The 229,601-nt window shown below is 65.1% G+C and carries 213 protein-coding genes, 1 tRNA gene, 1 other RNA gene and 24 pseudogenes (2 of these 239 only partly in view); 135 read left to right on the forward strand and 104 right to left on the reverse strand.

The genetic code is table 11. The features are described 5' to 3' along the window. Positions 1-1,321, reverse strand: partial view of a YdbH domain-containing protein gene (locus tag QP165_RS06150; protein ID WP_333994479.1) — the 5' end (the start) only. The gene continues 1,892 nt to the left of window position 1, outside the view; only the first 1,321 of its 3,213 coding nucleotides appear in the window; it begins with the start codon at positions 1,319-1,321; the stop codon falls past the left edge of the window. Positions 1,322-1,409: 88 nt separating this feature from the next. Here QP165_RS06150 and QP165_RS06155 point away from each other — a divergent pair. Both QP165_RS06155 and QP165_RS06160 read left to right on the forward strand, forming a co-directional pair. Then, positions 1,410-1,823: pseudogene (locus QP165_RS06155) on the forward strand (hypothetical protein); the annotation flags it as partial. A gap of 79 nt (positions 1,824-1,902) precedes the next feature. After that, positions 1,903-3,636, forward strand: a complete 1,734-nt coding sequence (locus tag QP165_RS06160) for a recombinase family protein (protein ID WP_333994480.1) — start codon at positions 1,903-1,905, stop codon at positions 3,634-3,636. Positions 3,637-3,845: 209 nt separating this feature from the next. On the opposite strand, the gene QP165_RS06165 is transcribed toward QP165_RS06160, so the two are convergent. After that, positions 3,846-4,037 carry a hypothetical protein gene (locus QP165_RS06165; RefSeq protein WP_333994482.1) on the reverse strand — a complete coding sequence of 64 codons (192 nt, stop codon included), beginning with the start codon at positions 4,035-4,037 and terminating at the stop codon, positions 3,846-3,848. Between the two features lie 125 nt (positions 4,038-4,162). Here QP165_RS06165 and QP165_RS06170 point away from each other — a divergent pair, with 125 nt between their 5' ends. Together QP165_RS06170 and QP165_RS06175 are read left to right on the forward strand one after the other, a co-directional pair. After that, a complete protein-coding gene (locus QP165_RS06170; protein ID WP_333994485.1) occupies positions 4,163-4,348 on the forward strand; it encodes a hypothetical protein in 186 nt (61 codons plus the stop codon). Positions 4,349-4,399: 51 nt separating this feature from the next. After that, on the forward strand, positions 4,400-4,693 hold the full coding sequence (locus tag QP165_RS06175) for a DUF2958 domain-containing protein (protein WP_333994487.1): 294 nt from the start codon (positions 4,400-4,402) through the stop codon (positions 4,691-4,693). Between the two features lie 455 nt (positions 4,694-5,148). Here QP165_RS06175 and QP165_RS06180 read toward each other — a convergent pair whose 3' ends face one another. Then, positions 5,149-5,547: a hypothetical protein gene (locus QP165_RS06180; RefSeq protein ID WP_333994490.1), complete on the reverse strand. Its 399-nt coding sequence runs from the start codon at positions 5,545-5,547 to the stop codon at positions 5,149-5,151. Positions 5,548-5,756: 209 nt separating this feature from the next. Between QP165_RS06180 and QP165_RS06185 the strand changes: the two genes are divergently transcribed. Further along, positions 5,757-5,972: a hypothetical protein gene (locus QP165_RS06185; protein WP_333994493.1), complete on the forward strand. Its 216-nt coding sequence runs from the start codon at positions 5,757-5,759 to the stop codon at positions 5,970-5,972. Between the two features lie 135 nt (positions 5,973-6,107). Then, positions 6,108-6,296: an HNH endonuclease gene (locus QP165_RS19975; RefSeq protein ID WP_443019268.1), complete on the forward strand. Its 189-nt coding sequence runs from the start codon at positions 6,108-6,110 to the stop codon at positions 6,294-6,296. 18 nt (positions 6,297-6,314) lie between these two features. On the opposite strand, the gene QP165_RS06190 is transcribed toward QP165_RS19975, so the two are convergent. Then, positions 6,315-6,995 carry a hypothetical protein gene (locus tag QP165_RS06190; protein ID WP_333994496.1) on the reverse strand — a complete coding sequence of 227 codons (681 nt, stop codon included), beginning with the start codon at positions 6,993-6,995 and terminating at the stop codon, positions 6,315-6,317. 530 nt (positions 6,996-7,525) lie between these two features. Between QP165_RS06190 and QP165_RS06195 the strand changes: the two genes are divergently transcribed. Further along, positions 7,526-8,014, forward strand: coding sequence for a MucR family transcriptional regulator (locus QP165_RS06195; RefSeq protein ID WP_333994497.1), 489 nt, complete (start codon positions 7,526-7,528; stop codon positions 8,012-8,014). Between the two features lie 148 nt (positions 8,015-8,162). On the opposite strand, the gene QP165_RS06200 is transcribed toward QP165_RS06195, so the two are convergent. Together QP165_RS06200 and QP165_RS06205 are read right to left on the reverse strand one after the other, a co-directional pair. Next, the gene (locus tag QP165_RS06200; RefSeq protein ID WP_333994500.1) at positions 8,163-8,360 is read right to left on the reverse strand and encodes a hypothetical protein; all 198 of its coding nucleotides are present in this window, start codon (positions 8,358-8,360) and stop codon (positions 8,163-8,165) included. Further along, positions 8,357-9,121: a DUF2971 domain-containing protein gene (locus tag QP165_RS06205; RefSeq protein WP_333994503.1), complete on the reverse strand. Its 765-nt coding sequence runs from the start codon at positions 9,119-9,121 to the stop codon at positions 8,357-8,359. Before QP165_RS06205 ends, QP165_RS06200 begins: the two co-directional genes overlap by 4 nt. 312 nt (positions 9,122-9,433) lie before the next feature. Between QP165_RS06205 and QP165_RS06210 the strand changes: the two genes are divergently transcribed. The 6 genes from QP165_RS06210 to QP165_RS06235 all read left to right on the forward strand — a co-directional run bounded on the left by QP165_RS06210 (position 9,434) and on the right by QP165_RS06235 (position 14,618). Next, positions 9,434-9,733: a hypothetical protein gene (locus tag QP165_RS06210; RefSeq protein WP_333994506.1), complete on the forward strand. Its 300-nt coding sequence runs from the start codon at positions 9,434-9,436 to the stop codon at positions 9,731-9,733. A gap of 2 nt (positions 9,734-9,735) precedes the next feature. Further along, positions 9,736-11,415, forward strand: a complete 1,680-nt coding sequence (locus QP165_RS06215; protein ID WP_333994508.1) for a terminase large subunit — start codon at positions 9,736-9,738, stop codon at positions 11,413-11,415. 22 nt (positions 11,416-11,437) lie between these two features. Next, positions 11,438-12,106: a phage portal protein gene (locus tag QP165_RS06220; RefSeq protein WP_333994509.1), complete on the forward strand. Its 669-nt coding sequence runs from the start codon at positions 11,438-11,440 to the stop codon at positions 12,104-12,106. A 20-nt stretch (positions 12,107-12,126) separates the two neighbouring features. Then, entirely contained in the window at positions 12,127-12,708 is a 582-nt protein-coding gene (locus QP165_RS06225; RefSeq protein WP_333996959.1) for a phage portal protein, read from the forward strand. Beyond that, on the forward strand, positions 12,705-13,376 hold the full coding sequence (locus QP165_RS06230; protein ID WP_333994511.1) for an HK97 family phage prohead protease: 672 nt from the start codon (positions 12,705-12,707) through the stop codon (positions 13,374-13,376). Before QP165_RS06225 ends, QP165_RS06230 begins: the two co-directional genes overlap by 4 nt. Before the next feature lie 90 nt (positions 13,377-13,466). Next, positions 13,467-14,618, forward strand: coding sequence for a phage major capsid protein (locus QP165_RS06235; protein WP_333994514.1), 1,152 nt, complete (start codon positions 13,467-13,469; stop codon positions 14,616-14,618). An 804-nt stretch (positions 14,619-15,422) separates the two neighbouring features. Here QP165_RS06235 and QP165_RS06240 read toward each other — a convergent pair. Further along, on the reverse strand, positions 15,423-15,680 hold the full coding sequence (locus QP165_RS06240; RefSeq protein ID WP_333994517.1) for a hypothetical protein: 258 nt from the start codon (positions 15,678-15,680) through the stop codon (positions 15,423-15,425). 112 nt (positions 15,681-15,792) lie between these two features. Between QP165_RS06240 and QP165_RS06245 the strand changes: the two genes are divergently transcribed. The 8 genes from QP165_RS06245 to QP165_RS06280 all read left to right on the forward strand — a co-directional run bounded on the left by QP165_RS06245 (position 15,793) and on the right by QP165_RS06280 (position 18,434). Next, positions 15,793-16,068, forward strand: coding sequence for a head-tail connector protein (locus QP165_RS06245; RefSeq protein ID WP_333994520.1), 276 nt, complete (start codon positions 15,793-15,795; stop codon positions 16,066-16,068). Continuing rightward, complete coding sequence (locus QP165_RS06250; protein ID WP_333994522.1) at positions 16,065-16,379, forward strand: phage head closure protein; 315 nt, start codon at positions 16,065-16,067, stop codon at positions 16,377-16,379. Before QP165_RS06245 ends, QP165_RS06250 begins: the two co-directional genes overlap by 4 nt. Then, positions 16,379-16,501 (forward strand): hypothetical protein, encoded by a 123-nt coding sequence (locus QP165_RS06255; RefSeq protein ID WP_333994524.1) that lies wholly within the window; start codon positions 16,379-16,381, stop codon positions 16,499-16,501. The genes QP165_RS06250 and QP165_RS06255 overlap by 1 nt, the downstream gene beginning before the upstream one ends. Beyond that, a complete protein-coding gene (locus QP165_RS06260; RefSeq protein WP_333994527.1) occupies positions 16,501-16,839 on the forward strand; it encodes an HK97-gp10 family putative phage morphogenesis protein in 339 nt (112 codons plus the stop codon). The genes QP165_RS06255 and QP165_RS06260 overlap by 1 nt, the downstream gene beginning before the upstream one ends. After that, on the forward strand, positions 16,836-17,195 hold the full coding sequence (locus QP165_RS06265) for a DUF3168 domain-containing protein (protein WP_333994530.1): 360 nt from the start codon (positions 16,836-16,838) through the stop codon (positions 17,193-17,195). Before QP165_RS06260 ends, QP165_RS06265 begins: the two co-directional genes overlap by 4 nt. A gap of 63 nt (positions 17,196-17,258) precedes the next feature. After that, positions 17,259-17,678 carry a phage tail tube protein gene (locus QP165_RS06270; protein WP_333994533.1) on the forward strand — a complete coding sequence of 140 codons (420 nt, stop codon included), beginning with the start codon at positions 17,259-17,261 and terminating at the stop codon, positions 17,676-17,678. Further along, positions 17,678-18,109 carry a hypothetical protein gene (locus QP165_RS06275; protein ID WP_333994535.1) on the forward strand — a complete coding sequence of 144 codons (432 nt, stop codon included), beginning with the start codon at positions 17,678-17,680 and terminating at the stop codon, positions 18,107-18,109. The genes QP165_RS06270 and QP165_RS06275 overlap by 1 nt, the downstream gene beginning before the upstream one ends. Positions 18,110-18,140: 31 nt before the next feature. After that, entirely contained in the window at positions 18,141-18,434 is a 294-nt protein-coding gene (locus QP165_RS06280; protein ID WP_443019358.1) for a phage tail assembly protein T, read from the forward strand. A gap of 23 nt (positions 18,435-18,457) precedes the next feature. Here the strand turns inward: QP165_RS06280 and QP165_RS06285 are convergent, their stop codons facing one another. Next, on the reverse strand, positions 18,458-19,135 hold the full coding sequence (locus QP165_RS06285; RefSeq protein WP_333994540.1) for a hypothetical protein: 678 nt from the start codon (positions 19,133-19,135) through the stop codon (positions 18,458-18,460). Positions 19,136-19,328: 193 nt separating this feature from the next. Between QP165_RS06285 and QP165_RS06290 the strand changes: the two genes are divergently transcribed. From QP165_RS06290 to QP165_RS06340, 11 genes are all read left to right on the forward strand, one after another. Next, positions 19,329-21,953, forward strand: coding sequence for a tape measure protein (locus tag QP165_RS06290; RefSeq protein WP_333994542.1), 2,625 nt, complete (start codon positions 19,329-19,331; stop codon positions 21,951-21,953). Between the two features lie 138 nt (positions 21,954-22,091). Next, complete coding sequence (locus QP165_RS06295; protein ID WP_333994544.1) at positions 22,092-22,490, forward strand: VOC family protein; 399 nt, start codon at positions 22,092-22,094, stop codon at positions 22,488-22,490. A gap of 110 nt (positions 22,491-22,600) precedes the next feature. Beyond that, on the forward strand, positions 22,601-23,203 hold the full coding sequence (locus QP165_RS06300) for a hypothetical protein (RefSeq protein WP_333994545.1): 603 nt from the start codon (positions 22,601-22,603) through the stop codon (positions 23,201-23,203). Continuing rightward, positions 23,203-23,883 (forward strand): hypothetical protein, encoded by a 681-nt coding sequence (locus QP165_RS06305; protein WP_333994548.1) that lies wholly within the window; start codon positions 23,203-23,205, stop codon positions 23,881-23,883. Before QP165_RS06300 ends, QP165_RS06305 begins: the two co-directional genes overlap by 1 nt. 16 nt (positions 23,884-23,899) lie before the next feature. Further along, on the forward strand, positions 23,900-24,358 hold the full coding sequence (locus QP165_RS06310; protein WP_333994550.1) for a DUF6950 family protein: 459 nt from the start codon (positions 23,900-23,902) through the stop codon (positions 24,356-24,358). Then, positions 24,358-26,829 carry a hypothetical protein gene (locus QP165_RS06315; protein WP_333994552.1) on the forward strand — a complete coding sequence of 824 codons (2,472 nt, stop codon included), beginning with the start codon at positions 24,358-24,360 and terminating at the stop codon, positions 26,827-26,829. Before QP165_RS06310 ends, QP165_RS06315 begins: the two co-directional genes overlap by 1 nt. 1 nt (position 26,830) lies before the next feature. After that, positions 26,831-27,343, forward strand: coding sequence for a gp53-like domain-containing protein (locus tag QP165_RS06320; RefSeq protein ID WP_333994554.1), 513 nt, complete (start codon positions 26,831-26,833; stop codon positions 27,341-27,343). A gap of 50 nt (positions 27,344-27,393) precedes the next feature. Continuing rightward, positions 27,394-27,906, forward strand: a complete 513-nt coding sequence (locus QP165_RS06325; RefSeq protein WP_333994556.1) for a hypothetical protein — start codon at positions 27,394-27,396, stop codon at positions 27,904-27,906. Between the two features lie 53 nt (positions 27,907-27,959). Further along, a complete protein-coding gene (locus QP165_RS06330) occupies positions 27,960-30,170 on the forward strand; it encodes a hypothetical protein (RefSeq protein WP_333994557.1) in 2,211 nt (736 codons plus the stop codon). A 21-nt stretch (positions 30,171-30,191) separates the two neighbouring features. Beyond that, positions 30,192-30,413, forward strand: a complete 222-nt coding sequence (locus QP165_RS06335; RefSeq protein WP_333994558.1) for a hypothetical protein — start codon at positions 30,192-30,194, stop codon at positions 30,411-30,413. Beyond that, entirely contained in the window at positions 30,413-30,856 is a 444-nt protein-coding gene (locus tag QP165_RS06340) for a hypothetical protein (RefSeq protein WP_333994560.1), read from the forward strand. Before QP165_RS06335 ends, QP165_RS06340 begins: the two co-directional genes overlap by 1 nt. 192 nt (positions 30,857-31,048) lie before the next feature. Here QP165_RS06340 and QP165_RS06345 read toward each other — a convergent pair whose 3' ends face one another. Beyond that, positions 31,049-31,195, reverse strand: a complete 147-nt coding sequence (locus tag QP165_RS06345) for a hypothetical protein (RefSeq protein ID WP_333994562.1) — start codon at positions 31,193-31,195, stop codon at positions 31,049-31,051. A gap of 143 nt (positions 31,196-31,338) precedes the next feature. Between QP165_RS06345 and QP165_RS06350 the strand changes: the two genes are divergently transcribed. Beyond that, a complete protein-coding gene (locus QP165_RS06350) occupies positions 31,339-31,794 on the forward strand; it encodes a GNAT family N-acetyltransferase (RefSeq protein WP_333994564.1) in 456 nt (151 codons plus the stop codon). A 124-nt stretch (positions 31,795-31,918) separates the two neighbouring features. Here the strand turns inward: QP165_RS06350 and QP165_RS06355 are convergent, their stop codons facing one another. From QP165_RS06355 to QP165_RS06390, 8 genes are all read right to left on the reverse strand, one after another. Then, positions 31,919-32,662, reverse strand: coding sequence for a Crp/Fnr family transcriptional regulator (locus QP165_RS06355; RefSeq protein ID WP_333994567.1), 744 nt, complete (start codon positions 32,660-32,662; stop codon positions 31,919-31,921). A gap of 6 nt (positions 32,663-32,668) precedes the next feature. Beyond that, positions 32,669-34,111, reverse strand: a complete 1,443-nt coding sequence (locus tag QP165_RS06360; protein WP_333994570.1) for a DEAD/DEAH box helicase family protein — start codon at positions 34,109-34,111, stop codon at positions 32,669-32,671. Positions 34,112-34,808: 697 nt separating this feature from the next. Further along, positions 34,809-35,045 (reverse strand): hypothetical protein, encoded by a 237-nt coding sequence (locus tag QP165_RS06365; RefSeq protein ID WP_333994573.1) that lies wholly within the window; start codon positions 35,043-35,045, stop codon positions 34,809-34,811. Next, positions 35,042-35,209, reverse strand: coding sequence for a hypothetical protein (locus QP165_RS06370; protein WP_333994576.1), 168 nt, complete (start codon positions 35,207-35,209; stop codon positions 35,042-35,044). Before QP165_RS06370 ends, QP165_RS06365 begins: the two co-directional genes overlap by 4 nt. Continuing rightward, positions 35,206-35,394, reverse strand: coding sequence for a hypothetical protein (locus QP165_RS06375; RefSeq protein WP_333994579.1), 189 nt, complete (start codon positions 35,392-35,394; stop codon positions 35,206-35,208). Before QP165_RS06375 ends, QP165_RS06370 begins: the two co-directional genes overlap by 4 nt. 309 nt (positions 35,395-35,703) lie before the next feature. Further along, on the reverse strand, positions 35,704-35,976 hold the full coding sequence (locus tag QP165_RS06380) for a hypothetical protein (protein ID WP_333994581.1): 273 nt from the start codon (positions 35,974-35,976) through the stop codon (positions 35,704-35,706). Positions 35,977-36,308: 332 nt separating this feature from the next. Further along, positions 36,309-36,641 (reverse strand): hypothetical protein, encoded by a 333-nt coding sequence (locus QP165_RS06385; RefSeq protein WP_333994582.1) that lies wholly within the window; start codon positions 36,639-36,641, stop codon positions 36,309-36,311. After that, complete coding sequence (locus QP165_RS06390; RefSeq protein WP_333994583.1) at positions 36,638-37,069, reverse strand: lysozyme; 432 nt, start codon at positions 37,067-37,069, stop codon at positions 36,638-36,640. Before QP165_RS06390 ends, QP165_RS06385 begins: the two co-directional genes overlap by 4 nt. 90 nt (positions 37,070-37,159) lie before the next feature. Between QP165_RS06390 and QP165_RS06395 the strand changes: the two genes are divergently transcribed. Then, a complete protein-coding gene (locus tag QP165_RS06395; RefSeq protein ID WP_333994584.1) occupies positions 37,160-37,747 on the forward strand; it encodes a hypothetical protein in 588 nt (195 codons plus the stop codon). A 21-nt stretch (positions 37,748-37,768) separates the two neighbouring features. Next, a complete protein-coding gene (locus tag QP165_RS06400) occupies positions 37,769-38,026 on the forward strand; it encodes a hypothetical protein (protein WP_333994585.1) in 258 nt (85 codons plus the stop codon). A 316-nt stretch (positions 38,027-38,342) separates the two neighbouring features. On the opposite strand, the gene QP165_RS06405 is transcribed toward QP165_RS06400, so the two are convergent. Further along, positions 38,343-38,504, reverse strand: coding sequence for a hypothetical protein (locus QP165_RS06405; protein ID WP_333994586.1), 162 nt, complete (start codon positions 38,502-38,504; stop codon positions 38,343-38,345). Between the two features lie 186 nt (positions 38,505-38,690). On the opposite strand from QP165_RS06405, the gene QP165_RS06410 reads away from it, so the two are divergent. The 3 genes from QP165_RS06410 to QP165_RS06420 are packed head-to-tail and all read left to right on the forward strand — an operon-like array spanning position 38,691 to position 40,206. Next, a complete protein-coding gene (locus QP165_RS06410) occupies positions 38,691-39,035 on the forward strand; it encodes a hypothetical protein (RefSeq protein ID WP_333994588.1) in 345 nt (114 codons plus the stop codon). Beyond that, positions 39,035-39,928, forward strand: coding sequence for a collagen-like triple helix repeat-containing protein (locus QP165_RS06415; RefSeq protein WP_333994589.1), 894 nt, complete (start codon positions 39,035-39,037; stop codon positions 39,926-39,928). Before QP165_RS06410 ends, QP165_RS06415 begins: the two co-directional genes overlap by 1 nt. Continuing rightward, positions 39,925-40,206, forward strand: coding sequence for a glycine-rich domain-containing protein (locus tag QP165_RS06420; protein WP_333994591.1), 282 nt, complete (start codon positions 39,925-39,927; stop codon positions 40,204-40,206). The genes QP165_RS06415 and QP165_RS06420 overlap by 4 nt, the downstream gene beginning before the upstream one ends. Before the next feature lie 561 nt (positions 40,207-40,767). Here the strand turns inward: QP165_RS06420 and QP165_RS06425 are convergent. Both QP165_RS06425 and QP165_RS06430 read right to left on the reverse strand, forming a co-directional pair. After that, the gene (locus QP165_RS06425) at positions 40,768-41,142 is read right to left on the reverse strand and encodes a hypothetical protein (RefSeq protein WP_333994593.1); all 375 of its coding nucleotides are present in this window, start codon (positions 41,140-41,142) and stop codon (positions 40,768-40,770) included. A 60-nt stretch (positions 41,143-41,202) separates the two neighbouring features. Then, positions 41,203-41,355 (reverse strand): hypothetical protein, encoded by a 153-nt coding sequence (locus tag QP165_RS06430; RefSeq protein WP_333994595.1) that lies wholly within the window; start codon positions 41,353-41,355, stop codon positions 41,203-41,205. A 404-nt stretch (positions 41,356-41,759) separates the two neighbouring features. Here QP165_RS06430 and QP165_RS06435 point away from each other — a divergent pair, with 404 nt between their 5' ends. Continuing rightward, positions 41,760-41,951 carry a DUF6771 family protein gene (locus QP165_RS06435; RefSeq protein WP_333994597.1) on the forward strand — a complete coding sequence of 64 codons (192 nt, stop codon included), beginning with the start codon at positions 41,760-41,762 and terminating at the stop codon, positions 41,949-41,951. A 15-nt stretch (positions 41,952-41,966) separates the two neighbouring features. Here QP165_RS06435 and QP165_RS06440 read toward each other — a convergent pair whose 3' ends face one another. Next, the gene (locus tag QP165_RS06440) at positions 41,967-42,386 is read right to left on the reverse strand and encodes a response regulator (RefSeq protein ID WP_333994600.1); all 420 of its coding nucleotides are present in this window, start codon (positions 42,384-42,386) and stop codon (positions 41,967-41,969) included. Between the two features lie 162 nt (positions 42,387-42,548). Between QP165_RS06440 and QP165_RS06445 the strand changes: the two are divergent. The 3 genes and pseudogenes from QP165_RS06445 to QP165_RS06455 form a co-directional block, all read left to right on the forward strand. Beyond that, positions 42,549-42,839 (forward strand): annotated as a pseudogene (locus QP165_RS06445) (JAB domain-containing protein); the annotation flags it as partial. 164 nt (positions 42,840-43,003) lie between these two features. Beyond that, the gene (gene purB / locus QP165_RS06450) at positions 43,004-44,302 is read left to right on the forward strand and encodes an adenylosuccinate lyase (protein WP_333994602.1); all 1,299 of its coding nucleotides are present in this window, start codon (positions 43,004-43,006) and stop codon (positions 44,300-44,302) included. A gap of 548 nt (positions 44,303-44,850) precedes the next feature. Continuing rightward, a complete protein-coding gene (locus tag QP165_RS06455; RefSeq protein ID WP_333994604.1) occupies positions 44,851-45,114 on the forward strand; it encodes a hypothetical protein in 264 nt (87 codons plus the stop codon). Positions 45,115-45,169: 55 nt separating this feature from the next. On the opposite strand, the gene QP165_RS06460 is transcribed toward QP165_RS06455, so the two are convergent. The 3 genes and pseudogenes from QP165_RS06460 to dnaK form a co-directional block, all read right to left on the reverse strand. After that, the gene (locus QP165_RS06460) at positions 45,170-45,646 is read right to left on the reverse strand and encodes a TM2 domain-containing protein (RefSeq protein WP_333994606.1); all 477 of its coding nucleotides are present in this window, start codon (positions 45,644-45,646) and stop codon (positions 45,170-45,172) included. A 59-nt stretch (positions 45,647-45,705) separates the two neighbouring features. Further along, positions 45,706-46,839, reverse strand: coding sequence for a molecular chaperone DnaJ (gene dnaJ, locus QP165_RS06465; RefSeq protein ID WP_056016334.1), 1,134 nt, complete (start codon positions 46,837-46,839; stop codon positions 45,706-45,708). 120 nt (positions 46,840-46,959) lie between these two features. Continuing rightward, positions 46,960-48,865: pseudogene (dnaK, locus tag QP165_RS06470) on the reverse strand (molecular chaperone DnaK). Between the two features lie 161 nt (positions 48,866-49,026). On the opposite strand from dnaK, the gene QP165_RS06475 reads away from it, so the two are divergent. Then, positions 49,027-49,470 (forward strand): copper chaperone PCu(A)C, encoded by a 444-nt coding sequence (locus tag QP165_RS06475; RefSeq protein ID WP_333996960.1) that lies wholly within the window; start codon positions 49,027-49,029, stop codon positions 49,468-49,470. Next, the gene (locus QP165_RS06480) at positions 49,467-49,979 is read left to right on the forward strand and encodes a vgr related protein (RefSeq protein WP_333994610.1); all 513 of its coding nucleotides are present in this window, start codon (positions 49,467-49,469) and stop codon (positions 49,977-49,979) included. Before QP165_RS06475 ends, QP165_RS06480 begins: the two co-directional genes overlap by 4 nt. Positions 49,980-50,156: 177 nt before the next feature. Here the strand turns inward: QP165_RS06480 and QP165_RS06485 are convergent, their stop codons facing one another. The 4 genes and pseudogenes from QP165_RS06485 to hrcA all read right to left on the reverse strand — a co-directional run bounded on the left by QP165_RS06485 (position 50,157) and on the right by hrcA (position 53,463). Beyond that, positions 50,157-50,396 carry a hypothetical protein gene (locus QP165_RS06485; protein WP_333994613.1) on the reverse strand — a complete coding sequence of 80 codons (240 nt, stop codon included), beginning with the start codon at positions 50,394-50,396 and terminating at the stop codon, positions 50,157-50,159. A 96-nt stretch (positions 50,397-50,492) separates the two neighbouring features. Then, positions 50,493-51,717: pseudogene (locus QP165_RS06490) on the reverse strand (threonine synthase). A gap of 137 nt (positions 51,718-51,854) precedes the next feature. Beyond that, a complete protein-coding gene (gene grpE, locus QP165_RS06495) occupies positions 51,855-52,394 on the reverse strand; it encodes a nucleotide exchange factor GrpE (protein ID WP_056016349.1) in 540 nt (179 codons plus the stop codon). 25 nt (positions 52,395-52,419) lie between these two features. Continuing rightward, positions 52,420-53,463, reverse strand: a complete 1,044-nt coding sequence (gene hrcA / locus QP165_RS06500) for a heat-inducible transcriptional repressor HrcA (RefSeq protein ID WP_056016352.1) — start codon at positions 53,461-53,463, stop codon at positions 52,420-52,422. Positions 53,464-53,724: 261 nt separating this feature from the next. On the opposite strand from hrcA, the gene rph reads away from it, so the two are divergent. Both rph and rdgB read left to right on the forward strand, forming a co-directional pair. Beyond that, the gene (gene rph, locus QP165_RS06505) at positions 53,725-54,441 is read left to right on the forward strand and encodes a ribonuclease PH (RefSeq protein ID WP_333994616.1); all 717 of its coding nucleotides are present in this window, start codon (positions 53,725-53,727) and stop codon (positions 54,439-54,441) included. Next, the gene (rdgB, locus tag QP165_RS06510; protein WP_333994618.1) at positions 54,438-55,073 is read left to right on the forward strand and encodes an RdgB/HAM1 family non-canonical purine NTP pyrophosphatase; all 636 of its coding nucleotides are present in this window, start codon (positions 54,438-54,440) and stop codon (positions 55,071-55,073) included. The genes rph and rdgB overlap by 4 nt, the downstream gene beginning before the upstream one ends. A 146-nt stretch (positions 55,074-55,219) precedes the next feature. Here the strand turns inward: rdgB and QP165_RS06515 are convergent, their stop codons facing one another. Continuing rightward, positions 55,220-55,777, reverse strand: coding sequence for a CAP domain-containing protein (locus tag QP165_RS06515; RefSeq protein ID WP_333994620.1), 558 nt, complete (start codon positions 55,775-55,777; stop codon positions 55,220-55,222). Positions 55,778-55,820: 43 nt separating this feature from the next. Between QP165_RS06515 and hemW the strand changes: the two genes are divergently transcribed. Beyond that, positions 55,821-57,005 carry a radical SAM family heme chaperone HemW gene (gene hemW / locus QP165_RS06520; protein ID WP_333994621.1) on the forward strand — a complete coding sequence of 395 codons (1,185 nt, stop codon included), beginning with the start codon at positions 55,821-55,823 and terminating at the stop codon, positions 57,003-57,005. A gap of 42 nt (positions 57,006-57,047) precedes the next feature. On the opposite strand, the gene QP165_RS06525 is transcribed toward hemW, so the two are convergent. After that, the gene (locus QP165_RS06525; RefSeq protein ID WP_235532277.1) at positions 57,048-58,232 is read right to left on the reverse strand and encodes a penicillin-binding protein activator; all 1,185 of its coding nucleotides are present in this window, start codon (positions 58,230-58,232) and stop codon (positions 57,048-57,050) included. 52 nt (positions 58,233-58,284) lie between these two features. On the opposite strand from QP165_RS06525, the gene rsmI reads away from it, so the two are divergent. The 5 genes and pseudogenes from rsmI (at position 58,285) to QP165_RS06550 (ending at position 62,498) form a co-directional block, all read left to right on the forward strand. Next, positions 58,285-59,130 (forward strand): 16S rRNA (cytidine(1402)-2'-O)-methyltransferase, encoded by an 846-nt coding sequence (gene rsmI / locus QP165_RS06530; RefSeq protein WP_333994622.1) that lies wholly within the window; start codon positions 58,285-58,287, stop codon positions 59,128-59,130. Positions 59,131-59,170: 40 nt separating this feature from the next. Beyond that, positions 59,171-60,157, forward strand: a complete 987-nt coding sequence (locus tag QP165_RS06535; RefSeq protein ID WP_333994625.1) for an alpha/beta hydrolase — start codon at positions 59,171-59,173, stop codon at positions 60,155-60,157. A gap of 55 nt (positions 60,158-60,212) precedes the next feature. Then, positions 60,213-60,605, forward strand: a complete 393-nt coding sequence (locus QP165_RS06540; RefSeq protein WP_333994626.1) for a YraN family protein — start codon at positions 60,213-60,215, stop codon at positions 60,603-60,605. 162 nt (positions 60,606-60,767) lie between these two features. Then, positions 60,768-61,737, forward strand: a pseudogene (gshB, locus tag QP165_RS06545) (glutathione synthase). A 161-nt stretch (positions 61,738-61,898) separates the two neighbouring features. Then, the gene (locus QP165_RS06550) at positions 61,899-62,498 is read left to right on the forward strand and encodes a DedA family protein (protein WP_333994628.1); all 600 of its coding nucleotides are present in this window, start codon (positions 61,899-61,901) and stop codon (positions 62,496-62,498) included. On the opposite strand, the pseudogene QP165_RS06555 reads toward QP165_RS06550, so the two are convergent. Further along, positions 62,499-63,367 (reverse strand): annotated as a pseudogene (locus QP165_RS06555) (tyrosine recombinase XerC). It abuts the gene before it with no gap. Between the two features lie 184 nt (positions 63,368-63,551). Here QP165_RS06555 and QP165_RS06560 point away from each other — a divergent pair. From QP165_RS06560 to QP165_RS06575, 4 genes are all read left to right on the forward strand, one after another. Further along, positions 63,552-64,967 (forward strand): sensor domain-containing diguanylate cyclase, encoded by a 1,416-nt coding sequence (locus QP165_RS06560; RefSeq protein WP_333994629.1) that lies wholly within the window; start codon positions 63,552-63,554, stop codon positions 64,965-64,967. Positions 64,968-65,039: 72 nt separating this feature from the next. Then, positions 65,040-67,208 (forward strand): primosomal protein N', encoded by a 2,169-nt coding sequence (locus QP165_RS06565; protein ID WP_333994630.1) that lies wholly within the window; start codon positions 65,040-65,042, stop codon positions 67,206-67,208. 48 nt (positions 67,209-67,256) lie between these two features. Next, positions 67,257-68,057: an acyltransferase family protein gene (locus tag QP165_RS06570; RefSeq protein WP_333994631.1), complete on the forward strand. Its 801-nt coding sequence runs from the start codon at positions 67,257-67,259 to the stop codon at positions 68,055-68,057. Then, complete coding sequence (locus QP165_RS06575; RefSeq protein ID WP_333994634.1) at positions 68,054-68,332, forward strand: acyltransferase family protein; 279 nt, start codon at positions 68,054-68,056, stop codon at positions 68,330-68,332. The genes QP165_RS06570 and QP165_RS06575 overlap by 4 nt, the downstream gene beginning before the upstream one ends. A 5-nt stretch (positions 68,333-68,337) precedes the next feature. Here the strand turns inward: QP165_RS06575 and QP165_RS06580 are convergent, their stop codons facing one another. The 5 genes and pseudogenes from QP165_RS06580 to QP165_RS06600 form a co-directional block, all read right to left on the reverse strand. After that, positions 68,338-68,592 (reverse strand): ATP synthase F1 subunit epsilon, encoded by a 255-nt coding sequence (locus tag QP165_RS06580; protein WP_056018797.1) that lies wholly within the window; start codon positions 68,590-68,592, stop codon positions 68,338-68,340. Positions 68,593-68,723: 131 nt separating this feature from the next. After that, positions 68,724-70,200: pseudogene (atpD, locus tag QP165_RS06585) on the reverse strand (F0F1 ATP synthase subunit beta). A 17-nt stretch (positions 70,201-70,217) separates the two neighbouring features. Continuing rightward, entirely contained in the window at positions 70,218-71,123 is a 906-nt protein-coding gene (locus tag QP165_RS06590; RefSeq protein ID WP_333994636.1) for a F0F1 ATP synthase subunit gamma, read from the reverse strand. A 123-nt stretch (positions 71,124-71,246) separates the two neighbouring features. Then, positions 71,247-72,776 (reverse strand): F0F1 ATP synthase subunit alpha, encoded by a 1,530-nt coding sequence (gene atpA / locus QP165_RS06595; protein ID WP_056016394.1) that lies wholly within the window; start codon positions 72,774-72,776, stop codon positions 71,247-71,249. 4 nt (positions 72,777-72,780) lie between these two features. After that, the gene (locus QP165_RS06600; protein ID WP_056016397.1) at positions 72,781-73,335 is read right to left on the reverse strand and encodes a F0F1 ATP synthase subunit delta; all 555 of its coding nucleotides are present in this window, start codon (positions 73,333-73,335) and stop codon (positions 72,781-72,783) included. 332 nt (positions 73,336-73,667) lie between these two features. On the opposite strand from QP165_RS06600, the gene QP165_RS06605 reads away from it, so the two are divergent. Beyond that, complete coding sequence (locus tag QP165_RS06605) at positions 73,668-74,345, forward strand: dienelactone hydrolase family protein (RefSeq protein WP_333994640.1); 678 nt, start codon at positions 73,668-73,670, stop codon at positions 74,343-74,345. A gap of 32 nt (positions 74,346-74,377) precedes the next feature. Continuing rightward, a complete protein-coding gene (gene ada / locus QP165_RS06610; protein WP_333994641.1) occupies positions 74,378-75,523 on the forward strand; it encodes a bifunctional DNA-binding transcriptional regulator/O6-methylguanine-DNA methyltransferase Ada in 1,146 nt (381 codons plus the stop codon). On the opposite strand, the gene QP165_RS06615 is transcribed toward ada, so the two are convergent. Together QP165_RS06615 and QP165_RS06620 are read right to left on the reverse strand one after the other, a co-directional pair. After that, the gene (locus tag QP165_RS06615; protein ID WP_333994642.1) at positions 75,445-77,109 is read right to left on the reverse strand and encodes a hypothetical protein; all 1,665 of its coding nucleotides are present in this window, start codon (positions 77,107-77,109) and stop codon (positions 75,445-75,447) included. The two genes, ada and QP165_RS06615, sit on opposite strands and share 79 nt — an antisense overlap. Positions 77,110-77,232: 123 nt before the next feature. Further along, complete coding sequence (locus QP165_RS06620) at positions 77,233-78,780, reverse strand: S1C family serine protease (protein ID WP_333994643.1); 1,548 nt, start codon at positions 78,778-78,780, stop codon at positions 77,233-77,235. Positions 78,781-78,908: 128 nt separating this feature from the next. Here QP165_RS06620 and QP165_RS06625 point away from each other — a divergent pair, with 128 nt between their 5' ends. Then, complete coding sequence (locus QP165_RS06625; protein ID WP_056016405.1) at positions 78,909-80,432, forward strand: CpaF family protein; 1,524 nt, start codon at positions 78,909-78,911, stop codon at positions 80,430-80,432. 87 nt (positions 80,433-80,519) lie between these two features. Further along, a complete protein-coding gene (locus tag QP165_RS06630) occupies positions 80,520-83,225 on the forward strand; it encodes a hypothetical protein (protein ID WP_333994646.1) in 2,706 nt (901 codons plus the stop codon). Here QP165_RS06630 and QP165_RS06635 read toward each other — a convergent pair. Beyond that, positions 83,222-84,786 (reverse strand): annotated as a pseudogene (locus QP165_RS06635) (amidase). The gene QP165_RS06630 and the pseudogene QP165_RS06635 overlap by 4 nt on opposite strands. A 135-nt stretch (positions 84,787-84,921) precedes the next feature. Here QP165_RS06635 and QP165_RS06640 point away from each other — a divergent pair. Then, entirely contained in the window at positions 84,922-86,085 is a 1,164-nt protein-coding gene (locus tag QP165_RS06640; protein ID WP_333996961.1) for an MBL fold metallo-hydrolase, read from the forward strand. 197 nt (positions 86,086-86,282) lie between these two features. Here QP165_RS06640 and QP165_RS06645 read toward each other — a convergent pair whose 3' ends face one another. Both QP165_RS06645 and QP165_RS06650 read right to left on the reverse strand, forming a co-directional pair. Continuing rightward, a complete protein-coding gene (locus QP165_RS06645) occupies positions 86,283-86,669 on the reverse strand; it encodes a VOC family protein (protein WP_333994647.1) in 387 nt (128 codons plus the stop codon). A gap of 185 nt (positions 86,670-86,854) precedes the next feature. After that, the gene (locus QP165_RS06650; protein WP_333994649.1) at positions 86,855-87,685 is read right to left on the reverse strand and encodes a ferredoxin--NADP reductase; all 831 of its coding nucleotides are present in this window, start codon (positions 87,683-87,685) and stop codon (positions 86,855-86,857) included. Positions 87,686-87,990: 305 nt separating this feature from the next. On the opposite strand from QP165_RS06650, the gene uvrB reads away from it, so the two are divergent. After that, the gene (gene uvrB, locus QP165_RS06655) at positions 87,991-90,189 is read left to right on the forward strand and encodes an excinuclease ABC subunit UvrB (RefSeq protein WP_333994651.1); all 2,199 of its coding nucleotides are present in this window, start codon (positions 87,991-87,993) and stop codon (positions 90,187-90,189) included. A 171-nt stretch (positions 90,190-90,360) separates the two neighbouring features. Here the strand turns inward: uvrB and QP165_RS06660 are convergent, their stop codons facing one another. Beyond that, on the reverse strand, positions 90,361-90,741 hold the full coding sequence (locus tag QP165_RS06660) for a PRC-barrel domain-containing protein (RefSeq protein WP_156350081.1): 381 nt from the start codon (positions 90,739-90,741) through the stop codon (positions 90,361-90,363). Positions 90,742-90,859: 118 nt separating this feature from the next. On the opposite strand from QP165_RS06660, the gene QP165_RS06665 reads away from it, so the two are divergent. Next, positions 90,860-91,414, forward strand: coding sequence for a hypothetical protein (locus QP165_RS06665; protein ID WP_333994654.1), 555 nt, complete (start codon positions 90,860-90,862; stop codon positions 91,412-91,414). Between the two features lie 579 nt (positions 91,415-91,993). Here QP165_RS06665 and QP165_RS06670 read toward each other — a convergent pair. From QP165_RS06670 to QP165_RS06685, 4 genes are all read right to left on the reverse strand, one after another. Continuing rightward, positions 91,994-92,506: a DUF2501 domain-containing protein gene (locus QP165_RS06670; protein ID WP_333994656.1), complete on the reverse strand. Its 513-nt coding sequence runs from the start codon at positions 92,504-92,506 to the stop codon at positions 91,994-91,996. Positions 92,507-92,586: 80 nt separating this feature from the next. Continuing rightward, positions 92,587-94,104, reverse strand: a complete 1,518-nt coding sequence (locus QP165_RS06675) for a fumarate hydratase (RefSeq protein WP_333994659.1) — start codon at positions 94,102-94,104, stop codon at positions 92,587-92,589. A 163-nt stretch (positions 94,105-94,267) separates the two neighbouring features. Beyond that, on the reverse strand, positions 94,268-94,606 hold the full coding sequence (locus QP165_RS06680) for a hypothetical protein (RefSeq protein WP_333994661.1): 339 nt from the start codon (positions 94,604-94,606) through the stop codon (positions 94,268-94,270). Then, positions 94,578-95,045, reverse strand: a complete 468-nt coding sequence (locus QP165_RS06685) for a hypothetical protein (RefSeq protein WP_333994663.1) — start codon at positions 95,043-95,045, stop codon at positions 94,578-94,580. Before QP165_RS06685 ends, QP165_RS06680 begins: the two co-directional genes overlap by 29 nt. Before the next feature lie 205 nt (positions 95,046-95,250). Between QP165_RS06685 and QP165_RS06690 the strand changes: the two are divergent. After that, positions 95,251-95,948: pseudogene (locus QP165_RS06690) on the forward strand (NAD-dependent deacylase). Positions 95,949-96,087: 139 nt separating this feature from the next. On the opposite strand, the gene era reads toward QP165_RS06690, so the two are convergent. Genes era through lepB form a run of 4 tightly spaced genes read right to left on the reverse strand, consistent with a single transcriptional unit; the run spans position 96,088 to position 98,685 of the window. After that, a complete protein-coding gene (gene era, locus QP165_RS06695) occupies positions 96,088-97,026 on the reverse strand; it encodes a GTPase Era (RefSeq protein WP_333994664.1) in 939 nt (312 codons plus the stop codon). Continuing rightward, positions 97,004-97,141, reverse strand: coding sequence for a hypothetical protein (locus tag QP165_RS06700; protein WP_333994665.1), 138 nt, complete (start codon positions 97,139-97,141; stop codon positions 97,004-97,006). Before QP165_RS06700 ends, era begins: the two co-directional genes overlap by 23 nt. 60 nt (positions 97,142-97,201) lie before the next feature. Further along, entirely contained in the window at positions 97,202-97,906 is a 705-nt protein-coding gene (rnc, locus tag QP165_RS06705) for a ribonuclease III (RefSeq protein WP_333996962.1), read from the reverse strand. Continuing rightward, entirely contained in the window at positions 97,861-98,685 is an 825-nt protein-coding gene (gene lepB / locus QP165_RS06710) for a signal peptidase I (protein WP_333996963.1), read from the reverse strand. The genes rnc and lepB overlap by 46 nt, the downstream gene beginning before the upstream one ends. A 125-nt stretch (positions 98,686-98,810) precedes the next feature. Between lepB and pgi the strand changes: the two genes are divergently transcribed. The 3 genes from pgi (at position 98,811) to gorA (ending at position 102,314) form a co-directional block, all read left to right on the forward strand. Beyond that, entirely contained in the window at positions 98,811-100,301 is a 1,491-nt protein-coding gene (gene pgi / locus QP165_RS06715) for a glucose-6-phosphate isomerase (protein WP_333994666.1), read from the forward strand. Between the two features lie 224 nt (positions 100,302-100,525). Beyond that, positions 100,526-100,852, forward strand: coding sequence for a DUF4174 domain-containing protein (locus QP165_RS06720; RefSeq protein WP_333996964.1), 327 nt, complete (start codon positions 100,526-100,528; stop codon positions 100,850-100,852). Positions 100,853-100,958: 106 nt separating this feature from the next. Continuing rightward, the gene (gene gorA, locus QP165_RS06725; protein ID WP_333994668.1) at positions 100,959-102,314 is read left to right on the forward strand and encodes a glutathione-disulfide reductase; all 1,356 of its coding nucleotides are present in this window, start codon (positions 100,959-100,961) and stop codon (positions 102,312-102,314) included. 2 nt (positions 102,315-102,316) lie between these two features. Here gorA and QP165_RS06730 read toward each other — a convergent pair whose 3' ends face one another. Then, the gene (locus QP165_RS06730) at positions 102,317-103,099 is read right to left on the reverse strand and encodes a crotonase/enoyl-CoA hydratase family protein (protein WP_333994671.1); all 783 of its coding nucleotides are present in this window, start codon (positions 103,097-103,099) and stop codon (positions 102,317-102,319) included. 98 nt (positions 103,100-103,197) lie between these two features. On the opposite strand from QP165_RS06730, the gene QP165_RS06735 reads away from it, so the two are divergent. Both QP165_RS06735 and QP165_RS06740 read left to right on the forward strand, forming a co-directional pair. Further along, a complete protein-coding gene (locus QP165_RS06735) occupies positions 103,198-103,620 on the forward strand; it encodes a PaaI family thioesterase (protein WP_333994672.1) in 423 nt (140 codons plus the stop codon). Next, a complete protein-coding gene (locus tag QP165_RS06740; protein ID WP_333996965.1) occupies positions 103,583-104,014 on the forward strand; it encodes a PaaI family thioesterase in 432 nt (143 codons plus the stop codon). Before QP165_RS06735 ends, QP165_RS06740 begins: the two co-directional genes overlap by 38 nt. A gap of 38 nt (positions 104,015-104,052) precedes the next feature. On the opposite strand, the gene QP165_RS06745 is transcribed toward QP165_RS06740, so the two are convergent. Then, positions 104,053-105,174, reverse strand: a complete 1,122-nt coding sequence (locus QP165_RS06745) for a PQQ-dependent sugar dehydrogenase (RefSeq protein WP_333994674.1) — start codon at positions 105,172-105,174, stop codon at positions 104,053-104,055. Between the two features lie 178 nt (positions 105,175-105,352). Between QP165_RS06745 and rimP the strand changes: the two genes are divergently transcribed. The 10 genes and pseudogenes from rimP to pnp all read left to right on the forward strand — a co-directional run bounded on the left by rimP (position 105,353) and on the right by pnp (position 117,391). Further along, positions 105,353-105,949, forward strand: a complete 597-nt coding sequence (gene rimP, locus QP165_RS06750) for a ribosome maturation protein RimP (RefSeq protein WP_333994676.1) — start codon at positions 105,353-105,355, stop codon at positions 105,947-105,949. Beyond that, positions 105,949-107,659: pseudogene (nusA, locus tag QP165_RS06755) on the forward strand (transcription termination factor NusA). Before rimP ends, nusA begins: the two are co-directional and overlap by 1 nt. Next, positions 107,659-107,895, forward strand: coding sequence for a tautomerase family protein (locus QP165_RS06760; protein ID WP_056016469.1), 237 nt, complete (start codon positions 107,659-107,661; stop codon positions 107,893-107,895). The pseudogene nusA and the gene QP165_RS06760 overlap by 1 nt, the downstream one beginning before the upstream one ends. Positions 107,896-108,018: 123 nt before the next feature. After that, a pseudogene (locus tag QP165_RS06765) lies at positions 108,019-108,776 on the forward strand (DUF448 domain-containing protein). Next, the gene (gene infB, locus QP165_RS06770) at positions 108,773-111,616 is read left to right on the forward strand and encodes a translation initiation factor IF-2 (RefSeq protein WP_333994679.1); all 2,844 of its coding nucleotides are present in this window, start codon (positions 108,773-108,775) and stop codon (positions 111,614-111,616) included. Before QP165_RS06765 ends, infB begins: the two are co-directional and overlap by 4 nt. 154 nt (positions 111,617-111,770) lie before the next feature. Further along, positions 111,771-112,184 carry a 30S ribosome-binding factor RbfA gene (gene rbfA / locus QP165_RS06775; protein WP_333994681.1) on the forward strand — a complete coding sequence of 138 codons (414 nt, stop codon included), beginning with the start codon at positions 111,771-111,773 and terminating at the stop codon, positions 112,182-112,184. Positions 112,185-112,756: 572 nt separating this feature from the next. Then, positions 112,757-113,332 carry a thymidine kinase gene (locus QP165_RS06780; protein ID WP_333994683.1) on the forward strand — a complete coding sequence of 192 codons (576 nt, stop codon included), beginning with the start codon at positions 112,757-112,759 and terminating at the stop codon, positions 113,330-113,332. 156 nt (positions 113,333-113,488) lie between these two features. Then, positions 113,489-114,487: a tRNA pseudouridine(55) synthase TruB gene (gene truB, locus QP165_RS06785; RefSeq protein ID WP_333994684.1), complete on the forward strand. Its 999-nt coding sequence runs from the start codon at positions 113,489-113,491 to the stop codon at positions 114,485-114,487. A gap of 18 nt (positions 114,488-114,505) precedes the next feature. Next, positions 114,506-114,775, forward strand: coding sequence for a 30S ribosomal protein S15 (rpsO, locus tag QP165_RS06790; RefSeq protein WP_055881152.1), 270 nt, complete (start codon positions 114,506-114,508; stop codon positions 114,773-114,775). A 192-nt stretch (positions 114,776-114,967) separates the two neighbouring features. Then, the gene (gene pnp / locus QP165_RS06795; RefSeq protein ID WP_333994686.1) at positions 114,968-117,391 is read left to right on the forward strand and encodes a polyribonucleotide nucleotidyltransferase; all 2,424 of its coding nucleotides are present in this window, start codon (positions 114,968-114,970) and stop codon (positions 117,389-117,391) included. Positions 117,392-117,727: 336 nt separating this feature from the next. On the opposite strand, the gene ssrA is transcribed toward pnp, so the two are convergent. Then, positions 117,728-118,082, reverse strand: a transfer-messenger RNA (tmRNA) gene (gene ssrA, locus QP165_RS06800). 60 nt (positions 118,083-118,142) lie between these two features. Between ssrA and QP165_RS06805 the strand changes: the two genes are divergently transcribed. Continuing rightward, positions 118,143-118,574: an RrF2 family transcriptional regulator gene (locus tag QP165_RS06805; protein WP_333994687.1), complete on the forward strand. Its 432-nt coding sequence runs from the start codon at positions 118,143-118,145 to the stop codon at positions 118,572-118,574. 91 nt (positions 118,575-118,665) lie between these two features. Here the strand turns inward: QP165_RS06805 and mscL are convergent, their stop codons facing one another. After that, positions 118,666-119,136 carry a large conductance mechanosensitive channel protein MscL gene (gene mscL, locus QP165_RS06810; RefSeq protein ID WP_056016491.1) on the reverse strand — a complete coding sequence of 157 codons (471 nt, stop codon included), beginning with the start codon at positions 119,134-119,136 and terminating at the stop codon, positions 118,666-118,668. 103 nt (positions 119,137-119,239) lie between these two features. Here mscL and QP165_RS06815 point away from each other — a divergent pair, with 103 nt between their 5' ends. The 4 genes from QP165_RS06815 to QP165_RS06830 are packed head-to-tail and all read left to right on the forward strand — an operon-like array spanning position 119,240 to position 121,880. Continuing rightward, on the forward strand, positions 119,240-119,839 hold the full coding sequence (locus QP165_RS06815) for a LemA family protein (protein WP_333994690.1): 600 nt from the start codon (positions 119,240-119,242) through the stop codon (positions 119,837-119,839). A gap of 16 nt (positions 119,840-119,855) precedes the next feature. Then, a complete protein-coding gene (locus QP165_RS06820) occupies positions 119,856-120,707 on the forward strand; it encodes a TPM domain-containing protein (protein WP_333994693.1) in 852 nt (283 codons plus the stop codon). Between the two features lies 1 nt (position 120,708). After that, positions 120,709-121,380 carry a TPM domain-containing protein gene (locus QP165_RS06825; RefSeq protein ID WP_333994695.1) on the forward strand — a complete coding sequence of 224 codons (672 nt, stop codon included), beginning with the start codon at positions 120,709-120,711 and terminating at the stop codon, positions 121,378-121,380. After that, positions 121,377-121,880 (forward strand): NUDIX hydrolase, encoded by a 504-nt coding sequence (locus QP165_RS06830; RefSeq protein ID WP_333994697.1) that lies wholly within the window; start codon positions 121,377-121,379, stop codon positions 121,878-121,880. Before QP165_RS06825 ends, QP165_RS06830 begins: the two co-directional genes overlap by 4 nt. Before the next feature lie 18 nt (positions 121,881-121,898). On the opposite strand, the gene QP165_RS06835 is transcribed toward QP165_RS06830, so the two are convergent. Continuing rightward, entirely contained in the window at positions 121,899-122,180 is a 282-nt protein-coding gene (locus QP165_RS06835; protein WP_031440756.1) for an ETC complex I subunit, read from the reverse strand. Between the two features lie 10 nt (positions 122,181-122,190). Then, positions 122,191-124,727: pseudogene (gene hrpB, locus QP165_RS06840) on the reverse strand (ATP-dependent helicase HrpB). A gap of 288 nt (positions 124,728-125,015) precedes the next feature. On the opposite strand from hrpB, the gene QP165_RS06845 reads away from it, so the two are divergent. From QP165_RS06845 to QP165_RS06890, 10 genes and pseudogenes are all read left to right on the forward strand, one after another. After that, entirely contained in the window at positions 125,016-127,532 is a 2,517-nt protein-coding gene (locus QP165_RS06845) for a penicillin-binding protein 1A (protein ID WP_443019359.1), read from the forward strand. A gap of 132 nt (positions 127,533-127,664) precedes the next feature. After that, on the forward strand, positions 127,665-128,792 hold the full coding sequence (gene prfB, locus QP165_RS06850; RefSeq protein WP_056016510.1) for a peptide chain release factor 2: 1,128 nt from the start codon (positions 127,665-127,667) through the stop codon (positions 128,790-128,792). 23 nt (positions 128,793-128,815) lie between these two features. Continuing rightward, positions 128,816-129,509 (forward strand): annotated as a pseudogene (locus QP165_RS06855) (class I SAM-dependent methyltransferase). A 225-nt stretch (positions 129,510-129,734) separates the two neighbouring features. Next, positions 129,735-130,529, forward strand: a complete 795-nt coding sequence (locus QP165_RS06860; RefSeq protein WP_333996966.1) for a thymidylate synthase — start codon at positions 129,735-129,737, stop codon at positions 130,527-130,529. A 75-nt stretch (positions 130,530-130,604) separates the two neighbouring features. Beyond that, positions 130,605-131,123 (forward strand): hemerythrin domain-containing protein, encoded by a 519-nt coding sequence (locus QP165_RS06865; RefSeq protein WP_031395906.1) that lies wholly within the window; start codon positions 130,605-130,607, stop codon positions 131,121-131,123. Positions 131,124-131,306: 183 nt separating this feature from the next. Then, positions 131,307-131,770: pseudogene (locus QP165_RS06870) on the forward strand (dihydrofolate reductase). 86 nt (positions 131,771-131,856) lie between these two features. Continuing rightward, positions 131,857-132,779, forward strand: a pseudogene (locus tag QP165_RS06875) (bifunctional riboflavin kinase/FAD synthetase). A gap of 72 nt (positions 132,780-132,851) precedes the next feature. Continuing rightward, positions 132,852-135,758 (forward strand): isoleucine--tRNA ligase, encoded by a 2,907-nt coding sequence (ileS, locus tag QP165_RS06880; protein ID WP_333994700.1) that lies wholly within the window; start codon positions 132,852-132,854, stop codon positions 135,756-135,758. Next, positions 135,751-136,255, forward strand: a pseudogene (gene lspA / locus QP165_RS06885) (signal peptidase II). Before ileS ends, lspA begins: the two are co-directional and overlap by 8 nt. Further along, positions 136,248-136,661, forward strand: a complete 414-nt coding sequence (locus QP165_RS06890; RefSeq protein ID WP_056016529.1) for a DUF3035 domain-containing protein — start codon at positions 136,248-136,250, stop codon at positions 136,659-136,661. Before lspA ends, QP165_RS06890 begins: the two are co-directional and overlap by 8 nt. A gap of 211 nt (positions 136,662-136,872) precedes the next feature. Here the strand turns inward: QP165_RS06890 and QP165_RS06895 are convergent, their stop codons facing one another. The 5 genes from QP165_RS06895 to phaR all read right to left on the reverse strand — a co-directional run bounded on the left by QP165_RS06895 (position 136,873) and on the right by phaR (position 140,898). Further along, on the reverse strand, positions 136,873-137,721 hold the full coding sequence (locus QP165_RS06895) for a TorF family putative porin (RefSeq protein WP_056016532.1): 849 nt from the start codon (positions 137,719-137,721) through the stop codon (positions 136,873-136,875). Between the two features lie 262 nt (positions 137,722-137,983). After that, entirely contained in the window at positions 137,984-139,249 is a 1,266-nt protein-coding gene (metC, locus tag QP165_RS06900; protein WP_443019269.1) for a cystathionine beta-lyase, read from the reverse strand. Beyond that, on the reverse strand, positions 139,192-140,034 hold the full coding sequence (gene sseA / locus QP165_RS06905; RefSeq protein ID WP_333994709.1) for a 3-mercaptopyruvate sulfurtransferase: 843 nt from the start codon (positions 140,032-140,034) through the stop codon (positions 139,192-139,194). The genes metC and sseA overlap by 58 nt, the downstream gene beginning before the upstream one ends. A gap of 110 nt (positions 140,035-140,144) precedes the next feature. Then, positions 140,145-140,330, reverse strand: coding sequence for a hypothetical protein (locus QP165_RS06910; RefSeq protein ID WP_056016541.1), 186 nt, complete (start codon positions 140,328-140,330; stop codon positions 140,145-140,147). 1 nt (position 140,331) lies between these two features. After that, complete coding sequence (gene phaR / locus QP165_RS06915) at positions 140,332-140,898, reverse strand: polyhydroxyalkanoate synthesis repressor PhaR (protein WP_333994711.1); 567 nt, start codon at positions 140,896-140,898, stop codon at positions 140,332-140,334. A 90-nt stretch (positions 140,899-140,988) separates the two neighbouring features. Here phaR and QP165_RS06920 point away from each other — a divergent pair, with 90 nt between their 5' ends. The 3 genes and pseudogenes from QP165_RS06920 to QP165_RS06930 all read left to right on the forward strand — a co-directional run bounded on the left by QP165_RS06920 (position 140,989) and on the right by QP165_RS06930 (position 146,514). Further along, positions 140,989-141,993 carry an alpha/beta fold hydrolase gene (locus QP165_RS06920; RefSeq protein ID WP_333994713.1) on the forward strand — a complete coding sequence of 335 codons (1,005 nt, stop codon included), beginning with the start codon at positions 140,989-140,991 and terminating at the stop codon, positions 141,991-141,993. Between the two features lie 21 nt (positions 141,994-142,014). Further along, positions 142,015-143,198, forward strand: a pseudogene (locus QP165_RS06925) (acetyl-CoA C-acetyltransferase). 190 nt (positions 143,199-143,388) lie between these two features. Beyond that, on the forward strand, positions 143,389-146,514 hold the full coding sequence (locus tag QP165_RS06930; protein WP_333994715.1) for a TonB-dependent receptor domain-containing protein: 3,126 nt from the start codon (positions 143,389-143,391) through the stop codon (positions 146,512-146,514). 80 nt (positions 146,515-146,594) lie between these two features. Here the strand turns inward: QP165_RS06930 and alr are convergent, their stop codons facing one another. The 5 genes from alr to cpdR form a co-directional block, all read right to left on the reverse strand. After that, entirely contained in the window at positions 146,595-147,623 is a 1,029-nt protein-coding gene (gene alr / locus QP165_RS06935; protein WP_333996967.1) for an alanine racemase, read from the reverse strand. Positions 147,624-147,767: 144 nt separating this feature from the next. Then, positions 147,768-149,852 carry a TonB-dependent receptor gene (locus QP165_RS06940; protein ID WP_333994716.1) on the reverse strand — a complete coding sequence of 695 codons (2,085 nt, stop codon included), beginning with the start codon at positions 149,850-149,852 and terminating at the stop codon, positions 147,768-147,770. 112 nt (positions 149,853-149,964) lie between these two features. Beyond that, on the reverse strand, positions 149,965-151,149 hold the full coding sequence (locus QP165_RS06945; RefSeq protein WP_333994719.1) for an acetyl-CoA C-acyltransferase: 1,185 nt from the start codon (positions 151,147-151,149) through the stop codon (positions 149,965-149,967). A 225-nt stretch (positions 151,150-151,374) separates the two neighbouring features. After that, positions 151,375-151,449: transfer RNA gene (locus tag QP165_RS06950), tRNA-Val, on the reverse strand. Positions 151,450-151,493: 44 nt separating this feature from the next. After that, positions 151,494-151,880 carry a cell cycle two-component system response regulator CpdR gene (gene cpdR / locus QP165_RS06955; RefSeq protein ID WP_333996968.1) on the reverse strand — a complete coding sequence of 129 codons (387 nt, stop codon included), beginning with the start codon at positions 151,878-151,880 and terminating at the stop codon, positions 151,494-151,496. Between the two features lie 68 nt (positions 151,881-151,948). Between cpdR and QP165_RS06960 the strand changes: the two genes are divergently transcribed. Next, positions 151,949-152,833, forward strand: coding sequence for an N-formylglutamate amidohydrolase (locus tag QP165_RS06960; RefSeq protein WP_333994721.1), 885 nt, complete (start codon positions 151,949-151,951; stop codon positions 152,831-152,833). Positions 152,834-153,049: 216 nt separating this feature from the next. On the opposite strand, the gene QP165_RS06965 is transcribed toward QP165_RS06960, so the two are convergent. Further along, positions 153,050-153,817, reverse strand: coding sequence for a SapC family protein (locus QP165_RS06965; RefSeq protein WP_333994723.1), 768 nt, complete (start codon positions 153,815-153,817; stop codon positions 153,050-153,052). A gap of 64 nt (positions 153,818-153,881) precedes the next feature. Then, positions 153,882-155,330 carry an FAD-binding oxidoreductase gene (locus QP165_RS06970; protein ID WP_333994726.1) on the reverse strand — a complete coding sequence of 483 codons (1,449 nt, stop codon included), beginning with the start codon at positions 155,328-155,330 and terminating at the stop codon, positions 153,882-153,884. A 65-nt stretch (positions 155,331-155,395) separates the two neighbouring features. On the opposite strand from QP165_RS06970, the gene QP165_RS06975 reads away from it, so the two are divergent. The 3 genes from QP165_RS06975 (at position 155,396) to QP165_RS06985 (ending at position 158,216) form a co-directional block, all read left to right on the forward strand. Next, positions 155,396-155,887 carry a hypothetical protein gene (locus tag QP165_RS06975; protein WP_333994729.1) on the forward strand — a complete coding sequence of 164 codons (492 nt, stop codon included), beginning with the start codon at positions 155,396-155,398 and terminating at the stop codon, positions 155,885-155,887. Positions 155,888-156,012: 125 nt separating this feature from the next. Beyond that, a complete protein-coding gene (locus QP165_RS06980) occupies positions 156,013-157,692 on the forward strand; it encodes a DEAD/DEAH box helicase (protein ID WP_333994731.1) in 1,680 nt (559 codons plus the stop codon). Next, entirely contained in the window at positions 157,692-158,216 is a 525-nt protein-coding gene (locus QP165_RS06985) for a thioredoxin family protein (RefSeq protein WP_333994733.1), read from the forward strand. The genes QP165_RS06980 and QP165_RS06985 overlap by 1 nt, the downstream gene beginning before the upstream one ends. A gap of 59 nt (positions 158,217-158,275) precedes the next feature. Here QP165_RS06985 and QP165_RS06990 read toward each other — a convergent pair whose 3' ends face one another. The 4 genes and pseudogenes from QP165_RS06990 to QP165_RS07005 form a co-directional block, all read right to left on the reverse strand. Then, positions 158,276-158,893 (reverse strand): glutathione S-transferase family protein, encoded by a 618-nt coding sequence (locus QP165_RS06990; RefSeq protein WP_333994735.1) that lies wholly within the window; start codon positions 158,891-158,893, stop codon positions 158,276-158,278. Between the two features lie 124 nt (positions 158,894-159,017). Then, positions 159,018-159,886: pseudogene (locus QP165_RS06995) on the reverse strand (dienelactone hydrolase family protein). A 33-nt stretch (positions 159,887-159,919) separates the two neighbouring features. After that, positions 159,920-160,984, reverse strand: coding sequence for an MBL fold metallo-hydrolase (locus QP165_RS07000; protein ID WP_333994736.1), 1,065 nt, complete (start codon positions 160,982-160,984; stop codon positions 159,920-159,922). 145 nt (positions 160,985-161,129) lie between these two features. Continuing rightward, positions 161,130-161,807: a DUF1013 domain-containing protein gene (locus tag QP165_RS07005; protein ID WP_056016582.1), complete on the reverse strand. Its 678-nt coding sequence runs from the start codon at positions 161,805-161,807 to the stop codon at positions 161,130-161,132. Between the two features lie 384 nt (positions 161,808-162,191). Here QP165_RS07005 and QP165_RS07010 point away from each other — a divergent pair, with 384 nt between their 5' ends. After that, on the forward strand, positions 162,192-164,762 hold the full coding sequence (locus QP165_RS07010; protein ID WP_333994738.1) for a PAS domain-containing protein: 2,571 nt from the start codon (positions 162,192-162,194) through the stop codon (positions 164,760-164,762). 3 nt (positions 164,763-164,765) lie between these two features. Here the strand turns inward: QP165_RS07010 and QP165_RS07015 are convergent. Both QP165_RS07015 and QP165_RS07020 read right to left on the reverse strand, forming a co-directional pair. Continuing rightward, positions 164,766-165,832, reverse strand: a pseudogene (locus QP165_RS07015) (glycosyltransferase family 4 protein). 41 nt (positions 165,833-165,873) lie between these two features. Then, entirely contained in the window at positions 165,874-166,752 is an 879-nt protein-coding gene (locus QP165_RS07020) for a UDP-2,3-diacylglucosamine diphosphatase (RefSeq protein ID WP_333994739.1), read from the reverse strand. Positions 166,753-166,928: 176 nt separating this feature from the next. On the opposite strand from QP165_RS07020, the gene QP165_RS07025 reads away from it, so the two are divergent. After that, the gene (locus QP165_RS07025; protein WP_333994741.1) at positions 166,929-167,192 is read left to right on the forward strand and encodes a hypothetical protein; all 264 of its coding nucleotides are present in this window, start codon (positions 166,929-166,931) and stop codon (positions 167,190-167,192) included. Between the two features lie 146 nt (positions 167,193-167,338). Here the strand turns inward: QP165_RS07025 and QP165_RS07030 are convergent, their stop codons facing one another. Then, entirely contained in the window at positions 167,339-168,352 is a 1,014-nt protein-coding gene (locus QP165_RS07030) for an NAD(P)H-quinone oxidoreductase (protein ID WP_333994743.1), read from the reverse strand. A 73-nt stretch (positions 168,353-168,425) separates the two neighbouring features. On the opposite strand from QP165_RS07030, the gene QP165_RS07035 reads away from it, so the two are divergent. The 13 genes and pseudogenes from QP165_RS07035 (at position 168,426) to QP165_RS07095 (ending at position 182,643) form a co-directional block, all read left to right on the forward strand. Then, the gene (locus QP165_RS07035; protein WP_333994744.1) at positions 168,426-168,620 is read left to right on the forward strand and encodes a DUF1192 domain-containing protein; all 195 of its coding nucleotides are present in this window, start codon (positions 168,426-168,428) and stop codon (positions 168,618-168,620) included. Positions 168,621-168,763: 143 nt separating this feature from the next. Further along, entirely contained in the window at positions 168,764-171,088 is a 2,325-nt protein-coding gene (clpA, locus tag QP165_RS07040) for an ATP-dependent Clp protease ATP-binding subunit ClpA (RefSeq protein WP_333994745.1), read from the forward strand. Positions 171,089-171,188: 100 nt separating this feature from the next. Continuing rightward, positions 171,189-172,910 (forward strand): sensor domain-containing diguanylate cyclase, encoded by a 1,722-nt coding sequence (locus tag QP165_RS07045; RefSeq protein ID WP_333994746.1) that lies wholly within the window; start codon positions 171,189-171,191, stop codon positions 172,908-172,910. 73 nt (positions 172,911-172,983) lie between these two features. Continuing rightward, on the forward strand, positions 172,984-173,133 hold the full coding sequence (locus QP165_RS07050) for a hypothetical protein (protein WP_333994747.1): 150 nt from the start codon (positions 172,984-172,986) through the stop codon (positions 173,131-173,133). A gap of 99 nt (positions 173,134-173,232) precedes the next feature. Further along, on the forward strand, positions 173,233-173,472 hold the full coding sequence (locus tag QP165_RS07055; RefSeq protein WP_056016604.1) for an exodeoxyribonuclease VII small subunit: 240 nt from the start codon (positions 173,233-173,235) through the stop codon (positions 173,470-173,472). Positions 173,473-173,479: 7 nt separating this feature from the next. Continuing rightward, entirely contained in the window at positions 173,480-174,379 is a 900-nt protein-coding gene (locus QP165_RS07060; protein WP_333994749.1) for a polyprenyl synthetase family protein, read from the forward strand. 20 nt (positions 174,380-174,399) lie between these two features. Then, positions 174,400-174,994: pseudogene (gene coaD, locus QP165_RS07065) on the forward strand (pantetheine-phosphate adenylyltransferase). A gap of 65 nt (positions 174,995-175,059) precedes the next feature. Further along, positions 175,060-175,788, forward strand: a complete 729-nt coding sequence (locus QP165_RS07070; protein WP_333994750.1) for a peptidylprolyl isomerase — start codon at positions 175,060-175,062, stop codon at positions 175,786-175,788. A 7-nt stretch (positions 175,789-175,795) separates the two neighbouring features. Continuing rightward, a complete protein-coding gene (gene queA, locus QP165_RS07075) occupies positions 175,796-176,821 on the forward strand; it encodes a tRNA preQ1(34) S-adenosylmethionine ribosyltransferase-isomerase QueA (RefSeq protein ID WP_333994751.1) in 1,026 nt (341 codons plus the stop codon). A gap of 493 nt (positions 176,822-177,314) precedes the next feature. Next, the gene (gene tgt / locus QP165_RS07080; protein WP_333996969.1) at positions 177,315-178,424 is read left to right on the forward strand and encodes a tRNA guanosine(34) transglycosylase Tgt; all 1,110 of its coding nucleotides are present in this window, start codon (positions 177,315-177,317) and stop codon (positions 178,422-178,424) included. 9 nt (positions 178,425-178,433) lie between these two features. After that, positions 178,434-178,649, forward strand: coding sequence for a hypothetical protein (locus QP165_RS07085; protein ID WP_235532204.1), 216 nt, complete (start codon positions 178,434-178,436; stop codon positions 178,647-178,649). A gap of 8 nt (positions 178,650-178,657) precedes the next feature. Beyond that, the gene (locus tag QP165_RS07090; protein ID WP_333994753.1) at positions 178,658-181,486 is read left to right on the forward strand and encodes a M16 family metallopeptidase; all 2,829 of its coding nucleotides are present in this window, start codon (positions 178,658-178,660) and stop codon (positions 181,484-181,486) included. Positions 181,487-181,629: 143 nt separating this feature from the next. Continuing rightward, positions 181,630-182,643, forward strand: a complete 1,014-nt coding sequence (locus tag QP165_RS07095; protein ID WP_333994754.1) for a cell wall hydrolase — start codon at positions 181,630-181,632, stop codon at positions 182,641-182,643. A gap of 42 nt (positions 182,644-182,685) precedes the next feature. Here QP165_RS07095 and QP165_RS07100 read toward each other — a convergent pair whose 3' ends face one another. From QP165_RS07100 to relB, 6 genes are all read right to left on the reverse strand, one after another. After that, a complete protein-coding gene (locus QP165_RS07100) occupies positions 182,686-182,889 on the reverse strand; it encodes a hypothetical protein (protein ID WP_333994755.1) in 204 nt (67 codons plus the stop codon). 100 nt (positions 182,890-182,989) lie between these two features. Continuing rightward, positions 182,990-183,202, reverse strand: a complete 213-nt coding sequence (locus QP165_RS07105) for a cold-shock protein (RefSeq protein WP_031394996.1) — start codon at positions 183,200-183,202, stop codon at positions 182,990-182,992. A 243-nt stretch (positions 183,203-183,445) separates the two neighbouring features. Continuing rightward, entirely contained in the window at positions 183,446-183,859 is a 414-nt protein-coding gene (locus QP165_RS07110) for a glycine zipper 2TM domain-containing protein (protein ID WP_156350085.1), read from the reverse strand. 99 nt (positions 183,860-183,958) lie between these two features. Next, positions 183,959-184,429, reverse strand: a complete 471-nt coding sequence (locus QP165_RS07115; protein WP_056016634.1) for a DUF3597 domain-containing protein — start codon at positions 184,427-184,429, stop codon at positions 183,959-183,961. Between the two features lie 87 nt (positions 184,430-184,516). After that, entirely contained in the window at positions 184,517-184,726 is a 210-nt protein-coding gene (locus QP165_RS07120) for a hypothetical protein (RefSeq protein WP_333994758.1), read from the reverse strand. Between the two features lie 457 nt (positions 184,727-185,183). Then, a complete protein-coding gene (relB, locus tag QP165_RS07125; protein ID WP_333994759.1) occupies positions 185,184-185,405 on the reverse strand; it encodes a type II toxin-antitoxin system RelB family antitoxin in 222 nt (73 codons plus the stop codon). A 96-nt stretch (positions 185,406-185,501) separates the two neighbouring features. Here relB and QP165_RS07130 point away from each other — a divergent pair, with 96 nt between their 5' ends. From QP165_RS07130 to QP165_RS07140, 3 genes are all read left to right on the forward strand, one after another. Then, a complete protein-coding gene (locus QP165_RS07130; RefSeq protein ID WP_333994760.1) occupies positions 185,502-185,864 on the forward strand; it encodes a Panacea domain-containing protein in 363 nt (120 codons plus the stop codon). 159 nt (positions 185,865-186,023) lie between these two features. Next, complete coding sequence (locus tag QP165_RS07135) at positions 186,024-186,464, forward strand: hypothetical protein (RefSeq protein WP_333994761.1); 441 nt, start codon at positions 186,024-186,026, stop codon at positions 186,462-186,464. 12 nt (positions 186,465-186,476) lie between these two features. Beyond that, on the forward strand, positions 186,477-186,749 hold the full coding sequence (locus tag QP165_RS07140) for a hypothetical protein (RefSeq protein WP_333994763.1): 273 nt from the start codon (positions 186,477-186,479) through the stop codon (positions 186,747-186,749). A gap of 213 nt (positions 186,750-186,962) precedes the next feature. Here QP165_RS07140 and uvrA read toward each other — a convergent pair whose 3' ends face one another. Continuing rightward, a complete protein-coding gene (uvrA, locus tag QP165_RS07145) occupies positions 186,963-189,857 on the reverse strand; it encodes an excinuclease ABC subunit UvrA (protein WP_333994764.1) in 2,895 nt (964 codons plus the stop codon). Between the two features lie 151 nt (positions 189,858-190,008). On the opposite strand from uvrA, the gene QP165_RS07150 reads away from it, so the two are divergent. Continuing rightward, positions 190,009-190,485 (forward strand): hypothetical protein, encoded by a 477-nt coding sequence (locus QP165_RS07150; RefSeq protein ID WP_333994765.1) that lies wholly within the window; start codon positions 190,009-190,011, stop codon positions 190,483-190,485. Between the two features lie 138 nt (positions 190,486-190,623). On the opposite strand, the gene QP165_RS07155 is transcribed toward QP165_RS07150, so the two are convergent. The 15 genes and pseudogenes from QP165_RS07155 to sdhC all read right to left on the reverse strand — a co-directional run bounded on the left by QP165_RS07155 (position 190,624) and on the right by sdhC (position 207,030). Then, positions 190,624-191,193 carry a DUF4893 domain-containing protein gene (locus QP165_RS07155; RefSeq protein ID WP_333994768.1) on the reverse strand — a complete coding sequence of 190 codons (570 nt, stop codon included), beginning with the start codon at positions 191,191-191,193 and terminating at the stop codon, positions 190,624-190,626. 1,256 nt (positions 191,194-192,449) lie between these two features. Further along, entirely contained in the window at positions 192,450-193,844 is a 1,395-nt protein-coding gene (gene lpdA, locus QP165_RS07160) for a dihydrolipoyl dehydrogenase (protein WP_333994769.1), read from the reverse strand. A gap of 127 nt (positions 193,845-193,971) precedes the next feature. Next, complete coding sequence (gene odhB, locus QP165_RS07165) at positions 193,972-195,219, reverse strand: 2-oxoglutarate dehydrogenase complex dihydrolipoyllysine-residue succinyltransferase (protein WP_130326595.1); 1,248 nt, start codon at positions 195,217-195,219, stop codon at positions 193,972-193,974. A gap of 80 nt (positions 195,220-195,299) precedes the next feature. Beyond that, on the reverse strand, positions 195,300-198,239 hold the full coding sequence (locus QP165_RS07170) for a 2-oxoglutarate dehydrogenase E1 component (RefSeq protein WP_333994770.1): 2,940 nt from the start codon (positions 198,237-198,239) through the stop codon (positions 195,300-195,302). A gap of 82 nt (positions 198,240-198,321) precedes the next feature. Continuing rightward, positions 198,322-199,206, reverse strand: a complete 885-nt coding sequence (gene sucD / locus QP165_RS07175; protein ID WP_333994771.1) for a succinate--CoA ligase subunit alpha — start codon at positions 199,204-199,206, stop codon at positions 198,322-198,324. A 54-nt stretch (positions 199,207-199,260) separates the two neighbouring features. Further along, positions 199,261-199,557: a GIY-YIG nuclease family protein gene (locus QP165_RS07180; RefSeq protein ID WP_333994772.1), complete on the reverse strand. Its 297-nt coding sequence runs from the start codon at positions 199,555-199,557 to the stop codon at positions 199,261-199,263. A gap of 72 nt (positions 199,558-199,629) precedes the next feature. Next, entirely contained in the window at positions 199,630-200,592 is a 963-nt protein-coding gene (gene mdh, locus QP165_RS07185; protein ID WP_333994773.1) for a malate dehydrogenase, read from the reverse strand. 200 nt (positions 200,593-200,792) lie between these two features. After that, positions 200,793-201,886, reverse strand: a pseudogene (gene zapE / locus QP165_RS07190) (cell division protein ZapE). 134 nt (positions 201,887-202,020) lie between these two features. Then, positions 202,021-202,476: a PaaI family thioesterase gene (locus QP165_RS07195; RefSeq protein WP_333994774.1), complete on the reverse strand. Its 456-nt coding sequence runs from the start codon at positions 202,474-202,476 to the stop codon at positions 202,021-202,023. Positions 202,477-202,613: 137 nt separating this feature from the next. Next, positions 202,614-203,396: a succinate dehydrogenase iron-sulfur subunit gene (locus QP165_RS07200; RefSeq protein WP_056016671.1), complete on the reverse strand. Its 783-nt coding sequence runs from the start codon at positions 203,394-203,396 to the stop codon at positions 202,614-202,616. Between the two features lie 130 nt (positions 203,397-203,526). Continuing rightward, complete coding sequence (locus QP165_RS07205; RefSeq protein ID WP_056016675.1) at positions 203,527-204,108, reverse strand: ClpP family protease; 582 nt, start codon at positions 204,106-204,108, stop codon at positions 203,527-203,529. A gap of 49 nt (positions 204,109-204,157) precedes the next feature. Then, complete coding sequence (locus tag QP165_RS07210) at positions 204,158-204,433, reverse strand: hypothetical protein (RefSeq protein WP_333994776.1); 276 nt, start codon at positions 204,431-204,433, stop codon at positions 204,158-204,160. Continuing rightward, positions 204,433-206,234 (reverse strand): annotated as a pseudogene (gene sdhA, locus QP165_RS07215) (succinate dehydrogenase flavoprotein subunit). The gene QP165_RS07210 and the pseudogene sdhA overlap by 1 nt, the downstream one beginning before the upstream one ends. After that, on the reverse strand, positions 206,234-206,620 hold the full coding sequence (gene sdhD, locus QP165_RS07220) for a succinate dehydrogenase, hydrophobic membrane anchor protein (RefSeq protein WP_333994778.1): 387 nt from the start codon (positions 206,618-206,620) through the stop codon (positions 206,234-206,236). Before sdhD ends, sdhA begins: the two are co-directional and overlap by 1 nt. Beyond that, positions 206,620-207,030 carry a succinate dehydrogenase, cytochrome b556 subunit gene (gene sdhC, locus QP165_RS07225; RefSeq protein WP_333994779.1) on the reverse strand — a complete coding sequence of 137 codons (411 nt, stop codon included), beginning with the start codon at positions 207,028-207,030 and terminating at the stop codon, positions 206,620-206,622. The genes sdhD and sdhC overlap by 1 nt, the downstream gene beginning before the upstream one ends. A gap of 288 nt (positions 207,031-207,318) precedes the next feature. Between sdhC and QP165_RS07230 the strand changes: the two genes are divergently transcribed. From QP165_RS07230 to QP165_RS07245, 4 genes and pseudogenes are all read left to right on the forward strand, one after another. Next, complete coding sequence (locus QP165_RS07230) at positions 207,319-208,677, forward strand: methyl-accepting chemotaxis protein (RefSeq protein WP_056016689.1); 1,359 nt, start codon at positions 207,319-207,321, stop codon at positions 208,675-208,677. A 180-nt stretch (positions 208,678-208,857) separates the two neighbouring features. After that, complete coding sequence (locus QP165_RS07235) at positions 208,858-210,138, forward strand: methyl-accepting chemotaxis protein (protein WP_200916188.1); 1,281 nt, start codon at positions 208,858-208,860, stop codon at positions 210,136-210,138. 56 nt (positions 210,139-210,194) lie between these two features. Beyond that, positions 210,195-210,900, forward strand: a pseudogene (locus QP165_RS07240) (SDR family NAD(P)-dependent oxidoreductase). Then, positions 210,890-211,840, forward strand: a complete 951-nt coding sequence (locus QP165_RS07245; protein ID WP_333994781.1) for a 50S ribosomal protein L11 methyltransferase — start codon at positions 210,890-210,892, stop codon at positions 211,838-211,840. The pseudogene QP165_RS07240 and the gene QP165_RS07245 overlap by 11 nt, the downstream one beginning before the upstream one ends. Before the next feature lie 126 nt (positions 211,841-211,966). Here QP165_RS07245 and phhA read toward each other — a convergent pair whose 3' ends face one another. Further along, complete coding sequence (phhA, locus tag QP165_RS07250; protein ID WP_333994782.1) at positions 211,967-212,845, reverse strand: phenylalanine 4-monooxygenase; 879 nt, start codon at positions 212,843-212,845, stop codon at positions 211,967-211,969. A gap of 121 nt (positions 212,846-212,966) precedes the next feature. On the opposite strand from phhA, the pseudogene QP165_RS07255 reads away from it, so the two are divergent. Both QP165_RS07255 and QP165_RS07260 read left to right on the forward strand, forming a co-directional pair. Next, positions 212,967-213,296 (forward strand): annotated as a pseudogene (locus QP165_RS07255) (DUF2459 domain-containing protein); the annotation flags it as partial. Between the two features lie 134 nt (positions 213,297-213,430). Then, positions 213,431-213,532 carry a DUF2459 domain-containing protein gene (locus tag QP165_RS07260; protein WP_333951048.1) on the forward strand — a complete coding sequence of 34 codons (102 nt, stop codon included), beginning with the start codon at positions 213,431-213,433 and terminating at the stop codon, positions 213,530-213,532. 235 nt (positions 213,533-213,767) lie between these two features. On the opposite strand, the gene QP165_RS07265 is transcribed toward QP165_RS07260, so the two are convergent. Further along, positions 213,768-213,971, reverse strand: a complete 204-nt coding sequence (locus QP165_RS07265; RefSeq protein WP_333994785.1) for a hypothetical protein — start codon at positions 213,969-213,971, stop codon at positions 213,768-213,770. Positions 213,972-214,044: 73 nt separating this feature from the next. Beyond that, positions 214,045-215,046, reverse strand: a complete 1,002-nt coding sequence (locus tag QP165_RS07270) for a glycerophosphodiester phosphodiesterase (RefSeq protein WP_333994787.1) — start codon at positions 215,044-215,046, stop codon at positions 214,045-214,047. A gap of 129 nt (positions 215,047-215,175) precedes the next feature. On the opposite strand from QP165_RS07270, the gene QP165_RS07275 reads away from it, so the two are divergent. The 7 genes from QP165_RS07275 (at position 215,176) to QP165_RS07305 (ending at position 222,951) form a co-directional block, all read left to right on the forward strand. After that, positions 215,176-215,739: a 2Fe-2S iron-sulfur cluster-binding protein gene (locus QP165_RS07275; RefSeq protein WP_081877755.1), complete on the forward strand. Its 564-nt coding sequence runs from the start codon at positions 215,176-215,178 to the stop codon at positions 215,737-215,739. Continuing rightward, positions 215,736-216,716 (forward strand): FAD binding domain-containing protein, encoded by a 981-nt coding sequence (locus QP165_RS07280; protein ID WP_333994790.1) that lies wholly within the window; start codon positions 215,736-215,738, stop codon positions 216,714-216,716. The genes QP165_RS07275 and QP165_RS07280 overlap by 4 nt, the downstream gene beginning before the upstream one ends. Before the next feature lie 2 nt (positions 216,717-216,718). Then, positions 216,719-217,279, forward strand: coding sequence for a hypothetical protein (locus QP165_RS07285; protein WP_333994792.1), 561 nt, complete (start codon positions 216,719-216,721; stop codon positions 217,277-217,279). Then, the gene (locus QP165_RS07290) at positions 217,261-218,949 is read left to right on the forward strand and encodes a xanthine dehydrogenase family protein molybdopterin-binding subunit (protein ID WP_333994793.1); all 1,689 of its coding nucleotides are present in this window, start codon (positions 217,261-217,263) and stop codon (positions 218,947-218,949) included. Before QP165_RS07285 ends, QP165_RS07290 begins: the two co-directional genes overlap by 19 nt. A gap of 223 nt (positions 218,950-219,172) precedes the next feature. Continuing rightward, on the forward strand, positions 219,173-221,377 hold the full coding sequence (locus QP165_RS07295) for a xanthine dehydrogenase family protein molybdopterin-binding subunit (RefSeq protein WP_333994795.1): 2,205 nt from the start codon (positions 219,173-219,175) through the stop codon (positions 221,375-221,377). Positions 221,378-221,423: 46 nt separating this feature from the next. Further along, the gene (locus QP165_RS07300) at positions 221,424-222,347 is read left to right on the forward strand and encodes an XdhC family protein (protein ID WP_056016717.1); all 924 of its coding nucleotides are present in this window, start codon (positions 221,424-221,426) and stop codon (positions 222,345-222,347) included. Further along, entirely contained in the window at positions 222,334-222,951 is a 618-nt protein-coding gene (locus QP165_RS07305; RefSeq protein ID WP_333994798.1) for a nucleotidyltransferase family protein, read from the forward strand. The genes QP165_RS07300 and QP165_RS07305 overlap by 14 nt, the downstream gene beginning before the upstream one ends. Here the strand turns inward: QP165_RS07305 and QP165_RS07310 are convergent. The 4 genes from QP165_RS07310 to QP165_RS07325 form a co-directional block, all read right to left on the reverse strand. Further along, entirely contained in the window at positions 222,926-224,134 is a 1,209-nt protein-coding gene (locus QP165_RS07310) for an ABC transporter permease (protein ID WP_056016722.1), read from the reverse strand. The two genes, QP165_RS07305 and QP165_RS07310, sit on opposite strands and share 26 nt — an antisense overlap. 50 nt (positions 224,135-224,184) lie before the next feature. Beyond that, complete coding sequence (locus tag QP165_RS07315) at positions 224,185-224,841, reverse strand: ABC transporter ATP-binding protein (protein WP_333996970.1); 657 nt, start codon at positions 224,839-224,841, stop codon at positions 224,185-224,187. An 88-nt stretch (positions 224,842-224,929) separates the two neighbouring features. Beyond that, positions 224,930-226,327 carry an efflux RND transporter periplasmic adaptor subunit gene (locus QP165_RS07320; protein WP_333994799.1) on the reverse strand — a complete coding sequence of 466 codons (1,398 nt, stop codon included), beginning with the start codon at positions 226,325-226,327 and terminating at the stop codon, positions 224,930-224,932. Then, entirely contained in the window at positions 226,327-227,796 is a 1,470-nt protein-coding gene (locus QP165_RS07325; protein ID WP_333994800.1) for an efflux transporter outer membrane subunit, read from the reverse strand. Before QP165_RS07325 ends, QP165_RS07320 begins: the two co-directional genes overlap by 1 nt. Before the next feature lie 438 nt (positions 227,797-228,234). Between QP165_RS07325 and otsB the strand changes: the two genes are divergently transcribed. Beyond that, positions 228,235-228,993, forward strand: coding sequence for a trehalose-phosphatase (gene otsB / locus QP165_RS07330; RefSeq protein ID WP_333994803.1), 759 nt, complete (start codon positions 228,235-228,237; stop codon positions 228,991-228,993). Then, positions 228,993-229,601, forward strand: the 5' portion of a protein-coding gene (locus tag QP165_RS07335; protein WP_333994804.1) for a glycoside hydrolase family 15 protein. The gene runs 1,218 nt beyond the window's last position; 609 of the gene's 1,827 nt are visible here — the first part of the coding sequence; the start codon lies at positions 228,993-228,995; its stop codon lies off the right edge, out of view. Before otsB ends, QP165_RS07335 begins: the two co-directional genes overlap by 1 nt.

Genomic DNA, 229,601 nt, shown 5'->3' on the forward strand with positions numbered 1-229,601 from the left:
CGGGCAGACCACCGCCCCGAGTCGTGAGCGTCGTGCCGAGCCGGACGCCTCCCGCGGGCACGCCAAGCGTGATCCCGTCTCCGCCACCAAGTGCGATCCGCGCGCCACTCGCCGACGCGAGCGCGAGTCGCGACAGCGTCGCTTCGCCGCGCCCACCGCGGATCTGCAACGCGACCACCGCATCCGCGGCAAACCCCTTTGCGGCGCGGGTCACCGCGACAACCGCCGCATCGACGAGCGGAGCGACCGGCGTCCCCACGGCCGACCCTGCCAGCGCGGCGATACCGGCCAGTCGGCGATCGACGATCGCGGTGCCAGCCGAGCGGATGCGTCCGTCGAACGCGACAAGCTCACCAATGCGGTAGGATCCCGTGGTTGAGACGCGTCGTGCGCGGGCGTCACGCAGCCGTACCGTGCCGGCAGCGAGATCCACCTTGCCCGCCGTTGCCGCGGCATTACCTGCGAACTCGACGACCCCGTGCGCCCCGCCGATCGTCGCGCCAGGCGTCTGTCCCGGCCCAGTCGCCAGCACGGCCCGCCCCTGCCACCGATCGAGCGCTGCACCGAGCGTCAGGTCGAGATTGGCAGCGACGGCCGCTACCTGCGACGTGCCGCACGCCAGCCGTGCCAGCCGGACCGGCCCGCGCAGGATCGGCCTGGCCGCGTCGATCCGCACGCGCATCGTGGCGGCAAGCCGGTCGCCCGTGCATCCGCGCACCGTCACACGCTCGCTGACCGCCGCAAGCGAGCCACGAAACCCGTCGTCCAGCCGCCCCGCGCCGGCAAGCTTCAGCCCAACCAGTCCGTACGGCGTCTCCAGCCGGATCCGCGCATCGTCGACGGTCGCGTCGAGCGCGGGCAAGGCAAACGGCTTGCCCGACGGCGCGGGCAGCAACCGGTCGATCGCGCCAAGCGACACCCGCCCGTCGACCAGCCGGCCGCGTAACCGAACATGCCCCGCGCGCACCGCATCGAGATACGGTCCTGACAATCCGATCCCCGTGCGCGTTTCGACCCAGTCCGCAACGAGGTCGGGGTTTGCCGGATCGCCGAGCACGACATTGGTCAGTCGCTGCCCGCCGAGCGCGAGATCGGCGATGTCGTATTGTGCGGGAACGCCCGCACGCGCGAGCTCGCGGTCGATGAACCCCTCGGCGATCGGCTTGCGCACCAGCCACAGTGCGACAAGGGCAAGAACTATCGCCAGCGCGATCAGCCGAGCGATCCGACGACGCCGACCATTGCGCCGGCCATTAAGGCGGCCACCACGAGCGGACATCGACCGGGAAGGGTCGGCCCCTGTCTCGCTCGCTTCGCTCAACGCCTTACTCCGCAACGCTCCGTGGCGCATTGCATAGGCATGCCCGGCGACGTCATGCAATTGCGCACGGTTGTGCTAGCATCGCGTCATGACCGATGCCGGTGATCCGATCGACGCGCGAAAGGGCCATCGCGCCCGGCTGCGCCAGCGCCTGTTCGACGGCGGCGGCGAAGCGCTGCTCGACCACGAACTCATCGAATATCTGCTGGCGGTCGCGATTCCGCGTGGCGATACGAAACTGCTCTCCAAGACGCTGATGCGCGAGTTCGGCGGGATCGGCGGCGTGCTGACCGCCGATCCCGCGGCGCTCGGGCGCGTCGACGGGATGGGCGACATCGCGACCGCCGCGATCAAGATCGCGCACGCCGCCGCGATCCGCCTGCTCCAGTCGCACGTCGGCGATCGTCCCGTGCTCGCCAACTGGCAGGCATTGCTCGATTATCTGCGCGCGGACATGGCGCACCATACGATCGAGCGGTTCCGCGTGCTCCACCTCAACACGTAAACAGGAAGCTGCTAAAAACACGGTTGCTCTCTTTTTCACCTGGACGCAAATACTTGGGGTTAACAGGACGCCCAAAATGACAGACGCACCCAAGCCTAAAGCATACCGGTATCACCGATTCAGCACGCCGGAGCAGGATTCGGGTACATCGCTTGAACGTCAGCGTAGAGCCACCCAAAAAATCGTCAGCGATAAGGATTGGGAAGAGGTAGAGGTAATTGAGGACAAGGGCCTGTCTGCGTGGAAGGGAGATCACCTTCGCGTTGGCGGCTTGGGCAGGTTCACGGACAGGGTTGCAGCGGGAGAAATTGAGCCCGGTAGCTTTCTCGTAATCGAGAACTTGGATCGCCTTTCTCGCGCCAAACTGAAGAATGCTCGACGCTGGATCGAAGATATAAACGAGGCCGGCATCACCGTTGCGGTCTGCTCGCCACCCCTGCTGCTCGACGAAGAAGCCATGTCCGGCAGCAACATGGGAACGATGATTCTCTACCTTATGGAAGCCAGCCGCTCCGGTGGTGAGAGCAACCGCAAGTCCGACATGCTGTTGGGCGCGCAGGAACGCCGCATGAGCAAGGCGCGTGACGGCATTATCTACACGAGTCGGATGCCTGCATGGTTGAGCGGTGTAAAAGATGGCAAGTTCGAGGTCATCGAGGAACGCGCGCAGGTCGTGCGTGACATCTATGAGTGGTGCGCGGAAGGATACGGCTTCCAAGCGATAACCAAGCTGCTCAACGACAGCGTGGAGCCTTGGACGAAGCCGCATAAGAAAAGCACGGCGACATGGAAGCCCGGTTACATTCGGGACATTCTGACCAAGCCGCACGTCGAAGGCGAATACCATCGTCGTACCGGTGATGCGCGAAAGCCGACCGGCGAGGTGATTGACTACTATCCTCGCGTCGTTCCAGCCGACTTGGTCGCGAGGGCGAGAACTGCGCTACGCGAGCGGGCCACAAGCACTAGCCCCAATCAGCATGAGGCGCGCAACCTGTTCACCGGCCTGCTAAAATGCGGCCACTGCGGTGACACGATGGTCCGAGTCGTCAGTCGCGCTGCGGGCAGGGAATACGAACACCTCAAATGCCTCCGCTTCAATAATGCGGGTGTGCCCATCGCCGGTGACGATGACGAGGTGAACGCCCGTCGATGCATCAACAGCACCTACTACCGTTACGATGCCTTTGAACGTGCGGCGCTTGGTCAGATTTTGCACCTAGCCCTCGACAGCACGTATTTCACCCGCCCCGACCTGACTGCCCCGTTGGTCGTTGAGGTAGCGCAGCTATCCAAAGACCTAGAGGTAATGCAGGCAAAGCAGCGCCGTTACATGACGTGGATCGAGGAAGAAGACGAGGCAACCGAAGCCAAAGACATGCTTCGTGAGATGCGCCCTGCCCTCGCTGCTCTCCGCTTAAAACTGGATGAGGCAAAGCTGGCGCTCGAACGCGCTAGAGGCAACGTCAGCCCCGAGGAACACCTGCGCCGAGTGGTTGAGGTGCAGGATGCTATCTACAGCGAGGATGATGAAACCCGACAGTCGGCTCGCCGCAAGGTAGCCGAGGCGGTTAGGAGTGTGGTCAGCGTCGCGACGTTCCGCCGCGATTACGTCGAGAAGAAACGCTCACCGGTTCGCGAGGCCATTCTCGCCGTTGCAGGCGGTGCCCTAGCTTTCAAATTCGGTAACGATGGAACCCTGCTCGCCAAAGTCGACTACACCAGCGTCATGGGGCAATTCGGTAGCACCAACAGTGGTGCAGAGGATGTCATACCAGACATGCGCCGACGCACTCAGAGCGCCGTTTAGAACGTCTGACAGCAGAACAGCCCAGGATTGCTACCGGGCTGTCAGGGTATCAGGGAGAGCTTCCTAGCTACGTGGGCGGGCTTTCTGCCGCGCGACATACAGCTGGAGGTCCAGCGGGTTATGTCCCCACGCGATCCGCGTGGGTGCAATGTGGCAACGTCGTTGCGCGCGAAAGCCTGCAAGCTGCGGGCACTTGCTGATCGGCGGCATTAGGGGCGCACACAGGTGATGGTTTCGGAACCGACGGTCAGCACGAACTCGTCGGGCAGTCGGACATACTGCACGCGCTCGCCGTAAAACTCGAACACGCCGTCGTCTTGATCGAAGAAGCGGTGATCCGCATCTAGAAACTCTTGAACCTCGTTGCAAAGCTGGTCTGTGTCGATCTTCGTGTAAAGCACCGTGCATCTCCTTCCCCAGCTTCCTGTTTCCAGAGCGGGGTCAGAGCGAGCAAAGAGTTGAACACCGACCAGAGAATACGACGACCTGTTTTGTTTGATATTTCTCAATAGAAGTGAGGCGTAAGATGAAGGATTATTCGGGCTTGTTGGAGATTGCAGTTGCTTCGATCGGCAAGAACAACGACCAGCAGCTCAGACAGGATATTGATATGCTGCGAGGAATGATCGGCCGAACCCCTGACCATGAGCAGCGAATGGTCGCTGATGCTATCGGCAAACGGATTCTGGAACTCTCCCAACATAGCGGTTGAACAGGGCACTCGATGGTGTTCGATGTTCTTGTGACAAAAGGAGAACGCCACATGACTTGGATCGACCTCATCGAACCCATTAAGCTACAGCAGCTAATCAACAATCATCGGGAGCAGGAACCTTGCAAGGGCACCAGCGCCGAGCGAGATTTTCCGCCAGTCGTGAAGCTGTTCGTTCCTTGGGGAGCGGCCACGTGGTTGCTGTCCGAATGCGACCCCGGTGGCATCGCGTTCGGCCTTTGCGATATGGGGTTTGGTCAGCCGGAATTAGGATCGCTTGACCTGCAGGAACTCGCAGATATCCGGGGACCGGGCGACTTGCGGATCGAGCAAGACCTTCACTGATCATCCGACAAACCATTGAGCCTATGGGCCGTGGAAGCCCGACAGCGCGGGCGTATTGTGGCCTAAGCCCATCATCCTGAATGCGTCGTCACAGACCGAATGGGCAAAACCGCAAGGATGGAAGCTGGGGGCATTTGAACCCCCTGCTTACCTCATATTGCTTACAATTAGCCTCATTCTGACCGAAGTTTTACACCTCATTAACCAGGCTTAGTTAGCAATACTTGACGTAACCAACAGGGAGTGACGTGATGCAAACCGCCTCAGTGTGTTCGACAGCGTACAGTGCTAAGGCGGAATGCGAGCTACAGCTTGCGAAGCTGGAGAGGTCATCGTTTGACCGTCGGGCACATTTAGATCTTGCCGCGATCTGGGCGACGAAATGCGAAATTAGCCGCAGACAAAGAAGCCCCGACGCGTAGCGTCAGGGCCTCTGATTGCTTTAGTGATAGCGATTATTTGGCGAGCGCACCTGCCTTTTTGGCGTCGCGCGTTGCCTTCGCGCTGGCCTTTCGTGAGGCGCTTGCTGCGCCATTCTTCTCAAGTTGCGGATCGAACGAGCCTTTGCCGACTTCCGCCTTATAGTGCTCCAGGGCACCCACGAACGCGTCCTTGGGGACGGAGACCTTGGTTTCGTTGGGCAGCAGCGTAAGCGCCTTGCCCCCGTAGCGCAGCGTGAACGTCACCGTATCGTCGGTGATCTCGTACAGCCGCTGGCCGTTGGCCTTGGGGTACGCGAACAGCGCCTCCTGTGTCTCGATCAGCGCCAGAACCTCGTCTCGTGCTGTGTTGCCACCGGTTACCGCTACTTCGCCCTTGGTTGCTGGCTTGAGAAGCTTGAGGTCAAAACCCATTTTGTAAACTCCGATGTAGCAGTGCGCTTCGTTGCGCCCTGTATCAATCGTATGCTGCCGAGTATTACTCAGGGCGAGCGAGGATTCATGCCAAACTGGTATTTTTGCTCTTGCTCTCGCGGGCAGATAACTCCCGAAGAATCTATTAGGCGGAATTTTCGGCTGGTTGTAGATCAGTGAGTAAGATGCTCACGAAGGGGCCAGCTACTATGACGGCGCAGATTATACGCTTTCCAACGGCAGCACGAACGACCGATCAACTCGCGCACGTCGGCCGGCAATTGCGCGATGGCTTGCCCCTTCCCTCACGTGACGCTGAACTGGCAACGCTGACGACGATGGTCGAGCATCTACTGAGTGGCTTTGAGGACGGGCTCTGCGATAGCTTTCTTGCCCGGATCGAAGCGTGGGATCGGAATAATTAGAACGTCGTAAGTTGAATAAGTAGATGCGTGCCCCGGAGAACGCCTCGCTTTAATATCGCGCCAGCAGCGCAGCCCGCGAGGGTAAGCCTCGTCGGCGGATATGGCGGGGCATGGCGGAAGCTACGTGATCAACGGATGAATGCTGAGCCCCTTTGCCGTCACTGCACGGAACGCGGCCTCGTAACGCCAGCGGTTGAGGTCGATCACATCAAACCCAAGGCGCTTGGCGGCGAAGACCTGTTGGAAAACACACAGAGCCTTTGCAAAGCATGCCACCAAGAAAAAACCCGACTGGATGTGCAGCGAATTCGGAGAGGCTGGTGAGATATGCGCGAGAGCACCCTACTGGCTAAGCACCTCTACCAGCGGCCGTGTTTCGTCCCAACGCTGCCTGTCTGCTGTCCCATTCGGCTCTCCGGGCAGCAGAACCGCAATGGTGACGCCACGCAGATTGGCACCACTCAATATTCCACCAGCAAGATCCGCCACAGCTTTTCGGGCCGCTTCTCGGGCATTCGTCAGATGAACCGGCTTTCTAGCCTCCGCCAGTGCACGCCCAGCAAGAGCAATCGCCGTTTTGCGAGCCATGACGAGCCCGCATTCTCGGGAAATGAATCGCCCCGTTTGACGAACGATTTGCCTGGATATGTCCACATTCGGAGTTTCCACCCGCACGTCGGGAATGGAAATCGTGAGCCGCTGCTGGCCCTGACTCCAAGTGTAAGCCGAGCGGTTGATCGCGGACAACGGCAAAGAGTAAGACACTTTCACCGGCGCCTTAGTGCGCTGCTCCGGGTGAAATATCCGACCCTCGCAATCGACCTTGGACACAACATCGCCTGACAGCCGATACACTGTCAGATCGCTTCGCTGCTGGAAGCTGACATTGATTATCTTTGACGATTCGAGGCCAAGCTGAAGCTCAGCTTCTTTTCTCTTTTCATGTTCGCTGTGAACCATCCAATAGGCGAACCCAGCGATGGCAAGAAGGACTACAGCGATCGCAGTTGAAATTTTGCCCAATGGACTCTCCCCAATTGGCAAGATTGCCCTGCGCGGCTGGCACTCGCAATATCAAATCGCCCCCACAGCATACCCGACCAGCACCAGACCTGATCATCGCCGCTGCCGATAAATCATTGAGATGCCCCTATATCGATTAACGATCCCCTGCCAGACACTCGTCATGGTTCACAGCCAGACCGATCGGTGTGTCATGGCTTACCTCTATCCCTTGCTCCCACGTGACATTCGGTGTTGGTTGATTGATCGACAGAGGCAAGGTCACATCGCTAAGGCTATGACCCCTCTCGTGACGTTCGACCTCGCTGTGTTTCATAATGTGCGCTTATCACCCGCCAAGCTGCCGCTTTATGTCGAACGCCCCATCACCGTTGCGTTCGCGGACCCCACGATAGCAATGTTGTTCAAGCTGACCTTCTGCGGAAATGTTTAGCCGCTAAACATCTTCGAAACGTTGCATCGGATGTATGTGCTTGGTTGTCAGTTCATCGCTATCTCATTAAATGGAATGGGTGGCATGGGAGATTAAAGTGACTGATGACCATATGGAAATCGATGCAATCGAGCTGGCAACCGAGTTGACTGCTGCTTGGCTGTCAAACCCAAACACGCGCGCGTCGGCAGACGAGATTCCGATTTTTCTGTCGAAGATGCATCACAGCATTAAGGTGTTGAATGGCGCTCCCGCTGCGACCACACCTGATGCCACGGAAGCAGTAGATTACACTCCCGCGGTGTCAGCCCGGAAGTCGCTGGCAAACCCCGAATTCATCATCAGCATGATCGATGGCAAGCCATACAAAACATTGAGACGCCACCTCTCAACCAAGGGCTTGAGTCCAGCGGAGTATCGGCAGCGATATGGGCTGAAAGCTGATTATCCCATGGTGGCTGCAAACTATTCGGAAGCCCGTCGCGCAATGGCACACAAGATCGGCCTTGGCAGCACTACTAAAAAGGCAGCCAAGGCAGCGACGCCTGCCGCCGCGAAGCGTAAGGGTGAACCCAAAGCTGACTAAAGAAGAGCTGGCCTCCACGTTGGGGGCCAGCTTCGCGCCGCCGATCAGGAAAAACGAGGGGGCAGTCCAAATCTGAGATACCCGCGTCCTGGGTAACAGCCACCCCCTCAGATTTGCTCGCCCCTGAGATAAAATACCTATCAGATCTCTAGCCCCGCTGCCGAAGCGGAATGTCCGAACAGACGATGCGCTGGCTCGCGTTCTGGACTCCTGCTGCTACCAACTCGGTATCGATGGCATGGGCAACCTGTTCGGGATGCTGACACGGCCCGATAATCACGCGGTAGATCAGGTCATTCAGATTTAACTCCGGCATATTCAAACCGGGCTGATCCTCCAGCTTCATTGTGTACACCACTTGTGGAACGCCACCCGGCGACCGAACGATCGGCTGGACGAAAGCTGATGAAAAAGGAACGGCGAATGGATGATCCGCCACTCCTCTTCTTCCCGAAAACCCTGATGCTTGGTGGTCAGCATCAAGTCGCGCAGCGCATGGAAAAGAACCGACTTGGCCCTGTCCCGTGGCACCATCCCCAACAAGTCCTGATTGGTGAAGATCGAGCGCATCATGTTGTAATAGAGGCTGGCAAACTCATCCGCGCCGTATGTTACCGGATGGGCAAAGACGTTTAGCTGGTCGTTATCGGACTGAAACACCTCTGCGTTAAAGATGATGGCTGCGCCCGCGACCGGCCCACCGTATGCCCGCCACATAGACAGCTTACCCAAACGGTCCTCAGCGTCATGCTCGGCGAACGATGTCAGGTAGGTATGGTTTCGTGCCGCATACTCCACCTCACCCAGCCACGTTATGACCTCTTCCGCCAGCCCAGGATGCTTGTCGTTAAGCAACACGCTCATATTGATCGTGTCCCCCTTGAGTGCGGTCGTCACGCAATCACGGCCGTAGGAAATCTCCAGAAAGTCATTCATCACCGCGGCGTTTCGCAGCCACAGGGTCTTACCGGATATGATGTTGATGGCGTTTTCGGCGGTGGTGTAATGCGCGATCTTTGTCTTGCCATCGTCAAACCGTTTCGCACGCTCGTCCGCGTGCCGGTACATCAGTTCAAAGAACGCCTGTGTTGCTTGATCTTCATCCATGCAGCCACTTTGCGGGCGCATAAGTAGAAGCACAAGGGCAAGCGACGTTGCATTCATTGGGGCCGCTGGTCACGATCCTAGCAAAGCTTATCCTGCTCGCAACGGTGTCCCGCTCGCTACTAGGTAGAAAATGAGCACCCGCGCAAAGAGTGAACGCTCGGCAACGTAAGCCATGGGATTATACGGGCGAAGGATAGGAACGACCAAGGGCCGGGGGAAACTCCGGCTCTTTTCACGACTGCTAAGTACCATGTGAAAAGAGGACCTAAACCTAAAAAAGCCCATGACGCTGGCCCGTCCAGCAAGCCCGTGATGCCCGATTACCTGACGGCAGGCGCGCAGGACGTGTGGTTTGAAGAGATCGAGTTTGTCGTGGCCAATGGCATCAACGCCAGCCACTCCACGATCTTTGCGACCTATTGCAGCATCGAAGCGCAATGCCGCACGATCTTTGCATCTGGTGAAGTTCCGCGTGCCGCTTTCCTTAGTGAGAAGCGAAAGCTTGCGGAATTGCTGGGTATCGGTGGGCTTTCCGGCCGCACCACCAACGGCACCAACGCCAACCCCCTAGAGGCAGCAGCCAATCCCTACGGCTCACTGCCCGACGCCTGACTATGAGGAAGGGCAAAAGCCACTTTGCCGATGTAGCCGTGCGCTATGCGGAGCAGATTGTTGCCGGTGAGATCCCGGCTTGCTGGCAAATTCAGACGAGCTGCCGCTTCTTCCTCGATGACGTAGCGGGCGACACATGGACGCTCAACGCGGCCAAGGTGGAGCGCGTTTGCCGTTTCGCTGAGACATTCCCCTACTTGGAAGGGCCACTGGCGGCAAAGAAGCTGACGCTTCGCTTGGAGCCGTGGCAGGTCTGGATTCTCGCTGCGCTGTTCGGGGTCGTGGACAGCGATGGATTCCGCAAGCACCGCGAAGCCTTTATCGAAATTCCGCGCAAGAACGGCAAAAGCACCTTTGCTGCCGTCATCGCCCTCTACATGCTGGTCGCGGATTACGAGGCGCGAGCGCAGGTCTATATCGGCGCGTCGAACCGCAACCAGGCCAGCTACTGTTTTGAACCGTGCCGCGACATGGCCCTCCGCTCCTCCGGCTTCGTCAACCATTACGGCGTGGCCGTCACCAAGCAGAAGATCGAGACACGGGACGGCTCATTCCTAGAGCGCATGATCGGTGATCCGCCCGACGGATCGAACCCACACCTCGCCATTCTCGATGAGGCGCACGAAAATCACAACTTCTCCAAGCAGCGTGAGACGATGCAGACCGGTATGGGTGCCCGTACTCAGCCGCTGCTCATCACCATTACGACAGCGGGATTCAACGAGGCTGGCGATTGCCGCCTTCTGCAAGCGCAGTGCGAGCAGGTTCTAGCCGGTGAGTTGACGGATGCTCGTCGTTTCTCCGCCATCTACACCATCGACAAAGACGACGACTGGCGGGATTTTGAGGTCTGGAAGAAGGCCAACCCCAATGTGGGCGTCAGCTTCTCGGAAGCGCGTCTAAAGGAATACCACCAGACGGCCTTGGACGTGCCGAGCCAAAAGCCCGGTCTTCTGACCAAGCACCTGAACGTATGGCAGTCGAGCAGCACCGCGTGGGTCAACATGCGGGATTGGGACAACCACGCCAACGCCCTCCCCTTCGATGAGGTCGCGGGCAAAGGCTACAAGGCGCATATTGGCTGCGACATCAGCCGCGTCTTGGACGTGACGGCGATCGGCCTGCTAGTCGAGGTGCCCGCCGATGGAGAGCCGGAGCGGCATTTCTATCCGTTCCTTTTCCTCCCTGAGATGGCAATTCAGCGTCAGCCCAGGAACGCCGGTTCATACCGCGAATGGGCAGCAAGCGGCCACTTGATCCTAACGGAAGACGACGAGACGGACTTTGCGGCTGTGGAGGCAAAACTGCGCGAGTTGGACGGCCTGTTCAACTTGCAGGGCATTGCGTTCGACCAATGGCAGGCCGCGATGATGGCGCAGCGGCTTGGTGAAAGCGGATTGCCAGTGCGTACCTATCCCCAAAACTTCCCCAACATGCACCCGCCGATGAGCCGTTTTGAAAAACTGATCGCGCTGGGACACCTCAAGCATAACGGGAACCGCATGATGCGATGGATGACCGGCAACGTGGTCGCCAAACAGCACGGCGAGTTCATCAAACCCGTAAAGCCCGCACGTCTCGATCATGCAAAGATCGACGGTTTTGTCGCAATGATGATGGCGCTCGGCCTTGCGGGCGTGGAGGTTACACCAATGCAAGTGTGGCTGGACGTTTTGGACTGACACCAACTCTGCTAAGTACAGAATGGGAGTTCTAAATCAATTCTGGGGTCGCCTAACTGGTAGTGAACCTACCATCACAAACAGCGCGGACCTCCTCAAGTCGTTTGGCGAGGGAGACCACGCTGGACAGTCCGTAACAACCAAGTCTGCCATTCAAACCAGCGCGGTACTTTGCTGCGCCCGTGTCATCGCGGAGGGTTTGGCGCAGGTTCCGTGTAAGGTCTACCGCGACGATAACACGGGATCGCCCGTCGAGGCCAAGAATCATCCGCTTTACTTTCTACTGAACCGGAAGCCCAACGATTGGCAGACCAGCTTTGAGTTCAGGGAGCAAATCGGCTTTCACCTCGCGCTGACCAATAACGCGTTCGTTTTTGTGAACCGCGTCAACGGCAAGATCGAAGAGCTTTACGCATTTCTACCGGACACTGTTACGGTCGAACAAGCCGATGACCTAACCCTCACTTACATGTTATCCGGTAAAAACGGAAAGACGACAACACTTTCCGCCGATGACATTTGGCATATTCGCGGACCAAGCTGGGACGGCATTCAGGGCCTCGACGCGATCAAGCTGGCCGCAAAGACAATCGGCCTTTCGATGGCCACCGAGGAGTTTGGCAGCAAGTTTTTTGAGAACGGCGGTCGTCCCGGCGGCATCATCACCACTAAGCCTGGCACCACCCCCTGAGTGCGGAGCAGCGCAACGAAATCAAGACGCTTTGGGCCGCGCAGCATCAGGGCAGCAAGAACGCCCACAAGACCGTGATGCTTCCATTCGATCTGGACTTCACGTCCGTTTCGACAAACGCAAACGAAGCGCAGTGGATCGAGAGCCGCGAGTTCATCATCAAGGAAATCTGCCGCTTTTTCCGCGTGCAGCCGATCATGGTCATGGCCAGTGACGCGACCAGCTACGCCAGCGTTGAGCAGCTATTCCTAAACCACCTGATGCACACGCTCATGCCTTGGTACGAGCGTTTTGAGCAGTCGGCGGAAGTCTCGCTGTTCACCCGTCAGGAATTGCTCGACGGGTACAGCGTCAAGCTTAACAGCAATGCGCTCCTGCGTGCCAACACGGCTGACCGCGCTTCCTACTACCAGACCATGCGTAGCATCGGCGCGATGACGGCCAACGAGGTCCGCGCCAAGGAAGACATGCCCCGCCACGCTGACGCGGAAGCTGACAAGCTGGCCCCCGCAGCAAACATCTTTGGCGGCGCCAACAAAACCCCCAACGCGCCCCAGGCGGGCACCTCCCAAGAACCAAACAATAACGAGGTAAGCAAGTGACCACCATTGAGCAAAAGGCGGTCGCCCGCCTCGAATGCAAGTTCGACAGCGTAGACGACACCGACGGAAAAATGACGTTCAGCGGCTACGGGTCGGTTTTTGGCAACGTGGATAGCTACGGCGACGTGGTCGCCCCCGGTGCCTTTCGTGCTTCCCTTGAGGAGCACAAAGCCGCTGGAACCAGCCCCCTGATGCTGCTGAACCACGACGCGTGGGAACAGCTACCAATCGGCATCTGGACCAGCTTGGAAGAGGACGCTTACGGCCTCAAGATCACCGGCCAGCTACTCGACACGGCTATGGGTCGTGACACCTACACGGCTTTGAAGAGCGGCGCGATCAGCGGCCTGTCGATCGGTTTTCGCGTAAGGGCTTTTGATGTTCGTCAGACGCAAGACGATCCGCTTCGCACCATCACGGAAGCGGATTTGATCGAGGTCAGCGTCGTCACCCTCCCGGCCAACGTCAAAGCGCGCGTTCAGGCCGTCAAGTCGATGGGTCAGGAGATGAGCGTTCGCGATCTGGAAGCGCTGCTGCGTGATGTCGGCCTCAGCAAGAGCGAGAGCATTGCAGTCGCCAGCCAGTTCGAAAGCAAGAAGGAAATAGCCGAAAAGATGGCCGTGAAAATGGCAATTAAGAGCCTCATCGGGAGGATGAGAGCCGCATAATAGCCAACCGATAAGTAGAATTACAAACCAAGCACGGAGGGATTCTGGCGTCGAGGTTTACGCAAAATAACCGAGACAAAGGAGCCCCTAATGGCCGATCTCAACGAAGTAACCTCTCTGGCAACTGCCTTTGAGGAGTTTAAGAGCACAAACGACCAGCGCCTCGCCCAGATTGAGTCCAAGGGCAGCGCAGACTACGTAACCACCGACAAGCTTGCAAGGATCAACTCAGATCTAGCTTCGTTGCAGTCCACGATTACCGATTTTGGCAAGAAGTCCAATCGCGTAGCAACCGGCGAAGGTTCGGCTCAGGAAGACGAATACAAGTCGGCATTCGACAAGTGGGCACGTAAGGGCGACCGTTACGAGGCAGAGCTTGAGGCCAAGGCACTCGTCACCAACGACACCACCGGCGGCTTTCTCGTACCAAAGACCGTTGAGTCGGGCATCCGTGCAGACCTTCGCACTTTCAGCCCAATCCGTGCAGAGGCGAACGTCATTTCAACGTCGAACGACCGTTACACCTTCCTTCTCAACAAGCGCGGACTGACCGTTGGCTGGGTTGGTGAAACTGATGCCCGTCCCGAGACGGCAACCCCAACGCTGGTCGAAGTGACCCTGCCCGGTGGCGAGATCTACGCTAACCCCGCAGTTTCGCAGCGCGCCCTTGATGACAGCCAGTTCAATCTTGAAGCATGGCTCACCAGTGAAATCGTCAACGAAATGGCGATTGCAGAGAACAAGGCGTTCGTTAACGGCGACGGCGTGAACAAGCCAAAGGGCTTTGTTACCGACGCGAACATCACCGTCGTCAAGACCGGTGCAGCCGCTGCTCTGCCCACAGGTACAGACTATCTGTTCAACCTGATCTACAAGATGGATTCGGCTTACCGAGCAGGCGCTAAGTTCTATTCCAACGGTGCGGTTTCGTCCTCGCTTCGTATGGCGAAGGACAGCACGGGTCAGTACATTTGGCAGCCTTCGCTAGTTCTAGGTCAGCCAGCAAGCATCGCTGGCTATGCTCATGTTGAGCTAGAGGACATGGACGCGGTAGTTGCTGGCGGCGTGCCGCTCGCATTCGCGAACATGAAGCAGGGCTACACCATTGCTGACCGTATCGGCGTTCGCACTCTGCGCGATCCATACACGCATAAGCCATTCGTCCACTTCTACGCGACCAAGCGCGTATCGGGCATGGTCACGGACGCTAAGGCATTCGTCGTGCTGAAGGTTCAGGCGTAAAAACTTTGTTCGCCCCATCCGTTCGTCAAGGAACGGATGGGGTGAATATCTACTACGCCGGCTCTTTTCCATAGCAGACGGACTCAGAGGAGTACGGCAGACTGAACTGCGCTAACTGTAGCTTGTACCAAGAAAGCCATTCCGAACTAACGAAGCAGCCCCTAGTAATGTAGTGAACATCGCATCCTTCGCCTGCGCCGTCACAAAATGGAGCGCTTACGCATGGACCTCTCTTCTTCCCAATACCGACAACGTTCGTCTGTATGTCAACGCGTTCCATTCCGACCGGTGTATCAAGGCAAGGGAAGGTCTGACTGGCCTTACCCTTACTCCAGTAAGCGATAGTTTGAAATGCTCGACCGGCATTGTCCGCTACTAATCTGGTTGGCTTAGGCTTTACGACCACTGGGAGATACGGCGGAATATAGATTGGCGAAGAAATCGCAACTTTCGTAGCGCCTGCAACTCCCGATAGGGAGCCCACAATTTCCGTATCAGCAGTTGCACGTCGAACGGTAAAGATCCGTTCTCCTAAAAGCGTTTCTCCACTTTTTTTCAGCCGCTCTTCTCTGTCCACTTTGCCAGCACCGAAATTTGCTGTTCGCAATTTCAGTGGGCCGACAAGGACACTCGGGTTCCATCGCGCTACCACTGTAGCCCCGTGCGCCCCGACGTTTTGATAGGTTACAACAAGCTCCTGAGATCCGGATTTGCACTTCGCCCACGCTGCGACCTGGGAGTCTGACAAATATCCCTTAAACTCCTCCCGCGCGAAGTCGGTTGTTTGATTATAAGATTCTTTACTCAAAAGTGAGTTTCTTTTGCTATCAAACGAGCTGTAGTCGGCATAAAAGAATTCGGTGAAAACCGTTGCGTTCTTTTTGCAACTTCATAATTTCTCGTGTCGATGGTTTTAAGCCACGCCAGCGACTGGCGATAGTTGTCCTTTAAATTTGAAGTTTGCTGCACCAGCACTTCACCGCATTCGGATGCGCCCTGTGCGTAAACGTTTGTGCTGCAAAGCAGCGCAAAGATGCTCGACCATATGATTCTGGGTGTCATTACGCGTCCCTTCTTTTGTAGAAAAGTAACAAACGCAACGCTACAAACTATGTGATACTCACCTGACATAGCCGATTCTGCAAGCGTAATCAGTCTTATTGCTAAGTACTGGATGCTCGCTACTGTTATCACATCGCAGGAAGTCAAAGAGTGGTGCCGCATCGATGATGATGCGGACGACGCCACGATCGATCTTCTAATCCTCGCTGCACAAGATGCTGCCTCCTCTTTTACCGGCCTGCTTCTCGATCCGTTGACGTGCCCCGCAGCGATCAAGCAGGCAATCGCCGTGTTCGTCGCGGACCTCTACGCTAATCGCGAGGGTCAGACCGTTGGCGAAAAGACGTTCATGCGTCTCTTGAGCCCCTACCGCGTGACGTTCCTGTGATCGCGGCAGGCTCTTTGAACCGTCGTTTGACGCTCTACGCACCCGTTACAAATCGGAGCGAGACCGGAACCGAAAAACCGGGCTGGCGCACGTTCGCCACGGTCTATGCCGCGCAGGAAAACCTGTCACTTCGCGAGATCGAGCGCACTTCCGGGCTCACGAGCGTTGCCGAAGCCAAATTCGTCATCCGTTACCGCCAGGGCATTACGGAGCGATTTGAGGCCGTCTGTGAAAAACGCCGGTACAGCGTAATCGCCGTCGAGGAAATCGGGCTGCATGAGGGCTTGAGGCTCTTGGTGAAAGCCCTCTGATGGCCAACCGTCAGAACTTCTCCATGGACGGCTTCAAGGAATTGGAAGCCGCGCTCAAAAAGCTTGGGCCTGAAGTTGCGACCAAGGCCGGTGCCGAGGAACGCGAAAAGCTACCAACGTAATGCGTGATGCAGTCAAAAAAGCCGCTCCGCGTGGCAATCAGCCGACCAAACGCACTTGGCGGAACAAGGATGGCTCGCAGGGCACAGGCGATTACGGCCGTCTGCACGAGAACATCAAAAGCCGGAAGCAGCGCAGCAAGAAGTCGCACACCATCCGCTACGTGGTGACGACCGGAAGTGCCTTTTGGGGTCGTTTCTCCGAGTTTGGCACCGAACACGAACCCGCGCGCCCATGGTTCAAGCCAGCCGTCGATCAGATCGCCGGAAAGCTGGTGGACGCACTTAGAACTGAACTTGGAAAGGCCATCGACAAAGCGGCCAGAAAGGCCCGCAAATGATTGAGGCCACACTTACCCGATTGCTCTCCTTGGCGTGTCCGCGAACCTACCCCGTCGTGGCACCGCAGACGGCCAAGACCCCCTTCATCGTTTATACGCGGGTCAGCACTCCTCGACTGCGAGACTTCGACGGATCGACCGGCATGGCAATGCCCACGTTCCGTGTTGATGCTTACGCCGATGATTTCGACACGGCCCGCGCACTTGCCAACAGCATCCGCGTCAAAGTCGATGGATACCGCGACAAGGAAGTGCAGGAAATTGCCCTAGTTGGCGAACAGGACATGAGCGACCTCGTAACCACGCAGGGACGCACTCGTATCATGATGGAGTTCAAGATCGCGCACTCTGAATGAGTGCCTGAATAAGTAATGGCGAGGCCCGCTTGTTGGGCTGAGTCCAATAAGAAGGAGCCAATAATGGCCGCAAACACAATCAACTCGGCGGGCACTAAGCTCGAAATCAACCTGACCGGTTCCGTTTATACTCAGGTCAAGGGCTTCACCAGCTTCAGTGGTCTTGGTGGTGGTTCCGCTGCCGTCATCGACACCACGGACTTTGATAGCCAGGCCAAGGAAAAGGCAATGGGCCTTCCTGATGAGGGTCAGGTTTCGATCGGTCTGCTGTATCTTCCTGCTGATGCCGGTCAGGTCGGTATGCGTACCGTTCGCAACACCCGCGCAGCTACCAAGTTTCGTATCACGCTCGCAAACGGCCTGAAGTTCGACTTCACCGCTTACGTTCTCACCTTTGAGCGCGGCGCAGAGCAGGACGATCAGATCAAGGTTTCCAGCAATCTGGAAATCACCGGCGCAATCACCGAAACGGCTGCTGTCTAATGGTAACGCTGCTCAGTCGCTCCGCATTGCTGTCGGCTAAGCTGCCGCACCGCGACGTCGAGGTTCCAGAAATGGGCGAAGGCGTCGCGGTTCGCGTCCAGCAAATGAGCGTGAATACCCGCGCATCCTATCTGGAGCGCATTCGTCAAAATCAGCAAGCGCAACTCGATTATGAGGACGACCAGTATCTGCCGGAAGCGGATCGCAAGGGCGTCCCCAAGCCCGCCGACCTCGATATCGGCATCCTCGCAATCATCCACAGCCTCGTGGACGAAGACGGCAAAACGCTGTTCGTTGAGGCGGATATGCCCCTGTTTAACGATTGGTCGCAGAACGCCGTAACGCGGATTTACGAAGCCGTTATCGAGATCAACAATTACGATAAGTCGATGGGCAAACTCGTTGAGTCCGAAAAAAAGACTGAGAACTGACCCCCTTCGTCGTTTCCAATTTCGCTTGGCGATGGGTCTGGGAAAGACCCTGTCGGAAATCGAGCATGTTGGCCCCGATGAGATGGCCGGCTGGATGGCCTTCTGGCAATTGGAGCCTTGGGGCTGTCCCGCTGACGATCATCGCGCAGAACTGGGCCTAAACCTGCTTTACGCGGTCAACAGCAAGTCAAACGCCAAAATCCCCCTCTTTATCGACCGTGACCCCGAGGGCCGCGTCAAAGCCGACCCTACGCCCGAGGAGCTAGATGACAACATCATGGACTTTTTCCTCGGCAAGACCGTAAAAGCATCGCCACCCGACTAATGCCGGGTGGCCGACACCAAAGGTTATATTGCCTTTTCGTGCTTCCATCCGTCATTTGTAAGGACAACAGCCGCTTTGGCGTCACGGCTTTCTGCAGTGTTGCGCTTTAGCTCCGGAAATGCCTCCGTTACCTTGGCGTTTTTCGCCCAATCTGGAAGGTCGGCGAGATGGTATTTGTAGCTAACCTGAGAGATGGTCATTCCCATCATATCTCCGGGTTGAGTAAAGTTTGTGACCTCGTCAACGTGGGGCTTACCGTAGCAAAATCCTGATCTGACGCCGCTCATTGCGGTCTTGCTGGACTCGTCGCTGTATGCTGACTTGCCCTTGTCTGACAGATCGAACGCCATGACGGCAACCTTTTGCTCCGAACCACCGAACATGTTTTTCTGCTCAATCTCGGTCTTGGTTACTTTTAATAGGCCCGCTTCAGCGAGTGCGGTCAGAGGTGCTAGACGACGCTGCCGACTCTCTTCGCCATATGGCGACTTTGAAGGGGTTGCTTCAACGTAAACCGGTAAGGATCCGTACTTCTGCCCCGGCGCGGTGACCGTGCCGTCCGGCACTCCAAGACATGGTGGCTGCTTCTCGATCCAATCGTTAATCGCATGCTCGAAGTTGCCTTTGCTAGCCTCCTTGGAGTTTGAGCAACCAGCAAGTGCCACAGCAGATATTGTGGCGATCAAAATAGTGATCTTCATCCGGCTTTCTCCTCGTTCACCGCCTGTAGCTTAACCCGGTGGCTAATAATCACCACCCCCGCTGCCGTCGGTCGCCATTACCAAACGTTATGCGCATGGAATTACTCCGCCATTCAACAGCTTAGGGTCCCTGCCCGGCGATGTCAGGTAAGCCTCCCGCTAAGTAATCGACACTTAGAGCGCGGGAGTACCAATGGCTCAACAGATTGCATCACTTTACGCCAGCATGAGCCTGAACAGCGCCGCTTTTATCAGCGGACTTGAGCGTGCAACCAAGGCTACCAACCGCGCCAGCAGCGCAATTGAAACTGGCATGAACCGCGCGTCCATTGCCATTAAGGGTTTCGCTGCTGCCTTTGTTGCCGACAAGGCAATCGACGGCGCGCAAAAATACCTAGCAATGGCGGACGCTTCCAAAAAGATGGAAGCGCAGATGAAGCTGGCTACCGCGCAGTTTGGTAATCAGGGCACGGCCATGCGCGATGTCACGAAGATCGCGACCGAAACGCGCAGCAGCATCAGCGGCATCAGCGATCTGTATGCCAAGTTCATGCCCACCACGAAGGAGTTGGGCAAAAGCCAGCTTGATAACGCTCGCGCGGTCGAGACATTCAGCAAGGCCATGAAGGTCAGCGGTGCAGATACCGCCTCGCAGATGTCCGCCACGTTGCAGATGGGTCAGGCACTTTCGGGCACCAACGTACAGTGGGAAGAGCTTGGCGCCATCATGGACGCCAGCCCGCGTCTCACGCGCTTGTTCACGGAAAGTCTCGGCGTCACCCGCGGCGAACTGAAAAAGATGGCCGAAGACGGCAAGCTGACCAGTCAGATGCTCTACGATGCGCTGACGAACAAGAAAATGACCACGCAGATCGATGCGGAATTCAAGGAACTTCCAAAGACTTGGGAAGAGAGCAAGACACTCATCGAGAACGGCCTAACGGCTCTCGTTGGTGCGTTCGACCGTGGCGCTGGCATCAGCGATGGTCTCGTCGATGCGATGGGCGAAGGCTCCGATGCAATGGACGTTCTCGCCCGTGAGGCGGAAAATGCCGGCATTGAAATCCGCGCGCAGTTCGCCGGTCTCCATGATGCGTTCAATCCAATGGGTGACGGCGCCGCAACGGTGTTCGATCTGATCCGCAAGGATGCGGATTATACACGGGAAACGCTCGGCAACCTGCTCCGCTTCATCGACAAGGTGCATAACGCCTACGCCGCAATGGATAATTGGGGCACCAAGATTGAGAACGGCACCAAGCGCGTTCTGAATAAGGCCATCGACCGCGCTGGCGGTGGGCAGCACTTCGAAGAAAAGCCGCTTATCGCTGATTGGAACATGGGTGGCGACTATGACAAGGGATACCAGAAAGCCCGTCGTGGGGCACTTCGCAACCGTTTGATCCGTGGCATTCGGATGAATGGCGGCGACAAGTACAAGACGTTTTCTGGCAAGGGTCAGACTGACGAGCAGCTTATCGCTACCAGTCGCGGCGTTCAGGCCGATGTTGCAGCGGGTCGGACTGTCGTTCGTGGCACCGGTCGCAGCACGCTCAAGCCACCAGCCGGTAAGGGCAAGGGCAAAGGCGGTTCGGGGAAGAGCGCAGCCGAGAAGGCCCAGCACGAAGCAGAACGTCAGGCCGAAAAGGATCGCAAGGATCTGGAGGCTTTCACCAGCGACAAGAACCGTAGCCAACGCGAGGAACTGGACAGTGCCGCCGCTCTGGCCAGCACCGCCACACAGCGATTTGAGTTTGAGCGCCAGTCGCTTGAGCAAGACCGCAAATCGCGCATGGACCAGATCGACAAGGACGGTCCCAAGGGCAGCAAGCGATATACGCAGGCCCAGGTCGAAGAACTCAAGGCCATTGAGGAGCGCATCACCGCGAACAAGCGGCAGGCAATCAACCTTCAAGAAGCGGAGTTCACTCAGCAGGAGGAGTTGAAGCTAAAAAGCGCCAGCATCGCAAACGCCGAAGAGCTGCTTCAACTCGACTCCAATATGGCGCGAACCGCGAAGGATCGTCGTGCAACGGAAAGCCGCCTGCTCGATCTTCGTATGCAGCAGGAAAAGTTGGCCCTTGATGCCATCGTGGCCAGCCGCGACAGCACGGAAGCCGAGAAGGAAATTGCGCGTCGTCGTCTCGCCCTCCTCCCCCTTCTACGTGATCGGGAACAGAAGTCGGTTGACCGTCAGACAATGGGGCCGATGGCAAATTACCTCGATGCCATCCCGCGCACGGCCAACGAAATCAAAGAGAGCCTTGAGAACGTTCAGGTGCAGGGGTTGGAGAGCCTACAGAGCGGATTGCTTGACGCTATCAAGGGCGTTGGTTCGCTCGGTGATGCGTTTGGAAACATGGCCGACGCGGTAATCGACGGATTGCTGAAAATCGCTTTGCAGCAGATGCTTATCAAGCCGCTGGGCGATCTCCTGTTCGGCGCATCCGGTGGAGGAGGCGGCGGTGGCCTGTTTGGCTCGCTTGTGTCGGGAATTACAGGCGCGCTCGGCGGCAACAAGGGCGTCACCGGCAAAGCCAACGGCGGCATGGGCAATCGCGGCCGATATCTCGTCGGTGAGCATGGCCCGGAACATATCGAAGTTGGCGGTCCCTTCCACGTCACGCCCAATCACAAGCTGGACAACGTGCGCGGTGGAAACTCGCCGTCCATGAACGTGACGTTTGGCGCGATCACCAGCAACGATCCAGCAGCAGTCAAAGCGATGGCCACGCAGGCAATCGCCGAGATGATGCCGATGATCAATCAGAACGCGGCAAACCACACGCTGAGCAAGCTGCAACGCCCTCGGGTCTGAAAATTGTCGATTGTGCGTTATGTCCGCTCACGCCCATTAGCGGACAGTCCGAGGCGCGGGGGTGACGGCGAGTTATGTGCCTGTTAGGTGAGACCGTTAATGGCGTTCGGAAGTCGATCAGCCTTCAGGAGAGTATCTGTGCTTTTCCACACCATGGTCGGATCGAATGACATTGAACGGTCCAAGCGCTTCTACGACACAGTGCTCGGCACCTTGGGTGCAGGGGAAGGGACGCGGAACATCGCCGACAGCGGCCATACACGTCTGATCTACAATAACGGCAACGGGACCAACTTCATCGTTAGCCAGCCGATCAACGACGAACCGGCAAGCGTCGCCAACGGCAGCACCGTCGCCTTCTCCTGCCACTCGCCCGAGCAGGTGAAGCAGCTTCACGATACCGCCGTTGCCGCTGGCGGAACATCAATCGAAGCTCCGCCCGGACCGCGCGACACTGCCTCCTTGGGCACCATCGAACTGGCCTATTTTCGTGACCCCGACGGCAACAAACTGTGCGGGATTCATTTTCCTGCCTGATCCCTCCGGCACGGGTCCCCTTCTTACCACAGTGGACCTCGACCATGCGATCCTGCGAATGTCCGCTTTCCACCAAAAGCGGCCACTCGCCTAAGCGGCATAAGTATCATATGCCGACGTATCCACTACCGTTCCCCGCAAAAGCGGCCGCACGCGAAAAGCTGCAACTCAACAATCGCCAAGCGGCGATGGAGAGCCCCCACACTCTTGCCATTCAGGTCGTCAACACTGCCTCGCAGTGGAACTTGGATTTTACTTGGCCGCGAATGAGCCTCGCCCGTGCGCAGGTTTTGCAAGGTTGGCTTGATAGCTTGCAGGGTCAGGTCGGCACGTTCCGGTATTATCCGCGTGCCGCTACTAGGAGCGTCCTCACAGGCCGGTCCCTTACCTCAGCCGCTTACAGCTACTCCACGAACGTCAGGCTATCAGGATGGGCTTCCAACGCGACCAGTGAACTGTCCGTGGGGCAGTTCTTCCAGCTTGGAAATCAGTTGCTCAGGATCACGGCTGTTCCCGCGCTTGCCGACGCGAACGGACAAGTTCTTGTCGAGTTTCAGCCCATGTTGCGTGCCAACTATGCGGCTGGCGCAGCGATCAATCTGGCAACGCCAAGCGGCGTATTTCGACTGGTCAGCGCGGAGACGCCTTCATTCGATCTCGATATCGACGGGCTCCCCACATTCCCCTCCGTCGTGGCGAAGGAGGCAATCTAATGCGCTTTGGCACAGACACGGCACTTCTGGCAGCCCTCGAAGCTGCTGGCATCACAACGGCAATCATGGCCTCGTTGGAATTCAAAAGCGAAACGGTCAACGTCTGGACCGGTTCGCATTCGCTTGAAGTTCAGGGCAGCACGGACAGTGTCTTGAACGGCAAGAAATTCGAACCGCTCGTACATGGCGTTGTCCTGAACATTGGCGACAACAGCTTTTCAATGAGCGGATCTGACCCGCTGGAAATCACACTGGCGATCCCCAGCGCGCCAAGTCAGGCGATCAGCGCGGCATCTGTTTATGCCGATGAATACCAGAGCCGGAACGCAACCCTGTGGCGTGCAATTATGATCGCGTCACCAGTCCTCGGCGCTCCCGCCACATGGGCATTCCGTCGTGTTCGTAGCGGCGCAATGGATACCGTGAAGATAAGCAACGATGGTCTGTCGCACACCTTCACGCTGGCCATCGAGGGACATGCCTCGCTTATCAGCGCAGCGACCGGTTCCAGCTATCTCGACCAGCGACGTTTTGATCCAGCAGATGCCTCGCAGGATTACACCGTCAGTTGCGCGAATGGCGATCCGGCCCCCACCAAAGCAAACATGAACGGCTGGCAGAGACTGGCAAATGATATGGCAAATCAGCAGCCCTACGGCCCCTACGGAGTGATGATGTAACCAGCTAAGTATTTGGATGAACGAACCATCTGAACTTATTCGCGCTGCCGATTGGGAAGAGCGTCTTGCCGTACTAATTGATCGAAAGTCCGAGGAACCCTTCAAGTGGGGTTCCAACGACTGCGCGCTCTTTGCCTGCGATGCCATCAAGGCAATGACGGGCACCGATCCTGCCGAGGCATTCCGGGGCACCTACAGTGACCGCGCTGGATCGGCCGAAGCCCTCCGCACTCATGGCGCGGGCACACTCCTCAAAACAGCAACCGCCTGCCTAGGCTCCCCCAAGCATCCCGTGTTCGCGCAGCGCGGCGATATCGTGATGAAGGACCGCACGACCCTGGGTGTTTGTGTGGGCCTGCATAGCTGGTTCGTCGGGGAAGAGCATGGCGCGCAGGGCCTTGTCGCAATCCCAACCGCTGACTGCACGAAAGCCTTTACCCTGCCCTTCGCGGCCTCCGAAGCGGAGGCGCGCTGATGTCAAAGATCGTCAAAACGGTCATCGTCGTAGCGATCGCTGTCGCGGTCGTCGTGTTCGCCCCGCAGATCGCAGCCGTACTGGCCAGTGTCGCGGGCTCCCTTGGTGTCACGGTAGCAGCAACGGCTATCTCGTCGGCGCTGATCGGCATGGGCATCAGCATGGCCCTGACCGCCGCCGCGACGCTTTTCCGAAAAGCGCCCTCGATGTCGCAGTCCATGGTGGATCGCCTTAATACGAGTGTCGTCCCCACCGCCTCGCGCAAGATCATTTTCGGCACGACAGCGGGTGGCGCTGACGTTCGGTTCTTTGAAGGCGACATCGATCTGCCGTCCACCAAGAAGGATGGCTACGTTCAGGTCGTCGCCTTGGCGTCTCACCGTATCAATGCACTCAAGCAGTTCTACGTCGAAAACGATCTGGTTTGGCAGAACGGCTCGTTCGTATCCAAGCGCAACGGCTTCGCACCTAATAATCCATTCCGTGTCGTCACTGAGGGCAAGCCGGGTAACGGCTTTTCGGTTGGCTCGGGTCGCTACTGGAACAGCAGCAGCACATTCACGGGCTGCGCCTACTACGTTCCGTTCTGGAAGCTGGACGATGAAGTCTGGGAAAGCGGCATTCCGCAGCGCCTTACGGCGATTGTTGAAGGTTGCCCCCTTTACGATCCTCGCCGCGATAGCACGCGCGGTGGTTCTGGCGCGCATCGCGTCAATGATCAAAACACCTACGCGTTTCGCGATGGCTCGGTTGAGATTGGCCGCAACCCCACGTTGGCACTACTGACGTATCTGCTCGGCTGGCGCATCAACGGCAAGGTCGTGTGGGGCATGGGCATTCCCGCCAACCGCATCGACTTCGATAATTTCCGCACCTACGCAAACCTCTGTGAAGAGCGTGTTGCCGTTCAGGGCGGCGGCACTGTTCAGCGTTACACCGCTGACGGCATCTTCTCGACCACGGACAGTCACGAGACGGTTATCAACGGCCTGACGGCTGCAATGGGCTCCTGTAAGCTGACGGATCGCGGCGGCACCTACTGCATCGTTGGCGGCTATGACGACACGGCAGGCCCCAAGATTGCCTTTGATGCCGACGATCTGGTTGCACCGGCTAACGGCTCCAGCCCCTATATCTGGAACCCGGCACCGGCATCGCGCGAGCGTTTCAACATCGTTCGTGGTCGCTTTGCTAATCCCGAGGAATTGTACCAGCTCACCGATTGGGGCGATCCCATTGAGCGCGAACCGCTGGCCGACGGCATCCCCCGTACCATGTCGATCGACCTTGGCGCGGTCTCGAGAGCGGAAACCTGTCAGCGCATCGCCAAACAGATGCTGCTCAGGGAATACCTCTGCCCCGGCATGTTCGCCGCGACATTCGGCCCCAAGGCATTCGCCGTTGAGATTGGCTCGGTTATCACGCTTTCGCTGCCAGCAGAGGGTTGGAACAACAAACTGTTCCGCGTGATGGAGCAGGCCGAGAGCCACGATCTATTTTTCCAGATGACGCTTCGCGAGGAAGATCCAGCGATCTACGCATGGGATCGCGAGGAAAAGCCGCTGCCGGCGAATATCCGTCCGCAGGGCTACGACGCGTCAACGACGATCACCCCGGCAAACCTCGGACTGACGAGTGCCAGTTACAGCGGAGCCAACGGCGTCAACGTCTCGGAAGTTCATGTTACGTGGACCCCCGAGTACAGCGGTCGCGTCAACGGCATCCAAATTCAGAGCCGCCCCGCAGGAACCGATGCGTGGTCCGAGCAAGCTGGACTGTTCGATCCCAAGATTGGCACGTTCACATTCACGTCCAACGCCCCCGGCATCACCGTTGAGGTCCGCGCTCGCTTCCGCATGACGAGCGCCGTGTATTCGCCCTGGGTGAATGCCAGCGTTGCCACCGCCGAAGTTATCACGATCACCGACTGGGAGAACGTCACCGATAGCACGGGTGCCCGCCCTGCCGATTACGCGACCGTTGGCGCCCCCATTGGCTCTTATGTTGGTGATCGGCCCGTCACACAGGTCATCAGCGACATCGATAAGGCGCTGGGTGGTTCGGACGCAGCGGCGAAGGCGGCAGCAGAAGCTAAAGCCAGCATCACGCTAAACACCGACAGCATCGTCAAAGGTGCTTTGCGACAGGCGGATTACCAAGCGGTCTCTGGACGCCCGGACGACCTTGAACGGACAGCCCATCGGCACCGTCATTACCGATTTAAAAACGCAGACGACCGAGAACAACACGGCGCTGGCGACCACACTGGCGTTGATCGGCGCGAAGAACGGCGATGGCAGTGCGTTCGTGTTGAATTTGGAGGCAACGAAGGTAACGCCCTCGCAATCGCTGGCCGAGAAATTCACGTCCATCGAGGCCACGTCCGGCGGAAACACGGCGAGCATCAAAAATCTAAACGAGGTCATCGTTGGCCCAACTGGCGGAACGGCCCGCGCTGTTCTCAACCTTGACGTGAACGGCTTTGTGAGCGGCACCGTCGCGACCAACAACGGCACAAGTTCAAGCTTCACCATCATTGCGTCCGAATTCAAGGTTGTCAGCGATGTGAACGGGCAATCGGTCGTGCCGTTCTTGATCCAAGGTGACAAAACGTACCTTAAGAATGTCATCGTCGAGAACATCACCTACGGATCGCTGACGCCGCTGTTTGCCAACGAATACTCACTTCTAAACCCCGCCGCTGGCTTCCAGAAAATGCCCGGAGGCTTCATCATGCAGTGGGGTCAGTATCGCTCGACAAATATGAGCGAGCGCGGCGTCGATATCCAGTTTCCAATCCCGTTTCCCAATGCGCTGATGAGCGCACAAGCGACCGCGTACATCGACGTCGCCAACCAAACCAATCGAGATATTTGGATGCAGGTTACGTCCAACCGCGACCGCACCCATCAGCAGTTTCAAGCGCAGGCCAACGAAGGCGGCAATACGATCGATGGCTTCGATTGGATTGCTTACGGCTACTGAGTTTCACTCCAACGAGAAGCGATACCCATTGAGGTCGCCGGGAGAACTAGATGAGTTTTACTAACGAAGAGATTGCAAACCAACTCGCGGACTACCTCGCTCGGCAAGGCGCAACCGTACAGCAGCTTCAAACGTGGTTCGGTGGAGCGGCCAACGGCGGCACTGCTGGTGACGGCAAGTTTCCAATCACCAACAATGCGGGCCAGACCGTCAACGTCCCCAGCCCTGCCCGCGCGGTCTATGATGCGAGCCAGCTCAAAAACATCAACCTATCGGGCGTTGGCCCCCATACGTTGACGCTGGCGCAGGCCGGTAATCGCATTCGCATCTCCACCGGCACATCGACTGCACTGACTGAGGTTCGCGTTCCATCTGCACCAGAGGGTACAATCTGGTTTTGGCGGCAGACTGGCTCCGGCCCTCTGCGCTTCATCATGCCCAGCGGTTCGACGCTCTATAACCGGCAGGGACATAACGGCACCGCGGGTCAATATGCGGGCGGCTCCATTGGATTTGAAACAGCCACTACCGTCTTTCTCGACGGCGATACGGCGGCAGTCTGATGAGCCACGTTGGATACGCAACCGTCGCTGGAATGCCCAATTACGCGCCCAAGGTGCCACGCTTCTACGTGACGCCCGCCGGCGCTGGCGCAAAGAACGGCACCAGTTGGGCTAATGCATCTGCTGGCCTTGGCGCTGTCAACGGCTTGATCGGCCGAGCAGCAGCGACGAACCCAGCGGGTGAAGTCTGGATAAGAGCTGACCTTGGACCCTATGAGGTCAGGGCTACGACATTCACGCTGGATAAGGGCGGTGTGTCGGCAGATCGTGAAGTTCGCATTCGCGGTGTGGATGCCAGCGGCAATCCCATGAAGGCTGAGGTGCTGGGAACGCGCGTCGAGCCATGGACCATCAATAACCCCGGCAGTTCGGCAGAGGTTTTCCGGCTCAATGCTGGTGCCAACTACCTCTACTTCAGCGACTTCCATGCCCACAATACCGGCAATGGCTTCGTCCGCGTTCGTATGCCGATCAAGGGTCTGAGGATCACCGACTGCACGGGGCGCAACATCAGCCGCTTTTTGGAAAACAATCTTGGCGGCGGCGCCACGCACGCATCGATCGCGGAATATCTCGTTCTTCAGCGTATCACGGTCCGGGGTTACTCGGACGCTTTTGCGCGCATCGCATACGCGACTGAAAACATTCTTTGCGAAGACCTCTACGGTGACAGTGAGCGGCAGGACAAATCCGCCTTTGCTATCGGCATCGGCCTTCGCGACACCGCTGGCCCAGCGACGTTCCGCCGATGCACGATGAAGAACCACATCGACACCTCCAAGGCATACCAGAACGGCGATGGCTTCTCGGGTGAAGCGCAAAACCACAACGTGACGTTCGAGGATTGCATCGCGGCGAATAACACGGACGGCGGCTGGGACTTTAAGGGCGACAACATCCGGCTCATCCGCTGTCAGGCGCTTGGCAATCACCGCAATTATCGCATGTGGGGGGTCAGCTACCTTATTGACTGCATTGGCACCGGGCCGATGGATAACGCGGGCACCAATCCATATTCACGTTGTCAGGTCGGCTCCTATGGCGGCGTCTGCTACGTTATTGGCGGGCGCTACACTGGCAACGCTGGTTACTCCTACACCTGTTTTAGCGCGGAAGCGGGCGGCACGATCGCGTACTCGCGCGCAACCGTCACCAGCGACTACGCGAACTTCAAAGGCGAAGAGAGCGTCAACGATGGAAAGCACGCGGGCCGCGTGGAGTTGATGACCACGACGACCTCAAAGCCGGTCTTGAATGTGCCGACGACCTACGGCTTTCCGGAAAATCTCAAAGCCGTCATCCCCATCACGGCCAATATGCCGGGTGCGCTTGCGAGCCTCACAGGCCCCTATACGGGCCATTTTGGCCGCAACGGCTATTGGTTGTCCCTGAAGGCGCAGGATTACGAAGGCACGACCCCCAAGACGATGCAGCAGCCAATCCGCTTCTACGGCATCAACCAGCAGTTCACAGATGCCGTGATCACCGTAAACATCACGGACGTGCAGGATGATCCCATGGATGCCGCGACCCTCTTTGGTCCTGGCGGTGTCACGGACGGAGGCTGGTGGGATTGCAGTGTCGCGGGAACGGCTTGGATCGACATCGATGGCACTGTCCCCGCAGTCGATGGCAGCTTTGTTGCCCGCCTCGATGACATCAGCGGCAGAGGGCGACACATGCTGCAACCTGACGTTACCAAGCAGGCAGTATTCCGGGACGACGGCACGAACCAATGGCTAGAGGTGGAAAAGGGTGACTGGTACGCGGCAGGTTCAGCCGGCGATTATCGCTTCCCCGACATCAGCATGTACACCACGATCCGTCGTGCCGTGGATACTGCTACTCGTCCCCTTTGGGGCATCCCTAGAAGCTTGAACGCCTCAACGGGCGATAACTTTGCGGTCGGCATGTGGACCAACGGCGGTGCAAGTTTGCGTGTGCGTGTCGGTGGATCGAGCGTGTTCTGTTCCAGCAACTCTGCCGTGACCAATCGAGACATCTCAATCTCGTTTCAGCATAACCCCGGACTGGCGCACACCAACAACGTGCAGATGCTGAACCGTGAACCCGATCCCGGTTCGCCAAATTATGCCGCTGGTATCGGGGGCGTCATGCGCTTCTTCACAGATGGCAGCTTTGCACCCGGATACACGGGTCGCTTTTACGCCGCAGTCTGCACGAACCGCACCGATCCTGAGGACATTCGCTTTCGTATCCACCGGCAGTTGGCGCAGCAGATCGGCGTAAAGTTCGCAGCATAAGTACTGGGAAAAGGAGCCAGTATGGCCGACTTCGAACCCACATCCGACCTGGCACCTAAGCCAGAGATTGCCGCGCGCCCTTCATTTTTGACAGACGTTAAAAATGGAATTGTCCATGTAGCCAAGGTTGCTTGGCAGGTTCCCGCGGCTCGCGGTTATCTCGCCACCCTTCTCGTCCGCTACGGCGTTCCAACAGCCTTAGCTGGCGTGATTACCCTCGTCGTCGATGGTTTGGTGAAGTGATGCCAAATACCGTCCCTTCGACGCCGTCGCCTTCGCTTATGGAAATCATGCAGGCGATACAGCTGATGCAAGCACCCCCTGCTCCCGTTCCCGTGCCAATACGCGATGACGATCGAGGCGTAACAAAACTGATCGTTGGTGGCGTCATTGCCGTCATCGGCGTGATCATGCTGGCGGTGTTCGGATGGGTGGGCACCAGCGTTAACGGTCTGAACACGACCGTGACCAAGATGAGTGCGAACGTCGACCAGCTTCAAAAAAGCATCGCGGATCTGCAGCAGACGCAAGGCACGGCCACTCAGCAGCTATCCGACATTCGTACCCAGAATGCGCGCCAAGATGCCCGTGACGACGCGATCGAGGCGGAGATGAAGCGGGTCAAAGATCGCGTACGAATTGCGGAAGGGCAGAAGCCGCTGCGCGGTGATACCGGCGACCTATGACAAAAACGGAGGCTCAAATTATCCTGATGCGAGCGTTCATCGCCTCGGGCGAGCTGCCCGACGACATCACGGCACTTTTACAGATATTGATCGAGGCGACACCGTCATCTGACACGCCGACGGGCACGTGAATGCCGTTATTACGCACCCCCATTGACCGGCACGTATGCGATGCCTTGAGGTTAGCTTAGCTTAATGATGGACGTCTGCCGGCATAACACTGAGCGCGCTGTCCAGCAGGGCACCCACCAACGGTAGACCTAGCTCGTCAGCGAGCGCGATTGCTGCCGCAATCTGGTCCCGGAGGTCGTCTTTTTTCTGCGCCAGTTTATCTGTCATCGACACATCATATCGCCCGCCAGACGGATCAGGTCGATAGTAGATTTGCCGGTCTACTAATGACACTTATACCGTGCTGACCAGCAAGCCCTTTATGACCGCGGGCCGAAGGGCAACGGCCGCTTCATCATTCACGAGAACCTATGCCAAGCACCCGCCCCTACGCTCGCTCTGATCGTGCCGCCTGTCTCTCCATATTTGACGGCAACGTACCGGCATTTTTCGACCCCGAGGAACGGGCTGGCTACGAAAGGTTTCTGGACGAGCGCGCTGATGGCTGCGGCTATCTCGTGATCGTACGCAATGGCAAACTAGTTGGCTGTGGGGGAGTAATTGTCGAAGCGGATGGCTGCACCGCGTCACTCTGCTGGGGAATGATCGACAACCAATCTCATAGATCGGGGTTGGGACGTCTGCTTACCAAAGTAAGGCTAGAAGCCGCCAAGCAACAGTCCGGAGTGACGCAGGTCGTCTTAAACACGAGCCAGCACACAGTAAATTTCTACCGCCGCTTTGGCTTTCAAACAATAGTCATAGTTCGCAACGGTTATGGCCCTGGGCTCGATCGCTACGATATGACATTGACCATCGCAAAATAGCTGACTTTGACAACCTACCATCTTTGGTGACCCGCGTCGTCGCGAAGGTCCACCCCGTCGACGAAGTCCCCAACGTGCAGATATCGTCTATTAAATCCCGCTACGTCTTGAAGCTTGTCCCAGTTCAAAAACCGAACAACACTTCCCTTTTCTCGAGTATTTCCTCGTTGCTAAACTTTCTCAATACCCTGTTCACGTGAACCGGAGATAAGCCAACGGCATCCCCAATTTGGTGTTGGGTCATGGGGATATGATAGGCCTGCTCAGGCGTCATGCCCTTATCGCCAAGCCTAACTGCAAATTCGCACAGGAGATGCGCCACTCGAGCGCGGGCATCGCGCCGCCCCACATTCAGCATCCATTGCCGATAAATGGATGACTCCACCATGGCTTGAGCGACCAAGGCAATGGTGATGGATACCCGACCTGCGGCCAAACGCCGAAACGCCTCTATGGGTATTGTAGCGACTTCGCACGCCGTCATGGCTTGAATGTCGTGATCGACAGCCTTTAAGAATAACTGCTGAATATTCAGTATTTGGCCCGGAGTATGGAATGATACGATCTGCCGAAGGCCGTCCACTGTCGTTTTATGGCGGAATGCGAAACCTTTGAGGAGTATAATGCAGTGTTCTGGCGTATCACCGTTTCGGATAAGTGAGCGCCGTTTCTCAATGGTACGCAAGACGGATGGAAGCGCGAGGACGGCATCCCTGTCATCTTCTGACAATTCCGCATGCAACCGAAGCTTCTCTATCATGGGCGCAAGAGTATCGCTCGGTGAATTCGACAAAACGTTTTCCTGCAAAATGCAGGGCGGTTTCCGCGCATTCCTCGGCATGGCATGGGCCATATCGCGATGCAGCACCAGATATTAAGCACCCTCATCGCGATTTGTACAATTAACGCTAATGGTTTGCCTCTCCTTCGCGGCCCTCTTGCGCGCACGGGCTTCGCGCGCCCGTTCCGCGCCTGTTTTTGCCGTTCCGGTCGCGCCTTCTGGGCGACCCGATCTGCGCGGCTCCTCGATGCCGCTATCAAGCTTTTCGATGATACAGCCGGGGAACTTGGCGGCGATCCACTCGGCACCGTCACGACTGCCGACGATTACCCGGACGGGTGCCACTGCATCCGGGTCGCGGAGTGAGCAGCGCATCATCGACTGATAATCGTTCTGCCAAGCCAGCGTTGCTTGTGCCTGCTCGGCACTGATCCCCAGCTTGACGAGAAAGCCGTAGGCGGCCGACTTCCGGTTCATCGCACTCAAAAGCGCCACGTTATGAACGCGCTTCCATTCGGCCTTCTCCAAGCCATGCGAGACGCCGGGGAGACGCGAGGCGTAGTCGAAACCGACTGGCATGGCGTCCTTGTTGGCCTGCCATAGAAACGGAACTGCATCCCAGTAGCGCGCAACATAGCCAGTCACCTGATCGAACGTCGTGCCGCCCAGCTCGTCCTCTGCGCCAAGGAACCGCTTGCTCAGGCGTCCGTCGAACAGATAGCCGATGGTAAGGCGCGACCCGTTCTGGTGCGTTTCGTATCGCAGCTTGTCACCCATGACCGGGTGACGTGCCCAATCGATATCGAACAGCGCCTTCCAGACAACGAACAGTTCCGTTTCCTCGATGTTCGCCCCCATGAAGGTCGTGCTGGCATAGCCGCTCACGAAGTCGGGCATCAGGACCGCGAAAAAATCGAGCCGTCCGCGCGTCTGGGGATTTTCGAGAAGATCGCGGTACGCATCGGAATCCACCATGACGAAGTGATCGCCCGATAGCAGGGTGGATACCAGACGCTCGAACGTCGCGATGTTCTGATCCTCCGTCGCGTTGACCTGCACGGCCTCCAGGGCCGCTCGATTACCCGGCGCCAGTGACAGCAAGCCGGGAACGACTTCCTCGGCTGCGATATGGTCGGTGACATGTTGATGGGTTTGCGCGATGCGTAGGTCGATATGCTCGAGCACGGCGGGAACCTCGTCGCAGACCATGTGCCAGAACTTCCGGCGATTGGTCGGCAGGCGCTTCAACGTCTCGTGGGTAACGATCAGGATTTCACCCGCATGGGGCGCAGCAGCGTTCATGTGGTCCAGCGTTCGAGCCGTCACGCGATCGTTAGCGCGTCGCGCATAGATCGGCGTTACCTTGATCGACGGATCGATCGAGCGGATCTTTGCTACCGTCGCACGGATGAGTGCGGTAGTCGGCTGCGCGATCAGCACCTTACCGTGCGATGCTGCAACGGATGCGGCCCAGTGCGCCAGTTGATGGGTTTTGCCAGAACCTGCGGGACCGGGCTGATAATAAAAAGTGTTCATATCTTAACCTCAAAGAAAAACCCGACTGTGCGGGCTGGAGTTGCACAGTCGGGCCAAGTTCTTCTCTGAGTTGCAGAACAGGGCTCGCTGTCATAGACGACAGCGTTTCCAGCCCCGCGTCTACGTTTCTATTTATAATTCCGACGTCAAAACCGCGTCATTATAAAAGTGACCGTACGACGCACTGACTGGACCGTAACAAACAACCCTTTTATTATAGAGTTATTCGTTACGCCTGATCTGAACTCCGCTACTCGTCTAGAGATGGGCCTGGGCTTGGACGCGAGCAGCGGACAAACCAGGACCAATCGGAGACGAGTTGCTGACGGGGGGATGGAACGCGGCAGCGGGACAGCCTCACGTCACTAACCCTTGCCCGATAGATCAAAGGTCTATGGCTATGCCGACTGCAATGTCTGGTGTTCCCGTCCGTCGCATTCGCGCCGTCCAGGTCCACCAGCTATTGATGATGGATTAGGGCTCCGTTCCTTGCGGTCGCTTCGCTCGCGCTGCGGTACTCACCCCATCCATCATCAATAGCCTTGGAGTTAATTGCTAGTTGGCGGAATCAGGTGATCCCTATCCACTCCCTGATCGACCCAACATCCGCCGGAGGCATCAGTGCGTTGTACGCCGCCCCTCTGGAGCCATCCGCGACAGGGCACTGACGCGGACAACCCCAGACATGGCAAAGCTCTTAGGGAGCGTCCTCGCGGCGCGCTTTCTCGACCTGCTGCTTGAACTTGCGCCCGGTGGGGCAGATGCAGAGGGCTTCGCCGCCGCATTCATCGCCCCACCCGTTGAAGACCCTGCCACGGGTATCGATGCGACCGGAGTTGCCGCACAGGATGCAGCTAACCGCAACGCCGGATCCGTTGGCAAACTCGTCGAACCAAAGCGCTGTGAACTGCGGCTCGGAAATCGGGCGCGTCATGCCTTGCCCTCCTTCAAATCGAAGACCAGGTGGTTGAGATCGATTACGCAGTCGGCCAGCGTGAGCAGGTCATCGCGCAGCCGGTTCATCTCCATGTCGGTGATGAGCCACAGCTTCCGCGAAAGCGGATCGAGCGCGTCGAAGCCTTCGGGTATGACGTTCATTCGTCACCCCCGTTCTCGCCCTGTCGCTTGCCGTCGTAGGCAGTGTCCAGCCACTGCTTTCGCGCCTTGATGACCGCCTTGGGCTCTGGCGGAATGTCCAGAGCCTCGTAGGTGATCCTCATGCCGTGAGCCTTCGCTTCCTTCTGCACAGGACTGCGCGGGTTGGGTTTCCACTGATCGCTCATGACTGCATTCCTGCCTTGCGGAGAATCTCAAGCTCAGCCTCACGGGCACGCGCCTTTGCGTCTCCGGCGTATTCGAACAGGTCGAGGACCGGGGGATCACCCGCAGCCTTCGACGTTTTGTAGGGGACGCGCTTCTTCATACGCCTTCAGCCTCATCGACAGGGGTAGTGAGCGCGGGCTTGATCGCCCAACCGCGTTGCAGCCGACGCAGCACACGCCTCGGACTAAGGTTGTGGATTTTGGCCCACTCTTCGATGGACCGCAGTTCACCGTGGTACCGAACTTCGCGGCGAGTATCCCAGCGGCCACTCACAGGATGCCGCCCTTGACCAACGACTGGTCGATTCGAGCGTGATGCGCCCAGTAATCAATATTCGCTACGGCGCTTTCCAACCCGTAGGTTGTGATCTTGCTCATCTCTACGACACTGATCTGCGGGTTCTGTCCCATGAATTTTGCCACGACGACATGAGCAGCGTCATGAGTCAAAACCTGTCCCGTGATGCGGTTTGCAGTGACGAGATACAGGTTTACGGGTTCGCGGGTCTTCACCGCGTGATCAAGAAACTCTCGAAGAATCATTGGCTTGCCTTAAATCGCGCCTCACCGGTTGAACCGGGCAACAGCCGCAACGAATTTCGCCGGCCTATGACTGTTGGCGCGATGACGAGGACTCGAACCTCGGCGCGGCGGTCTAACCACCGGAGACAACCCGTCCCTCAAAGCAATGACGCCCTGATACCTATGATTCGGCGGGGCGCAACAGAATTTGCGATCCCAGAATGAGACACCGCAGGCCCCTCGCGCGCGCGAGCGTTATATCCCGCACAAGAAACCCCGCCCCGCAAAGCGCGGAACGGGGTCATTCGCTACGACGTGCGAGCAACCACACGGGTTTATGCCTATAAGGCCGATTATTTCCGGGGACCGGTCTTGGTGATGAAACCGTGTTTCTCTGCCCATGCCCGGCATGTCGTCTTCGAACCTTTGTTGATCGGCGCATCTGGGTTCGTAAACCATATTTCGTAGCTGTAATCGGGATGGGTGGCTTTTACCGCCAGCATCTTCTTCCGATCCGACGCGGGGAACCGGCCCTTTGCTTCCACGATGCGCTTATTGGCCCGGTCGATAAAGTCGGGCACATAATAATGCTCAATCACATAGGGTAGACGGACGGCCTCATAATCCCATCCGGCGCCAAGATCGCGAGCGCAGCGCTTTTCGTACGAATTGCGATAGCCGCTCATGTTGCACAGAACATCGCGGCCTCGCGGGCACGCCTAGAAGTCAGCCCCCTGTTTGGCTGGCCATCGACCTTGTTCCAGCGCGCAAGCTGCGCCCCCACTTGATCGTAATACCCGCCGTTCAGGACCCTGACGAGGGTTGATTTCGAGAACGCATCCGCACCGATATTGAATGCCAGCGATACTAGGGCATCGAATTGGCTTTGCGTCAGCGGCACCTTGATTGCAGCAACAACGGCTTTTTCAAAGCGGGCAAGATCAGCAACCAGCAGCGCGTCACCCCGCGCCTTGGTGATGGTCATTCCCATCTTCACGTCGGGTCCGGTGTGCCCAACGCCAATAGTCGGAACGCCAGCGGAGCAGCGATATTTGGTTAGTTCCTCGCCTTCCGCATCGCGGATAAAGACACGGCCTGTAGATGATGTTTTCATCTACTAACTTATCGAAACAAGTTTTCTCCTTTTTTGTTATAGCGACACACAACCATACGATGCCCACCAGTAAGTATTTGGTCAACAATAATGTTGACCAACAACTGGTGCTGCATGGACAACAAAAATAAGAGCCTCAAGGGCCAATACATTTCAGAATACGCAGCGTTGAGAAACGCAATCGACCGCTGCTCACGTCATTCCCATTCGCAGGCAAAGGATTACGTCAAGCGCGGTCTCGACGTTGAGCCCTCCTGGCGAGACCAGAAGACCGGTTTCAAAGCCTTCTTGGATGAGGTTGGCCCCAAGACGAGCCCCGACTTGGAACTGGATCGCATCGATAATGACAAGGGCTACGTCAGTGGCAACGTCCGCTGGATCAGCCATGCAGACAACATGAGGAACCGCCGCAGGCCCATCGCAAAGATCAAGAGCCTTGGATGGGGCATTGGCAAGCGCGAAATCATCGACAGCAACGGTCGCAAGAATACCGTCCCCTGCCAGCTAGTCCCCTTCAACGGCGTGTTGCAGCCCATTCAGAACGTGGCCGAGGAACTAGGTGTCAGCGTCACCACACTGAGGCAGCGGGTGCAAAAGGGTTGGGCTCACGAACGCGTGTTCGCCGCGACGCTTTACAGCCCGCGCGGTAAGCCCCGCCCCGCTCCAGCAATCAACTGAAAACAGATTGGGATAACCAACATGGAATACGACGATCACTACAAGCCACAGGACGCTACACAGCTTGCCCTCCAGAACATCACGGAGCGCCTAAACGAGCAGTCCCGCAGCATCGCAGACCTCCGCACCCGGCTTGAAGCTGCGGAAGCCCGATTGGACGAAGCAACGCACATGACCAGCAAGGAATACGGCAATCAGGTCGTGGAGCAGGTAATGGCCGCTATGCCAATCATTCAGGCAGAGGCGATGAAGGGCACCAAGCGCGGTGGCCGTCGATGAGTAATCACAAGGCAATCGAAGCCCTCGACGCCGCTATCGCAACGCTCGCTTCAACGCGTGATGAGATTCAAAAGCGCCATGACGAAACAACGGCTGCTCTTGCTACTGCGGAGGCGGTAGCAACACACAAGTCAGCACGGATGCTGCTGCTTCGGGGAAAAGGCTTTTCGCTGCTGGGTAGGCGATGAACGCCCCCATCGAACTTCACTCGGTGCTGACCGAGGACGAGCAACGCGAAATACTACGCGAAACTATCGTCCACTTTCTCAGCATCGACCCTGACCACCCGTTCGCCCAACTGTTGGGACAGGCACTTTCAGACATATGTTATTGATCGTTTGATAAGTGCCAATGACGGGACAGAGGCAGATACCGCTTTCTCGCGCGGCTCGTTCAGTTCTTTAAGATCGTGTAAGATCCGATCGTTCGCTTCCGACAATTTCGCAGCAACCACTGCCATGTCGCCTTCGTCGGCCATTCGTAACGCTTCCTCGATCAGGAATGACACGCAGCGCAGTCGCGCTATCTGTTGCGGACGATCCGTCATAGATAAGGTTGTACAGGATTGTTATCGACTACCTTACCGTTGTTTTTTCCAAAAAAGGACCATGCCCGGGACGCCGTTCCCGGCCATAGTCTTGAGTGCCGTCCAGCTAAGTACTCAATGCAAGACGAAACCACCGGAAACATCACCCTGAATAGGGCCGACACGTTCTCTTTCTCGTTCGATGTCGAGGAAAATGGCGAGGCCCTTCCTCTAAATCCTGCCTCGCTGCGCCTGCACGTTGGCAGCGAGACGCAACTCCTTTTCACGCTGGCTCCAACAGCCGACCCCCAGGACAATACTGTTGTCCATTTTACCTTCACGCCAGAGCACGCCGCTCTGCTGCTCAAGAAGGAATGGTCGTGGATTATCCGCGAGATCGTCAACGGTGAACCTGACGTATTGGTCGAGGGCGCGACCATCATGGCAACGGGCTTTGCTGTTCCTGTCGTTGGGGTGGCCTGATGGGCGGCTTTACCGTTCAGAAGGTGCAAAGCAGGCTGACGGTCCAAAAGGGCGCTCCAGCATCGCTTCGTGTCACGACGAGGACGATCAACACAGTCACGACCAAGGCAACTGGAACGCGCGGACCGGCTGGCGAGCGCGGATTGCCCGGAGAGCCCGGCCCACGCGGTGAAATTGGGCCGCAGGGCGAGATCGGCGAAACCGGGCCGCGCGGAATCACCGGAGCCACCGGGTCTCGCGGTTCGACCGGCGCGACTGGGCCGCAGGGACCGGCTGGCGCTTCCGCTGATCCTACAGTGGTCAACAATCTATCGACACGCGTTGATGCTCTGACGACCAACATCCGCGATATCATCAACCTTGCACCCGAAACCCTGAATGCGTTCTCGGAGGTCGCAAGCGCCCTGAACAACGATCCGCAGTTCGCACAGACGATGACGACCGCGCTAGGCAATCGTGTCCGCTTCGATGCTGCTCAGGCCCTAGACAGTACCCAACGAAACATCGTGCGGTCGAACATCGACGCTGCATCCGTCTCGGACGTCAGTGGCAAGTTGCCCAAGGAAAGCTACGTTCGCAGCTTGCAGGTGATCGTGTCGGGAAAGCCCGCAGCCAACGCACTGCTAGGCGGCGGCATCACGCCGCAGAGCGGCACCATCGATGTCGCGGTCAGCATGTTTAGCGTTGATGTCGCTCCTACTGCTGAAACCGTGTTCTTGTTCAGAATCAACGGCACGCAACGCGGCACGGTCACATTTTCGGCCGGACAAACGGTTGGCGTCCTCGCTCTAACAGGAACCACGCTGGTCGTTGGCGACCGGATCGCATTCTACGCTGGCTCAGCGGATGCGACGTTGGCCGGTCTAATCGGATCGCTGGTGGTTCGCCTATGACGACGATCGTTGAGTACCTGAAAGCTGGCACGACAGCATGGACCGTTCCCGAAGGCGTCAGCAGCGTAAAAGTTGAATGTCTCGGTGCAGGCGGGCGTGGTCGCACGGTCAACGGCAGCACAAGTTCAGGAAATAGGCGATCAAGCGGTGGCGGCGGCGGGTACAGTTCGTCAACGCTGACCGTGGTCCCCGGCACGGTAATCCCAGTGCAGGTTGGCACCAATACCGCCTCATGGTTTTCCAGCAACACCACGGTTCTTGGCGAACAAGGGCGGTGACGGGCAGACAGGCACAAGCGGCACCTCGTCCCCCAGAGGCGTCGGAGATATCACGTTCATTGGCGGCGCTGGTGCTTCAACCACACAGACGCATCCGGGCGGCGGCGGCGGCGGCGCAGCGGGTCCTTCAGGCAACGGCTGGCCCGGCACCACTGGCGGCGGTGGCGGCGGTTCGAACGGCGGCCTAGGATCTGGCGGGTCCGGTGCGTCCGGTGGCAGCGGTTCGTTGGGTGGCGGCGTAGCCGCAGGCAATGGTGCAGGCGGCAGCAGGGGCGGCACGGGGGTCAACGGGACTCCGGGCACCATGCAGGCGCTATGGCTTTCCACGGCTGGCGAGAGTGCCGGTCCTGGCGGCGGCGGTGGCTCTGGTAACTACACATCGGGCGGCGCAGGCGGTGACTACGGCGGCGGTGGCGGCGGTGGCGGTGGCGCTGGTGGTGAACCCTACACGGCTGGCTTGGGTGGTGAGGGCCTGATCGTTCTGACCTACACCACCGCGCGACAGGGATTCATTTTCTCCTATTGGCTCTGACATCGATGTCGAGCGAGAGCCAACGACGCCTAGATTTGCGCATGAGAGGGCATCAAAAAGCTGTCTTTAAGGTTACGTGCCTCGCCTATTATTGTCTCGATCGCATCCATACCCCGGCCAGACAGGGTTAATTCGTCATCAAGATTACCGCTACCGTCGCCAATCAGCAAACCCGCCGCTGTCAAATGTTTTAGCCACCGCGACATGACTGCACCCGGAACGGCACCGCGTTGGGCAACGATTGCTCCCGTCATAGGGAGGCCGTTCGCATCGGCGATGAATATCTCGAGTAACAGTTCCCAAGCTGGCTCCCCGAAAATCTCCGGTGGCAAAATTTTCGAACGGTACCGCCGAAATTGCAAAAATGCGGCCGCCAGTTGGGCAGCTTCGTCGTTTACCCTCATACTTCGCTCCCAGTCATGCGAAGCAATATCAACTCAGTCTTCGATGGAACGCAACCCATGTTAGGTGTTAAAATGCGTTTCCATCAACCGGTCTAGCGACTCGCTCAGCCAAGCAGCCAACGCAAAGTCTTGCTTTGCATCCGCATACGCGATCATATCTTCCAACTGACTGGCAAACACGCGCGGGCATTCGACGCCACTGGTACGTTCCATCGCAAATCCCCTGCCATGCGCAGCGATCAGCGCCGCCTGCCATTACAAATGTTAAGCGTATGACGTTCGATCGGACAAGCGGTTGCTGATTGATCCAATTAAGTTTGCCACATAATTTCGAGCTGACGATCATTCCTGCTCGCCAGGTTGACAAGCGAAGGCATTCGTTCCACTTTTGTTCTCATGGACCACGCAAGCGACTCGATGCGCGAAGGCGCACCATCCCTGTCTCAGACTCATATTTTGATCGCTGAGATTTTGCCCGACCTGCGCCCTTGCGAGATACAAACGATCTATTTTCAGTTGATGGAGGACGGCCCGGAAAGCCTGTTTGCCCCCATCGAAGCTGAGTTCGCGCGACGGGGCTTGTCCTTATACGCAACCTACACGGGGGACGCGTTCTAATGGCTGGTGTGATTTCAGCCGATAGAATTGCGGCGTTAATTGAAGATGCGCCGGCGTGGGCCAAAATCGGCCTCACTGTGCCTAACGAACGGCTGCGCGCGGATGCTCACCAAGAACTTGCACGATACGTTTACACGGCACTGTACCAGCCAATACAGACCGATACGGCGCAGCTTCCCCTCCCGCTGTGACGTAAGAGGCTACCCTTAGATCACTCGACTAAACGGCTTTTTTAGCGGTTCGGGCTTCCGATCATCCGGCAATATCTTTTGCAAATGACTGTGAACGGTCCGATGATTAAATGGCTTGGTGATGAACGTAGCGCGATCTGGCATATCGCCGCGTTCCGGATTCACGCGTCCTGACGCAATGACAATCTCGATGTTGGGCCAATGGGTGTCCATGTGCCGCGCCAGACCAAACCCGTTGATACTGCCCGGCATGTCCACGTCAGAGAAAAGTAAGACGATGCTTTCCCAGTGCTCTTCCATGAGCACGATCGCTTCATCGCCGTCATAGGCCTGATAAATCCGAAATCCGGCGTCCTCGAGGATATTGGTAGTACCCATCATAATGATGGGATGGTCCTCAACGACGATGGCGTAGGACACAGTGGAAAGGGTCATTCCCCCTTAACCACTTCACGGTCCGAGGGTTGCCCAGGAACATGGTAATCTGCCTCAACCTCGAACGGCGCGCAGCTGATGCTAACCACGGGCGATATCCTTTCACCGACGTCTTAGCTCTGACAAAAATTTTAGCTGCTATTTTTTTAGCAGCAGCATTTCCACGTAAACACGCGGAACATGCTGATTCGCGACGAGGTGATGAGCAAGGGTTCGATCGACCAGGCGGCAGTCTATGTCCGCGAGGTGATTCGCCGCGCGATCGACTTCGGCTCGGCGTCGCTCATCCTCGTCCACAACCATCCGAGCGGCGATCCGACCCCCAGCCGCGCGGACATCGAGATCACCCGGACGATCGCCGAAGCGGGCAAGCGGCTCGGGATCACCGTCCATGATCATATCATCGTCGGCGCCACCGGGCATACCAGCCTGCGCGCGCAGGGCCTTGTCTGACGCGGCGTCCCCGCCCGCGACGAGATCCGGACGCGACCGCGGCGTGATTTGAACCCGGCGCCCCGGCCTGCTACCGGGCGCGCGATCGCTGGCGCTACTCCCGACCCGATGGGAGGCGCGTCGCCCATTGCCGAGCCACCCCGCAGACTCCCGAGGAAAACCCGATGGTCCCCCGCTATTCCCGCCCCGACATGGTCGCCATCTGGACGCCCGAAGCACGCTTTCAGATCTGGTTCGAGATCGAGGCGCACGCCACCGACGCGCTCGCCGAGCTGGGCGTCGTACCGAAAGAGGCGGCGGCCGCGATCTGGGAAAAGGGCGCGTTCGAGGTCGACCGGATCGACGAGATCGAGCGCGAGACCAAGCACGACGTCATCGCCTTCCTGACCAACGTCGCCGAACATGTCGGTCCCGAGGCACGCTTCATGCACCAGGGCATGACCTCGTCGGACGTGCTCGACACCTGTCTCGCGGTCCAGCTGGCGAAGGCGAGCGACATCCTGATCGCCGACCTCGACGCGCTGCTGGTCGTGCTCGAACGCCGCGCGCGCGAACACAAGATGACGCCGACGATCGGCCGCAGCCACGGCATCCATGCCGAACCGGTCACCTTCGGGCTCAAGATGGCGCAGGCGCACGCCGAGTTCGCGCGCAACCGCGCCCGGCTGGTGGCGGCGCGCGCCGACGTCGCGACCTGCGCGATCTCGGGCGCGGTGGGCACGTTCGCCAACATCGATCCGTTCGTCGAGGACTATGTCGCGGGCCAGCTCGGCCTCTCGGTCGAGCCCGTCTCGACGCAGGTCATCCCGCGCGACCGCCATGCGATGTTCTTCGCGACGCTTGGCGTGATCGCGAGCTCGATCGAGCGGCTCGCGACCGAGATCCGCCATCTCCAGCGCACCGAAGTGCTCGAGGCCGAGGAATATTTCTCGCCCGGCCAGAAGGGCTCGTCGGCGATGCCGCACAAGCGCAACCCGGTGCTGACCGAGAACCTCACCGGCCTCGCGCGCATGGTCCGCGGCTATGTCACTCCCGCGCTCGAGAATGTCGCGCTGTGGCATGAGCGCGACATCTCGCACTCGTCGGTCGAGCGCTATATCGGCCCCGACGCGACGATCACGCTCGACTTCGCGCTCGCGCGGCTGACCGGGGTGATGGACAAGCTGGTCGTGTACCCGGCGCGGATGGAAAAGAACCTCAACAAGATGGGCGGCCTCGTCCATTCGCAGCGCGTCCTGCTCGCGCTGACGCAGGCCGGCGTCAGCCGCGAGGACGCGTATCGTCTCGTCCAGCGCAATGCGATGAAGGTGTGGGATTCGGACGGCGCGCTGTCGCTGCTCGAGCTGCTCAAGGCGGATCCCGAAGTGACGCTGAGCGATGCCGAGCTCGAGGACAAGTTCGACCTCGGCTATCACCTCAAGCACGTCGACACGATCTTCGCCCGGGTGTTCGGCGCGGCGTAAGGGCAGAGGTAAGCCCTCCCTCGTCATCCTGACGAAAGTCAGGATCCAGAGCCAAGCAGGACAGCGCTGCGGTACTCTGAATCCTGACTTTCGTCACGATAACGGGTCGGGGGAGCAGCAAAACGTCCCAAAGTGCACGCAACGCAATTGCGATTTCGTGTTACAAAATTGCGACAACTCGCAACTATCGCCATATCACCGATGCCGGATATTACTCCGGCATCGGAGACCTACCCATGCGCATGTTCGAAACCGTGACCAGCTCGATGCTGGCGATCGCGGCCCAGGCGCTGGTGGTCGGGGTGGTCATTTCCACCCTCTGATCCATCGGCCCGCCCGCCCCTCCAAGGAGGGGCGCGGCTAGGCTGGAGGACCGCACGGCTCCGTACCAGAAGTTGGTGCAATGTCCCCCGAAGTGGCGAAAGAACGGCCAAGCGGCAGCCCTCGCGGCCCGAGACCTGGGCAGGATCAAGCACTTAGGTGTTTGGCATCATTAATGCAGTGACACAGTTGAGCGCAGTTCGGCGCTCGATCGTGAAAGGCTTAAGATGCACATTCTTTCTCTGCGCCGCCCCGTCTCGGCTTTCCTCACCGCCGCCGTCGCGCTGACCGGCTTCGCGGTCCCCGCGCTTGCCGCAGGCGAAAAGCCGGTGACCATCACCATGCCCGCCAGCGCGTTCAAGGACGATACGAGCCGCGTCTGCATGCCGCGCAGCATATTGGGGCGCAAGGTCGACAAGACGCTGCCCGTCACGATCTGCGAGACGCGGTCCGAGTGGGGCGCACGCGGCGTCGTCTTCGTCACGAAATGAGCTTGGAAGAGACGGTCCCGACGCGGCAAGCCCCGTCCGGACCGTCCTCTGCCGCCTAACCGCGCGGATAGCGCGTCGCGAACTCCTCATCCGACATCATCAGATAGCGGATCATGTCGACAAACGCCCATGGGATCGTGATCGCCAGCCCGACCAGGGTGATGCTCAGCACCAGCATGACGATCCCCGATCCGATCCGCCCGAGATAAAAGCGGTGGATGCCGAGCGTCCCGATCAGGAAGGCGATCAGCGCGGCGACGTATTTGTTGCGGTCGCTGGCCCGCCCGGCTGCGGCCCCGCCCGCGGTCACCGCAGTTGGTACCGCGCGTCGCGGCCCCGGCGTCGCTGCGCTGGGTAGCGGGAACACGCTCAGCGCCCGGTCGTCGGCGGTTTCGAAATCGACCTCCGCGCCGATCACCGGCTCGCCGCGATGCGCCCAGTCTTCCGGCGCGAACCGATACCGCTGGCCGTCCTGCCCCGAAACGAGGCCCTCGCCCGTCCGCACGTCCACACCCAGTATCTGTCCGCGCATCGCAATCCCTCAACACCGCGCCCAATCGTGGCGGATCGAACCCAACAGGCAGGTCCGGCTTATTCCGCCGCGAACACGCCCTTCAGCTTCGCGAAAAAGCCCTGGCTGTCAGGGCATTCGTCGCCTGTCTCGGTCTCGCGGAACATCTCGAGGAGTTCCTTCTGCCGATTCGACAGACGGGTCGGAGTCTCGACATCGATCTGCACGACCAGATCGCCATGCCCGCGCCCCTGCAGCACGGGCATGCCCGCGCCGCGCTGGCGGAGCTGCTTGCCCGACTGGATACCCGCGGGGATCTTGATCTCGTGCGTGCGTCCGTCGAGCCCGGGAATCGACAAGGATCCCCCGAGTGCCGCGACCGTGAAGCTGATCGGTGCGCGCGCGAACAACGCCGTGCCCTCGCGCTCGAACAGATGATGCTTGGCGACATGGAGGAACACGTAAAGATCGCCAGCGGGCGCCCCGCGCGCGCCAGCCTCGCCCTCGCCCGTCATCCTGATCCGCGTGCCCTCGTCGACACCGGGCGGAACGTTGATCGCAAGCGTCTTGGTCTTCTCGACCCGACCGTCGCCGCGACAGTCGGGGCAGGGATCGGCAATGACCTCGCCCGCGCCCTGGCAGACCGGGCATGCGCGCTCGACCACGAAGAAACCCTGCTGCGCGCGAACCTTGCCGTGCCCGCCGCAGTGCTGGCACGTCTTCGCCCGCGTGCCCGACCGCGCGCCGCTACCGTCGCACGTGTCGCATGGCGCCGAGACGTCGATCGTGACTTCCGTGGCCTTGCCGTGGAACGCCTCCTCGAGGGTGACCTCCATGTCGTAGCGCAGGTCGGCACCACGCCGCGCGCCGCTGCGACCGCCGCTGCCGCGCTGCGCGCCGCCCATGAACTCGCCGAACACGCTTTCGAAGATGTCGGAGAAGCCCCCGAAATCCTGCGCGCCGCCGCCGCCGCCGGGTCCGCCGTTCTGGAAGGCGGCATGCCCGAACCGGTCATAGGCCGCACGCTTCTGCGGGTCCTTGAGGCAATCATACGCCTCGCTGACCGCCTTGAACTGCGCTTCCGAATCCTTGCAACCCGCGTTCTTGTCCGGGTGATATTTCATCGCGAGCTTGCGATAGGACGACTTGATCGTCCCCGCATCCGCGGTCCGCTCGATTTCGAGCAGTTCGTAATAGTCCGTCTGGGTACTCATACTTCGCCCCCTGCGCCCGTCCCGTCATCCTGGCGAAGGCCAGGATCCAGAGCCGGATGGGCGGACGCCCAAGGCTCTGGATTCCAGCTTGCGCTGGAATGACGGGGGTGTGCCTAAGCCTTACGCCTTCGGGTTTTCGTCGACTTCCGAGAACTCGGCGTCGACGACGTCGTCATCCTTCTTCGCCGCGTCACCCTCGGCCGAAGGCGATGCCTCGGATTGGGCCTGCTTCTCGTAGATCGCCTGCCCGAGCTTCATCGCGACCTGCGCGAGCGCAGTGCTCTTCTCGGTCATCGCGTCCGCATCGCCGCTCTCGACCGCTGCCTTGGTCGCGTCGATCGCGGCCTGGATCTCTGTCTTCAGCGACTCGTCGACCTTGTCGCCGTTATCGGCGAGCTGGCGCTCCGTGGTGTGGACAAGGCTCTCGGCGTTGTTCTTCGCCTCGGCGCCCGCACGACGCTTCTTGTCCTCCTCGGCGAAGGTCTCGGCGTCGCGGACCATCTGGTCGATGTCGTTGTCCGAAAGACCACCCGATGCCTGGATGCGGATCTGCTGCTCCTTGCCGGTGCCCTTGTCCTTGGCCGAGACGCTGACGAGACCGTTGGCATCGATGTCGAACGTGACCTCGATCTGCGGCACGCCGCGCGGTGCGGGGGATGCCGACGAGATCGAAATTGCCGAGCATCTTGTTGTCGGCCGCCATCTCGCGCTCGCCCTGGAACACGCGGATCGTCACCGCGCCCTGGTTGTCGTCCGCGGTCGAATAGGTCTGCGACTTCTTGGTCGGGATCGTCGTGTTGCGGTCGATCATCCGGGTGAACACGCCACCCAGCGTCTCGATGCCGAGCGACAGCGGCGTCACGTCGAGCAGCAGCACGTCCTTGACGTCGCCCTGCAGCACACCGGCCTGGATCGCGGCGCCCATCGCGACGACTTCGTCCGGGTTGACGCCGGTGTGCGGCTCCTTGCCGAAGAACTGCTTCACGACTTCACGAACGCGCGGCATGCGCGTCATGCCGCCGACGAGCACGACTTCCGAAATGTCCTCGGGCTTCAGGCCGCCGTCTGCGAGTGCCTTGCGGCACGGCTCGAGCGTACGCTTGACGAGGTCCTCGACCATCCGCTCCAGGTCGGCGCGCGTGATCGACTTCACCAGATGCTTCGGGCCGTTCTGGTCCGCGGTGATGAAGGGCAGGTTGACCTCGGTCGACTGTGCCGAGCTGAGCTCGATCTTCGCCTTCTCGGCCGCTTCCTTCAGACGCTGCAGCGCCAGCTTGTCCTTGGCGAGGTCGATGCCCTCCGCCTTCTTGAACTCGTCGGCGAGGAACTGGACGATCTTGTTGTCGAAATCCTCACCGCCGAGGAAGGTGTCGCCGTTGGTGGCCTTCACCTCGAACACGCCGTCGCCGATCTCGAGGACCGAGATGTCGAACGTGCCGCCGCCGAGATCGTAGACCGCGATCGTCTTGCCGTCCTGCTTGTCGAGGCCGTAAGCCAGCGCCGCAGCCGTCGGCTCGTTGATGATGCGCAGCACTTCGAGGCCGGCGATCTGACCGGCGTCCTTGGTCGCCTGGCGCTGTGCGTCGTTGAAGTAGGCCGGCACGGTGATGACCGCCTGCGTGACCGTCTCGCCGAGATACGACTCGGCGGTTTCCTTCATCTTCTGCAGCGTGAACGCCGAGATCTGCGACGGCGAGTAGTCCTTGCCGCCGGCCGAGACCCATGCGTCGCCGTTCGGCCCGCGCGAGATCTTGTACGGGACCAGCTCGGTGTCCTTCTTGGTGATCGGATCGTCGAAACGACGGCCGATCAGACGCTTCACCGCGAAGATGGTGTTGTCGCCGTTGGTCACTGCCTGGCGCTTGGCCGGCTGGCCGACCAGTCGCTCGCCATCCTTGGCGAATGCGACGATCGACGGCGTGGTGCGCGCGCCTTCGGAATTCTCGATGACCTTTGGCTTGCCGCCTTCCATCACGGAAACGCAGCTGTTGGTCGTGCCGAGATCGATACCGATTACTTTAGCCATGAGTTTAAATAGCCCCTCACACATCGTAAAAAGTCTCGGGCTCCACCCCGTTACGGCAGTGGAACCTTTCGATTGATGGGCGCGATATAGGTTGGCTCGCGCTTGCCGCAAGATTGTACGGCCCGTAGAGATAGCAAGAGGGGATAGCGGAAGTGGCAATCATGACGATGCGTGGTATTTTTGCAGGGATCGCCGTGGTGGCGACGGCCGGCTGCGCGCAGCCGAAGCAGCTGTCCGTCGATGGCGCCTGGGTACGGCTGGCTGCGGTGCAGGGGCGCCCGGCAGCGGCCTATTTCACGATCCATGGCGGACCGGCCGATGCGACGCTGATCAACGTCACCACCGATGTCGCGATCCGCGCGGAAATGCATGAGAGCATGGCTTCAGGCGGCGTCACGTCGATGAAACCGATCCCCCGCGTGGCAATCCCTGCCAACACCGACGTCGTGTTCGCGCCCGGTGGCCGTCACGTCATGCTGTACAACATGAACCCGGGGATTACCCCCGGGGGCCGCCTTATCACGCTCACGCTCAGCTTCGCCGACGGTACCCGGATCCTGCAGAACGCGACGGTCGTCGGCGCCGGCGACACCGGAACGAAGTGAGCGATCCCGATCGGTCGGCGCGGGCGCTGACCCCGGCCGAGACAGCGCTCGCCGCGTCGGTCTTCGGCGATGCGATCGACTATGCGCCGGTGCGGCTGGCGCGCCGCAAATGGGCGTTCTTCCAGCCGCGCGACACCGTGATGGCGCCGCGCGGGTGCATCCATTTCCACCCCAAGGGCGATCTGTGGTGCGACGATTTCGCGCAAGCGCATCTGACGCTGCAAGGGCTGTTCATCCACGAGATGACTCACATCTGGCAGCATCAGCGCGGTGTCTTCCTCCCGCTCGCACGACATCCATGGTGCCGCTACGACTATGCGTTCCGGCCCGGCGTCGCGCTGCACCGCTATGGCATCGAACAGCAGGGCGAGATCGTGCGTCACGCGTTCCTGCTGCGCGCCGGGGCCAAGGTCGCGGGCGCACCGCCGCTTGCGCAGTACGAGACGGTACTGCCCTTCACGCCACGGGCGACACCCCGTCATCCTGACGAAAGTCAGGATCCAGGATAATGGAAACCGGCGTACCTGGCTCTGGATCCTGACCTTCGTCAGGATGACGGAGCGTGGTTTATCGCGCCGCCCCCCAAACCGTCATCCCAGCGAACGCTGGGATCTCAAGCTGCTCTGTCACAGGGAGATCCCGGCTTTCGCTGGGATGACGGAGGGCCGCTGGTGGCAGCAGCGGCCTCAGATCCAGCTGCGCCCGTCAGCCGCGGCACAGCCGGACGGCGGCAATTGCCCGAAAAACCGCGCCTGCATCTTGTGGCAGCCCCAGCTGCGCAACGGCGCAGGCGCATGGCTGTTCAGCGCGATGCCAACCTCGTCATACGGGCTCTCACCGCGCGCGACATACATGTACCAGCGCCCGCCGAACATGACCGTGGCGCCGATGAGCACGACGCATATGACCTGGGAAATTTTCTGCATGTTCGCCCCTTTTCGTGATCGAGGGCGCCCCGTTGCAGACAAGATTGATCCCGATCAACCACCGGCAGGCGAGCCCCGCCGGCGGTGATCGGCACACTAGAGCGCGTCGAAATCGATAGGTCGTGTCCGATCAAGCGCTTGCGGCGCTTCCGGCATCGGATATTTCAGTCCGGTCGCACAATTAAAAAGTACGACGCGGTCGTCCTCGTCGACCAGTCCGCTGTTCAGCGCCTGATGATAGGCCGCGAGCGTCGCACCGCCTTCGGGGCACAGCAGCAGGCCGTCCTGCTTCGCCGCCGCCTCGACTGCCTTGAGGATCGCGGGATCGCCGACCGCCATCGCCTGCCCGCCGCTCTCGCGGACCGCGCGCAGGATCAGGAAGTCGCCGACCGCCTTTGGCACGCGTATGCCCGCCGCGACGGTGCTCGCATCCTCCCAGCGCTCGGCATGCTCCTCACCCGCCTCGAACGCGCGGACGATCGGCGCACAGCCGCTCGCCTGCACCGCGAACATTTTTGGCCGCTCCGACCCGATCCAGCCGAGCTGCTCGAGTTCGTCGAACGCCTTCCACATCCCGATCAGCCCGGTGCCGCCGCCGGTCGGATAGAAGATCGCATCGGGCAGTTTCCAGCCGAACTGCGCGGCCAGTTCCAGCCCCATCGTCTTCTTGCCCTCGATCTCTGTAGGGCTCCTTCAACGTCGAGAAGTCAAACCAGCGCCCCTCGGCGGCGCCCTTGCCGACGATCGCGCCGCAATCGTCGATCAGGCCGTTGACGCGCCAGACGCGCGCGCCCTGCATCGCGATCTCGCGGACGTTGATCTCGGGCGTGTCGTCGGGACACAGCACGATCGTCTCGATCCCGCAGCGCGTCGCATAGGCGGCCAGCGCCGCACCGGCATTACCGTTGGTCGGCATCGCGATTCTGGTGACGCCGAGTTCCTTCGCCATCGCCACCGCCATGACCAGCCCGCGCGCCTTGAAGCTGCCGGTCGGCAGGCGGCCTTCGTCCTTCACGAGAACGTTCGGGCCACCGGACTTCGTGAGCGGCACCAGCGGCGTTTCGATCTCGCCGAGGCTAACGATGTTCGAGGTTTTACGCACCGGCAGCAGCTCGCGCCACCGCCAGAGATCGGTCGGCCGCGCCTCGATCGTGTCGCGCGAAATCGCCGCCCGGACCGCGTCGAGGTCATAGCGGACGAGCAACGGCCTGCCCGCGCGTGACAGCCCGTGCAACTGATCCGCCTCGTAGCGTTCGCCGGTGATCGAGCATTCGAGATGCGTGACGAAGGTCTCGCGATCGGTGGTGAGATTCTCGTTCATGGCGTCATCCCGGCGAGGCAGAAAATTGCGTGCCGTTGCCTGCCGTTCCCCCGCGAAGGCGGGGGCCCAGGGTCACAGGCGACAGCGTTTGAAACCCTGGGCTCCCGCCTGCGCGGAAGACCACCGGCCAGACAGGCTCAGCCCGCCTTGGCGACGCCCACCATCGCGGGCCGCAGCAGGCGGTCCTTGATCATGTAGCCCGCCTGCATTTCCTGGACGATCGTCCCGGCCGGCTGGTCGCTCGGGATTTCGAGCATCGCCTGATGCTTGTTCGGGTCGAGCATCTGGCCCTCGGCGGCGATCTTGGTGATTCCGTGGCGCTGGAACACGCTTTCGAGCTCGCGACCCGTCGCTTCGAGCCCGGTCACGAGCCCCTTCATCTTGTCGTCCGCACGCAGGTCCGCCGGAATCGCCGAGAGGCCGCGCGCGAGGTTGTCGGCAACCGACAGCACGTCGCGGGCAAACGCGGTGGCGGCATAGGCGCGGGCGTCCTGCGCTTCCTTCTCGGCGCGGCGGCGGACATTCTGGATCTCGGCCTGCGCATACAGAACGTTCTGCTTGGCTTCGGCGAGCTGGTTCTCGAGCTCGGCGACGCGGTCGTTCGCGGCGACTTCGGGCGCGTCCTCGGCGGTCTCTTCGCGCAGGTCGGCAGGCGTGTTCTGATCGATATCGGACATGGTTTTCCCTATAAGTTGGGCCCGCTCAACCCATCAACCGGGCGAGCGTTGCAGCCGTGAAATCCACCATGGGCACGACGCGCGCATAGTTCAACCGCGTGGGGCCGATCACGCCCACCACGCCGACCACCCGGCCGTCGAGACCACGAAACGGTCGTGCGATCACGGAAGACCCTGAAAGCGCGAACAATTTTGTCTCGGCGCCAATGAAAATCCGCGTCGAATCGCCTGCCCGCGCGCTGTCGAGGAGCGATGCGACTTCCTGTTTTCCCTCGAGGTCGTCGAGCAGGTCGCGGACCCGGTCGAGATCGGCGGCAGCGGCGGCGTCGATCAGCCGCCCCTGACCGCGCACGATCAGCACGGGGCGGCGATCCGCATCCTCGCTCCACACCGCGATCCCGCGCTCGACCAGCGTTCGCGCCGCGCCGTCGAGCGCCGCCTGCCCGTCCGCCAGCTCGCGCTCGATCCGGCCCCGCGCCTCGGCCAGCGTCAGCCCGCCAAGCGTCGCCGACATGTAATTGCCCGCCTCGATCAGCGCGGACGTCGACATCCCCTTCGGCAGCGCGATCACGCGGTTCTCGACCGAGCCATCCTCGCTGACGAGCACCGCCAGCGCCTGTTCGGGCGACAGCGCGACGAACGCGATCTGGCGCAGCTTCAGCTCGCGCTTGGGCACCATCACCAGCCCCGCGCACGCCGACAGGCCCGACAGCGCGAGCGTGGTGGCGGCGAGCGCCTCCTCGACCGGACCACCGACGCCGGCGCGCGCCTCGATCGTCTGGCGCTCCTCGAACGAGGGCTCCATCGCCTGCATCATCCCGTCGACGAACAGTCGCAGGCCGCGATCGGTCGGCATCCGCCCCGCGCTGGTATGCGGGCTGGCGAGCAGCCCGAGGCCTTCGAGCTCGCCCATCACGCCGCGAATCGACGCGGGCGACAGGCTGAGCCCCGCGAGTTGCGCGATCGTCTTCGACCCGACCGGCGTCCCGCTCGCGAGATAGCTGTCGACGACCGCACGAAAAATATCGCGCGCGCGGTCGGTCAGTTCGGTGACGGGGGGCGTGGCCATCGCTCTGATCTAGGGCGGATCGACTGGCGTAAAAAGGGATAATGCAAACAGCTCCCCGCCCTGCCCCTCACGCCGTCATCCTGACGAAAGTCAGGATCCAGAGTCAGGGACGACAGCATTCGGTTACTCTGGATCCTGACTTTCGTCAGGATGACGGGGGCTGGATGACGGGGAGACTGGATGACGGGAAGGCTGGCGAGCGACCGGACGAAAGGCTAGGCAGCGCACAATCATTCAACCCTCGCTGTTAGGATATCGACCATGCGCCCATCCGGCCGCGCCCCAGACCAGATGCGTGAGATCACGATCGAACCCCGCTTCACCAAGCACGCCGAGGGCTCCGTCCTGATCGGCTTCGGCGACACCAAGGTGCTCGTCACCGCCAGCGTCGAGGAGAAGGTCCCGCCGTTCATGCGCGGCAAGGGCGAAGGCTGGGTGACCGCCGAATATGGCATGCTCCCGCGCTCGACCAACACGCGCAACAACCGCGAGGCGGCCAAGGGCAAGCAGTCGGGTCGCACGCAGGAGATCCAGCGTCTGATCGGGCGCTCCTTGCGCGCGGTCACCGATCTGAAACTGCTCGGCGAGCGCCAGATCGTGATCGACTGCGACGTGATCCAGGCCGATGGCGGCACGCGCACCGCCTCGATCTCGGGCGGCTGGGTCGCGCTCCGCCTCGCGATCGACGGGCTGCTTGCGAGCGGCAAGCTGACCGCGGACCCGCTGACGCAGAAGGTCGCCGCGATCAGCTGCGGCATCTACCAGGGCAATCCCGTGCTCGACCTCGACTATATCGAGGATTCGGGCGCGGATGCGGACGCGAACTTTGTGCTGCTCGAAAACGGCAACATCGCCGAGGCGCAGGCGACCGCCGAGGGCGCGACCTATGACGAGGAGGCGCTGCTCCGCCTGCTCCGCCTCGCGCGGATCGGCTGCACGGACATCTTCGCGGCGCAGGCAAAGGCCGTCGCCAAGTGAGCGGCGAAGGCAGCACCCCGCAGGCGATCCGCAAGCTCGCCCCCGGCAAGCTGGTCATCGCCAGCCACAACAAGGGCAAGGTCCGCGAGATCGCCGACCTGCTCGCAGGTCGCGGGTTCGAGGTGGTGTCCGCCGCCGAACTCGACCTGCCCGAGCCCGTCGAGACGGGAACGACGTTCTTCGCCAATGCCGAGCTGAAGGCACGCTCCGCGGCCGACCTGTCGGGCTATCCGGCGCTCGCGGACGACAGCGGGCTGTGCGTCGATGCGCTGAACGGCGATCCGGGCGTGTACACCGCGGACTGGGCCGAGACGCCCGATGGCCGCGACTGGAACCTCGCGATGCGCAAGGTCGAGGACGCGCTCGCCGCCAAGGGCCCCGATGCAAGCCGCGGCGCGCATTTCGTCAGCGTGCTCGCGCTCGCCTGGCCCGACGGCCATGTCGAATGGTTCGAGGGCCGCGCGGAGGGCACGCTCGTCTGGCCGCCGCGTGGCCGGGTCGGCTTTGGCTATGATCCGATGTTCGTCCCGCACGGCTATGACGAGACCTATGCGGAACTCCCGCACGAGACGAAGAACGCGATCAGCCACCGCACCGAGGCGTTCGAACTGCTGAAAGCCGCGGTATTCTGAAGCCCGGGGAGGGATCGTCCCTCCCCTACGCTGTGCCCGTCACCCCAGCGAACGCTGGGGTCTCACCATTGGAAAGGGTGCGGCCCGAACCGGAAGACCCCAGCGTTCGCTGGGGTGACAGAGCACAGCGTTCGACCGGAGCGCAATCAGAACGTCCGCTCACCAACCACGTTACCCGGCGGCGAATAGCGGCATACCAGATAGTCGTCGCGGTCGTTGCTGGCCGTCGCGCAGCCCACCGCGGTCGAGTTGCGCCACACGATCTGCGTATAGTGCGCGACATCCTCCCATTTGCTCGTCCGGCTGAAGGCCGGCGTCACGCCGTTGACGAAATCGCGCTTCTCCGCGACCCAGTGGCCGATCATCTCCGGATAGGCATAGGCCGCCCGCGTCCCCGTCCACAAATTCTCGCCCTCGCGCCCGGGCCCCTGCGGTTGCGCCGCATGCTCGAACTTGCGGGTCCGCGCCATCTCCTCGGCATAGCTCCGCGCGGTCGTCGCCAGCGTATCGCTCCACACCAGCGGCGGCACGCCGACCGCGGCGCGCGCGGCGTTGTGCCCCTCCATCATCACCGTCTTGAGCAGCGCCGCCCCGCGTGGCGCAGGCGCCTGCGTCTCGCGCCGCTCGACCACGCGCTCGGGCCCCTGTGCGCAGCCAGCGATCATCAGCGCCGCCGCCACCGTCAAACCCGACCAAACCCGCATTGCGCTTCCTTCCGCCGCGCCATGCGACCATATGCGCCACATAATGTCCGTCCTCGAAACACCAAGCCCCGCCCGCGATCACGCCAGCGATCAAGCGGGCGATCTCGCGCTCTACGTCCACTGGCCGTTCTGCGTATCGAAATGCCCCTATTGCGACTTCAACAGCCATGTCCGCGAAGGCGTCGATCAGGCCGCCTGGCGCGCCGCATTGCTCACCGATCTCGCGCACGAGGCCAGCGTGCTGCCGGGGCGCAAGCTTCAGTCGATCTTCTTCGGCGGGGGCACGCCGTCGCTGATGCCTCCCGAAACCGTCGCCGCGATCCTCGATGCCGCCGACCGGGCGTGGGGCTTTGCCGAGGGGATCGAGATCACGCTGGAGGCCAACCCCTCCTCGGTCGAGGCCGCGCGCTTTGCCGATCTCGCCAGCGCGGGCGTCAACCGCGTGTCGCTCGGATTACAGTCGCTCGACGATCAGGCGCTCAAATTCCTCGGTCGCGCGCATGACGTCAACGAGGGACAGGCGGCGCTCGGCATTGCGCAGAGCGTCTTTCCACGCGTCAGCTTCGACCTGATCTATGCCCTGCCCGGGCAGCGCCTTGCCGACTGGCGCGCCGAACTCGCGCGCGCGCTGAGCTTCGGGACCGAACACCTGTCGCTCTACCAGCTGACGATCGAGCCCGGTACGCGATTCGCGACGGATGCGCTCGCCGGCCGGATCGTCATTCCCGACGGCGATTCCGCCGCCGATCTGTTCGAGGCGACGCGCGCCGATACGGCCGCTGCCGGCCTGCCTGCCTACGAGACGTCGAACCACGCACGACCGGGATCGGAGAGCCGCCACAACCTCGCCTATTGGCGATACCAGGATTATGCCGGGATCGGCCCCGGCGCGCATGGTCGCCGTGGCGGGCTCGCGACGGTGCGCCGCAAGAAGCCCGAAAACTGGATGGCGGCGATCGAACGCAACGGCCACGGCATGGAGGTCGAGGACCCGCTGACCCCATCGACGCGCGCGACCGAGGCGCTGCTGATGGGGCTCCGGCTCGCGGAGGGCGTGGACCTCGACCGGATCACGCGGCTCAACGCCGGCGTCGTTCCCGTCGACCTCGCGGCGGTCGAACGGCTCGAGGCGCTTGGCCTGATCGCGCGGTCACCCGGCCGGTTGCGCGTCACCGAGGCAGGCGCGCTGCTCCTCGACGCGATCCTGCCCGAAATCGTGACGGCCTGAGCTGCTCTCCCGCCACGAGCGGGAGAGCAGGAGACGCCAAGCCTATTTCCCGAACCCGGTCGGTGCCGGCGAGACCACGCTCGTCGTGCCGCCGCGGATCTCCTTCACCTCCAGCGCGCGCTCGGCGACGTTGTCGCGGCCGAAGCGGAACGCGCCGTCGATCCCCGAAAATCCATCCCCGTCGCGCAGCTTGGAGACCGGGAACGCCGTCCCCGGCTTCCAGTCGCGCGCAATCCGCACCGTCAGCAGCACCGAATCATAGCCGAGGCTCGACAGACGGAACGGCCCGCTGCCGAACCGCGCCCGATATTTGGCGGCATATTGCCGGTACAACGTATCCGAAACGCTCGCATACCATGCGCCGCTGAGCGACGGCTTGCTGGCGATGCTCGATTCGGAATTCCACAATTCGGTCCCGAGGATCCGCGTCGAGGCACCCGCCCCGCGCTTCACCAGTGCCGCCGCGGACGCCGCCGTGTTGCCGCTGTCGGCGATCAGAACCGCATCATAGGGCGCCTTCGCCGCCAGCCGCGTGACCGCGCCCGACACACCACCCGCGGTGCGGCCATAGGTCTGGAGCGAGACGACCTGGCCGCCCGCGCCCTCGACCGCGCGCAGGAACGCGGTCGATGCCCGCTCGCCGTACAGCCCGTTGGGGATAAGCCCGGCGAAATTGCTGACACCGCGCTCCTTGGCGAAATCGACCACGCGCGTGATCGCCTGCGTCGGCACATAGCCCATCAGATACGCGCCATTGCCCGCGACCCCGAGGTCGTTCGAAAAGCTCAGCACCGGCACACCCGCCGCACGTGCGATCGGCGCGACCGTCCGCACGTCGTCGGACAGCAGCGGCCCGAGGATCAGCTGCGCGCCCTCGGCGATCGCACGCTGTGCGGCGGCGGCGGCACCCGTCGCGGTGTCGTAGTTGGTGATCCGGACGCGCTGGTTCTGCGTGTCGAGCAGCGCCATCATCGTCGCGTTCGCGATCGACGTGCCGACGCCCGCATTGCTCCCCGACAGCGGCACCAGCAGCGCGACGCGGTTGCGCTCGGCATCACGCGGGATGCCGGCCTCGACGTCGAGCGTGGGACGCTCCGCCGGCCGCGTGGTCGGGCGCTGCTGCGACGGCTCGACCGGGCCGCGCGGGACGATCGTCTGGCACGCCCCCAGCAGGCACGCTGCCGTCAGCGCAACCCCGCGCACCGTCAGACGCCCAAACGCGTGCATCTGTCTGCGGCCCGATTGCCCAATCGTCGCTACGTCTGCCATGACAATCCCCATGAACCCTGAAACCCTATTGAACCCCGGCCTCTACATCGTCGCGACCCCGATCGGCAATCTTGGCGACCTGTCGCCGCGTGCCGCCGATATCCTCAGCCGCGCCGACGTGATCGCGGTCGAGGACAGCCGGGTGACCGCCGGGCTGCTTCGCCATGTCGGGACGAAGACGCCGATGGTCCCGTATCACGATCACAATGCGGAAGGGGTGCGCCCCGGCCTGATCGCCCGCATGGCAACGGAGGCGGTCGCGCTCGTGTCGGATGCGGGGACGCCGTTGATCTCCGATCCCGGTTTCAAGCTGGTCCGCGACGCGCGTGCGGCGGGACATCTCGTCGTCACGATCCCGGGCCCGTGTGCGGCGGTCGCGGCGCTGACGCTCGCCGGGCTGCCGACCGACCGGTTCCTGTTCGTCGGGTTCCTCCCGTCCAAGGCGCACGCCCGCGCGGAGGCGATCGCCGAGATCGCGACGATCCGCGCGACGCTCGTCCTGTACGAATCGGGCCCGCGGCTCGGCGCCAGTCTCGCCGCGCTCGCCGAGGGACTTGGCGATCGCGAGGCGGCGGTCACGCGCGAGATCACCAAGAAGTTCGAGGAGGCGGTGACCGGCACGCTGTCCACGCTTGCCACGCGCTATGCCGACGCCCCGCCGCGCGGCGAGATCGTCATCGTCGTCGCCCCACCGGGCGAGGCGCCGCCCGCCAGCGCTGAGGACGCCGACGTGGCGCTCGCCGAGGCGCTGACCCGCCTGTCGACCGGCCAGGCTGCGAGTGAGGTCGCAAAGGCGCTCGGGCTCGACCGCAAGACGCTATACGCGCGGGCGCTCGTGCTGAAGCAGGATCGCTGAGGCCGGGCTTGCCGGCGGCGCGCAACACTATGGGAACGCCATGAACGACAATGTACAAGGCGTGGCGGTCGACCGAAGGATCGTGCCCTTCCCGACATCGATCAGCGCCCCCGCACGCGCCGCGCTGCAACGGCTGGTCGGCGACGACGGCATACCGCTCCACGCGCTGTACGCGATGCCCGACCCGACCGATCACGATGGCTGGATACGGATGAAGGCCGCGGTCGATGCGCAATATGCCGCCTCGGTCGAGGGGCTGGCGGGCGGGCTGCACGCGCGCGTCGAGACGATCCGCACGGGCAGCGCGATCGTCCACGTCGCGACGCCCGGCACGATCGCGCGCGCGGACTGCGCCTATATCGACCTGCACGGCGGCGCGCTGGTATTCGGTGGCGGCCAGGCGTGTCGCGCCGGTGCGCAGATGCAGGCGGATGCGCATTGCGTCCGCTGCTACGCCGTCGATTATCGCACGCCGCCCGAACACCCCTATCCCGCCGCGCTGGACGACTGCATGGCGGCGTATCGCCATGTGCTCGAACGGCACGCACCCGAAAACATCGTCGTCGGCGGAAGATCGGCGGGCGGCAACCTCGCCGCGGCAACGCTTCTGCGTGCGCGCGACGAAGGGCTGCCGCTCCCCGCCGGACTGGTATTGCTGTCGCCGCAGGTCGACCTGACCGAATCGGGCGACAGCTTCGCGACCAACCACACGATCGACGTCGTGCTGCCCGGGTCGCTGATGGCGAGCAATCTGCTGTATGCAAACGGCGCGGACCTCGCCGCCCCCCTCGTCTCCCCGCTGTTCGGCGACCCCACCGGCTTCCCTGCGACCTTCCTGCAGACCGGCACGCGCGATCTGTTCCTGTCCAGCACCGTCCGCATGCACCGCGCGCTGCTGCGGGCCGGCGTCACTGCCGAACTCCACGTCTTCGAGGCGATGCCGCATGGCGGGTTCATGGGAGGAACGCCCGAGGACCGCGAGCTCGCCGATGCGATCGCCCGATTCGTGGAAGCGCGCTGGCCGTAGCGATATAACCGCATGCGGCCTTGCCCGCTCGCCCGCTGGCGGGCACCCTGCCCTCATGGCCGGACCCCGCCCCGTCAAACGACCCGCCCGAAGCGCGGCATCGCGCCGCCAGGCGGATGACGCGGGACGGCGCGGGGAGCGGCTCGCCGGCTGGTGGCTCCGCTTGAAGGGCTGGCAGATCCTCGACCGCCGGGTCCGCACCCCGGCCGGCGAAGTCGATCTCGTCGCGCGCAAGGGCAGTCTCGTCGCCTTCGTCGAGGTGAAGACGCGCGCGACCGCAGCCGACCTCGACTTCGCGATCGACGAACGCCGGCTTGCGCGCGTCGCGGCGGCGGCGGAATATCTGATGTCGCGCTATGCCGGGCCGACCGACGACATCCGCGTCGACGTGATCCTGCTCGCCCCCGGCACACGCCCGCGGCACATCGAGAATGCATGGATCGGATAGAGGCCCGCCCCCGTCATCCTGACGAAAGTCAGGACCCGGGATACTCCGGGCATCGCTGTCTGGCTCTGGGTCCTGACTTTCGTCAGGATGACGGCGTGGGTGACCGGGTGACTTCGCCCCCGTGCGCACCTACATGCGCACGACCGAACAGAAGGAAGACGCATGAGCCTCACCGTCGCCGTCCAGATGGACCCGCTCGACAGCATCAACATCGCCGGCGACTCGAGCTTCGCGCTGATGCTGACGGCGCAGGAGCGTGGCCATAGCCTCTTCCATTATGCCGCCGAGGATCTGAACTACCGCGACGGGCGGGTCTGGGCGAAGGCGTATCCCGTCACCGTGCAGCGCGTCGTCGGCGACCATTTCTCAGTCGGCGAGCCCGTGAACCTCGATCTCGGCGACGAGGCCGACGTGGTGCTCATGCGCCAGGATCCGCCGTTCGATCTCGGCTACATCACCGCCACGCACCTGCTCGAGCGGATCTCAGACAAGACGCTGGTCGTCAACGACCCCGCGCAGGTCCGCAACGCACCCGAAAAGGTGTTCGTGCTCGATTATCCGCAATTCATGCCGCCGACGCTCGTCACGCGCAGTCTCGACGAAGCGCGCAAGTTCCTTGCCGAGCACGGCGCGATCGTCATCAAGCCGCTGCACGGCAATGGCGGCAAGGCGATCTTCAAGGTCGAGTCCGACGGCGCCAACCTGTCCGCGCTGATCGAGGTCTTCAACATGACGTGGCGCGAGCCGCACATGGTGCAGGCGTTCCTCCCCGACGTCGCGAAGGGCGACAAGCGAGATCGTGCTGGTCGACGGCGAGATCGCCGGCGCCATCAACCGGCTGCCCGGCGAGGGCGAGATCCGTTCCAACCTCGCGGTCGGCGGGTCGGCGGAGAAGACCGAGCTGACCGACAAGGAGCGCGAGATCTGCGCGGTGCTCGGACCCGAACTCAAGAAGCGCGGGTTGCTGTTCGTCGGGATCGACGTGATCGGCGGCAAGTGGCTGACCGAGATCAACGTCACCTCGCCGACCGGGATCGTCGCGATCGACCGGTTCAACGGGACCGACATCGCCGGCATGATCTGGGACGCGATCGAGACGAAAGTGAAGGCCGGCGTACAGCGCCGCACCTGACTGCGCCACAATCACCACCGCGCAGGCCGTCATGGCCTGATCCGAGCGATCGTGCCGCCCGCGCGGCTCCTCGGTATGCCCGTTGTTCGATCAGGCCCGGGTGCGTGTAACCACGGGCGCTCGGCGGAACACATCCGCGGTGCCGGAAGTATCTGATACCCATGACCGAATTCATCATCAACCTGATCGCCTGGGGCGGGTATTTCGGCATCTTCCTGCTGATGGCACTCGAGAACATCGTGCCTCCCGTTCCGTCCGAGGTCATCATGGGGCTTGGCGGGATCGCGGTCGCGCGCGGCCATATGACGGTCATTCCATTGATCGCAGCGGGGACCGTCGGCTCGGTCGTCGGCAACTACTTCTGGTATTATATCGGCCGGAACATCGGCTACGAGCGGTTTCGCCCGTTCGTCGAACGCCATGGTCGCTGGCTCACGATCGAATGGTCCGACATCGAGAAGGTCCACCGGTTCTTCGTGAAGCGCGGCGGCTGGGTGATCTTCGTGTTCCGCTTCATGCCGACATTCCGCACGGTGATCTCGCTGCCCGCGGGGATGACGTGCATGCCGATCTGGAAGTTCGTCGTCTGGACCGCGGCGGGCAGCGCGATCTGGAACACCGTGCTCGCCTATGCCGGGATCCTGCTCGGCTCGCGGTTCGAACAGCTCGATCGCTATGTCGGGCCCGTCTCGGTCGCGACGTTCGTCATCATCGCGCTGCTCTATGGCTGGCGGGTGCTGACCTGGAAGCCCAAGGGTTGATCACGCGCGCGGATGCGCGTTGCGATACACGTCCATCAGATGCGCGGCGTCGACCTGCGTATAGATTTGCGTCGAACTCAGGCTCGCATGCCCGAGCAGCTCCTGCAGCGCGCGCAGATCCGCCCCCCGCCCCAGCAGGTGCGTCGCGAAGCTGTGCCGCAGCGCATGCGGCGTGGTCCGCTCGCTGAGGCCCAGTCGCGCACGCGCGGCGCGCACCGATTTCCTGACCACGGTCGGCGCCAGCGGCCCGCCCTTTGCCCCCGGAATATCGGTTCGTCCCGGACCAGCGGCCACGGACATTGCGCGGCATAGGCTGCGATCGCGTCGCGTACCTGCGGCAGCAGCGGGACGATCCGGGTCTTCTCCCGCTTGCCCGTCACCCGAAGCGTTTCGCCGAGCGGCAGGATCGCACCGCTCAGCGCCACCGCCTCGCCGATCCGCAGTCCGCCACCATAGAGCAGCAAGAGCACCGCCCAGTCGCGCGCGCCGATCCACGGCTCGGCGGCGTCGTCGGCGACCTCCTCGGCGAGCGCCACGGCCTCGGCGGGCGAGATCGGACGCGGCACACCCTTGTGGACGCGGGGTCCCTTCAGCCGGACGACGTCCGTTTCCGGGTTCGCCCAGGCGAGGAAGCCGCGCACCGCGGACAGTTCGCGCGCGGTCGACGCATTGCCGAGCCCCTCGCCGCGCCGATGCGCGAGATACGCGCGAAGCTCGGCGGTGCCGACGCGGGCGAGCGCGATCCGGTCGACCGGACCACCCCAGTGACCGACGAGAAACGCCGTCAGCCGCTCCGCCGCACCGCGATAGGCGCGGACGGTATGCGCCGAGCGCAACCGGTCCCGGGCCAAATGATCGGCCCAGAGCATCGACGCGGGAAGGCTTGCGGTTTTCGTCATCGATCCATGCTAGGGCGTTTTAACGTCAAAGAAAATTAACGGTCTGGGGTTATCAGGACTCATGTCATCCACCGACCTGATCGCTGTCGATGCGCACGCTTCCGCACCTGCCAATACAGCAAGCGACGCCGCGTTCGAAGACCGTCGGGTCGCAATGTTGCATGCATTGGCCTTGCTCGACACCGACCCCGAACGCGAGTTCGACTCGCTGGTCGCGCTCGCGGCAGAGATGCTCGATTGCCCGACCGCGCTGATGACGCTGGTCGATCGCGACCGGTTGTGGATCAAGGCTGCGAATTCGGGCGAGCAGCAGGAATTTCGCCGCGAAGACGGGTTCTGCAACTACACGATCCGCGGCACCGACCCGCTGGTCATCGGCGATCTGAGCCTGGACCCGCGTTTCGAGACGAACGCACTGGTCGCCGCGCCCGATGGTGCGCGCTTCTACGCAGGCGCGCCGATCCACGCGACCGACGACGGCGGCAATCGTTATGCGATCGGCGCGCTCTGCGTGCTCGATACCAATCCGCGGAGCCTCACTGACGCGGGGCGCCGCGCGCTCCAGCATCTCGCCGTGCTGGCCGAAACGACGATCGCCGCGCGGACCTCGGCGCAGAAGGCGCTGGCGATCGCGGTCACTGCCGAGCGGCAGTCGGCAACGCTGACGCGACAGGACCAGATCTTTCGCCAGGCCGAGCGCATGGCGGCGATCGGGTCGTGGCGCGCGGTCTGGCCCGACGGCCCCGTCGACTGGTCGGACGGCGTCTTCCGCATCCACGACCTGCCGATCGGGGCGACGCCACGTCCCGAGGAAGCGCTCGCTTTCTATCCCCCGCATGCGCGCGGACAGGTCGCGGAGGCGATGACCTCGCTGTTCGAGACCGGAAGCCCGTTCGATTTCGAAGTGGATTTCCTGACCGCCGCGGGCGAACCGCGCCGGGTGCGCATCCTCGGCGAGCGCGAGGCCAGTAGCGAGTCGGCCTATGACGATCAGGTCGCGCTCATCGGAATTTTCCAGGACGTCACCGACCGCCACGCGCTTGAGGTCTCGCTGCGACGCAGCGCGGATACCGACGCGCTGACCGGCATCGCCAATCGTGCCGCGTTCGACCGCGCGTTGCAGGCGGCGATGGCGCGCGCGCGGTGCGACCAGACGCCCCTCATGCTCGCGCTGGTCGATCTCGACGGGTTCAAGGCGATCAACGACACGCTGGGCCACAATGCCGGCGACGACGTCCTGCGCGAGGTGGGCGACGTGCTGCGCGCGCCATGGCTGTGCGGCAGCTTCGCCGCGCGGCTCGGCGGCGACGAATTCGCCGTCATCCTCGAGGATCCCGCGCTCGTCTCGGCGCCCGACGACGTCACGCTCCGCCTGCAGGATGCGCTCCGCTTTCCCGTCGTCCAGGACGGCCTCGCGATGGTCAGCGCAGGGACCGTCGGTCTCGCCGCGCTCCAGCCCGACACGCATTCGATCCGCGATTTCGTCCACCGGGCCGACACGCATCTGTACAAGGCCAAGCGCGAACGCATCGGCGAGCGGCGGCGGGGGAACCAGCAGCGCGCCGCCTGACCGACGCCGGCGATGATCCGCTATCGCTAAAATGGTTTCCGTCGAGTCGATCCGCCCCCATATGCAGGGACAATGTCGTCCCGTGCCCGTGTCCTGATCCTCAACGCCGCTCTCGGGCCGCTCGATTACCGCGTGCCCGCCGGCACGACGGTCGAGCCCGGGTCGATCGTCGTCGTCCCGCTCGGCCCGCGTCAGCTGCTCGGCGTCGTCTGGGAGGCGGAACGGATGCCGTCCGATGCGGAGGTCGGCGACAACCGGTTGCGCAACCTGCTCGCGGTTGCCGATGTCCCGCCGCTCGGTGCGCCGCTGCGCCGGCTGATCGAATGGACCGCGGACTATTATCTCGCCCCGCCCGCGTCGGTACTGCGGATGTCGCTCGCATCGACCTCCGCACTGGAGGGCGCGCGCACCGCGGTCGAGTACCGCGCGACGGGCACGATCCCGCCCAGACTGACGCCGCAACGGGAGCAGGCGCTCGAGCGTATCGCCGACCGCCAGGGCCTGATCCGCGAGCTCGCGACCGCCGCCGACGTCAGCGACGCGGTGATCCGCGGGCTCGTCAAGGTCGGTGCGCTCGAAGCGGTCGAGGTCGCGATCGACAGCCCCTACCCCGTGCCCGATCCGTCGCATCATCAACCCGTGCTCTCGACCGACCAGCAGCGCGCGGCCGACGCGCTGACCGCCGGGGTCGCGGCGCATGCGTTCCAGCCGATCCTGCTCGACGGGGTCACCGGCTCGGGCAAGACCGAGGTCTATTTCGAGGCGGTCGCACAGGCGATCCGCGACGGCCGCCAGACGCTCGTCCTGCTCCCCGAGATCGCGCTGACCGAACCGTTCCTCAAGCGGTTCCACGACCGCTTCGGATGCGAACCGGTCGCGTGGCATTCGGGGCTCCGCTCGAGCCAGCGCCGTCGGGCCTGGCGCGCGATCGCCAGCGGCGAGGCGCTGGTGACGGTCGGCGCGCGCTCCGCGCTGTTCCTCCCCTACCGCGACCTCGGGCTGATCGTCGTCGACGAAGCGCACGAGACGAGCTTCAAGCAGGAAGAGGGCGTGCATTATCACGCGCGCGACGTTGCGGTGATGCGCGGCAAGTTCGAATCCTGCCCCGTCATCCTGGCCTCCGCGACCCCCGCGATCGAGACTCGGCAACAGGTCGCGACGGGCCGCTATACCGAACTCAAACTGCCCGGCCGGTTCGGCGTCGCGGAAATGCCGACGATCGAACCGATCGACCTCATCAAGGAGCCACCCGAACGCGGCCGCTGGCTCGCGCCCCGCCTCGTCCAGGCGATCCAGGCGACGCTCGACAGGCGCGAACAGTCGCTGCTCTTCCTCAATCGCCGCGGCTATGCACCGCTGACATTGTGCCGGACGTGCGGGCACCGGTTCCAGTGCCCGAATTGTACCGCGTGGATGGTCGAGCACCGGCTGACGCGGCGCCTCGCCTGCCATCATTGCGGCCATATCGAACCGACGCCGCGAGTCTGTCCCGAATGCCAGGGCGAGGATACGCTGGTCGCCTGCGGTCCCGGCGTCGAGCGCATCGCGGACGAGGTCACCGCGCTGTTCCCTGAGGCGAAGACCGCGGTCGTGACCTCGGACACGATCTGGTCGCCTGCCAAGGCCGCCGAGTTCGTCGGGCGGATGGAGGCGGGCGACATCGACATCGTCGTCGGCACGCAGCTCGTCACCAAGGGGTATCATTTCCCCAACCTCACGCTGGTCGGCGTCGTCGACGCGGATCTCGGGCTCGACGGCGGCGATCTCCGCGCGGCGGAACGGACGTTCCAGCAGATCCGGCAGGTCTCGGGTCGCGCCGGACGCGGCGAGAAGCCCGGGCATGTCTTCATCCAGACGCACAGTCCCGCGGCGCAGGTGATGCAGGCGCTGATCACCGGCGACGCCGACGCGTTCTATGAGGCTGAGACCGACGCGCGCAAGGACGCGGGCGCCCCCTTCGGCCGATACGCGGCGATCGTCGTATCGTCCGAGGACCAGGCATGCGCGCATGACACGGCAAGGCTCGTCGGAAGGTCGGCACCGCAGGTCGAGGGCATGCACGTCTATGGCCCCGCGCCCGCCCCGCTCGCGATGCTTCGCGGCCGGCACCGCTACCGCCTGCTCGTCCATGCCAAGCGCGCGCTGGACGTACAGGACGTCATCCGCGCCTGGCTCGGTACGCTGGAATGGCCCTCGAAGGTGCGCGTGACGGTCGACGTCGACCCGTATAATTTCCTCTGACCGCCTGACGAAACGTCGCCTTAACGGCTGGGCGCTAATGTCCCCGGCATGTCGTCCAGCCGTATCGCTCCGATCCAGTGGCTCCGCGCGCTCGCCGCGACGCTCGTCCTGCTGATGCACGCGTCGGACATGATCGAGGCCGGGCCGGTGTTGATGACGGGCGCGTTCGTTCCCGCGGTCCCCAACCTTGCCGCATTCGGCGCGAGCGGGGTCGACCTGTTCTTCGTCATCAGTGGTTTCGTCATGGCGCACTGGCTGGCGACTGCGGATCACGATCCGGTGCGGTTCCTGGCGAAGCGATGGCTGCGCATCGTCCCGTTGTTCGCCTGCGTCAGCGTGATCTACATGACGATCATGCACGATCCGCTGACGCTGCCGTCGGCCGTCATGTCCTTCACCGTGTTCCCCGTGCTCGACGGCGGCAGCTATCATCTGCCCGCGCTCTATCCCGGGTGGACGCTCGCATTCGAGTTCGCCTTCTACGCGGTCGTCGCCGTCGCGATGCGCGTACGTCGGCACCGCGTCGAGCACCTGCTCGCATTGACCGTCGCCGTCGCGCTAGCGGGAAGCGTGATCCACCCCGGCTGGGCGCCGCTGCGCGTGTTGCTCAACCCGTTGCTGCTCGAATTCGCGCTAGGCGTGGCGGTCTGGATGGCATGGCGCCGCGGGATCAGTGCGCGGATCGCCGCCCCCGCGCTGGTGACCGGCATCGCGTTGCTCGCGATCGGGATCGCGTTCGGACTGGGGGTCACGCTGCCGCTGCAGGTCAACCTCGCGGTGGCGGGCGAGACGGGGTTCGCGCGGACATGGACCTGGGGGTTCCGTGGGCGCTGGTGGTGGTGGGCGTGATCGACGCCACCGCGCGCGGGCCGTTCGAGCGGATGGTCGCGCGGATCGGCGACGCGTCCTATTCGACCTACCTCACGCACCCGTGCCTGATCGCGATCCTCTGGAAGCTCGGACAGGATGTTCCGCCCGTCTCACCCTACCCGTTTGCCGCGGCGTTCGTCGCCGCGTCGACGATGCTGGGGCTGATCGTCCATCGCTGGGTTGAGCGCCCGCTGCTGGCCCGGCTGACGCGCGGGCGGCCAATGCCGGCCAGCCAGGGCGCGGCATTCGCCTGATAGGCTTATTCGCTCGCGTGCTCGGCGAGGACGGTCAGGCCCTTGGCGTTGACCTCGGCGAACCCGCCCTGGATCGCGATCGTCTCGGGCGTGCCGTTTTCGGTGCGGTACACCTGAAGGCCACCGTCGCGCACCGTCGACATGAACGGCGCATGGCCTTCGAGAACACCGAAATCGCCTTCGGTGCCGGGCACGACGACCATGTAGACCTCCTCCGACCGGACGAGCTTTTCTGGCGTGACGAGTTCGAAATGCAGCATGTCTATCTTCTCACTCCCCTCCCGCATGCGGGAGGGGCCGGGGTGGGCTCGCGCTATCGGCCTCGCGCGACGTGGAGAGCGGGTGCCCACCCCCAGCCCCCTCCCGCATGCGGGAGGGGGAGCAGTGCGGCTTACGCTTCCGCGGCCATCTTTTCGGCCTTGGCGACGGCTTCGTCGATGCCGCCGACCATGTAGAATGCGCTCTCGGGCAGGTGATCATACTCGCCTTCGACGACCGCCTTGAACGAGCGGACGGTGTCCTCGAGCTGGACGAACTTGCCGCTGATGCCGGTGAAGACCTCGGCGACGTGGAACGGCTGGCTCAGGAACTTCTGGATCTTCCGCGCACGCTGCACGGTGAGCTTATCCTCTTCGGACAGCTCGTCCATGCCGAGAATCGCGATGATGTCCTGCAGCGACTTGTACTTCTGCAGCGTCGACTGGACCGCACGCGCGGTGTCGTAATGCTCCTGGCCGACGACGCGTGGCTCGAGCAGACGCGAGGTCGAGATCGAGCGGATCGACCGCCGGGTAGATGCCCAGCTCCGAGATCGCACGGTTGAGGTTGGTCGTCGCATCGAGATGCGCGAACGACGTAGCCGGCGCCGGATCGGTAAGATCGTCGGCCGGCACGTACACGGCCTGCACCGAAGTGATCGAGCCCTTGTTCGTGGACGTAATGCGCTCCTGCAGCGCGCCCATGTCGGTCGACAGCGTCGGCTGGTAGCCCACGGCCGACGGAATACGGCCGAGCAGAGCCGACACCTCTGCGCCCGCCTGCGTGAAGCGGAAGATGTTGTCGACGAAGAACAGCACGTCCTGGCCTTCGACGTCGCGGAAATACTCGGCGATCGTCAGACCCGACAGAGCCACACGAGCACGTGCGCCTGGCGGCTCGTTCATCTGGCCGAATACGAGCGCGACCTTCGAGCCTTCCGACTGCGGATTGCCGTCGGCATCCTTGGCGATGACGCCCGCGTCGAGGAACTCGTGGTACAGATCGTTACCCTCGCGGGTACGCTCGCCGACGCCGGCGAACACCGAGGTGCCACCGTGACCCTTGGCGATGTTGTTGATCAGTTCCTGGATCAGCACGGTCTTGCCGACGCCGGCGCCGCCGAACAGGCCGATCTTGCCGCCCTTGGCGTAGGGTGCGAGCAGATCGATGACCTTGATCCCCGTGACCAGGATCGCGCTCTCGGTCGACTGGTCGACGAACAACGGTGCCGAGGCGTGAATCGGTGCGGTCGTCTCTGCGCCGACGGGGCCACGCTCGTCGATCGGCTCGCCGATGACGTTGAGGATGCGGCCGAGCGTCTTCGGGCCGACGGGCACGCGGATCTGCGAGCCGGTGTCGGTGACGGTCTGGCCGCGGGTCAGGCCCTCGGTGGCGTCCATCGCGATCGTGCGCACGGTGTTCTCGCCGAGATGCTGGGCGACCTCGAGCACGAGCCGGTTGCCGTTATTGTCGGTTTCGAGCGCCGACAGAATGGCGGGCAAATTGTCGGGGAAATGCACGTCGACGACCGCGCCGATCACCTGCGAGATGCGACCCGTGTTGTTGGTTGCTGCCTTGGGGGCGGCGATGGTCTCTGGGGCGGTTGCCATTGTCTGCTTCCTTGGGCTTACTTGAGCGCTTCGGCGCCCGAGATGATTTCGACCAGCTCGGTCGTGATCGCGGCTTGGCGTGTACGGTTATACTGGATCGACAGACGCGTGATCATGTCGCCCGCATTGCGCGTGGCGTTGTCCATCGCGTTCATGCGGCTGCCCTGCTCCGACGCCGCGTTTTCGAGCAGCGCGCGGAAGATCTGGATCGCGACGTTGCGCGGCAGCAGGTCGGCGAGGATCGCTTCCTCGTCGGGCTCGTATTCGACCACGGCTTCGGCGGGGGCGTTGGGCCCACCTGCTTTTGCACCCTCGGCACCGGGGATCGTCGAAAGCGGGATCGGGATGATCTGGATCCCGGTCGGCAGCTGGACCAGCGCGGACACGAACTTCGCGTAGAACAGGTGCGCGACGTCGAACTGACCTTCGCCGAAGCGCTTGATCAGGTCTTCCGAGATCGCCTGTGCATCGCTGAACGCGAGCTTCTTGATCCCGCCCATCTCGTGATCGGCAAGGATGTCGTTCGGGAAGAAGCGCTTGATCACGCGTCCCTTCTTGCCGGCGACATAGAATTTCACGGTTTTGCCGGCCGCGATCAGTTCGTCGGCCTTGCGGCGCGCCGCACGGACGATGTTGGTGTTGAACGCACCCGCCAGGCCCCGCTCCGACGTCGCGATGACGATCAGGTGGACCTGGTCCTTGCCGGTCCCGGCCAGCAGCGGCGACGCGCCCGGCGCGATGCCGACTCGCCCCGCAAGGCTCGCCATCACCGCTTCGAGCCGCTCGGCATAGGGCCGGCCGGCGACCGCGGCGTCCTGCGCCCGGCGCAGTTTCGCAGCGGCGACCATCTTCATCGCCTTGGTGATCTTCTGCGTCGACTTCACCGAGCCGATGCGGATCTTGAGGGCCTTAAGTGATGCCATCTTCTCTTCCTGCTCCCTCGCCCCTCCGGGGAGAGGGTTGGGGTGAGGGGCTGCCACGGGAGCGGCACCTCGCGGTACTGCCCCTCACCCCGACCCTCTCCCCGCAGGGGAGAGGGAGTTTACTTATGCAAACGTCTTCGCGAACGCCTCGAGCGCTGCCTTCAGCTTGTCCTTCGCCTCGTTACCCAGATCGCGGGTATCGCGGATCAGCTTGAGCACATCGGCGTGGTTCGCGCGCATGTCGGCCAGCAGCGCCTGCTCATAGCGGGTCACGTCGGCGACGGGCACCTTGTCGAGATAGCCGCTGGTGCCAGCGAAGATCGACACGGTCTGCTCTTCGAACGGCAGCGGCGAGAACTGCGCCTGCTTGAGCAGCTCGGTCAGACGCGCACCGCGGTTGAGCAGCTTCTGCGTCGACGCATCGAGATCCGACCCGAACTGCGCGAACGCCGCCATCTCGCGGTACTGCGCCAGCTCGAGCTTGATCGAGCCCGACACCTTCTTCATCGCCTTGGTCTGTGCGGCCGAGCCGACGCGGCTGACCGAGAGACCGACGTTGATCGCCGGGCGCACGCCCGAGAAGAACAGGTCGGTTTCGAGGAAGATCTGGCCGTCGGTGATCGAGATCACGTTGGTCGGGATGTACGCCGAAACGTCGCCCGCCTGCGTCTCGATGATCGGCAGCGCGGTCAGCGAGCCGCCGCCGTTCGCGTCCGACATCTTGGCCGCACGCTCGAGCAGACGGCTGTGGAGATAGAACACGTCGCCGGGATAGGCTTCACGGCCGGGAGGACGACGCAGCAGCAGCGACATCTGGCGGTAGGCGACGGCCTGCTTCGACAGATCGTCGTAGCAGATCAGCGCGTGCATGCCGCGATCGCGGAAATACTCGCCCATCGCGACGCCGGTGTAGGGCGCGAGATACTGGAGCGGTGCGGGGTCCGACGCGGTGGCGGCGACGACGATGGAATATTCCATCGCGCCATTCTCTTCGAGCGTCTTGACGAGCTGCGCCACGGTCGAGCGCTTCTGGCCGATCGCGACATAGACGCAATACAGCTTCTTCGACTCGTCGTCGCCGGCGTTGGCGATCTTCTGGTTGATGAACGCGTCGATCGCGACGGCCGACTTGCCGGTCTGGCGATCGCCGATGATCAGCTCGCGCTGGCCGCGGCCGACGGGAACGAGCGCGTCGATCGCCTTGAGACCGGTCTGGACCGGCTCGCTGACCGACTGGCGCGGGATGATGCCCGGCGCCTTGACCTCGACGCGGCTGCGCTCGGTCGTGTGGATCGGGCCCTTGCCGTCGATCGGGTTACCGAGGCCATCGACCACGCGGCCGAGCAGCTCCTTGCCGATCGGCACGTCGACGATCGTGCCGGTGCGCTTGACGATGTCGCCTTCCTTGATCTCCGAGTCCGACCCGAAGATCACGACGCCGACATTATCGGCCTCAAGGTTGAGCGCCATGCCCTGCACGCCGTTCGAGAATTCGACCATCTCGCCGGCCTGGACGTTGTCGAGGCCGAAGATGCGCGCGATGCCGTCGCCGACGCTCAGCACCTGGCCGGTCTCGCTGACCTGGGCCTCGGTGCCGAAATTGGCGATCTGATCCTTGATGATCTTCGAGATTTCTGCGGCGCGGATATCCATTAGCTTAGCCCTTCATCGCGTGCGCGAGAGTGTTGAGACGCGTCTTGATCGACGAATCGATCATCTGGCTGCCGACGCGGACGACGAGTCCACCCAGCAACGATGGGTCGACGCTGAGGTCGACGGAAACTTCGCGGCCGACGCGCTGGCGGAGCTGATGCTTCAGCTCGATCACCTGTTCGTCGGTCAGCGGATGCGCGGAGGTCACTTCGGCCGCGATCTCGCCGCGATGCTGCGCGGCAAGCGCGCGGAACGCCTTGATGATCTTGGGCAGCGCACCCAGCCGGTGGTTCTCGGCGAGGACGCCGAGGAAGCTCTTGGTGGTCGCATCGACGCCGAGTTCGTCGGCGACCGCGGAGACCGCCTTCACCGCCGCGCCGCGCGACACCATCGGGCTGATCGTCAGAGTACGGAAGTCCTCCGACTGCGCCAGTGCGTCACGCACGTTCGCCAGGCTCGACTCGACTGCGTCGATCGTCTTCGCGTCACGTGCGAGTTCGAACAGGGCCAGCGCATAACGCCCGCCTAAGCTCGCCTGAATACCGCCGGATGTCTCCACGGACCTGTCAATCCTCGCCTGAAACCGAAAATGTTGCTGTCCCATGGGGGAAGAGGGCGCGAAAGCACCTCTCATGGGACGCGGCGCGGGTAGCATCGGGTTCACGGATTGGCAACCCGGCGGGAGGGTTGCCGCGGTCGGTTTGTGACTGTTTTGTCATTGATAGATGGCTGGACGGCCCCACCTCACCCTCCCCGTCATCCCCGCGCAGGCGGGGATCCATAACCTCCGGACCCGGCGCTTTCATCGCACGGCCTGCCACTATGGGTTCCCGCCTCCGCGGGAATGACGGTATTGGGCGGGCGTTACGACCAACAGACGAGGACTCGAGAATGACCGGCACGATGGAATCGATGACCATGTCCGACGGCGCGACCATCGCGGTCTATCACGCGCAGCCGGCAGGCGAACGACGCGGCGGCCTCGTCCTCGTGCAGGAGATCTTCGGCGTCACCGACCATATCCGCGACCTGTGCGACGACTATGCCGCCGACGGCTATGAGGTGCTCGCGCCCGCGCTGTTCGACCGCGAGCATCCGGGGTTCGAGGCGGACTATTCGGGTGACGGCCTCGCGCGCGGCATCGAGCTTGCCCGGCAGCTTCATCCCTTCGACCTGTCGCTGAAGGACGTCCAGACATGCATCGACTCGCTTGCCCCCGCCGGGCCGGTGTTCGTCGTCGGCTATTGCTATGGCGGGTCGGTCGCGTGGTTCGCCGCGACGCGGCTTACCGGCGTCGCCGCCGCGAGCGGCTATTATGGGAGCATGATCCCCGCCGCAGTCGACGAGGAGCCCAAAGTGCCCGTCATCCTCCATTTCGGCCGCCACGACCACGGCATCCCGATGGAGGGCGTCGAGCAGGTCATCGCCAAGGACTGGCCGAACGCGACGGTCTACGTCTACGAGGCCGGCCATGGCTTCAACTCGGATCGCCGCAAGGATTACCACGAGCCGAGCGCGGATCTCGCCAGGCAGCGCACGCTCGACCTGTTCCGCGCGCATGGCGGCTGATCGGCGACTTTGACAGCAAGCAGTGGGATGGGGTGCGGCTCGGGATCGGCTATCATCCGGACATGACCCACTCCCCTGCCCCCGATTCTGCGACCAGTACCGGCCCCGCCCCCAGTCCGATCGCCACCGGCATCGACGCGGACGCCGCCTGGGCCGCGTTCGAGGCGCGCGATCGATCCGCCGATGGCCGCTTCGTCGTCGCGGTCGCCACGACGGGCATCTATTGCAAGCCGAGCTGCCCGGCGCGTCATCCCAACCGCACCAATGTCAGCTTCTACCCTGACGCGGAAACCGCGCGCGCCGCGGGGTTTCGCGCGTGCCTGCGTTGCACCCCCGATCTGCTTGGCCGAGACCGGATCGCGGTGGCGCAGGCGATCGCCGCGATCGAGGCGTGCGGCGAGACGATCCCGCTCGATGCGCTTGCCCGGACAGTCGGTTATGCGCCGCATCATTTCCACCGGCTCTTCCGCCGCGCGACCGGTGTCACCCCGGCGGCCTATGCCCGCGGCCTGCGCAGCGCCCGCGCCGCCGACGCGCTGAGCCGCGAGACGCGTGTCACCGATGCGATCTACGACGCGGGCTATGCGGCCCCCAGCCGGTTCTACGCCGATGCGGGCGCGCGACTCGGCATGCCGCCCAGCGTCTGGAGCCGCGGCGGCCGCGGGGTGACGATCCGCTGGACGATCGCTCCGACCAGCCTCGGCCCGCTGCTGATCGCTGCGACCGAGACGGGGTTGTGCCGCGTCGCGTTCGACGAGGATGCGGGCGCGCTCGCGACGCGCTTCCCGAACGCGACGATCCTGCCCGGCGATACCGCGCTCGCCACGCTTGCCGCACGCGTCGTCGCCAGCGTCGAATCACCCGACCGCCACCACGACCTTCCGCTCGACGTTCGCGGCACCGCGTTTCAGGAGGCGGTCTGGCAGGCGCTCGCGCGTATCCCCGCGGGCGAAACCCGCACCTACACGCAGCTAGCAGCGACGGCCGGCAACCCGGCCGCAGTCCGCGCGGCAGGCAGTGCATGCGGCGCCAACCCCGTCGCGATCCTCATCCCCTGTCACCGGGCACAGCGTAGCGACGGCACGCTTGGCGGCTATGCCTATGGACTCGACCGCAAACGCGCGCTGCTGGCGAAGGAGATCGGCGCCGACGCTCGCTCCCCGACAGCATCATCCTGACGTCGGTCGAGACCCCGCGCGTGTCGAACCGCCCCCGCCCGGTCTCCGGCTAATCGCCCGTCGGCGCTCCCGTCGCGGGTGGCGCCGCGGCGGCGGTCTCGCCCTGTGCCTTGGTCAGCGCGAGCATCGCCGCCGGCCCCGTGACGCCGCTGTCGAGGATCGCGATCAACCGCGCGGCAGGATTGTCCGCAGGCTGGTGCGGGTCGAACGCCAGCGGACGCAACGCGCGCTTCGCGACGTCGGCGCGCCCGTCGAGGATCGCCTGCGCCGCCACCGTGAACCGCAGCGAGGGATCCTGCGGCACGAGCTCGAGCGCACGGCCGATCCCCGCGATCGCGGCGTCGCTGGGCTTTTCCCCCGCCATGGCGAAGCTGTCGTAATAGAGCGATAGCGCCTCGGCATCGTCCGGCGACTGGCGGTTGGCCTTGACGATCCAGCGCCGCGCCGCGTTCCAAATCTTGGCATCGGTCGATTTCGCGATCGCGGCGCGGCGCAGCAACACCTGCGCCTTGTACAGCATCGCCTGGCGCGACGCCGGATCTCGCGGCAAACGCGCGGTCCGCCGCAGCCTCCGCCGCATCGTCATACCCGGCATCATAGGCCATCTCCGCCAGCCAGCCCTGCGCAAGCGCATCGTCGGGATAGGCGGCCGCGATCTTGGCGGCACGCGCGAAGATCGGCGCTGCGGTGGTACGATCGACGCCTCGCTCGGATCGCATCCGCAGCTCGACCATCGCCTCGGCACCCGGCGACAACATGGTCGCGACGACCGGGGCGACCGGCAGCTTGTCATAGGGGATGCGCAGGCCCGGGATCCGCGGCTGACGCAGATAGGTATCCAGCGCCTTGTCGAGCGCGCGGAGGTCGCCGAACGCCGCAGTCGCGGCCGCGATGCTCGGCGTTCCGGCGTTGAGCGCCACCAGATACTGCGACAGCTGTTTTCCGCGGACCGGGTCGAACATCACATAGTGCGTGAGCAGCCATCCCCGCGCGTACATCACGTCGCGCTGATCCACGGTCAGCTGTTGCCCGGTCGCGAACAGCGTCGCCGCCGGAAGCGGCTTCGCGGACAGCAGACCGTATGCGCGGTGCTGGGCCGCACCGCCGAGCTGGACAAACGCCCTTTCGAACGCGGTCGTCGAGACGAACTCGGCATAGCCTTCGGAGAACCACGCGGGATAGGCGGCGGCGTAATTGCCCAGCAGGAAATGATGCGCATATTCGTGGAACAGAACGATCTGCGGCATCCCGCCGACGTCGCCGATGCGCGGTGTGAAGGCGACCGATCCACTCGCGCGCGGCAGATAGAAGCCCGCGATATTGCGGTTGCCCGACAATTTGCGGACCGCGGCAATGTCGTTCGCGACATAGAGGGTGACTCGGTTCGCCCCCTTCGCGCCGGTCCCCGCGTCGGTATGATGCAGAAAGCGCATCGCCCCGTCGAACTGCTCGAGCCGGGTCGCCATCTTCTCCAGCGCGGCGGGCGGCATCTCGGCATAGATCTCGAAATGGTCGGACGTTGCGCGCGCCCATTTCGCCGATGCCGGCGCGCCCAACCCCGCGACCAGCATGACGCCGAACGCCACGCCGTTCCGCATTCCGGCCCACGCTCCGCATGGCACCCCGTATCGCCGCATCATCATCCCCCTCGAGGGGCTATCCTGCCACGCGGGGCGACGCTTGCCGAGCCTCGAAACGCTGGTTCTGGATCAATCGGCGGGCGCGCAGCTGTAGACGAGCTTTTCGTTCGGCAAAGGCGGCAGCGTTGCGCGCACCGCGGACTGCTGTCCGACCAGCCGCGTGATCGCCGCCGGATCGGTCGTGCACTGCCCCGGCGTTTCGCCCCGTGCCGCCCGCGCCGCCGCCATCCCCGATCCCGACATCAGATAGCGCGTGTTGGCATAGGTGCGCGTCAGCGGGTCGAACGACAGCAGCGACACCGTCTGCTCGGTCTCGGGCACCAGCACGCGCTCCCACCGGCCATTGCCGGCGACATATTGCGTCTTGCCGTTCACGCAGCCACCCGCCCCCCAGAGGATCGGCACGTCGTCGCTCGACGAGATCGTGATCCGGCTCCGCTCGGGGATCAGCCTGCACATCAGCTTGCCGAGCGCCTTGTCCTCGACCACCGGGACGGACCGTCCAGCGGTCGAGGCCGCCCGCCCGGCCGGGGCTGCGGGCAGATCGACCGCCCCCGATGGCCTCAGCACGAACACGACGACCGCCGCGACCACCGCGACGCCGCCGCCCGCCACCGTCCAGATCGCCGCCGGCCGCCGGCCACGCGATTCGAGCAGTCCCGCAGTGCCGATCCCCAATGCCCCCGCGACGAGCAGCAGGCCTGCGATCGCCATGACGTTCTCGCGCATGTGCTCGGCCTCGATCCGCGCCTGTTCAAGCGCGCGCTCGCGCGACAGCGCTGCCTGCGAAGCCGCATCGCGCCGTGCCGCCGCCGCATCGGTCGCCGCACGGACCTCGGCATCGCTGTCCTGCCGCAGACGGTCCTCGATCGACGTGCACGCGGTGCCGACCGCGGCATAGGGCTGTTTCGCCTCGCGCAGGAACGCGGCGAGCTCGGTATCCGCGATCGCGAACCCGAACGTCGAATCGCCCTCCTCGCCGCGCGTGATTGCCGAATTGACGCCGATCACGCGCCCGCACCGGTCGAGCAGCGGCCCGCCCGAATTGCCGCGCGCGATGCTCGCGGTATGCAACAGCACCTCGATGTCGCCGAGCGTGCGTCGCCCGGAGAACACGCCCTCCGACCGGACCGGGCTGGTCGGGCGGATATAGTCCGCGGCCGATCGCGCGGTCGCCAGGTCGACATTGCCGGGAAATCCCAGCGATACCACCGCCCCGCCCTCGTCGATCGGTCCGGTGTACAGCGCGCTCGGTGGCAGCCGGGCACCGGTGAACTCGATCAAGGCGAGGTCGCGCAGCGCGTCATAGGCGATGACCTTGCCCTGATAGGATTTGTCGCCCTCGGTCGGCACCACGCCGACGACGACGTTGTCGGGGTATCGCTCGGCAAGGTCGACGACATGCGCGTTGGTGACGATCCGGTTGGGTGCGACGGCAAAGCCGCTGCCATGCCCGAACCCCACCACCTGATCGTCGACGACGGCGATCGTCACGACGCGGACGACGCCGCGACCCGCCGCGGCGATATCGTCGGCTCTGGCGGGGGCGGCGGTCAGGCCGATGGCGGCCAGCGCCATCAGAGGGATGACGAGCAGGGTGAACAGGCGTCTCAGCATGCCCCCTCCTTATCCGTCCCGGCGCCGTCAAAGAACCCGTTTCGGGCCGAGCGGCGGCCGCCTTGGATTGGTTAGCTAAATCTCAAGGCTTCGACCCTAGTCCGGCGTTAACGATCAAGGATTTGTGCATGAGCGCGTTCGGGCGTCGCAGTGGAATAAGTGGTGGAACGGCGGTCCGGCCGGCCTTTGGCGTCGCGCGGCCGATGCAGGGCGGTGGCCCCGCCCCCCGCGTCGAATCGGACGCCGGCAGCCAGTTTCCGCCGCTCGAGTCGCTGCCGATGCCCGGCGAGACCGAAGGCAGCGTCCCGCTCGCGCAGGTCGACGCGATGCAGCGGCTTGCCGACCGCCAGGCGGCGTCGGGCGATGCCGGCGCGAGCAAGGTCGAGGGCTTCGAACAGTCGATCCACAAGATCAAGGAACAGGTGCTTCCCCGCCTGCTCGAACGCGTCGATCCCGAGGCCGCGGCGACGCTCGGCAAGGACGAGCTGGCGGAGGAATTCCGCCCGATCATCGGCGAAGTGCTCGCCGAGCTCAAGCTGACGCTCAACCGCCGCGAACAGTTCGCGCTCGAAAAGGTGCTCGTCGACGAGCTGCTCGGGCTCGGGCCGCTCGAGGAATTGCTGGCGGATCCGAACATCACTGACATCATGGTGAACGGCCCCGAACAGACCTATGTCGAGCGCAAGGGCAAGCTCGAGCTCGCGCCGATCCAGTTCCGCGACGAGGAGCATCTGTTCCAGATCGCGCAGCGGATCGTCAACTCGGTCGGCCGCCGCGTCGATCAGACCACGCCGCTCGCCGACGCCCGCTTGAAGGACGGCAGCCGCGTCAACGTCATCGTGCCGCCGCTCAGCTTGCGCGGCACCGCGATCTCGATTCGTAAGTTTTCGGCCAAGCCGATCACGCTCGACATGATGGCCGGCTTCGGCAGCATGAGCCCCAAGATGGCGACCGCGCTCAAGATCGCGGGCGCGTCGCGGTTCAACGTGGTCATCTCGGGCGGTACCGGCTCGGGCAAGACGACGATGCTCAACGCGCTGTCTAAGATGATCGACCCTGGCGAGCGCGTGCTGACGATCGAGGACGCGGCCGAGCTTCGCCTGCAACAGCCGCACTGGCTCCCGCTCGAGACGCGCCCCGCCAATCTGGAGGGTCAGGGCGAGATCAGCATCCGCGATCTCGTGAAGAACGCACTGCGTATGCGCCCTGACCGGATCATCCTCGGCGAAATTCGCGGCTCCGAGTGTTTCGACATGCTAGCGGCGATGAACACGGGGCACGACGGGTCGATGTGCACGCTCCACGCCAACTCCCCGCGCGAGGCGCTCGCGCGTATGGAGAACATGGTGATGATGTCGGACATCAAGGTGCCGAAGGAAGCGATTTCGCGCCAGATCGCCGACTCGGTCGAGCTGATCATCCAGGTGAAGCGCCTGCGCGACGGATCTCGTAGGGTCACGAACATCACCGAGGTGATCGGCATGGAGGGCCCGGTGATCGTCACGCAGGAGCTGTTCAAGTTCGAATATCTCGACGAGAGCGCCGACGGCAAGATCCTCGGCGAATACCGCTCGATGGGCCTGCGCCCCTACACGCTCGACAAGGCCAAGCAGTTCGGCTTCGACCAGGCGTATCTCGAGGCGTGCCTCTAGTCTCGCCTCCCCCGGTGTCGCGCGGCGGACCGGAGCGGGACCGCCGCGGGTTGTAAGGCGTGGCGGACCCGCTAGGGCCAATGCCACATGCGTCTCCGTCTCCTCGCCATCGTCCCGCTGCTCGCGGCCCCGACCCTATCGGCGCACGAGCCGGTCGCGAACGCTGCGCCGGCCGCGGACACGTCGCCCGCGTCGCGCGATCAGGGTGTCGCGCGGCTGGCGCCCGACGCCGAGGCGCGCTGGGTTCCGTTCGACCTGACACCCGGCAACCAGATCCGCTTCACGATGCAGATCGACGGCCGGAGCGTCACCGCGATCCTCGATACAGGCGTGAGCTATACCCTGCTGGCGAAGACCTCGCCCGCGGTCGTCCGCGCCAAGCTGAAGGCGGGTGGCCAGGCGACCGCGATCGGTGGATCGGTCGCGCTGCAATGGATGCCCACCCGCACGATCACGCTCGGCGGACTGACGCGGACCGGCGGCGGTGTCAGCGTCGCCGAACTGCCGGCACTCGCGACCGGCAGCGCGAGCGCGGTCGACCTGCTCGTCGGGCGCGACCTGCTCGCGGCACACGCGCTCGACATCGATTATGCAGGCCACCGCTTCCGCCTGATCCCGTCGGGCCGCCTGCCCTTTGCCGGCGAAACCGCGCCGCTCGGCGTGTCGACCGACCGCCGCGTCTATGAAAGCGCGATCCGGCTCGGCACGCGGACGCTGGCGCCGATGGTGGTCGATACCGGCGACGGATCCGCGATCACCGTCACCGCCGCAGGCTGGCGCCGCGCTGCGCGGCCCGGGCTGCGCACCACCACCGCGATCGCGTTCGGCCTCGGCGGCGCGGTCGTCAGCGGGCTCGCCATCGCCCCCGAAATTCGCGTCGGTACGCTCGTCGCGCGCGAGACCGAGGTGCGGATCGAACCCGAAAACGGCTTTTCGCAATCGATCGGCACCGCCGGCCGCATCGGCTCGGGCTTTCTCCAGCATTACCGCGTGCTGCTCGACCCGCTTGCCGGACGGATGGTGTTCAAGCGTACCACCGTCGCCGACCCGCTACCGCTCCGCTCGACCAGCGGCCTGCTGATGGGCGTCGAGAGCGACCGATTGAAGGTCCTGCACGTGATGCGCGGCGGTCCGGCCGAGGCGGACGGGTGGAAGGTCGGCGACCAGATCTGCACGATCGACGGCGTGCCGATCCCGCGCGATTATCCCACCAGTCCGATCGCGACCTGGGCGGTACGCCCCGCGGGCAGCGCGGTCACGCTCGGCGGCTGTGACGGGACATCGCGAGATCCTGACGCTGCGGAATTTCTATTGATGACGATGCCGCGCAACCGCTGGGCGACCGCGCTCGTCCTGCTGCTCGTCGCGCTGGCGATCCGCGGCTGGGATTTCGGCAATCCCGTCATCGCGGTCGACGAGCAATATTATCTGCTCGTCGGCGACCGGATGCTTCACGGCGCGGTGCCGTTCATCGACATCTGGGACCGCAAGCCGATCGGGCTGTTCCTGCTGTTCGCCGGCATGCGCCTGCTGCCCGGCGACGGCGTCCTCGCCTATCAGCTCGTCGCAACCGTCTTTGCCTGGGCGACCGCGGTCATCGTCCACCGCGGCGCGCGGATCGTCAGTGCGGATGATCGCGGTGCGCTCGCCGCCGGCGCCGCCTATCTCGCCGGGCTGTCGCTGCTCAGCGGCGGTGGCGGCCAGTCGCCGGTCTTCTACAATCTGCCCATCGCGTTCGCGGCGCTGCTGACGCTGCAGCTGCCCGTGAAGGCGGCCGCCGGCGATCGGCGCGGCATCGTGCGGAGCGGCGTGGTCGCCTGCCTGCTCGCGGGAATCGCGATCCAGATGAAGTATACGCCCGCCTTCGAAGGCGCGTTCTTCGGGCTCGCGCATCTCTGGTACCTGCGCAAGGCGGGCGCCTCCGTGCCCGCGACCGGTGCCGCCGCGCTGCTCTTCGCCGCGACCGGTCTTGCACCGACGCTCGCCGCGCTCGGCTGGTACGCGGCGCACGGGTGGCTGGACGCCTTCTGGTTTGCGAACTTCGCGTCGATCCTGTTGCGGCCGGGCTATCCGCTGGAGCAAGTCGTCATGCGGTTGCTCGGCATCACCGCACAGCTGCTGCCGCTGCTCGCGGCGGCGGTGCTCGCATGGCGCGATCGCCCGCGCGCGGGCATCGACGGCCAGACCCGGCTGATCGCCTTTGGCTGGCTGATCGCGGCGGCGCTGGGGTTCTTTGCGATCGGCACGTTCTTCGACCATTACGGCCTGCCGCTGGTCGCGCCGCTCGCGATCGCCGCCGCGCCGACCCTGTCGCGCTACGGCAGGATGCTGGCGCTCGCGCTGGTCGTGCCGTTCGGCATCCTCCTCGTCGAGCGAATTGTCCGCCATGACGACGCCCCCGGCGCGCGCGCGGTCGCCCGGCTTGTCGCGGCGAACAGCGGGGGAATGCCCCTATGTGTTCCGCGGCGACACCGTCACCTATGTGCTGGCCAAGGTTTGCGTGCCGACCGCCTACGCGTTTCCCAATTTGCTCAGCCTGACGACCGAACAGGGCGCGACGGGGGTCGACGAAGCCGGCGAAGTCCGCCGCATCCTCGCCACCCGGCCCCCGGTGATCGTGACCTCGAACCGCCGACTGTCGATCTGGAACGTCGGCAGCCTGCGCGCGGTGAAGGCGGCCCTCGCGCGCGATTACCGGCTGGTCTTCACCACGCGCCGCCTGAAGGACCGCACCGCGGTCTATCTGCGCAACGACCGCCCGCTGCGCCAAGCGACGCGTTAGCCCCGGCCTAGCGCACCCCGTCCAGCCCCGGCCCCGCATCCGCCGTCGCGCGGTAACGCGGCGCCACGCGCGCCTTTGCCCGCTGCTCATAGGCATAGCCCGCCCCCAGCACGGCCGCGTCGCCATATTTCGTCGCGATGAACGACAGCCCGACCGGCAGGCCGCGCACCAGCCCCATCGGCACGGTCAGGTTCGGATAGCCCGCCACCGCCGGCAACTCGCTCGCACTCGGCCCACCATATTGGTCGCCATAGACCGGTTCGCTCAGCCAGGCGGGGCCATAGGTCGGCTCGACGAGCACGGTTGCGCCCGCGCTTTTGAGCATCGCGTCGATCCCCTCGACGCCCGCCAGCCGGAGCGACTTAGCACGCGCAGCCTTGTAGGCGGGATCGCCCAGCCCCTGGTCTTCGCCGCCGCCTCGAACGTCTCCTGCGCGAAGAACGGCATCTCGGTCGCCGCATTGGCCGTGTTGAACGCGATCACCTGATCCAGCGTCCGCGTACGCACCGCGGCGGGCGTGGTCGCGAGATAGGTATCGAGATCCGCCTTCAGCTCGGTCTGCAGCACCAGCAGTTCCGCTTCGCCGATCCCGTCGAGCTTGGGTTGCTTCACCTCGACCAGCACCGCCCCCGCCGCCTTCAGCACGTCGAGCGCCGCCTCGTATCTGGCAGCAACGTCCGCCGTCATCTCGGGCCGGATCACACCGATCCGCAGCCCCGACAGCGCACTCGTCGACAGCCCCGCCGCATAGTCGCGCCGATAGGCCGCTGCCCCCGCGGTCGCGGCATCCGCCGGATCGGCCGCGATCATCGCCGATAACATCGTGGCGACGTCGCGCACGCTGCGCGCCATCGGCCCCGGCGTGTCCTGGCTATGGCTGATCGGCACGACATGCGTCCGGCTGACAAGTCCCAAAGTCGGCTTCAGCCCGACCAGCCCGTTGATCGACGACGGGCAGACGACCGAGCCGTCGGTCTCCGTCCCGATCGCCGCCGCCGCGAAACTGGCGGCAATCGCCGCGCCCGAACCGCTCGACGAGCCGCAGGCGGTGCGATCGAGTGCGTAGGGGTTCTTCACGAGCCCGCCGACCGCGCTCCAGCCGCTCATCGACCGCGTCGACCGGATGTTCGCCCACTCGCTCAGGTTGGTCTTGCCGAGGATCACCGCCCCCGCCGCGCGGAGCTGCGCGACGACGGGCGCGTCGCGGCGGGTCATGTTGTCCTTCAGCGCGAGGCTGCCCGCGGTGGTCGGCATCGCATCGGCGGTCTCGACATTGTCCTTGATCAGCACGGGCACGCCGTGGAGCGGACCGCGGATGCGCCCGGCCTTGCGTTCGGCATCGAGCGCCTTCGCCTGCGCCTCGGCATCCGGGTTGAGCGCGATCACGCTGCGCAGCGCCGGACCCTTGCGATCCATCGCCGCGATCCGCGCGCGATAGGCACGCACGAGATCGACGCTGCTCGCCGAGCCCGCCTGCATCATCGCCTGAAGCTGATCGATCGACTGCTCCTCGACCGTGACCGTCCTTGCATGCACGCCCGCCGGAATCGCGGTTGCGAGCAACAGCCCCATGATGATCCTGCGCATTTTCGAGATCCCCTTTTGCCGAGGCTATCGGGGTTGCAGCGTCGCGCCAAGCGGTCTGAACGATGCGCCGCACGATGCGTTACGCGTCGACAACAATCTTGGGGAAACGGCGTGCGTCTGGTGTTGAGGATCGTCGGAAGCGTGCTGCTGCTGACGGTCGTGATCGTGGCACTGGCCGTGACGATCGTCCCGCGCTTCCTCGACCGGATCTATTACCGGGGCCCCGCCACGGGTCATTTCGACGGCGCGCGCTTCGCCAATCCCGACAACGACGCCGATACGCAGCAGATCCAGCCTGCGGGGGGCGGCCGCGCGGGCTTCTTCTGGCGCTATTTCACGGGCAGCGACGGGCGGCCGGCCTGGCCCAGTTCGGTGGCAGTGCAGCAGATCGCGCCGCCCGCGCGCGTCGAGGGCGAGCGGATGGTCGTGACATGGGTCGGCCATGCCAGCGTGCTGATCCAGACGCAGGGGCTCAACATCCTGACCGATCCGGTGTGGGCGGAGAAGGCGGGGCCGCTTGGCGCGGGGCCGAATCGTGTCGCCGCGCCGGGGATCGCGTTCGAGGCGCTGCCCAGGATCGACCTCGTGCTGGTCAGCCACGATCATTACGACCATCTCGACAAGGCGACGCTCGGCCGTCTGTGGCAGCGCGATCGGCCGCGGATCGTCACGAGCCTTGGGAATGACAGCGTGATCGGCCAGACCGGCGCGACGGCGACGGCGCTCGATTGGGGGCAGCGGGTGGCGATCAAGCCCGGCGTGTCGGTCAGCGTGACTCGCAACCATCATTGGGGGAGCCGTTGGTTCACCGATCGCAACCGCGCTTTGTGGTCGAGCTTCGTGGTGACGCTACCGGGCGGGAACGTGTTCTTTGCGGGCGATACGGGGATGGGCGACGGGCAATGGCCGGTCGAGGCCGCGACGCTGGGCCCGGTCCGGCTGGCGCTAATCCCGATCGGCGCGTTCCGGTTCGTCGACGGGCAGATGGAGTCGGGCAGCCATATCGGGCCGGTCGACGCGGTCGAGGTCTATCGCCGGCTGGGTGCCGCGAGGGCGATCCCGATCCACTGGGGGACGTTCCGGCTGTCGTTCGAGGGGTATGACACGCCGCCCAGGCTGCTCGCGGCGGCGATGCGGTGCACCGGGCAGACCGGGTTCGCACCGGTCGCGATCGGGCGGCCGACCGAGGTCGCTGCCTATGCGCCGCCAGCGAGAGGGACGCCGATGCCGCGGGCGGCGTTGCTGAAGTGCCTCGACACGCCAGCGGTTCGGGCTTTGCGGTAGGCCGGGGTATCTGTCTCAGATAGCTTGCCGCGCCGTAGCACCGCCAGAGCTACCACCCCGGCGGAGGCCGGGGTCCAATTGGGAGAGGCTGCCGGCAGGGAGCAGCGCTTCGTTACTGCCACCTTTCCAATTGGGCCCCGGCCTGCGCCGGGGTGGTATGCAAGCGGGGACGGTAATCACTCATTCGCCCACACCGCTCACCCCATCTTGAACACACAGAGCTTGTTGCCGTCGAGATCGCGGAAATAGGCGCCGTAGAAGCCCATGTCCTCGGGGCCGCGGATGCCGGGCGCGCCTTCGTCCGCCCCGCCGAGTTCGATCGCCTTGGAATGGACCTGATCGACCTGCGCGCGTGAATCCGCGGCCAGCGCGACCATCGTGCCGTTGCCCGCGGTCGCGGCCTGGCCGTCATAGGGCTTGCCGATAACGAGCATAGGCTTGGCCGCGCCGGCGCCGTAGAAGGTCAGCTTGCGATCGTCGGGCATCTGCATGAGCCGCTTGCCGCCCGCCGTCGCGAGCAGCGCGTCGTAAAAGGTAAGCGCGGCGTCGATGTCGTTGGTGCCGAGCGTTGCGTAGCCGATCATGACTCTCTCCTCTTGGTATTTGAGGAGGCATATCGACCCGTTCCGCGGCGGAGACAATGCACCCTTTCCGCCACTAATTCCGTCATCCTGGGCTCGACCCAGGATCCAAAGCCGCGATGCTCGCGCTATGTGGCTCTGGATCCTGACTGTCGTCAGGATGACGGGGGCGTCAGGATGACGGAGGATCAGCCGACGAAGGCGCGCTCGATTACGAACGTGCCGGGCTTCGAATTCGCGCCCTCCTCGAAGCCGTTCGCCTCGAGCATCACCGCGAATTCCTTGATCATCTCGGTCGAGCCGCACAGCATCGCGCGGTCGGTCTCGGGGTTGAGCTTCTGCTCGCCGCGCACCGGGTGGCCGAACAGCGAGGCATCCTCGATCAGCGCACCGATCCGCCGCGTGGTGCGGAACGGCTCGCGCGTCACGGTCGGGATATAGTGGAACTGCGTCTGCGCCTCGTCGGCGATCAGCGGGTCCTCGGCGAGCAGCCCGACCATCTCGTCGTGATAGGCAAGGTCGCTGACGCGGCGCACGCTATGCACGACGATGACCTGCTCATACGCCGCATAGACGTCGGGATCGCGCATGAGGCTGAGGAACGGCGCGAGGCCGGTGCCGGTCGAGAACATGAAGAGGCGCTTGCCCGGGAGCAGCGCGTCGAGCACCAAAGTGCCGGTCGGCTTCTTGCCGAGATACACTTCGTCGCCGGGCTGGATCAGCTGGAGCTTCGACGTCAGCGGGCCGTCCTCGACCTTGATCGAGAGGAATTCGAGCTCTTCCGAATAATGCGGGGACGCGATCGAATAGGCGCGCATGATCGGCTTGCCGCCCTCCTGCGGGAGGCCGATCATCACGAACTCGCCCGAGCGGAAGCGGAAGGTCGACGGGCGCTCGATCGCGAAACTGAACAGATGTTCGTTCCAGTGGCGCACCCAGAGGACCTTGGCGTTGAGGAACGCGGGGGTTTCGGGGATCAGCGCGGGCGCGCGCGTTTCGGCGACGATAGGGGCGGTCATGCGTCTTTTCCTTGGCCTGCGCGCGGGGGGCGTCGGCGGATCGATGGCTTGCGAAACGGTCGCAGTATTGGCGCGCGGGGTATGGGTCAACAACAGCAAAGCTTGGGGGGCACAAAGCGCCGCCGTCACCGCGGGTTACACGACCTGCTCTTGCCGACCCCACGCCCGTCATCCTGACGAAAGTCAGGATCCAGAGCCGCAAAGGGCGGCCCCCGGGACCCTGGGTCCTGACTTTCGTCAGGATGACGGATCAGCGCTGCCAGACACGTTGCCGTCGCCGCGTCTGTTCCCCATATTCCCCCTCGATGGCCATTCAGATTCGCACCAGTCTCGCCGAGCCCGAAACCGGCGACACCTTCGTCCCGCACCGCCCAACCGCGCGGCCTGCCAAGGTCGAGGGCGGCAAGGCGTTCAAGCTCGTCAGCGAATACGCCCCTGCGGGCGACCAGCCGACCGCGATCGCCGAACTCGTCTCGGCGATCGGCGAGGGCGAGAAGGACCAGGTGCTGCTCGGCGTCACCGGGTCGGGCAAGACCTTCACGATGGCCAGCGTCATCGAGCGCGTGCAGCGGCCTGCGCTGATCCTCGCGCCCAACAAGATCTTGGCGGCGCAGCTCTACGGCGAGATGAAGTCGTTCTTCCCCGACAACGCGGTCGAATATTTCGTCAGCTATTACGACTATTACCAGCCCGAGGCGTATGTCGCGCGGTCGGACACCTATATCGAGAAGGAATCGTCGACCAACGAGTCGATCGACCGGATGCGGCATTCGGCGACGCGCGCGCTGCTCGAACGCGACGACGTGATCATCGTCGCGTCGGTCTCGTGCCTGTACGGCATCGGCTCGGTCGAAACCTATTCGGCGATGATCTTCGACCTGAAAAAGGGCACGACGGTCGACCAGCGCGAGATCGTGCGCAAGCTCGTCGCGCTGCAGTACAAGCGCAACGACGCGGCGTTCCAGCGCGGCAATTTCCGCGTGAAGGGCGACACGCTCGAGATCTTCCCGTCGCATTACGAGGACAGCGCGTGGCGCATCTCGTTCTTCGGCGACGATATCGAGGAGATCACCGAGTTCGACCCGCTGACCGGCAAGAAGGTCGCGTCGCTCAATTCGGTGCGCGTCTATGCGAACTCGCATTACGTGACGCCCGGCCCGACGCTGAAACAGGCGGGCGAGGCGATCAAGCACGAGCTGGCCGAGCGGCTGAAGGAGCTGGTGCTCGAGGGCAAGTTGCTCGAGGCGCAGCGGCTGGAGCAACGGACGAACTTCGATCTCGAGATGATCGCGGCGACTGGGTCGTGCGCGGGGATCGAGAATTACTCGCGCTTCCTCACCGGCCGCATGCCGGGCGAGCCGCCGCCCACGCTGTTCGAATATCTGCCCGACAATGCGCTGCTGTTCGTCGATGAGAGCCACGTCACGATCGGCCAGATCAACGGCATGTCGCGCGGCGATCACCGGCGCAAACTCACGCTCGCCGAATATGGCTTCCGCCTGCCGAGCGCGATCGACAACCGGCCGCTCCGGTTCAACGAATGGGACGCGATGCGTCCGCCGACGACCTATGTGTCGGCGACGCCGGGGAGCTGGGAGATGGAGCAGACCGGCGGCGTGTTCGCCGAACAGGTCATCCGTCCGACCGGGCTGATCGATCCACCCGTCGAGATCAAGCCGGTCGAGGAGCAGGTGCAGGACCTGATCGTCGAGGTCGGGAAGACGACGGCTTTAGGGTACCGCACGCTCGTCACGACGCTCACCAAGCGGATGGCGGAGGATCTGACCGAGTATATGCACGAGGCGGGGATCAAGGTCCGCTACATGCACAGCGACGTCGAGACGCTCGAGCGTATCGAGCTGATCCGCGACCTGCGGCTCGGCGTGTACGACGTGCTGATCGGCATCAACCTGCTGCGCGAGGGGTTGGATATCCCCGAATGCGGGCTGGTCGCGATCCTCGATGCGGACAAGGAGGGATTCCTGCGCTCCGAGACCTCGCTGATCCAGACGATCGGTCGCGCGGCGCGTAACGTCGACGGCCGCGTGATCCTGTACGCCGACCGCGTCACGGGCTCGATGGAGCGCGCGATGAACGAGACCGCGCGGCGTCGCGAGAAGCAGGTCGCGTACAACACCGAACACGGCATCACGCCGACGACGATCCGCCGGAACATCGGCGACATCATCGCGCATGTGGCGAGCCAGGATCAGGTGACGATCCCGATCGACGAGGATCGGCCGCACATGGTCGGCCACAATCTGCGTGCGTATATCGAGGATCTGGAAAAGCAGATGCGCAAGGCGGCGTCCGATCTCGAATTCGAGACCGCGGGGCGGCTGCGCGACGAAATCCGGCAGCTGGAGAACGAGGAACTGGGTCTGCCGGTCGACCAGCAAAAGGCCCCGGTCATGGGCCGCTCGAACGAGGGCAAGCCGGGGACGCGGAAGACGCGCTACGGGAAGAGCCAGAAGATGCGGATGGGCGGCTCGCGCTCGCGCTGAGGCGCCCATCCCCCGCTTTCGTCACCCTGACGGAAGTTAGGGCCCAGAGCCGCGGACGCTGTGGCGGGCCCCGCTTTCGTCACCCTGACGGAAGTTAGGGCCCAGAGCCGCGGACGCTGTGGCGGGTAACTCTGGGTCCTGACGTGCATCAGGATGACGGCAGGGGTCGGGTCAGCCGACGACGAGGTCTTCGCTGTTCGACCCGTAATAGCTGGCGACGCGATCGGCATAGGCCTGGTCGAACACGGGTGCGTTGTTCGCCCAGCTCGGGCCGCCTTCGAGCACGCGCTTGTCGATCGTCACGACGTACAGGTCGCGGACCGCGTCGAACTGGAGCAGCGCGAACGGCAGCGGATAGAAGCTCTTGCCCATGCCGAGGAAGCCGCCGAGGCTGAGCACGGCGTGCGTCGCACGGCCGGTGCCCTTGTGGACCATGAACGCATAGACCGATCCGACCGCATCGCCATCGCGGCTCTCGACCTTCATCGTCCCTGAGATATTCGCCTGGACAAGCAATTGCGTCGGCGTCTGTGCAGCAGCGGTATCGGACATCATTCTTCTCCTGATTCAGAATCTTCCGTCGCTGAACCGGTATCAGCGTGCGCCGGTTCCCACACCCTGTCCACCGCCGCGACTTGAGCCCTGCCCATGCCTGCCGCATAGCGCTGCGATGCGCGTCTCCATCCTTTCCGCCGCCGGCTGGCGAACGCCCGCCAGCTTCTTGAGCCTCGCCACGCTCGCACTGGTTTCCGGCTGCGTCGCGCCACGCACGGTCGAGGCACCGCCCGCGCCTGCCCCGGTCGCGCGCCCGGCACCGGCGCCGCGCCCGATGCCGCTGACTGCGGACTGGCGTGACTGGCCCTATACAGCCGGAACCTGGACGTATCGCCGCGAGCCCCGCGGGTCGCTCGCGTCGTTCGGGACGTCGTCGGGCGCACCCGTCCTGACGCTGCGCTGCGACACCGCCGCGCGCCAGGTCGTGCTGTCGCGCACCGCGAGCGCGGTCACCCCGCTGACGATCCGCACGTCGAGCGTCACGCGGGCGCTCCCCGTCCAGCCCATGACTGCAACCACCGTCGCCGCAACGCTGACCGCGTCCGATCCGCTGCTTGAGGCGATGGGGTTCAGCCGCGGCCGGTTCGTGATCGATCAGCCCGGCCAGCCGCCGCTCGTCGTCCCCGCCTGGGCCGAGATCGGGCGCGTCGCGGAGGACTGCCGCAGCTGATTTGCGGCCAAGCGACAGCCGCGAAGGATCGATCGAAATCTTATCCAAATCAAGGCTTGTATCGCGGCCATACTCGGCACACATTGCGGTCGCGGCCAAGCTTGGTCGTGTTTTTTCAACAAGCGAAAGGAGGTGATCCGATGTCTCATGGTTCAGCAGTGAGTTCGGTTCGGTTCGTTCGGGGGACGCACCGCTAATATCCGACGACATGCGTGGGGGGTATCCTCCCCAGTCAACGCGTGTGTCACAGGATGAGGTGGTACGCATGGTCCTCCGGGCTGGAGCTCTCCGGCCGCTGACCATGTCTGGAGGTTGCCGGGTCGCAGGGATGCGCCTCGGCAACCTCTTTTCATTTGTGGCGAAGTGTTTTCGCGGGGGTGTGAGTCGTGCCGGCCTTGCGACAGCGACCGATACCCGCGGTGTGACGTAGTACCGCTTCCTACCCAAACGCGCCGTCATCCTGACGAAAGTCAGGATCCAGAGCCATCAACAGCGCGCTTCAAAATCCTGGATCCTGACTTTCGTCAGGATGACGGTAGGGGGAAAGCGGGCTGTTCCCGCCTCCCCTCCCCATCCGCCTTACAGAAACGCCTTCGCGCGCTTCAGCACGACGTTGCAAAGCTGCGTCTTCACCTGCCCACCGAGATTGCCCAGCGCCAGCGTCTGGCCATTGCCGGCCTGGACCTGCCCCGCCTGCCCCGCGGCGAACCCGGGCGAGGTCTGCACGTCCTTGCGCCCGGTCAGCCGCTGCAGGATCGACTGCGCGCCGCTGGCCTGCGGCGCCGCGCGCGCGCCGGTCTGGCCGCCGGCCAGCCCGCCGAGCATCCCGCCCTGCCCAAGCAGATTGTTCTTGAGGCAGTAGCCGAGCAGCCCTGCTGCATTGCCCGCGCCGATCGACCCGATGCTCGGCGCGGCACCACCGAACAGTCCGCCCAGTCCGCCGCCAAGGCCACCGAGGCTGTCGCCCAGACCTCCGAGCCCTCCATTGGACTGCGTGGGCGCGGGCGCCGGTGTGCTGGTCTGCGCGCTGGCGCCGGCCGTCATGAGAGCCGCGATCGCGATCGCGAGAGCGGGGGTGGCGGGCTTGAACATACGAAACTCCTGTGGTTCGCACGGTCAACGGAGGGGCCACCCTCCCCGTTCCCATCTATCGGCCTCGGCGGGCCCCGGCATCACGCAGGGGTCAGCAACCCCTCGCGCGCAATCTTCTCGCGCCAGACGAGCGGCGCGAGCTGGTGGACGTTCTCACCCGCCGAATCGACCGCGACCGTCACCGGGAAGTCGGCGACCTCGAACTCGTAGATCGCCTCCATGCCGAGATCCTCGAAACCGACGACCTTTGATCCCTTGATCGCGCGCGCGACGAGATAGGCCGCGCCGCCGACCGCCATCAGATAGGCCGACTTGCGCTCCGCGATCGCGTTGGTCGCGTCCGCGCCGCGTTCGGCCTTGCCGACCATCGCAAGCAGGCCCTGGTCGAGCATCATGCGCGTGAACTTGTCCATCCGCGTCGCGGTGGTGGGGCCAGCGGGGCCGACCACCTCGGTGCCGACCGGATCGACCGGCCCCACATAATAGATCACGCGACCGCGGAAATCGACGGGGAGCTCTTCGCCCTTCGCCAGCATGTCGGCGATCCGCTTGTGCGCGGCGTCGCGCCCGGTCAGCATCTTGCCGTTCAGCAGCAGGCGGTCGCCATGCTTCCACGTCTGCACGACCTCGGGCGTCAGCGTATCGAGATCGACGCGGATCGCGGCCTTGTCGGGCGTCCAGTTCACATCCGGCCATTCCTTGAGCTTGGGCGCTTCGAGATAGACCGGGCCCGAGCCGTCGAGCACGAAATGCGCGTGGCGTGTGGCGGCGCAGTTGGGGATCATCGCGACGGGCTTGGACGCGGCATGCGTCGGCCAGTCGAAGATCTTGACGTCAAGGATAGTGGAGAGACCGCCCAGCCCCTGCGCGCCGATGCCGAGCGCGTTGACCTTGTCGTAGATCTCGATGCGGAGTGCCTCGATGTCGTTCCTGGGGCCGCGTTCCTTCAGCTGCGCCATGTCGATCGCGCCCATCAGCGATTCCTTGGCGAGCAGCATCGACTTTTCTGCGGTGCCGCCGATGCCGATGCCGAGCATGCCGGGCGGGCACCAGCCCGCGCCCATCTGCGGGATCATCTCGAGCACCCAGTCGACGATCGAGTCGGACGGGTTCATCATCTTGAACTTCGACTTGTTCTCGCTGCCGCCGCCCTTGGCCGCGACGTCGATCGAGACGGTGTTGCCGGGCACCATCTCGACATGCATCACGCTCGGCGTGTTGTCCTTGGTGTTGCGGCGCGTAAAGGCGGGATCGGCGAGGATCGACGCGCGCAGCTTGTTCTCGGGGTTGAGATACGCTTTCCGGACGCCTTCATCGACGACCTCTTGCAAGGAGCGCGTCGAGTCGAGGCGGCAATCCTGGCCCCATTTGACGAAGACCGTGACGATGCCGGTATCCTGGCAGATCGGGCGGTGGCCCTCCGCGCACATCCGGCTGTTGGTGAGGATCTGCGCGATCGCATCCTTGGCGGCAGGCGATTTCTCCGCCTCGTACGCGACGCCGAGCGCGCGGATGTAATCCATCGGGTGGTAGTAGCTGATGAACTGGAGCGCGTCGGCGACGCTTTCGATCAGGTCGGCTTCGGTGATGACGGTCATGCAGCGCCTTTATGGATACAGGGTTGCAGGCGTCTTAGCGGCGATCGTGCGATTTATGAAGTCGGCGGGCGTCCCGGCAACCGCATGGCAGGAGGAGCGGCCCTGCCCCTCCGGCCATGCGTCGCGCGCGTTGCCGGCGTACCGGCGCGGCGGCGGAACCGGATTACATCGGCGGGGTCAGGCCGTCCTTGCCGACGGCGACCGACTTGGCACCCGACGCGCCGGCCGGGGTGACCGCGAACAGCTTCTGGCCCTTCGCGAGGACCGAGCGCTCGGTCGGCTCGAACCGGACGATCGGGGTGCCGACGGGAACGACGACCTGCGCCTTGCCGCCCTTGTACGAGATGCTCAGCTTCGTCTCGCCGGGCTTCCCCGCACCACCAGTGACGGTGCCGTTGGTCATGCCGCTTTGCTGATCGACGGTACCGTTCGTCATTGCGCTCTGCTGATCCACGGTGCCATTGGTCATCGCGCTATGGCCGTCGACGGTGCCATTGGTCATCGCGCTCGACCCGTTCATGCCCCCCTGCGGCCGCGACCGCACCGGGCACGTCCCACGGATAATGCCCTTCGCCGGTCCCGCGCATCGCCTCGGGAAAGATGACGAGTTCGACGGCGCGCAGCGCATCGTCGGGGCCGGTCGTCGCGGTACCGACGAAGTCGCCGTCCTTCAGCGTCGACAGGTCCGACTTCACCACCCAGGCGACCTTGGTCTGCGCGTCGAGCGGGACGCTGACCGACTTGCCGTCATAGGTCTGGACGGTCAGCGCGTCGGTGCCGACCGCGGTGATCACACCGCGGACGCGCGTGACGTCGGACGCCGGGCTTGCCGCCGCACTGGTGTTGGCGGTGGCGCTGTTGGCGCCGGTCGATGTCTGATCGCCACAGCCGCCAAGGACCGCGATCACGCCGCTAAGCAGCATCAGCTTTTTCGTCACCATCGCATTGGGTCCTTCGATTATCCTGCCGCACGGTGCCATGGCGGCACCGGCGGGCAATTTGCGGGCGGCCATGAAGACATGGTCGGTTCGGTTCAACGCCGGAACCGAGCAACCGGACGCATCCCGTCGACGCGACGCGTGGTGGGGCGCGATATCGGCGCGGCTGCAGCTATCCTGGCGACAGCGCCGTCCCTAGATTGCGCCAATGCAGGATATACGGAACATCGTCGTTCTGACGGGCGCGGGCATCTCCGCGGAGAGCGGGATCGCGACGTTCCGCGGGCCGGGCGGCTTGTGGGAAGGCCACCGGGTCGAGGATGTGTGCACCCCGAGGCGCTCGCGGCGGATCCGGAACTGGTGCACCGCTTCTACGATCTGCGGCGCGAGGCGCTGGCGGCGGTCGAGCCGAACGCAGCACATCACGCGCTCGCGCGGCTGGATGCGGCGTGGCCGGGCGAATTGCTGATCGTCACGCAGAATGTCGATGACCTGCATGAGCGCGCGGGGGCGACGCGGATGCTGCATATGCATGGCGAGCTGCTGTCGGCGCTGTGTGCGGTGTGTGGCGCGCGGCAGGACTGGGCCGGGGCTTTGCCGGAAGGGTCGGTGTGCGGCACGTGCGGGTCGGCGGCGTTGCGGCCGGACATCGTGTTCTTCGGCGAGATGCCGTACCAGATGGAGCGGATCGAGGCGGCGCTGGCGCGTTGCGATCTGTTCGTGTCGATCGGAACGTCGGGTGCGGTGTATCCGGCGGCGGGGTTCGTGCAGACCGCGGCGTATCACGGCGCTGCGACGCTCGAGCTCAACCTCGATCCGTCGATGGGGAGCGTGTTCTTCGAGGAGACGCGGATCGGGCCGGCGGGTGTGCTGGTGCCGGATTGGGTGGAGGAATTGCTGGCCTAGGACGTCCCGCGCGGAAAACGCCACCTCCCCGGCGAAGGCCGGGGTCCAAGTGGAGAGGTCGAGGTAACGACGCGCTGCCCCCCGTTATGAACGGCCCCCAATTGGGCCCCGGCCTTCGCCGGGGTGGTATTGCGGAACTCTACTCGACCCAGTCGAGGCCGATGTCGCGGTAGACTTCGCGGTCTTCGTCCCAGCCGGGTTTGACCTTCACGTGCAGGTAGAGGTGGACGGGCTTGCCGGTGATCGAGGCGAGTTCGATGCGCGAGCGTGCGCCGATTTCCTTGATCCGGACACCGCCCTTGCCGAGCACGATCGCGCGTTGCGTCGGGCGTTCGACGAGGATCTGCTGGTGGATCTCCAACGACCCGTCCTGGCGCTCGATATACTGCTCGGTCTCGATCGTGCTCGCATAGGGCAATTCGGCGTGGAGCTGGAGGTAGAGCTGCTCGCGCGTGACCTCGGACGCGAGCGCGCGCTCGGTCGAGTCGGACACCTGGTCTTCGGGATAATGCCACGGGCCTTCGGGCATCGCCTTGGCGAGCTCGGCCTTGAAGTGCGCGAGGCCGTCGCCGGTGCCGGCGCTGATGAAGAACGTCTCGGCGAAGGGGAGCAGCGCGTTGAGCTTTTCCGCGTGGATCAGCAGCTTGGTCTTGTCGGCGAGATCGACCTTGTTGAGGATCAGCCAGATCGGTTCGGTGCGGCCGACCAGCGACTCGACGATGGTCGTGACCTTGCCGCCGATCCCGCCCTTGGCGTCGACCACCAGCGCGATGATGTCCGAGCCTTCCGCGCCGCCCCAGGCGGCGGCGACCATCGCGCGGTCGAAGCGGCGCTTGGGCTCGAAGATGCCGGGGGTGTCGACGAGCAGGATCTGCGTGTCGCCTTCGATCGCGACGCCCATCAGTTTCGCGCGCGTGGTCTGCGCCTTGGGGCTGACGATCGCGACCTTCTGGCCGACGAGCGCGTTGACGAGCGTCGACTTGCCGGCGTTCGGCGCGCCGACGATGGCGACGAGGCCGCAATGCTTGGGGGTCGCCGATTGGGGGGCGGAAGTCTCAGGAGTGGTAGTTTCGGTCACGCAGGTTCTTTTCGGCATCGGGATATTCGGCGCCGCTCATACAGATAAAACGCGCGGCCGTCATTCCCGCACCCTCAACCCCGTCATCCTGACGAAAGTCAGGATCCAGGGTCACGCAGGGTGTCGCTTTTGGCTCTGGATCCTGACTTCCGTCAGGATGACGGAGAGGGTCGGGTCAGCCGAGCTTTTCCAACAGCGCCTTGGCGGCCGCGGTTTCGGCTTCCTGCTTGCTCGATCCCATGGCGGTCGCTTCGGCCAGCTTGCCGATCGAGACAAGGATCGTAAATTTGGGGGCGTGGCCGGGGCCGGAGCGCTCGACGACGGTGTATTCGGGGGGCTTGCGGTTGTGTGCGGCGGCCCATTCCTGGAGCGCGGACTTGGGGTGTTGCGGGGCCTTGGCGCCGGCTTGGACGCGGTCACCCCAGGCGCCGCGGACGAAGGCGCGCGCGGCGTCGAGGCCGGCCTCCTGGTACCACGCGCCGATCAGCGCCTCCATCACGTCGCCGAGCACGTTGTCGCTGTCGCTGGCGCCATCGTCGCGCGCCTGCTTGCCGAGTTTCAGATGCGCGCGGACGCCGAGCTGGCGCGCGACGTCGGCACAGACGGGGCCGGTGACGAGCGCGTTGAGACGCTTCGAGAGCGAGCCCTCGGGGTCGGTCGCGAACAGCTCGTACAGCCATTCCGCGATGATCAGCCCGAGGACGCGGTCGCCGAGGAATTCGAGGCGTTCGTAGTTCGCCGCGGCCTGGCTGCCGTGAGTCAGTGCGCGCTCATAGGGCGCGAGGTTGGTCGGAACGCGGCCGAATACGGTCTTCAGCCACTGCGCGAGGTCGCTCAAAAGCCTTCCCCGATCCGGCTCCAGCGCGCCGCGCTGACCCAGGTCCAGGGTTTGAGCCATTCGGCGTTGCCGTCGGTCGAGAAGAAGCTGACGACCGCCTTCCCCTCGACATTCTCGAGCGGGACATAGCCCATGCCGCTCGGCGCGGGAAAGCGACTGTCGCCGCTGTCGTCGCGATTGTCGCCCATCACGAAGATATGGCCCGCGGGGATCGTGTACAGCCCGGTATCGTCACGATCGGGGAGTTGCGCCTGGTCGAGCACCTCGTAGCTGCGGCCCGCAGCCCCGTTCTCACCGGGAAGCGTCTCGCGGTAGCGGGGGTAGCGGCAGATCTGGACGTTGGCGACGACGTCGACGAACGGCGCGCCGCATTTCTCGGCGTCGAAATTGGCGGTGAGCGGGATCGTGAAGTCGGCGATGCGGAGCTTCGGGATCGCCTTGCCGTTGAGATAGACGACGCCCTGCCGCATCTGGACGGTCTCGCCGGGCAGGCCGATGACGCGCTTGATGACGTCGTGATCGAGCACTTCGGGCGCGCGGAAGACGACGACGTCGCCGCGCGTCGGCGTGCTGCCGAAGATGCGCCCGGGGATCAGCGGCACGCCACCCGGCAGCGACCAGCGCGAATAGCCGTAATTCCACTTCGACACGAAGAGATAGTCACCGATCAGCAGCCGGGGCAGCATCGATTCGGACGGGATGCTGAACGGCGCGAAGATGAAGCTGCGCAGGATCAGAACGACCACGGCCAGCTTCAAAAGGAAGCGGAACGTCTCTGCAGTTTCGGAGCGCACCGGTTTGGTCTTCGTGTCTTTTGCCATGCCCGCGGGTTTGCTCAACCGGCGCGTGTCGTCAAGCGCATGCAGGATACCGAACGCCGAAAGACCGTTGTCGCCGTCTCGCGCTTGCAGCATGACCGGCGCGCACGTCTATTCGGAGAAGTAGCATGACCGCCGACTGGTCCAAGATCGAAGCCCTGCCCGCCACCACGCTGACCGACCTGTTCGCGCAGGACTCGGAGCGTCTCTCGAAGCTGAGCCTCGACGTCGCGGGTATCCATTTCGACTGGTCGAAGACGCATCTGACGACCGACATGGTCGCCGCGTTCGAGCAGATGGCCAAGGCGCAGGATCTGGCGGGCAAGCGCCAGGCGCTGTTCTCGGGCGAGGTCGTCAACGTCACCGAGGGCCGCGCGGTCGAGCACACCGCCGAGCGCGGCGAGGGCAAGCCCGAGAGCGTCGCGATCGCGCAGGCGAGCCACCAGCGGATGCGCACGCTGATCGACGCGATCGAGGCGGATGCGCTGGGGCCGGTGCGGCATATCCTCCACGTCGGCATCGGCGGATCGGCGCTGGGGCCGCAGTTGCTGGTCGACTCGCTGGGGCGTGACGACAAGCGTTATGATGTCGGGATCGTCGCCAATGTCGACGGCGTCGCGCTGGAGGACGTGTTCGCCAAGTTCGATCCGGCGGCGACGCTGCTCGTGGTCGCGTCGAAGACGTTCACGACGACCGAGACGCTGATGAACGCCGAGAGCGTGCTGCAGTGGATGACCGAGCATAATGTCGAGGATCCGTATGGCCGCGTGATCGCGCTGACCGCCGCGCCCGAAAAGGCGATGGAATGGGGCGTCGACGAGACGCGCATCCTGCCGTTCGCCGAGAGCGTCGGCGGACGCTATTCGCTGTGGTCGACGATCGGGTTTCCGGCCGCGATCGCGCTCGGCTGGGACCGGTTCGAGGAGCTGCTCGAGGGGGCGGCCGAGATGGATCGCCATTTCCGCCTCGCCGCGCTGCACGAGAATGCGCCGGCGCTCGCGGCGTTTGCGGATCTCTATTACACGCAGATCCGCCATGCCGAGACGCGCGCGACCTTTGCCTATGACGAGCGGTTGCGGTTGCTGCCGAGCTATCTCCAGCAGCTGGAGATGGAGTCGAACGGCAAGTCGGTGACCGCGGACGGCGAGCCGCTCGGGCGGCCGTCGGCGGCGATCACCTGGGGTGGGGTCGGCACCGAGGCGCAGCATGCGGTGTTCCAGCTGCTCCACCAGGGCACGCATCTGGTGCCGGTCGAGTTCGTCGCGTCGATCGAGGCCGGCGACACGCTGCCCGAGGAGCATCACAAGGCGCTGTTGCTCAACGCGTTTGCACAGGGTGCGGCGTTGATGGCGGGCAAGCAGGTCGAGGATCCGGCGCGCAGCTATTCGGGTGATCGGCCGTCTTCGACGCTGCTGCTAGACGATCTGGATGCGCGGACGCTGGGGGCGCTGATCGCGTTCTACGAGCACCGCGTGTTCGTGAACGGCGTGCTGCTGGGGATCAACTCGTTCGACCAGTTCGGGGTCGAGCTGGGCAAGGAAATGGCGAAGGCCGCGGAGAAGGGCGGACAGACGTTCGATCCTTCGACGGATGACCTGATCAAGCGCGCGTTCGGGTAAGCTGGGCTCGGGGGAACGCGCTTCCCTCAACCTCAAACTGCACCACCCCGGCGAAGGCCGGGGTCCAATTGGGCGAACCGTGGTTTCCCAAACGACCCCCTCCCAATTGGGCCCCGGCCTTCGCCGGGGTGGTGGCTGAGGGAGCGCGAGCGAACCTGCCGCGTTACATCTTCATGCCCATCCTCTTAGCCGCAGCGCTCGCCGCCTCCCCCACCCTCGCGCAGATGCGCTGGGAGCGGCGCGTGCTGATCGTCGCGGCCCCCTCCCCGCAGGATCCGGCGCTCGCCGAGCAGCGCCGCCTTCTTGGCAGCTGGACCGCGAAACGCGACGAGCGCAACCTCACCATCGTCGAGGTCATCGGCGACCAGGTCCGCGGCGCTGGCGACACCGCTCCCGCGTTGCGCCGGAAATTCCGCCTTCCGGCCGCTTTTACCGCGATCCTGATCGGCAAGGACGGCGGTGAGAAACTGCGCAGCGCCAAGCCCTTCCCCACCGCCGTCCTGGAGCAGACGATCGACGCGATGCCGATGCGCCGGGCGGGTCGGCGATAGAGCCGGCCGATCACCCTGATCGCCGCGCCGGGCTTGTCCGCGCATCCCCCCTGCCCCAGATGGCACCGAAAGCCGCAGCGCGGCGGCGCGACGACAAGGATAGCCCGTGACCGATACCCAATTCGACTATGACCTCTTCGTCATCGGCGCCGGCTCGGGCGGCACGCGCGCGTCGCGCGTCGCCGCTGCACACGGCGCACGCGTCGCGGTCGCCGAGGAATATCGCGTCGGGGGTACCTGCGTCATCCGCGGCTGCGTGCCCAAGAAGCTGCTGATTTACGGCGCGCATTTCGCTGAGGATTTGAAGGACGCCAAGCGCTTCGGCTGGCAGGTGCCCGATGATTGCGCGTTCAGCTGGCCGACGCTGCGGGACAACGTCATGGAAGAGGTCGACCGGATCAACGGCGCCTATACCCAGACGCTCGAGAACAACCATGTCGACATCATCCACCAGCGTGCGGTGGTCTCGGGGCCCAACGAGGTCACGCTCGCCGACGGCAGCAAGAAGACCGCCGCGAAGATCCTGATCGCGGTCGGCGCGCACCCGCTGGTGCCCGACTGCCCCGGTGCAGAACACGGCATCACGTCGAACGAGGTGTTCCACCTCGACGGCGTGCCGAAGCGCGTGCTGATCGCGGGCGCGGGCTATATCGCCAACGAATTCGCAGGGATCTTCCACCAGTTCGGTGCGCACGTCACGCTGATCAACCGGACCGACGTGATCCTGCGCGGCTATGACGAATCGATCCGCGACCGGCTGCTCCAGATCTCGATGAGCAAGGGCATCGACTTCCGCTTCAACGCGGCGTTCGAGGGGATCGAGAAGGGCGAGGATGGTTGCCTGACCGTGCATACCAGCGGGCACGAGCCGATCACCGTCGATCTCGTGATGTTCGCGACCGGCCGCCTGCCCAACACCAAGGGGCTCGGGCTCGAGACCGCAGGCGTCGAACTCGACGCGGCGGGCGCGGTGGTGGTCGACGACGACAACAAGTCGAGCTGCGACAGCATCTTCGCGGTCGGTGACGTCACCAACCGCATCCAGCTGACCCCCGTCGCGATCCGCGAGGGGCAGGCGTTCGCCGACACGTTCTTCGGCAACAAGCCGACGCGCGTCGACTACGCGAACGTCCCCGCCGCGGTGTTCAGCCACCCGCCGATGGCCGGCGTCGGCATGACCGAATCGCAGGCGAAGCAGGCGCTGGGGTCGGTGAAGGTCTACACGTCGGACTTCCGGCCGATGAAGAACGTGCTGGCGGGGCGCAACGAGCGCTCGCTCTACAAGATGATCTGCGACGGCGAGACCGACCGCGTCGTCGGCATCCACATGATCGGCCCCGACTGTCCCGAGATCCTGCAATCCGCCGCGGTCGCGGTGAAGGCGGGGCTCACCAAGGCCGATTTCGACGCGACGGTCGCGCTGCATCCGACGATGGCGGAAGAGCTCGTGCTGATGAAATAGCCCTAGTCGACGAACACCGCGGCGCGTTTTTCGATGTTGGCGCGGACCTGTTCGACCTGGTTGGGCTTGCGCATGACCCGTCCCTGCGCGTCGCTTTCGGCGCGCAGGATCGCCGCCGAGTCCGCATCCGCGGCGAGCGTGTAGAGCGCCTTCGACCCCCGGATCGCCTGCGGGTTCTTCGCGGCGATCGCGCGGGCCATCGTCATCGCGGCGGCATGCGGATCCTCGTCGAGCCGCGTGACGAAGCCGTGGTGCAGCGCCTCGGCCCCGTCGAATTCGCGCGCGGTGTAGGTCAGTTCGCGCAGCACGTCGTCGCGCGCGAGCGTCCGCCACAAAGCGATCCCCGCCATGTCGGGCACCAGCCCCCAATACGTCTCGCGGATCGCGAACCGCGCCTGCGGGTGCGCGATCCGGATATCGGCGCCCGACATGATCTGGAACCCGCCGCCGAACGCGACGCCGTGGACCGCAGCGATCACCGGCATCGGCAGCATGCGCCAGCCCCAGGCGACCTGCTGAACCAGATTGGCGTCGCCATACGCCCGGTCGTCGAGCGAAAGCCCCGACCCGCCGCCCGCCATCGATGCCATGTCGAGCCCCGCGCAGAACGCCCGGCCCTCGCCCGACAGCACGACGACGCGCACCTCGGCCATCCCCGCCAGCCGGTCGATCGCAGCGGCGATCCCCTCGAACATCGCCGGGTCGATCGCATTCATCTTGTCCGCGCGGTTGAGGCGGACATCGGCGATCCCGTCGGCAACGGCGATGGTGACCCGGTCGTTCATGGCGATCCTCTCTCCTGATCTCGTTGCGCGCAATGCTAGCCCCGCCCCGCAGGTGCGGCAATGTTGCGCGACGGTCGGTGGCGTGTAGAGGTCGGGACATGAACGGGTTCGACGCACAGCGATTTTCGAAGCACGGGTTTGGCGGGCACGGCGCCGCGCTCGGCATGCGCTATCACGCGCACGGCGCGGACTGGGCAGAGCTCGCTTTGCCCTATGATCCAAAGCTTGTCGGCGATCCGTCGAGCGGCGTGATTGCGTCGGGGCCGATCATCACGATGATGGACATGGCGACGAGTCTCGCGATCTGGATCAAGCGCAACGCGTTCGTCCCGCATGCGACGCTCGACCTGCGCGTCGATTACCTGCGGCCGGCGACGCCGGGCAAGACGGTGATCGGCCGCGGCGAATGCTATCGCCTGACGCGGTCGATCGCGTTCGTGCGGGGCCAGGCGCATGACGGCGACCCCGACGATCCGCTCGCGCATGTCGCGGGGACATTCATGGTGCTCGGAACATGGTGATCGGTCTTCCCCCTATGCGGCGATCCTCGGCGTCTCGATCGAAGCCGAGGACGGCGCGCCGCCGATCCTGGTCATGCCGTTCGCCAACGACGTGGTCGGCCGCCCCGGCTTCCTCCATGGCGGCGCGATCTCGGGACTGCTCGAGGTGGCGGCGATCGCCGCACTGTACCATGCGCTCAATGCCGAGGGCGGCGATGGCGCCTCCGCACGCATCAAGCCGGTCAACGTCACGGTCGATTTCATGCGCGGCGGGCGCGACAAGCCGACTCGGGCCGCCGGCGTGGTGACCCGCCTCGGCACGCGCGTCGCCAATGTCGAGGCGACCGCGTGGCAGGACGAACGCGACAAGCCGATCGCCGCTGCACGGATGAACTATCTGATCGTGCGGGATTGACCCCATCCCCCGCGCGGCAGGGGGATGGGTCCAACACGTTATTTCGCGGTCAGCTTGATCAACCGGCCCTGCGATTCACCGCCGTCTTCGAGCACCCAGATCGCGCCGTCGGGGCCCTGTTCCACCTCGCGGATGCGCGCCCCCATGTCCCACTGATCGCCCTTCGCCGCCGTCGTGCCGTTCAGGTCGACGCGGACCAGCGATTTCGACGACAGCCCGCCGATGAACGCATCACCCTTCCACTGCGGGAACATCGCGCCCGAATAGATCATCAGCCCGCCCGGTGAGATGACCGGGTTCCACGACACCTTGGGCGCCTCGTAACCGTCGCCCGGCTTGTGATCGGGAATGTCGCGGCCGTCATAATGGCTGCCGTTCGATGCGTTGGGCCAGCCATAGTTCAGGCCGGGCCTGATCAGATTGACCTCGTCCCCGCCCTTCGGCCCCATCTCCTGCTCCCACAAATTGCCCTGCGCGTCGAACGCGATGCCGAGCAGGTTGCGGTGGCCATAGGTCCAGACCTCGGGTGCGAACCCCTTGGCGGCGAGCGGGTTGCCGGGCGCGGGCTTGCCGTCGAGCGTCAGGCGAAGGACCTTGCCCAGCGTCATCTTCGGATCCTGCGCCGGCGTGAACTTCTGCCGCTCGCCATTGGTGAAGAACAGATATTTGCCGTCGGGCGAAAACGCGATGCGACCCGAATAATGGCCATTGCCCTCGACGAACGGCCGCGCGCTGAAGATCACCTCGATCTCGCCAAGCCGCTCGCCACCCCCGCCGTCGGGGCGCAGCCGCCCGCGCGCGAGGACGACGCCCTTGCCGCCCTCGCCCGCGCTCGAATAGCTGAAATACACGCGCTTGCTCGTCGCGAAATCGGGCGCGAGCACGACATCCATCAGGCCGCCCTGCCCCGCCGAGTCGACCGTGATCGTCGCCACCGTCTGCCGCGTCTTGCCATCGGCGGACACGAGCAGCATCTGCCCCTTCTTCTCCGTCACCAGCATCCGCGCATCGGGCAGGACCGTCATCGCCCAGGGTGACTCGAAATCGGCGACCACGGTCTCGGTGAAGGGCTTGCCGCCCGCGGTCTGCGCCGCAGAGACGGTCGATCCGAGCAACGTGGCGGACAGGATGGTGGTGGCGAACAGCGTGCGACGAATCATGATCTTCTCCCGGAAATCTCAACGCAAACGCAGCGTGACGAACGAAGGTTGCTCCCGCTTGCGGAGCAACGCCAGCCGGCGTATAGGGACATCACTTCTCTACATCGCCAGGTGAAGAGGCTGCGGGGCTTGCTCCGCGGCGGAAACCCCCTGTGCTTTGGCCCTGTTTGGAATTTCGATGGCGAATATCGCCCTGCTGACCGACCTGATCGAACCCGAAGCCAAGGCGCTCGGCCTCAGCCTCGTGCGCGTGCGCATGCAGGGCGGCAAGTCCGATCCGACGCTGCAGATCATGGCCGAGCGCCCCGACACCCGCCAGCTAGTGATCGAGGATTGCGCCGAACTGTCGCGCCGCATCTCGGACAAGTTCGACGCGCTCGAGGCCGAGGGCAAGGACCCGGTCGGCGAGGACGCGTATCGTCTCGAGGTATCGAGCCCCGGTATCGATCGCCCGCTGACCCGGCTTCAGGACTTTGCCGATTGGGAAGGCCAGGAGGCGCGGATCCGCCTCGTCGAGCCGTTCGAGGATCGCAAGCAGATCTCGGGCAACCTCATGGGCGTCGAGGGGACCAAGATCACCGTCGACGTGAACAAGCACAAGATCATGACGATCGACTTTTCGCAGGTCGCCGATGCCAAGCTCGTCATGACCGACCGACTCATCGCCGCGACCGCACCGCTTTCGACCGAAGGCGCGGACGAAGTTTTCTATCAAGACACGCCCACCGATGAGCCTGACGCTCACGAGGCCGACACGCAAGAAGGACAGCATTGATGGCCACGGCAGTCACCGCAAACCGCGCGGAACTGATCGCGATCGCGAATTCGGTCGCGTCGGAGAAGATGATCGACAAGGCGATCGTGATCGAGGCGATGGAGGACGCGATCCAGCGGGCCGCCCGCTCGCGTTACGGCGCCGAGAACGACATCCGCGCCAAGCTCGATCCGAACACCGGCGATCTGCGCTTGTGGCGCGTCGTCGAAGTGGTCGAGGCGGTCGATGACTATTTCAAGCAGGTCGACGTCAAGGGCGCGCAGAAGCTCCAGAAGGATGCAGCGCTCGGTGACTTCATCGTCGATCCGCTGCCTCCGATCGAGTTCGGCCGCATCGCTGCTCAGGCTGCCAAGCAGGTCATCTTTCAGAAGGTCCGCGACGCCGAGCGCGAGCGCCAGTTCGAAGAGTATAAGGACCGCGCGGGCGAGATCATCACCGGCGTCGTCAAGCGCGTCGAGTTCGGCCATGTCGTCGTCGACCTGGGCCGCGCCGAGGGCGTTATCCGCCGTGATGCGCAGATCCCGCGCGAAGTGGTGCGCGTCAACGACCGCATCCGCTCGCTGATCCTCAACGTCCGCCGCGAAAACCGCGGTCCGCAGATCTTCCTCAGCCGCGCGCACCCCGACTTCATGAAGAAGCTGTTCGCGCAGGAAGTGCCGGAAATCTACGACGGCATCATCGAGATCAAGGCCGCGGCCCGCGATCCCGGCAGCCGGGCGAAGATCGGCGTCATCTCGCATGATTCGAGCATCGATCCGGTCGGCGCGTGCGTCGGCATGAAGGGCAGCCGCGTCCAGGCCGTCGTGCAGGAAATGCAGGGCGAGAAGATCGACATCATTCCGTGGTCGCCCGACATCGCGACCTTCGTCGTCAACGCGTTGCAGCCGGCTTCGGTCAGCCGCGTCGTGATCGACGAGGAAGAAGAGCGCATCGAGGTGGTCGTTCCCGACGATCAGCTGAGCCTCGCGATCGGCCGTCGTGGCCAGAGACGTGCGTCTCGCGTCGCAGCTGACCGGCAAGGCGATCGACATCCTTACCGAGGCCGATGCCTCGGAGAAGCGGCAGAAGGACTTCGTCGAGCGCTCGGCAATGTTCGAGAAGGAGCTCGACGTCGACGAGACGCTCGCGCAGCTGCTGGTGGCCGAAGGGTTCACGAACCTCGAAGAGGTCGCCTATGTCGAGGTCGAGGAGATCGCCGGCATCGAGGGCTTCGACGAGGATCTCGCAGGCGAGTTGCAGAACCGCGCGACCGAGGCGCTCGAGCGCCGCGACGCGGCCAGCCGTGAAGAGCGCACCGCGCTCGGCGTGGAGGACGCGCTGGCGGGCATGCCGTATCTGAACGAGGCGATGCTCGTCACGCTCGGCAAGGCGGGCATCAAGACGCTCGACGACCTCGCCGATCTGGCGACCGACGAGCTGGTCGAGAAGAAGCGCGTCGAGCCACGCCGTCGCAACGACGATGCGCCCAAGCGCCCCGAGCCCAAGGGCGGCATTCTCGCCGAATACGGCCTGAGCGACGAGCAGGGTAACGAGATCATCATGGCCGCGCGTGCGCACTGGTTCGAGGACGAGGCCCCCGAGGCTGATGCCGACGAGGCGGACGAGGCTCCGGTGGAAGCGGCTTCGGCTGAGGACACTGCGGCTGACGACGTCGCGGCAGATGACGCTACGGAGTCGACCGACGCAAAGAGCGAGGACGACAAGGCCTGATGCCGTTTGTCAGCATCCGCATTTCGGGGTCCGCCACCAAGGACCAGAAGGCCGGCATCGTCGCCGACGTGACCCAGTCGCTCGTTGAGCGGCTGGGCAAGAACCCGGCTGCGGTGCAGATCGTGATCGAAGAAGTCTCGACCGAGAATTACGGCGCGGGCGGCCAGCTGCTGGTCGACCGCGACGCCCCGAAGCCGCAATTGCAGGAGGACGCTCATGCGGAATCCTCGCAATGAGACGCTAGGCGCTACCGACACCCCGCCCTCCTCGTCCCCCGCAAGCGGGGCGGGACGGGGCGATCGCCCGGCTTCGACCAAGGGCAAGGGCGGCAAGCGCGAGCGCGCCCCGGCCCGCCGCGCGTGCGCGAAGGCGCCGAAGCCGAACCCATCCGCAAGTGCATCCTCTCGGGCGAACGCGACGTGCGGCCGCATCTGGTGCGGCTCGCGCTCGCGCCGGACGGGCAGATTCATCCCGACGTGCGCGCCAAGGCGCCCGGTCGTGGTGCGTGGATCGGCGTCACGCGCGTCGAACTCGAAGCCGCGATCAAGAAGGGTAAGCTGAAAGGCGCGCTCGCACGGGCGTTCAAGACGGGCGAGTTCACGATTCCCCCGAACTGCCCGCACAGATCGAAGCCGCGCTGGAGCGTAACGCGCTCGACCGGCTCGGGCTCGAATCGCGCTCGGGCACCGTCCTGATCGGTTCCGACCGGATCGAGCAGAACGCGCGCTCGGGCAAGCTGAAGGCGCTCTATCATGCGTCCGACGCGGCCGAGGATGGCAACCGCAAGCTCGACCAGGCGTGGCGCATCGGCAACGATGTCGAAGGCTCGGGTCTGCGGGGGTTGGCACTGCCTGCGTCACGCACCATATTGGCGTTGGCGCTGGGGCGGGAAAATGTGGTACACATTGGCCTGACCGACCGCGCTGCAGCAAAGCGGGTGAGCGAAGCGCTCGACCGTTGGCTGCATTTTATCGGCCCCGAACCTTCTCCCGTGTCTTGCGAAACGGCCTCGCAGGGCGCATCGGCGTCCCAACAAAACGGGACGTCACCCATAACAGGGGCGTCCGGATCGACCGGACACAGCCCGGCCGTGGACATGACTGAGGAATTTGAGTGAGCGACACGGACAACGAGAAGCCGAAACTTGGCATGCGCGCACCTTTGGGTGTGAAGCGCACGGTCGAGACCGGCCAGGTGAAGCAGAGCTTCAGCCACGGCCGATCGAATACGGTGATCGTGGAAACCAAGCGTGCGCGCGTGCTGCGCCGTCCGGGCGAGCCCGACGGCCCGGTCGCGGATGCACCGGTAGCGGCGCCCGCACCCGTTGCGGCGCCGGCACCGGCTCCACAGGCGCGTGCTCCACAGCCCGCCCCAGCCCCCGTGCGTCAGCCGGCGCAGAGCAACCTGTCGCCGCAGGAGCGTCAGGCAAAGCTGCTGCGCGAGGCGGAAGAGCAGCGCATGAACACGCTGGAAGAGGGGCGTCGTCGTCAGGAGGCCGAGCGTCTCAAGGCGGCCGAGGACGAGCGCAACCGCGCCGCCGACCGTGCCCGTGCCGAGGCGGAAGCCAAGGCCGCGCCGGCGCCGAAGCCGGTCGAGGCCCCTGCGCCCGCGCCTGTGGTCGAAGCGGCTCCCGCTCCGGTCGCGGCACCGACGCCTGCGCCCGTCGCTGCGCCAGCCCCGGCTCCGGCCGCGACACCTGCGCCCGCGCCTGTCGTCGCTGCACCGAAGCCCGCACCCGTCGTGGCGGCACCTGCGCCGGCTCCCAAGCCTGCGCCGGCCCCCGTTGCTCCGCCGGCACCGCCGCCGATTCTGGAACTGTCGCGCGATCCGTCGATGCCGGCACCACGCCGGTTCTCGCCGGTGGCGCGTCCCGAACGCCCTCCCCCGCCGCCAAAGCCCGTTGCAGCGCCTGCCGCAGCAGCAGCGCCGACCACGGCGGCCAATGCCGGTACGACCGCAGCGCGCCCTGGCGCGACCGGTGCAAACGCACCCGCGGGTGGCGTACGCCGCGATGCCGTCCCGGCACGGCCGCAGCAGCGTGACCGCAAGGGCGACGATCGTCGCACGTCGGGCAAGCTCACCGTCAACCGCGCGCTCGGCGATGGTGACGGCGCCCGCGCCCGCTCGCTCGCCGCACTCAAGCGTGCGCGTGAGAAGGAGCGTCGTGGCACCGGTGGTCCGCGCGAGCCGCAGGCCAAGCAGGTCCGCGACGTGGTCGTCCCCGAGGCGATCACGGTGCAGGAACTCGCCATCCGTATGGCCGAGAAGGGCGCTGACCTCGTCAAGGCGCTGTTCAAGATGGGCATGCCCGTCACGATGACGCAGACGATCGACCAGGATACGGCCGAGCTGCTCGTCACCGAGTTCGGCCACAACCTGACGCGCGTCAGCGATGTCGACCAGGATCTGGCCAACGACACGATCGACGATGCCGAGGAGACGCTGCGTCCGCGTGCGCCGGTCGTCACGATCATGGGTCATGTCGATCACGGCAAGACGTCGCTGCTCGACGCGCTGCGCGGCACCGACGTGGTGCGCGGCGAAGCGGGTGGCATCACCCAGCATATCGGCGCGTATCAGGTCACGCTGAAGGACAAGTCGAAGATCACCTTCCTCGACACGCCGGGCCATGAGGCGTTCACGCAGATGCGTGCACGTGGTGCGGACGTCACCGACATCGTCATCCTCGTGGTGGCGGCGGACGACGGGCTGATGCCGCAGACGGTGGAGGCGATCGCCCACACCAAGGCGGCGGGCGTGCCGATGATCGTCGCGATCAACAAGATCGACAAGGAAGGCGCCAATGCGCAGAAGGTGCGCGAGCGCCTGCTGAGCGAGGAGATCGTGGTCGAGGACATGGGCGGCGACGTCCAGGACGTCGAAGTCTCGGCGCTGAAGAAGATCGGTCTCGATACGCTGATCGAGAAGATTCAGCTCCAGGCCGAACTGCTCGAACTGCGCGCCAATCCGGATCGCGCGGCCGAGGGTACGGTGATCGAGGCCAAGCTCGACAAGGGTCGCGGCCCGGTCGCGACGATCCTCGTCAACCGCGGCACGCTCAAGGTCGGCGACATCTTCGTCGTCGGCGGCGAGAGCGGCAAGGTCCGTGCGCTGGTCGACGACAAGGGCAAGCAGATCAAGGAAGCGGGTCCGGCGATGCCGGTCGAGGTTCTGGGTCTGTCGGGTGTCCCGTCGGCGGGCGATCCGTTCCAGGTGGTCGAGAACGAGGCGCGTGCCCGCGAAGTCGCGGAATATCGTCGCAGCGTGAAGACCGACAAGCGGACCGCCTCGGTTCCTGCCAGCCTCGAGAGCATGTTCTCGGCGCTGAAGGAAAAGCAGGCGATCGAATATCCGCTGGTCGTGAAGGCGGATACGCAGGGTACCGTCGAGGCGATCGTCGGGGCGATCAACAAGATCTCCACCGATCTGATCAAGGCGCGCGTGCTCAGCTCGGGCGTCGGCGGCATCACCGAGTCGGACGTCACGTTGGCGGCGGCATCGGGTGCACCGATCATCGGCTTCAACGTTCGCCCGAACGCCAAGGCGCGCGAGATCGCCGAGCGCCAGAAGGTCGCGTTCAAATATTACGACGTGATCTACGACCTGATCGACGAGATCCGGGCGGGAATGGCAGGCGAGCTTGGACCGGAAGCGTTCGAGACGGTCGTCGGCCGTGCGGAAATCCGCGAGGTCTTCTCGGCGGGCAAGCATGGCAAGGCGGCGGGTCTGCTCGTCACCGAGGGCAATATCCGCAAGGCGCTCAAGGCCCGCATCACGCGCAACGACGTCATCATCTACCAGGGCGAAATCGCATCGCTGCGTCGCTTCAAGGATGATGTCGCCGAAGTCCGTGCCGGTCTCGAATGCGGCGTGACGTTCACGTCCAACTTCGTCGACATCAAGGCAGGCGACTATCTCGAGACGTTCGAAGTCGAGATGCGCGACCGCACACTGTAATGACGTAAAGCCCTCTCCCCGGGGCCCGTGAAACCGGTAGTTTCATGGGTCTCGTCGTGGGGAGAGGGCCGGGTCAGGGGCAATACCGAGCGCTCGCGGTCGGGATTGCCCCTCACCCCCACCCTCTCCCCGGAGGGGCGAGGGAGCTGGAAGAATGAAGACCGATACCCCCGAAACCAAGTCCGTCCGCACGTTGCGTGTTGGCGAGCAGGCGCGTCACGCGCTCAGCGACATTCTCGCGCGCGGCGACGTGCACGATGCGGTGCTCGAAAAGCATCTCGTCACGATTACCGAGGTCCGGATGTCCCCCGACCTTCGCCACGCGACCGTCTTCGTGAAGCCGTTGCTCGGCAAGGACGAGGAGAAGGTGCTCAAGGCACTGCGGACCAACACCGCCTATCTTCAGCGCGAGGTCGCGGCGCGCGTGCAGATGCGCTACGCCGCCAAGCTGAAGTTCCTCCCCGACGAGAGCTTCGACGAGGGCACGCATATCGACGCGCTGTTGCGCGCCCCGCATGTCGCGCGGGATTTGGGCGCCGACGAAGGCTGGACGAGGATTCCGCGCTGACTGCGCTGGCCGATTGCCACGCAACTTGCCCAGAGGATGATCGCGCAGGGAATGCCGGTTGCGGCATGCCGATCCGCCGCCGGCAGCAGCAGCGCGATCGCGCCTGTCGCGATCATCGCCGACCCGGTCGCATAATAGACGGGCGTCGGTATGCCGCGCGCGATCGGCAGGAAGTGCAGTCCGACGACGATTGCGAGGATCGGCACCGCCGCATCGGGGATGCCCAGCACCGGGGCCAGCGCGAATGTCGCGAATATCGCGATCCCCTCGACCATCGTCCAGATGCCGATCAGCCGTCCGATACGCTTGGCGTCCGCCGCTGCCCGTACCGGCGCGGCGATGCGGCTTGCCCAGGTTATCAGCATCACCGAGATCACGATCGGGACAGCCATGCCCGGCCACCCGAACCCGGCAAGGCCGATAACGCCCCAGATCGCCCCGAAGATAGTAAGCACCCAGATGGCAGCGCGCATGACGATCCCCCGATATCATCGGCGATGGTATCCGCGCCGCGCGCAATGTCCACACACACACAGTGGACGCATCGCATGACGCACGCCTAAAGCCATGCGATGGCGAAACTCTATTTTTACTACGCGTCGATGAATGCGGGAAAGTCGACGAACCTGTTGCAGGCGGACTTCAACTATCGCGAACGCGGGATGCGGACGATGTTGTTCACCGCGGCGATCGACGACCGGTTCGCAGCGGGTACGATCACCTCGCGGATCGGGCTGGAGGCGCCGGCGATCGCGTTCGATGCGGAGACCGATATCGGCGCGTGCATCGCCCGGCAGCACGGCGAGGATGCGATATCCTGCGTGCTCGTGGACGAGGCGCAGTTCCTCACCCCCGCGCAGGTCGACCAGCTCGCACAGATCTGCGACGTGGTCGGGATCCCGGTGCTCGCCTACGGCTTGCGGACCGATTTCCAGGGGGCACTCTTCCCGGGGTCGGCGCGTCTGCTGGCGCTGGCGGACTCGCTGGTCGAGATCAAGTCGGTCTGCATGTGCGGGCGCAAGGCGACGATGAACCTGCGCGTCGATGCGAACGGCCGCGCGATTGCCGAGGGGCAGCAGACCGAGATCGGCGGCAACGACCGTTATGTCGCGCTCTGCCGCCGGCATTTTACCGAGGCTTTGGGCTGACCCCCGCCCCTTGCTCCCCACGCCCCGTCATCCTGACGAAAGTCAGGACCCAGGGTACCGAACACAGGCGCACATGGCTCTGGATCCTGACTTTCGTCAGGATGACGGAGTGCGTGGGGCTCGCGATCTTGCCCCCAGAATTCAAGGACCCCGAACATGCATGGCTGGATCATTCTCGACAAGCCGCTGGGGCTAGGCTCGACGCAGGGCGTGTCCGCGGTGAAGCGCGCCTTGCGCAACGGCGGCTATGGCAAGTTCAAGGTCGGGCATGGCGGCACGCTCGATCCGCTCGCGACGGGCGTGCTGCCGATCGCGGTCGGCGAGGCGACCAAGCTGGCCGGGCGGATGCTCGACAGCGACAAGATCTATGATTTCACGGTGATGTTCGGGGTCCAGACCGACACGCTCGACGCCGAGGGGGTGAGCATCGCCACCTCCGACGTGCGCCCGACGATGGACGCGGTCGAGGCGGTCCTCGCGCAGTTCACCGGCCCGATCGCACAGGTGCCGCCCGCCTATTCCGCGCTGAAGGTCGACGGCGAGCGCGCCTACGACCTCGCGCGCGCGGGGCAGGACGTGGTGCTCGCCAGCCGCAACGTGACGATCCACGCCCTCGCCGCCCACCCCATCCGTCATTCCAGCGAAAGCTGGAATTTCTCCGGGGAACAGGCGCCCGCACCACAGGAAGATCCCAGCGTTCGCTGGGATGACGGGGGTGAGGAGGGATCGACAACGCGGTCGGAGGCCCCGTTAGAGAAGGTCACGCTCACCGCCCACGTCTCCAAGGGCACCTATATCCGCAGCCTCGCGCGTGACATCGCGCTGGCGCTCGGGACAGTCGGTCACGTCACCATGCTGCGCCGCATCAAGGCGGGTCCGTTCGACCTCTCCGCCGCGATATCGCTGGACAAACTGGACGAACTCGCTAAGGCCTCCGCGCTTGAAGATGTACTTCTGCCCTTGAGGGTGGCGCTGGACGACATCCCGGCTCTCTCCCTCACCCCCGACCAGGCAGGGGCGCTCCGACAGGGGCGTATCTTGGCCGGGATCGCCGCAGACGATGGCCAATACTTTGCCGAGCTGGACGCCGTCCCGGTCGCGCTGGTCGAGGTCGAGGACGGAGACGTCCGGGTCGTTCGCGGTTTCAATCTGTGATGTCGTAGGACGAAATTCATGACGATTACCGCTGAACGCAAGACCGAGCTCGTCAAGGAGCATTCGCGCGCCGAGGGCGATACCGGTTCGCCGGAAGTCCAGGTCGCGATCTTGACCGAGCGCATCAAGAACCTGACCGAGCACTTCAAGGGCCACAAGAAGGACAACCACTCGCGTCGTGGTCTTCTCATGATGGTCAACAAGCGCCGGACGCTGCTGGATTATCTCCGTCACAAGGACGGCCAGCGCTACCTGGATCTGATCGCGAAGCTCGGTCTCCGCAAGTAAGACAAACGGCTCCCTTCGGGGGCCGTTTTGCTATATACGACTTTGATTCCGCGCCATCGCGCGCGGAGGCAAACGCCAGAGCGCAATTCGGTGCAATGGCAAGGAGCGACAACTCGCTCCACACCGCCGCGGGCCGGCTAAGCCCGCACATAGGCCCCGCTCGCATCTGGCGACCGGAGTGAAGGAAAAAGAATGTTCGATACCAAGACCGTAAGCGCCCAGTGGGGCGGCAAGACGCTGACGCTCGAGACCGGCCGCGTGGCCCGTCAGGCAAACGGCGCCGTGCTCGCCACCCTCGGCGAGACCGTCGTTCTGTGCGCCGTCACGGCTGCACGGACCGTCAAGGAAGGGCAGGATTTCTTCCCGCTCACCGTCCATTACCAGGAGAAGTTCTCCGCGAGCGGCCGCATCCCCGGCGGCTTCTTCAAGCGTGAGCGCGGCGCGACCGAGAAGGAGACGCTGACCAGCCGTCTCATCGATCGCCCGATCCGTCCCCTCTTCCCAGAGGGTTTCTACAACGAGATCAACGTGATCTGCCAGGTTCTGTCGTATGACGGCGAGAACGAGCCCGACATCCTCGCGATGGTCGCGGCATCGGCAGCGCTGACGATCTCGGGCGTGCCGTTCATGGGCCCGATCGGCGCAGCACGCGTCGGCTATGTCGATGGCGCCTACATCCTCAACCCGACGCTCGACGAAGCCAAGGCTGGCGATCTCGACCTCGTCGTTGCCGCCACCGGCCAGGCCGTGATGATGGTCGAATCGGAAGCCAAGGAGCTTTCGGAAGAGATCATGCTCGGCGCGGTCCAGTTCGCGCACAAGGCGTGCCGCGAAGCCGCCAACCTGATCATCGATCTGGCCGAGCAGGCTGCCAAGGATCCGTGGGAAATGGCCGAGCAGGCCGACCTGTCGACCGCCAAGGACAAGCTGAAGAAGCTGATCGGCAAGGACATTGCGGCTGCCTACAAGGTGACCGACAAGTCCAAGCGTTCGGACCTGCTGAACGCCGCACGCGCCAAGGGCAAGACCGCCTTTGCCGATGCGACCCCGCAGGACCAGATGGCGGCCGGCAAGCTGATGAAGAAGCTGGAGGCGGAGATCGTCCGCGGCGCCATCCTCAAGGACGGCACCCGCATCGACGGCCGCACCACCACGCAGATCCGTCCGATCGAAGCGATGGTGCATTTCCTCCCGCGGACGCATGGCTCGGCGCTGTTCACGCGCGGCGAGACGCAGTCGATCTGCACCACCACGCTCGGCACGCGCGACGCAGAGCAGATGATCGACGGCCTGAACGGTCTGTCGTACGAAAACTTCATGCTGCATTACAACTTCCCGCCCTACTCGGTCGGTGAAGTCGGTCGCTTCGGTGCGCCGGGTCGTCGCGAAGTCGGCCACGGCAAGCTTGCCTGGCGCGCGCTGCACCCGGTGCTGCCGTCGAAGGAAGAGTTCCCGTACACGATCCGCGTCCTGTCGGACATCACGGAGAGCAACGGCTCGTCGTCGATGGCGACGGTCTGCGGCGGTTCGCTGTCGATGATGGATGCGGGCGTTCCGCTCAAGCGTCCCGTCTCGGGCATCGCGATGGGCCTGATCCTCGAGGGCAAGAACTTCGCGGTTCTGTCAGACATCCTGGGCGACGAGGATCACCTCGGCGACATGGACTTCAAGGTCGCTGGCACGTCCGAGGGCATCACCACGATGCAGATGGACATCAAGATCGCCGGCATCACCGAAGAGATCATGGGCAAGGCGCTGGCACAGGCCAAGGAAGGCCGCGCGCATATCCTGGGCGAAATGGCCAAGGCGCTCGACCACACGCGTGAGGAGCTGTCGGCACACGCACCGCGTATCGAGACCTTCACGATCGAGAAGTCGAAGATCCGTGAAGTCATCGGCACCGGCGGCAAGGTGATCCGCGAGATCGTCGCGCAGACCGGCGCCAAGGTCGACATCGACGACGAGGGCGTGATCAAGGTGTCGTCGTCCGATCCCGCGCAGATCGAAGCGGCGATCAAGTGGATCAAGGGCCTCGTCGAGGAAGCCGAAGTCGGCAAGGTCTATGACGGCAAGGTCGTCAACCTCGTGGACTTCGGTGCGTTCGTGAACTTCATGGGTGGCAAGGACGGTCTCGTCCACGTGTCCGAAATCAAGAACGAGCGCGTCGAGAAGGTCAGCGATGCCCTGAGCGAAGGCCAGGAAGTCAAGGTCAAGGTCCTCGAGATCGACCCGCGCGGCAAGGTTCGCCTGTCGATGCGCGTCGTCGACCAGACGACCGGCGAAGAGCTGGAAGATACCCGCCCGGCGCGTGAGCCCCGTGAGGGTGGCGATCGTGGTCCGCGCGGTCCGCGTCGCGATGGCGATGGTGGCCGTGATGCCGGTAACGGCGGCGGTGGTCGTGGCCCGCGCGGCGAAGGCGGCGGCGGTGACCGTGGCTCGCGCGGCCCGCGTCGTGATGGCGATGGTGGTCGCGATGCCGGCGGTAACGGCGGTGGCCGTGGCCCGCGTCGTGACGGCGGTGGCCAAGGCGGCGAGCGCGCGCCCCGCGCCGAGCGTTCGGATGGCGACAAGGCCCCCGAATTCGCTCCGGCGTTCCTGACGGGCGATCGCGACTAAGCCTTTCGCTTTTGGCGAGACGAAGGGGGATCCGGGCGACCGGGTCCCCTTTTTCGTGGCCGATTGCGATCAACGGACAGCGGTCGACGGCTCCGCGCCGCTACCCGTCGCGCAGTCTGTAGTCGTGAGAGTTGTCGTGGGAGTGGCTTATGATCCGCCAACGTGCGGATTCGTAGCCCGCAACTGGGAATCCCGCAGGATGACGGTCGAGTGTAACCCTGCCCTGCCCGGCCTTGGCGCACGGAGGGCCAGCCTGCCGCGAACCCGTCGCCAGGGCCGGTATCTTTAAGAAGGGTAAGTGGGGAGCTTCTGTTGCTCGGTGCTCCCCGTACCGCCGGTTTCCGCTTCTGTTGCCCGGTGCGGCCCGAACCGCGCTTTCGTCCGTATAACCTAGGTCGTTAGACCGTCAGTTATGCGGCAATTGCGAGTGCTTCGTTATCGTTGGCACTTGTGTATGGGCCGTTGCGGTGGTCCCATTCCGAGCGAAACATAGCGTCGTTGAACACACGTCGATCCTAGTTCGACCCCGTCATCGTCCCCCTCTTACGAAGAGGGCGGTGGTGGAGTCGCCGGGTACTGCCCCCGGGTCCGCTGTGTCTATGACACGCCACGGTTTATCGCCATAGTCGCCAAGAGAGAATTCCCCGACGACAGTCCGGATATAGGCTGCAAGCCCGACGATTAAAAGCCTGCGAATTACGCTTCTATGGCCTTTCGCTCGCCACAAACCGCGTGCATAGCAACATATATTATGTTGACGCAGCGCTCCCGCTACGCGCTTCGCGCGATGATCTTCCTTGGCGGCGCCCCCGCCGGCAGCCCTCCGATTCCGATGACCCGGATTGCTGCGGAAGCGAACGTGCCGCGCAAGTTTCTCGAACTCATCCTTGCCGACCTGCGCGAATCCGGGTTGCTCAACAGCCATCGCGGCAAGATGGGCGGCTATTGCCTGTCGCGGCCCAGTCACCTGATTTCGCTGGGTGAAATCATCCGGATCATCGAGGGACCGCTCGCGCTGGTGCCGTGCGTGAGCAGGACTGCGTACCGACCGTGTCTTGACTGCAAGAACGAGGCGGATTGCGCGATCCGCTATGCGATGATGCGCGTCCGCGACGAGACGGCACGCATTCTCGACGGCACGAGCCTTGCTGACGCCAACGCCGAAAGTCTTGCCGCCGCGTGATCCTGCGCTCCTCCCATACGGGGGAGGACCAAGATACCGCTCGGCCACGAGCGACGAGGAAGCCTCGCGCCCGCGGCCTCTCCCGACCGGCTTATCGACGCGTCTTCAGCTCGTCGCGGATCTCGCGGAGAAGCGCGATCTCGACAGGCTCGGGCGCGGGCGTGACGGGCACCGCCTCTTCCTCACGCTTCAGCCGCGCGGCTTCGCGTTCGATCAGCCCCGCCGCGCGGTTCACGACGCGCAGGATCATGAAGATGATGAACGCGACGATGACGAAATTGACCAGCTGAGTCGCGAACGCGCCATAGCCGAGCAGCGGGACCCCCGCCTTCTTGAGCGCCGCGTAATCGCTGAGCGAGCCGGCATAACTGGCCGGCACCGGGCCCATTCGCCAGAAATAGCTCGAAAAGTCGAGCCCGCCAAAGATCTTGCCGATCACCGGCATCAGCACGTCGTCGGTCAGCGACGTCACGATCTTGCTGAATGCCGCGCCGATGATCACAGCGATCGCCAGGTCGAGCACGTTGCCGCGCATGATGAACGCCTTGAATTCCTTGAGCATATGCGCCCCCTTTTGTGACACGCTTACGCTAATCCTCGATTTCGGTTTCGCCAAGCGGGTCGACTGTCCTATGGGGGTGACACAGACAAGCAGGAGAGCCCCGATGTCGTCCTATGCCCCGATCTTCCGCGGAACTGCCGCCATCGCGCTTGCCGCGACCGTCGCGGGCTGCGGGATCAACAGCATCCCGACCGCCGAGGAGAATGTGAAGGCGCGCTGGGCCGATGTGCAGAACGACTATCAGCGGCGTGCCGATCTGATCCCCAACCTCGTGGCCACCGTCAAGGCCGCGGGGGCGCAGGAGAAGAGCATCCTCGTCGAAGTCACGCAGGCTCGTGCCGCTGCGAGCACGGTCCAGGTGTCGGGCGACGACCTGACCGATCCCGCGAAGATCGCGCAATTCTCGCGCGTGCAGGGCGCCGTCGGCCTGTCGCTGCAACGGCTTCAGGAAGCGTATCCCGAGCTGAAGAGCCAGGGCAATTACACCACGCTGATGAGCCAGCTCGAAGGCACCGAGAACCGCATCACGATCGCGCGGCGCGATTATAACGGCGCGGTCCAGGCGTATAACACGAAGATCCGCACCTTCCCCGACGCCGTCGGCGCGAAGATCTTCTATGGTGCAAAGCCGATGGTCCCGTTTGCGGCGACCACGCCGGGGGCCGAGACGGCCCCGACGGTGAACTTCGGCAACGCGAGCTGATCGCGGGGCCGGCGGCATGATCCGCGCGCTCGTGGCGGTCGTGCTTGCGGCGCTGCTCGGCAGTGGCACAGCAGGCGCGCAGACATTCCCGAAATTCACCGGCTTCGTCGTCGACGCCGCGAACGTGATCCCGCCCGAGCAGGAGGCGGCGCTCACGAAGCGGCTCGACGATCTGCAAAAGACGACCGGCAACCAGCTGGTGGTCGCGACGGTGGCGGATCTCGAGGGCTATCCGATCGAGGATTACGGCTATCGCCTGCTCCGCAGCTGGGGTGTCGGACTGAAGAACACCAATAACGGTGCCATCCTCCTCGTCGCGCCGAACGACCGCAAGGTCCGGATCGAGGTCGGCTACGGGCTCGAGCCGGTGTTGACCGACGCGTTCTCGAGCGTCGTGATCAATCAGCAGATCCTGCCCCGGTTCAAGGCGGGCGACATGGCCGGCGGCATCGTCGCCGGTACGAATGCGGTCGCCGATCAGCTCGCGCTGCCCGATGCCGAGGCCCGGGCAAAGGTCGGCGCCGCGGCGGCCGAATATGACAAGACGCATCGCCGCCCGGCCAGCAACAGCGGCGGCGGCATCCCGATCGGGCTGATCGTCTTCGGCATCATCCTGGCAGCGATCGTCATCCCGATGCTGTCGCGGCGTGCGGGCGGCAAACGCTTTTCGGACGGCAGCCGGGGCAGCAGCGCGCTCCCCATCGTGCTGTGGAGTATCGCCAACGAGATGTCGCGCGGCGGCGGCGGCGGCGGCGGCGGTGGCTGGGGTGGCGGAGACAGTGGCGGCGGCGGTGGCTGGATGGGCGGCGGCTTTGGCGGCGGTGGCGGCGGATCGGCCGGCGGCGGCGGTGCATCGGGGAGTTGGTGACATGCAGTTGAGCAAAGCCGACCATGACCGCGTGACCGCCGCGGTGACGCAGGCGGAGGCGGCCACGACGGGCGAGATCGTGACGATCGTCGCGCGTCAGTCCGACGCCTATCACGACGCGTCGCTGCAATGGGCGGTGCTCGGCATGGTCCTGACGCTCGCGATCCTCGCATTCCATCCGGTGGCCGCGGACCAGATCTATGCGCGGCTGGTCGATCCCTGGGCGCAATCCGCGCCGCAGGGCGCGCTGTTCGCGATCGCGCTCGTGCTGATGACGCTGGTCTATCTCGGCGTGCGACTGGCGCTTGCCGTGCCCGCGCTGCGAATCGCGCTGACGCCGGGCGCGACCAAATCGCGGCGGGTGCGAAGGCGTGCGTTGATGCTGTTCCGGGCGGGCGCGGAGAAGCGCACGCGCGGATCGACCGGCGTGCTGCTCTACCTGTCGCTTGCCGAACATCGTGCGGAGATCGTCGCCGACGCGGCGATCCATTCGCGCGTCCCGAACGAGACGTGGGGTGCGGCGATGGCGGCGGTCCTCACCGCCGTACGCGACGACCGGCCGGCGGACGGCATGGCCGATGCCGTCGCGCAGATCGGCGTGGTACTCGCCGAACATTTCCCGCGCACCGGCGCAGCGGTGAACGAGCTTCCTGACAGGCTGATCGAACTATGAGCAAGACCGTATGGGCGGGCAAGTTCCTGACCGTGCAGACCGAAGGCCGCTGGGAGTTCGCGGAGCGCAAGGGCCAGATCGCGGCGGCGGTGATCGTCGCGATCGACGCTGGCGACGTGATCCTCGTCGAACAGTTCCGCGTCCCGCTGGGGCGGGCCTGTCTCGAGCTGCCCGCGGGCCTGGTCGGTGACGAGACCGCGGGTGAAAGCGTCGCGGTTGCGGCGGGCCGGGAGCTGGAGGAGGAGACGGGCTACCGTGCGTCCGCGATCGAGGATCTCGGCCTGTTCTATTCGTCGCCCGGGATGACGTCCGAATGCTTCACGCTGGTGCGCGCCACCGGCCTGACCCGCGTCGGCGACGGCGGAGGCGATAGCGACGAGAACATCACCGTGCACCGCGTCGCGCTCGCCGAGGTTCCGGCCTTCGTCGCGGCGAGACGCGCCGCGGGCGTGGCGATCGACACCAAGATGCTGCTCATCCTGGCAGGATCGATCCTCTAAACCGCCCGGCGGCGCGGCTTATTTGAAGTTGTCGGCGTAGCTCTGCAGCTTCAGCGTCTTCTGCGGCGCCGGGACGACGGTGTAGCCGAACCCCTCGCGCTCGCAATGCGCGATCGCCGCTTCGGCGGTGGGGAAGAACAGGCGGAGCTGGTCGCGCGTGTCGCCGCTGCCGGCCCAGCCGGTCAGCGGATCGGGACGCTTGGGCTCCGACGGTTCGAATTCGAGTTGCCAGCTGTCGGTCCGGTGCTTGCCGGACTGCATGGCGTTCTTGGGGCGCTGAAAGATACGGGCGGTAGGCATAGCGTTCCCCTTATCGCGAACTGGCCGACCTTGCATCCGCCTTTTTCGTGCGCAGTGTCGCCGACGCCGCGGCGGGATCGTCGGGCCAGGGATGCTTGGGATAACGACCGCGCATCTCCTTGGCGACCGCGCCCCAGCTGCCCGCCCAGAAACCGGGCAGATCGCGGGTCGTCTGGATCGGGCGTCCGGCGGGCGATGTGAGGCTGAGGACAAGCGGCACGCGCTGCTCGCCGATCACCGGATGGACCGCGAGACCGAACAGCGCCTGCACGCGCAACTCGACGCGCGGACCGCCTTCCGCGGCATAGTCGATCGCGTGGGTGCTCCCCGCGGGGCTGGTGAAATCGGCCGGGGCAAGCCGGTTGATGGCCTGCAGCGCATCCCAGCCGAGCAGGTTGCGCAGCGCGTCGGCGAGCGCGCCCGGGGCAATCGCGTCCAGCCGCCGCTTGCCGGCCAGCAAGGGGGCGAGCCATTCGTCGATGCGGTCGAGCAGCGTCGCATCGTCGAGCGGCACGCCGGCATAGGCGGCGCGATCGCGCAGCGCCTGGGCGCCGTCGCTCCATGACAGCTGGCCGAGGCCATGCTCGCGGACGCCGTCGAGCAACGCGGCGAGGATCGACTCGGGATCGGCGCCGCTGTCGGGGCCACTCGACAGGCGGATCGCGCCGAGCCTGCGTTCGCGGAGCGCCTGGATTCCGCCGGTCGTGGAGTCGAACTGCACGCTACGACGCGATTCGATCCGGTCGGCGAACAGCGTCTCGACGGTGGACTGGTCGATCGCGACCGCCGACAGGATCCGCGCGCCCGCCGCCGAGCCCTGCGTATCGGCGACCGCGAGCCATTCCGACCGCGCGAGCGGCGCGGTGGGATCGAGCCGGAATCCGCGGCCTCCGACCGACGCCCATGTCTCGCCGGACGCGTCGCGCCGACGCGCGACCCGATCGGGGAAGCCCAGCGCGACGCAGACGCCTGCCCCCCGCCCGCTTGCGGCAGGGGGTTGGGGGTGGGCGCCCGATTTCGACGTCGCGCCCCGCGGACGGCGCGCGCCCACCCCCGGCCCCCTCCCGCTCGCGGGAGGGGGGCAAGTTTCGCCCATCTCTCGGCCATCCCGCGCGCCGCCTGCGCCTTGGGCCCGCGCTCGGTTTTCCATCGGCGCAGGCGGGTTTCGAGGTCGACATCCTGTCCGCCGATGCCGCGCTCGCCCAGCAGGACCGCTACCTGCGCCGCGACGGGGGCCAGGCCGCGGTCGGCGGCGCGCAGGAGCATGTGCGCCAGCCGCGGCGGCATCGGCAGTTTGGCGATCGCGCGGCCATGCGCGGTCGGCCGCCCCTCTTCGATCGCCTCGAGCGTCGTCAGGCGCGCCATCGCCTCGTCGATCGCCGCGGCAGGGGGCGGATCGATCCAGCGCAGGTCGCGCGGATCGCCGACGCCCCATAGCGCGCAGGCGAGGACCAGCGCCGAGAGGTCCGCCTCCAGGATCTCGGGAGGATCGTAGCGGGGCAGCCCCGCGGTGGCTGCCTCTTCCCACAAGCGATAGGCCGTTCCCGGCCCGAGCCGCGCCGCGCGGCCGGCACGCTGCGTGACCGCGGCCTGGCTCGCGCGTTCGGTCACCAGCCGCGTCATGCCCGCGGCGCGGTCATAGCGCGGGCGTCGCGCCAGTCCCGAATCGACGACGATACGGATACCGTCGAGCGTCAGGCTGGTCTCGGCGATGCTGGTGGCGAGCACGACCTTGCGGCGGCCATCGGGTTCGGGAAGGATCGCGGCACGCTGCGCTGCGGGGTCGAGGCTGCCATGAAGCTCGTGCAGGACGATGTCGTCGGGAAGATTGGCGAGGCGGTCGGCGGTGCGTTCGATCTCCGCGACGCCCGGTAGGAAAGCGAGGACGCCGCCCTCCGCTTCACCGAGCGCGCGCCGGATCGCGGACGCGACCGAATCCTCGATCCGCAACTCCGCCTGGCGGCCGATGTGCCGCAGCGTCAGCGGATAGCTCCGGCCTTCGCTTTCGATCACCGGCGCGCCCGGTGCATCCGGGTCCATCAGCGCCGCGAATCGTGCACCGTCGAGCGTCGCCGACATCGCGACGATACGCAGATCGGGGCGGAAGCCGGCCTGCACGTCGAGGGCGAGCGCCAGTCCGAAATCGCCATCGAGACTGCGCTCATGGACCTCGTCGAACAGCACGGCGGACACGCCCGCGAGTTCTGGGTCCGCCTGGATCCGCGCGACGAAGATGCCCTCCGTGATCACGGTCACGCGCGTCGCCGCCGAGCGCTTGCTGTCCATGCGCGTCGCATAGCCGAAGGTCTGCCCGACGGGTTCGCCTGCGGTCGCCGCCATCCGCTCGGCCGCCGCCCGCGCGGCCAGACGCCGCGGCGACAGCAGCAGGATCTCGCCGGTGCACCACGGCTCGGCGAGGAGCGCGGGCGCGACCGCGGTGGTCTTGCCCGCACCCGGCGGCGCGACGAGCACCGCGGACGACCGGTCGCGCAAGGTGGCGAGCAGGTCGGGGAGTACGGCGAGGATCGGAAGCGGCGGCGCGGTCATCGGCGCCTGCTGCCACAAGGATGGGCGCGGTGACAGCGTTCGTGGCCGCCTGACGATGATCGGCACCGTACAATCCTCCCCCGCAAGGGGGAGGTGGCGCCGAAGGCGACGGAGGGGGCGGACACGGAGCAGGCGTTTCCCTTTCCTCCCCCTCCGTCAGGCTAAAGCCTGCCACCTCCCCCTTGCGGGGGAGGATAGTTTGCGACACCCGGCTGGATGGCGAAGCACCCACGCGGCACCGAAGGCTGGCAAGCGCTCGCGAACCTGCTAGATGCGGCGCCAGTATTTATGGCGTCCGATCCTTCCCCCACTCCGACGACGGCGATCCGCCGTACCACCGACAGGTTGCGGGGCGGGTTCGCACGCGCCTGGGCCAGCCGTTGGACCAAGGCGGCGCTCGCGCTGTTCGGGGCGGGGCTGATCGCGATCTTCGCCTTCTGGCTGATCGTGGTGCGCGATCTTCCCTCGGTCGATACGCTGCGCACCTATGAGCCGCCGCTGCCGACCAACGTGCGCGGCATCGATGGCGCGCCGATCCACAGCTATGCGCGCGAACGCCGGGTCGAACTGAGCTTCGCCGAATATCCGCCGATGCTCGTCAACGCGTTCCTCGCGGCCGAGGACAAGTCGTTCTTCGAGCATCACGGCGTCGATTATCCCGGGCTCGCCGGCGCGGTGTATGACTATGTGTCCAAGATCGGCAGCGGCCGCCGCGCGCGCGGTGGATCGACGATCACCCAACAGGTTGCCAAGAACCTGTTGATCGGCAATGCCTATTCGCCATCGCGCAAGCTGCGCGAAGCGGTGCTGGCCTACAAGATCGAGGATACGCTGACCAAGCAGCAGATCCTCGAGCTCTATCTCAACCAGATCGCGCTGGGGCGAAACGCGTTCGGGGTCGAGGCCGCGAGCCACGCCTATTTCGACAAGGATCTGGGCCAGCTCGACCTCGCGCAAATGGCGTATCTGGCGATCCTGCCGAAGGGGCCGTCCAACTACGATCCGGCACGCTATGCCGAACGCGCGATGATCCGGCGCAACTATGTGCTCGACCGGATGCTGCAGAACGGCTTCATCACGCGTGCGCAGTTCAGCGAAGCCAATGCCCAGCCGCTGGGCACGGTGATGCGCCGGACGCCCAAGTTCGAAAGCGTCGGCGGCTATTTCGTCGAGGAGGTCCGCCGCCAGCTGATGGCCAAGTTCGGCGAAAGTGCGAAGGACGGCCCGTACAGCGTCTATTCGGGCGGCCTGTGGGTGCGGACCTCGTTCGACACGCGGTTGCAGGATCTGGCGCAGCAGGCCCTGCGCGACGGACTGGTGCGGTTCGACAGCGGGCGTGGCTGGAACGGGCCGATCCGCCATGTCGACATCGAGGATGACAACTGGCTCCAGCCGTTGCTCAACAGCAATATCGCGCTCGACTATCGCGACTGGGTGGCGGCGATCGTGACGGGCAAGGACGGCAACGCCTGGAACCTCGGCTTCCGCACCGGCAAGACCGGCACGCTGCCGCGCTATGCCGCGCAGATGGCGGTGCGCGGCAAGGGCGGCAACGCGTTCGGCGCGATCAAGACGGGTGACATCATCGCGGTGGCGCCCGACGGCGGCGACTTCGCGTTGCGCGCGATCCCCAAGGTATCGGGCGCGTTCGTCGTCGAAGAGCCCGCGAGCGGCCGCGTGCTGGCGATGCAGGGCGGGTTCGACGACCGGTTGCAGGCGTTCAACCGCGCGACGCAGGCGATGCGGCAGCCGGGGTCGACGATCAAGCCGATCGTCTATTCCGCCGCGCTCGACAACGGCATGACGCCCGCGTCGATCATCGTCGACGGGCCGTTCTGCGTCTATCAGGGCGCACGGCTCGGGCAGAAATGCTTCCGCAACTTCGGCAATTCGCGCGGCGCCGGGCCGCACACGATGCGCTGGGGCATCGAACAGTCGCGCAACCTGATGACCGTGCGGACCGCCGCGCAGACCGGCATGCCGAAGGTCGTCGCCACCATCAAGAAGATGGGCGTCGGCGACTATGCGCCCTATCTCTCGTTCGCGCTGGGCGCGGGCGAGACGACGGTGGGGCGGATGGTCAACGCCTATTCGATCCTCGCGAACAACGGCAAGGGCGGGCCGCCGTCGCTGATCGACTTCGTCCAGGATCGTCACGGCAAGGTGATCTGGCCCGAGAACTGGCGCGCCTGCGACCGCTGCAACGCCCCCGACTGGGACGGCAAGCCGATGCCGCGCCCGGTCACGCGCCAGCGCCAGGTGCTCGACGCGATGACCGCGTACCAGATGGTCCACATCACCGAAGGCGTCGTCCAGCGCGGCACCGCGGTGACGCTGCGCGATCTCGACCGGCCGATGTTCGGCAAGACCGGGACCAACAATGGCCCGACCGACGTGTGGTTCATCGGCGGCACGCCGCAGTTCGTCGGCGGGCTGTATATCGGCTTCGACACGCCGCGGAACCTGGGTGGCGCCGCGCAGGGCGGCACGCTCGCCGCGCCGATCTTCAAGCAGTTCGCGGTCAAGGCCTATGAGGATCTGCCCAAGCTGCCGTTCCGCGCGCCTGCGGGGATCCGCATGGTCCGGATCGATCGCGGCAGCGGGCGGCCGGTCTATGGGACCTGGCCCAACACCGACGATCCGAAGCCCGCGGTGATCTGGGAGGCGTTCAAGCCCGAGAGCGAACCGCGGCGTGCCGCGCGCCGTGCAGGCCCCGCCCCGGCCGCTGCCGCGACGGTCGCCGTGAAAAAGGCCGAAGCCCCGCGCGACAGCGATTTCTTGCAAAGAGAAGGCGGAATCTACTAGCGCGCTTATATAGACGTCATCGCACATCAATCCGTCATTCCGGCGAAAGCCGGGATCTCGTGGTAAGGGAGGACACTCCTCGCCGCAGGAGATGCCAGCATTCGCTGGCATGACGAAGACCGGAGAATACCCATGCGCGCCGAAGCGCAGGCTCACGTAGACACCATCAAAGACGCGCTGGCCTTGCTGCGCCGCTTCCTCGACTGGGACCGCGCGCTGCGTCGTCTCGACGAGCTGAACGCGCGCGTCGAGGATCAGGCGCTCTGGTCCGATCCCAAGGCCGCGCAGGAGGTGATGCGCGAGCGTCGTCGCCTCGACGAGGCGATCGGTGCGACTCGCGCGATCGAGAGCGAGCTGGCGGACACGTCCGAGCTGATCGAGATGGCCGAGGCCGAGGGCGACACCGCGATGGAGGCGGACGGCGTCGCCGCGCTCGCCGAACTTGCCGCGCGCGCCGACAAGGACAAGATCAAGGCGCTGCTCGCGGGCGAGGCCGATGGCAACGACACCTATATCGAGGTGAACGCCGGCGCCGGCGGCACCGAGAGCCAGGACTGGGCGGGCATGCTCAGCCGGATGTATTCGCGCTGGGGCGAACGCCACGGGCTGAAGGTCGAACTGATCGACCAGCATTCGGGCGAGCAGGCGGGGATCAAGTCCGCCACGCTGCTGCTCAAGGGCGAGAACGCGTACGGCTATGCCAAGACCGAGAGCGGCGTCCACCGCCTCGTCCGGATCAGCCCCTACGACTCGGCCGCGCGTCGCCACACCTCGTTCGCCAGCGTCTGGGTCTATCCGGTCGTCGACGACAATATCGAGGTCGAGTACAACGAAAGCGATCTGCGCATCGACACGTACCGCGCGAGCGGAGCGGGCGGGCAGCACATCAACACGACCGATTCGGCGGTGCGCATCACGCACATCCCGACCGGCATCGTCGTGCAGTGCCAGAACCAGCGGTCGCAGCACAAGAACAAGGCCGAGGCGTATAATCAGCTCCGCGCGCGTCTGTACGAGCGCGAACTGGCGATCCGTGAGGCCGCCGCCAATGCCGAGAATGCGGGCAAGACCGATATCGGCTGGGGTCACCAGATCCGGTCCTACGTGCTGCAGCCGTACCAGATGGTGAAGGACCTGCGCACGGGCGTCGTCTCGACCAGTCCCTCGGACGTGCTCGACGGCGATCTCGAGCTGTTCATGGCGGCGGCGCTGTCGCAGCGCGTGACCGGCGAGGCTGTCGAGGTGGAGGACGTCGATTGACGCTGAGGGATGCCCTCGTCCTGATGCTGTCGCCGGTGTTCCTGCTTGCGGCCTGCGACGGTAGCAAGCCGCTGATCAAGCGCGAGCCGAAGGAACCCGTGTTCCCCGCCGCCGACCGTCCGGTCGCGTCGATCGTGTCGTCGCGCTGGTCCAACGAAGAGGCACGCGATCGGCTGAACGAAGCCGGCGAGGTCATGAACAAGGCCGACATCCGCAAGGGCATGACCGTCGCCGACATCGGCGCGGGCGAGGGCTATTACACGATCCGCATGGCCGCGCGCGTCGGCAAGGAAGGCCGTGTGCTGGCGGAGGACATCGTCGCCAACGTCCGCGACCAGCTGGCGGAACGCGTCGCGCGCGAGGATCTGGCCAATGTCAGCGTGAAGCTCGGCGAGCCGAACGACGCGAAACTGCCCGAAGCGAGTTTCGACCGCGTGCTGATGGTGCACATGTACCACGAGATCGAGCAGCCCTATGAATTCCTCTGGCGGCTCCGGCCATCGCTGAAGCCGGACGGGCTGGTCGTCGTCGTCGATGCCGACCGCCAGACGCAGAACCACGGCACCCCCTGCGCTGTTGAAGTGTGAATTCGCCGCGGTCGGCTATACCGAGGTCGATACCGACGCCATGCCCTCGGCGGGCGGCTACATCGCCACCTTCCGCGCGACGGGCCCGCGCCCTGCCCCGGACGCGATCCGCGCCTGTCGGCTGCGCTGACGCGCTGCCCGTCGTCGTGACGGCGCGGCTCCCCCTTCCGTCATCCTGACGAAGGTCAGGATCCAGAGCCACAGGCGGCACGGTCCTAACCCTGGATCCTGACTTTCGTCAGGATGCCGGCGACCTCAGCCTGTCCCGACCGTCACGCAACGCCTCGTCACCCGACAAACGCACGCCAACGACATTCCCTTGAGCCCGGGCGCGCACCCGACTACGCCCGCCGCCATGCGCCAGTATCTCGACCTCATGGACCGCGTGCTCTCGACCGGCGTCGAGACGATGGACCGCACCGGCACCGGCACGCTGAGCGTCTTCGGCGCGCAGATGCGCTTCGATCTCGCCGCGGGCTTCCCCGTGCTCACCACCAAGAAGCTCCACCTCCGCTCGATCATCGTCGAGCTTTTGTGGTTCCTGCGCGGCGACACCAACGTCCGCTGGCTGCAGGAGCGGAAAGTCGCGATCTGGGACGAATGGGCGAACGAGAACGGCGATCTCGGCCCGGTCTATGGCAAGCAGTGGCGTGACTGGGCGACTGCCGACGGCCGCCACATCGACCAGATCGCCGAGCTGATCGACCAGATCAGGACCAACCCCGCCTCGCGCCGCCAGATCGTCAGCGCGTGGAATCCGGGCGACCTGCACGCGATGGCGCTCGCGCCGTGCCACTGCCTGTTCCAGACGCATGTCGCGAACGGCAAGCTTTCGCTGCAATTGTACCAGCGCTCGGGCGACATCTTCCTCGGCGTGCCGTTCAACATCGCCAGCTACGCGCTGCTCACGCATATCCTCGCGCAGCAATGCGGGCTCGAGGTCGGCGAGTTCATCTGGACCGGCGGCGATTGCCACCTCTATGCGAACCATCTCAAGCAGGCACGACTGCAACTGAGCCGCGACCCCGGCCCGCTCCCGCGACTCGAGATCGTGCGCAAGCCGGACTCGATCGACGCGTACGAGTATGAGGATTTCGTGCTCCACGACTATGTCGCGCAGCCGCACATCAAGGCGCCCGTAGCCGTCTGAACCGATAGCGAATCGCAATAGGAACTCGCAGCGTCATACCCGGTTGACCGTCCGAACCTATTCGGAAGGCCTATCATGGACATCACCCAGCTCATCCTCGACGAACACGCGCAGCAGCGTGCACTGTTCGCGCAGATCGACAGCATCGACGCCAAGGACACCGAGGCGCTGTCGGCGCTGTGGACGCGCCTCAAGAACCTGCTCGACGCGCATGCCGAGGCGGAAGAGCGCTTCTTCTACCCGCGCCTCATGAAGATCGGCACCGGCGGCAACGACGCCGACTCGGCGGCCGAGGAGACCGAGGACGCGATCGAGGATCACAACGACATCCGCGAGACCGGCGAGGCGGTCGACAAGCACCCGGTCGGCTCGGACGCGTGGTTCGAGGCGGTCGGCGAATGCAACAAGGCCAACAGCGATCACCTCGCCGAGGAAGAGCGACAGGGCCTGACCGACTTCCGCAAGCATGCGACGCTCGAAGAGCGGCATGAGCTCGGCGTCCGGTTCGCGGCGTTCGAGGCGAACCACCTGAACGGCGTGAAGGTCGTCGAGAAGGACCCCGAGGCGTACGTCAAGGAACACGCCCCGAACTGATCCCTGTTTCACCACCCCGGCGAAGGCCGGGGCCCAATTGGCAAGGTCGAAGTAACGGAGCGCCGCGCTCGTCATCGACGTTCCCCAATTGGGCCCCGGCCTCCGCCGGGGAGGAGTTAAGGGCCGGGCTGCCTCCCCACACGCGGAAGTAGCCCCCAGCCCCCGATCCGGCATGATAGCCGCATGATCACCTTCTACCTCGCCCGCGCCAGCAACGGTGTCATCGGCCGCGACGGCCAGCTCCCCTGGCGGCTCCCCGCCGATCTCAAGCGCTTCAAGGCGCTGACGATGGGCAAGCCGATGGTGATGGGGCGCAAGACGTTCGAGAGCTTCCGCAGCCCCTCCCCGGCCGCCGCCACATCGTCCTCACGCGCGGCCACTGGCACGCCGACGGCGCGGAGGTTGCGCACTCGATCGACGAAGCGCTCGCGATCGCGGGCGACGAGGTCGCGGTCATCGGCGGCGCGCAGATCTATGCGCAGTTGCTCCCCCATGCCGACCGGATCGAACTCACCGAAGTGCACGCCGAGCCCGAAGGCGACGCGATCGTCCCCGCGTTCGACGGCTGGCGCGAGATCGCGCGCGAGGATCACCCCGGCGAAAAGCAGCGCCCACCCTTCAGCTTCGTCACGCTCACCCGCCGCTGAAGACTGTTGTCCCGCAAAGGCGGCGCGGGCGGGCAAGCGTAAGGAGGGACTATCGTCCTCCGCGGCGTCTGGGTACTGACCCGTCCATGCAACGGCTCGACGGTGGCGCATCCATCCCTTCGTATCTGGCGGACGGGATCGTGGCGCTGGGTAATTTCGACGGATTCCATCTCGGTCACCAGGCGGTGGTCGCGCGCGCGATCGCGTGGGCGAAGGCCGAGGGTCGCCCCGCGCTGGTCGCGACATTCGACCCGCATCCGGTCCGCCATTTCCGTCCCGCTACGCCCCCTTCCGCCTCACCACGCTCGACCAGCGCGAGCGGCTGTTCGCAGACGCAGGCGCCGATGCGATGGTGGTGTTCCATTTCGACGGCGATCTCGCCGCGCTGACCGCCGAGCAGTTCGTCGCCGACCGGCTCGAACGCAATCTGCGGATCGGCGGCGTGGTGACGGGCGAGGACTTCACCTTCGGCCATGCCAAGAGCGGCACCGTCCACACGCTCGCCGCGCGCGGCCCGGTCCACGGATTCCGCGCGGAAACCGTCGGCGCGGTCGCGCTGGATGGCGAGACGGTGTCCTCGACCCGGATCCGCGAGGCGCTGCGCGCCGGCGACATGGCGACCGCGACGCGGCTGCTCACCCGCCCGTTCGCGATCGAGGGCGTGGTGCAGCACGGCGACAAGCTCGGCCGCACGATCGGCTATCCGACTGCGAACATCGACATGGGCAAGTATCTGCGTCCCGCCTACGGGATCTATGCGGTGACCGGGCAGCTGGAGGACGGTCGCGTCCTGAAGGGCGCCGCCAATCTCGGCATCCGCCCGAGCTTCGATCCGCCCAAGGAATTGCTCGAGCCGCATTTCTTCGATTTCGCCGAAGACCTGTACGGCCGCCGCATCGAGGTCTCGCTGATCGAATATCTCCGCCCGGAGGCGAAGTTCGACGGCCTCGACCCGCTGATCGCGCAGATGGATGCCGATTGCGCGCGGGCACGGGCGATTCTGCGCTAGGCATCGAAGCCGCAAGCCGCGCTGGAGGGGGATGGCAACGTGTCCTCCGCTCGGCTACAGCCCGGCCCACTTATGACCGATACTCCTGCGCCCGCCCGCGATTACCGCGACACCGTCTTCCTGCCGAAGACCGACTTCCCGATGAAGGCGGGCCTCGCCGCCAAGGAGCCGGCGATCCTCAAGCGCTGGGCGAAACTCGGCATTTACGACCGGCTGCGCGAACAGCGGCTCGGGCGCGAGCGGTTCATCCTGCACGACGGCCCGCCGTACGCGAACGGCGACATCCACATGGGTCACGCCATGAACAAGGTGCTGAAGGACATCATCGTCCGCTCGCAATCGCTGATGGGCAAGGACGCGCCCTATGTCCCCGGCTGGGACTGCCACGGCCTGCCGATCGAGTGGAAGGTCGAGGAAGCGTATCGCGCGAAGAAGCTCAACAAGGACGACGTCCCCGTCGACCAGTTCCGCGCCGAATGCCGCGCCTATGCCGAAAAATGGGTCGCCGTGCAGAAGGGCGAGTTCGAGCGTCTCGGCGTGATGGGCGACTGGGCCGATCCGTACCTCACGATGAAGTACGACGCCGAGGCGACGATCGTCGGCGAACTGCTCAAGTTCGCCGAAAGCGGCCAGCTCTACCGTGGTGCCAAGCCCGTAATGTGGTCGCCGGTCGAAAAGACCGCGCTCGCCGAGGCCGAGGTCGAGTATGAGGACATCGTCTCAACCCAGATCGACGTCGCGTTCGAGATCGTCGATGCGCCGAACGCGCCAGAACTGGTCGGCGCGCATGCGGTGATCTGGACGACGACGCCGTGGACGATCCCGGTGAATCAGGCGCTGAGCTATGGGCCTGAGATCAACTACGTAGCCGTGAAGATCAGCCATGAAGATGATCGAACTTTCTTGGTCGCAGAAGCGCTGGTTCAGACATTTATCCAACGGTTCAAACCTGTTGATCTTGAAGATACCGGCGCAACCGCTGGCATCTTCTGGGAAGGCAAGGGCTCGCAACTCGAAGGCGCCACCGCACGCCACCCGATGCACGCACTCGGCGGCTTCTTCGCAAAGCCGCGCCCGTTCCTCCCCGGCGAGTTCGTCACGACCGACGCGGGCACCGGGCTCGTCCACATGGCGCCGGACCACGGCGAGGACGATTTCGAGCTCTGCAAGCAATATGGCATCGATCCGGTCTTCGCGATCGACGGCGCAGGCATGTACCGTGCCGACTGGGCCTGGCTCGGCGGGCAAGGGTCGGTCATCAACAAGAAGTTCGTGGCCGCCGACGGCCCGATCTGCAGCGACCTGCGCGCGGCCGGCGCGCTGCTCGCGGCGAGCGACGACTTCAAGCACAGCTACCCGCATTCGTGGCGCTCGAAGGCCAAGGTGATCTTCCGTGCGACGCCGCAATGGTTCATCCCGATGGATGCGGCCACGCCTCCCTCTCCCCTCCGGGGAGAGGGTCGGGGTGAGGGGCAGCCAAGCAGCGCTGCGCCCGGAACGGCCCCTCACCCCAGCCCTCTCCCCGACGGGGAGAGGGAGCAAGACGGCAACGGCGCCACGCTCCGCGAAATCGCGCTCGACGCGATCGCCGCGACCAGCTGGATCCCCGCGCGTGCGGAAAACCGGATCACGTCGATGGTGCAGGGCCGCCCCGACTGGGTCATCTCGCGCCAGCGCGCCTGGGGTGTCCCGATCGCATTGTTCGTCAACCGCGCCACGGGCCAGTATCTCAACGACCCCGCGGTCAACGCGCGCATCGTCGAAGCCTTCCGCCAGAACGGCGCGGACGCCTGGTATGCCGACGACCACCAGGCGCTGCTCGGCCCCGACTACGCGCTCGCCGATTATGAGGTCGTGAAGGACATCCTCGACGTCTGGTTCGATTCGGGCTGCACGCACGCCTTCACCGTCGAGGCGCGTTACGGCGAAGGCACCCGCGCGAATCTCTATCTCGAAGGCTCGGACCAGCATCGCGGCTGGTTCCAGTCGAGCTTGCTCGAAAGCTGCGGCACGCGTGGTCGCGCGCCGTACGACGCGGTCCTCACGCACGGCTTCGCGCTCGACGGCCAGGGGCGGAAGATGTCGAAGAGCCTCGGCAACGTCGTCGATCCGCTCAAGATCATCGGCGAGAGCGGCGCGGACATCCTGCGCATGTGGGTCGCTTCCACCGACTATTTCGACGACGTGAAGATCGGCAAGGAGGTGCTCGCCACCGCCTCCGACGCATATCGCAAGCTGCGCAACACGTTCCGCTACATGCTCGGCGCGCTCGAAGACTTCGACGAGTCGGAGCGCGTCGCGGTCTCCGACATGCCCGAGCTCGAGCGCTACGTGCTCCACCGCCTCGGCATGATCGACACCGAACTGCGCCAGGCCGCCGAGGCGTATGAGTTCAACCGCTACACGCGCCTGCTGACCGACTTCGCGAACGAGGATCTGTCCGCGTTCTTCTTCGATATCCGCAAGGATTCGCTCTATTGCGACGCGCCGACCGACATCAAGCGCCGGTCATACCGCACGGTGCTGGACGTGTTGTTCCACGCGCTGGTCCGCTACGCAGCACCGGTGCTGTGCTTCACCACGGAAGAAGTCTGGCAGGCCCGCTTTCCGAGCGATGACAGCTCGGTGCACTATCTTGAATGGCCGTCGCTCCCGTCGCTCGACGCGGACGACGTGATCGGCAGCAAATGGCGCAAGATCCGCGACCTCCGCGTCGCCGTTACCGAGGCGATCGAGCCGCTGCGCCGCGAGAAGACGGTTCGCTCCAGCCTTGAGGCCGAAGTCACCGTTCCTGCAATGCTGCTCGACGCCGATGCGCTGGCCGAGGCGTTTATCGTCGCCAAGGTCACGCCGGGCGACGCGGTCACCGTGACGCGCACCGACTTCCACAAGTGCGGCCGCTGCTGGCGCCACCTCCCCGAGGTGACGGTCGATGGCGAGCTGTGCGATCGTTGCGAAGAGGTCGTGGCGCATGCGTAACCTGCCCAAGGCCGGCTTTGCAGCCGCGATCGTCCTCTTCCTCGCCGACCAGCTCAGCAAATGGGCGGTGACGAAGCCGCTCGGGATCGATCTCGCTCGGCGATGCGCGGACGATCACCTCGTTCTTCGACCTGCGGTTCGTGCCCAATATCGGCATCTCGCTCGGGCTGCTGCCCGCCGACGGCCACCTGACGCGCTGGGCGCTGGTGCTGCTGACGGGTGCGATTTCGGTCGGCGTCGCGGTGTGGATGACGCGCGAGAAGAACCCCGCCGATCAGATCGCGCTCGGCTTCGTGCTCGGCGGCGCGGTCGGCAATATCCTCGACCGGATCCGGCTCGGTTATGTCGTCGATTTCGCCGATCTGCATATCGGCGAATGGCGTCCGTTTTTGGTCTTCAATGTCGCCGATGCAGCGATTACTGTCGGCGTGCTCGTCCTGCTTGTCCGGGCGCTGCTCGTGCGCGAGAAGCCCCCTGTGGAGAATTCCCATGCGTAAGTTTGTGCCCCTGGCTGCCGGTCTGGCGAGCGTCGTGTTGCTGTCCGGTTGCGGCGCCGGCAAGAGCCTCGATCGCGCGCGCCCGGACGAGTTCGCGGTCGCGCGTCAGGCGCCCCTCGTGATCCCGCCCGACTTCGCGCTGGTCCCGCCGCAGCCGGGCGCCGCGCGCCCGCAGGATACCGCCGCCAACGCACAGACGCTCGACGCGCTGTTCGGCGGCACGGCAGCGCGCAGTGCCGCCGAAGCCGGCGTCATCGGCGAGGCGGGGCAGAACAATGCCGACCCCGGCATCCGTTCGACCGCAGGCGATCCGGGCACGACGGTGGTCGACAAGGGTTCGACGACCCGCGACATCGTCGCTGCGCCCGAGGGTGACGGTCAGGACGCACGCGCTTCGGCAAACTGATCGGGACATACCGGCACACGTGAAAAAGGGCGGCCCCGCGAGGAGCCGCCCTTTTCATGTGTCCGGCGTCCCGTGCAATCGCACTGGTCGGTCACCCCGCAAGACGAGGGTTACTTGCCAGAGCGACCGCCCCCGCCCCCGCGGAACACCCCATCCGACGACGGGGTGCCGCTATGAGGGGGCGCGACGTACCTTATGCGTGGTCGTGCATTCAGAACGCCGCGGTGAGCGATACGACGACCTTGCCCCCGGCGATCGAGCCGACACCGTCCTGGCCACGACTGAAGCTCGGCTGGAGATAGGCGGATTCGCCCTTGCCGATGTCGGTATCGACATAGGCCACGCCGAGCGTCAGCGGGGTCGTCGGGATCACATAGTCGGCGCCGAACAGCCAGTCGAAATACTCGCCGGTCGGCGACACGCTGGTCGCGAACGGGCCAAGGCCCTTGTTGCCGTTCGAATAGCCGACATGCGCCTTCACGGTCAGCCCGGTGTCCGGAATACCGCTGCTGACATCGCCCCAGAGATAGAGGTTGTCATCCTTGGCATTGACCCGGTCGTAGACGCCGTTCGCCGCCGAGGTGCCGTTCGTGTACCAGGGACCAAGCGCCTGCTGCTTGGGCGCGTAAGCGACGCCGGCGAGCAGTGCGACGGGGCCGACGGTGCCCGACAGCTTGGCATAAGGCTCGATGAAGTCGGTATTGTCGAACCCGGCGGGATACATGTACCAGGTCGCACCGACGTCGAGCGCGCCGCCGCCGACGGGAACCTTGTACCCCGCGATCAGGTCGAGCTCCATGTTGGCACCGCCGAACGTACCCCAGCCCGAGAGGTTGGACCCCCAAGTGCCGATGTAGATCCCGCTTTCATGCGCGATCGTGATGCCGCCCTGTACGGCCAGATTTTCGTCCGACTGCGATACGCCGCGAAAGCGGTAATCGCTGACGAGACCGACCGAGCCAGACACGGTCACCGGCTTTGGCGGCGCGGTGTCCTGGGCAAAGACGGGCGTGGCGGCGGCCAGCGCAACGCCGCCGAGGAGAAGAGTGGAGAAGCGCATCGTTTCCCTTTCGAAACCGGAAGTCGATGTCCCCGCCTGCAACCGCGGACGCCATGTCTATCGAGGCGAAGCCTCCGAGCCTGGTCTTTCCTGCGGTGACCAATCTGTGACAGCGCATGGTGCGGCGCACAAGGTATATTGCGTACGGCCCAGCATTGACGCGCATATGTTGCGCAATCACCACACTCTACCTTAGTTTATCATATTATATCGCGTCCCCGGCTCTGATGGGCGCACCCCGCTCGCACGAGGCTCCAATCGCCTAGGCCAGCGCCTGACGGTACGCGGCAAGGCCGGCGTCGAGGTCTGCGATCAGGTCGTCGGGGTCTTCGAGGCCGATCTGCAGACGAACCATCGGGCCTGCCGCCTCGCGCCGCGTGACGCTGCGATAGCGGTGCGGATCCACGGGGATGGCAAGGCTTTCGAATCCGCCCCAGCTGTAGCCGATCCCGAACAATTGCAGCGTGTCGATCAACGCGGCGCGGGCAACGTCGCTCCCGCCGTTCAACGCGAACGAGAAGAGTCCGCTCGATCCCTTGAAGTCACGCGCGAAGATCGCGTGTCCGGGACAGTCGGGAAGCGCGGGGTGCAGGACCTGCGCAACCTCGGGACGCGAACGAAGCCACGCCGCGATTCGGAGCGCACTCGACTGATGCTGCGCGAGACGGACCGCCATCGTTCGCAGCCCCCGACTGCCGAGCCAGCAGTCGTCGGGGCTCGCGACCTGCCCGAGCTGGAAGCTCGTCTCGCGAAGCCGTGCGAAATGACCCGCGCCCGCGGTTACCGACCCGAGCATGACGTCCGAATGACCGACGACATATTTGGTCCCCGCAAGGATCGTCAGGTCGACACCGTGCTGGATCGCCGGGAAAAACAGCGGTGTCGCCCATGTGTTGTCGAGCAATGTCGTGACGCCGCGCGCGCGCGCCGCCGCGACGATCGCGGGGACGTCCTGCACCTCGAACGTCAGCGAACCGGGGCTTTCCATGAAGATCGCCCGGGTCCTGTCGCCAATGAGGTCGGCGATCCCCGCGCCGATCAGCGGGTCGTAAAAGCGCGTGGTGATGCCGAACCGCTTGAGCAGCCCGTTCGCCATCCCGCGCGTCGGATCATAGGCGCTGTCCACCAGCAGGAGTTCGTCGCCCGGCGACAGCACGGACAGCAACGCCGCAGCAATCGCGGCGACACCCGAGCAATAGAGGAAGGTCCCCTCCGCGCCCGGCTCGAGCGAGGTCAGCGCGTCGGCAAGGCTCCATTGCGTCGGCGTGCCCTTGCGCCCGTAAAAGAGCCTGTGGTGCGTGTCGCGCGTCGCACTGTCGCGCAGGTGCGCGACCGAGTCGTACAGGATCGTCGATGCGCGCCACACGGGCGGGCTGACGATCGCCCCCTCGCCGACGCCGCGTGTCCATTCGGCGCGGCGCCCCGCCAGCACGACCTTCGTGGCGTCGCCGACGCGCTTGTCCGTGTCGCTCACTGGTCGCCCCCGTCGCGGCTCACCGCCTTGGGCGTCGTGGGGTCGCCGCCCCATTCCGACCAGCTGCCATCATATAGCGCAGCATCGTGGCCGAGCAGATGCGCGCCGAAGACGAGCACCGCGGCGGTGATCCCCGACCCGCATGTCGTGACGATCGGTTTGCCAAGGTCCACCCCCGCGCTGTCGAAGGCCGCGCGCAACGCGTCCCCCGTCTTCCAGCTGCCGTCGGCGTTGAACAACGCGGTTTGCGGCAGGTTGGCCGATCCGGGAATATGGCCGGCCGCCGTGCCCGGTCGCGGATCGCCCTCGGCGCCGGTGAACCGCGCCGCGGACCGCGCATCGAGTATCTGATCCCCGCCACCATCGAGATTTGCCCTGATCTGGCCGAGGCTGCGTACCCCGCTTCGGTCTTCGGTGACCGTAAAGCGGGCCGCTCGCGGTGCCGGGATGCCCGCCTCGACATCGCGTGACTCCGCGCGCCATTTGGCGAGCCCGCCATCGAGAATCGCGACGTCGCGCGCGCCGAACAGCCGCAGCATGAACCAGGCACGCGCTGACGTATGCCAGGGCGACGTGTCGTAAATGACGATGCGATCGCCATCGCCGATCCCGAGCGCCTGCATAAGGGCGCCGAATTTCTCGGCCGAGGGCAGCATGTTCGGCAAGTCGCTGGCCGTATCTCGCAATGCGGCAAGGTTCAGGAACACCGCGCCTGGAATATGCGCTGCGGAATATTCCGCGGCTGCATCGCGTCCCTCGGCATAGGTCGCGTCGACGATCCGCAGATCGGGCGCGCCCAGTTCGTTCGCCAACCACTCGGTGCTCACCAACGCGTCCATGCTGAATCCCCTGTCGTTGCCGCATCGTCTAGACAGCGATGGCGCGCGCGTCGAGCAAGCGCTGGCGTCGGGCGCAGCATCTGGCCCGACCGCGCGACAGCCATCGCGCGCTATCGTTTGAAGATCAGCCCCACCGTGACGGCCAGGCCGATGAGCGCAACCATCTGAACGGTCGGCCAGTCGATCCAGCCGACCGCATCGGGATCGCGCCGCAAGCGGCGGCGGCGCGCGCCCAGCCCGGCCGCCACGGCGAGCGCGGCACACCCGCCACTCGCTGCCCACAGACCCATCGCCATGTCAGGATCCGAGCTTCTCGACCTTGTCCTGGAGATTGGCGAGTTCCGACCGCAGCGCAGCGATCTCGTCGTCCTTGCTCGCTGCGGGCTTGGTCCCTGGCGCACCCGGCGCGGCAGCGCCGTTTGCGGGTGCGAACGCCTGAGCGGCAACATCGAACATCGCGATGTTGCGCTTGGCGATGTCGGCGAACGGCGAATGTGCAAACGCACCCTCGACCGCAGACTTGAACTGTTCCTGATTCCGACGGAAACTGTCCATCGAAGCCTCGAGATACCCCGGCACCATCTTCTGCATGGAGTCGCCGTACATCGAGATAAGCTGACGGAGAAAATTGACGGGCAACATCGTCTCGCCGCGGCTTTCTTCCTCCATGATGATCTGCGTGAGGACGTTGTGCGTGATATCCTCATCGGTTTTGGCATCGACGACCTTGAAGTCGCGCCCTTCGCGCGTCATCGTCGCGAGATGCTCCAGCGTGATGTACGATGACGTCTCGGTATTATACAGTCGCCTGTTGGCGTACTTCTTGATGACGACAAGCCCGTCTACCGTGCCTTGCTTCTTCATATGCAGCCCCTCCACGTGACTAGACCGAACGCTACGCGCTTTGACATTGCGCCGCAACATGGTCCACGCCCGCTGCCCCTGTTCCTCAAAATGCTGCGCAGCGAAACCGCAGCATCGGCGGCGACACGGGCTGCCGCGCTCGCGGGCCTTAGGGCATTCCAGTCGGCACCCCGCGCCGCGCCGATGCCCGCCCGCCCGGTGCTCGACGCGGTGGGGCGGGTGACGCTGCGGAGCTATGGCGACCCGTCGGCGGGGAAACCGACGATCGTCGTCGTCCCATCGCTCATCAACCCCGCGGCAATCCTCGACCTGTCCGAACAGACGTCGCTCATGCAATGGCTGGCAGGCCGAGGGTGGCAGGCTTGCCTCGTCGATTGGGGAAATCCGGGCGATGCGGATAGTCATCTCGACCTGACCGCGCATGTCGAGCAGCTGCTCGTGCCGCTGCTGCGGCGTTTCGCGACGCCGCCGGTCGTGGTGGGCTATTGCCTGGGCGGGACGCTCGCGATGGCAGCAGCCACAGCGATGCCCCTGGCCGGGCTCGCCACGATCGCCGCACCATGGCATTTTGCAGGATATGGCGCCCCCGCACGCGCCGACATGGCGAGGCTGTGGCGCGCGGCCAAACCCTTTGCAAAGGCGCTCGACCTCCTGCCGATGGAGGTGCTGCAAAGCGGGTTCTGGCGGCTCGCGCCGGCGCAGACGATCGCCAAATACGCGGCCTTTGCCGATCTCGTCCCCGACAGCGACGCGGCGCGCGCGTTCGTCCGGCTCGAGGACTGGGCCAATGGCGGTGCACCGCTGCCGCGCGCCGCCGCCGCAGCGTTGTTCGAGGATATGATCGCCGCCGATCTCCCGGGACGCGGCCTGTGGCGCATCGGCAACCGCCGTATCGATCCTGCCGCGCTGTCCTGCCCCGCCGTCGAGTTCGTCTCGCGGAACGATGCGATCGTGCCTGCCGCTACCGCAGCGGGGCTACGCGACCGCCGCGACGTCGCTGCGGGGCATGTCGGGATGATCGTGGGGAGCAAGGCGCGCGATCAGCTCTGGGAGCCATTGGCGAACTGGATTGGCGCGCTCGAGGCGCCTACATAAAACAAAACGAAAGGACCCGTCATGACCAGCAGCCCGAACGACATCGTCATCACCGCGGCCAAGCGCACCCCCGTTGGCAGTTTCCTTGGCGCGTTCGCCGCGGTACCGGCGCACGAGCTCGGCCGGATCGCGATCGAGGCCGCGCTCGAACAGGCAGGCGTCGCAGGTGCCGACGTGTCCGAAGTGATCCTTGGGCAGGTGCTGACCGCCGCGCAGGGCCAGAACCCGGCGCGCCAGGCATCGATGGCGGCGGGGGTCCCGAAAGAGGTCCCGGCATGGGGCGTTAATCAGGTCTGCGGCTCGGGTCTGCGCGCGGTGGCGCTCGCGTGCCAGGCGATCCAGACCGGCGATGCGACGATCGTCGTCGCCGGCGGACAGGAATCGATGTCGCTTTCCGCGCATGCGCAGTCGATCCGCGGCGGCCAGAAGATGGGCAATCTCAGCCTCGTCGACACGATGGTGAGCGACGGCCTGACCGACGTCTTCAACGGCTATCACATGGGCATCACGGCCGAAAATCTTGCCGAGCAATATCAGGTCACACGCGGTGACCAGGACGCCTTTTCGGTCGGCTCACAGAACAAGGCGGAGGCTGCGCGCAGTTCCGGGCGCTTCGCCGACGAGATCGCGCCGGTGACGATCAAGGGTCGCAAGGGCGACGTCGTGGTGTCCGACGACGAATATATCCGCGCAGGCGCGACGATCGAAAGCGTTTCGGGGTGCGGCCCGCGTTCAAGAAGGACGGCACCGTGACCGCGGCGAATGCGAGCGGCCTGAACGACGGTGCGGCCGCGCTGGTGATGATGCGCCGCGACGAGGCCGAACGCCGCGGCACGCCCGTCTCTGGCGACGATCCGGAGCTGGGCGTCGGCGGGGTCGACCCCTCGGTCATGGGGATCGGTCCGGTCCCCGCCACCCGGCGCGCGCTCGAGAAGGCCGGTTGGCAGATCGGCGACCTCGACCTGATCGAAGCCAATGAGGCGTTCGCCGCGCAGGCGCTCTCGGTCGGCAAGGAGCTTGGCTGGGACGCGGACAAGGTGAACGTCAACGGTGGCGCGATCGCGATCGGTCATCCGATCGGCGCAAGCGGCGCACGCGTGCTGACCACGCTGATCTACGAAATGCTCAAGCGCGATGCCAGGAAGGGTCTCGCGACGCTGTGCATCGGCGGCGGCATGGGCATCGCCATGTGTCTCGAGCGATAATCGACTAAGCCAAATCGACGAAGGTGAAACGAACATGACGGAATCGTGACGTTTTTGTCACAATTGAAAACCAAACCTGTCCCGTTCCTATCGTTTCGCCGCCTTCGGCCTTGCACCCAAACGCATTTTTGGCGTTTTGTGATCCCCTAGCGGCAAAAATGCCGACCAAAGGGGACCATAATTGTTAAAAGTGCGCAATTTTCTTACGGCGACCATCCTCGCATCCGGCGTGCTGTTGCCAGCAGCAGTACAGGCACAGACAGCACCGTCCGCCACCGACGGCACCGTGATGGAGACAGGCACACAAGTCGCGGAAGAGGCCGCGGCGGCGCCTGCGGACGATGTCATCGTCGTGACGGGATCGCGTATCGTGCGCCCAAACCTGGACTCGGCATCACCGATTACGTCGCTTAGCGCGCAGGAACTGACGCAGACCGGCGACGTCTCGCTTGGCGACACGCTGAACAAGCTGCCCGCGTTGCGCGCGACGTTCAGCGGCTCCAACTCGACGCGTAACATCGGTACCGCAGGCGTAAGCATCCTGGATCTTCGCGGCCTGGGCACCAATCGAACGCTCGTGGTGGTCAACGGCCGTCGTCACGTCACGACGACGCCTGGCAACGCAAATGTCGACATCAACACGATTCCCGTCGACCTGATCGAACGCGTCGACGTCGTCACGGGCGGTAATTCCGCAGTTTACGGGTCGGATGCCGTCGCAGGCGCCGTCAACTTCGTCCTGAAGCGCAACTATGACGGTCTGCGCATACGCGGGCAGAGCGGCATCACGCCCCGCGGCGATCGGCCTTCCTACTTCGGCAGCATAACGGGCGGAAAGAATTTCGCGGATGATCGCGGCAACATCGCGGCGTCGCTCGAATACAGCCAGAATGATCCTCTCTATTTTACCGACCGGCGGCGGTACAGCGACGGGCGTCGTCAGTTCAACCTGACCGAAAACGTGCTCAACGAACCGGGCAGCGGCAACGGCGTTCCCGACACGACCTTCCTGACAAACGTACGCAACATCGCGATCTCCGAGGGCGGCGCGATAACGTCGGCCTGCCCGACGGCCGTGGCGGGCGATGCCGCCAACGCAGCGCGACGCGCGTTCAATTGCACCGGCGAAACCAGCAACACGGGTGCAGCACTCGGCCGCGTCTTCGTCTTCGATAACGGCGGGAACCTCGTCCCGAACAACGTCGTCAAGGACTTCCGACCATTTGGTTCGGGCAATGCCATTGGCGGGCTCGGTTCGACGCAGCGTTTGACCGGCCAGCTTCAGCCGGGCGTGAAGCGCTATTCGGCGAACGTCCTGGCGCATTATGACGTCTCCGACGCGTTCCGTCCTTTCGTCGAAGCAAAATATGTTCGTATCGATGCCATTCAGGAGGGTCAGCCGACCTTTCTTCAGGGCACACTGCCCGCGCTCTACAGCGTCAACAACCCGTTCCTGACGGATCAGGCACGCTCGGTCCTGGCGCAGACGCTGGCACCCGGCGCGACGTCGTTCACGGCGCAGCGGATCAATGTCGACTTCGGCGCACGAGGCGAAAATCATCGGCGGGAAACCTATCGGATCGTCGCTGGCGTCGAGGGCACGTTCAACACCGACTGGCGCTACGAAGCGTCGTTCAACTACGGGCATCTCGATACATTCTACACGACGCGCGGCAACGTGAATGTCGAGCGGTTTCGCAACTCGCAAAACGCGGTTCGTAACGCCGCCGGCAACATCGTTTGCGGCATCAACGCCGACGGCATCACGGGCAATGACGACGCGAGCTGCGTCCCTGTGAACCTGTTCGGGCTTGGCGCGCCCAGCGCAGAGGCGTTGAACTACTTTGTGGTGAATTCCAGCCGCCGACAGAAAGCCGACCAGTACGATGCGACGGCATTCGTATCGGGCGACCTGTCGCAATTGTTCGAGCTTCCGGGCGGTCCGGTCGCCTTCTCGATCGGTGGCGAATATCGGCGTGAGACCGCCTATTCGGCATTTGACGAGGTCACGCGGAGCGGCGCGACATTCCTCAACGCCATTCCGGTCTTCGATCCGCCCGCGCAGGTGGTGAAGGAAGCTTTCGGCGAGATCCGTATCCCGCTGTTGAAGGACGTTCCGTTCTTCAACGAACTGACGATCGATGGCGCGGGTCGTATCTCGAATTACAACATCGGCCAGACCGGAACCGTTTACACCTATAACGCGGGTCTCACCTGGTCGCCGATCCGCGACGTCCGCTTCCGCGGCAGCTATGCTCGCGCGGTGCGTGCGCCCACCCAGTCGGATCTGTTCGCGGCCCCGAGCCAGACATTCCTCAACGGTCTGGTCGACCCCTGCAGCCAGAACAACATCCGCAACAATCCCAACCGCACGGCCAATTGCGCCGCCGCGGGTGTTCCGACGACGCAGACCTTCAACGGCATTACCGAACCTTTCACCAATGTCCCCACGGCGGGCATCAGTGGTCTGAACGGCAGCAACCAGAACCTGCGCGAGGAAACGGCCGACAGCTTTACTGGCGGTTTCATCCTTCAGCCCAGCGCAATCCCAGGCCTAACGCTGTCCGTCGATTATTATAACATCACGATCGACAACGTGATCTTTGCGCTCGCGCCGCAGACGATCATCAACCAGTGCTATGACAGCCCGAGCGGCATCAACAACCAGTATTGCGCCGCGCTCACGCGCAACCCCAATGGTACCTTCGCTGGCCAGACCGGCGTCACCAATGGCGGCGTACAGGTGTCGTTCCCGGCAACGGGTCAGTCGTTCCTTTCGGGTCCCTTCAATTTCGCGAAGCAAAAGACCTCCGGTATCGACGCCGACCTGAGCTACAGCCGTGATATCGGTGGCGCCAAGGTAACGGTGCGCGGCATCGTCAGCTATCTGATCAATCGCGACAACTACACGGATATCAATACGCCGACCTTCATCGACCAGCAGAAGTTCGAGGTCGGTGACCCCGAATGGTCCGGGTCGTTCACGACGAACGTGGATTTCGGCGTGTTCGATCTGAACTACAACATGCGCTATATCGGCAAGCAGACGGTCGCCGCGGAGTATGAAACGCAGAACTCGGTTCAGGGCCGTCCTGCTCGTGATCCGGATGCGTTCCCGTTCGTCTTCTATCCCGACGTGACCTATCACAACGTCCGGATTGGCGCGGACGTGAACGAAAAGTTCCGCTTCTACGCCGGCATGGACAACGTCTTTGATCGCCAGCCGCCCTACGACCTCACCGGCACGACGGGAGCCCAGGGCATCTACGAGAATGTCGGCCGGTTCATGTACGCCGGGTTTGAAGCCAAGTTCTAAGACACGGATCGTTGTATACTCGGGTCGCCTCCAGTCAGGCGGCCCGTTTTTTGTCACCGCGACGAAAGCGACGAACCGGATCAAGTCCAGAAGCGATCGTATCGGCTGCCCAGGCTCGTCAACAATTCATATTGCGACATCTGGCTGCTGGCGGCTGCCGTCGGCAGGTCGAAGTCGAGCGATATCCATTCGCCCTCCGCGATCGGCCCGGCATCGGTGACGTCGATGGCAAGCAGGTCCATCGACACGCGCCCGACAACGGGGGCAGGATTGCCGGACGCAAGCGCGACTCCGCGATCCGAGAACCCTCGAAAATACCCGTCGGCATAGCCGAGATTGACGATCGCGACGATGCTGTCGCGGCCGGCGGTCCATGTCGCGTTATATCCCACGGTCTGACCGGCCGGCACCGTGCGACATTGCAGAACCTGCGCTTCGGGACTCGCCACCGTCTCTATCCGGCTCGCGTATTCCGCCCGCGGCACGCCGCCATAGAGTGCAAGTCCGGGACGCGTGAGATCGAACGCATAGCCCTCCCCCAGCGCGATCCCTGCGGAGTTCGCCAGACTCATCCGCCGCGCGCCTGTCGCGCCGCTCAACGCGGCGAAGCGATCGCGCTGGACGGCGTTCATCGGCGAGCGCTCGTCGGCGCAAGCGAGGTGGCTCATCACCGTTTCGATCGCGAGCCCGTCGAGCAATCCGTCCGCAATGTCGTCCGCCGAAACGCCAAGCCGGTTCATGCCCGTGTCGACCATCACATCGCATGCCCCGCCACCGGCGCCTTTCCACCGGGCGACCTGCGCGGGTGTGTTCAGGACGGGGCGGGCAAAGCCTGCGAGCGCGGCGGGCATGTCCTCGGCGCGGAGGCCGTGCAGCACCGAGACGGTCAGGCCGAGCGGTGCCAGTTCGGCGGCTTCCTGCCAGTTCGAGACGAAAAAGTCGCGACAGCCCGCCTGAGCGAGACGGGCGGCGACCTGCGTCGCGCCGAGCCCGTACCCATTGGCCTTGACCGCCGCACCGCAGGCGGCGGTCCCGCTCATGCGATCGAGCGTCTGCCAGTTGCGGACAAGAGCGTCGCCGTCGAGGCGCAGGCGGAGCGGGGCAGGAATGTCGATCACCCGCGCGGGATAGTGCGGTCGCGCGGCATCGTCGATGACCTTCGGACCCGGCGGTGCGGGTTCACGCCCATCCGAGCGGTGGCTCTGCCCCCGGCCACGCGGGCACCGCCCCCTCAAGGCCGCGCCGCATGCGTGCTATCGAAGCGCGTAGCGCAACCCGAGCCATAGAGTGCGGGGCGTCGCGCGCTCGACCACCGTACCGCTGCTGATCCCCGCCTCGACGATCTTGTCGAGGAGGTTCTCCGCGCGGGCTTCGATCGTGAGCGCGCGGGTCAGCGGCATTGCGGCAAAGGCATCGATCGTCGTCGCCGGATCGAGACTGCGGCTGTTCTGGTCGTCATCGAACTGGCGTGCGACATGGCGCAGCGTCAGCGACAGCGCGGCGGCGTCGCGGTGCCAGTCGACCGTGCCCGACAGCTGATCGCGCGGTGTCTGCGCGGGGCGAAGGCCGTCCAGGGGCAGGGCAGCCCCCGACGCGTCGACGCGCGATACGACATGCGACCATGACGCCCGCAGCCCGAACGGCCCCGGGCGATACGCGGCATCGAGCTCGAAGCCATGCGCACGGATGGCCTCGAGGTTGCGCCGGACGCGCGACGCGCTGGTCGCGGTCGTCGACAAGGTCACGTTGGCGATCGCGTCGTCGAGCTGGTTGTAGAAATAGGTCGCCGACAGCGTTCCGCCGCGTACGGGCGCGAGCGTCACGCCCCCCTCGACGCCCGTCAGACGCTCGGGCGCGAGCATCGGATTCGCTGCGGTCGTATCGTTGCCGACACGGAATGGCCGGTACAGCTCGTTGAGCGTCGGCAGCCGCCAGCCGCGATAGCCTGCGACGCGCAGCGTGACCGCGTCCGTTGGCGTGTAGGCTATACCCGCCCGCCCCGTGAGCTCGCTTCCATCGCGATCCGCATAGCGGAGGTTGGCCAGCGGCAGACCGCCAGCGACGGGGCGCTCGGAAAGATAGCCGTCCTCGATCTGCCACCAGTCGATCCGCCCGCCCGCGCTGAAGGTCAGGTCGCCGGCAACGACGCTGCCGTCGGCAAATATGCCGGCGGTCACCGAATGGCCTCCCGCCTCGCGACGCCGGGTGGGATTGCCCCCTGAAAAGAAGAACAGCTCCTGCGTCTTGCCCCGCACGTCGCGCACATCGGCACCGATCCGCACCGTGACCGCTTCGCCGAGTGGCGGTGCGATCTCCATGCGTGCGCCAAGCCCGGTTGCCGGGGTGTTGTACTGGTCGAGAGACTGGGCCGTCGTCGTGCGTGTCGCGTTGATGCTGCCAAAGCTCGACGCGAACGATCGGGTCTGAAGATAGCCGAGCAGCGAATAGCCCCAGCGGCCACGTCCCACCAGCCGGACACTGGCGTCTGCGCCCTCGCTGCGGTTGGCGGTGAAATCACTCCCGCGGTCGCGCGTGTCGCTGAACGCGCTGGCGTTCACCTGAAGCTCGGTGGTCGAATCCAGCCCGACCACCGTGCGGATCGCGCCCGATGCCTGTTCGTACGGCGCAGGCCGGTCGACGGGCCCCCGCGATGACGCAACGGTCGGGGTAAAGCCGTCGCCCCGCGCATACGCACCGGACAGGACCGCGAAACCGGCCCCGCGGACCAGCGATGCGGAGCCCTGCGCGTCGACCGCGTCGCGGCTGCCATAGGCGATCCGCGCCTCGAGCGGCGCAAGCTGGTCGGGTGTCGCGCTTTCGAGTTCGACCGTGCCCGCCAGTGCGCCCGGCCCCTGATATCCGCTGCCGCCACCACGCGTGACGCGGATCTGTCCCAGCCGTCCGGTCGCATAGGCGGGAAATGCCACCCAGCCGCCAAAGGGATCCGCCTGGGGAACGCCGTCGAAGACGAGCAGCGCACGGCTCGACGCATTGCCGCCGATCCCGCGCAGCGAGATCCCCTGACTCGTCGGGTTCGCACTGCGCGAATCGGAGCGTCGGAATTGCTGAAGGCCTGCGACGTCGGCCAGCACGCTCTCGAGACGATTGCTCGCATTGGCCGCGATCCGGTCGCGGTCGATCGTGACGATGTCGAATGCGCGATCGCCGGGCGCCGTGCCGAGGCCCCGTCCCGTAACCAGGATAACCGGCGGTTCGTCGGCACGCGTCGCGATCGGCGACGGTTCACCGTCCTGAGCGGTCTGCGCGGCACCCTCTGCGGGTATCAGCGCAGGAGACAAAAGGAGGGCGGCGGCGGCACGCAACGCAGGTCTGATCATGCCCGGGCGCATGCCGGTTCGCACCGCACCGCGAAACCCCCTTTGCGCAATTAAAGGTCGCTCGTCCTCGCGTCTGAGGGGCCGCCGCCACGCAGCGGCGCCCCCTGCCCCATCAGACCAGTTCGACTGCGATCGCGGTCGCCTCGCCGCCACCGATGCAAAGCGCGGCAACGCCGGTCTTCAGCCCGCGCGCCTTCAGCGCGGCGACCAGCGTCGCGATGATCCGCGCACCGCTGGCACCGATCGGATGACCGAGCGCGGTGGCACCACCATTCACGTTCAGCTTGTCGCGCGGGATGCCGAGTTCGCGCATCGCGATCATCGCGACCGTGGCGAACGCCTCGTTCACCTCGAACAGATCGACATCCTCGACGCGCCATCCGGCCCGATCGAGCACCTTCCGGATGGCCGATACGGGCGCGGTGGTGAACTGGGCCGGCGCATGCGCATGTGCCGCGGTCGCGACGATCCGCGCCTCCTGCGAAAGACCAAGCTTCGCGGCGACGCTCGAACGGGTCAGCACGAGCGCAGCCGCACCATCGGAGATCGAGGCCGACGTCGCCGCGGTGATCGTGCCGCCTTTCGCAAAAGCAGGCTTCAGCCCCGGAATCTTGTCCGGCTTGGCCTTGCCCGGCTGTTCGTCCTCGACCACCTCGACGTCGCCGCCGCGCGTCTTGACCGTAACCGGCACGACCTCTGCGCGAAAATGCCCGTCGGTGACCGCCGCGGTCGCACGCGCCAGGCTTTCCAGCGCGAACGCGTCCTGTTCGAGCCGCGTGAACTGATAGATCGCCGCGGTGTCCTCGGCGAACGCGCCCATCGGCTTGCCCTTTTCATAGGCGTCCTCGAGGCCGTCCATCATCATCGAATCGGACACGACGTCATGGCCGATCCGTGCGCCGGACCGATGCTTGGCGAGCAGGAACGGCGCGTTGGTCATGCTTTCCATGCCGCCCGCGACGACGACGTCGACGGTACCCGCCTTGAGCGCCTCGAACCCCATGATCGCGGCCTGCATCCCCGACCCACACATCTTGTTGACGGTGGTCGCCTCGACGGAGTCGGGCAGGCCTGCGCCGAGCGCCGCCTGACGCGCGGGCGCCTGACCAAGCCCGGCCGGCAGGACGCACCCCATGTAGATCCGGTCGATCTGCGCGGGGTCGACGCCCGAACGCTCGACCGCGGCCCTGACCGCGGTGGCTCCCAGTTCGGTCGCGGACACGTTCGCGAGCGCCCCCTGAAACCCGCCCATCGGCGTACGAGCAAAGCTGGCAATGATGATCGGATCGTCGGTCATGCTGAATACCCTGCAGAAGCCCGCGACGCGACGATCACGGCGCGCCGCCTGGCCCCAAGGCCCGGGCACCACCGTCATCCACGCCGCACGAGCGTTTGTGATGGCTCCAAGCCCTACGCGCGGGCCATGGCCTGTCAAGATACCCGGCGACCTGACCGGCGCTCGTGCGCGACATGCTGTAAAACGAAAAAACCCCGGAGGTCCGAAGACCCCCGGGGCTTTCAATGGTGGGCGTGGCAAGGATTGAACTTGCGACCCCTGCGATGTCAACACAGTGCTCTACCACTGAGCTACACGCCCGCCGGAGGGCTCCACTAGGCGAGGATTCCGCGGGGTGCAAGCGCTCAATTCAAGCCGGTGACATTATCCATTTCGAAAAGCCGATCGACCTCCGCCACCAGGTCGCGCAGGTGGAACGGCTTCGACAGCACGCGCGCCTGCGGCATCGTCTTTCCGGCCTTCAGCGTGACGGCGGCAAAGCCGGTGATGAACATCACGCGAAGATCCTTGCACATCTCGCCAGCGCGCTGCGCGAGTTCGATGCCGTCCATCTCGGGCATGACGATATCGGTCAGCAGCAGGTCGAAGCTTTCCGTCTCGAGCAACGGAATCGCCGCGGTCCCGCGATCGACCGCGGTCACGGCATAGCCCGAGCGTTGCAACGCCCGCGTCAGATATTCGCGCATGACCTGATCGTCCTCGGCCAGCAGGATTCTGCAACATCGATATATTCCCGTGATGAGGCGCCGCGTTACCCCAGAATCGGTTAAGATTTCCAGATCGTTTGCCCGCGATCACGATGCCCCCTACCCTGTATGCGATGCCAGACTCCTCGTTCGACCGCTTCGGCCAGACGCCGCCGACCAGCCCCGTGGTGATTTCGGTCCCGCACGCGGGACGCGAGTATCCGCCCGAGCTGGTGACGGCGCTGCGCGTCCCGCTCTCGGCGGTCATGACGCTGGAGGATCGACGCATCGACGCCGTCGCGATCGCCGCACGACACGATGAGACGATGATCGTCCAGACGCGTGCACGCGCTTGGATCGACCTGAACCGAAGCGAGATGGAACGCGACCCGCGCGTCGACGAAGGCGCCGACCCGACCGCCCAGCCAAAGCCCTCCGCCAAGCTGCGCAGCGGTTTGGGGCTCGTGCCGCGTCGCGCGAGTGCTGCCAGCGACCTGTGGCGGCGACGGTTCACCGACGCCGATATCGTTCGCCGGATCGAACAGGATTACCGCCCCTACCATGCCGCGGTCGGTGACGCGCTCGCCGCCGCGCACGCCAGGTTCGGGATCGCGGTGCTGCTCGACGTGCACTCCATGCCGCCGCTGTCGGCAAGCGGCAGCGGCGGCAATCCGCCGCCCAGGGTGGTCATCGGCGACCGGTTCGGCCGAAGCACCGCCGCGCGGTTCGTAGCCCGGCTGCAGGCCGAAGCAGAGGATGCGCGCCTGCCGGTCGCGATCAACGCCCCCTATGCCGGCGGGCACATTCTGAAGCGCCACGGACGGCCATCGACCGGGATCCATGCCCTGCAGCTCGAGTTCGATCGATCGCTCTATCTCGATCGCCAATTCGATGGGCTTGGTACGGGTTTCGACCGGGTCGCGCACCTGCTGAAAGCGATGCTCGCGGCGCTGGGCGACGAGGCTCAGGCAACACCCAGACTGGCGGCGGCAGAATAGGCCGGGGGCCGGGGACCAAAAAAACCACCTCGCACATGATAGCGCGAGGTGGCCTAGGTTCAGGGAGGAGGTACGCTAGAAGCGTACCGTACGGCGCCGCGAAAGGGGGGGACACGATGCCGTACAGGGATAAAATGGGTGAGCCTCGTTTTGGTTCAACCCTCCGCCCAAAAAATCGATCGCAGCGGTAACCCCCGCCCCGCTGCGATCAATTCGTCAACCGTTGAGCTGTGGCTGGGGCGTCTTGCCGAGCTGGACCTGGCGCGCGAAGATGTCGCGCATCAGCGACAGCGAGAACAGGTGTGCGTAGAGCAGCGGCAACATGCCGGACTTGCTGATCTTGCGCAGCGTGTCGCCGCGCAGGTCGATCAGCTTCTCTTCGTTGATCATCTGGAAGCCGCGATAGACGAAAGGCTGGTCGGCGCCGTCGGGCTGAATCGAGACCTCGCCGTCCATCAGCAGATCCATCTCGCGCAGTTCCTTCATGAAGTTCTGCGTACGGGCACCAGCCTGTTCGAACGATTCGTTGAACGCGAGGATCGCCTTGGTGACTTCGGTCGGCTGGCCGTTATCGAACAGCGCATCGCCCTCGTCGGATTCGCCCAGCGCGTCCGAGGTCGGATCGAAGCAAAGCGAGAGCTCCTGCGCGTCAGGGTGAAGGCGGGCGAGCATGTAGGGGTAACGGCGCACATAAGCGGGCACGTAGAAGGTGTTCTCGGTCAGCTTGCCGTCATCGCCCATGAAGACGTTGACGCCTTCGTTCAGGCCCATCAGCGCGAGCGGGATGGCGTCGTCGCCGACCGAGAAGACGATCGGCATGTGGCGCTGGACCAGCGGGAATTCGTCGACGGTGATCGGCACCGCATGCTGGCCGACGAGGAACGGTGCGCTGTCCTGCGGGCGGACCTTGTACTTGGCATGCGTATCGCTCGAAAGCGGCTCGAGGCCGTTGTAGAAAAGCGGAAGCTGGGCTGCGCTGGCCATCATGGGTCTCCAGTAAGTCGTGAGAGGATCTTGCCGCCAGGACGCCGGCGATTGGCGCGAGGCTCTATGGTGTGACGCGGGCGGGTGCAAGCGTGACAAGCTTGCCGGGGTTGAGCAACCCGTGCGGGTCGAACGCCGCCTTGACCGAGCGGAGGATCGACATCCGGGCCGGCGAAGAGAGGCGTTCCAGCTCGCCGATCTTCATCTGGCCGATGCCGTGCTCGGCCGAAATCGATCCGCCGACCGCAACGACCAGATCGTCGACGAAACGCGTCACGACCGCCGCATCCTCGCCGTACCATCGTGCGGGATCGGTCCCCTTTGGCGCGCGGACGTGGAAATGCACGTTGCCGTCACCGAGATGCCCGAAACCACTGGCGCGTGCCCCAGGGAACCGCGCCTCGCATGCGGCGGAGGCGTCGAGCATGAACCGTGGCATCGCGTCGACCGGGATCGAGATGTCGTGCTGCGTCGCCGGCCCCAGCGCACGCTCGGCGGCCGACAGCGAATCGCGAATACGCCAGAACGCTGCCGCCTGTGCCTCACTGGCGGCGATCACGGCGTCCTGGGCGAGGCCAGCCTCGAGCGCGGAACCCAGAAGCCGCTCGAGAAGCGCGGCGGGCGCCTCACCCTCCGTCGACGGCGCGGTTGCCTCCACCAGCACGTGCCACGCGTGATCGCCGTCGAGCGGCGCGCGGGCCGCAGGATCATGCGCGATCGCAGCGGCAAGCGTCTCTGCCGGCAGGATTTCGAAGCTCTCGATCCGGTCGGTCGCCGCCTGCAGCCGACGAAGCAGCCGCAACGCGACATCGGGTCCGCTGAGACCGATCCACGCGACGGCACGGGCTGCGACTGCGGGCACCAGTCGCAGCGTGGCCGCGGTAATGATCGCGAGCGTGCCCTCGGATCCGATCAGCAACTGATCGATGTCATAGCCGCGATTGTCCTTCTTGAGGGCGGACAGGCCGTCATGCACCGTACCGTCGAGCAGCACGGCTTCGACACCGGCGACCAGCCCGCGCATCGTGCCGAACCGCAGGACCTGCGTCCCGCCCGCATTGGTCGAGACGAGCCCGCCGATCGTCGCGCTGCCGCGTGCCCCCAGCGTCAGCGGGAAGCGCAGACCGTGATCGCGCGCCGTCATGTCGAGCGTATCGAGGATCACGCCGGCCTCCGCGATGGCGAGCCCGGCGTCCGCATCGACCGCGCGGATCCGCGCCATGCGTCGCATCGAAAGCAGGAACGCTCCGCCATCCGCAGGCGGCGTGGCGCCGCCGACCATCGACGTGTTGCCCCCCTGCGGCACGAGTGGCACCCGGTGGTCGCGCGCGGCGACGGCGATCGCGGCGACCTCCTCGGTCGAGCGCGGCGCCAGGATCGCGGGCGCCGCGCCATGAAAACGCCCACGCCAGTCGACGAGCCAGGGCGCGATATCCGACGGATCGATTATGATCGACTTGTGGTCCAGCTGCCGTGACAGCGCTTCGAGCATGTGGGACTGTGCGGGTGTCATCGACGCGCGGCTAAACCCAATTCACCTCTCGTTCAACGCTACACCCTAACGCTTGCAAACGACTCATGGCCCACCCTCGATTTCACACCGCGGCATTGCTCCGCACCGCGCTGCTCGCCGTCGCCGCTCCGGCGAGCGTCGCGGCGTCGTCCGAACCCCGCGCCGGCGTCCTGCCGGTTGCCATGCAGACGTCGATCCATGAACGGATCATCATCCGCGTGCCGCGCATGCTCCGCCGCTCCCAGCCGCAACCCGGCCGCGTGCCGATGTCCGTGCCGCGGCACTGGAAGGAGCATAAGGGGCCGAAATGCATCGTGGTCGGCGATGTTGCGGGCGCCGTGCTCCGCGACGAACAGGCCGTCGACCTGCTGATGAACGACGGCCGCCGGTTGCGCGCGAAGCTCGATGGGGACTGCAGACCGCTCGATTACTATTCGGGTTTCTATCTGCGACCGGGCGAGGATGGGCTGATCTGTCGCGATCGGGATGCCATCCGGATGCGTTCGGGCGGCAGTTGCGAGATCGACGATTTCAAGACGTTGACCCCCAAACGCTAGCTCATACGCGAAAAATGCGCGTTTTCAGAAGTACACCAGCCGCTTTCCTTGACATTTTGCCGTAAATCCGCGAGCGGCGAAGCGCCTGAGGGAATATGCGCGCCCTCGCTTTCCCGGACATATAAATGAGCTTTGCCGATCTCGGCCTTTCCGAAGAACTCCTGAAGGCGGTTACCGACGCCGGCTATACGGAGCCGACGCCGATCCAGGCCGGGGCGATCCCGTCGGTCCTGATGATGCGCGACATCATCGGCATCGCGCAGACGGGCACCGGCAAGACCGCGTCGTTCGTGCTGCCGATGATCGACATTCTCGCGCATGGCCGCAGCCGCGCGCGGATGCCGCGATCGTTGATCCTCGAGCCCACGCGCGAGCTGGCGGCGCAGGTCGCGGAGAATTTCGAGAAATACGGCGTGAATTCGCATCTCTCGATGGCGCTGCTGATCGGCGGCGTGTCGATGGGCGACCAGCTTGCCGCTCTCGAAAAGGGCGTCGACGTGCTGATCGCGACCCCCGGGCGGTTGATGGACCTGTTCGGCCGCGGCAAGATCATGCTCAACGGCTGCTCGTTGCTGGTGATCGACGAAGCCGACCGGATGCTCGACATGGGGTTCATCCCCGACATCGAAGAGATCTGCACCAAGCTGCCCAAGTCGCGACAGACGCTGCTGTTCTCGGCGACGATGCCGCCCCCGATCAAGAAGCTCGCCGACAAGTTCCTGTCGAACCCGAAGACGATCGAGGTATCGCGTCCGGCCTCGACCAACCTCAACATCAAGCAGTATCTCGTGCCCGTCGCCAGCCAGGCGGCAAAGCGCGAGACGTTGCGCCGCATCCTCGCGCAGGACGAGGTCACCAACGCCATCATCTTCTGCAATCGCAAGACGACGGTCCGCGATCTGAACAAGGTGCTGAAACAGGCCGGCTACAAGTCCGGCGAGATCCATGGCGACATGGAACAGCCGCAGCGTCTCGCCGAACTGGAGCTGTTCAAGACGGGGGCGGTGACCGTGCTGGTCGCCTCCGACGTTGCCGCGCGTGGCCTCGACATCAAGGGCGTGTCGACGGTGTTCAACTATGACGCACCGTGGCACCCAGACGACTATGTCCACCGGATCGGTCGCACGGGTCGCGCGGGTGCGACGGGCACCGCCTATACGTTCGTGGCACCCGATGATTCGGAGAACATCCAGAACATCGAGAAGCTGACCGGGCAGACGATCGAGCGGCTGAAGGTTACAGAGGCCCGGAGCGTCGTCGCCGACCCAGTCGCGGACACCGCCGGTGAGAACGATCGAGCTCCACGCCGCGAGCGGTCGCGCTCGCGCCGCGTGCCGCGCGCCGACACGGTCGCGCATGCGGTCGAGGCCGAGGTCATCGCTGCAGCCGAAGCGGCCGCACCCGAGCCGGTCGCCGCGCCAGCCAAGCGCTCACGCTGGCAGCGGACGCCGATCGACGAACCGGTTCCCGCCGCACAGCCCGTCGTCTCGCGCGAGCCGGCACCGACGCGGTCACAGACGGTCGAACCGGTCGCGGCGGTTGTCCCCGATCGCGCCGGCGACGTCCGCGAGGCGGTGCGCGCAGACACGACGCTGGTCGAGCGCGATCCGGCCGTGACGCGTGATAGCCGGCGCGATCGCCCCGATCGCAAGCGTGGCGAACGCGCACGCCCGGAGGCGGCCGCTTCGCCTGCCCGGCCCCCATCCCCCGCATATCAGAGCGAGCCTGCGCCGGACGCAGTCAACAGCGCGTGGAACGGTCCTTTCCCGGACTTCCTCAACGCCGTGATCGGGGGACAGTCGTGATGCGTCTTCGCCGCAGCATCATCCTGGCGCTGCTGGCGACCACCGCTGCCGCGCCCGCGGCACCGCGTGCGAAGATCGTCGCCCCGCATGTCGCGACGACTAGCTTCGAAAGGCTGCCGACCCCGCTTCCGCTCCCGTACGACGAGAAGGCGGATGCGAACGCGCAGATCGCGGCGGCACGTATGCGCGCCGCCAAGGCAGGCAAGCGTCTGCTGATCGATCTCGGCGGCAACTGGTGCCTGGATTGCCGGCTGCTCGCAGGGACCATCGAGCTTCCCGAGATGAAGCGGTTCGTCGCGCGACATTTCGTCGTCGTCACGGTCGACATCGGTCGCTTCGACAAGAATGGGCAGGTCGCGTCGGGCTACGGGATTCAGGGACGTCTCAAGGGCGTACCAGCGGTCCTGATCGTCGATCCGCGCACCAACCGCCTGCTGAACGCCGGCCACGAGACCGAGCTCGCCGATGCGCGTTCGATGGGACCGCAAGCGCTCGCCGACTGGCTTGCGAAATGGGCAGCCTGATCCGCCTGCGCCGCGCCTGAAGAGGCCGGCAGACGGATCAGCCCTGTCGTCGTTCGATGTTACGTTGCTGCAGGCGTGATGAGTGCATCGTCGAGCGCGGCGGCGCGGAGATAGGCTGCGCGGCCGGTCAGCTTCGCCGCGTAACGGACAAAGCCATCGGTTTTCGGCAGCGACCCGAATTGTAGCCCCCAAATCACCTGCGATCCGACATAGACATCCGCTGCCGTAAACCGATCGCCAGCGATATAGTCATGGGCCGAGACCCCGCCTTCAAGCGTCGTTATGGCGGCGTCGAAGCTGCCATAGCCGACCATCCGCTGCTGATCGTCGGTCGGGACGACCCCGAGCGAACGGTTGGTGATCGCGGCTTCGACCGGACCCGCGGCAAAGAAAAGCCATCGATAGTAATCGGCGCGCTCGTCATCGCGCGGGGCCAGATCCGCCCCCGGAAATGCGTCGGCGAGATACGCACAGATTGCCGCGCATTCGGTGACCACCTTGCCGTCATGCACGATCGCGGGCACCTTCCCCATCGGGTTGACCGACCGATAGGCCTCTGCCTTCATCGTCGATGCATAGTCGAGCACCACCGCCTCATAGTCGGCGCCGACCTCCTCCAGCATCCAGCGGGCGATCCGTCCGCGCGACATCGGGTTGGTATACAAGATCAGCGTCATGACTGGCTCCCCTGGAACGTAAGGCGAACATCACATGCGAAGCACGAGGCGTCAAGCGTGACGCCCCGCGCGCATGATGAAAACCATTCTAGGGCCGGACGCCCGCCCCTGTACTCTCAGTCGATCAGACCAGTGCCCGGCCGAACAGCGCGAGCATTCGTCCCCACGCCTTGTCCGCCTGGACCGGATCATAGACCTTGCTGTCCGGGGGCACCAGCCATGCATCGTCCCGGCATAGACCTCGATCTCCGCGGGGCGCTTGGCGTTCGCGAAGGCCGTGCGCAGCGTATCCTTTTCGGTGGGCGCGCGGGCGTCGTCATTCGCGGCGATCGCGATCAGATACTGGCCCTGCACCTTCGGGATCAGCAGATGCGGGCTGTCGGGCGTATCGGTGACGAAGCCGCCGCCGTGAAAGGTTGCCCCGGCGCGGATGCGGTTCGATACCGCCGCAGCGGTGCGAAGGACCATCGGCCCGCCCATGCAATAGCCCGTCGTTGCCATTCCCCGCTTGCGATCGACCTGAGGCTGCGCGTCGATGAACGCGGCAAAGGCCTTGGCGTCGCGGACGGTTGCGTCGGGCGTGAGCGCCTCGCGGAACGGCGCGATGCGCGCGCGAACGGCCGGCTGGTCATACGACTCACCGGGGGCGAGGAACGGCGATCTGGTCGAGCGGTAGAACTGGTTGACGACCAGGACGGCGTAGCCCGACTGCGCGAGCCGGTCCGCCATCTTCCTGAAGGCAGGGCGCAGTCCCATCACGTCGGGCCAGACGAGGACGCCCGGATGCCGGCCGGTCGCGGGTGCGACGAAATAGGCGTCGGCCTTTCCGTCCGCCGTCGTGATGGTCACATCGCGCCCCGCGATTGCCGCGGCATTGGCAGGTGCGGGAAGCAGCATCGCCAGCCCTGCCGCACCGGTCATCGCACCGAATTGCCTGCGCGAAACGCCGGCGAGGAATATCGCGTTGTCGTCAGCGGTATGCTCGTCGCACATGGGCCTCTCCTGCCGATTTTGCGGCACGCTAGACTAGTCGGCGCGCCACCACCACACACCATCGACGATTTCGCGGACGGCGCGCCGCTCTACCTCGAGGCGGCGCAGATGCGCCAACGCCTCGCCCGTTGCCATACCGAGCATGTCGGGGCCGATCGCGCGACGGAACAGGCGCGAGAAGCAATCCGTCGCACGCCGCGGCTCGGCCAGGAAGATGGCCAACTCGTCGAGGCGTTCGCGGTGTTCGCGGTCCATCGCGTCGAGCCTGGTGTGCAGCCCGGTAAAGGGATCGCCGTGCCCCGGCAGGACGAGCAGGTCGTGCGGCAGCATCTTCAGCTTGGCGATCGAGGCAAACCATTCGCCGAGTGGATCGGCCCCGGGTTCCGTCACGCCAAGCGATACGTTCGGGCTGATCCGCGGAAGGACCTGGTCGCCGGCGATCAGGATGCCGTCCGTCTCGTCGACAAGACAGGCATGCTCGACACTGTGCCCAGAGCCGGTGACGATCTGCCACTGGCGATCACCGATCTCGAGGCGATCGCCGTCCTGAAGCCGGTCGTAGCTCAGCGGCAATTGCGTGATGATCCTGCGGAAGCCCGCCCAGCCCTTTGCGGCGGCATGCGCGATCTGCGCATCGTCCCACCCCGCGCCGCGCCAGAATGCCAGCATCTCGTCCGGCACCGCATCGCGCGCATCCGCCGCCAGCATGCGCGCAGTAAGCCACTCGCCCCGGGTCATGACGAGCGGTGCCGCGTGACGATCGCATATCCAGCCGGCGAGGCCGATATGGTCGGGGTGAAAATGCGTTCCGATCAGGCGGGTAACGCGTACCCCGGACTTCGGACCCGCGAACACGGCCGTCCAGGCATCGCGCGCTTCGGGCGTGTTCATCCCGGTATCGACCAGCGCGTCGCCCTCGCCATCCGCAAGCAGCCAGCAATTGACGTGGCGGAGCGGACCGGGGATCGTGAGGCGCACCCAGTCGATGCCGGGCGCGATCTGAAACACGTCGCCATATCCAGGCTCGACGCCGCCCAAAGGATAGGTCAGCCCCTTGTGGCAGATCGGTGCGGGCATCGTGTCTGGAAGCGTTGCCATGCGTTGCGGATAGCAACGGATCGCGGGCGGAGATAGTCCCCCACCAGCTTAACGCGACGCGCGCATGCCGCCCCGCGTCACCCGCTCATCAACGGCGCCTCGCGCCTGCCGCATTGGGATGACGCGGGCATGCGCGTCTATCAATTCAGCGCTTGAAGGGATCGTCGAACAGCGGCTTGACCGGGAGTACGCCGCCTTCGGCAACGAACTGCGCGTCGGCCGCGGCCTGGGTACGCTCGTTGCGGAGCTGCTCGAGCAGCGCCTCGCGGTCGCCTTCGAGACGCGTGTCGGTCGGTGCTTCCATCCCGGCCGCCTTGGCAGCCTTGGCGACTGCGGCGTCGAGCTCACGCTGCGACGTCAGCCCGAGCGTGACCGGATCCTTTGGCGTGATGTTCGCGATGTTCCAGTGGCTACGATCCCGGATCGCCGCGATCGTCGTCCGCGTGGTCCCGATCAGCAGCGAGATCGCGCCATCGGTGATCTCCGGGTGATTGCGGATGATCCAGGCGATGCCATCGGGCTTGTCCTGCCGCTTCGACACCGGGGTATAGCGCGGGCCCTTGGTGCGACGGACCTGATCAGGGCCCTTGATCATCTTGAGCTGATAGTCGGGATCGGCCGCGCCCTTGTCGATCTCCTCCTGCGTCACCTCATGCGCACGCACAGGATCGCGACCCGTCAGCTTGGTCGAGGTCGTGTCATCGGCGATCGCCTGGATCTCAAGGATGTGCAGACCGCAAAAATCCGCGATCTGCTCGAAGCTGAGCGCGGTATTATCGACCATCCAGGCGGCGGTCGCATGAGGCATGAGCGGCTGGGCCACGGCGAGAACTCCGTAAAAATACAAAGGGCCGCCCCTTTCGGAGCGGCCTGACATGAGACACGACTTAGTGCGCGCACGGCTAACAGGCAAGCGCGCAAGCGAAACACCTGCCATCTCGCTACCTGCAAATCGTTACAAAGAGGTTCGCCGCTCCCGCGCCACCGACGCCGGCCTGTCCCGCCCCGTCATGAGCCGTTTTCAGCCGTATCTGCACGTTGCGAGGCCTTCGCTATTTCCCTACGTATGAGGGGGTTAGCGAAACGAACGAGAAAGCGGCCGTTGAACGATACGCGCGTGCCACATGCGGAAACTTTGCCGGGTAGTCCGAGCCGTGCCGACGAAGCGTTGGCGGGAACGGATGCCGCTGCCGTTCGCCCGGACATAATGGCCGCGCCGGACGCGATCCCGCATACCGCCGACGCCGAACGCATCGCAGCGCAGCTGGTCGGGCAGGACACGGGTACCGACCCGTTCGTGGCCGCGGTCCGCGCCACGCGAATGCCGATGATCATCACGAACCCACGGCTGCCCGACAACCCGGTCGTCTTCGCCAACGGCGCGTTTTGTCGCCTGAGCGGTTATACGCGCGAGGAGATCCTCGGACGGAATTGCCGGTTTCTGCAGGGGCCCGAAACCGACCCTGCTACCGTCCGTCGCATTCGCGATGCGGTTGAATCGGTGCAGCCGATCGAGATCGACATCCGCAACCATCGCAAGAACGGCGATCCGTTCTGGAACCGGCTGCTGCTCGCGCCGGTCTATGACACCGAGGGGATCCTCGCATATTTCTTCGCGAGCCAGGTCGATGTGACGCTGGAACGCGAGCGGCTGCACGGTCTGGAGGCGAGCAACGCCTCGCTGATGGCCGAGTTGACCGACCGTCTGCGAACGCAGGAGGAACATGAGCGCGAGCTCTCGTTCACGCTCAAGGCGGCGCGGTTCGGCACGTGGAGCCTCGAAATCGCCAGCAGGCAGCTGACCCCGTCGGAGACGTGCAAGGAGCTGTTCGGGCGTCCCGTCGACGAACCCTTCACCTATGACGATCGGCTGGAGGCCATTCATCCCGACGACCGGGCCAACAGCATCGCCGAGCTGGACCGCTGCGTCGCGGAGGGAACGGATTATGACGTCGTCTACCGTGTCTTTCGTCCGGATGGCGAGATGCGGTGGATCGCCTCGCGCGGACAACCCTTCTTCAATGCCCAGGGGATCGCGATGCGGATTGCCGGGGTGTCGATGGACATCACCGACCAGCGCATGAGCGACATCCGCCGCGACGCCCTCACCGAGCTTGCGGATGTCTTTCGCGACGTCGAGCAGCCCGACGACATATCGTTCGCGGCGGCCCAGATCATCGGCCGTACGCTGGGGGCGAGCCATGCCGGCTATGGCAGTATCGATCCGCAGACAGAGACGATCGCCATCGAGCATGACTGGCACATGCCCGGTATCGACGCGCTGTCCGGTGAGTTCCAGTTCCGCGATTTCGGATGGTACATCGACGACCTGAAACGCGGTCAGGAAGTCCATATCAACGACGTGCGCGTCGATCCCCGCAGCCAGGCGACGGCGCCTGCGCTTGAGGCGATCAGCGCCCGATCGCTGATCAACATACCGTTGACCGAATCCGGCGAGCTCGTCGCAATCTTCTATCTTGCCGGCGCGACGGAACGACGCTGGCACGCCAATGAGGTCGCATTCGTCCGTGAAGCTGCCGAGCGGACCCGGATCGCGGTCGAGCGGCGCCGCGCCGAGCAGCGGCTGGCCGCACTGGCGGCATCGCTCGAGCAGCAAGTCGCCGCACGCACCGGCGAGTTGCAGCAAGCCGAGGACGCGCTTCGCCAGTCGCAGAAGATGGAGGCGGTCGGCCAGCTGACCGGCGGGGTCGCGCACGACTTCAACAACCTGCTGACGGTGATCCGGTCCGCAACCGACCTGCTCAAGCGCCCCGAACTGAGCGCCGAGCGTCGTGTGCGGTATATCGATGCGATATCCGACACCGCCGATCGTGCCGCGAAGCTGACGGGGCAGTTGCTCGCGTTCGCGCGGCGACAGGCGCTTCAGCCGGAGGTCATCGACGTCGGGCAGAGCCTGACCGTCATTTCAGACATGCTCGGAACGCTCACCGGATCGCGCATCGTCATCAGCGTGGACGTTCCTGATGTCCCGTGCCTGACCAATGTCGACCCCAGCCAGCTCGATACCGCGTTGATCAACATGGCGGTCAACGCGCGCGACGCGATGAACGGTGCCGGGCGCATCGACATCGCCGTCAGAACGGCGGCGTGTATTCCCGCAGTCCGGGCGCATCCTGCGGTGCAGGGTCGTTTCGTGGCGATCTCGATCACCGATAGCGGAAGCGGGATCCAGCCCGACCAGCTCGACCGGATCTTCGAGCCGTTCTTCACGACCAAGGGCGTCGGCGAGGGCACGGGGCTGGGGCTCAGCCAGGTCTTCGGTTTCGCCAAGCAATCGGGGGGAGACATCACCGTCGAAAGCGATGTCGGCCACGGCGCGTGTTTCACGCTCTATCTGCCGCAGGCCGATGAGCAACGTATCCCCGATGCCGACGATTCCACCGAGGCGCTCGCGGACGGCCACGGCACGTGCGTGCTCGTCGTCGAGGACAATCGCGAGGTCGGCACGTTCACGACCCAGTCTTTGTCCGAGCTGGGCTATGTCACGGTGTGGGCGGCGGACGCGCAGGAGGCGCTTGCCGAACTCGGCAAGGATGCGAAGCGGTTCGACATCGTGTTCTCCGATGTCGTGATGCCTGGCATGAACGGCATCGACCTCGCCAAGGCGATCCGCGCGGCGCATCCGGAATTGCCGGTCGTCCTGACGTCGGGATACAGCAATGTCCTCGCGCAGAACGGGACCCACGGCTTCGAGCTGCTGCACAAACCCTATTCCGTGGAGCAGCTTTCGCGGCTGTTGCGCAAGGCGATGGGCTGAACGCTACGCGGCGATCTGGCCGATATGCGACGCGAGATAGACGTCGTGATCGACCTCTGCCCCGTGCCGGGCAAAGGGTACCAGCGCGTGCACGAACTGCCGCGCGCTCGTTGGCCAGTTGAACCGCGCCGCATATGCCGCACACGCCCGTGGATCACAGGTCAGCGCCCGCGCGATGGCGAGCTCGAGCGTGTCGTCCATCGCGCCGACGCGGGGATCGAGCACGTCGATCGGCCCGGTCACGGGATAGGCCGCGACGGGGGTCCCGCATGCAAGCGCCTCGATCATCACCAGGCCGAACGTATCCGTGCGACTGGGGAAGACGAGGACGTCGGCGCTGCGATATGCCGCCGCGAGCTCGTGTCCCGACCGCGGCCCCAGAAAGACCGCGTCCGGAAACCGGCGGGCCAGAGCCGCGCGGGCGGGGCCCGCACCGACGACGACCTTCGTTCCGGGATGCGGCGATGCCAGGAACGCCTCGATGTTCTTCTCCACCGCGATGCGCCCGACATACAGCAGGATCGGTCCCGATAACGCCGTGATCGACGGATCGCGCGCGCCGTCCAGCCCGAACTGCGCGAAATCCACCCCCTGCCCCATTGCCGTACCCGGTCGAGCCCGCGCGCGCGCAGGATGTTGGCGACGGAGGGCGTCGAGACGAGGATCGACTGCGCCGGGCGATGGAACCAGCAGATATACCGCCAGATCCAGTCAGGATTGGCGCCGGTCCGTGCAGCGACATAATCCGGAAATTGCGTGTGATAGGCGCTGGTGAACGGCAGGGCGTTCGCCATGCACCAGCTGCGTGCGGCAAGGCATACGGGCCCCTCGGTCGCGAGGTGGATCGCCTCGGTGCCGAACGCCTCGATCATGCGGCCGACGACCTCCGACCGTGCCAGGGCGAGCCTGATCTCGGGATAGGTCGGGCACGGCATCGAGACGAACGCTTCGGGGGAAATGATCAGGACATCATGCCCGATCGATTCGAGTTCACGCTTTACCGCGTGCAGCGTTCGGACAACGCCGTTGACCTGCGGGCTCCACGCGTCGGTGACGATTGCGATGCGCATCGATATTCTCCGTGACGATCCCCGAAGGGAAGCATGTGAGGTCAGGCGGCAATCGCGAGCGACGACGCATTCGCGGTATCGCGGTGGCGGGCGGCGATCTCGTCCGCCCAGTGGAGCAGTTCCATCCGGCCGTCGAAATGCTCGACCAGCGCGGTGCATCCTTCGACCCAATCACCGTCATTGTAATACGCGATGCCGGCTATCTCGCGCATCTCGGCCGTGTGGATATGGCCGCAGACGACGCCTTCCACCCCGCGGACGCCCGCCGCGTGCGCGACGACCTCCTCGAAGTGCGAGATGAACGCGACCGCGTTTTTGACCTTGGCCTTGGCATGCTTCGACAAGGACCAATAGGGCATGCCCAGCCGCCGGCGTGCGGCGTTGACCCAGCGGTTCAACCCCATCAGCATCGTGTAGGCGGCGTCGCCGATATGCGCGACCCAGCGGTGCGCGAGCGTGATCGCATCGAACTCGTCGCCGTGTAGTACGAGCAGCCGACGGCCGTCGGCGGTCTCATGGATCGCCTTGCGGCGGATCGAAATGCCGCCGAAGTCGAGCCCGGAATATTGGCGGAACACCTCGTCGTGATTGCCCGGAATGTAGATGACGCGCGTGCCGCGCTTGGCGCGCTTGAGCAGACGCCAGAGCACGTCGTTGTGCGCGTCCGGCCAGTAGAATTTCTTTTTCAGCCGCCAGCCGTCGATCATGTCGCCGACGAGATACAGCATCTCGCTGTCGACATGATCGAGGAAGTCGTTGAGCATCGCCGCATTGCAGCCACGCGTGCCGAGATGGACGTCGGAGATCCAGATCGTCCTGTATTGCCGCCGTTCGACCACCGGCTCGGGTTGCGCGGGACGCGAATGGATGAAGTCTGCGATGTCGGTGATCTCGGCGATCGGAAACGTGACGGCGTCCATGGGCATGCCCCGCTAAACTGTTCCTTATCCGCTGGATTAGCCGGCTATTGTGACACCATCGCCGCAGTCCGGTGACCGTTCGATGTCAGTCGGCCGGGCTCTGCGGGCCGGCCGGCAAACGCATTGACAGATCCCTGCCAAGCTGAACTATGGCCGCTTCCAAAGGGAGAACCACCGTGACGTTCCGCTTCAAGACCATCGCCGCCGCAGCCGCCGCCGTCACCTTGATGGCAGCACCCGCGACCGCATCGGCCGCCAATCGCGCCGCATCGCTGTCCGTCGCCAAATCCGCACCCGCGCGCACCGGCACGGTCACGACCGGGAAGAACAGCCTCGCCGAGGGCCCGACCGCGACCTATGTCAGCATCGGAATTCTTGCCGCGCTCGTGGTCGGCGTGCTGCTCGCGACGGGCGGCAGCGACGATTCCGACAGCAACTAATCTTATGGTGCGGGAGCCGGCGGTGTCGAAGGCCGGGCCATAACCGCACCGACGCGCCGCGCTCGAACAGCAGGTGCGAGGTTTGCCTCACCGTCACCCTGACCTCTTCAGGGCGACGGTGAGTTGTGCCCCCCGCCGTGGCACGATCATTCCATCGTCAACACGATCTTGCCGACATGCTCGCCTGCTTCCATCCGGGCATGCGCGGCGGGCGCCTCCGCAAAGGGAAAGACGCGGTCGATCACCGGCTTTACCTGCCCCGCCTCGACATGGGGCCAAACGGTGCGCGCCAGTTCGTCCGCGACCAGGCATTTGAAGGCGGTGTCGCGTGGGCGCAGCGTCGATCCCGTCAGAGTCAGGCGGCGGCGCATGATCTCGAACAGCGGTACCGTCGCGGTCGCCCCCGCCTGAACCGCGATCGACACGTGACGGCCGTCGTCGGCCAGACATTTGAGGTTGCGCGGGACATACTCGCCGCCGACCATGTCGAGCACGACGGCGACGCCTTTGCCGTTCGTGATCTCGGCGACGCGCTCGACGAAATCCTCGGTCTTGTAATCGATCGCGTGCGTCGCGCCGAGGCTCAGCGCCGCTTCGCATTTTGCCTTGGATCCCGCGGTCACGATGATGTCGATGCCGAACACGTTGCACAGCGCGATCGCCATCGTACCGATTCCGCTCGTGCCGCCATGGACGAGGACGGTGTCGCCTTCGGTTGCATAGCCGCGCTCGAACAGGTTGGTCCAAACCGTGAAGAGCGTCTCGGGGATCGCCGCCGCTTCGATCATGGTCAGCGCGACCGGAACGGGGAGGCACTGCCCGAATGGCGCGACCGCATATTCGGCATAGGCCCCGCCGCTGATCAGCGCGCAGACGGGCTGGCCGATCTGCTCCTGCCCCACGCCCTCGCCGACCGCGACGATCGTTCCTGCGATCTCCATGCCGAGGATCGAGGGGGCCCCGGGCGGCGGCGGATACTTGCCCTGCCGCTGCATGACCTCGGGGCGGTTGACGCCTGCGGCAGACACCTTGATCAGCACCTCGTCGCGGCCCGGACGCGGGACGGGACGATCGCACAGGATCAGCACGTCGGGGCCGCCGGGCTCCTTCGGGTCGATCGCCTTCATGACGTCAGGCACGGTGTTGGCTAGTGATGGCATCAGATCGACACGCCCCTTTAGATTCCCGTGCCTTATTGACATCACACCGGTGCGGGTCAACGTTGTACGCACGATGGATCCGGATGACGCCCCTTCCCGTCCCGACGACTTTCTCGACGCTCTGGTACGTCAGGATATCGATCCGCTGTCGGTCGCCGAACTCGATGCCCGTATCACGGTGCTGCAGGGCGAGATCGCGCGCTGTCAGCTGAAAAAAGATCGGGCGATCAGCCATCGCGCCAGCGCCGACGACCTATTTAGACGGTGAACCCCGCGGCCACGTCTCGGCGGTCCGCTTTCGGGCGGCAAAGGAACGCAGGGCGGCTGGGTCAAGTGCTTGATGCGATCGATTACAGTTCCGACATAGTGGCAAAGGGCCTGCGGTTTCGCGGCCCGACAGGAGTAATGTAAATGCCATCATTTGCACCCGCCCTCGAGACCACGCTGCACAAGGCGCTCGAGGCCGCGTCGTCCCGGCGCCACGAATATGCGACGCTCGAGCATCTGCTGCTCGCGCTGATCGACGACGAGCATGCGTCGAAGGTCATGGGCGCCTGCAATGTCGACCTTGGCGAGCTGAAGACCACGGTCGCGCATTATCTCGATACCGAGCTCGATGCGCTGAAGGTCGATGCCGCGACCGATCCCTCGCCGACGAGCGGGTTCCAGCGCGTCGTCCAGCGCGCCATCCTCCATGTCCAGTCCTCGGGCCGCGACGAAGTGACGGGCGCCAACGTGCTCGTCGCCTTGTTCAGCGAGCGCGAGAGCTATGCGGTCTATTTCCTGCAGCAGCAGGACATGAGCCGGCTCGATGCGGTCAGCTTCATCAGCCACGGCGTCGGCAAGGGCGGCCAGCAGCCGACCGAAGCCTCGACGCCAAAGGGTGCCGACGACGAGAAGCCGGCCAAGGGACAGGAGAAGGGCAAGACGGAAAGCGCGCTCAAGCAATTCACGGTCGACCTCAACGAGAAGGCCAAGGCGGGCAAGGTCGATCCCCTGATCGGGCGCGGGCCGGAGGTGGATCGCACGATCCAGATCCTGTGCCGCCGGTCGAAGAACAACCCGCTCTATGTCGGCGATCCCGGCGTCGGCAAGACCGCGATCGCGGAAGGCCTGGCGCGCAAGATCGTCGAGGGCGACGTGCCCGACGTGCTGCTGCCCGCGATCATCTACTCGCTCGACATGGGCGCGTTGCTGGCGGGGACGCGGTATCGCGGCGACTTCGAGGAGCGTCTGAAGGCGGTCGTCAACGAACTCGAGAAGCTGCCCGATGCGGTGCTGTTCATCGACGAGATCCATACGGTGATCGGTGCCGGCGCGACCAGCGGCGGCGCGATGGATGCATCGAACCTGCTCAAGCCGGCACTCAGCGGCGGCACGATCCGGTGCATCGGCTCGACCACGTACAAGGAGTTCCGCAACCACTTCGAGAAGGACCGCGCGCTGCTGCGGCGCTTCCAGAAGATCGACGTGAACGAGCCGACGATCGAGGACACCATCAAGATCCTGGCGGGTCTGCGCTCGGCGTTCGAGGATCACCACAACGTCAAATACACCCCCGACGCGATCAAGTCGGCGGTGGAGCTGAGCGCGCGCTACATCAACGATCGCAAGCTGCCCGACAAGGCGATCGACGTGATCGACGAGGTCGGCGCGATGCAGATGCTGGTGGCCCCGAACAAGCGCAAGAAGACGATCACCCCCAAGGAGATCGAGATGGTCATCGCGACGATGGCGCGCATCCCGCCAAAGTCGGTCTCGACCGACGACAAGCTGGCGCTCGCCACGCTCGAGACGGATCTGAAGCGCGTGGTGTTCGGCCAGAACGCGGCGATCGAGAAGCTCAGCTCGGCGATCAAGCTGGCGCGGGCGGGCCTGCGCGAGCCGGAGAAGCCGATCGGCAACTATCTGTTCACCGGCCCCACGGGCGTCGGCAAGACCGAAGTCGCCAAGCAGCTGTCGACGATCCTCGGCATCCCGCTCCAGCGGTTCGACATGTCCGAATATATGGAGCGGCATTCGGTCAGCCGGCTGATCGGTGCGCCCCCGGGCTATGTCGGTTTCGACCAGGGCGGTCTGCTGACCGACGCGGTCGACCAGAACCCGCATTGCGTGCTGCTGCTCGACGAGATCGAGAAGGCGCATCCCGACCTGTTCAACATCCTGTTGCAGGTGATGGATAACGGGCGGCTGACCGACCAGCACGGCAAGTCGGTCGATTTCCGCAACGTCATCCTGATCATGACGACCAATGCGGGCGCAAGCGACATGGCGCGCGAGACGGTCGGCTTCGGCAACCTCACGCGTGAGGGCGAGGACGAGCAGGCGGTGCAGAAGATGTTCACGCCCGAGTTCCGCAACCGTCTCGATGCGGTGGTGCCGTTCGGCTACCTGCCGACGACCGTGGTTGCGCGCGTCGTCGACAAGTTCATCCTGCAGCTCGAACTGCAGCTGGCGGACCGCGGCGTCCATATCCAGCTGGACGACGAGTCGAAGGCATGGCTGACCGAGAAGGGCTATGACAAGCTGTATGGCGCGCGCCCGATGGGCCGCCTCATCCAGGAGAAGATCAAGCAGCCGCTCGCCGAGGAGCTGCTGTTCGGCAAGCTCGTCCATGGCGGCGAGGTCACGGTCAAGATGAAGGACGGCGCATTGTCGTTCGCGATCGAGAGCGCGGCCCCCAAGAAGCCCAAGAAGAAGGGCAAGCCCGAGGCCGTCGCGGTCAAGGAAGACTGACGAAGGTGCAGAAGCCGGCGGCGCAATGGCGTCGCCGGTTTTTCTGTGCCGACGCCTCGGCGTTTACGGTTAATTGGCTAACGCGGCCTATAGCCGCCGCATGCAAAGTCGGGCTTCCCTGCGAGCGGTCATCGCCGCGCTGATCGTGATGATCGGCCTGTGCGTGTCGCGGCCCGCGGCGGCGCTGCCGGGGACGCCCCTGGCGACGTGCATAGTGCCCGCCAAAGCCGGCATGGCCGCGGCCAGGCTTTTTGAAAATACCCAGCACTTCGATTGCCGCACGTCGCAGGCACGGTTTGGCTCGGGGGATTTCTGGGTTCTGTCGCAACGCCTTCCCGACCTCGGTGCGCGCGGGGCAAACATACGCTACGGCAGCGTCTGGATGTCGCGCATCACGCTGTACGTCCGCTATGCCGATGGCGTCGTGCGGCAGAGCAGCTTTTCCTCTCGCACGGCCTCGCAGGTGCTCAAGCTCGGTGCGGTGTTCAGCCAGCGCCTGCCGCCGCGTCGATCGCCACCGATCCAGTTGCTGTGGCATGTCGAAGGCTCGGCCAATTTTCGTGGCGTGATATTGGGCCCGTCGATCGTCGACGATTCTGAAGGCGCGAGAACGCAGACCCTTCGTGCCGCGTTGTACGGGGCATTCGCCGGGATGGCGATCGCGCTGATCGTCTACAATCTCGCGCTCTGGGGCGCGTTGCGCCAGGCGTATCAGCCGGCCTATTGCCTTCTCGTGCTTTGCCTCCTGGCCTATGCCGCCACCTCCTCGGGCGCCATTGCGCACGTCTTCCCCGGCCTCGACAACAACGATCGTCAGAAATTCAGCGTCCTGTTGCTCGCATCCTCGGCGACCGCGGCGCTCATGTTCGCGCGGACGTTCTTCGAACGGGCGGTCTTTGCCGGCTGGCCGCGGACCGTCAGCAATGCCGTCATGGCCGCGCTGATGAGCCTCGCGGTGGTGTGGGGGCTTGCCGCCCCGGTTGCTCTGCGGACTGCCGATACGGCAATGTCGCTTGGCTACCTCGCGTTGATGCTCCTCATCCCCGTCATTCTGTGGCGCGCGTGGCGGGTGCGCAGCAACTATCTGTGGCTGTTCGCCTTGGCGTGGGGGGCACCGATCGTCATGGCGGGGCTACGCGTCGCCAACAGTTTCGGCCTGATCGGCTGGCGGCTGTGGCTCGACAATTCCACGATCCTTGCGATGGCGGTTGAAGCGCTGCTCTCGAGCATCGCAATCGCCTACCGTATCCTGCTGCTGAGCCGCGAACGCGATGCCGCGCGAGAGAAGGAAATCGAGGCCCGGCTGCTCGCCGACACCGATCCGCTGACGGGGTTGCTCAACCGGCGTGCATTCCTGTCGCGCGCGATCGGCCGGACGGGGGAGCAGGTCCTGCTCATCGTGGACATCGACCATTTCAAGCGTGTCAACGAAACCATCGGCCATGACGGCGGCGACGAAGTGCTTCGGGTGTTTGCCCGCGCGCTGCGGTCCGCGCTTCCCCCGGAGACGCTGGTCGCGCGGGTCGGCGGCGAGGAGTTCGCCATCGTGGGGGACGCGGCAACGTCGGTGTCGCCCAACGCGATCCTCGAGCGGATACGCCGCGAACCGATGCCGTACGACGTGCAGGTCACCGCAAGCATAGGGTGCTGTACCGGCCCCTTGCTGCGCGAGACAGACTGGAAACTGCTGTACCGTGAGGCGGATCGCGCGCTTTTTGCCGCAAAGGCGGCAGGACGCGACCGCGCGCGTCACGCGATCGATCACGGACCCTCGCCGGACCGGCAATCCTGGAATGAAGTCTTGTCAAGATCGGCACCATAGGTCACGGTCCTGCCGGGGGAAGATCATGCGAAATCGAAAGCTCGCGCTTACAGTCATCGGAGTGAGCCTGGCGGTGGTGGCACTACGCCATCCGACCGCAGACTTTCGGCTGATCACGCATGATCGGTCCGATCCTGCGCCGCGGCGCATGCAGGCCGCGGTCGATCTTGGCCTGGTCGGCGTCTCGATACTCTACACCTGGACCGTCGACCGACTGCATTGAGCGGTGCCAGCAGTGGCAGGTGCCGCGGTTTCGCCAGGGCGCAGCTTCTTGCATCACGCATCCTTGACCCCCGTCGCGCCCCTGCCCCATAGCGACGTCATGGACACGCCGACCGAAGACCTCTCGTTCGAAGAGGCACTGAAAGAGCTCGAGAAGATCGTCGCGCAGCTCGAGAGCGGCGACACGCCGCTCCAGCACGCGATCGAGCTTTACGAGCGTGGCAACAAGCTGCGCCAGCGGTGCGCCGATCGCCTCGACGCAGCGCAGGCGCGGATCGAGGCGATCCGGCTCGACGGCGAAGGTAATCCGGCAGGGGTGCGCCCCTTTGTCGCTGGTTGAGGCGAAGATGAGCGCCATGCCATCGTCGCTCGCCGATGCCCTTGCCGACGTTTCGGCAGAGATCGACGCGCGATTCGACACGCTGCTTGCGGTGCCCGGCGATCCGCGTGCCGACCTGTACCGCGCGATGCGTCATGCCGCGATCGGTGGCGGAAAGCGCCTCCGTCCGTTGCTGGTCTTTGCCACCGCCAACCTGTTCGGCGTCGACAAGGATAGCGCCGCGCGCGTCGCGACCGCGCTCGAGGCGATCCACGTCTATTCGCTGATCCACGACGACCTGCCGGCGATGGACAATGACGACATGCGCCGCGGCAAGCCGACGGTGCACAAGGCGTTCAGCGAGGCCTGCGCGATCCTCGCCGGCGATTGCCTCCATGCGCTCGCATTCGAGATACTCGCGGATCCCGCGACGCATCCCGATCCGTTCGTCCGTGCCGATCTCGTCCTCGATCTCGCCAAGGCGGCGGGCCCCGCCGGAATGGCGGGCGGGCAGATGATGGACCTCGAGGCGGACAGCAACCGGTTCGACCTGAACACGGTCACCAGGCTTCAGCAGATGAAGACCGGCGCACTGATTTCCGCATCGGTCGAAGCGGGCGCGATCCTCGGCAAGCTTCCGCCCGAGGGGCGTGTCGGGCTGCGGGGCTATGCGCATGATCTGGGGCTTGCGTTCCAGATTGCCGACGACCTGCTCGACGCCGAGGGTGACGAGGCGGTAGCGGGCAAGAAGCTCCGCAAGGACGAAGGCGCGGGCAAGGAAACGTTCCTGTCACTGCTCGGCGCAGACCGTGCGCGCGAACAGGCGCATATGCTCGTCGACCAGGCGATTGCGCATCTTCATGCCTATGGGCAGGAAGCCGACCTGTTGCGCGATATCGCGCGCTTCGTCCTCGAACGCGACCGCTGACCATTTCCGGGGATCCGATCATGACCGCAAGTCCAGAACCGCAGCGGGTCAAAGGCGCGCGGATCGGTGTCTACCCCGGCACGTTCGACCCGATCACGCTCGGCCATATGGATATCATCCGGCGCGGCGCGAAGCTCGTCGACCGGCTGGTCGTGGGTGTGACCACGAACGCGTCGAAATCGCCGATGTTCACGATCGACGAACGGCTGGCGATGGTCCGGCGCGAGGTCGCGGGCGTGGACGGCGACGTCGAGGTGGTCGCGTTCGATTCTGCTGCTGATGGACTTTGCCGAGCGTGAGGGCGCGCGCGTGATCGTGCGGGGGCTGCGCGCGGTCGCGGACTTCGAATATGAATATCAGATGGCGGGCATGAATCAGCAGATCAATCCGCGCGTCGAGACGGTGTTCCTGATGGCCGACGTCGCGCTTCAGCCGATCGCGAGCAAGCTGGTCAAGGAAATCGCGCTGTTCGGCGGGGATATCGGCAAGTTCGTACCCGCCACGGTCAGCCACGAGGTCGTCGACCGCGTGACGCTGATCGGTCGCAAGGAAGTTGAACCGATCGCCTGCGTTCGGTGCGATGTTCAGTTTGGCGCAAGCGAGGATTTGCTCTAAGCGGCGGCTTGAGAGTTCGGGGCCGGTTCGACGTCGTTCGTCCAGCCAATGCGAGTAGGGATTTGATGCGCTTTTTCGCCGGTATGCTTGCGGTTCTCGGGTCCCTGTTGACGGTTCCTGCGACAGCCCAGATCATCGATCCCAATGTTGCCGGTCGCGCCACGCCACCGCTGACGACGGACACGCAGAACCTGTTGCTGCTCGACCTGTCGACCGGCGGACGTGTGACGATCTGGCTCCGTCCCGACGTCGCGCCGTTGATGGTCGAGCGGGTCAAGACGCTGACGCGCCAGCATTTCTATGACGGATTGCCGTTTCACCGCGTGATCGACGGATTCATGGCGCAGGGCGGCGATCCCAAGGGCGACGGCACCGGGGGCTCGCCGCTGCCCGACGTGAAGGCCGAATTCAACTATCTCCCGCATGTGCGCGGCGCCGTGTCCGCGGCCCGCTCGGAGAAGGAAGACAGTGCGAACAGCCAGTTCTTCATCGTTTTCCAGCCGCGGCTGAGCCTCGACAAGAAATACACCGTCTTCGGTCGCGTGATTGACGGCATGCAATATGTCGACGCGATCGAGCGCGGCGAGCCGCCGGCGAACCCGTCGCGGATCACGCATGCCTATATCGCCGCTGACAACCCGCCGGCCTATGTCGCCGGGCCAGTCGTCGCGCCGCCGGCGCTTGGCGCCCCCGTGACGCTGCCGGGCACCGCCACCGGACCTGGCGTGGCCAAGCCCAAGCTCGCGCCGGTGCGCAAGCCGCCCGTCGCCAAGAAGGCAGCTTCAAAGAAGTGAGATTGCGTTGAACGTCGACCTTTTCGACTTCGACCTGCCGCCCGAAAACATCGCGCTACGCCCCGCGGCGCCGCGCGATGCGGCGCGTATGCTGGTTCTGGATGGCGCGACGACGCGTGACGCGGGCGTCGCCGATCTCCCGCAAATGCTGCGGCGCGGTGATCTGCTCGTGTTCAACGACACCCGCGTGATCCCCGCACAGCTCGAGGGGCGGCGGGGGGACGCGAAGATCGGCGCGACGTTGCACAAGCGCGAAGGTCCCCGGCGATGGCGGGCGTTCATTCGCAATGCGCGGCGATTGCGCGATGGCGACGTGATCGACTTCGGTGCCGATGTCAGCGCCACGGCCGTCGACCGCGAGAGCGACGGCAGCTATGCGCTCGAATTCGCCGGTGACGAGCCGCTCGAACTGCTGCTCGATCGCGTCGGGCACATGCCCCTGCCCCCGTATATCGCCGGCAAGCGGGCGACCGACGCGCGCGATGCCGACGACTATCAGACGATGTTTGCCGCCGAGCCGGGCGCAGTCGCAGCGCCCACCGCCGCCCTCCACTTCACGCCCGCGCTGATTCAGGCACTCGCCGATGCGGGTGTCGAGCATGCGACGCTGACGCTTCACGTCGGTGCCGGCACGTTCCTGCCGATGAAGGCGAACGATACCGACGATCATCGGATGCACGCCGAATGGGGCCGGATCGATCCGCAGACGGCGGACCGACTGAACGCCGTTCGCGCTTCTGGCGGGCGCGTCATCGCGGTCGGCACGACCTCGTTGCGGCTGATCGAGAGCGCGACGGGGGATGATGGCGTGATCAGACCGTTCGAGGGCGACACCGCGATCTTCATCACGCCGGGCTATCGCTTTCGCGGGATCGACGGGCTGGTGACCAATTTTCATTTGCCCCGCTCGACCTTGTTCATGCTGGTCTCGGCACTGATGGGTCGCGAGCGGATGCAGGCGGCGTACGCCCATGCGATCAGCGCGCGTTATCGGTTCTACAGCTATGGCGACGCCAGCCTGCTGCTGCCATGACATGCCCATGCTGATACCCCTGATCCTGGCGCTGCAGGCGGTGCCCGCCGCACCGGCTGCCGGCGGCGCACAGCCGCCATCGACCATCTTCGCCGAACCAGCCGCGCTGTTCATCGCGGCATGCGATGGCGAAAACGACGCGCGGGTAACGCAACCGGAACTCAACGCCTGCCTCGCCCGCAGCTTTGCCACCGCCGAAGGCGCGAGCAGCGGCAAGATCGGGTATATCTCCTATGCCGACTGGTCGTTGAAATGGCTGGGTGATCGCAACGCGCTCCCCAGCCCGTTCGAGGTCGACCGCGACGGCGACAATGCGATCACGCTCGTCGAACTGCAGGCGCGGTTCGCGCAATTCTTCAGCCGGTTCGACCGAAATCGCGACGGCGTTCTCGTCCGCGAGGAATTGCTGACGATCCGCAGTTTCGCGCCCAACGCCCCCCGCGCAGCAAGCGCCGCTAATGGACAATCCCGTGCCCCCCGCTTCACGTTCACCATCGCCGCAACCGACGGCGCCGCCCGGACCGGCCAGATCGCGATGCAGCGCGGTGTCATCCGCACACCCGCCTTCATGCCGGTCGGAACCGCGGCGACGGTGAAGGCGATGAAGCCCGACGACGTCGCAGCAGCGGGCGCCGACATCATCCTCGGCAACACCTATCACCTGATGCTGCGCCCCGGGGCGGAACGCGTCGCGCGTCTCGGCGGGCTGCACGATTTCATGGGCTGGTCGAAGCCGATCCTCACCGACTCGGGTGGCTATCAGGTGATGAGCCTGGCGGATCTGACGAAGCGGTCCGAGGAGGGCGTCTCGTTCAAGTCCCACCTCGACGGTACGCGCCACCTGCTCAGCCCCGAACGGTCGATCGAGATCCAGCGGCTGCTCGGTTCGAACATCGTCATGGCGTTCGACGAACTCGTTCCGACGACCTCGACACGCGAGGTTCAGGCGGCGGCGATGGAGCGCTCGATGCGCTGGGCCAGACGATCCCGCGATGCGTTCGACGCCGGCGGCGCACACGCCGAAAACAACGCGATCTTCGGAATCCAGCAAGGCGCGCTGAACGAGTCCTTCCGCAAGTCTTCGGCCGATGCGCTGATCGAGATCGGCTTCGACGGCTACGCCGTCGGCGGTCTCGCGGTCGGCGAAGGCCAGGCGGCGATGTTCGGTTGCCTCGACTTTGCGCCGGGACAATTGCCCGTCGACAAGCCGCGCTATCTGATGGGAGTCGGCAAGCCCGACGATATCGTGGGTGCGGTCGAGCGCGGGATCGACATGTTCGACTGCGTCATGCCGACGCGCTCGGGGCGGACCGGACAGGCATTCACGCGCATCGGGCCAATCAACATCCGCAATGCCAAATTTGCGGAGGACCAGACGCCGCTTGAAGCGGGCTGCGGCTGTCCGGTGTGTGCGACCTGGAGTCGTGCCTATCTTCATCATCTCGTCCGCGCAGGCGAGATGCTTGGCGCTATGTTGATGACCGAGCACAACATCTGGTTCTACGAGACATTGATGGCCGACCTGCGTGCAGCGATCGCAACCGGCACGCTGACGCAGTTCGCAAATGGTTTTCGAGCGGAGTATGCTCGCAAATCGAGTTAGGAGAGTGACGTGACCGATCCCATCACCACGAATACCGACAACGATACCCCCAACGAGATCCTGGCCGCCGCAAAGGAAGCCAAGCTCCATGCGGAAGCGGCCGCGAAGGCCACCGTGGAAAAGGCCAAGACCTGGCCGCTCGGCAAGATCGGGCTCGGCGTCGGTATCGGCTCTGCCGCGATCGCCGGGGCGGTGCTGTTCAACCGTTCGCGCAACCCCAAGTAAGGATACCGATGCGCCTCCTCCGCTCCGCCCTGCTGCTCACTGCAGCCTGCTGGCCCCTGGCGGCGGTGGCGCAGACCGCTCCGACCGCGCAAGTCGCGGTCAAGCCGATTGCCTTCACGCAGCGGGTGCTGCCCAACGGGCTGCGTGTCTATGCGATCCGCGACACCGGCACGCCCAATGTGTCGGTGCAGGTGTGGTATGATGTCGGATCGAAGGACGACCCCAAGGGCAAGTCCGGCTTTGCGCACATGTTCGAACATCTGATGTTCAAGTCGACGCGCAACCTCGTCTCCGAGCAGATGGACCGGCTTACCGAAGACGTCGGCGGCTATAACAACGCATCGACGAACGACGATTACACGAATTATTACGAGGTCGTGCCAGCGAACCATTTGCAACGGCTGCTCTTTGCCGAAGCGGACCGGATGGCGAGCCTGGTCGTCGAACCCAAGAGCTTCGCCTCCGAGCGCGACGTCGTGAAGGAAGAATTGCGCCAGAGCACGCTCGCCCGTCCTTACGGGAAGCTGTTCTCGCTCTATTACCCGGCGCTTGCCTATCAGGCGCATCCCTATGCGCGCGGCACGATCGGCAGCCTCGAAAATCTCGAGGCGGCGGGGATCGACGATGTCCGCGCATTCCACGCGACCTATTATCGGCCGGACAACGCGGTCCTGGTCGTCTCCGGCAACTTCGATCAGCGACAGCTGGACGGCTGGATCGACAGCTATTTCGCGAAGATCAAGAAGCCGGTCGGAGCGATCCCGCGCGTGACCGTTGCAGAGCCGGCACGGGCCAAGGCGATATCGCGGACGGTTTATGAGCCGAACACACCGCTGCCCGCCGTGCTGATCAGCTATCATATTCCTGCCGACCGCGATGCGGACATTCCTGCGCTCAGCGTCCTGAAGGCGGTGCTTGCAACCGGGGAAAGTTCGCGGCTGTACGAATCCGTCGTCTATCGCCAGCAACTGGCGCAGTCCGCGGACGCGATGCTCGACAGCAAGCAGTCGACCGGCAATCTTGCGGTCTACGCCATCATGGCGGGCGGCAAGAGCGCGGCCGACGGCGAGGCTGCGCTGAAGCGCGAAATCGGGCGACTGCGGGATGCTCCCGTCACCGCTGCCGAACTGGCGGAGGCGAAGAACGAGATCCTGACCCAGTCGATCCAGTCACGCGAGACCGCGGAGGGCAAGGCGAGCACGCTGGCCGCCTCGGTGATCATCGACGGCGACCCGCACGCCGCGGACCGGCAGCTTGCCGAGATCGCGCGCGTGACCGCAGCAGACGTCCAGCGCGTCGCGCGCAAATATCTGGCAGAAGCCCAGTCCGCGACGATCCGCTACCTGCCGCTCGCGTCGAAGCCGAATGGTGCGGCCGCGACGCCGATCGAAATCGCCCAGACGGTCCGCGTTGCCGACCTGACCGCCCCGGCGAACATCACTGTGGTCACGCCCGCATCGGAGGCGGAGCGGATCCAGCCCCCGGCTCCCGGCACACAGGTCGCAGCGACGATCCCGCAACCGACCGAGACGCGGCTGGCGAACGGGATGCGGCTCATCACGGTCGAACGCCACGACCTCCCGATCGTCACCGCCTATCTCGTGACGTCGGGAGGAGCGGCAACCGATCCGGCCAACCGCGCGGGTGCCAGTGCGATGGCTGCCGGGTTGCTCACCAAGGGCACCAGGACCCGATCGGCGACGCAGATCGCACGGCAGGTCGAGGGGCTCGGCGGCGCGATCAGCAGCGATGCGGCGAGTGACGGCGCGTCGGTCGACGTGACGGTCAAGGCCGACCAACTGGCGCCGGCGCTCGCGATCCTCGCCGATGTCGCGATCAACCCGGCCTTTGACCCGGCCGAGATCGAGCGCGCGCGGACGCAGCAGATCGATGCCGTCGCGCTGGCGCTGAAGAACCCGGCACAACTCGCCGCGCTGGTCGCCGATCGCGCAGTCCTCGGCACGTCGCCCTACGGGGCACCGATCGACGGTACGCCGGCCTCGCTAAAGGCGCTGACGCGCGCCGACATCACCAGGGCCTATGCGACCAGCTTCCGGCCCGACCAGGCGACTTTGATCATGGTCGGTGATGTCACCACGGCCCGCGCGAAGTCTTTGGCAGAAGCGCAGTTTGCCGGCTGGAAGGCTGCCGCTGCGGCAACCCGGCCCATCCCGCCGATCGCCTATCCGTCACCGCGCGTGATCGTCGTCGACATGCCCGAGGCCGGTCAGGCCGGCGTGGTGGTGGCACGCCCGACGATCGCGCGGTCGGACAGCCGCTATTACCCGCTCGCGGTCGCCAACACGGTGCTGGGCGGCGGCTTCTCGTCCCGCCTCAACCAGGAAATCCGCATCAAGCGGGGACTCGCCTATGGCGCGAGCAGCGGGCTCGATGCGGGGAAGACACAGGGCACCGTCGCAGCGCGGACGCAGACCAAGAACCCGACCGCGGCGGAGGTCGTGACGCTGATCGCAGCCGAAATGGCGCGGATGGGTTCCGCCCCGGTACCGCCAGGCGAACTCGACACGCGCAAGGCCGTGCTGATCGGCGGTTTCGGTCGCACGATCGAGACGACATCGGGCGTCGCGGCGATCTTGGGCGCCTATGTCCAGAACGGTGTCCCGCTCGGCGAGTTGCAGCGTTTCACCGGCGCGGTCGGGTCCGTCGATCCGGCAGCGGCACAAGCGGCAGCGGCGGCGCTGCTCGATCCAAAGGCCGCAAGCATCGTCGTCGTTGGCGATGCGAAGCAGTTCATCGAGCCGCTGCGGAAGGCCTATCCAAAGGTCGAAGTCATCCCCGAAACCGCAGTGAACCTCGACACCGCAGCATTGAAATGATCGGCGGCGCGACGCGTCTCCGATCGGGACGCGTCTCGCGATCGGTAGCGGATCGGTAGGACATCATCTGCTATGGCAGCCGCGGCTCGAGTGCGTGGAAGAAGGATGACGCTGCGGTGCGCGGTTTGGCGTGGAGAGGATCGATGCATGCCCGTGCGTGGCTGGTTGCGGTAGCAGCTGGCGGCACGATCGGTGTCGGGCTGTCGGCACACGCTGCCTATCGTGCGATCAGCGAACATCCGGTCGTCTCGGGCGGCGCGAGCAGCGCGGCGGCTGGATATGAACGGCAGGATCATTTTCCGGGAGCCGCGTTATTCTATGCCGCACAGGGTGCCGCAGCGCCCGCAACGGGGGCCACGGGGACGACCGACCTGCCCGCGCTGCCCATCAGCGCAACACTAGTTGGCGGCGATGACGGCGTCGTTGCGGCGCGTCCCTTTTCGATGGCGGGGACGAGCACGACCGATCGCAACCGCGCGCTACTGTGTCTGACGACAGCGCTGTATTACGAGGCGGCATCCGAACCCGATGCGGGCCAGCGTGCGGTCGCACAGGTCATTCTCAACCGTGCACGCCATCCGGCTTTCCCGGCGACGGTGTGCGGCGTCGTGTATCAGGGTGTCCAGACGGACACCGCATCGACAGGATGCCAGTTCAGTTTCGCGTGCGACGGGGCGACGATGCGGATACCGGCGCGGGCCGCCTGGGCGCGCGCGGCGCGCAATGCCGGGATGGCGCTTGCGGGTTATGTCTACGCCCCGGTCGGACTGGCGACGCATTATCACACCTATGCGGTCACGCCTGCCTGGAACCGTACCTTGGTCATGACGGACGTCGTCGGCGCGCATTTCTTCCATCGCTGGAAGGGATATTGGGGAACGGCGGCGGCATTCAGCCAGCGTTATCATGGGGGAGAACCCGTGCCCGGCGGCACTGCCGGCGGGGTTCTGGAGGCACCGACCGTGTTACCGGTGTCGGTGGCCCAAAGCGCCCGGACGGACGCGTCGCCGTCGCTGATCGCGCCAGTGGTCCTGAGCGATGCGCAGCCGGCCTATCAAAAGAGCGGTGACGTGCGGGAAGACAAGAACGCCACGGACAGATTGCCGCCGCGTTCCGAAATACTCGATCGCTGGAAGGATTCGGGCAAGCCGTTGTGACCGCCCGGTCCTGACCGGCGAATTATTCGGCGGGCGCCATCGTTACCATCGACATGCGCTCTCCGCCCGGGGAGCGGCTTCACGCGCGGCGCGCAGGATCTGCGTACGCTCGGCGCGGTTGGCCATGTCGTCCCATGCCTTTTCGGCACGGCGGCAGCGGTCGCGGACATTGTCGAGCTGCGCGGCATCGCCGTTGCGACGCTCTTCTTCGGCACGGGCACGGTAAAATTCGGGATTGTCGGCCATCGTGCGTGCTCCTGAGGAGATCGGAGCGCACCATCGGGTGACGGCGGCATCCGCAATAGAGTGGCGCGACGACCCGTATGATCGTCGCGCCGTGGCCGAATCAATCGGCCGGCTGGAGGTTCACGGCCGACTGCTTGCCGCGCTTGTCGGGCTCGAGCTCGTAGGTGACGCGCTGGTTCTGGTTCAGCGTCGGCATGCCGGCGCGCTCGACCGCGGTGATGTGCACGAAGGCATCATTGCCGCCGCCATCCGGCGCGATAAAGCCATAGCCCTTGTCGGCGTTGAAAAACTTGACGGTTCCGGTGATAGCCATGCGTTGGCTCCTTCTAATTAAGGGCATCCGAGGTTCGGACGACCCATGCCGCGGAGCAGGGAAAGAAGGAGAAAGGTGCCGCAAAGCGCCAAGAACCGTCGATATGCGACTGTAGCAAACTGCAATATGGTCTACATGCCCCGGAATTGCAAATCGCCGGGCCATTTTATCAGCGCAAAAACCTGTCCGTCGGGCAGGCGCGACGGCGACCACCGGCCGCCACCCCTGCCCTCCGGTTCCCGGTCAGCGGCAGCGCGCCGGGCTGTTGCCGCGATCGACCGCGCGCCCTGCGAGCGCACCGCCGGCGGCACCGAGCACGGTCCCGAGCAGACCCGACCCGCCCGGCGCAATGACGTTGCCGAGCACGCCGCCGGCGACGCCGCCGACGATCAGCCCCGTCGTTCCGTCGTTGCGACGGCAATAATAGCGGCCGTCATTGCCGCGATAGACGCGATCGTTGTTCGACAGGCGGCGCTCGCGATAGCGACGGTCGTCGCGGTAGTAGCGGCCGGCGTCATAGCCGCCATAGGCCGGATCGGGCGCGTTATAGTCGTAGCTGCGATAGCGCGGATCGACGCCGTAGCGGCTGCCCCCGTCACCGACGCAGCCGGCAACCAAGGTGGAGGCGGCCAGGAGGCCAAGCGTCATAGCACGCATCTATCGTTTCCTATCAGGGGGTTGGTGATATCACCCTAATGATCGGCGCCGCGCTTTTGTTGCGCGGCGCCGTCAGCTTGTACGTTTCGCCGGTATGGCTCAGTCCTGGAGCGACGCGGGCACGGTGCCGCCATTCTTGGCGAGCTCGCGCATCACCGCCTTGTGCAGCCAGATGTTCATCTCCGCGCTGCCGTCCTTGGCACCCGAATAACCGAGCTCGGTCGCGAGCTCCTTGCGGTTGTCGAGGCTCGAATCGAGATCGAGCAGCTTCATCAGGTCGACGATCGAGCTGCGCCAGTTGAGATCCGACCCCTTGCGCGACGCGATCCCCGAGAGCACGGCCTCGACGTCGACGGGCTGCGCCGCGGCGGGCGCGGACTGCGGGATCGCCTGGGGCTGCGCGGCCTGTCCCTGCGGCGCAGCGGGTGCCGCCGGCGCGGCGGGCTTGGGGGCCGCGGGCGTGGGTGCGGCGGACGTCGGCGCGGCAGGCTTGGGCGTGCCGAAATGGCCACTGCCGAGCGGGCCCTTTTCGCCGAAGATGGCCGACTTGATCTTGCTGAAGATGCTCATGGAGTATTCCGATTCCTCGTGGATGGCACAGCCCGAACGTTCGGAACCGGCTTTGGGTGCGTCGCCGATGCGCAGGCTAGGTGCGGCTCAGCTGTTGAGCGTCCCCCGGTCGGCGACCAGCGACGGCGCCGGCCCGGTCGCCGGACGCAGCGACTCGCGCTCGGCCTTGGTCGGCCCCGCGGTCGGATCGGGCCGGAACGCCTCGGGCGCACGATCGTCCGCGCCGGGGCGTGGCTTGTCGAGCGCGAGGTCGGGCGCAGCATGTTCCGCCGGATTGGCCTTCGACCGCAGGAACACCGCAAGCAGCGCCCCCCGAGCCCGATCGCCGCCGCCCCGAACGCGAGCGCGTTGCGACCGAACGTCTTGGGCTTGGGCGGCGTATGGGGATGGCGTGGCTTGGTCATGCGCGTGTCCTTGTGATGAGGCCGGGAAACGGGCGGCCGTGCGGCGAGGTTCCGCCGCGGGGGTGCGGGCGGCGGCGGGGCGTCAGGGGTAACGCTGGCGAGCGTGGAGGACGGCAAGGATCTCGATCGCCCCGGTGACCCGGTAGATTGAGCAGTCGGGATGGACCACCGCCTCGCTGGTTCCGGCCCCGTCCCCGCTAGGTGCCTATATCGCTGATCATTGAGAGTTTTCGCGGTGTCCATGATCGCCGCGCTCAGCAGTTAGGCGGCCGCCAAATCGCGCGCGCTGATGTGGCTAAGGATGTTCAGCAGGTTGCTTGTCGCTTCGTCTATTCAGACAACCCGCGGGATCAATGAGGTCTATACTTATCGATGATGGCCTGCAGTTCTGCCATCACTACCTCATGCAGAATACCGGGCTTTGTGGACGCCATCGCACGCTCGACCTTTGCGCGGAACCATGCGTCATAGGTGGCGGCATTTTTTTGGGTAGCGTCCTGCATCTCGATTGGAATTAGGTCCGCCAGAAAGGTTAGTATAGCTTGTTGAGGATGAGGCTGGAAGGGCAACACGTGCCCATCGATTGGTACCGAGCGTCGCGATCACTCGCCCATTAAGCCTTCGGCTTTGACCTAGTTTAGTTCTCAGATCACATTCGCGGAGTGACGATGAAAGACCATGCAAACACCGACGTGCGAACGGCTGAGCCTCGGCGGCTGGGCTATAGCGTGCGAGGCTTAGCAAACTGGATTTTAGACCACGCCGAGACAGTTGGTTACCGACATACGAACATGGGGATAAACAAGCTTGTGTACTTTGCAGTTGAGGCGTTTCTCGTTGAACGAAACGTCCTTCTGACAAATGCAAAAATGGAAGCTTGGGAGCACGGTCCTGTTTTTCGCGAACTTTATCAGAGTTTTAAGAGCTATGGTAACGGATTCATTGGCGGGAGAGCTAAGTCATTTTCTACCGCTTCAGAGGAGTTCGAGGAAGCTAAGATCCATCTACCCCCGAAGAAGAAGCCTTCCTAAAATCAGCTATTAAGCCCCTCCTATCCTGCAACGCATCGGAACTTAGAGCCCTATCTCATCGAGAAGGTGGTGCATGGTATAGCGTTTGGTGGTATAGTGGCCATACGAATCCTGGAATGGAAATAAGCGCGACTCGGATAACTCAAATTGGAACGGGAGGTGTCTTTGAAAATACCTAAAACTGCTGAGCAGCGCGTGGACGAAATGAGACGACCACCGTCGCTCGCAAACTGGGTTCGTTTGAATGATCGTCGTCGTGACGAAACCGCGTTGCGTATATCAAAGTTCGTCCTCGCAAAGCCACGCGATGCGCTGGCGCAAGTTTATCGTTTGCTCGCTGACTATGTCACTCTAGGAGTTTCCGCGGCAACTACGCGGTCGGGCATCGACCTCATCCTTAACCCACTTGTTCGTAAGTTGGGCCATGAGATTGCTACAGCGCTCATACCGTGGCTGGATAAAAACGAGATCAAAGGCCTTCGCGCGTTCGACGGAATGATCGAACGGTACCCGATTGGCCGAAATATTATGATACCGGTACGGCCGACCTTCGTTTACAATCGAGGTGGCAAACTCACGCCGGTTTTTATCATCGGCTAGTCAGCAAATGCGTTGAACGGTTTTCAAAAACGCCTTCTTGCGACAATGATCCAGCAAGCAATTCTTACGCAGGAAGATTTTGAAGGATCAGACGCCCTTGTTCTTTTCACACCTCGGTTGAGCTTTTCCAAAAGCGCCCGCGAGGTTCGTGAAATGTGGGTAAGTAAGACGTGGCCTCTTTCTGAAGACGAACTTCGCACGCAGTTTAATTGTTACGGCAACGCCTTAGATGATGCCGTAACGATCATACTGAAAGAATTAGCTGCGAGAGGCGATACGCCGTAGCCTAATCACCCCGCCACCGCTCGCTTCTCCAGCAGCGGCGCCAGATACTTCCCGTGAAGCTGCCCTTGGCCTTCGCCACCTTCTCCGCTTGCAACGCCGCTAACCTGGCGCGGTTGTCGTTCCGAGATCCTGATCAGTCGGTTGGCAGCCGTGGCATGCATTCCCTTGCCCCCCTCTCCCCAGCCCTCTCCCCGGAGGGGAGGGGAGTCCGGGTTAGGCCGCCACCACCCGCTTCTCCAACAACGGCGCCAGATACTTCCCCGTAAAGCTCCCCTTGGCCTTCGCCACCTTCTCCGGCGTGCCCTCGGCGACGATCTCGCCGCCCTTGACGCCGCCCTCCGGCCCCAGGTCGAGGACCCAGTCCGCGGTCTTGATGACGTCGAGATTGTGTTCGATCACGACGACGGTGTTGCCCTGCTCGACCAGCGCGTGGAGGACTTCGAGGAGTTTGCGGACGTCCTCGAAATGCAGGCCGGTGGTGGGCTCGTCGAGGATGTAGAGCGTGTTGCCGGTCGCGCGGCGCGAGAGTTCCTTGGCGAGCTTGACGCGCTGCGCCTCGCCGCCCGAGAGCGTCGTCGCCTGCTGGCCGACCTTTACGTAGCCGAGACCGACCTCGACCAGCATCGCCATCTTGTCGCGGATCGGGGGGACCGCCTTGAAGAACTCGGCGGCGTCCTCGACGGTCATGTCGAGCACGTCGGCGATGCTGTGGCCCTTGAACTTCACCTCCAGCGTCTCGCGATTGTAGCGCGCGCCGTGGCAGACGTCGCACTGCACATAGACGTCGGGCAGGAAGTGCATCTCGATCTTGAGCACGCCGTCGCCCTGGCACGCCTCGCAGCGGCCGCCCTTGACGTTGAAGCTGAACCGGCCGGGCTTGTAGCCGCGCGCCTGGGCTTCGGGGAGGCCCGCGAACCAGTCGCGGATCTGCGTGAAGCTGCCGGTATAGGTGGCGGGGTTGCTGCGCGGGGTGCGGCCGATCGGCGACTGGTCGATGTCGATGACCTTGTCGAGATATTGCAGGCCGGTGATCTTGTCGTGCTTGCCCTGGACGATGCGCGCGCCGTTGAGCTCGCGCGCGGCGGCGGCGTAGAGCGTGTCGATCGTGAAGCTCGACTTGCCCGACCCCGAGACGCCGGTGACGCAGGTGAAGGTGCCGAGCGGGATGCTGGCGGTGACGCCCGTCAGGTTGTTCGCGGTGGCGTTGTGGACGGTGAGCTTCTTGCCGTTGCCTTTGCGCCGCGTGGCCGGGACAGGCACTTCGCGCGTGCCGTTGAGATAGTCCGCGGTGATGCTGCCCTTCGACTTCAGGATCTGCTTGAGCGTGCCTTGGGCCACGACCTGGCCGCCACGAACGCCTGCACCGGGGCCCATGTCGATGATATAGTCGGCGGTGCGGATCGCGTCCTCGTCATGCTCGACGACGAGCACGGTGTTGCCGAGATCGCGCAGGCGCCGCAGCGTCTTGAGGAGCATGTCGTTGTCGCGCTGGTGCAGGCCGATGCTGGGCTCGTCGAGGACGTAGAGCACGCCCGACAGGCCGCTGCCGATCTGCGACGCGAGGCGGATGCGCTGGCTCTCGCCGCCGCTTAGCGTTCCGCTGGTGCGGTCGAGGTTGAGATAGTCGAGGCCGACATTGTTGAGGAAGCCGAGGCGTTCGACGATTTCCTTCAGGATGCGCTCGGCGATCGCGTTCTGCTGGTCGCCGAGATGCTGCGGCATGTCGGTGAAGAACTGGAGCGCGTCGACGACCGAGAGGTGGGTGGCGTAGCTGATGTCCTTCATCGCGATCTTGACCGCGAGCGCCTCGGGTTTCAGGCGCGCGCCGGCGCAGACCTCGCACGGGGCGGCGGACTGGTATTTGTTCAGCTCCTCGCGCATCCACGCGCTCTCGGTCTGGAGCAGGCGGCGGTTGAGGTTGCCGATGACGCCCTCGAACGGCTTGGAGACGTCGTATTTCTTCTTGCCGTCGATGAAGGTGAGCGTGACGGGCTTGCCCTTCGAGCCGTGGAGAATGACGCGCTGGACCTCTTCGGGGAGCTCGCCCCAGGGGGTCTCGATGTCGAACTTGTATTCGCGCGCGAGGCTGCCGAGGACCTGCATGTAATAGGGCGAGGGCGGGTTGGACTTCGCCCAGGGGACGACCGCGCCCTTCTTGATGCTGAGCATGTGGTTGGGGACGACGAGGTCTTCGTCGAACAGCAGTTTCTCGCCAAGGCCGTCACAGGCCGGGCACGCGCCTTGCGGGGCGTTGAACGAGAACAGGCGCGGCTCGATCTCGGAGATGGTGAAGCCGCTGACCGGGCAGGCGAACTTCTCGCTGAACACGATGCGGCCGTCGGGGGCGTTGCTGCCGAGGATTTCGGACTTGGGGGTGTGCGGCTCGACCGGGTCGGCGGGGTCGACATAGGCGAGCCCTTCGGCGAGCTTTAGCGCGGTTTCGAAGCTCTCGGCCAGACGCGTGGCGATCTCGCCACCGACGACGAGGCGGTCGACGACGACCTCTATGTCGTGCTTGTACTTCTTGTCGAGCGCGGGCGCCTCGTCGATGTCGTGGATCGTGCCGTCGATGCGGACTCGCGTGAAGCCCGCCTTCTGCCACTCGGCGAGTTCCTTGCGATACTCGCCCTTGCGGCCGCGGACGACGGGGGCGAGCAGGTAGAGCCGCGTGCCCTCGGGGAGCGCCATGACGCGGTCGACCATCTGGCTGACGGTCTGCGCGGCGATCGGCTCGCCGGTCGCAGGCGAGTACGGGATGCCGACACGTGCCCAGAGCAGGCGCATGTAATCGTAGATCTCGGTGACGGTCGCGACGGTCGAGCGCGGGTTGCGGCTCGTCGTCTTCTGCTCGATCGAGATGGCGGGACTGAGGCCTTCGATGTGGTCGACGTCGGGCTTCTGCATCAGTTCGAGGAACTGGCGGGCATAGGCGGACAGGCTCTCGACGTAGCGGCGCTGGCCCTCGGCGTAGATGGTGTCGAAGGCGAGGCTCGACTTGCCCGAGCCGGACAGCCCGGTGATCACCGTCAGCGTGTCGCGGGGGATGTCGATGTCGACGTCCTTGAGGTTGTGTTCACGCGCGCCGCGTACGGAAATCTTGGTCAGCATAGGAGAGTCTGTTCCACATTTGTTCGGACGCGACAAGCCCGGGGGGCGCCGGGCGGGTGCTCGCAAAGATGGGTAACGCCGAACCATTGTCCAAGGTGCCGACGATAGTTACATCGTGTATTGTTAGTACAATACAGTGCTGGAGACCGAGATGGGGAAGAAGAAGGAGCGTCGCGAACGCGAGGCGCGCGAGCGCGAGGCGATGCAGGGCGGGACGAAACGCGAGGGGTTCGAGGCACGCTGGTCCGCCAAGGCGGGCAAGCATGGCGGCGCGGCGCCGTTCGCGGGAATCGCAGCCGCGCTGACGCGGCAGATGGGGACGCCCGCGGGCCGCCAGGTGATCGCCGCCGGGCTGATGATGGCCGCGAACGCGATCACCGCAAAGGATGCGCACGGCTCCGCACCGCGGCCGCCAGAGCCGCCTCAGCCGCCGACGCCGCCCATCCCGCCGACGCCGCCCGTCCCGGACGATGCGGCGACGGGCACGGGGCCGTTCGCAGGGGAAACGCCCGAGCCGCCCAGGAGCGACGCTGCTGCGCTGCCGCCCGAATTCGCCAAGGTGATCGACTCCTTCGCATCGGGCCTGGAGCGCTTCGCTGCGAACTTCGCCAAGCCGCCCAAGGCCTGACCTGGGTGATCCTCCCCCGCCAGGGGGAGGTGGCAGGCGCAGCCTGACGGAGGGGGAGGAACGGGTAACTGCGGCTGCGTGTCCTCCCCCTCCGACGCCCGCGGCGCCACCTCCCCCTGGCGGGGGAGGATCGGAAGTTCAGCGCGGCGGCGCGGGCGGCGCGGGCGGCATAGGCACCAGCTCGTACAGATCGAGGATCGCGCCCTGCCCTGCGCGCGTCATCACGAGCCGCCAGCGCAGCGGCCCGACGCGTTCGACGACGCCCGCGATATCGCGCGCCGGGTTCGTGCCATAGGGCGGCGCGACATCCGCGGCGGCGGCCCGCACGGTACCAAGAAACACCTGCCGCCGGTCGGTGTCGGGGTGCAGCCAGCCGCCGGGGAGCGTCGTTCCGGTCTGCTTGGTGAAGGACAGCCCGGCGCCGTCGCCATCGACATAGCAGAAATCAGGGGCGAAGCTCGCATAGCCCGCGCGTCCGCCGAGCCGGACCAGCCGGCAGCGATAGGAGCCCGGCGACAGCGCGGGCAGGTCAAGCGCGGCGGCGGGATCGAGCAGCGCGCCTTCCTCCCTCAACCGGCGTGCGAGCCGCTTCGGCACTGCGGCCCGCGCGCGCGTCCAGCTGTCGGTCATCGTCTCCAGCCGCGCGCGATCGGCGGGCGTGGCGATCGTCGTCCAGCGCGGCGCGGCGGGATCGCGTTCGGCGGTCACCACGGGACGCCCGCTGCTGCGCGGATGCGTCGTACATCCCGCGACGCAGGCCGCTCCTATCGCCAAGATCATCAACGCACGCACAGGCAGGCTCCTTGCACGACCGGTCGCGACGGGGATGTCGAACCGGCGTGGAGACGGGTCGCTATGCTGCGGTGGTAAACAGATTGTAAACGCACGCACTAATCTCGCTTAGTGCGCACCGGAGCGAGCGATCGATGCGGTGAAACGTCGGCTGGCCGCGCTGAGCGGGCGGGACGAGCGGCACCGGTGCGGGTGGCCCGCTGCGGTGGTCGGGCGGGCGACGGTGCGAGACCTGCCCCCTTCCGTCATCCCGGGCTGGACCCGGCACTCATGGCCGCGGGCGGGTGCCTTCGGGGCTCTGGGTCCTAGCGTTCGCCGGGATGACGGGAGCGGGCGGGTTGTTGCAGGTGAGCCTGCAGCTACGGCCCGGCGATCGACGGCTTGAAAGACATACTGCGCCCACCTCTTCCGTCATCCTGGGCTCGACCCAGGATCCAGAGCCGCGGAGGGTTGCGTTTGCGGCTCTGGATCCTGGCTTTCGCCAGGATGATGGGGCGTGGGTTGGGGCGTGCCGCGGTCGAGCCTAGTTGCGGGTGCGGGTTGTCGCGTGTGAGCTTGCCGATCCGGACCGGCGATTAATTGCTGGAGGCAAACTGCGCCCGCCCCTGCCGTCATCCTGGGCTCGACCCAGGATCCAAAGCCGCAGGGGGTTACGCTTGCGGCTCTGGATCCTGGCTTTCGCCGGGATGACGGGGAGTGGGGTGGGGCGCGCCGCGGTTGAGCGTAGTTGCGGACGCGGAATGTCGCGTGTGAGCTTGCCGATCCGGACCGGCGATTAATTGCTGGATGCAAACTGCGCCCGCCCCTGCCGTCATCCTGGGCTCGACCCAGGATCCAGAGCCGCAGGGGGTTACGCTTGTGGCTCTGGATCCTGGCTTTCGCCAGGATGACGGGTGGGGGTGGGTCGTCTGGTTCCGGGGCGCTGTGGGCGCGATTTTGTAGCGCCCGCCCCTCCCCTCACGGGCTTAGGGATATAGAACACACGCTTCGCTCGCACCCCGCAGACGCAGAAAGGGCGCCGGTGAAGTTAACTACCGACGCCCTCTAAAACTCGGCTCAACCGTGGCCTGGGCGGACAGGGGCAAAGCCCCTGCCGTCGGACGGCGCTGGAGCGCCGCCGGCCGGTCTGACCGCCGGGTGCTCGGCCGTAGCTTCGCTACGGCCTTGCGCGGTCAGATGTGGATCGGCTTGCCCTGTACTGCCATCGCCGCTTCCTTGAGCGCCTCGGCATGCGTCGGATGCGCGTGGCAGGTGTAGGCGATGTCTTCGCTGGTCGCGCCGAATTCCATCGCGATGGCGGCTTCGGCGATCAGCGTGCCGGCGAGGCTCGACACGATCCAGACGCCCAGGACGCGGTCGGTCTTGGCATCCGCGATGACCTTGACGAAGCCGTCGGTGTCGCGGTTGGTCTTGGCGCGGCTGTTGGCGGCGAAGGGGAACTTGCCGACCTTGATCTCGGTCTTGTCCTTCGCGGCTTCCTCGGTGAGGCCGACGCCGGCGATCTCGGGCATCGTGTAGACGACGGACGGGATGACGTCCTCGTTGACGATGCCGGTCTGGCCGGCGATGTTCTCGGCCACCGCGACGCCCTCGTCCTCCGCCTTGTGCGCGAGCATCAGGCCGGGCACGCAGTCGCCGATCGCCCACACGCCGTCGACCTTGGTGCGGAACGAGTGGTCGGTCTCGATCTGGCCGCGCTTGTTGAGCTCGAGGCCGATGGCTTCGAGGTTGAGGCCGTCGACATTCGCCTTGCGGCCGATCGAGACGAGCACTGCGTCGGCGGTCATCGTCTCGGACGCGCCACCCGCGGCGGGCTCGACGGTGACGGTCGCGACGCCGTTCTCGACGGTCACGCCGGTGACCTTGGTCGAGAGCTTCAGCTCCATGCCCTGCTTCTTGAACAGCTTGGCGCTCTCACGGCGGACTTCGCCGTCGAAGCCGGGGAGGATCTGGTCGACGAATTCGACGACGGTCACCTTCGCGCCGAGGCGACGCCAGACGCTGCCGAGTTCGAGACCGATCACGCCGCCGCCGATGACGACCATGTGCTCGGGCACCTTGGGGAGCGCGAGCGCGCCGGTCGAGTCGACGACCGTGGTCTGGTCGACCTCGACGCCGGGAAGCGGCATGACGCTTGAGCCGGTGGCGATGACGATGTTCTTCGCGGTGACCTTCTGGCCCGCGACGTCTACGGTGTGTGCGTCCTGGAACGCGGCCTTGCCCTTGAGCCAGGTCACCTTGTTCTTCTTGAACAGGAATTCGACGCCGCCGGTCAGTTCCTTGACGGCCTTGGCCTTCTCGGCGTGCATCTGGTCGAGGTTGAGCGAGACGCCCTGGAAATCGATGCCGAACTTGGTGAGGTGGCCGCCCTTGGCCTCCTCGTAGATCTCGGACGCGTGGAGCAGCGCCTTGGACGGGATGCAGCCGACGTTGAGGCAGGTGCCGCCGAGCGTGTCGCGGCTCTCGGCGCATGCGGTGCGCAGCCCGAGCTGCGCGGCGCGGATCGCGGCAACGTAGCCGCCGGGGCCTGCGCCGATTACGAGGACGTCATAGTCATAGTCAGCCATTGTCGCTTCTCTCTTACTTCCCCGGCGCAGGCCGGGGCCCAGTTGGGAGATATATGGGGAGGGCGAGGCGCTTCGTCACCGCGGCCTTCCCCACTGGGCCCCGGCCTGCGCCGGGGTGCTTGGATACTTACAGGTCGATCAGGATGCGCGTCGGGTCTTCGATCGCGTTCTTGAGCGCGACGAGGAACGTCACGGCTTCGCGGCCGTCGATCAGGCGGTGATCGTAGCTGAGCGCGAGGTACATCATCGGGCGGATGACGACCTGGCCGTTGATCGCGACCGGGCGCTCCTCGATGCGGTGAAGACCCAGCACTGCCGACTGCGGCGGGTTGATGATCGGGGTCGACATCAGCGAGCCGAACACGCCGCCGTTCGAGATCGTGAACGTGCCGCCCTTCATCTCGTCCATCTTGAGCGCGCCGTCCTTGGCGCGCTTGCCGAAGTCGCCGATCGTCTTCTCGATCGTCGCGACCGACATCTGGTCGGCATCGCGGATCACGGGGACGACGAGGCCGCCCGGCGACGAGACCGCGACCGAGATGTCGGCATAGTCGTGATAGACGATGTCGTCGCCGTCGATCGACGCGTTGACGCTGGGGATGTCGCGCAGCGCCATCGTGGCGGCCTTCACGAAGAAGCCCATGAAGCCCAGGCGGACGCCGTGCTTCTTCTCGAACAGGTCCTTGTACTTGGCGCGCGCCTCGATCACCGCGGTCATGTCGACGTCGTTGAACGTCGTCAGCATCGCGGCGGTGTTCTGCGCTTCCTTGAGGCGCTTGGCGATCGTCTGGCGCAGGCGCGTCATGCGGACGCGCTCTTCACCGCGGCCCGAGGCTGCGGGCGCTGCGGCCGGTGCGGGCGCAGGTGCTGCGGCCGGGGCGGGCTTGCTCGAGGCGGCGGCGGTCACGTCTTCCTTGGTGATACGACCGTCGCGGCCGGTGCCCTTGACGGTGCCGGGGTCGACGCCGTGCTCAAGCACAGCGCGGCGGACCGACGGCGAGAGCGCTGCGGGCGAGTCGCTCGTGCCGGCGCCGGGCTGGTCGCCGTACCCTGCGCCGGATTCGTCCTTGGCGGGGGCTGCGGGCGTTGCGGTCGCGGCGGGCTCGGGTGCCTTTGCGGGGGCAGCAGCAGCGCCGTCACCGGCGTCAATCGTGGCGAGCATCGCGCCGACCTGGACCGTGTCGCCGACCGCGACCGCGTGCTGGCCCATGACGCCGGCGACCGGCGACGGCACCTCGACCGAGACCTTGTCGGTCTCGAGGCTGGCAATGGGCTCGTCGACGGCGACGGGATCGCCGGGCTGCTTCAGCCACTCGCCGAGGGTGGCTTCGGTGATCGATTCACCCAGGACGGGGACGGTGACTTCGGTTGCCATGGTTTCTGCCTACTTCCTTGTATCCCCGCGAAGGCGGGGACCCAGACTGGGCCCCCGCCTTCGCGGGGGAACAGCGTTGATTACGATGCGCGGGTGCGGCGGATTTCGTCGCGGACGCTGTGGCCGAGCGCGTCGGCGACGAGTGCGCCCTGCTCGGTCTGGTGACGCTTCATCAGACCGGTCGCGGGCGACGCCGAGGCGTTGCGGCCGGCGTAGCGCGCGCGCTTGACCGGCGAGTTCACGCTTGCCAGCGCCTCCTCGATCAGCGGCTCGACGAAGAACCAATAGCCGTTGTTCTTCGGCTCTTCCTGCGCCCAGACGATCTCTTCCAGGTTCGGCATCCTGGCGACGCGCTCGGCGATCGGGTTGCCGGGGAAGGGATAGAGCTGTTCGACGCGGACGATCTGCGTGTCGGTGTCGCCCGCCGCATCGCGCGCCTCGATCAGGTCGTACGCGACCTTGCCGGTGCACAGGACGAGACGCTTCGTGTCGACGTCGGCTGCACCGTTGGTGTCGGACAGGAGGCGGCGGAAGTGGCTGTCGCCCTGGAAGTCCTCGGCGTTCGACACCGCGAGCTTGTGACGGAGCAACGACTTGGGCGTCATCACGATCAGGGGCTTGCGGAAGTTGCGATGCATCTGCCGGCGGAGCAGGTGGAAATAGTTCGCCGGGCTGGTGCAGTTCGCGACCTGGATATTGTCGTCCGCGCAGGACTGGAGGAAGCGCTCGGGACGTGCCGAGCTGTGCTCTGGCCCCTGCCCTTCATAGCCGTGCGGGAGCAGCATCACGAGGCCGTTGGCGCGGAGCCACTTCGACTCGCCGGACGTGATGAACTGATCGATCATGATCTGCGCGCCGTTGACGAAATCGCCGAACTGCGCCTCCCAGAGGACCAGAGTCTTCGGGTCGGCGAGCGCATAGCCATATTCGAAGCCGAGCACGCCGTATTCGGACAGCGGGCTGTCGAGCACCTCAAAATTGCCGTGCTCGATCTCCTGCAGCGGCACGTATTTGTGCTCGTCGGTCTGGTCGACCCAGACCGCATGACGCTGCGAGAAGGTGCCGCGGCCCGAATCCTGGCCGGACAGACGGACGCCGTATCCTTCGGAGAGCAGGCCGCCGAAGGCGAGCGCCTCGCCGGTCGCCCAGTCGAAGCCCTTGCCCGACTTGAACATCTCGCGCTTGGCATCGAGCACGCGCGCGAGCGTCTTGTGGATCTTCACGCTGTCGGGGACGGTCGTCAGCGTGCGGCCGAGCGAGTCGAACAGCTTCTGGCTGAGACCCGTCTCGACGTTGCGGCGCGCGGAGGCGCCATCGGTCGGGGCGCTGAGGCCGGTCCAGCGACCGCCAAACCAGTCCGCCTTGTTGGGCTTGTACGACGCACCCGCCTCGAACTCGCCCTCGAGCCGCAATGTGAGCTGCTTCACATTCTCGTCGATCCAGGGCTGGTCGATGACGCCTTCCTTGATCAGGCGGTTGCCATAGACCGAGCTGACGCCAGGATGCTTGCGGATGATGTCGTACATCAGCGGCTGGGTGAAGGAGGGCTCGTCGCCCTCGTTATGACCGAAGCGGCGATAGCACCACATGTCGATGACGATGTCGCGGTGGAACTTCTGGCGGAATTCCATCGCCATCTTGGTGGCGAAGGTCACCGCCTCGGGATCGTCGCCATTGACGTGGAAGACCGGCGCCTGGACGCCCTTGGCGACGTCCGACGGGTAGGGCGACGAGCGCGCGAACTGCGGCGACGTCGTGAAGCCGACCTGGTTGTTGATGATGAAGTGGACGCAGCCGCCGGTGTTGTAGCCGCGGATGCCCGAGAAGCCGAGGCACTCCCAGACGATCCCCTGCCCTGCGAACGCCGCGTCGCCGTGGATCAGCACGGGCAAGCTGGCGACATGGTCCTTCAGATCGTTATTGAGCGTCTGGATCGCGCGCGTCTTGCCGAGCACGACCGGATCGGCGGCCTCGAGATGCGACGGGTTGGCGACGAGGCTCATGTGAACCTTGTGGCCGTCGAACTCGCGGTCGGTGCTGGTGCCGAGGTGATACTTCACGTCGCCCGAGCCGCCGATGTCATCGGGGTTGGCCGAGCCGCCGGCGAATTCGTGGAAGATGACGCGGAGCGGCTTGGCCATCACGTTGGCGAGCACGTTCAGACGACCGCGATGCGCCATGCCGATGACGATCTCGCGCACGCCCATCTGGCCACCGTACTTGATGACCGATTCGAGCGCGGGGATCATCGATTCGCCGCCGTCGAGACCGAAGCGCTTCGTGCCGACATATTTCTTGCCGAGGAATTTCTCCCACTGCTCGGCTTCGATGACCTTGTTGAGGATCGCCTTCTTGCCGTCGACGGAGAATTCGATCGCCTTGTCCTGGCCTTCCATGCGCTCCTGGAGGAAGCGGCGCTCCTCGACATCGGCGATGTGCATGTATTCGAGGCCGACATTGCCGCAATAATTCTTGCGCAGCGTGTCGACGAGCTCGCGGATGGTCGCCCATTCGAAGCCCATCGTGCCGCCGAGATAGACCTTGCGGTCGATGTCGGCGTCGGAGAAGCCGTGATATTCGGTCTTCAGATCCTCGGGCATCTCGCGCTTCGACAGGCCGAGCGGATCGAGATTGGCGGCGAGGTGACCGCGGACGCGGTAGGTGCGGATCAGCAGCTGCGCGCGGATCGCGTCGGCCGCGGCCTTGGCGATCTCGTCCTGCGAGACGGGCGCGGGCGCGGCGGCGGCGGGAGCGGGCTTGCCGCCACCCTTTGCGGGCTTGGGCGCGGGCTCCATCTGGGTCGGGTCGAGCGCCGCGGTCAGATCGTCCGTGGTGGTCAGCGGCCAGCGCGCGCTTTCCCAGCTCGGGCCCTGCGCGGAGCCTTCGAGCCCCTCGAAGAACGTCCGCCAGCCGGATTCGACCGAGGCCGGATCGGCGGTGAACTTGGCGTAGAGCGTCTCTACGAACGCCGGGCTGACGCCGGCTGCGATATCGCTGAAATCCTGGCCTTCGTAGCCCATGTCACTCGCCTTCCGTGTTCTCCCGCGAAGGCGGGAGCCCAGACTGGGCCCCCGCCTTCGCGGGGGAACAGCCTTCTTTGACTTAACCCTTCAGCACGCTCAGCAGCGTCTCGCCGAGCAGGCTGGGGCTTTCCGAAACGCGGATCCCGGCAGCTTCCATCGCCGCGATCTTGCTCTCGGCATCGCCCTTGCCGCCCGAGACGATCGCACCGGCATGACCCATGCGGCGACCCGGAGGTGCGGTGCGGCCCGCGATGAAGCCGGCCATCGGCTTCTTGCGGCCACGCTTGGCCTCGTCGATCAGGAACTGCGCGGCCTGCTCCTCGGCGTCGCCACCGATTTCGCCGATCATGATGATCGACTTGGTCTCGTCGTCCGCCAGGAACAGCTCGAGCACGTCGATGAAGTTCGTGCCGTTGACCGGATCGCCACCGATGCCGACCGCGGTCGTCTGACCAAGGCCTGCGTTCGAGGTCTGGAAGACCGCCTCATAGGTGAGCGTGCCTGAACGGCTGACAACGCCGACCGAGCCCTTCTTGAAGATCGAACCGGGCATGATGCCGATCTTGCACTCGCCGGGGGTCAGCACGCCGGGGCAGTTCGGGCCGATGAGGCGCGACTTCGAGCCCGCGAGCGCGCGCTTGACCTTGACCATGTCGAGCACGGGAATGCCCTCGGTGATCGCGACGATCAGCTCGATCTGCGCGTCGATCGCCTCGAGGATCGAGTCGGCCGCGAAGGGAGGCGGCACGTAGATCACGGACGCGGTCGCGCCGGTGACCGACTTCGCCTCGGCGACGGTGTTGTAGACGGGGAGGTCGAGGTGCGTCGTGCCGCCCTTGCCGGGGGTGACGCCACCGACCATCTGCGTGCCGTATTCCAGCGCCATCTTGGTGTGGAAGCTGCCGGTTTCGCCGGTCATGCCCTGCGTGATGACCTTGGTGTTCTTGTCGACGAGGATGCTCATCTTGTCTCGTTCCTTACCACCCCGGCGAAGGCCGGGGCCCAATTGGGAAAGCGGTCATGGTTGTGCGATGCGATCGTAAAGGTCGTCCCAGGCGGGATTGAAACCGTTGATCTCTCGCAATTTCCAGTCCCGCTTCCACTCCTTCATGTGCAGCTCGCGCTGCCGGGCGGCTTCCCAACTGCCGAGCAATTCGTACCAGACGAGTAGCTTGCAGTCGTACTTCTTCGTGAACCCTGCGACGACGCCGTTGCGGTGTTCCCACACGCGCTTTGCCAGGTTCACCGTCGAACCGAGGTAGAGCGTACCGTTAAACCCGCTAGCCATGATGTAGACGCATGCTTGGTCTTCCATCACGGGGGCCTTCCCAATTGGGCCCCGGCCTTCGCCGGGGTGGTATTGCTTACCTCAGTTCAGTTCCTCAAATCAGTTCAGGCTACCGTCGATACCCTTGCACGCCACGATCAGCTCCTTGACCGCGTCGACCGAGACCTGGAGGTTGCCCTTGGCTTCGTCGTCGAGCTTGATCTCGACGATCTTCTCGACGCCGCCGGCACCGATCACCACGGGCACGCCGACATACAGGTCGTCGAGGCCGTATTCACCCGAGACGTAGGCCGCGGCGGGCAGGACGCGCTTCTGGTCGTAGAGATAGGCTTCGGCCATCGCGATACCGCTGGTGGCAGGCGCGTAATAGGCCGAGCCGGTCTTGAGCAGCGCGACGATCTCGCCGCCGCCGCCGCGCGTGCGCTTGACGATTGCGTCGATCTTTTCCTGGCTCGACATGCCCATCGCGATGAGATCGGGGACGGGAATGCCCGAGACGGTCGAATACTGGATCACGGGGACCATCGTGTCGCCGTGGCCGCCGAGTACGAAGCTGGTGACGTCCTTGACCGAGACCTTGAACTCGTCGGCGAGGAAATGGCTGAAGCGCGACGAGTCGAGCACGCCGGCCATGCCGACGACCATGTGGTGCGGCAACCCCGAGAACTCGCGCAGCGCCCAGACCATCGCGTCGAGCGGGTTGGTGATGCAGATCACGAATGCGCCGGGTGCGTTGGCCTTGATGCCCTCGCCGACGGCCTTCATGACCTTCAAGTTGATCCCGAGCAGGTCGTCGCGGCTCATGCCGGGCTTGCGCGCAACACCGGCGGTAACGATGATCACGTCCGCACCGGCGATGTCGGCATAGTCGTTCGAGCCGGTGATCGTCGAGTCGAAGCCTTCGACCGGACCGCACTGCGACAGGTCGAGCGCCTTACCCTGGGGGATGCCCTCGGCGACGTCGAAGAGGACGATATCGCCCAAATTCTTGAGTGCTGCGAGGTGCGCGAGCGTGCCGCCGATGTTACCGGCGCCGATCAGCGCGATCTTCTTGCGAGCCATTCCAATCCGTCTCCGTCTGATGTGCGGGGTGATTGGTGACGCCGGTTACGCGCATTATGGCCGCGCGGCAACCGTTAAAGCGATAAAGTGCTTGTGTTATTGCACATCGTTCGCAAGAGCAATAAGCTTTGGCGTATGCCGTCATCCTGACGAAAGGGTGTCAGGATGACGGGTGGGGTGTGGATGCTGTTCGTCGGGGCTCAGATATGCCCCTCGGCGAGATACTCCTCGGACCGCATCTCTTCCAGCCGGCTGATCGTGCGGTCGAATTCGAACCGGCCGTCACCACTCTTGTAGAGGTCGCCCGGCTGCGCGTCGGCGGCGGCGAGCAGCTTGACCTTGTGTTCGTAGAGCGCGTCGATCAATCCGACGAAGCGTGCGGCTTCGTTACGGTTCTCAGGCCCGAGCTTGGGGATGCCGACGAGGATGATCGTGTGGAATTTGCGCGCGATGGCAAGATAGTCGGCCACCCCCTCGCCTCGCCGCAAAGCTTCCTGAAGCTGAACACCGCGACGCCTTTCAGCGACTTGGGGACGCGCAGGGCGCGGCCTTGGACGATCAGCTCCTCGGACGGGACATGCTCGCTGTCGTCGGGCGAGAAGTCGGTGAGGCGGAAGAACGCGGCGGAGAGCTGCGCGGTGGCCTCGGGGCCGTTGGGGACGAGCCACGTGTCCTGGCTGCCGAGCCGGTCGCGGCGATAATCGACGGGGCCGTTGAGCGGGAGGACGTCGAGCCGCTGTTCGATCGTCGCGATGAAGGGGAGGAAATGCTCGCGGTTGAGGCCGTTCTTGTAGAGATCGGCGGGTGGGCGGTTCGAGGTGGTGACGATCGTCACGCCGGAGTCGAGCAGCGAGGTGACGAGCCGCGAGAGGATCATCGCGTCGGGGCTGTTGGTGACCATCATCTCGTCGAACGCGAGCAGGCGCGTCTCGTCGGCGATCGCGGTGGCGACGGGGACGATCGGGTCGCCGACCTCCTTGCGACGCTCGCCGGCGATGCGCGCATGGACCTCGAGCATGAACTCGCCGAAATGGACGCGGCGCTTCCTGTCGACCGCGACCTCGGCGAAAAACAGGTCCATCAGCATCGACTTGCCACGGCCGACGCCGCCCCAGAGGTAGACGCCGCGCGGGTCGGCCTTCTTGCCGGTGAGGCGCGCGAAAAAGCCGGTGGACTTGGGGGTGGCGAGCTCGGCGGCCAGCGTGTTCAGGCGCGCGGCGGCGGCGGCCTGTTCGGGGTCGGGGCGAAGTTCGCCCGCGGCGACGAGGGCGTCATAGGCGGCGAGAACGGTCATGCCGCCACCCTTTACCACCCCGGCGGAAGCCGGGGCCCAGGTGGAGAGGCTTCGATGACGGAACGCTACGCTTGAACAATGATCGTGTCCCAATTGGGCCCCGGCCTTCGCCGGGGTGGTGGGTGGAGGCGGTATCAGCCCCTGGTCGGCTTGCGGATCGTGGCCGAGAAGGCCGCGATCTTCGCGTCGTCGTCGCCTTGCACCACGAGGCCCCGCAGGAACAAGAGGCGGCCGGTTTCCTTCAGCACCTCGACCTGCGCCTCGATCGGGGCGCCGATCTTGCCGCCGCCGATGAACTGCGTGTTGAGATCGAGCGTCACCGCAGTGCCGGCGGTGATCAGACCGAAGCCGCGCGCGGCCGCGAACAGCGCGACGTCGATGAAGCCGAGCAGCGCGCCGCCATGGACGTTGTTCTGGAGGTTCGAGTGGCGATGCTCGGGGGTGATGCGGACGCGGACGACAGGGCCGTCGACGCGGTAGAGCATGGGGCCGAGCAAAGTGTTGAAACGCGTGGGGTCGGAGAGCGACCAGCTGCGCCAGCCGGGGTTCGCGGAGTCTTCGGCTTCGACGAAATGGGGTTTTTCAGTCATGATTTCCGTTCGTGCCGAGTAGAGACCGAGCGAAGTCGAGGGCTCGTATCGAGGTGCATGTCCTTCGATACGCCATCTCGACACGCTCGATGGCTACTCGGGACGAACGGAGTGGGGGAGTTCCGCCCCCTCCCGGATCAGACGATCCGTTCGGCTTCCATCTTCTTGATCTCGGCGATCGCCTTGGCGGGGTTCAGACCCTTCGGACACGCGTTCGCGCAGTTCATGATCGTGTGGCAGCGATACAGGCGGAACGGATCCTCGAGCTCGTCGAGACGCTCGCCGGTCATCTCGTCGCGGCTGTCGGCGAGCCAGCGATAGGCCTGCAACAGGATCGCCGGCCCCAGGAACTTGTCGCTGTTCCACCAATAGCTCGGGCACGAGGTCGAGCAGCACGCGCACAGGATGCACTCGTAAAGGCCGTCGAGCTTCGTGCGGTCCGCGGGTGACTGGAGCCGCTCCTTGCCCGAGGGCGGCGGCGTGACGGTCTGCAGCCAGGGCTTGATCGACGAATATTGCGCGTAGAAATGCGTGAAGTCGGGAACGAGGTCCTTGATCACGTCCATGTGCGGCAGCGGCGTGATCTGGACCTCGCCCTTGCAATCCTCGATCGCGGTCGTGCAGGCCAGGCCGTTCTTGCCGTTGATGTTCATCGAGCACGAGCCGCAGATGCCCTCGCGGCACGAACGACGGAAGGTGAGCGAGCTGTCCTGCTCGCTCTTCATCTTGATCAGCGCGTCGAGCACCATCGGGCCGGTCTCGTCGAGATCTAGCGCGAACGTGTCGTAACGCGGGTTTTCGCCCGAGTCCGGATCGTAGCGATAGACCTTGAACGACTTCAGCCGCTTACCCTGGCTGGTCGCGGCGTGTGCTACGCCCTTCTTGACGACACTGTTCTTCGGGAGGGCGAATTCGGCCATTGCGAGCGGTCCGTTCCAGGAAATAAGAGAGGTTTGCAGAGCCGATACATGACCGCGGCCCGGCTCGCAAACGCTTAGCTTCGCGGGTGCAACATCCGTTACCCCCGCGCACACCGCCCGCCGGCCGATCTCAGATGATGTCGAGCACCAGACCGAGGTCGCGGGCTTCCTCCGCCTCGATATACCAGTTGGACGGCGCCTTGGCCTTCAGATCGTCGAGCGCGACCTTCGATCCCTTGACGAGATCGCGGAAGCCCTCCTCCTGGATGTTGATCGAATCCTCGATCTCGTGGAGCTTCGCCTCGAGCGTGTAGCGCAGCGTGTTGAGCGGTCCGTTGAGCTGGATCGTGCTCGTCATCTGCCGCTCATGGATCATGATGCGGCTGCCCCGCGTCAGGAAGCGACTGTCGACGGGAAACGCCGACATGAACGTCGCGCCCGCGGAATAGACCGCGACCTTGCCGAGGAACAGCGTCTCGCGCCCGGTATAGTCGCGCAGCAGCCGGATCGTGTCGCCCATCGCACGCGCCATTTCGGGATCGCCGCCAAGCGTCGTGATCGAGACGACGAGCGGCCCCTCGGTCGGCGCGGCAACAAGCTGCGACTTGAAGCTCGTGTACATGTCGCCGTCGACGGGGCCATGCAGCTGGATATGGGGGATGGCGAGCAGCGGATAGTTGCGCGCGTTCGATGCGGGGGATGTGTCGGTCATGCGCGGCGTAACCGACCGGGAACGCGGCGGTTCCGCGCGAAGTCTTGGTTTAGCTCAGGTGCCGGTTCGTGCGCTTGCGCTGCAGGATCCAGCCGACGAGACCGCCGGGAACGCCGCCCGCGAGCGAGAAGAGCGCGAAGAAAGTGATCGCGATCTTCTGCGGGTCTTCGCCGGGCGCGCGCGTTTCGATGCCGTAGATATAGACCGCGGTCAGGATCGCAACGATCGCCGGCCAGAGAAAGCCGGCGATCATCGGTGGGAAGCGAGTCAGGAGCCCCACCGCGACGGGCACGAGGAACCCGATCGCGATGATGGCCCAGATCATCAATATACCCGCTTCTTGGGCTTGATGTAGTCGACGTCGTCGGTGAGCGTGTAGTCGTGCACAGGGCGGAAATCGATCTTGGTTTCGCCGCCCTTGCCGCCCCAGCCGTTGAAGGTGGTGATGGTGTGCTTCATCCAGTTGGCATCGTCACGCTCGGGGAAATCCTCGTGCATGTGCGCGCCGCGCGACTCGGTGCGGTTGGCCGCCGAGTTCATCGTGACGACCGCCTGGCCGATCAGATTGTCGAGCTCCATCGTCTCGACCAGATCGGTGTTCCAGATCATGCTGCGATCCTTCACGGCGACGTCGGTCATCCGGTTGTAGATCCCGGCCATCTTCTCGACGCCCTGGTTGAGCAGCTCGGTGTCGCGGAACACGGCGCAATGCTTCTGCATGGTCTGCTGCATGTCGAGACGGATCTGCGCGGTCGGCGAGCCGCCGCTCGCGTTGCGGAAATGGTCGAGACGGGTGAGCGCGAGGTCTTCCGACCCCTTGGGCAGCGGCGCGTGCGCGGTGCCGGGCTTCAGCGTGTCCTTGATCCGCAGGCCGGTCGCGCGGCCGAACACCACGAGATCGATCAGGCTGTTCGAGCCCAAGCGGTTGGCGCCGTGGACCGAGACGCAGGCGGCCTCGCCGACCGCGAACAGGCCGGGGACGACCGCGTCGGGGTTGCCGTCGACGAGGTTGACGACCTCGCCGTGGAAGTTGGTCGGGATGCCGCCCATGTTGTAATGCACGGTCGGCGTGACGGGCAAAGGCTGGCGCGTGAGATCGACGCCCGCAAAGACCTTGCCGGTCTCGGTGATGCCCGGGAGGCGCTCGGCGAGCACCTTGGGATCGATATGATCGAGGTGGAGGAAGATGTGGTCGCCGTTCTTGCCGACGCCGCGGCCTTCGCGCATTTCCAGCGCCATCGAGCGGCTGACGACGTCGCGCGAGGCGAGATCCTTCGCCGACGGGGCATAGCGCTCCATGAAGCGCTCGCCCTCGGAGTTGGTCAGGTAGCCGCCTTCACCGCGTGCGCCCTCGGTGATGAGCACGCCCGCGCCGTAGATGCCGGTCGGGTGGAACTGGACGAACTCCATGTCCTGCAACGGAAGCCCGGCGCGGAGCACCATCGCGTTGCCGTCGCCGGTGCAGGTGTGCGCCGAGGTCGCCGAGAAATAGACGCGGCCATAACCGCCGGTGGCGAGCACGGTCTGGTGGCTGCGGAAGCGGTGGATCGAACCGTCTTCCATGCACAGCGCAATGACGCCGCGGCAGACGCCGTTTTCCATGATCAGGTCGAGCGCGAAATATTCGACGAAGAAGTCCGTGTTGTACTTCAGGCTCTGCTGGTACAGCGCGTGAAGCATCGCGTGGCCGGTACGATCGGCGGCAGCGGCGGTGCGCTGGACCGGGGGCCCTCGCCCATGTTCTGCATGTGGCCGCCGAACGGACGCTGATAGATCGTGCCGTTCTCGTTACGGCTGAACGGCATGCCGGCATGTTCCAGCTCGTACACCGCCTGCGGCGCCTCGCGGCATAGATACTCGATCGCGTCCTGGTCGCCGAGCCAGTCGGAGCCCTTGACGGTATCGAACATGTGCCAGGTCCAGTGATCCGGCGAGTTGTTGCCGAGCGACGCGGCGATGCCGCCCTGGGCGGCGACGGTGTGCGACCGGGTCGGGAAGACCTTGGTGATGCACGCGGTCTTCAGGCCGCTCTCGGCGATGCCCATCGTGGCGCGCAGGCCCGAGCCGCCGGCCCCGACCACGACCGCATCATAGGTATGATCGATGATCTTATAGGCAGCAGACATCAGGCGGGGGCTCCGGAGAAGGCGACCTTGAGGATCGCGAACAGGGCGACGCCGCCCAGCGTGAAGGTGAACAGGTTGAGCAGGATCATCGTCACGACGCGGCTTTCGCCGTGCATGTAATCCTCGATCACGACCTGAAGACCGAGACGGAAATGGTAGAAGACCGACAGGATCAGCAGCGCCATCGGGATCGCCGCCCAGCCCGATTGCAGCCACAGATGCACCGAGGCGTAATCATAGCTCGGCATCCGCGCGACCGCGACCATCAGCCACGCCATCAGGAAGATGTTGGCGCCGGCGGTCAGCCGCTGCTGCCACCAATGCTGCGTGCCGTGCTTGGCGCTGCCCAGACCGCGGACGCGGCCGACTGGCGTACCCGAACCCATTACTTGATCCCCATATAGAGCCAGAACGCGACCGTCAGCAGCGTGCTGGCAACGATCGTCGCGCGCGCGCCAAGCCGGTTGCGGCGCAGCTCGAACCCTGCGCCGGTGTCCATCACGAGGTGGCGGATGCCCGTCGCCATGTGCTGGAACAGCGACCAGGTCAGCCCGATGCCGATGACATAGCCGAGGATGTTCAGCCGGCCCGCGTCGGTGGTGAACACGTCGACGAAGGTCGCATAGGCCTGCTCGCCCGTCGCGATCGCGATCAGCCACCAGACGAGCAGCAGGCTGCCCACGGTAGCCATCCCGCTGCCGGTCGCGCGGTGCAGGATCGAGACCAGCATATGCGGGCCCCATTTATAGACCTGCAGATGGGGAGAGAGCGGGCGGGCTGGATTGCGCGATGCCAAGGGCAAGGTCCTCGATAGCGAAGGGCGAGACACGAAGGGCGATAAACAAACGGTTTGCCGGTCTATTAGACGCCGTGTGCTGCGATGCAACCCACCGCCGCCGCGGTTGATAACCCATGACACCCGATTCGCGGCGGTTCGGGGCGTTCCCGGGGCCTCGCTGTCCTGCGCGACACTGGTGCGCGCTTGTCATCGGCCTGTCGCAGTCCCGCAGCGGTCCATCCCTAACCTGCCCTTAAGGAATCGGCACTAGCGCTGGTCGGGAATTCGCGATCCGGAGATCCCGCCTTGAATACCACCGACCTACCGAGCATCGGCACGATCGCGGCCAACGTCGATCTCTCGGCCCGGCTGCGGGTGTTCGATTTCGACGGCGCGTTGACGAGCGCGAGCCGCGAGCTCTGGGCCGTGCTCGAGCCCGATTCCGTCGCGATCTCACGCGCATACTGGGAGCAGTGGCAGCGCTGTTTCAGCAACGAGCGGATCTGGGCGCCGGACAAGGCCGAGGCGATGATCGCGGTCGGGTGCACCTTCCTGCGCAACCGCTTCCTCGACACGAGCGGCCGGACATGGGTCGAGTCGGTCGAGCGCTCGGTCGCCGCCGCCTATACCGCCAACGTCTCGCCGATGGCGCTGTTGTCGATGATCAGCGCGAGCGACCGCGCCGCGCTCGACGTGCTGATGCGCAGCGTGGCGCGAGACGACACGCGATTGCCAGTGTATATCGATACGCTGATGCGGTTGTCGGCGCTGGAGGGCGAGATCACGGTCGCGATCTATACCAAGTACCGCGCGCATTCGGCGCAGGGCGCGCGTGACACGCTCGCGGTCGAATTCCGCGACGGAATCGCCTCGATGGTCGAGACCGCGACCGACGAGGGGCATCTGCTGCGCGAGCAGGCGGTGCGCAGTTCGGCGTCGACACGCGCGGTGCTGGGCAAGGCGAGCGAGGTCGCCGCCGCCGCCGAACAGTCCGCGGTCGCGATGCGCGAGGCCGCGCAGACCGCCGCCGGGCTGATCCGCGCGATCGAGGATGCGCGCACCGAGGTCGAGGCGGCCGCCGAGATCGCGAACCGCGCGTCGCACCAGGCCGGCCAGGCGGTCGGCATGTCCGAGGCGCTGAGCGAGCATGCCAAGTCGATCGAGTCGATCCTCGGGCTGATCCGCGACATTGCCGGGCAGACCAACCTGCTCGCGCTCAACGCGACGATCGAGGCGGCGCGGGCGGGCGATGCCGGGCGCGGGTTCGCGGTCGTCGCGCAGGAGGTCAAGAGCCTCGCCAACCAGACCGCGCGCGCGACCGACGACATCGCCGCGAAGATCGCCGCGATCCAGTCCGCGACGCGCGGCACGGTCGAGACCAATGCAAGCATCAAGGCGACCGTCACCGAGGTCCAGGAAAGCGCCGACCGCATCCGCTATGCGATGGAGGCACAGGCGCAGACGGTGACCGCGATCACCGCCGCGGTCGACGAGACCGCGCTGGCGGCCGATTCGATGTCGACGACGATCGCCGCGATCCGTGAGGATACCGAAACGGTCGCGAGCGAGATCGACAGCGTCGGTCGCGGCTTCGACGTCCTCGACACCCGGCTGAGCAATCTCAAGACGAGCGCCGGCGTCTTCGTGACCAAGGTCGCCGCATAACCGACCGCAGGAGAGAGCATGATCGCCGATACAGAGCGCGTGCCGCCGGCCCCGACAGGGGTTGAAGCCGGGACAGGGGTTGAAGCCGGGACCGGAGCCGAGGACGCACACGACGTGCGCGACTGGAGCGGCGATCATCGTCCGCTGCGCGAACGCGTGCGCGATTATGACTGGGACGGCATGGTCGAGCCGGGCTGCGCGGTGCTGACCGCGCTGCTCGATGCCGACGACCGGCGCCGGATCGCGGAGACGTTCTGGCGGCATTATCTGTCGCTCGACGCCGCGCGTCACGTCGTGGCGCGGTTCACCCCGGCGCGGCTCGAGCGCAGCATCGTCTCGAGCGCGGAATATGTCCGGCTGAAATACCTCTCGCCTTATGACGAGGCGTGGAAGACGATGGCGATCGACCATGCGGTGGGATCGCGCAAGTCGGGCATCCCCCTGCCCGCGCTGCTGTCGTCGCTGGCGTTCGCGCACAGCGTGACGCTCGGGCTGATCGCCGAACGCGTCGATGGCGATCTCGCGTCGATGCGGTCACTCGGCGACGTCGTGCAGCGGCTCGCGCTGATCGAGGCGGACATCATGGCGTCGTATCTGGGCACCAGCGACGCGGCGGCGGCGCGCGCCGAACGCCGGTTGCACGCGGCGGCGTTCCGCGAGCGGATCGCGGCGTCGATCGAGGATACCGCGCTGCTGGGCGCGCGGATCCGCGTGCAGGCGACCGACGCCTCCGCGTCGACCCACGGCGTGCTGCACAAGGCGAACGAGGTCGCCGCCGCGGCGGAGCAGTCGGCGGTGGCGATGCGGCAGGCGGCGCAGACCGCCGCCGGGCTGATCCGCGCGATCGAGGATGCGCGCACCGAAGTCGAGGGCGCCGCGGACATCGCCAGCCGCGCCTCCGCGCAGGCGAGCGACGCGGTCGGCATGTCCGAGGCGCTGAGCGACCATGCCGAGGCGATCGAGTCGATCCTGGGGTTGATCCGGTCGATCGCGGGCCAGACCAACCTGCTCGCGCTCAACGCGACGATCGAGGCGGCGCGCGCGGGCGATGCCGGGCGCGGGTTCGCGGTGGTCGCGCAGGAGGTCAAGAGCCTCGCCAACCAGACCGCGCGCGCGACCGACGACATCGCCACCAAGATCGCCGCGATCCAGTCGGCGACGCGCGGCACGGTCGCGACCACCGCGGGGATCAAGCTGACCGTCGGCGAGGTGCAGGACAGCGCCTACCGCATCCGCAGCGCGATGCAGACGCAGGCGGGGATCGTCTCGGCGATCACCGCGGCGGTCGACGAGACCGCGCTCGCCGCGGATTCGATGTCGGCGACGATCGATTCGATCCGCCGCGACACGCAGGCGGTCGCCGCCGAGATCACGCTGCTCGGGCAGGAATTCGGCGAGGTCGACGACAAGCTGAGCGTCCTGCGCGCCGCCGCGGACGGATTTTCGACAAGCGTCGCCTGATCCGCGGCGACCGCGGGAGGTGACGCGACGCCTCCGCCCGCGCTAAGGCCGCGCGCATGACCATCTTACTCACAGGGTCGAGCCGGGGCATCGGCGCGGCCATCCACCAGGCGCTGACCGACGCGGGCGCCACTGTCATCGGCCACAAGAGCACCAAAGGGGGCAGCGCGCACGGGCTTCCTGCCGACTTCGCCCACCCCGCCGGGCCGACCGCTTTGTGGAACGCCGCGCTCGAACAGGCGGGTGGCGCGATCGACGTGCTGATCAACAATGCGGGCGTGTTCGAGGCGAGCCCGCTCGAGGACGCGGACTGGACCGCTCAGTGGGAGCGGACGATGCGGATCAACCTGACCGCGTCCGCCGAACTGTGCCGGCTCGCGGTGCTGCACTGGCAGGCGCGCGGGTTTGCGGGCCGCATCGTCAACATCGCCAGCCGCGCCGCCTATCGCGGCGATCTCGCCCGCGCACTGGCATTATGCCGCATCGAAGGCGGGGATGGTCGCGATGACCAAGACCATTGCCCGAGGCTATGCGCGCGAGGGGATCCTCGCCTTTGCGATCTGCCCCGGGTTCACGATGACCGGGATGGCGGAGGACTATCTCTCCAGCCGCGGCGGCGACGCGCTGCTCGCCGACATTCCGCTCGGCAAGGTCGCGGACCCGGCGGAAGTCGCCTCGGTCGCACGCTATTGCGCGCTCGAGGCGCCCGCATCGATGACGGGCGCGGTGATCGACGTGAACGGGGCGAGCTATGTCCGCTGACAGCTGGAAGCTTACCCTCCCCTGCACGCGCGCGGAGGCCGAGGCGATCGACGCGAGCGACGACCTCGGGGATGCGATCCCGGGCGGCGCGGTGCTGATGACCACCGAGGAGATCGAGGACGACGTCGAATCGTGGCGGCTCGATGCGTATTTCGAGGTCGAGCCGGATGACGACACGGTCGCCGCGGTGCGCGCGCTAGTGCCGAGCGCGGCGGGGGCCGGAATCGCGGTCGAGCGGCTCGGCGATGCGGACTGGGTGACGATGAGCCAGGCGGGGCTCGAGCCGCTCTCGGTCGGGCGGTTCTTCGTCCACACGGGCGCGCATGCCGACGCGGCACCCGCGGACAAGCGCGCGTTCCTGATCGAGGCGAGCCGCGCGTTCGGGACGGGGCATCACGAGACGACCAGCGGATGCCTCGCGATGCTCGACGGGCTGGACGGCGAAACGTTTGCCAATGTCATCGATATCGGGACGGGCACGGGCCTGCTCGCGTTCGCCGCCGCGCATCTGTGGCCCGACGCCGCGGTGATGGGGACGGACATCGATCCGGTCTCGATCGAAGTGACGCGCGAGAATGCCGAGCTGAACGGCGTGGCGGGGATCGATCTGGTGGTGGCGGACGGGACGCTCGACGACGCGATCGTCGCGCGCGCGCCCTATGACCTGGTGATCGCGAACATTCTGGCGGGGCCGTTGGTGTCGATGGCGCCCGAGATCGCGTCGATCGCGGATACGGGGGCGACGATCGTGCTCGCGGGTCTGCTCGAGACTCAGCGCGCGGGTGTGGTCGCGGCGTATGAAGCGTGCGGATGTACGCTGGCGGCGGTCGACCGGCGCGGCGACTGGAGCGTGCTGCGGTTGCGCGCGGGGGCGACGCGGTTCGTCGCGGACGGACCGTTCGACCCCAAGGGGCGCGACGGCTGGGCGCTCGATATCTGACTGTTCCGGGCAGTGCCTCGTACCCAACTCCACCCCGGCGGAGGCCGGGGCCCAATTGGGTGAACCTCTGGCGTGGAGCCGCACCGCTATCCCAATTGGGCCCCGGCCTTCGCCGGGGTGGTGGCGCTATAGGGTGAGTGTGGTGAGCTTGGCCTTTGCATAATCCTGCGTGCCTTTCGTCAGCACGACGTCATCGGGTTCGATCTGCGCGACGGGGATGTCGGGCAGCGCCTTCAGTTCCTCGTACAGCGGCGCGAAATCGGTCTCGACGGTCAGCCGGAGCAGTTCGTCGAAGCTAGGGATGACGAAATAGTTCTGCTGGAAATCGTCGATCCGGTACTCCGTCCGCATGACGCGCGCGAGGTCGAGCGCGATGCGGTTGGGGCTGGGATCGTCGAGCGCGAAGCGCGTCTCGGCGAAGCTCGAGACGATCCCCGAGCCGTAGATGCGCAGCCCCTCGGGCTCGGCGATCAGCCCGAACTCGACCGTGTACCAGTAGAGCCGGCCGAGATATTTGAGCGCGTCGAGCCCCAGCGCGCGCTGTCCGCCGCGACCATAGGCCGCGAGATAATCCGCAAAGACCGGGTCGGCGAGCATGGGTACGTGGCCGAACACGTCGTGGAAGACGTCGGGCTCCTGCAGGTAATCGAGCTGGTCGGGACGGCGGATGAAATTGCCCGCGACGAAGCGGCGATTCGCCATGTGATCGAAGAACACGTCGTCGGGGACGAGCCCGGGGACCGCGACGACCGACCAGCCGGTGAGCTTCATCAGCCGTTCGGACAGTTCCTCGAAATCGGGGATGCCGGGCTTCGACAGCTTGAGCACGTCGAGCCCGCGCAGCCACGCGTTCGACGCGCGACCGGGGAGCAGTTTGGACTGGCGCGCGAACAGCGTGTCCCAGGTCGCATGGTCCTCGGCCGTATAGGCATCCCAGTTCTGCGGGATGGTCCAGTCGGGAGCGCCTTCCGGCGGCGTGCTCAGCACGTGCGTTTCTTCTAGCATGCGTATCGTCTAGCATGATGGAATGAAGACGGAAACGCGGGCCGCGCGCTGGAGTGTCCGCGTCGGTGCGGTGCTGCTGGCACTGGTAATGATCTATATCGGGACAGGGCTGGCCGGCGGGATGATCCCGGCCAATCGCGGCTGGCTCGCGCCCCCGCGCGGCGTGCGGATCTTCGTCGAGAGCAACGGCGTGCACACCGGGATCATCGTACCGAAGGTCGCGGCCGGGATCGACTGGCGCGCCTTCGCCCGCCCCGGTGACCTGCGCGACCCGCGTTATGCCGCGCAGGATCATCTCGCGATCGGCTGGGGGGAGAAAGCGTTCTTTCTCGAGACACCGACCTGGGCGGACGTGAAGCTGCGGACGATCGTCGGCTCGGCGGTCGGCAGTGACGACGTCCTGCTCCACGTCGAGCATCTCGCCGCGCCGACGCCCGGTGGCGATGTGCGCGCGGTGATGCTGAGCGAGGCCGAGTATCGGCGGCTTGCGGGGTTCATCGCGGCGACGATCCGGCCGGGGGGCGGTCCTATCCGGGGTATGACGCCTATGATGCGTTCTACGACGCGCGGGGGCATTACAGCGCGGTGGCGACGTGCAACGCATGGACGGGGGACGCGCTGCGGTTCGCCGGAGTGCGGGTCGGGTGGTGGACGCCGTTTCCGGCGACGGTGATGTGGTGGTTCTGACAGCACGTGCTCTCGCGGGAAGGCGCGAGAACAGGATTGGCGGCGCAGACTGCCCTCTGACCCCCTGCGCCTTCGCCGGGGTGGTGCGGGACATCGGCACTGCGCGGGTGTGCGGACCGCCGGCCCCTCCCCCGTCATCCTGGGCTTGACCCAGGATCCAGGGTCGCGGGGGCGGTGCATGGGGCTCTGGGTCCTGACTTTCGTCAGGATGACGACAGACGAGCGTGCGGCCGCGTCAATAGCCTGCGCGGTAGCCTTGGTACTGGCCGCATTCGCCGCGCCGCGGGTCCTTCTTGCAGCGTTTGGCGAGCTCCTTGCGCTGCTTGCCCTCCTCGGCCTCCTGCTTGCGCATCTTGCGGCCGTAGTTGCGGTCCGATTCCTCCTGGCTGGTCGTCGTCCAGTCGACCGCCTTGCCCGCGACCTGGAACGGCGCCTTCACGATCGACGTCGCGGTGCTGATGCACCCCCGTCATCAGGGGCAGGATCGCCAGAACGGGAAGAACCTTACGCATCTACTTCACTCCTGCGCGCAGCCGGTCGCGCGCCTGCGCACCGTATAGCGGAAAATCGGTGAAGAATCCGTCGATACCTTGTGCGAGCCCGGCGTCGATCTCCGCGGCGATGTCGCCATGCGCGGCAGGATCGGCACCGCGGCGAAAGCGGTCGGGTTCGAACATGTTCTCCGCGCGGTAGGTCCAGGGGTGGACGCGCAGCCCCGCCGCATGCGCGTTCGCGACGAGCGGCGACGGCTTGGCGCCCGCCCACAACATCGTCTTGTTCGGGCCGATGCCATACGCAAAGGCCGCGACCGCCTTCAGCCCCACGGGCGTGATCATCGCCGCATAGCTCGGCTGCGCGCCATCGGCGGGGCCGCCCTCGCCGTCAATCAGCTGGATCAGGCGGATTTTCGTGATCGTGTGGAGCCGCTGGAGGTTCTTCACTTCGAACGACTGGATGAAGACCGGCGCAGCGGCCGAATCCCACCCCGCCTCGCGCAGTTCGGCGACCAGCTTGACGTCGGTCGGATGGCCGATCCCCGCGAAATAGGTCGGGTGCTTGGTTTCGGGATAGATGCCGATCGTCCGCCCCGTCTCGGCGGAGCGCCGCTTGGCGAGCGCGATGATCTCGGCGAGCGTCGGGATCTCGAACCGGCCGTCATACGCGGTGTTGGCGGGGCGGAGTTTCGGCAGCCGCTCCTTCGCGCGCAACGTCTTCAGCTCGGCGAGCGTGAAGTCCTCGACGAACCAGCCGGTGATCGTCTGCCCGTCGATCGTCTTGCTGGTCCTGCGCGCCGCGAATTCGGGATGATCGGCGACGTTGGTGGTGTCGGCAATCGCGTTCTCGTGCCGCGCGACGAGCACGTCGTCCTTGGTCGGGACGAGGTCGGGCTCGATGAAATCGGCGCCCTGCTCGATCGCGAGGTCATAGGCCGCCAGCGTATGCTCGGGACGCAGCCCGCTCGCGCCGCGATGGGCGATCACGATGGGCGCAGGATCTGAATTTTTCGGTGTCATCGCAACAGATTGCCCGCCCGCGATGCCAAGCACCAGCGCCGCGATCCGTGAGAGCCAATCGCAATAGGAAACCATTCGGCGCATCGGCGTTCAGTCCTCATATTTCCCGGATCCAGAAGGGGCGACCCCATGCATTTCACGATCAATGGTCAATCATATGACGCCGAGCCCGATATTCGCACCTCGGTGCTCGACCTGTGCCGCGAACATCTGGGCCTCACCGGCTCGAAAAAGGGCTGCGACCACGGCCAGTGCGGCGCCTGCACCGTCCTGATCAACGGCCGCCGGGTCAATTCCTGCCTGACGCTCGCGGTCATGCACCAGGACGACGAGATCACGACGATCGAGGGGCTCGGCCAGCCGGGCAACCTCCACGCGCTGCAGGATGCGTTCGTGCGGCATGACGGCTATCAGTGCGGCTATTGCACGCCGGGCCAGATCTGCTCGGCGGTCGGCATGCTCGACGAGGTCAAGAAGGGCTGGGCCAGCCACGCGTCGGGCGACCTGACCGATCCGAAGTTCGACGACGCCGAGATTTCGGAGCGGATGAGCGGCAATCTGTGCCGTTGCGCCGCCTATCCGAACATCGTCGATGCGATCCGCGAAGTCGGCGACACCGCGCCCAAGGGCCGGTCCGCGGACGAGAAGGACGCCGCGATGGACGCCGATGCGCGCGGGGAGCTGGTAGCATGAAGACCTTCACCTACGAAAAACCGGCGACCCCCGAGGCCGCAGTCAAGGATGCCGGGACGACCGGCGCCCGCTTCATCGCAGGCGGGACCAACCTGCTCGACCTGATGAAGCTGCAGGTGGAGACGCCCGACACGCTTGTCGACATCAGCCGCCTCGATCTCGCGAACATCGAGGAGCGCGAGGATGGCGGGCTGACGATCGGTGCGCTCGTGCCGAACAGCGATCTTGCCGCCGACCGCCGCGTCGTCGCGAAGTATGAGGTGCTCAGCCGCGCCCTGCTCGCGGGCGCATCGGGCCAGCTGCGCAACAAGGCGTCGACCGGGGGCAACATGCTCCAGCGGACGCGCTGCTATTATTTCTACGACACCGCGGCGGCGTGCAACAAGCGCGAGCCCGGCAGCGGCTGTTCGGCGATCGGCGGCTTCAACCGCATCCTCGCGGTGCTCGGCACCAGCGAGCAGTGCATCGCGACGCATCCGAGCGACATGGCAGTCGCGATGCGCGCGCTCGACGCGACGATCGTGACCTTGAAGGCGGACGGCGATCGCCGGCGCATCTCGGTACACGAATTCTACCGCCTGCCGGGATCGACGCCCGAGATCGAGACCGTGCTCGAGACGGGTGAGCTGATCACGCATATCGAGCTGCCCGCACCGCCCAAGGGCAAGCAGGCCTATCGCAAGGTGCGCGACCGTGCGTCCTATGCCTTCGCGCTCGTCTCGGTCGCGGCCGTGGTCGATGTGCAGGACGGCGTGATCGCGTCCGCCTCGCTCGCATTCGGCGGGCTCGGGCCGATGCCGTGGCGCAATCCGGCGGTCGAGGCCGCCTTGGTCGGCAAGGCGCCGTCCGACGAGGCCTTCGAGGCCGCGGCGACCGCGCTGCTCGCCGATGCCAAGGGCTATGGCTCGAACGACTTCAAGATCCCCCTCGCGCGTCGCACGCTTATCGCGACGCTGCGCACCGTAACGGGAGCATAAACATGTTCGGTTTTGGAACCACCAACAGCCTGACGATGGACAAGCCGCATCCGGACAGTCTTCTGGACAGCGGCGTTCAGGGCGTCATCGGCAAGCCGCTCGACCGGGTCGACGGTCCGCTGAAGGTCAGCGGCACCGCGACCTATGCGGCGGAATATCAGTTCGACGACATGGCGTACGGCGTACTCGTCGGCACGAAGATCTCCGCGGGCAAGGTCGTGTCGATCGACGTCGACGCGGTGAAGAGCATCCCCGGCGTGCTCGACGTCGTCACCGATTTCGACCAGTTCATCCGCGTGTCCGCACAGGGCGGCGCGACCGATGCACCCACGCAGGGCGTCAAGGACATCGCGTTCTTCGGCCAGATCGTCGCGATCGTGCTCGCCGAGAGCTTCGAGGTCGCGCGCGATGCGGCCGCCCGCCTGCCGATCGTCTATGACGAGGCGGAGGGCCAGTATGACTTCGCCGCGCACCGCGACGAGACGCGGACGCCCCCGACGATGCCGCGCCTGCGCATTTCAAGCAGGGCGATGTCGACACGGCGATGGCCGATGCGGCGGTGACGGTCGACTCGACCTATGTCACGCCGAGCCAGAACTCGGCGGCGATGGAGCCGCATGCCTCGACCGCGGTGTGGGAAGAGGACGGCTCGCTGACGCTGTACGGCGCCTATCAGATGCCGACGTCGGATGCGCAGCAGCTGGCGAAGTCGCTCGGCCTGTCGGCGAAGAAGGTCCGGATCGTCGCGCGCTATATCGGCGGCGGGTTCGGGTCGAAGCTCGGCATCGCGCCCGAGAGCGTCGCGGCGGCGATCGCCGCCAAGCAGCTCGGCCGGCCGGTCAAGGCGGTCATGTCGCGCCCGCAGGTGTTCGAGGCGACCGTACGTCGCTCGAACACCGAGCAGCGCGTCCGTCTCGCGGCGAACGCGGCGGGCAAGCTGACCGCGATCGGGCACGAGACGCTCGCATCGAACCAGTCGACCGAGGATTATTTCGAGCCCGCCGGCATCGGCACGCATCTGCTCTACGGCGGCGAGAACCGGCTGATCACGCATGATCTGGTCGATGTGAACCTCGTCCTGTCGGGCTCGATGCGCGCGCCGGGCGAAGCGGTCGGGATGCTCGCGCTCGAGGGCGCGATGGATGAGTTGGCCGAAAAGCTCGGCATCGATCCGATCGAGCTGCGCAAGCGCAACGATCCGCGGATCGATCCGGAGAAGGACGTCCCCTATTCGTCGCGCAACCTGACGCGCGCGCTCGACGAGGGTGCGGCCCGCTTCGGCTGGGACAAGCGCCAGAAGGCCGGCACGCGCCGCGAGGGCGAGTGGCTGATTGGCATGGGCGTCGCCTCGGCGGTGCGCGGCAACATGATGATGGAATCGTCCGCCAAGGTCGAGATCCATCCCGACGGCACCGCGACCGTATCGTCGGCGATGACCGACATCGGCACGGGCAGCTACACGATCCTCGCGCAGATCGCGTCGGAGATCCTGGGCATCCCGGTCGCCAATATCACGATGTCGCTGGGCGATACCAACGATCCCCCCGCGGCGGGTTCGGGTGGTTCGTGGGGCGCGGCCTCGTCGGGCACCGCGGTCTATCTCGCCTGCGAGATGCTGCGCGGCAAGCTCGCCAAGGCGATGGACGTCGACGAGGACGGCCTGACGCTGAAGGACGGCAACGCGATCGGCGACAACCGCTCGACCCCGATCGGCGAGCTGGTCGGCAAAGGCCTAGAGGCGACCGGGCATATCAAGCCGGGCAAGCAGGAGAAGGAGACGTCACAGGCAGGCTTCGGTGCGCATTTCGCCGAGGTCGCGGTCAACGTCATCACCGGTGAGACGCGCGTGCGGCGGATGCTCGGGTCGTTCGCGGCGGGGCGTGTGCTCAACGCGAAGACCGCGCGGTCGCAGTGCCTCGGCGGCATGACCTTCGGGATCGGCACAGCGCTGACCGAAGACCTGATCCACGACACGCGCACCGGCAAGCTGGTGAACCACGATCTCGGGGAATATCACGTGCCGGCCAATGCGGACGTGCCGCAGATGGACGTGCACTTCGTCGACGAGCGCGACATCCATGCGAACCCGATCCATGCGAAGGGGATCGGCGAGCTGGGGATCTCGGGTGCGGGCGCCGCGGTGGCGAACGCGGTGTATAACGCCACCGGGATCCGCGTGCGCGAGTTCCCGATCACGCTCGACAAGCTGCTGGACCAGCTCCCCGCAGTCTGAGGATCGGCTATCGTCAGGTAACGACTACCCCGATCAGAAATTACTTCCCCGGCGGAGGCCGGAGCCCAATTGGAAAGGCCTTGATAACGACGTGCCGAGCGTCGTTATTGCCTTTCCCGATTGGGCCCCGGCCTTCGCCGGGGTGGTATTGGGAGATCGGCAACGCCCCTCGTCAAACGTACCGCCCGCCCCTATCTTTCGCACTTCACCCGAGGATGCCAAAATGAACGAACACGTGATGGATGCGGCGTTTCGGCCGGCGGGGCTTGGCCGTGCGAAGCAGGGCGTTCTCGGGCTGGGGCTGGACCGGATCGAAGGCCCCGCAAAGGTCACCGGCGTTGCGGATTACGCGTATGAAGGCACGCCCGAGCGCATCGCCTATGCCGCGATCGTCGGTACGCCCGTCGGCAGCGGACGGATCCTCGGGATCGACGTCAGCGCCGCCGAGGCGCTGCCTGGCGTTATCGCCGTCATCCACGACGATCCGCGCATGCCTGCGGGCGAGTCCAACTCGCGCGCGATGCCGCTGTGCGATACCGACGTCATCCTCCACCTCGGCCAGCCCGTCGCGATCGTCGTCGCGGAGGACCAGGCGATCGCGCGCGACGCCGCCGCGCTGGTCGTGGTCCGCACCGAAGCGGGCGAGGACCGGTTCGACGTCGAGGCGCAGCCGGTCGATACCAAGCCCGAGATCGGCTTCCTTCCACCGATCGACAAGGGCGACCTCGACGCGGTGATGGCCGGGGCGGCGGTGACGTTCGATCAGACCTACACGACCCCCGTACACTTTCCCGCCGCGCTCGAACCGCATGCGACGACCGCCTCGTGGGAGAACGGAAAGCTCACCGTCCGCTCGAGCAACCAGGTGATCGGCGGCGCGCGCAAGACGATCGCCAAGGCGCTCAAGATCGACGCGGACGCGGTGCGCGTGCTCGCGCCCTATGTCGGCGGCGGGTTCGGCGGGAAGACCGGCGTCGGCGCGGAGGCGATCCTCGCGGCGATCGCGGCGGAAGTCGTCGGGCGGCCGGTGAAGATCGCGCTGCCCCGCCGCCAGACCGCGTACATGGTCCACCACCGTTCGCACACCACCCAGCGTATCCGCATCGCGGCGGACAAGGACGGCGTGATCCTCGGCATGGGGCATGAGAGCGTCGTCGCGCAGAACGACGATGGCGAGTTTCTCGAGCCCGTCCCGTTCGGGACGCTGCCGCTGTACCGGGGCGAGGCGCGGCGGTTCAAGACCGACCTCGTTCGCGTCGACCTGCCCGCAAGTGGCGCGGTCCGCGCGCCCGGCGAAGCGGTCGGGACGTTCGGCGTCGAATGCGCGATGGACGAGCTCGCCGAGCAGCTCGGGATCGATCCGGTCGAGTTGCGGCGACGCAACGAGCCCGAGACCGATCCGGTGAGCGGCAAGCCCTTCTCCACGCGGCGGATGCTCGATTGCTACGAGCAGGGTGCCAGGCGGTTCGGCTGGCCCGCCACGCCGCCCGCGCCGGGATCGGTGCGCGAGGGCGAGTGGCTGATCGGGATCGGCATGGCGGCGAGCCTGCGCGGCAACTTCACCGTCGAGGCGCAGGCGCGCGTGCGGCTGGAGGCGGATGGCCGCGCGACGGTCGAGTGCGACATGACCGATATCGGCACGGGGACGTACACGATCCTCGCGCAGACCGCGGGCGAGATGCTGGGCCTGCCGGTGGCCGACGTGACCGTGCGGCTGGGCGACACCGATTTCCCGCCGAGCGCGGGCTCGGGTGGCTCGTTCGGCGCGGGGAGCGCCGCGTCCGCGGTGATGCTCGCCTGCGAGGATATCCTCGGCGAACTCGCGCTGCGGATGAATGCGGCGCCCGAGGAGCTGAGCCTGCACGACGGCTGCGTCAGCGCGGGCGGGCGGCAGGTGGCGCTCGCCGACCTCGTCCGCGGCGAGCCGATCGTCGCGATGGGCAAGACCGGGCCGGGCAAGGAGAGCAAGCGCACCAGCCAGGCGAGCCACGGCGCGCACTTCGTCGAGGTCGCGGTCAACGCGGTGACGGGCGAGACGCGCGTGCGGCGGATGCTCGGCGTCTTCGATGTCGGCCGCGTGCTCAACCGCAAGACCGCGACCAGCCAGATCACCGGCGGGATGGCGTGGGGAATCGCCTATGCGCTGAGCGAAGAGGGGATCGTCGACACGCGGACCGGCGCGTTCGTGAACCCCGATTTCGGTGAATATCACGTCGCGGTGAACGCCGACATTCCGCAGCTCGAGGTGCACTTCATCGAGGAGATCGACGACTCCGCCAATCCGGCCGGCGCCAAGGGGGTCGGCGAGCTCGGCATCTCGGGCGCGGGCGCGGCGGTGGCGAACGCGATCTACAACGCGACCGGCGTGCGCGTGCGCGACTTCCCGGTGACGCTCGACAAGCTGCTCGAGGGCTTGCCCGCGATATAAGGTCTGTTCCCACGCCGATGCGGAGGAACGAGAAGAGAGAGAAGACATGGCCGAGAACGATAGCGTGATTGCCGCCGCCAAGGCGTGGAAGGGCGAGAAGATGGCGATCGCCACGGTCGTCTCGACCTGGGGCTCGGCGCCGCGTCCCAAGGGGAGCCACATGCTCGTCCACGCCGATGGCCGGTTCGAGGGATCGGTATCGGGCGGCTGCGTCGAGAGCGACATCCTCGCGACCGCCGCCGAGGTGATCGCGGGCGCGCCGTTCCAGGTCCGCAACTACGGCGTCGCGGATGCCGCGGCGTGGGAAGTCGGGCTGCCGTGCGGCGGCGAGATCGCGGTGATGGTGCAGCCCGTCTCGGCCGAGGGGTTCGACCCCGAATTGTTCGACCGGATCGCCGATGCGCGTGACCAGGGCGATGCGCTGACCGTCTCCACCGACCTCAAGACCGGGCACAGCGACGCGCGCCCGCTCGAGACGGGCGAGGTCTTCCTCAATCGCTACGATCCGCCGCGCCGCCTGCTGATCGTCGGCGCGGTGCAGATCGCGCAGGCGCTGGTCGGGCTCGCGCGCGAGCTCGGGATCGCCACCGTCGTGATCGATCCGCGCGCACGGTTCCTGACGGATGAGCGGTTTCCGGGCGTCACGCTCGACGATCGCTGGCCCGACGAGGCGATCGCGGCGTATCGACCGGGTCCGTCGACCGCGGTCGTGACGCTGAGCCACGACATCAAGATCGACGACCCCGCGCTGATCGCCGCGCTTGCCAGCGACGCCGCCTATGTCGGCGCGCTCGGCAGCCGCAAGAGCCATGCGGCACGGCGCGAGCGGCTTGCATCCGAGGGCGTTACGGCCGAGGCTATCGACCGGATCGATGCGCCGGTCGGAGTCGATATCGGCGCGATCGGGCCATCGGAAATCGCGCTGTCGATCGCGGCGGCGATGATCGGAGCGTTCCATGATCGCGGCTGAAGACGTCGTCCTCATCCTGCTCGCCGCCGGGCGGTCCGAGCGGTTCGGCATCCCGAACAAGCTCGAGGTGCCGTTCCTCAACAAGCCGCTCGGGTTGCACGTCGTCACCGCGTTCGAGAACATCCCGTTCAAGCGGCGGCTGGCGGTCACCGACGGGTGCAAGCTCGACTTCATCAGCGAGCGGTTCGAGATCGTCCACAATGACGACGCCGCCTCGGGCATGTCGCAATCGGTCAAGCTGGGCGTGCAGCGCGCGAAGGACGACGGCGCTGAGGCCGTACTGATCGCGCTCGCCGACATGCCGCGCGTCACCGCGGCGCATGTCTACCGCATGCTCGATGCCGCTGACAGCGCGGACGCGGTGGTCGCGTCGAGCGATGGCGAGAAGCCGAGCCCGCCCGCGCTGTTCGGGCGCGGGCGGTTCGATTTCCTGCTGACGCTCGACGGCGATGCGGGCGCGCGCGATCTGGTTAAGGCGGGGCGCCACGTCGTTACCGCCCCCGCGGAACTGATCGATATCGACACGCCCGAGGATCTGGAGAGGCTGCAGGCGCTCGTCCACGATCCCCGCGCGGCGATCACTCGTGCCTTAACGCGTCGATAGGGTTCATCGCCGCGGCGCGGCGTGCGGGGAAATAACCGAAGACGACGCCGATCACCGCGGAGATCGCGAACGCGAAGATGTTGATCTCGGGCACGAAGATCCACTGCACCTTGATCAGCGGCGCGATGACCGCGATCGCGAGCTGCGCGATGACGAGCCCGACAAGGCCGCCGAGGCACGACAACACGATCGCCTCGACGAGGAACTGCAACAGCACCTCGCGCGCGACCGCGCCGATCGCGAGGCGGATGCCGATCTCGCGCGTTCGCTCGGTCACCGACACCAGCATGATGTTCATGATCCCGATCCCGCCGACGACCAGGCTGATCCCCGCGACGGCGGCGACAATCCCGGTCAGCAGCGTCGTCGTGCCCGTCAGCGTGTCCGAGATCTGCTTGGTGTCGAAGATGTTGAAATCGTCTTCCTTGCCGCCGGTGATTGTCCGGCGCTCGCGCAGCAGGTCGGTGATCGACGCCTGAACCGTCGCGGTCGAGAATTTCTGGTCGACGCCCACCAGCATCAGGCGGATGTCGCGGTTGCCGGTGAAACGCCGCTGGACCGCCTTGAGCGGCATGATGACGACGTCGTCCTGATCGCCGCCAAAGCCCGCCTGCCCGCGCGTCGACAGCACGCCGATCACGTCGCAGCTGATCGCGCCGATCCGCATGCGGAGGCCGACCGCGTCGCCGCCGCGGAACAGGTTGGTGCGCACCGTATTGCCGATGATGCACACCGCCTTGCCCGACGCCTCCTCGAGCGGGGTGAAGATGCGCCCGGTCGCGAGCGGCCAGGGCTGGACCTGGAAATAGGCGCTGGTGGTGCCGTTGATCGTGGTCGACCAGTTCGCGCCTTCGTAGATCGCGGTCGCCGTCGCCTGCGCCTGCGGCGCGACCGCGGTGACGCCGGTGACCTGGTTGGCGATCGCCTCGACATCCTCGGGCTTGAAGTCGGGCGGACGCGGCCCGCCGCCGCCGCGGCCGAAGCCCTGGCCCGGACGGATCTGGAGGATGTTGGTGCCGAGCGCGGAGATCGACTGCTGCACCGCCGCGGTGGTCGCCTTGCCCAGCGTGACCATCGTGACGACCGCGCCGACGCCGATGACGATGCCGAGAATGGTCAGGAACGACCGCAGCAGATGCCGCCGGATCGACCGCAGCGCGAGCGAGAGCGTGGTGCCGAACATGACTTAAAGCCCCTCCCCTGAAGGGGAGGGGCTTTGAAGGATCTCGACGCTCACGACTCCACCCTCTCGCCCTGGCGATGCTGGGTTTCGATGCGTTCCACCAGTCCGTCCCTGAAATGCACGACGGTGCGCGCGAACGCGGCCATGTCGGGTTCGTGCGTGACCATCAGCACCGTGATCCCCTGCTCCGCGTTGAGCCGCGTCAGCAGCTGCATGATCTCGACCGAGCGTTCGCTGTCGAGGTTGCCGGTCGGCTCGTCCGCAAGCAGCACGTCGGGGTTCGTCACCAGCGCGCGCGCAATCGCCACGCGCTGCTGCTGGCCGCCCGACAGCTCGGCGGGCGTGTGGTCCCACCAGTCGGCGAGACCGACCGTGTCGAGGCTCGCCATCGCCGCCGCGCGCCGCGCGCGCTTCTCGTCGCCGCGATAGAGGAGCGGGAGCTCGACATTCTCGAGAGCCGACGTCCGGCTCAGCAGGTTGAACCCCTGGAAGACGAACCCGAGATATTTCCGCCGGAGCAGCGCGCGCTGGTCGCGGTCGAGCGTTTCGACATGATGCCCGCGGAACAGGAAGGTCCCGTCGCTCGGCACGTCGAGGCAGCCGAGGATGTTCATCGTCGTCGACTTGCCCGACCCCGACGGCCCCATCACCGCGACGAAATCGCCCGCCGCGATGTCGAGGTCGACGCCTTTGAGCGCCTGGAACATCGTCGCGCCCTGCCCGTACGTCTTGGTGACGCCGCGCAGCGAGATGAGCGCCGGCGGGCCGTCCGCACCCGCGGCGATGATGGGGGCGTTACTGGCCACCGCCCCCACCCTTGCTTGCGCCGCCCGAGCGACGGCCGCCGCCGCTACCGCCGCCGCCGCGCTTGGTCGCGTCGTCGCCGCTCGCGAGCTGGCCGGTGATGACCTGCGCGCCGGGCTGGAGATTGCCCGACATGACCTCGGTCATCGTGCCGTTGGTGTCGCCGGTGGTGATCTGGACGGGCTGCGGCGTACCGTCCGCACCCTTGATGTAGATCGTCTGCTGCGCGCCACGACCGAGCGTCGCGGTCCGCTCGGCGCCACCGCCGCGACGCGGGCGGAAGGTCAGCGATCCGGCGATCCCGCCGCCCGAATCCCCCGTCGTCGTCGTCGGCTTGAAGCGAAGCGCGGCGTTCGGGACGAGCAGCACGCGCTGCTTGTCGGACGTCACGATGTCCGCGGTCGCGGTCATCCCGGGGCGCAGCGTCAGCGTCGGGTTGGCCACGGTGAGGTCGGCGGCATAGGACACCACCTGCCCGGTCGTCGCGGTCGTGCCGGTCGTCGAGGACGACGCGGTCGCCGCGCTGACGGTCAGGTTCGAGCCGAGATCGACGCGCGTGATCGTCGCGGGGAAGGTCTGGCCGGGGAACGCATCGACGGTGAAGTTCGCGCGCTGGCCGATCTTGACCTCGCCGACGTCCGCCTCGTCGATCGCGACCTCGAGCTTCATCTTGGTGAGGTCCTCGGCGATCACGAACAGCGTCGGCGTGTTGAACGACGACGCGACGGTCTGGCCCGGATCGATCTGCCGCGCGAGCACGACGCCCGTCACCGGCGAGCGGATGATCGCCCGCGCGCGCTGCGTCTGGTTCTGCGCCAGCGCGGCGCGGCTGGCGACGACATTGGCCTCGGCGACCTTCTGCGCGGCGAGCGCACGCTGGAAGTCGGCGCGTCCTGCCTGCAATTCGGTCTTCGACGGGACGCGTCCGCCCGACAGCCGTGCGACCTCCTCGAGACGGTTGAGCTGCGCGCGCGACTCGGCGACGGTCGCCTGCGCCTGATTGACCTGAGCCTGGTTCGCCGCGAGCTGGGCGCTGGTCTGGCGGATCTGGTCGTCGAGCTGCTCGGGATCGATCAGCGCGAGCGGCTGGCCCGCGACGACGCGGTCGTTGACGTCGACCACGACCTTCGTGACGAGCCCCGAGAGCTGCGACCCGACCGTGACCTGCGTGGTCGGTGCGAGCTTTCCCGTCGCCGAGACGGTGACGGTCAGATTGCCGCGACGCGCGGGCGCGGTCGAATATTGCGTCTGCTCCTTGGCGCCGAAACAGCGCGCGAGGAGCAGGCACAGCAGCACCACGCCGATCGCGATCGCGACCCATTTTATATAGCGTTTCCAGGGGGCCTGCGGCTTCACGCCGAGAAAGTCGTCGATCGTTGCGTCGGCCATCAGCGTGCCTCTGAAGATGCCGGGGCGCGAACCGGCGCTTCCGGAATGGTCGTGGAATCCCAGCCGCCGCCAAGCGCCGCGTACAGCGCGATCAGCGCGGTCGCCGCGTCGGCCCGCGCCTGGGTGGCGCCGTTCCGCGCCGACAGCAGCGCGATTTCCTGCTGGTTGAGCGTCGTGAAATCGGTCAGCCCGGTGCGGTACTGGCTGCGGCTGAGGATCGCGGAATTGTTCGCGGCATCGAGCGCGATCGCAAACTGCCGCTCGCGTTCCTGCGCCGATTGCAGCGCGACCACGGCGTTCTCGACATCCTCGAGCGCGGTGAGGATCGTCGCGCGGTAGAAGGCGAACGCGCCATCGGTCGCCGCCTCGCTCGTGCGCACCTGGCTGCGCAACCGCCCGCCGTTGAAGATCGCCTGCGTCAGCCCGGCGAACAGCCCGCCGGTGATCGCATCGCCGATATTGCCGATCGAGGTCGCGTTGGTGTTGATGTTGCCGGTGATCGCGAGCGCAGGATAGAGCTGCGCCTTGGCGACGCCGATCCGCGCGGTCGCCGCGGCGAGCGCGCGTTCGGCCGACCGCACGTCGGGACGCTGACGCAGCGTATCGCCGGGAATCCCGACGCCAACCGCCGCGGGACCGACGGGGATCGCCTTTGCGGGTGCCATCAGCGTCCGCAACGCGCCCGGCGCCTGCCCCGTCAGCACGCCGATCCGCGCGACGGCGGCGGCATATTGCTGGTCGAGATTGGGGATCGTCGCGGCGGTCTGCGCGCGCTGCGACCGCGCCTGTTCGCTGTCGAGGCTGGAGACCAGCCCCGCCTGGACGCGGAACCCGGCGATTTCGAGATTGTCGTCCTGGATGGTCAGCGACGCGCGCGCGTTGGCGAGCTGCCCCTGGTAGAGCCGCGCGAGCACGTAATTGCGCGCGACCTCGCTCTCGACCGAGATCAGCACGGTGGCATAGTCGAACCCCGACGCGGCATAGTCCGCACGGCTTGCCTCGATCGTCCGGCGGATCTCGCCGAACACGCCGACCTGGTAGCTCGCGCTTCCGCCCAGCGTGAAGCTGTTCGTCCCGCCGCCGCCGGTATCGACGACGGTCCCGTCGGGCAGCGTGAACGACCGCCCGCCGCCGCGCAGATTCTCGTTGCGCTGATACCCGCCCGACCCGCTGAGCGTCGGCAGCAGCGAGGCGCGGTTCTGGATCAGGCTCTCGCGCGCCTGACGGAGGCGCGCGACGCTCTGCGCGATGTCGAGATTGGTCGCCGCCGCCTGCTCGACGAGCTGGCCGAGCACGGGGTCGTCGAACCGCTGCCACCAGCGCGTCAGGTCTTCCGGGGTGGTGACCGGGGTCACCGAATAGGCGTCGGGAACGCCCAGCTCGGCCGCGGCCTGAGGGTGATAGTCCGGCCCTACCGAGCAGCCGGCGAGCAAGACGGGCGCAACAAGAAAGGAACGGACGCGTAACATGGTCGGCAGGAATGGCGGGCGGTCGGGGGGTAGTCCAGCGCTTTTGTGTCGCGAAGTGTCGCAGGCGAGACCGGGTGCGTCGTCCGCTCTCCGCGGATTGGCATCGTGCAGCCTGGATCCGGATTACAGGCCGCAGGCGTTGCGCGTGGGACCCTGGGTCCTGACTTTCGTCAGGATGACGGAAGACGGGAGGTAGCGGGCTGCATCGGAATCGTCCGTTATTGGCCATGACAGCCGCCTCCCGTCATCCTGACGAAAGTCAGGACCCAGGGCCGGAAGCGTTGCCCGCCGGAATTCCGGACGGGGGCGGACGAGGACAGCAATCCATGGCAGCGACGGCGGCAGCGAATGCCGCTACGGAGAGCACCAATCGAACCGCTCCCGTTCCAATTTTGCGTTGCAGCGGAACGGAGCGTGACTGCCAGGGGTTAGACGACCATGCTTGCCGAACGCCAGCCCGCGACTGATATCCTCGCAGCCCCGCCGCTCGTGCTCGACGCAGCCAGCCTCTTCTTCGATTTCGACGGAACACTCGTCGATCTGGCGGCGACGCCCGACGCGGTAGTGGTCGAGCGGATGCTGCTCGACCAGCTCGACCAGCTCGCCGCGCGGTTTCCCGGGCGCGTGTCGATCATCAGCGGGCGGTCGATTGCGCAGCTCGACGCGATGCTCGGCGATCATGCGGCCCGCTTCGCGGTGGCCGGGAGCCACGGCGCCGAGCGGCGCACCCCCGAGGACGGTCATGTCGCAGCAGTGCGCCCGCCTGCGCTCGAGCGCGCCGCGGTGCTGCTGCGCGACTTCGCGGATCGCAACGGACTCGTCTATGAGGCCAAGACTCTCGGTGCGGGGCTGCACTATCGGCAGAACCCCGCGTTCGAAGCCGAGGCCGTCGCGCTGGCCGAGATGCTCGCGCAGACGCACGGCCTGACGCTCCAGCGCGGCAAGATGATGGTCGAGCTGCGCACCGCCGGGGACAAGGGCGCCGCGCTGCGCACGCTGATCGCCGCACCAGGAATGGCGGGCACCACGCCGTTCTTCTTCGGCGACGACGTCACCGACGAGGACGGGTTCGAGGCGGCACGCGATCTCGGCGGCGCCGGAATCCTGATCGGCGAGCCCCGCCCTACCGCTGCCACCTATCGTCTCGACGACGTCGCCGCGCTTCGCGGCTGGATCGCCGCCATATTGGAATCATGATGACCGTCTCTCCCGACCCCGCCACACCCGTCGATCTCCGCGCGAGCACCGCGGACATGAACCTCTGGCCGATCGGCAATTGCCAGGTCTCGGCGCTGATCGACAGGACGGGCCGGTTCGTCTGGGGCTGCGTCCCGCGTGTCGACGGCGATCCGGCGTTCTGCGCGCTGCTCGGCGGCGATGCCCCCGAGACGGGGTTCTGGTCGATCGAGCTCGAGGGCGTCACCAGGACGACCCAGGCCTATATCCGCAACACGCCGATCCTCGTCACGCGCCACGAGGATGCCGCGGGGAACGCGGTCGAGGTCACCGACTTCTGTCCGCGGTTCGTGCGCGACGAGCGGACCTATCGGCCGACGAGCTTCGTCCGGATCGTCCGGCCGGTCGCCGGATCGCCGCGGATCCGCATCCGCCTGCGCGTCGCGACCAACTGGGGGCACGCCACTGACCACACGCAGGGGTCGAACCATATCCGCTTCCTGATGGACGACCAGACGCTGCGGCTGACGACCGACGCGCCGGTCGGGCATATCGTCGACGAGCGGTGGTTCCGGCTCGAACGCCCGATGTACATGTTCCTCGGGCCCGACGAGAGCTTTGCCGGCGTG

The organism is Sphingomonas sp. 22R3R2A-7 (genome assembly GCF_036856055.1).
GTDB lineage: Bacteria > Pseudomonadota > Alphaproteobacteria > Sphingomonadales > Sphingomonadaceae > Sphingomonas.

Coding starts and splice junctions, on each gene's coding strand:
- QP165_RS07275 (WP_081877755.1), top strand. CDS start 215,176: ATGCATTTCACGATCAATGGTCAATCATATGACGCCGAGCCCGATATT.
- QP165_RS06350 (WP_333994564.1), top strand. CDS start 31,339: ATGCCAAGCACCCGCCCCTACGCTCGCTCTGATCGTGCCGCCTGTCTC.
- QP165_RS06670 (WP_333994656.1), bottom strand. CDS start 92,506: ATGTTCAAGCCCGCCACCCCCGCTCTCGCGATCGCGATCGCGGCTCTC.
- QP165_RS06835 (WP_031440756.1), bottom strand. CDS start 122,180: ATGCCTACCGCCCGTATCTTTCAGCGCCCCAAGAACGCCATGCAGTCC.
- QP165_RS06550 (WP_333994628.1), top strand. CDS start 61,899: ATGACCGAATTCATCATCAACCTGATCGCCTGGGGCGGGTATTTCGGC.
- QP165_RS07315 (WP_333996970.1), bottom strand. CDS start 224,841: ATGTTCCAGGCGCTCAAAGGCGTCGACCTCGACATCGCGGCGGGCGAT.
- QP165_RS06675 (WP_333994659.1), bottom strand. CDS start 94,104: ATGACCGTCATCACCGAAGCCGACCTGATCGAAAGCGTCGCCGACGCG.
- QP165_RS07000 (WP_333994736.1), bottom strand. CDS start 160,984: ATGGCAACGCTTCCAGACACGATGCCCGCACCGATCTGCCACAAGGGG.
- QP165_RS06405 (WP_333994586.1), bottom strand. CDS start 38,504: ATGGCCGACGAAGGCGACATGGCAGTGGTTGCTGCGAAATTGTCGGAA.
- QP165_RS06560 (WP_333994629.1), top strand. CDS start 63,552: ATGTTGCATGCATTGGCCTTGCTCGACACCGACCCCGAACGCGAGTTC.
- QP165_RS06175 (WP_333994487.1), top strand. CDS start 4,400: ATGACTTGGATCGACCTCATCGAACCCATTAAGCTACAGCAGCTAATC.
- QP165_RS07200 (WP_056016671.1), bottom strand. CDS start 203,396: ATGGCCGAATTCGCCCTCCCGAAGAACAGTGTCGTCAAGAAGGGCGTA.
- QP165_RS07300 (WP_056016717.1), top strand. CDS start 221,424: ATGGCCGAGAACGATAGCGTGATTGCCGCCGCCAAGGCGTGGAAGGGC.
- QP165_RS06345 (WP_333994562.1), bottom strand. CDS start 31,195: ATGACAGATAAACTGGCGCAGAAAAAAGACGACCTCCGGGACCAGATT.
- QP165_RS07105 (WP_031394996.1), bottom strand. CDS start 183,202: ATGGCTATCACCGGAACCGTCAAGTTTTTCAACGCCGACAAGGGCTAT.
- QP165_RS06440 (WP_333994600.1), bottom strand. CDS start 42,386: ATGACCCTTTCCACTGTGTCCTACGCCATCGTCGTTGAGGACCATCCC.
- QP165_RS06300 (WP_333994545.1), top strand. CDS start 22,601: ATGCCGACGTATCCACTACCGTTCCCCGCAAAAGCGGCCGCACGCGAA.
- QP165_RS06535 (WP_333994625.1), top strand. CDS start 59,171: ATGAACGACAATGTACAAGGCGTGGCGGTCGACCGAAGGATCGTGCCC.
- QP165_RS07115 (WP_056016634.1), bottom strand. CDS start 184,429: ATGAGCATCTTCAGCAAGATCAAGTCGGCCATCTTCGGCGAAAAGGGC.
- rbfA (WP_333994681.1), top strand. CDS start 111,771: ATGAAGACCGATACCCCCGAAACCAAGTCCGTCCGCACGTTGCGTGTT.
- QP165_RS07130 (WP_333994760.1), top strand. CDS start 185,502: ATGAAAGACCATGCAAACACCGACGTGCGAACGGCTGAGCCTCGGCGG.
- truB (WP_333994684.1), top strand. CDS start 113,489: ATGCATGGCTGGATCATTCTCGACAAGCCGCTGGGGCTAGGCTCGACG.
- QP165_RS19975 (WP_443019268.1), top strand. CDS start 6,108: ATGAATGCTGAGCCCCTTTGCCGTCACTGCACGGAACGCGGCCTCGTA.
- QP165_RS07020 (WP_333994739.1), bottom strand. CDS start 166,752: ATGGACGCCGTCACGTTTCCGATCGCCGAGATCACCGACATCGCAGAC.
- QP165_RS06825 (WP_333994695.1), top strand. CDS start 120,709: ATGCAGTTGAGCAAAGCCGACCATGACCGCGTGACCGCCGCGGTGACG.
- QP165_RS06970 (WP_333994726.1), bottom strand. CDS start 155,330: ATGACACCCGCACAGTCCCACATGCTCGAAGCGCTGTCACGGCAGCTG.
- QP165_RS06210 (WP_333994506.1), top strand. CDS start 9,434: ATGCCCGATTACCTGACGGCAGGCGCGCAGGACGTGTGGTTTGAAGAG.
- QP165_RS06400 (WP_333994585.1), top strand. CDS start 37,769: ATGGAATACGACGATCACTACAAGCCACAGGACGCTACACAGCTTGCC.
- rimP (WP_333994676.1), top strand. CDS start 105,353: ATGGCGAATATCGCCCTGCTGACCGACCTGATCGAACCCGAAGCCAAG.
- QP165_RS06845 (WP_443019359.1), top strand. CDS start 125,016: ATGGCGTCCGATCCTTCCCCCACTCCGACGACGGCGATCCGCCGTACC.
- QP165_RS06985 (WP_333994733.1), top strand. CDS start 157,692: ATGCGTCTTCGCCGCAGCATCATCCTGGCGCTGCTGGCGACCACCGCT.
- QP165_RS07245 (WP_333994781.1), top strand. CDS start 210,890: ATGTCCGCTGACAGCTGGAAGCTTACCCTCCCCTGCACGCGCGCGGAG.
- otsB (WP_333994803.1), top strand. CDS start 228,235: ATGCTTGCCGAACGCCAGCCCGCGACTGATATCCTCGCAGCCCCGCCG.
- QP165_RS07290 (WP_333994793.1), top strand. CDS start 217,261: ATGGCCGATGCGGCGGTGACGGTCGACTCGACCTATGTCACGCCGAGC.
- QP165_RS06335 (WP_333994558.1), top strand. CDS start 30,192: ATGGCCGACTTCGAACCCACATCCGACCTGGCACCTAAGCCAGAGATT.
- uvrA (WP_333994764.1), bottom strand. CDS start 189,857: ATGCTGACCAAGATTTCCGTACGCGGCGCGCGTGAACACAACCTCAAG.
- clpA (WP_333994745.1), top strand. CDS start 168,764: ATGCCATCATTTGCACCCGCCCTCGAGACCACGCTGCACAAGGCGCTC.
- QP165_RS06290 (WP_333994542.1), top strand. CDS start 19,329: ATGGCTCAACAGATTGCATCACTTTACGCCAGCATGAGCCTGAACAGC.
- lpdA (WP_333994769.1), bottom strand. CDS start 193,844: ATGGCTGACTATGACTATGACGTCCTCGTAATCGGCGCAGGCCCCGGC.
- QP165_RS06650 (WP_333994649.1), bottom strand. CDS start 87,685: ATGACCGCCCCTATCGTCGCCGAAACGCGCGCGCCCGCGCTGATCCCC.
- hrcA (WP_056016352.1), bottom strand. CDS start 53,463: ATGGCCACGCCCCCCGTCACCGAACTGACCGACCGCGCGCGCGATATT.
- QP165_RS06275 (WP_333994535.1), top strand. CDS start 17,678: ATGGTAACGCTGCTCAGTCGCTCCGCATTGCTGTCGGCTAAGCTGCCG.
- QP165_RS06245 (WP_333994520.1), top strand. CDS start 15,793: ATGCTCGCTACTGTTATCACATCGCAGGAAGTCAAAGAGTGGTGCCGC.
- QP165_RS06665 (WP_333994654.1), top strand. CDS start 90,860: ATGCGCGTCTCCATCCTTTCCGCCGCCGGCTGGCGAACGCCCGCCAGC.
- QP165_RS07325 (WP_333994800.1), bottom strand. CDS start 227,796: ATGTTACGCGTCCGTTCCTTTCTTGTTGCGCCCGTCTTGCTCGCCGGC.
- QP165_RS07090 (WP_333994753.1), top strand. CDS start 178,658: ATGCGCCTCCTCCGCTCCGCCCTGCTGCTCACTGCAGCCTGCTGGCCC.
- QP165_RS06425 (WP_333994593.1), bottom strand. CDS start 41,142: ATGAGGGTAAACGACGAAGCTGCCCAACTGGCGGCCGCATTTTTGCAA.
- QP165_RS06475 (WP_333996960.1), top strand. CDS start 49,027: ATGACGATGCGTGGTATTTTTGCAGGGATCGCCGTGGTGGCGACGGCC.
- QP165_RS06485 (WP_333994613.1), bottom strand. CDS start 50,396: ATGCAGAAAATTTCCCAGGTCATATGCGTCGTGCTCATCGGCGCCACG.
- QP165_RS06570 (WP_333994631.1), top strand. CDS start 67,257: ATGTCGTCCAGCCGTATCGCTCCGATCCAGTGGCTCCGCGCGCTCGCC.
- rsmI (WP_333994622.1), top strand. CDS start 58,285: ATGAACCCTGAAACCCTATTGAACCCCGGCCTCTACATCGTCGCGACC.
- QP165_RS06285 (WP_333994540.1), bottom strand. CDS start 19,135: ATGAAGATCACTATTTTGATCGCCACAATATCTGCTGTGGCACTTGCT.
- atpA (WP_056016394.1), bottom strand. CDS start 72,776: ATGGATATCCGCGCCGCAGAAATCTCGAAGATCATCAAGGATCAGATC.
- QP165_RS07170 (WP_333994770.1), bottom strand. CDS start 198,239: ATGGGCTACGAAGGCCAGGATTTCAGCGATATCGCAGCCGGCGTCAGC.
- QP165_RS07195 (WP_333994774.1), bottom strand. CDS start 202,476: ATGACTGAAAAACCCCATTTCGTCGAAGCCGAAGACTCCGCGAACCCC.
- QP165_RS06895 (WP_056016532.1), bottom strand. CDS start 137,721: ATGCGCTTCTCCACTCTTCTCCTCGGCGGCGTTGCGCTGGCCGCCGCC.
- QP165_RS06280 (WP_443019358.1), top strand. CDS start 18,141: ATGGGTCTGGGAAAGACCCTGTCGGAAATCGAGCATGTTGGCCCCGAT.
- QP165_RS06625 (WP_056016405.1), top strand. CDS start 78,909: ATGAGCGCGTTCGGGCGTCGCAGTGGAATAAGTGGTGGAACGGCGGTC.
- QP165_RS06865 (WP_031395906.1), top strand. CDS start 130,605: ATGGACATCACCCAGCTCATCCTCGACGAACACGCGCAGCAGCGTGCA.
- QP165_RS07060 (WP_333994749.1), top strand. CDS start 173,480: ATGAGCGCCATGCCATCGTCGCTCGCCGATGCCCTTGCCGACGTTTCG.
- QP165_RS06830 (WP_333994697.1), top strand. CDS start 121,377: ATGAGCAAGACCGTATGGGCGGGCAAGTTCCTGACCGTGCAGACCGAA.
- QP165_RS06240 (WP_333994517.1), bottom strand. CDS start 15,680: ATGACACCCAGAATCATATGGTCGAGCATCTTTGCGCTGCTTTGCAGC.
- QP165_RS06740 (WP_333996965.1), top strand. CDS start 103,583: ATGTCGCGGGGACATTCATGGTGCTCGGAACATGGTGATCGGTCTTCC.
- QP165_RS06815 (WP_333994690.1), top strand. CDS start 119,240: ATGTCGTCCTATGCCCCGATCTTCCGCGGAACTGCCGCCATCGCGCTT.
- QP165_RS07285 (WP_333994792.1), top strand. CDS start 216,719: ATGTTCGGTTTTGGAACCACCAACAGCCTGACGATGGACAAGCCGCAT.
- QP165_RS07320 (WP_333994799.1), bottom strand. CDS start 226,327: ATGGCCGACGCAACGATCGACGACTTTCTCGGCGTGAAGCCGCAGGCC.
- pnp (WP_333994686.1), top strand. CDS start 114,968: ATGTTCGATACCAAGACCGTAAGCGCCCAGTGGGGCGGCAAGACGCTG.
- QP165_RS06620 (WP_333994643.1), bottom strand. CDS start 78,780: ATGCTGAGACGCCTGTTCACCCTGCTCGTCATCCCTCTGATGGCGCTG.
- QP165_RS07235 (WP_200916188.1), top strand. CDS start 208,858: ATGGTCGAGCCGGGCTGCGCGGTGCTGACCGCGCTGCTCGATGCCGAC.
- uvrB (WP_333994651.1), top strand. CDS start 87,991: ATGGCCATTCAGATTCGCACCAGTCTCGCCGAGCCCGAAACCGGCGAC.
- prfB (WP_056016510.1), top strand. CDS start 127,665: ATGCGCGCCGAAGCGCAGGCTCACGTAGACACCATCAAAGACGCGCTG.
- QP165_RS06660 (WP_156350081.1), bottom strand. CDS start 90,741: ATGTCCGATACCGCTGCTGCACAGACGCCGACGCAATTGCTTGTCCAG.
- QP165_RS07210 (WP_333994776.1), bottom strand. CDS start 204,433: ATGATCTGGGCCATCATCGCGATCGGGTTCCTCGTGCCCGTCGCGGTG.
- QP165_RS07110 (WP_156350085.1), bottom strand. CDS start 183,859: ATGCGTGCTATGACGCTTGGCCTCCTGGCCGCCTCCACCTTGGTTGCC.
- QP165_RS06805 (WP_333994687.1), top strand. CDS start 118,143: ATGTTGACGCAGCGCTCCCGCTACGCGCTTCGCGCGATGATCTTCCTT.
- QP165_RS06820 (WP_333994693.1), top strand. CDS start 119,856: ATGATCCGCGCGCTCGTGGCGGTCGTGCTTGCGGCGCTGCTCGGCAGT.
- QP165_RS06760 (WP_056016469.1), top strand. CDS start 107,659: ATGCCGTTTGTCAGCATCCGCATTTCGGGGTCCGCCACCAAGGACCAG.
- QP165_RS06965 (WP_333994723.1), bottom strand. CDS start 153,817: ATGGCCAGCGCAGCCCAGCTTCCGCTTTTCTACAACGGCCTCGAGCCG.
- metC (WP_443019269.1), bottom strand. CDS start 139,249: ATGGGGCGGCGACCCCACGACGCCCAAGGCGGTGAGCCGCGACGGGGG.
- QP165_RS07070 (WP_333994750.1), top strand. CDS start 175,060: ATGCGCTTTTTCGCCGGTATGCTTGCGGTTCTCGGGTCCCTGTTGACG.
- QP165_RS06890 (WP_056016529.1), top strand. CDS start 136,248: ATGCGTAAGTTTGTGCCCCTGGCTGCCGGTCTGGCGAGCGTCGTGTTG.
- QP165_RS06340 (WP_333994560.1), top strand. CDS start 30,413: ATGCCAAATACCGTCCCTTCGACGCCGTCGCCTTCGCTTATGGAAATC.
- phaR (WP_333994711.1), bottom strand. CDS start 140,898: ATGAAGAAGCAAGGCACGGTAGACGGGCTTGTCGTCATCAAGAAGTAC.
- QP165_RS06310 (WP_333994550.1), top strand. CDS start 23,900: ATGAACGAACCATCTGAACTTATTCGCGCTGCCGATTGGGAAGAGCGT.
- QP165_RS06515 (WP_333994620.1), bottom strand. CDS start 55,777: ATGCGGGTTTGGTCGGGTTTGACGGTGGCGGCGGCGCTGATGATCGCT.
- sdhD (WP_333994778.1), bottom strand. CDS start 206,620: ATGGGTTCGGGTACGCCAGTCGGCCGCGTCCGCGGTCTGGGCAGCGCC.
- QP165_RS06360 (WP_333994570.1), bottom strand. CDS start 34,111: ATGAACACTTTTTATTATCAGCCCGGTCCCGCAGGTTCTGGCAAAACC.
- QP165_RS06270 (WP_333994533.1), top strand. CDS start 17,259: ATGGCCGCAAACACAATCAACTCGGCGGGCACTAAGCTCGAAATCAAC.
- QP165_RS06580 (WP_056018797.1), bottom strand. CDS start 68,592: ATGCTGCATTTCGAACTCGTCACGCCAGAAAAGCTCGTCCGGTCGGAG.
- QP165_RS06565 (WP_333994630.1), top strand. CDS start 65,040: ATGTCGTCCCGTGCCCGTGTCCTGATCCTCAACGCCGCTCTCGGGCCG.
- QP165_RS06255 (WP_333994524.1), top strand. CDS start 16,379: ATGGCCAACCGTCAGAACTTCTCCATGGACGGCTTCAAGGAATTGGAA.
- QP165_RS07030 (WP_333994743.1), bottom strand. CDS start 168,352: ATGCCATCACTAGCCAACACCGTGCCTGACGTCATGAAGGCGATCGAC.
- QP165_RS06380 (WP_333994581.1), bottom strand. CDS start 35,976: ATGATTCTTCGAGAGTTTCTTGATCACGCGGTGAAGACCCGCGAACCC.
- QP165_RS06605 (WP_333994640.1), top strand. CDS start 73,668: ATGACCGGCACGATGGAATCGATGACCATGTCCGACGGCGCGACCATC.
- QP165_RS06390 (WP_333994583.1), bottom strand. CDS start 37,069: ATGAAAACATCATCTACAGGCCGTGTCTTTATCCGCGATGCGGAAGGC.
- QP165_RS06455 (WP_333994604.1), top strand. CDS start 44,851: ATGCACATTCTTTCTCTGCGCCGCCCCGTCTCGGCTTTCCTCACCGCC.
- QP165_RS06370 (WP_333994576.1), bottom strand. CDS start 35,209: ATGAACGTCATACCCGAAGGCTTCGACGCGCTCGATCCGCTTTCGCGG.
- QP165_RS07205 (WP_056016675.1), bottom strand. CDS start 204,108: ATGACCGACACATCCCCCGCATCGAACGCGCGCAACTATCCGCTGCTC.
- rph (WP_333994616.1), top strand. CDS start 53,725: ATGCGCCCATCCGGCCGCGCCCCAGACCAGATGCGTGAGATCACGATC.
- QP165_RS06860 (WP_333996966.1), top strand. CDS start 129,735: ATGCGCCAGTATCTCGACCTCATGGACCGCGTGCTCTCGACCGGCGTC.
- QP165_RS06990 (WP_333994735.1), bottom strand. CDS start 158,893: ATGACGCTGATCTTGTATACCAACCCGATGTCGCGCGGACGGATCGCC.
- QP165_RS06780 (WP_333994683.1), top strand. CDS start 112,757: ATGGCGAAACTCTATTTTTACTACGCGTCGATGAATGCGGGAAAGTCG.
- QP165_RS06395 (WP_333994584.1), top strand. CDS start 37,160: ATGTTGACCAACAACTGGTGCTGCATGGACAACAAAAATAAGAGCCTC.
- QP165_RS06960 (WP_333994721.1), top strand. CDS start 151,949: ATGCCCCCTACCCTGTATGCGATGCCAGACTCCTCGTTCGACCGCTTC.
- QP165_RS07180 (WP_333994772.1), bottom strand. CDS start 199,557: ATGGAAGACCAAGCATGCGTCTACATCATGGCTAGCGGGTTTAACGGT.
- QP165_RS07095 (WP_333994754.1), top strand. CDS start 181,630: ATGCATGCCCGTGCGTGGCTGGTTGCGGTAGCAGCTGGCGGCACGATC.
- QP165_RS06730 (WP_333994671.1), bottom strand. CDS start 103,099: ATGAACGACCGGGTCACCATCGCCGTTGCCGACGGGATCGCCGATGTC.
- QP165_RS06365 (WP_333994573.1), bottom strand. CDS start 35,045: ATGACGCGCCCGATTTCCGAGCCGCAGTTCACAGCGCTTTGGTTCGAC.
- QP165_RS06305 (WP_333994548.1), top strand. CDS start 23,203: ATGCGCTTTGGCACAGACACGGCACTTCTGGCAGCCCTCGAAGCTGCT.
- QP165_RS06160 (WP_333994480.1), top strand. CDS start 1,903: ATGACAGACGCACCCAAGCCTAAAGCATACCGGTATCACCGATTCAGC.
- QP165_RS06945 (WP_333994719.1), bottom strand. CDS start 151,149: ATGACCGACGATCCGATCATCATTGCCAGCTTTGCTCGTACGCCGATG.
- QP165_RS07010 (WP_333994738.1), top strand. CDS start 162,192: ATGGCCGCGCCGGACGCGATCCCGCATACCGCCGACGCCGAACGCATC.
- QP165_RS06220 (WP_333994509.1), top strand. CDS start 11,438: ATGGGAGTTCTAAATCAATTCTGGGGTCGCCTAACTGGTAGTGAACCT.
- QP165_RS06435 (WP_333994597.1), top strand. CDS start 41,760: ATGGCTGGTGTGATTTCAGCCGATAGAATTGCGGCGTTAATTGAAGAT.
- QP165_RS06720 (WP_333996964.1), top strand. CDS start 100,526: ATGCGCTGGGAGCGGCGCGTGCTGATCGTCGCGGCCCCCTCCCCGCAG.
- grpE (WP_056016349.1), bottom strand. CDS start 52,394: ATGTCCGATATCGATCAGAACACGCCTGCCGACCTGCGCGAAGAGACC.
- hemW (WP_333994621.1), top strand. CDS start 55,821: ATGTCCGTCCTCGAAACACCAAGCCCCGCCCGCGATCACGCCAGCGAT.
- QP165_RS07055 (WP_056016604.1), top strand. CDS start 173,233: ATGGACACGCCGACCGAAGACCTCTCGTTCGAAGAGGCACTGAAAGAG.
- QP165_RS06410 (WP_333994588.1), top strand. CDS start 38,691: ATGCAAGACGAAACCACCGGAAACATCACCCTGAATAGGGCCGACACG.
- QP165_RS06735 (WP_333994672.1), top strand. CDS start 103,198: ATGAACGGGTTCGACGCACAGCGATTTTCGAAGCACGGGTTTGGCGGG.
- QP165_RS07310 (WP_056016722.1), bottom strand. CDS start 224,134: ATGTTCGGCACCACGCTCTCGCTCGCGCTGCGGTCGATCCGGCGGCAT.
- QP165_RS07100 (WP_333994755.1), bottom strand. CDS start 182,889: ATGGCCGACAATCCCGAATTTTACCGTGCCCGTGCCGAAGAAGAGCGT.
- QP165_RS06630 (WP_333994646.1), top strand. CDS start 80,520: ATGCGTCTCCGTCTCCTCGCCATCGTCCCGCTGCTCGCGGCCCCGACC.
- QP165_RS07045 (WP_333994746.1), top strand. CDS start 171,189: ATGCAAAGTCGGGCTTCCCTGCGAGCGGTCATCGCCGCGCTGATCGTG.
- QP165_RS06385 (WP_333994582.1), bottom strand. CDS start 36,641: ATGAGCGGCTATCGCAATTCGTACGAAAAGCGCTGCGCTCGCGATCTT.
- QP165_RS06645 (WP_333994647.1), bottom strand. CDS start 86,669: ATGATCGGCTACGCAACGCTCGGCACCAACGACATCGACGCCGCGCTT.
- mdh (WP_333994773.1), bottom strand. CDS start 200,592: ATGGCTCGCAAGAAGATCGCGCTGATCGGCGCCGGTAACATCGGCGGC.
- QP165_RS06415 (WP_333994589.1), top strand. CDS start 39,035: ATGGGCGGCTTTACCGTTCAGAAGGTGCAAAGCAGGCTGACGGTCCAA.
- QP165_RS07280 (WP_333994790.1), top strand. CDS start 215,736: ATGAAGACCTTCACCTACGAAAAACCGGCGACCCCCGAGGCCGCAGTC.
- QP165_RS06745 (WP_333994674.1), bottom strand. CDS start 105,174: ATGATTCGTCGCACGCTGTTCGCCACCACCATCCTGTCCGCCACGTTG.
- QP165_RS07150 (WP_333994765.1), top strand. CDS start 190,009: ATGGGGAAGAAGAAGGAGCGTCGCGAACGCGAGGCGCGCGAGCGCGAG.
- pgi (WP_333994666.1), top strand. CDS start 98,811: ATGACCGCCGACTGGTCCAAGATCGAAGCCCTGCCCGCCACCACGCTG.
- dnaJ (WP_056016334.1), bottom strand. CDS start 46,839: ATGAGTACCCAGACGGACTATTACGAACTGCTCGAAATCGAGCGGACC.
- QP165_RS06315 (WP_333994552.1), top strand. CDS start 24,358: ATGTCAAAGATCGTCAAAACGGTCATCGTCGTAGCGATCGCTGTCGCG.
- lepB (WP_333996963.1), bottom strand. CDS start 98,685: ATGGCAAAAGACACGAAGACCAAACCGGTGCGCTCCGAAACTGCAGAG.
- purB (WP_333994602.1), top strand. CDS start 43,004: ATGGTCCCCCGCTATTCCCGCCCCGACATGGTCGCCATCTGGACGCCC.
- sucD (WP_333994771.1), bottom strand. CDS start 199,206: ATGAGCATCCTCGTCGACAAGAACACCAAGGTCATCACGCAGGGCATG.
- QP165_RS06325 (WP_333994556.1), top strand. CDS start 27,394: ATGAGTTTTACTAACGAAGAGATTGCAAACCAACTCGCGGACTACCTC.
- QP165_RS06170 (WP_333994485.1), top strand. CDS start 4,163: ATGAAGGATTATTCGGGCTTGTTGGAGATTGCAGTTGCTTCGATCGGC.
- QP165_RS07035 (WP_333994744.1), top strand. CDS start 168,426: ATGGATCCGGATGACGCCCCTTCCCGTCCCGACGACTTTCTCGACGCT.
- QP165_RS06215 (WP_333994508.1), top strand. CDS start 9,736: ATGAGGAAGGGCAAAAGCCACTTTGCCGATGTAGCCGTGCGCTATGCG.
- QP165_RS06460 (WP_333994606.1), bottom strand. CDS start 45,646: ATGCGCGGACAGATACTGGGTGTGGACGTGCGGACGGGCGAGGGCCTC.
- QP165_RS06910 (WP_056016541.1), bottom strand. CDS start 140,330: ATGGCGATGGGTCTGTGGGCAGCGAGTGGCGGGTGTGCCGCGCTCGCC.
- QP165_RS06185 (WP_333994493.1), top strand. CDS start 5,757: ATGACGGCGCAGATTATACGCTTTCCAACGGCAGCACGAACGACCGAT.
- QP165_RS06235 (WP_333994514.1), top strand. CDS start 13,467: ATGGCCGATCTCAACGAAGTAACCTCTCTGGCAACTGCCTTTGAGGAG.
- QP165_RS06265 (WP_333994530.1), top strand. CDS start 16,836: ATGATTGAGGCCACACTTACCCGATTGCTCTCCTTGGCGTGTCCGCGA.
- QP165_RS06685 (WP_333994663.1), bottom strand. CDS start 95,045: ATGGTGACGAAAAAGCTGATGCTGCTTAGCGGCGTGATCGCGGTCCTT.
- QP165_RS06375 (WP_333994579.1), bottom strand. CDS start 35,394: ATGAGCGATCAGTGGAAACCCAACCCGCGCAGTCCTGTGCAGAAGGAA.
- QP165_RS06525 (WP_235532277.1), bottom strand. CDS start 58,232: ATGCACGCGTTTGGGCGTCTGACGGTGCGCGGGGTTGCGCTGACGGCA.
- mscL (WP_056016491.1), bottom strand. CDS start 119,136: ATGCTCAAGGAATTCAAGGCGTTCATCATGCGCGGCAACGTGCTCGAC.
- phhA (WP_333994782.1), bottom strand. CDS start 212,845: ATGCTAGAAGAAACGCACGTGCTGAGCACGCCGCCGGAAGGCGCTCCC.
- QP165_RS06975 (WP_333994729.1), top strand. CDS start 155,396: ATGGCCCACCCTCGATTTCACACCGCGGCATTGCTCCGCACCGCGCTG.
- QP165_RS06980 (WP_333994731.1), top strand. CDS start 156,013: ATGAGCTTTGCCGATCTCGGCCTTTCCGAAGAACTCCTGAAGGCGGTT.
- QP165_RS06200 (WP_333994500.1), bottom strand. CDS start 8,360: ATGAAGCTGGAGGATCAGCCCGGTTTGAATATGCCGGAGTTAAATCTG.
- QP165_RS06260 (WP_333994527.1), top strand. CDS start 16,501: ATGCGTGATGCAGTCAAAAAAGCCGCTCCGCGTGGCAATCAGCCGACC.
- QP165_RS06420 (WP_333994591.1), top strand. CDS start 39,925: ATGACGACGATCGTTGAGTACCTGAAAGCTGGCACGACAGCATGGACC.
- QP165_RS06540 (WP_333994626.1), top strand. CDS start 60,213: ATGGCCGGACCCCGCCCCGTCAAACGACCCGCCCGAAGCGCGGCATCG.
- QP165_RS06940 (WP_333994716.1), bottom strand. CDS start 149,852: ATGATCAGACCTGCGTTGCGTGCCGCCGCCGCCCTCCTTTTGTCTCCT.
- QP165_RS07305 (WP_333994798.1), top strand. CDS start 222,334: ATGATCGCGGCTGAAGACGTCGTCCTCATCCTGCTCGCCGCCGGGCGG.
- QP165_RS06680 (WP_333994661.1), bottom strand. CDS start 94,606: ATGACCAATGGCACCGTCGACGGCCATAGCGCGATGACCAATGGCACC.
- QP165_RS06205 (WP_333994503.1), bottom strand. CDS start 9,121: ATGGATGAAGATCAAGCAACACAGGCGTTCTTTGAACTGATGTACCGG.
- QP165_RS07270 (WP_333994787.1), bottom strand. CDS start 215,046: ATGACACCGAAAAATTCAGATCCTGCGCCCATCGTGATCGCCCATCGC.
- ileS (WP_333994700.1), top strand. CDS start 132,852: ATGACCGATACTCCTGCGCCCGCCCGCGATTACCGCGACACCGTCTTC.
- QP165_RS06590 (WP_333994636.1), bottom strand. CDS start 71,123: ATGGCATCACTTAAGGCCCTCAAGATCCGCATCGGCTCGGTGAAGTCG.
- odhB (WP_130326595.1), bottom strand. CDS start 195,219: ATGGCAACCGAAGTCACCGTCCCCGTCCTGGGTGAATCGATCACCGAA.
- QP165_RS06920 (WP_333994713.1), top strand. CDS start 140,989: ATGCTGCGCAGCGAAACCGCAGCATCGGCGGCGACACGGGCTGCCGCG.
- QP165_RS07295 (WP_333994795.1), top strand. CDS start 219,173: ATGAACGAACACGTGATGGATGCGGCGTTTCGGCCGGCGGGGCTTGGC.
- QP165_RS06180 (WP_333994490.1), bottom strand. CDS start 5,547: ATGGGTTTTGACCTCAAGCTTCTCAAGCCAGCAACCAAGGGCGAAGTA.
- QP165_RS06430 (WP_333994595.1), bottom strand. CDS start 41,355: ATGGAACGTACCAGTGGCGTCGAATGCCCGCGCGTGTTTGCCAGTCAG.
- rpsO (WP_055881152.1), top strand. CDS start 114,506: ATGACGATTACCGCTGAACGCAAGACCGAGCTCGTCAAGGAGCATTCG.
- sseA (WP_333994709.1), bottom strand. CDS start 140,034: ATGGACGCGTTGGTGAGCACCGAGTGGTTGGCGAACGAACTGGGCGCG.